Below are 227,596 nucleotides of genomic sequence, written 5' to 3'. Positions count from 1 at the left end.
GAGGTCTTCGAACTCGTTGACCGCGTTGATCTCGGTGCCCATGGAAATGTTGGTCACACGCTCGAGAATCACTTCGACCACCACCGGCACGCGGAACTCTTCGGCCATCTTCTGCGCCTTGAGCAGGGCAGGGGCGATCTCGGCCGGTTGGAACACGCGGATGGCCTTGCAGCCCAGGCCCTCGACCACGGCGACGTGGTCGACACCGTAGGTGGCGGCGTCGGTGGAATTGATGTTCTCGAACGCCAGTTGTACACAGTAATCCATGTCGAAACCACGCTGCGCCTGGCGGATCAGGCCGAGGTAGGCGTTGTTCACCAGCACGTGGACGTAGGGCAGGTTGAACTGCGCGCCCACCGCCAGCTCTTCGATCATGAACTGGAAGTCGTAGTCACCGGACAGCGCGACCACCTTGCGTTTCGGGTCGGCCTTGACCACACCGAGGGCGGCAGGGATGGTCCAGCCCAGCGGGCCGGCCTGGCCGCAGTTGATCCAGTGGCGTGGCTTGTACACGTGCAGGAACTGCGCGCCGGCGATCTGCGACAGGCCGATGGTGCTGACGTAGGTGGTGTCCTTGCCGAACACTTCGTTCATTTCCTGGTACACGCGCTGTGGCTTGACCGGGACGTTGTCGAAGTTGGTCTTGCGCTGCAGGGTAGCCTTGCGTTCCTGGCAGTCTTCCAGCCAGGCCTTGCGGCACTTGAGCTTGCCTGCGGCTTTCCATTCGCGGGCCACTTCGAGGAACACGTCCAGGGCCTTGCCGGCGTCGGAAACGATACCCAGGTCAGGGGTGAACACACGGCCGATCTGGGTCGGTTCGATGTCCACGTGCACGAACTTGCGGCCTTCGGTGTAGACGTCGACGGAGCCGGTGTGGCGGTTTGCCCAGCGGTTGCCGATACCGAACACCAGGTCGGACTTGAGCATGGTCGCGTTGCCGTAGCGGTGCGAGGTCTGCAGGCCGACCATGCCGACCATCAATTCGTGATCGTCCGGGATGGTGCCCCAGCCCATCAGGGTTGGCACTACCGGTACGCCGGTCAGTTCGGCGAACTCGACCAGCTTGTCGCTGGCGTCGGCGTTGATGATGCCGCCGCCGGCTACCAGCAGCGGGCGCTCGGCGTCATTGAGCAAGGCCAGGGCTTTTTCGGCCTGTACGCGAGTGGCGGCTGGCTTGCTGATCGCCAGTGGCTCGTAGGCATCGATGTCGAATTCGATCTCGGCCATCTGCACGTCGAACGGCAGGTCGATCAGCACCGGGCCTGGGCGGCCAGTACGCATCTCAAAGAAGGCCTTCTGGAACGCGTAGGGCACTTGGCCCGGCTCCAGCACGGTGGTCGCCCACTTGGTCACCGGCTTGACGATGCTGGTGATGTCGACGGCCTGGAAGTCTTCCTTGTGCAGGCGGGCACGCGGGGCCTGGCCGGTGATGCACAGGATCGGGATGGAGTCGGCCGAGGCGCTGTACAGGCCGGTGACCATGTCGGTGCCGGCAGGGCCGGAGGTGCCGATGCACACGCCGATGTTGCCCGGGTTGGCGCGGGTGTAGCCCTCGGCCATGTGCGAGGCGCCTTCGACGTGGCGAGCGAGGACGTGATCGATGCCACCGACTTTTTTCAGGGCCGAGTACAGCGGGTTGATCGCGGCGCCGGGGATGCCGAACGCGGTATCTACACCTTCACGGCGCATGACCAGAACGGCTGCATCGATTGCTCTCATTTTGCTCATGGTTTGTGCCTCATCGATTTTGTAATTGTATACAACTTGCGTTGCGGCAGAGTGTATTCATGGTCGGCGCAAAAGGTCAATCCATTTTCGTCGGTGGGTTTGACTTGCTGGTCATGGCGAAAAAGGGCGGCATTTCGTCGCAGTGAGACACATTGGATCAGAAAATTGTATACAAACAGTGTCTTTGTTGTGTTCTATCTTGTCTATTGGTTTTCAACTGCCCTCAGGGCTTCTCACAACAAGAAGAGGACCTTTTCATGAACGCATTGACCCTCAAACAGGCCGTGGGCGTGGTAAATGCCGCGTTGTCCGCAGGCCGCAAGATCAACGCCGCGCCCTTGACCGTGGCGGTGCTCGACGCCGGTGGGCATCTGCTGGCGTTGCAGCGCGAGGACGGCGCCAGCTTGCTGCGCCCCGAGGTGGCCATTGGCAAGGCCTGGGGCGCGGTGGCGCTGGGCAAGGGTTCACGCCTGCTGGCGCTGGACTCGCAGCAGCGCCCCGCCTTTTATGCGGCTTTGAACGGGCTCGGCGAGCGACCAGTGGTGCCGGTGCCGGGGGGCGTGCTGATCCGTGATCAGGAGGGCAAGGTGCTGGGGGCGGTGGGGATCAGCGGGGATACGTCGGATATCGACGAGCAGTGCGCGATCAGTGCGATCGAAGAGGTGGGGCTGACGGCGGACGCGGGGGTTGCAGCCTGATCAGGCTTTAGAACTATCGCGGGGCAAGCCCGCTCCCATGACCTGGACTTTTCCCTAAGGTATTGAATGCTTAGGGCAGTTCAGGTCGTGGGAGCGGGCTTGCCTCGCGATTGCGATGGTTCAGGCCACCTCTGGCTCGCAGCCCTTCAGCACCAGGCGGATGATGGTCTCCGCCGCCGCATCGTAGTCGCTGTCGGCCAGTTTGGCCTTGCCGGTCACCACGGCGATCTGCCAGTCGAAATCCGCATAGGTTTGCGTCGCCGCCCAGATGCTGAACATCAAATGGTGCGGGTCGACGTGAGCGATCTGGCCGCGCTCGATCCAGCGCTGGATGCACTCGATGTTGTGGCGGGCCTGCTCGTTGAGCTGCTCCACCTGGCGCGGCGACAGGTGCGGCGCGCCATGCATGATTTCACTGGCGAACACCTTGGAGGCGTGGGGCAGGTCGCGGGAGATGCGGATCTTCGAGCGGATGTACGCGCTGAGCACTTCTTTCGGATCGCCGTCGGCGTTGAACGGTGTCGAGGCCTGCATGATCGGCGCGATGATGCTCTCGAGCACCTCGCGGTAGAGGTTTTCCTTCGACTTGAAGTAGTAGTACACGTTCGGCTTGGGCAGGCCGGCCTTGGCCGCGATATCGCTGGTCTTGGTGGCGGCGAAGCCCTTGTCGGCGAATTCTTCACTGGCTGCGCGCAGGATCAATTCCTTGTTGCGCTCGCGAATGGTGCTCATTGTCGGGAATCTTCCTCGGGTCTGGCCCCTCCAAGAGGGGTCCGGCATGGTAGCACCCGCTCGGACGGGCGCTCAAGGCAGCGTCTTTGGGCTAGAATCCCGGCCATTCGAACCTACTGGAAACATTTTGACATGGCAGGAAGCAGCTTACTGGTATTGATCGACGATATCGCCACGGTCCTCGACGATGTCTCGTTGATGACCAAGGTCGCGGCGAAGAAGACCGCCGGGGTGCTGGGCGACGACCTGGCGCTCAACGCCCAGCAGGTCACCGGTGTGCGCGCCGAACGCGAGATCCCGGTGGTGTGGGCGGTGGCCAAGGGCTCGCTGGTGAACAAGGCGATCCTGGTGCCGGCGGCGCTGCTGATCAGTGCGTTCATTCCCTGGGCGGTGATTCCGCTGCTGATGGTCGGTGGCGCCTACCTGTGCTTCGAGGGCTTCGAGAAGCTGGCGCACAAGTTCCTGCACAGCAAGGCCGAGGACGACGCGCAGCATGAAGCGCGCAAGGCGGCCGTGGCCGACGAGCAGGTCGACCTGGTGGCCTTTGAGAAGAGCAAGATCAAGGGCGCTGTGCGCACCGACTTCATCCTCTCCGCCGAGATCATCGCCATCACCCTTGGCACCGTGGCCGATGCGCCGCTGAGCCAGCAGATCATCGTGCTGTCGGGGATCGCCATCGTCATGACCCTGGGGGTGTATGGCCTGGTGGCAGGCATCGTCAAGCTCGATGACCTGGGGCTGTGGATGACCAAGAAAGCCTCGGCGCTGAGCCAGGCGGTGGGCAACGGCATCCTGCGCGCCGCGCCGTACATGATGAAAAGCCTGTCGGTGATCGGCACCGCGGCGATGTTCCTGGTCGGTGGCGGCATCCTGGTGCATGGCATCGCGCCGCTGCATCACGCCATCGAGGCGTTCAGCGAAGGACGGGGCGGGGCGTTGACCGGGGCACTGCTCAATGGTGTGGCGGGGGTGATTGCGGGGGCTGTGGTGCTGGCGGTGGTTGCTGTCGTGAGCAAGTTCTGGCGGGCGCTAAGACCCGCGAACTGAGGCGCCTGGCCGGGGCTTGCCCCGGTTCGTCGGCAAGCCGGCTCCCACAGGAACAGCACGATCACTGTGGGGCCGGCTTACACTCGGATCAGAAGTGAACCTTGACCAGGAAGCTCATGGTGTTCTGATCGGTAGTGAAGGCATCGCTGTCCTTGATGCCGTACTTGTTCTTCCAGTAGTCGTACTCGATACCCACGTACAACTGCTTCTCGCCCAGGTGCAGCGCTTTGCCCAGGTCGTACTTGACCTGCGGGTTGAAGTGCAGGTTCGCCTGGTAGGTGCCGCGACGGTTCTCGTCGTTGTCCACCACCCAGTCCATGAAGCCGTCGATGAGAATGTCGGACGAACCCACGGGGATGGTGTAGGACCAGACCGGGGTGATCTGCCAGACATTGTCGCCCGGACGGCTGCCGTCGGTGGTGCGCTGGTAGAAGTTCAGCTGGAAGTAGTCGAAGCCTGGGATCGCCAGGTCGAAGCCGGGGCCGATCAGGTAGGACTCGGTGTCACCCTCGCCGAACTCGTAGGTCATGGCCAGCAGCACGTCCTTGACCGGGCCGAACTCGAGCTTCTGGTCGAAGATCTTGCCGAACGACAGGCGTGGACTGAACTCGCCGTAGTAGGTGTTCGGGCCGTTGCTGGCGTCCTTCTTGCCTTGATAGAAGATCTTGTCGAGGAAGAAGAAGTTGTCGCCGTACTTCCACGCATCGGCGTGCTCGAAGGTCACGGTCTGCTGGATCTCGGGGTTGACCTTGAAGTTCTTGCCCCACAGGTAGGTCAGGCTGTTGTTCTGCCATTGCAGCAGGTCACCGGCTTGGCTGGCGCCGCAGGCCAGCAGGCCGCCGGCGAGGATCAGGCTATTGATGGTACGCATTGCGTGTGTCGCTCCCTTTATTGGATCTGTTGTCAGCGCTCGGGCGCTGTTCTTGTCTTTTGGGTCAGCTTTTTTCAATTGGCCACAGCTGTTTGGCAAGAGCTGCGCCAACTTTTCCACGTTGGGCACAACCATCCTGCTCGACGTCTTTCTGAACGGATGAAATGGGTATTTCACGCTGGCAACACGTTGGCCAACCGCCCGGAAACATTGACTGAGCGGTCAGCAAACGCGGGCGGGATCCTTCCCGCCCCGATCGAGGGGGCGCGCAGATTACTCACTTGCGCGCCGGGCCTCAAGTGCTCCGTCCTGGAGCACGGTGGTGCAAATTTGGGCGTTCGGTCAGTTTTTCAGAAGTGCACCTTCACCAGGGCGCTGGCCACGCTCTGGTTGCTGTCCACGTTGCCGTGGCTGTCGATGCCGTACTTGTCCTTCCAATAGCTGTACTCGAAGCCGACGTAAAGCTGCTTGGCGCCCAGGTTCAGGGCCTTGCCCAGGTCGTATTTGACCTGTGGGTTGAACTGCAGGTTGGCGTGGTAGGTGCCGCGACGGGTCTGGTCGTTGTCGACCACCCAGTCGATGTAACCGTCGATCAGAATGTCGGACTTGCCCACCGGGATGGTGTAGGACCAGGCCGGGGTGATCTGCCAGACGTTGTCGCCGGGGCGGCTGCCTTCGGTGTTGCGCAGGTAGAAGTTCAGGGTGAAGTAGTTGAAGCCGGGCACGTTCAGGTCGAAGCCGGGGCCGATCAGGTAGGCCTCGTTGTCGCCCTCGCCACGCTCGTAGGTCATGGCCAGCAGCACGTCCTTGACCGGGCCGAAGGCCAGGTTGCGCTCGAAGATCTTGCCGAACGACAGGCGCGGGCTGAACTCACCGTAGTAGGTGGTCACGCCTTTGCCGGGGTCGGCCTTGCCGTTGTAGAAGATCTTGTCGACGAACAGGAAGGTGTCGCCGTACTTCCACTTGTTGGCGTGCTCGAAGGTGATGGTCTGCTGGATATCGGGGTTGACCTTGAAGTCCTTGCCGTAGAGATAGGACAGGCTTTCGCCGTGCCACTGCAGCCATTCGCCGGCATGGGCGGGGAGGGTGGCCAGCAGGCTGCTGCCCAGCAGGACGGAGGTGGTGATGCGCTTCATGTTGTGATTCCCGGACTTATTGTTTTTGTAAGGGCTTTTTCGGCGCGCAGGCGCCCCGGACGGCCCATTCCGGCGGGCCGACGGTACTGCGTTACCACAGGGTTGAAGCGGGGCGGCCAGAGCGGCGCCGCCCCTGGTCACTCAATGCTGGTGACAGGCATCGTTGTGCGCGGCGCGGTCGGCGCCGCCGAGGATGTTGAACAGCAGGTTCAGTACCAGGGCGCTGAGGGTGGCCATGGCGATGCCACTGTGGGTGATGGGTTCCATCCACTGCGGCATCTGCGCGAAGAACTCCGGGCGCACCACCGGGATCAGGCCAAAGCCGACGCTGACGGCGACCAGCAGCTGGTTGCGTCGGTCGGAGATGTCTGCCTCCTGGAGGATCTTGATCCCGGTGGCGGTGACCATGCCGAACATGGCGATGGACGCGCCGCCCAGTACCGCAGGCGGGATCGAAGCGATCAGGAAGGCCGCCTTGGGCAGCAGGCTGAGCAGGATCAGCAGCGCGCCGGCCATCACCGTAACGTAGCGGCAGCGCACCCCGGTCATCTGCACCAGTCCGATGTTCTGGGCGAACGAGGAGTGGGTGAAGGTGTTGAAGAAGCCGGCGATGAACGACGCGCCGGCATCGCACAGCAGGCCGCGCCGCAGCATGCCCGGCGTTACTTCACGGTCGGTCACCTTGCCCAGGGCGAGGAACATGCCCGTGGACTCGACGAAGATGATCACCACCACCAGGCACATCGACAGGATCGGCGCCAGGCTGAAGGTCGGCATGCCGAAGTGCAGGGGGGTGACCACCTGCAGCCACGGCGCCTCGCTCAGGCCCGACAGGTCGACCATGCCGATGGAGCCGGCGAGCACGTAGCCCAGGCCCATGCCCACCAGTACCGACACGTTGACCCAGAACCCGCGCATGAAGCGGTTGATAAGCAGGATCACCGCCAGCACCAGGCCGGCGACCATCAGGTAGATCGGCGCGCCGAAGGCTTCGGCGTCATGGCCGCCGCCGGCCCAGTTGACCGCCACCGGGAACAGCGACAAGCCGATGGAGGTGATGACCGTGCCGGTCACCAGCGGCGGGAAGAAGCGCACGACCTTGGACATGAACGGCGCGATCAGCATGCCGAAGAACCCGGCGGCGATGGTCGCGCCGAAGATCCCCTGCAGGCCGACACCGGGCATGCCGGCCATGGCCACCATGCTGCCGACGGCGGCGAAGCTGGCGCCCATCATGACCGGCATGCGAATGCCGACCGGGCCGATACCGAAGGATTGGATGATGGTGGCAACGCCGGCGACCAGCAGGTCGGCGTTGATCAGGAAGGCGACTTCCTCGCGGGACAGGCCCGCCGCCTGGCCGATGATCAGCGGCACCGCGATGGCGCCGCCGTACATCAGCAGAACGTGTTGCAGACCCACCAGGATCAGCTGGAACAAAGGCAGGGGCTGTCGTGGCGGCGCAACAGGGATGTACGCCTTGGGTGACTCGGACATGCAGCACCTCGAGTTTTGTTTTTATTCTCGGATCCAAGCGGGCGGCTTCACGTGGCAGTCTCCGGTAAAGGAGGCTGGGGTTTCCGCGTGAAGCCGACCGCTCGATGCTTGCTTGTTACGTAGAGCTTGGAAGCGAGGCCGGGAGTACCGGCCTCATCGCGGGGCAAGCCCGCTCCCACGCAGTCGTGGGGTGTCTCAGTTGACCTGCGCGCCTTTGGCGATCCAGTCGCCGACCAGCTTGCGTTCCTCGACGGTCATCTGGGTGATGTTGCCAAGCGGCATGATCTGGCTGGCGACGGCCTGCGCCTGGATGCGCGCGGCCTGCGCCTGGATCTGCTGCGGGGTGTCGAACATCACGCCGCCAGGTGCGGCGCTGAACAGCGGGCTGGTCGGCTTGGCCGAGTGGCACACGGTGCAGCGTTCCTGGATGACGGTGTGGATCTTGTCGAAGGTTTCACCGCCAGCCTGGGCTGTGGCCTGGGCCGGAGCCTCGGCGGGGGGCGCAGGTTTGGCGGCTTCCTCGGCGCGCAGTTCGGCGGCGGTCTTGCCGCCCACGGCGGTGGCCGGCAGCGGTTGGTACTCGACCTTGGCGGCGGCCTGCTCAGGTGCGCTCGGCAGTGGTTTCGGGCCGGTCACGTACGCCAGGCAGATCATCGCCAGGGCGCCGACAGGCAGGGTCCAGGCGTACTTGTTGCTGTCGTGGCGGGTGTTGAAGTAGTGACGGATCAATACTGCGGCCACCGCGATCCCGGCCAGGATCAGCCAGTTGTACTGGCTGCCGTAGGTGCTCGGGAAGTGGTTGCTGATCATGATGAACAGCACTGGCAGGGTGAAGTAGTTGTTGTGGCGCGAGCGCAGCAGGCCCTTGGCCGGCAGCACCGGGTCGGGGGTCTGGTTGTTCTCGATGGCCGCCACCAGCTGGCGCTGCGCCGGCATGATGATGCGGAACACGTTGCCGACCATGATGGTGCCGATGATCGCGCCGGTGTGCAGGTAGGCGCCGCGGCCGCTGAACACCAGGCTGAAGCCCCAGCAGGCGGCGATGATCAGCACGAACAGCACGGCACCGAGCAGCGCCGGCTTCTTGCCCAGAGGCGAGTCGCAGAGGAAGTCGTAGATGAACCAGCCGGCGATCAGCGAGCCGATACCGATGGCCACGCCTTCGGCACCGCTGAGGGTGCTGCCGGGTGCCAGCAGGTACAGGGTCGGGTTCCAGTAGAACACCACGCACAGCAGGGCGATCCCGGACATCCAGGTGAAGTAGGCTTCCCATTTGAACCAGTGCAGGTTCTCGGGCATCTTCGGCGGGGCCAGCTTGTATTTTTCCAGGTGGTAGATGCCACCACCGTGGATGGCCCAGAGGTCACCCGACAACCCATCGCGCGGGTTGCTTCGATTCAGGTGGTTCTCCAGCCAGACGAAGTAGAACGATGCACCGATCCAGGCCACGCCGGTGATCATGTGAACCCAGCGAATGCTCAGGTTCAGCCATTCGTGAAGGTGTGCTTCCACAGTATGTACCTCTCGCCGGTCACGGTTCAGGCGGACCTGGGTGACCGACCTTTTCTTATTGGTGGGGATTGAGGATCAACATCTGTTCCTCGGGGAAGTAATGCTCATCGCAGTTGTTGCCGGAACCACTGCGATCAACCACCAGGAAGTCATCCCGCTTTTCGATCGTCAGCACCGGGTGGTGCCAGACGCCGCGATGGTAATTGATGCCCTGCCTGCCATTACTGCGGAAGGCGCGGACCAAGCCTGATACAGGTGCATCGCCAAGTGGCGCGACCACGATCAGAAAGGGGTTGCCGAGCAGCGGGATGAAAGCCTGGCTGCCCAGCGGATGGCGTTCCAGCATGCGCACGGTCAGCGGCATTTCCAGCGCGTCGGCGCGGAAGATGCTGATGATCGCCTTGTCTTCCGGCTCAGCGGTCTCGACCGTGGCGAGCTTGTGGAAGCGCATGGTCGAGCCGTTGTTGATCATGAAGTGGTCGCTGCCGTCGGTTTCGATCACGTCACCGAAGGGGGCGAAGGCTTCTTTGGTCAGGGGCTCGATCATCAGGGTGCGCATGCGGTTATCTCTTCTATTCGTTGTTCTGGATTTTGGTGGCCTGGCGGGCCGAGGCCCTGGGTGCGGACGCGTCACGCACTCGGGCCAGGGCGCTGCCAGCGCCTTACAGCTGCTGCAGGCGGAACAGGGCGATCAGGTTGATCTGCGCCAGGGCTTCCTTGAACTCGGCATCCGTGCCGTTGTGGATGCGCTTTTCGAAGGCCGCGAGGATCTGGTGGCGGTTGCTGCCCTTGACCGCCATGATGAACGGGAACTGGAACTTGGCCTTGTAGGCGTCGTTGAGTTCGGTGAAGCGGGCGAACTCTTCAGCGGTGCACTGGTGGATACCGGCGCCGGCCTGTTCGTTGGTGCTCGATTCGGTCAGCTCGCCCTGGATGGCGGCCTTGCCGGCCAGGTCCGGGTGAGCATTGATCAGTGCCAGTTGCTCGGCATGGCTGGCGCTGAGCAGGATGTCGCTCATGCGTTGATGCAGCGCCTCGATCTCGTCCAGCTCGGCCAGTTGCCCCAGGTCGTAGGCTTTCTCGGCGACCCACGGCGAGTGCTCGTAGATGTCGGCGAAGGCCGCGACGAAGGCGGCGCGGTCCAGGGTGGAGGGCTTGAGGGTCTTGAAGGCAGTCATCAGGCGTTCTCTTTCTTGTACGGGTGGGTGGCGTGCCAGTGGCGGGCGATGTCCACGCGTCGGGCGAACCAGACCTGCTCGTGGCTCTTGGCGTAGTCGACGAAACGCTTGAGCGCGGCCAGGCGCGCCGGGCGGCCGACCAGGCGGCAGTGCAGGCCGATGGAGAGCATCTTCGGCGCCTCGGCGCCTTCCTCGTAGAGCACGTCGAAGGCGTCCTTCAGGTACTGGAAGAACTGCTCGCCGCAGTTGAAGCCCTGCACCTGGGTGAAGCGCATGTCGTTGGTGTCGAGGGTGTAGGGGATCACCAGGTGCGGCTTGCCGGTCGGGTTGTTCGGCTCCCAGTAGGGCAGGTCGTCGTCGTAGGTGTCGCTGTCGTAGAGGAAGCCGCCTTCCTCCATCACCAGGCGCCGGGTGTTCGGGCCGGTGCGGCCGGTGTACCAGCCCACGGGGCGCTCGCCGGTGATCTCGGTGAGGATGCGGATGGCCTCGAGCATGTGCTCGCGCTCTTGCGCTTCATCCATGTACTGGTAGTCGATCCAGCGGTAGCCGTGGCTGCAGATCTCGTGGCCGGCCTCGACCATGGCGCGGATCACGTCGGGGTGGCGCTGGGCGGCCATGGCCACGGCGAAGATGGTCAGCGGCACGCCGCTGTCCTTGAACAGCTTGAGCAGGCGCCATACGCCGGCGCGGCTGCCGTATTCGTAGAGCGACTCCATGCTCATGTTGCGCGCGCCTTGCAGCGGCTGGGCGGCGACCATTTCGGAAAGGAACGCTTCGGACTCTTTGTCGCCATGCAGGATGTTGCGCTCGCCACCTTCTTCGTAGTTGAGCACGAAGGACAGTGCAATGCGGGCATTCCCCGGCCATTGCGGATGAGGTGGGTTGTTGCCGTAACCGATCAGGTCGCGAGGGTAGTCAGCGCTCACTGCAGTCTTCCTTCTTGTACGTATGTGCGGGTGGTGGGCGGGCCGCGTCGGGATGTCGCACCACCGGATGGGCTGATTGTATACAACTTCTTAAATACTTTGTAAGCCTGTTTTTCCGCATTTCTTCCCATTTGTCGCCTGAGAATGGCTTGCAAGAAACCTGCCTGATTGGTCAGCTAATGCCGTGAGGGTCGGCATCGGGCTTGTCTTTGCGACTGATGGAGTGTTCGAGGAGTGTTGACCTAGGACGCAGAAAAAATTGTGTACAATCTATCGCTAAACTGTCTTAATGGCTGCATTCCCGCACGGTGCCAGCCTGTTGCCGTGTATTTTTTGCCCACGTAGATGACAAGAGGCGACAAGCAAATGGGACGTTTGACCACACACGTACTGGACGCCGCGCATGGCTGCCCGGGCAGCTCGATCAAGGTCGAGCTGTACCGCGTCGAAGGCCAGCAACTGGAACTGGTGAACACCGCCCTGACCAACAGCGATGGCCGCGTCGATGCGCCGCTGCTGCAGGGCGACGATTACCGCACCGGCGTCTATCAATTGCAGTTCAGCGCCGGTGACTACTACCGCGCCAAGGGTGTGAAGCTGCCGGACACCGCGTTCCTCGACGTGGTCGTGCTGCGCTTCGGCATCGACGAGCAGCAGGAGCACTACCACGTGCCGCTGCTGATCTCGCCGTACAGCTATTCGACCTATCGTGGAAGCTAGTTGGTCGCTAGAAGAATCTTCGTAGGTCCTTGGCCCGCTCTCACACTGGCGGGCTTTTTTTCGTCTGCTGAATATGCTTTCAGGTGGGCCCAGCGTGCCCCTGACATTTTTGTCAGTGGTCTGTGTGTCGGTCGTTTGAGACCATCGGCCTTTCAGTCAGCTGAGCAGCCGGCCTGATGAGCACTCAATATGCATACGCGCCCTATGGCTACCATAGGCTCGCTCAAGTTTCTCTCGGGTTCACTGGCGAGTTGGTGGAAAGGGCAACTGGTCATTACCTTTTGGGTAATGGTTACAGAGCGTACAATCCGGTTTTGATGAATTTCAATAGCCCGGACAGTATGAGTCCGTTCGCCAAAGGTGGTTTGAATGGATACGGCTACTGTCAGAGAGATCCAGTGAACAACAAAGACCCAAGCGGTCATGTTAAAGTGTCTGCGATGTTATTGAGCAAGGTGCCGAGGCTTGTACTGCTTGGGTATCACGCGACAGATGCGTTTAATGTAAAAGGGTTGTTGCAGGGAGTTTCCCGAGGTCATTCACGGCCTGATAGGCGAGCTCAAGGGGAGGCTTTTTATATCGGGTCAACTCGTGATTACGTCAAGCCGTATAAGGATAAAGCTATCGATGGCGTTATCTTGGCAGTGGTTGCGCCTGAAGGGGTGTTGGTACCGGAGAAGCACTTTAGTAAGGATGTGTTTGATGTAACAGCGGTCAATCCGGCGGGCTATGGTTTCCTCACTGTGCTCGAAGAGGTTCCCCCGGGTGTGGAGTCAGCTAATCTGCCTAGAACAGGAAAATTCGCATCTTCAGCGGGAGCTACGGTAGTAAAAAGTGCGGGCGCCGAAGCGCCCTTTGTTGAAGCTGTGAAGATTAGAGAAACACAAACTTAGCGATAAAGATCGCGCACAGCACCCACAGGCTGGCCGAGATCTCCTTGAACTTGCCGGTACCCGCCTTGAGCGCCACGTAGCTGATGAAACCAAGGGCGATGCCATCAGCCACCGAGAAGGTCAGCGGCATCATGATCACCGTGACGATCGCCGGAATGCTGTCGGTGGCTTCATCCCACTCGATATGCGCCATGCTGCCCATCATCAGCATCGCCACGTAGATCAGCGCGCCGGCGGTGGCATAGGCCGGAATCATTCCCGCCAGCGGGGCGAAGAACATCGCGGCGATGAACAGCACGCCAACCACCACGGCGGTCAGGCCGGTGCGTCCACCTGCCGCGACACCTGCGGCACTTTCCACGTAGCTGGTCACCGGCGGCACGCCGACCACCGCGCCGAACACGCTGGAGGTGCTGTCGGCCTTCAGTGCCCGCGACAAGTTCTCGATACGCCCGTCCGGTGCCACCAGGTTGGCCCGCTGGGCCACGCCCATCAGCGTGCCAGCGGTGTCGAACATGTGCACGAACAGGAACGCCAGCACCACGCTGATCATGCTGACGTTGAACACGCCAACCACGTCCATGGCCATCCAGGTCGGTGCGAGGCTCGGCGGCATCGACACCACCCCGCCGAACTTGACCAGGCCCAGGCCCCAGCCGGCCAGGGTGACGCCGATGATGCTGATCAGGATCGCGCCGAACACCCGCTTGTAGCTGAGGATGGCAATCAGCAGGAAGCACACGGCCGCCAGCAGCGGGCCGGGCTCATGCAGCGAGCCCAGCTTGACCAGGGTTGCCGGGCTGTCGACGATGATGCCGGCGGTCTTCAGGCCGATCAGCCCGAGGAACAAGCCGACGCCGGCCCCCATGGCATGGCGTAGGCTCAGCGGGATGCTGTTGAGCAGCCACTCACGCACGCGCGAGACGGTCAGGAACATGAACAACACGCCAGAGACGAACACCGCCCCCAGCGCCGTTTCCCAGTTGTAGCCCATGGTGCCGACCACGGTGTAGGTGAAGAAGGCGTTGAGCCCCATGCCCGGCGCCAGGCCGACCGGCCAGTTGGCGTACAGCCCCATCAGCAGGCAGCCGAGGGCGGCGGCGATGCAGGTGGCGACGAACGCCGCGCCGTGGTCGATGCCGGCGTCGGCCATGATGTTGGGGTTGACGAAGATGATGTAGGCCATGGTGATGAAGGTGGTCACCCCGGCGATCAGCTCGGTGCGGACAGTGCTGCCATGCTGCTTGAGTTTGAAAATCCGCTCCAGCCAGCCCGTTTCGAGCGGTGGGGCGAGATCCAGCGTAGGTGCTTCGGATTTGCGGCTTTCCACAGCGAGTACTCCTCAAGTCTTTCTTGTTGTTCGAAGCCTGGTCCTGAGCCATGCACTGGGGGGCTTCGCGAGGGGGTGTGGCAGACGTCCGACCATTTTGTTGACTTTTGGGTCAGGAAGTTGCTCGCAGGATTATGCGTTTGTGTACAAAGAATGCAAATAATGTTTTATCTTTTGTGCTCACAAACTGCCGTACAACGGCTATATAGGTAAAAGGCCACCTGCAGAAACGGGTCAGCCTGTGTACAATGGCGCCATACCTTGGCCCCTTTTCTTCTTCCAGGACTTGCCATCCCCCCGCTGACCGGTATTACAGTCACGGTCCGACTGGCAGATCCTTTGTGCTCGAGAGCCCATGAACGAACAGCTGCAACCTCTGAAAAAACCTGTGCGCACTGGCAAGGCCGGCCGCAGCGGTACCCAGGACGACATCGTCTATGCGCATATCTTCGAGGCGATCCTCGAGCAGCGTCTGGCACCGGGCACCAAGTTGAGCGAGGAAGCACTGGGCGAGATCTTCGGCGTCAGCCGCACCATCATCCGCCGCGCCCTGTCGCGCCTGGCCCATGAGAGCGTGGTGCTGTTGCGGCCCAACCGTGGTGCGGTGGTGGCCAGCCCTACGGTCGAGGAGGCGCGGCAGGTGTTCTTCTCGCGGCGCATGGTCGAGCGCGCGATCACCGAGCTGGCCGTGCAGCACGCCACCCTCGAACAGCTCAACGAACTGCGCCAGATGGTCCGCGAGGAGCGTGACAGCTTCTCCCGTGGCGACCGTGGCGCCGGTATCCGCCTGTCCGGCGAGTTCCACCTCAAGCTGGCCGAAGCCGCCGGCAATGCGCCACTGGTGAGCTTCCAGCGCAGCCTGGTGTCGCAGACTTCGCTGATCATCGCCCAGTACGAAAGCGGTAACCGCTCGCACTGCTCGTACGATGAGCACATGCAGCTGATCGATGCGATCGAGGCCCGTGATGCCGAGCAGGCGGTAAGCCTGATGATGCATCACATGGACCATATCGACAGCAAGCTCAATCTCGACGAGGAGAGCGCCTCGGACGACCTGCACGCGGTGTTCTCGCACCTGCTGAAAAAGCCCAAGGCTACCGCCAAGGGTTGAACGTTTGCCTTGATGACCGAAGGGCCGCTTAGCGGCCCTTCGTCGTTACTGGCCCTTGGCCAAAGCTCTGCTAGATTTCACACCAGCAAACCTTCATCAAGCAGTTGGGCTTGCGCAGTCGTTGCGTCCAATTACTTGAGGAAGGGTTCATGACTTCATCTCTGGGTGTGCGCATGGGTGCCGAGCTGGTCGGCACTTTCTGGCTGGTCCTTGGCGGGTGCGGCAGTGCCGTGCTGGCCGCCAGTTCTCCCGTTGGCATCGGCGTTCTCGGTGTCGCTTTCGCGTTCGGCCTGACTGTCCTGACCATGGCCTTCGCCATCGGCCATATCTCGGGTTGTCACCTCAATCCGGCCGTGTCGTTCGGTTTGGTGGTGGGCGGGCGGTTCCCGGCAAAAGAGCTGCTGCCCTATGTGATTGCCCAAGTGATCGGCGCCATCCTGGCCGCAGCGGTGATCTACTTCATCGCCAGTGGCAAAGCCGGCTTCGAACTGGCCAGCGGCCTGGCCTCGAACGGGTACGGCGAGCATTCGCCGGGCGGCTACACGCTGGCGGCAGGCTTCACCAGTGAGGTGGTGATGACCGCGATGTTCCTGGTGATCATCATGGGCGCCACCGATGCCAGGGCACCGGCCGGCTTTGCGCCAATTGCGATTGGCCTGGCGCTGACCCTGATACATCTGATTTCGATTCCGGTCACCAACACCTCGGTCAACCCGGCACGCAGCACAGGGCCGGCCTTGTTCGTGGGTGGCTGGGCGCTGCAGCAGCTGTGGTTGTTCTGGCTGGCGCCGCTGATCGGGGCAGCGATCGGCGGCGCACTGTACCGAGGGTTGGCGAAACAGCCTTAGCGCTGGTGCACGCAACGCCCGGCGGCGTAGGTTTCACGCACGGTGCGGTCGTCGCCCAGGGTGGTGAGCACGAACAAGGTCTCCTCGATGCTCTTCGACTGCTGCAGACGGTAGTCCAACAACGGGGTGGCCTTGTAGTCGAGCACCACGAAGTCGGCGTCATTGCCCGGGCGCAGGCTGCCGATGCGGTCGTCCAGGCGCAGGGCGCGGGCGCCGCCTAGGGTAGCCAGGTACAGCGACTTGTACGGGTGCAGGCGCGCGCCTTGCAGCTGCATCACCTTGTACGCCTCGTTGAGGGTGTTGAGCAGAGAGAAGCTGGTGCCGGCGCCGACATCGGTGCCCAGGCCGACGTTGACCTTGAAGCGCTCGGCCTGGGGCAGGTTGAACAGGCCGCTGCCGAGGAACAGGTTGGAGGTCGGGCAGAAGGCGATGGCCGAACCGGTTTCGGCCAGGCGCTGGCACTCGTCGTCGCACAGGTGCACGCCGTGGGCGAACACCGAGCGCTCGCCGAGCAGCTCGAAGTGGTCGTAGACGTCAAGGTAGCCTTTCTGCTCGGGGAACAGTTCCTTGACCCAGTCGATTTCCTTGAGGTTCTCCGACAGGTGAGTGTGCATGTACACGCCCGGGTGCTCCTTGAGCAACTGACCGGCCACGCTCAACTGTTCCGGCGTGCTGGTCGGCGCGAAGCGGGGGGTGACCGCGTAGTGCAGGCGGCCCTTGCCGTGCCAGCGCTCGATCAACATCTTGCTGTCGCGGTAGCTGGACTCGGCGGTGTCGGTCAGGTAGTCGGGCGCGTTGCGGTCCATCATCACCTTGCCGGCGATCATGCGCAGGTCCAGGCGCTCGGCCTCCTCGAACAGGGCGTTGACCGACTCGGGGTGCACGCTGCCGAACACCAGCGCGGTGGTGGTGCCGTTGCGCAGCAGTTCGGCGAGGAAGATCTTCGCCACCTGGTCGGCGTGGGCCTTGTCGGCGAACTGCTTTTCGCAGGGGAAGGTGTAGGTGTTCAGCCAGTCCAGCAGCTGTTCGCCATAGGAGCCGATCATGCCGGTCTGCGGGAAGTGGATATGGGTGTCGATGAAGCCCGGAGTGATCAGGGCGTCCTGGTAGTGTTGCACCGGGATGTCAGCGTCGAGGGTCGGCAGCAGCTCGCTGGCATGGCCCAGGGCGCTGATGCGGCCGCCGTCGACTACCAGCAGGCCGTCTTCATAGTATTCGCAGGACGCCTCCAGGCCGACCTCGGCGGGGTCGGCGATGCTGTGCAGGATGGCGGCTCGGTAGGCTTTGCGGGTTGCGCTCATGGGGCTCTCGTCAAAGGGTCTGGCTGCGTCGCGAGGACGGCAGCAACTGGGCGATGGGGCCTGAATTGGCGGCAGCGTCGTGCTGGCCGAAGCAGGCGTTGTAGGTGGCAATGATTTCGGCGGCGATGGACACGGCGATCTCGATCGGCAGCTTGCCCTTGACCTCGGCCAGGCCCATCGGGCAGCGCATGCGCGCCATCAGCGCGTCTTCGAAGCCGCGCTCGCGCAGGCGGTGCTCGAACTTGACGCGCTTGGTCTTCGAACCGATCAGGCCGAACCAGGTGAAGTCGTTGCGCTTGAGGATCGCGGCGGTCAGCTCCAGGTCCAGCTGGTGGTTATGGGTCATGACGATGCAGTAGCTGCCGGCGGGCAGGTCGGCGACTTCGTCGACCGGCTCTTCGCTGACGATCTTGCTCACCCCGTCGGGGATGAGCGCGGGGAATTCCTGCTCGCGCGAATCGATCCAGCGCACCCGGCAGGGCAGCGCGGCGAGCAAGGGTACCAGAGCGCGGCCGACATGGCCCGCGCCGAACACGGCGATCTCGGCCTGCACGCCACTCATCGGCTCGAACAGCAGCACGGTGGCGCCGCCGCAGCACTGGCCGAGGCTGGCGCCGAGGCTGAAGCGCTCCAGATGCGGGGTGCTGCGGTGTTCCGCGAGCATCTGCCGGGCGATGTGCAGGGCCTTGAACTCCAGGTGGCCGCCGCCGATGGTGTCGTACAGCGCGCTGGTGCTGACTACCATTTTCGAGCCGGCGTTGCGCGGAGTGGAGCCGCGCTCCTCGATGATGGTCACCAACACGCAGGGTTCGCCACGGGCTTGGTGGTCGGCGAGGGCGTTGATCCATTGATGCATGTCTTCAGTCCTCCTCGGTCCCCTGTAGGCGCAACGCAAGGTCGCGTCTACAGGGAGCGTGGCGTCAGTGCGTCACAGGTTCCAGTTGCTGTTCGGCAGGCTGCGCCGCAGCCACCGCCTTGCGCATCTGCTCGCAACCCCACAACACTCGCTCCGGCGTCGATGGCGCGTCGATGTTCGGCTGCACGCGGTAGTCGGCGATGCTCGCCACTGCGTCCTTGATCGCGCACCAGGCGGCAATGCCGAGCATGAACGGCGGCTCGCCCACGGCCTTGGAATGGAACACGGTGTCCTCGGGGTTCTTGCGGTTTTCCACCAGCTTGACGCGCATGTCGATCGGCATGTCGGCCACTGCCGGGATCTTGTAGCTGGCCGGGCCGTTGGTCATCAGCTTGCCCTTGGCGTTCCACACCAGTTCCTCGGTGGTCAGCCAGCCCATGCCCTGGACGAAACCACCCTCCACCTGGCCGATGTCGATGGCCGGGTTCAGCGAGTCGCCCACGTCATGCAGGATGTCGGCGCGCAGCATCTTGTATTCACCGGTGAGGGTATCGACGATAACCTCCACGCAGGCGGCGCCGAAGGCGAAGTAGTAGAACGGGCGGCCACGGGCCTGGTTGCGGTCGTAGAAAATCTTCGGCGTACGGTAGAAACCGGTGGTCGACAGCGATACCTGGGCGAAGTATGCCTGCTGCACCAACTGCTCGAAGCTGACGATCTGCTCGCGCACGCGCACATGGCCGTTGCGGAACTCGACGTCTTCCTCGGTGACGTTGTAGTGCCGGGCGGCGAACTCTGTCAGGCGCTTCTTGAGGATCTCGGCGGCGTTCTGCGCTGCCTTGCCGTTCAGGTCGGCGCCGCTGGACGCGGCTGTCGGTGAGGTGTTGGGCACCTTGTCGGTATTGGTCGCGGTGATCTGGATACGATTGAAGTCGACCTGGAACACCTGCGCCACCACCTGCGCGACCTTGGTGTTCAGGCCTTGGCCCATCTCGGTGCCGCCGTGGTTGAGGTGGATGCTGCCGTCGGTGTAGATGTGGATCAAGGCACCTGCCTGGTTGAGGAAGGTGGCGGTGAACGAGATGCCGAACTTCACCGGGGTCAGCGCCAGGCCTTTTTTCAGCACCGGGCTGTTGGCGTTGAAACGGCGGATCGACTCGCGGCGCTCATGGTAGTCGCTGCTGGCCTCGAGCTCTGCGGTCATCTCCTCGAGCATGTTGTGCTCGACGGTCTGGTAGTAGTGGGTGACGTTACGTTCGGTCTTGCCGTAGTAGTTGGCCTTGCGCACCGCCAGCGGGTCGAGGGCCAGGTGACGGGCGATATGGTCCATCACCTGCTCGATGGCGACCATCCCCTGCGGGCCGCCGAAGCCGCGGTAGGCAGTGTTGGAGGCCGTGTTGGTCTTGCAGCGGTGGCCGTGCACCGTGGCATCGCCCAGGTAGTAGGCGTTGTCGGAGTGGAACATGGCGCGGTCGACGATCGAGCCGGACAGGTCCGGCGAGTAGCCGCAGTTGCCGGCCAGGTCGAAATTGATCCCGTGCAGGCGGCCGCTGTCGTCGAAGCCGACGTCGTATTCCACGTAGAACGGGTGACGCTTGCCGGTCATTGTCATGTCTTCGACCCGCGGCAGGCGCATCTTGGTTGGCTGGCCGGTCAGGCGCGCGATCACCGCGCACAGGCACGCGGGGCTGGCGGCCTGGGTTTCCTTGCCGCCGAAACCGCCACCCATGCGGCGCATGTCGACGACGATCTTGTGCATCGGCACGTCGAGCACCTCGGCCACCAGCTTCTGCACCTCGGTGGGGTTCTGCGTCGAGCAGTAGACGATCATGCCGCCATCTTCGCCGGGCATCACCGAGCTGATCTGGGTCTCCAGGTAGAAGTGTTCCTGGCCGCCGATGTGCAGGGTGCCCTGGATACGGTGCGGGGCAGTGGCCAATGCAGCAGCCGAGTCGCCGCGCTGGTGGGTGTGGCTGTCGAGCACGAAGTGCTTCTTGCGCAGGGCCTCGACCACGTCGAGCACCGGCTCCAGGTCTTCGTACTCGATGATGGCGGCCATGGCGGCGCGCCTGGCGGTCTCAAGGTCGCAGGCGGCAACCGCGAGCACCGGCTGGCCGAAGAACTCGACCTTGTCGATGGCCAGCAACGGGTCGCCAGCCACCACTGGGCCGATATCCTTGAGCCCCGGGATGTCCTCATGGGTGATGGCGATGCGCACGCCTTCGAACTGGTAGCAGGGCGTGGTGTCGATGCGCAGGATGCGCGCATGGGCGCGGTCGGCGGTGCGTGCATAGACGTGAAGCTGGTTGGGGAATTCCAGGCGGTCGTCGATGTACACCGCCTCGCCGGCCACGTGCTTGTCGGCGCTGTCGTGCTTGAGGCTGCGGCCGACCCCGGTGGTCAGGTCCTGGCTGAACAGTGCGGCCATCTCGGCCTGGCTCTTGACGGCGTGATGGTTAGACATAGGCGGTCACCCGGGTTTTGATATGCGGCGTTTGCAGTTCGATGAAGTACTTGCGCAGCAGGTTCTGCGCGGTCAGCAGGCGGTACTCGCGGCTGGCGCGGAAGTCGCTGAGCGGGGTGAAGTCCTCGGCCAGGGCCTGGCAGGCGCGTTCGACGCTGGCCTGGTTCCAGGGCTTGCCGCGCAGCGCGGCTTCGCAGGCGCGGGCGCGTTTCGGGATTGCCGCCATGCCGCCAAAGGCGATGCGCACGCCGCTGACCACACCGTTCTCGATGCTCAGGTTGAACGCCGCGCACACCGCGGAAATATCGTCGTCCAGGCGCTTGGACACCTTGTAGGCGCGGAAGGCCCAGTCGTTGCTTGCGCGCGGCACGATGATCTTCTCGATGAACTCGCTGTCCTGGCGTGCAGTGATGCGGTAGTCGATGAAGTAGTCTTCCAGCGCCAGGGTGCGCTGGCGCTCGCCCTGGCGTAGGACGATCTGTGCGTCGAGGGCGATCAACAGAGGTGGCGAGTCACCGATCGGCGAGGCGTTGCCGATATTGCCACCCAAGGTGCCCTGGTTGCGGATCTGCAGCGAGGCGAAGCGGTGCAGCAGGTCGCCGAAGTCGGGGTATTCCTCGTTGAGTGCGGTGTAGCAGTCGGTCAGCGGGGTCGCGGCGCCGATCTCCAGGTGGCTGGCGGTCTTGTCGATGCGCTTGAGCTCGGCGACATGGCCGACGTAGATCATCACCGGCAGGGTGCGGTGGAACTGGGTGACTTCCAGCGCTAGGTCGGTCCCGCCGGCCAGCAGGCGTGCCTCGGGGTGCGAGCTATACAGGTCGGCCAGATCGGCCACGGTCAGTGGCACCAGGCAGCGCTTGTCGCCACTGTTGAGCTCGCCGGTCTGTTGCGGGGCGATGGCCTTGAGGCGGGCGATGGTCTGTGCCTGCTGGGCGTCGAACTGGTCGCGGCAGGGGCGTGCGCAGCTCTGCTCGGCGGCCTCGAGGATCGGCCGGTAGCCGGTGCAGCGGCACAGGTTGCCGGCCAGGGCCTCCTGGGCCTGGTGCAGGTCGTGGCCTTGGCTGTTCTTCTGCAGGGCGAACAGCGACATGACGAAACCGGGCGTGCAGAAGCCGCATTGCGAACCATGGCAGTCGGCCATGGCCTTTTGCACGCTGTGCAGTTCGCCCTGGTGCTTGAGGCCCTCTACGCTGATCAGTTGCTTGCCGTGCAGGGAAGAGACAAAGGTCAGGCACGAGTTGAGGCTGCGGTAGCGGATGCTGTCGCCGCCCTTGTCGTCCTGCACAAGTTCGCCGACAGCCACGGTGCAGGCACCGCAGTCGCCACTGGCGCAGCCTTCCTTGGTGCCGGGTTTGCCCAGGTGCTCGCGCAGGTATTGCAGCACCGTCATGTTCGGGTCCAGGGCGTGCTCGCTGCGCAGCTCCTGGTTGACGAGAAACTGGATCACGGGGGAGGGCCTCGCAATGGTTTTATTGTTGTTCCGGCGGACTCTAAGCAACGGCTGACCTCTGGGTCAATAATTTTCTGACCCAAAGGTCAAGAATTTGCACGAAGGCCTTCCTGACCGCCTCATCGAGCCTTTTCCAAAGCATAGTTCGCGCCGTGCAGGAAAGTTGACCCGCCAGTCGCACAAAGCACGCAGTCCCGCTGCGCGAGCGCCTGGCAAGTGCGCTACAATCGCGTCCTTGTGCACAGCTACCCAGATTGCGAAGGAAAACCATGACGTTCAAGGCGCCGGACAGCCTCTCCGAGCAAATTGCCCACTACCTGGCCGAGCGGATCATCCGCGGCGAACTCGCACCCGGCGAGCGCATCCAGGAGCAGAAGGTCACCCAGGCCCTCAACGTCAGCCGCGGTTCGGTGCGCGAGGCGCTGCTCATCCTCGAGCGCCGGCACCTGGTGGCCATCCTGCCGCGCCGCGGCGCCCATGTGACCGAACTCGACGAGAACAGCGTGCGCAGCCTGTGCGCCCTGATGGGCGAGTTCTACATCCTGTTGGGCAATGCCGTTGCCCAGCATTGGCGCACCGAGGGCGACCTGCGCCCGTTCCTGGACATCCAGCAGCGCCTCAAGCAGGCCCATGCCGGCAAGGACATCAAGGCCTTCGTCGGCGACAGCTTCGCGGTGATGCGCGCCGCCTATCCATTCGCCAACAACCCGTACCTGCAGGAAACCGTCGAGAACCTGCAACCAGCCATGAGCCGCGCCTACTACCTGGCCCTGGACCAGCGCCAGGCCAACATGGTCGATTACCTGGAGCTGTTCGCCCGCCTGCTCGAAGCCGTGGTCGCCCGCGACCTGCCGCGCATCCGCGAGGTGCTCACCGCCTATTGCCAGCGCAGTTGCGAACTGGTTCTGGCGGCGCTGGCGCGAGTCTGACCGGTGCGCCTGAAGTGCATCCGCCTGGCCGGGTTCAAGTCGTTCGTCGACCCGACCACGGTCAACTTCCCCAGCAACATGGCCGCCGTGGTCGGCCCCAACGGCTGCGGTAAATCCAACATCATCGACGCGGTGCGCTGGGTGATGGGCGAGAGTTCGGCGAAGAACCTGCGTGGCGAGTCGATGACCGATGTCATCTTCAACGGCTCCACCAGCCGCAAGCCGGTCAGCCAGGCCAGCATCGAGCTGGTGTTCGACAACAGCGACAACAGCCTGGTGGGCGAGTACGCCGCCTACGCCGAGATCTCGATCCGCCGCAAGGTCACCCGCGACGGGCAGAACACCTATTACCTGAACGGCACCAAGTGCCGGCGTCGTGACATCACCGATATCTTCCTCGGCACCGGCCTGGGGCCGCGCAGCTATTCGATCATCGAGCAGGGCATGATCAGCAAGCTGATCGAGGCCAAGCCCGAGGAGCTGCGCAACTTCATCGAGGAAGCGGCGGGCATCTCCAAGTACAAGGAGCGTCGCCGCGAGACCGAGAGCCGCATCCGCCGCACGCAGGAAAACCTCGCGCGTCTGACCGACCTGCGCGAAGAGCTGGAACGCCAGATCGAGCGCCTGCACCGCCAGGCCCAGGCTGCCGAGAAATACCGTGAGTACAAGGCCGAGGAGCGTCAGCTCAAGGCACGCCTGGCAGCCCTGCGCTGGCGCGACCTGGATGATCGGGTACGCCAGCGTGAGACGGTGATCGGCGACCAGGAGGTCGCCTTCGAGGCGCTGGTGGCCGAGCAGCGCAACGCCGACGCCAGCATCGAGCGACTGCGCGACGGTCACCATGAGTTGTCCGAGCGCTTCAACCAGGTGCAGGGCCGCTTCTATTCGGTGGCCGGTGATATCGCTCGCGTCGAGCAGAGCATCCAGCATGGCCAGCAGCGCTTGCGCCAATTGCAGGACGACCTCAAGGAAGCCGAACGCAGCCGCCTGGAAACCGAATCGCACCTGGGGCACGACCGCACCTTGCTGGCGACCCTCGGCGAAGAACTGGCGATGCTCGAGCCGGAGCAGGAGCTGACCCTGGCCGCAGCCGAGGAAGCCGCCGCGACCTTGGAGGAAGCTGAGCTTGGCATGCATGGCTGGCAGGAGCAGTGGGACGGCTTCAACACCCGCTCCGCCGAGCCGCGCCGTCAGGCCGAGGTGCAGCAGGCGCGCCTGGCGCAGCTCGAATCCAGCCTGGAGCGCCTGGCCGAGCGCCAGCGCAAGCTGGGCGAGGAGGGCGAGCAGCTCGGTGGTGATACCCAGGACACCGAGACGTCCGATCTGGGCGAGCAAGTGGCCAGCAGCGAGTTGCTGCTCGAAGAGCTGCACCTGCAAGAGCAGCAGGTGGTCGAGCGCCTGGAAGGGTTGCGCGAACAATTGCAACAGACCAGCCAGGTGCAACAGCAACAGCAGGGTGATCTGCAGCGCCTGGGCGGGCGCCTGGCCTCGCTGGAGGCCTTGCAGCAGGCTGCGCTGGAGCCCGGTGTGGGTGCCGCCGACTGGCTGCGCGCCCAGGGTCTGGAGCAGCGCCCGCGCCTGGCCGAGGGGCTGCGGGTCGAGCCCGGCTGGGAGCTGGCGGTGGAAACCGTGCTTGGCGCCGACCTGCAGGCAGTGCTGCTGGACGACTTCGCCGGCCTGGACTTCGCCGCGCTGGAGCAGGGCGATCTGCGCCTGCTGCTGGCAGGGGGCGAGGGCCCGCGTGTTCCCGGCAGCCTGCTCGACAAGGTCGAGGGGCGGGCCGACCTGTCGGCCTGGCTGGGGCAGGTCAGGCCGGTTGAAACGCTGGAGCAGGCGTTGGCGCAGCGAGCGTCGCTGGCTGCTGGGCAAAGCCTGGTCAGCCGCGACGGATATTGGGTCGGGCGGCATTTCCTGCGGGTCAGCCGCGGTGGTGAAGCCCAGGGCGGCGTGCTGGCCAGGGGCCAGGAAATCGAACGCCTGGCCCAGGAACAACTGGAGCAGGAGGCGTCGCTCGAACAGCTTGACGAGCAACTGCAGCGCCTGCGTGAACAACAGCTCGACCTGGAGGAGCAGCGCGAGCAATTGCGCCGTCGCAGCCAGGACGAGAGCCGCCAGCACGGTGAGCTCAAGGCGCGCCTGTCCGCTGGCCGGGCCCGCGCCGAACAGCTCGAACTGCGCCGCCGACGCTTGCACGAAGAACTGGCCGAGCTCCAGGAGCAGCGCGCCCTGGAGCATGAGCAGCTGGGCGAGGCACGCCTGCTGTTGCAGGAATCCCTCGACCTGATGGCCCAGGACACCGAGCAGCGCGAGCAACTCATGGCGTGCCGCGACACCCTGCGCGAAGGCCTCGACCGGGTACGCCAGGAGGCCCGCCAGCACAAGGACCATGCCCATCAACTGGCCGTGCGCCTGGGCTCGTTGCGCGCCCAGCACGATTCCACCCGCCAGGCGCTCGAGCGCCTGGAGCAGCAGGCCGCGCGCCTGAACGAGCGTCAGGAGCAACTGAACCTGAATCTCGAGGAGGGCGAGGCACCGCTCGAAGAGTTGCGCCTGAAACTCGAGGAGTTGCTTGAGAGACGCATGGGCGTCGATGAAGAGATGCGCCAAGCGCGGCTGCACATGGACGAGGCAGACCGCGAACTGCGCGATGCCGAGCGCCGCCGCACCCAGGCCGAGCAGCAGGCCCAGTTGCTGCGCGGCCAGCTGGAGCAGCAGCGCCTGGAGTCCCAGGGGCTGGACGTGCGGCGAAAGACCTTGCAGGAGCAACTGCTCGCCGACGGCTATGATCTGCAGGGCGTGCTCGCCACGCTCGAGGCCGAGGCCAGCGAGCAGGGGACCGAACAGGCACTGGAGCAGGTCGAGGCGCGTATCCAGCGCCTGGGCGCGATCAACCTGGCGGCCATCGAAGAGTACGAGCAGCAGTCCGAGCGCAAGCGCTACCTGGATGCCCAGGACGCCGACCTGGTCGAGGCACTGCAGACCCTGGAAAACGTCATCCGCAAGATCGACAAGGAAACCCGCAACCGCTTCAAGGATACCTTTGATCAGATAAATGCCGGATTACAGGCACTTTTCCCAAAAGTTTTCGGTGGTGGCAGCGCTTATCTGGAACTGACGGGCGAAGATCTACTCGATACAGGGGTGACGATTATGGCTCGCCCGCCGGGCAAGAAGAACAGCACCATCCATCTGCTGTCCGGTGGCGAGAAGGCACTGACGGCCCTGGCCCTGGTGTTCGCCATCTTCAAGCTGAACCCGGCGCCGTTCTGCATGCTCGACGAGGTCGACGCGCCTTTGGACGATGCCAACGTCGGGCGCTATGCGCGCCTGGTCAAGGAAATGAGCGAAACCGTGCAGTTCATCTACATCACCCACAACAAGATCGCCATGGAAATGGCCGACCAGCTGATGGGGGTGACCATGCACGAGCCTGGCTGTTCACGCCTTGTTGCAGTTGATGTGGAAGAAGCGATGGCCATGGTTGACGCATAAGGGGTAAAGAAAGGGTGTGAACATGTAGGCAAAAGCCTCAGCAGACGCGACAGACGGTGTAAAGTTGCCTTTGGTCGTGCTAGCTTAATGTCACTTGTTTTTTGCGTGGGTAAAACGCCTGTCAGAACATAGAGTTGGCGCCACGTGTTAAAGGCCTTTGAAGCCTTTGTTTTCAAGCATATTTTTTATAGAGGCACGGGATTACATGGAAATCGGTCTGCGCGAGTGGCTGATCGTCATCGGCATCATTGTCATCGCCGGTATTCTTTTCGACGGCTGGCGCCGCATGCGCGGCGGCAAGGGCAAGTTGAAGTTCCGTCTGGACCGTAGCTACGCCAACGCCCCGGACGACGACAGCGGCGGCGCCGAGGTGCTCGGCCCTTCGCGTGTGCTGGAAACCCATAAAGAGCCCGAGCTGGATGAGAGCGACCTGCCATCGGTCAGCGCCCCGCTGCGGGAGCGCGAACGCGAAGCCAAACCGGCCAAGGCCAAGCGCGGCAAGCGCAACAACAGCGAGCAGCAACAGGGCGACCTGAAGCTGGCCGCCGAGCCGCGTGAGCCGGACCTGTTCGATACTGGCGACGACGACTTCGCCGCCGACAACACCCGCAACAGCGGTTTCACTGCCGCTTCCACGCCGGCCAAGGAGCTGCCGCCGGCCGAGGAAGTGCTGGTGATCAGTGTCATCTCCCGCGACGAAGGCGGTTTCAAGGGGCCGGCGCTGCTGCAGAACATCCTGGAAAGCGGCCTGCGCTTCGGCGAGATGGACATCTTCCACCGCCACGAGAGCATGGCCGGCCACGGCGAAGTGCTGTTCTCCATGGCCAATGCGGTCAAGCCCGGCGTGTTCGATCTGGACGACATCGACCATTTCAGCACCCGTGCGGTGAGCTTCTTCCTCGGCCTGCCAGGCCCGCGTCACCCCAAGCAGGCCTTCGACGTGATGGTCGCCGCCGCCCGCAAACTGGCCCACGAGCTCAATGGCGAACTCAAGGATGACCAGCGCAGCGTGCTGACCGCCCAGACCATCGAGCACTACCGCCAGCGCATCGTCGAGTTCGAGCGCCGCGCCCTGACGCAGAAACGCTGATACACCCGAGCGGGCGGACCCTGCCTCGGTCCGCGCCGCAATGATTGAAACGAAAGAGCAGCCAGGGGCTGCTCTTTTGCTTTGCAAGAGAAGACCAGAAATGAACGCCGAATCCCGAATCCACGAACTGCGCGCCGAACTCGACCAGCACAACTACCGCTACTACGTGCTCGATGAACCCAGCGTGCCCGATGCCGAATACGACCGCCTGTTCAATGAGCTCAAGGCTCTGGAAACCGAGCACCCGCACCTGGTGACACCGGATTCGCCGACCCAGCGCGTCGGCGGCGCGGCGTTGGCGGCCTTCAGCCAGGTGCGTCACGAAATACCGATGCTCAGCCTGGGCAACGCCTTCGAGGAAGACGACCTGCGCGACTTCGGTCGCCGCGTGGTCGAAGGCCTGGACCTGCCGGGCGGCGATCAGGCGGCCGTGGACTACAGCTGCGAGCCCAAGCTCGACGGCCTGGCGGTAAGCCTGCTGTACCGCGACGGCCAGCTGGTGCAGGGCGCCACCCGTGGCGACGGCACTACCGGTGAGGACATCAGCGCCAACGTGCGCACCGTGCGCAACATCCCGCTCAAGCTGCAGGGCGAGGGCTGGCCGGCGGTGCTGGAAGTGCGCGGCGAGGTGTACATGAGCAAGGCCGGATTCGACCGGCTCAATGCGGCCCAGGCCGAGGCCGGCGGCAAGACCTTCGCCAACCCGCGCAACGCCGCCGCCGGCAGCCTGCGCCAGCTGGACTCGAAGATCACCGCCAGCCGCCCGCTGGAATTCTGCTGCTATGGCGTCGGCCAGGTGTCCGAGCCGTTTGGCGACAGCCATATCGGTATCCTGGAGAAACTCAAGACCTGGGGGCTGCCGATCAGCCGCGAGCTCAGGCACGCCGCCGGTATCGACGAGTGCCTGGCCTATTACCGGGACATCGGAGCGCGCCGCAACAGCCTGCCCTACGAGATCGATGGGGTGGTGTTCAAGGTCAATGCCCTGGCCTCCCAGCGTGAGCTGGGTTTCCGTGCCCGTGAACCGCGCTGGGCGATCGCCCACAAGTTCCCGGCCATGGAAGAGCTCACCGAGGTGCTTGATGTCGAGTTCCAGGTCGGGCGTACTGGCGCGGTGACTCCAGTGGCCCGTCTCAAACCGGTCAAGGTGGCCGGTGTGACCGTCTCCAATGCCACCCTGCACAACATGGACGAGATCGCGCGCCTGGGCCTGCGTATTGGCGATACGGTGATCATCCGCCGTGCCGGCGACGTGATCCCGCAGGTCATGCAGGTGGTGCTCGAGCGCCGTCCGCAAGGCGCTCGCGCGGTGCAGGTGCCGAGCCAATGCCCGGTGTGCGGCTCGCAGGTCGAGCGCACCCAGCTGGTCAAGCGCAGCAAGGGCAAGGAAACCACCAGCGAAGGCGCAGTGTACCGCTGCGTGGGGCGCCTGAGCTGCGCCGCCCAGCTCAAGCAGGCGATCATCCATTATGTGTCGCGCCGGGCCATGGACATTGATGGCCTGGGCGAAAAGAGTGTCGAGCAACTGGTCGATGAGAACCTGATCCGCTCGCCGGCCGACCTCTACAAGTTGGAGTTCGAGCAAGTGGTCGCCCTTGAAGGCTTTGCCGAGGTCTCCAGTCGCAAGCTGCTCGAAGCCATCGAGGCCAGCAAGCGCCCGAGCCTGGCGCGTTTCATCTACGCCCTGGGCATCCCCGATGTCGGCGAGGAGACCGCCAAGGTCCTGGCCCGCTCCCTGGGCAGCCTGGCGCGGGTGCAGGTGGCGCTGCCCCAGGTGCTGACCTACCTGCCGGACATCGGCCTGGAAGTCGCCTACGAGATCCATAACTTCTTCGAGGACGAGCACAACCGTGCGGTGATCAAGCAACTGCTGGACAGCGGTATGCAACTGCAGGATGAAGGTGGGCTGGGCGCCGAGTTCGCCGCCAGCACCACCCTGGCCGGGATGCTCGCCAAGCTCGATATCCCGTCGGTCGGCCCGACCGGCGCCGAGAAGCTGGTAGACAAGCTGGGCACCCTGGACAAGATCATCGCCGCCGATGGCATCGACTTGCGCCAGGCCCTGAATACCAAAGCCGCCGATGGGGTACGCGAGTTCTTCAAGGTCGAGGCCAACCAGCAGTTGGCCCGTGCCATCGAAGCCCAGTTGCTGGACTTCGGCATGCACTGGTCGTGCGAGAAGAAATCCGCCGAGGGTTTGCCCCTGGCTGGCCAGACCTGGGTGCTAACCGGTACCTTGGAGCGCATGAGCCGCGATATCGCCAAGGAAAAGCTGGAAAGCCTGGGAGCCAAGGTGGCGGGTTCAGTATCCGGCAAGACCCATTGCGTGGTGGCCGGGCCCGGCGCGGGTTCCAAGCTGGCCAAGGCCAGCGAGCTGGGCGTGGCGGTAATGGACGAGGAGGCGTTCGTGGCGTTCCTTGCGGAGCGTGGAATCGACGTCTGAGGCCGGTGGCCTTATCGCGGACAAGCCCGCTCCCACGGGTGATTGCACCTAGGGTCGGGTTCTCCCTACGATGGATTTGCCACAAGTCCTTGAGAAATGATGGTTTTTTCACGATCAAAGGTTGTAACTTCGCCCTGGCGTTGTACAATGGCGCGGCTCGTCAGCTGGCGAGCCGTCGTGGTGGCCCCATCGGTCCCCCCGCATTGATTACCCGTTAACCTGGTCAGGCCCGGAAGGGAGCAGCCATAGCGGGAACATCGAGTGCCGGGGTGTGGCTGGTGGGGCCGCCTCCATTCTATAAGTCCTTGATTTTACAAGGATTCCTCGCTCAAAAATGTCGAAGTGGACCAGTGCTGTAGTACACCTGAGTGGTGCACTATGTCGCTCATCCTACCTTGTGTGCTTTCAATCGCCAATCCAATCGTTGGTTGAGGTGGTAGCGCATTCGGGTAGCCGTGTGGTGAAGGTTCAAATCTCTATCTCTCCGCTAAAAAAATCATGCAAGTCAATGGGGTGCGAGGATTCGTATTCTCCAGTTCTAATGCTCATTTCTACCAATGTGCTGACACTAGGGGCTGACACATTTCCAGTTCGGGCTAGATTCTGAATTCGATCATTGGCAGCAGCATTAAGAGTGTATCGAGGAAGGACGACCTCGCAATGGCTTGCTGAGGTTGATGGCTTTTTGATATTTTCAGGTCTTCTCCGCATTTATCAGGGATGTATGATGCCAGTAGAGCTGATTCTGTTTGATCTCGACGATACTCTCCTTCGTACGGCTGATCTTGAGCCCTATCGAGGTCGTGACTTTCTGAATAGGCAGTCTCCGGAGTATATTCAGAGACTCAGTGCTCAATTTCGTGCGCTGCCTGGACGGGTAATGTACAGCGAGCAACAGCTTCAGGCGTTGCAGCTGCGATTTCCCGGCGTTCGCCTCGGCGTATTTACAAGGTCTCCTAGGCATTATGCGGAAACCCTTTTGGGGTTGGCATACCCGAATGTTAATTGGGCCACTTTGGTTGCGTACGAATGTGTTACCCGTACAAAGCCAAGTGGTGAGGGGGTGCTATTAGCGATGCGCGTAGCAGGAGTAGTTCAAACACAAAACGTGTGGTTAGTCGGGGATGGAAAGTCTGACATACAGGCGGCCTACGACGCTGGGTGTTGGTGCGCGCTTGACCAAAGCACATGGCCGAACCCGCGTAGAAGGGAGGATTGGTACGCTCTTGAGCGTTTACCTGACGCTATTATCCATTCCCCTGACGAGTTGATGGATGTTCTAGGAAGGCCATTCGATTACCTCCCCGTCGCGGAACGATTGCGAGAGCTCAATGGTCAATTGGATGGTGAGAGGGCTCATAGATTTAGTAAAATAGGATATTTCAACCCCTTAGTGACAGCTGGGCCGGCCACGCAAATCCACTCGCTGGGTAGGCACTTTTCTAGCGATGCCCGCCAGAGGGTGATTTGGCATCCCGTGACCAATGATATCCATCACATGAAAAATTTAATGGTGGTCCCAGATTACTGGATGGGAGCGATCCGATCATTCATTCGTAACGTGGTATTGAATAACATTCCGCTGCTGGCTTGGGGGATGGGCGATTTAGTGATAACGGTTGTGCCGGCTAAACCTGGACGTGTGCAGCGTTTGGAGGCTATGGTAACTCAAATCGCTAATTCGCACGCTGCAGTTCCGATGGGGGTAGAGAATCTAGAGTTTAACCCAAATCTCTTGATGTATCTTCCGGGTGCGCAGTCTCATCATGGGAATGGGCTGAGCCGTACTCAAAGGTTTGAGAATGTCCGTGACTATCTTAGGGCAACTCCAGATTCTGGCGTTAACGGGAAGCATGTTGTGGTGATTGATGATGTGGCGACCTCTGGTGCCTCTCTAATATATTCTGAAATATATCTGCGAGCGGCAGGTGCTGCTAGTGTAACGCTACTCGCGCTGACCAAAAATGTAGGTATTGGATGAAAGTTTCTGTCGCTACTAAAAAGCTTTTGTCGCTCTCAATGCTTGCAGGAGTCGGACCTGCTGCGTTGAAAAAAGTTGCGAGTGTGCCAGATTTTGAGATTCTTTCTGTTGAAGACCTTGCCTTAGCATGTGTTCCATTGCGAAAAGCGCTTTCTTCTTCAGGTGCGTGGGAGCTTGCATCTGAGCAGGCCGATGTACAGGTCGAATTGGCAGATAAACATGAATCTAGAATCATTAGTGCTTTAGATTTTGAGTATCCTCCTTTGCTAATGGCGACAAAAGATGATCCGTTCATTATCTTTGTTCGCGGTAAACTGTATTCTGAATCGCAGCGCTCAGTCGCAATTATCGGAACTCGGGAGCCAACTCGCCATGGGGAGATTATAGCTAGGCGAATAACAGAGTTTTTTGTTGATAATCATTGGAGCGTCGTGAGCGGTCTTGCTTTGGGGTGTGATGGCATTGCTCACAAGGCTGCAATTGAGGCAGGTGGTCATACTGTCGCAGTTCTAGCGCATGGGTTGCAGATGATTGCTCCAAGCCAGCACCGTAAGCTCGCAGAAGAGATTGTTGAGAGTGGAGGGGCTTTAATTTCGGAATATCCGTTTGGCCAAAAAGTATTTTCACAGCAGTTTGTCAAGCGAGACCGGATTCAGGCGGGGCTGGCTCAAGGTGTTGTGATGATTCAGTCTGATATAAAGGGTGGGAGTTTGCATGCATCTCGTGCAGCTCTTGATTATGGGCGCTGGCTTGCGGTTCCTCTGCCAACCTCTACTGATAGGAAAAATGAAGAGCCTAAAATTATGGCGAACCTCCTTATTACAGAAGGGGATTGGGTGGATAAGGCAAATCTGCTGAAATGTAAGAAGGATAGACTCAATGATGTTTTGGTATTGCGAGCTAGGGATGATTACCCTGGGATGCTAAGTCATGCGAGTCTTAGTATGCTTGGTGAAGATGAATCGAAAAGTGATAATCTTCTACCTGCTGGAGGTTTAGGTTCTTCAAAAGAACAAGTTTCGCATTCCGGTAATGTTGTTGGTGCTGTTGAGGGAAGTGATAAAATAAATAATGGTGGTGAGAGTGCGTCTTCGGTAGATTCACTTACGCATCAAAATAGCTTGTTGTAGCTTTGCGTGCCTGCGCCATTTTCCAAATGTCAGGTTTCTTTTGAGGTAAGGAGTTGATGAGCGCTAGGGACCTAGGGCTGCGAAACTCTGTTTGTGCAGAGGTAACAATCGGCACCAGAGCCTTAAAGGAAGCGTAAGTTTATGCTGCTAGAGCTGAAAAGACTGAATTAAAGGAGGTGATATTTATTGAAGGAGCTGCTTGAGTTTTTCAAGTTTGGCCACGCAGAAGCTAATGCACTAGCCCACAAAACCCCGCCACAGCTCTCTAGGGGGGGTAAGAGTGACGGGTGTAATGAAATACTCTCAACTCGCCGTGCATGACGCTCAAGCAAGAGTTTATTGATGGGCGATTTTGCCAGGCGGTGGCATCGACAAGCTTTGTGTCATGCCCATTACTACTGCGGTTTGCACAGCAGCATTTTGAGCGTGTGACGAATGTATCCTGCGCGGGTGGCCTCGTTGACTCCATTATGATTCATCACTGATGCTGTGTAGTTCTCTTTTAAAGCAGCAACTAATTCAGTGATGTTATCCTCTGTGATAAGCTGACTGAACGGTTCAATAGCATCAATAATTGAACGTTGCAATGCGCTAAATGCTGTTTCTCGTTGTTGAATCCACTCATAGAAAATCTCGGGCCACATTGTGTTAGGAGCTTCCCTGTGACACTTTGAGCACATCAAAAAATAGTTGGATGGCTCGTTCGAACCGCCCAGCGAATATGGCACTATGTGGCAGCGCTCCAAGCTCCTAGATTGGACAGAACCACACCCCCAGCAAATATTTTCTCCGCTACAGGTTTCATCAAGGGAGTCAAAAACTATTCCCACTACATCTGAAGGACAGCCTGCTGGTGGATTGTTTATCCATTGCTCTCTGATTGCACGATGACTGGGCGGGTTTTGACGGCCTTGCCTCGACATTACAAAGATTCCTTGTTCCAGTGACGCTTGATCGTTACAAAATTGATATTCAGTAGACTAGCGGTTTCACTCTGACTGAATCCATGCTTGCCCGCCTGCACATCTGTGATAGCGAAAGCTTTGTCCATGTGTAGTACTCAGCGAGATGATTAACACCAGCGCACTCCATATGCTGCCGCAACACAGGACGGCCTCACAGCGTAGAGGAACGAAGCACCAGGGGAAACCCCTGCGGGGCAGCGACCATGCTTATCGACCTACTCGTTGAGAAGTGCCCGCGATGACCAGTTTTATAGAAATCCCTGACGACGATGAGCAAGGGGGCAAGACGAACAAAAAGACCCCATCAAGCCCCCAAGAGCCTCAGGGCGAGGCGTTCGTATACTTTCCTACCCACCCTGCAAGGAGGAATACATGCGGTGTATGAGGCTGCCATTCGGCCTTGTTCCAATGGCGTTTAACGATCGTGAGACTGATCTTCAGGTGTGTAGCTACTTGGCCCTGAGCCCGTCAACACCTCTACATCTTCAACGAGAGAGGATGGGCGACATCCTAACGCTCCTGCGAGTTTGAAAATGATGGTGATGGTGGGCTGATTCACACCGCGCTCAATGAGACTGACGTAATTTCTCTGAATGTCCGCTTCGAGAGCTAACTGCTCCTGCGTGAGCCCGGCTTCCTTTCTCCTCTTACGAAGAGCTCTTCCAAATGCCAATCCTGTGTCCAAACCGTACTCCCCCTCAGACGTAGGGCGGACTGTCGGGTGTACAGGGTGGCGAGGTCTTCACAATATACTGTGAAAATTGAGATGCTTGTGGCACCATCGACCCCAGCAAGGTGGCTGTGCGCTACTGCTCGGCGAGGGATGTGATCCCTGATTTTGATGGTGATGATTTGGAGTGGAGAAACATGAAGGGGAAAATTCGGTACCTTGCTCTGACTGCGTATGCGGTCGTGGGTACATCCTACGCTGCTCAGCAGTCTGCAAAGGAGTTGGCCCAGCAGGTGAACTGCATGGGCTCTTATAAAGTCGCTGAAATGATCATGGGGGACCGGCAAGCAGGCATCACACTGCCTGATGAGATGGAGCACCATAAGGATCATGAGTTCTTGCAGGACCTGATTGACAAGGCTTATGCCAAGCCTTTCTACAGCGGCGATGAGTACAAGAAACGAGCTATCAAGGACTTTGCTGAGGCGGAATATGCTCAATGCAAGAAGGAAGTAGCTCATGCTCTTGCTGGCGAGTGATGAAATTCTGAGTAAGGACGACGGTCATGCGTAAATTGATTGCCGCAGCCACGATTGCAGTTCTCAACGGCTGTGCTGCCCCTCCAACCATCGGGGAGGCTGTACCCACCCCAAATGACCGGCTGCTTGGGCTACAAAGCGAGGATCATGGAAAGGACGCTACTGTCTCTGTGATTCGTGAAAGTGCGATTCAAGCGGGTCACTGCCTCCTTGGCGTCTACATTGACGGACAGCTGGTGGGTAGAATCGACAACAACGAGAGGGCCAGCTTCCACGTAAAGCCCGGCAGGAGGCTCATCGGTGTAGGTTCCGATCCACAAGGGAGAGGACCATGCACACAGAATACCCAATTCAAAAGGGAAGTTGCGACGTGGTTGCAGATTGGTGAAAGCCAGACATTCCGTATTGCCTTCCAACCAATGCTGGACATTCGTCCGTCTTCGTATTAAACATATTAATTGCGGCAGAAGCTTCTGCCGCATCACAATATCATTCATTGTCGATGTAAAATTCTTTGTATAGAAGCGCAGTGTAATTTCGCTCACCCAAGCCTTTGCGCAATCTATGAATCTCTCTTGGCAAATTAGTGCCGTACACGCGCATCCTCATGAATCCTGCTCTCTCGTGCTCAATGGTCGCATTGATCCCAAGTAGTTCAAAAAATAATGCCATCCTCAAATATGAATTCACCAGTGTACTTATAGACGCTCAGCAATGCGGCCTTGGTCGCTGTGATAAGCTTTTCATCTGCATTCAAGTGCTTAACAAGAGCATCGGTGACCCCCTCCGTGTCAAGACCAATCTCTAATCGCTCTTTATTTTTGTTCCAAATCACCCAGCATAATTTGATCTCTAAGTACTTTCGGTCAAAGTCAGCCCGTGATCTTCTAAGCGCTGGAAATATCGCCTTGAAAAGCTCGGCAGATATCAGGTCCGATTTGCGTGGAATTTTGTATGCGTCTCTGTAGAATTTTTCGTAACACTCGGAAAAGTACATTTTATTTTGCTTGTGCACTTCATCGTAATGATCAATTAATTCGTTAAACGCCTCGGCGGTGGTAAACTTTATCCGGGCTATCGCCTCCTCCTTGTTTAGTATGTAACGACAAAGATAGTCTTCATCCGATATCAGGCTTGACTCAATCTTTTCACCCTCAAAGAGTATGCGTATAAGCTCACTATCAACAACTGAAACCAAGTTGAATTGATATGCGCAACGCTCTGACCCCCTGCGATTTGCAAGTAAGCCCATTTCATATGCCTGGGCTTTCATTAGAGATGTTATGGAAGAAAAAATAGCCTTGTCGTTCTGAACGCTTCCACTACTCTTATTCATTTCCTGAAAAGCAAATACATCAAATGCTGGAGCTTTGAATATTCGGGGGCAAGCTTCAGAAAATTTATCATGATAGGCGTGGGACCAAGTCTTAGCCTTCATGTAATATGATAGTGCAGGGTGGTTGGTCCAGCCTTTGAATGGTCGCCAATTATAATTAGGGTCTTTCTCTTCGACTCCTCTAGCGAGAACCGCCCAAGCATTTGCCTCGCTTTTCTTACAGCTAATTACCAGTACGGTAAAGCACAGAAAATCTTCGACCCTGTTAACCTTGTATGCGAGCAAGTCAATCTCTCTAACCGTCCCCTCATGGTCATCTACATAGCATCTATTGCTAATAAGATGCCAGCCATGCTCGCGCAGCATGACTCCAACTTTGTACTCTAAGTGAAATCCAGTCTTGATAATTGAGGAGCTTACTTTATCTAAGTCAATTGCCATGAATGCTCCGTGCAGACGTTGGATGCATATTATATCTGTGATGAATGCTTCTTAAGAGCGAAGCGAGGAAATGGTTAAGCTAATGCTCTCCGCATTCACGTCCAGTGCTTGTAGAATAGTCATAACATTATCATGCACAGATGTGGAACCTCTCTGATTGATCCAGAGCGAGACCTCCTCTATCGCTGCTCTAATTGCTATTTGGTTCATCAGCAACAATTCAAGCGCATCAGCTGTGATAAATTGGTCATCGTTCATCGTTCATCGTTCATCGTTCATTTTCCATACTTTCTTTTCGGTCGATTGAAGTAGCATAGCCCAGAAAAGCTAACCTTTCACTACTGCGCAGGTAACAACTACGCCAATTTCCAACCCCCGCCAAAATCAAACGGTATTTACATCGAATCTGGAATTGACCCACAGGCGAAAATCCCTGTACTGACAGATGTAGGGCTTAACCACTAGCCCCTGCAAACCGGGGCAGGTGCCCTATAAATTAAAAATCCGTACAGCACAAACAAAAAAGCCCCGCCACGACCCAGCAGAGGGCCATAGCGAGGCTTTTGTACCCCACAGGGCAATGGTTAGCGTTGCTGTATGAGGCTTGTTTAAGTTTGAAAGTTTAGGTTGAGTGCCAGCATCAAGCGACGTACTGCTGTTGCAGTGAACTGACCACCGCGTGGGGTGCTAACACCTTTGGCAATTAGGCAATCAGCCACAGATTGAAGTGTCTTACAGGTGTACATGCACAGTTTGATTTCAGTTTCAACGCTTTTCTGGTAGCTGGTGACGTTAGCTGTGCGTACAGCACGGGCTTGTACTGTGTTCTTACTGGCACGGGCAGCGGCAAGGCCAGCATCACGACGGGCAATCTTGGCTTGCGCCTCTTCATCACCAGCCTCTGCTTCACGTTTAAGACTGGCCAATGCGTCTTTAGTACGCTGGGAAATAAACTCACGTTCTTGCTGGGCAAGGGCGGCGAACAGATGCAGTTGGAAGGTGTTGGCGGTCGGCATGGTGGCAACCTTGAACTCGGTGTGTTCCATCATCTGAGCAATGTGGAGCACGCTACGGCTCAGGCGATCCAGCTTGGCTACCACGAGCACTGCATTCTGTTCCTTACACATGGTCAGTGCTTTGCTGCACTCCGGGCGTTCAAGTGGTGCGACTGTACCTGATACGGTTTCAGTGAACGCTCCAACGATGTTCCAGCCGCCCAATTGAGCAGCACGTTCAATGTATTCACGTTGAGCATCCAAACCCAAACCGGACTCACCCTGAGCTTTGGTGGAAACTCGGTAGTAAGCAATCACGTTTGTCATGCTGAGTTGTCCGGCTGTTGCTGGTGAATGAGCGCTCATTTTGGCGATGTGACAGCGACTTGTCAAACTGACTGTCGGACGACATGAAGATTGATACAGACCACTTCAATATGACAAATTTCAATCGCATGCTAGCTTCTAGCCTTCACACTCACTGGTAGGCAAGGGAAAAGACTCACGCGCTTTTTGATTTCAGCCGCTTCGATAGCAGTAGTATTGGGCGACCGCTCCCGCCGAGTGAGGGCACCCGTGTGCAGACCCGTTTAGCGTGTATCGTTCGACGTTGCTGTCTCTGCTGAAAGCTTTGAGGCAGGGAAAGGAGAGCTAAAAGTTGGCATCGCTTCATTCGGACTGAATGGCGGTATTGAGGCTACAGACAAGCCTGGTAGCACATCCCGTATTCAGTTTGGAGTCCCGATGGTTTTCCCATCTAAGCGGAATGACACCTAACATCATCTGCCGAAGCCGTTTCATAATATCTTTAGTTTGGGGCGGCACATCATGCCATAAGCTCCACAGCTTGCGCATGGAAGCCGATCACTCTTCACCTACACCCACAACCATCATTCAGCGTGAATCACGCTGAAAACGTAGCACAAGACCTCACAGGGCCATCAAGTGAGAAGGTCTCGGGATTATTTCCAATGAAATGATGAAACTGCATCGCAATCAGAATCATTTTGAGAGATTTCATCATGTGTGCTTCACCAGTACCACCACGAACACCAATGATAATCAGGGTTTTAGCAATTTCACATGGTTGAACACCATAGATTCAGGATGGACCTTACTAGTCTCTCCCCCTGTTTTACTTCCTGATAACCATATTCACCGTCAACGGTGGAGCAGCCATACCAAGAGATTATCGCCCGTCAACGGACAAGAACGTCAACCTACGGTTTCCTCTGGCGATCGCCTCTGGTTGATCTTGGGTGTCATTACCGTGTATCTAACAACCAATGATCGCAGTGAGGCGTAGCCGAGCAGTGAGCACGAGCAGTGCGAATGCTTTTGGCAGGGAGTCAGATAGACGACCAATGCTCTTGATCTTCTTCTGTGTGTACACACAGGGATTACATCTATTCTTTACTACGTAAAGGAGATAACACTCTTTCTTATTTTGTTCGAGCTTCTGCTCTCTCTTCCCTTACACTCTCTTAGAGAGAATGTATTCAAAGCTTACGCTTTGTTAAGTATGTAATATTCTTTTAAATAACAAGCTTTTAAAGCTTTACCCTACCTCGCTTCGCTCGGCAGGCAAGCTTTAGTATACATGATAAATGGTCGTCTTGTCAATACCATTGAGAAGTATTTTCATTTGGGCTTGCTCACGCAAGCGAGAGGCAGGACGTGTCAGGGTGCACTCTGCGACCACTGGTGTGCAGCCGTAAACGGCACATCCTCAGAGCTTCATTTAAGCGATTTTAGAGCTGTATTGCTCTACCCTGTGGGTTGACATGGATTTGTGCTGAATCGCACTGAAAACGCCTAGAAAGCGCATGCAGAGGCATTTACATATAGCGCGTACGCTTACGAGACTTACAGCAAGCTGAAGTAGCTTAACCACTGACTAGTGCACACCAAGCGTTCACAGACGAAAAAGCCCCGACCACCACCAGCTCATCGCCAGTTAATGATCGGGGCTTTTCTGATAGCTCAGCAAGACACATCATCAAGCCTTCATCAATGTGGGTTGACCATCCGGTTACAACGCCAACGTGGTGATAGGTGCTTCACTGCTGCGAGGAACGACTTACTCACTCGCACCAAGTGATTGATAGGCACAGTGTCATGCTTGGTCGTCAAGTGTTGATACTTTTCGAACACCCTAGGACAGACAGACATCACATGCCATTGTCTACCCTTGTAGCGATGATTGATCATCAATTGCTCATCAGCACTGACATTCGCATACCCGGAATGAATCGAATTGCTGGGCCAGTGGAGGGTCAGGACATTCATCCTCGTCCTCCTTCTTGTTCCAAACTGAACAGAGCACCAACCGGCTCTGGCTGCTCAGGGAAGCCATCAGGCACGATCAACTCACCAAAGCACTCGCTCGCTTCTTTCTCAGCAGCAGCACGACGCTTGGCGGCTTCCTGTTCAGCTTTACGACGTTCACGCTCTTCAGCCGCTTCAATCAATTGGCTGGTGAGTGCTGCTCTGTAAGCATCCATTTGAGCTTGTAGGTGAGCCACGTACTCATCTTTAACAACAGCCTTCAACTCTTGTTTCTCACTTGCTTGCATAGCCAACGGCTTGACCATCTGGACGCTATGAGAAAGCTGGGCATGATTGATGGGCCAACGGCGATCAATTGTATAACCGCTGCCAATCTTATCGGCCACCAACTGGAGCCATTCATGCTCAAGCGGATGAGATACGACCTCAGTGCACTCACGGGTGTTCTCGTACGCATGAGTGCGAACACGAAGACGCTTGTTGAATTCATCATCACTCCAGCTTGGAGGCGTGCCCTTGATGACAGTGGTAGATAGTTTTTTGCTCATTTACGTTGCTCCTCACGTTTTTTGCGAATATAGGTGATAATTTTTTTGATAAGATCGATACGGTATCGTTCATCATCAAGCACTGGGGTAGATACAGCATCATTTTGTTTAGTTGGTGGTTGTGTGTGCTCAGGCTTATCCGGTTTGAGGGTGGTAGCGGCCCTGGCTTTCTGCTTGCGTTCATTTGCTCGCTGTATGCCAAGAACGAAAGTATCAATGCTACTCATGATTAGGCGTGTTCACGCTTTAGCAGTTCTTGAAGGTGTTCGTCGACACCCTTGCCAGCAGACATCACTGCGATGACAAGATTGGTGTAAACGTTAAGTGGTAGGCGAAACTTAACGAGTACGGAGTTTTCTTTTTTTTGCCGATAGAGCTGGGTACGGCAGCGACTAATACAGGTCTTTGAGTGTTGTCGCCGATTGATTAATGGGGTCTCGCAGACAATACATTTGTGTGGGTTCAGCAAGCGTGAGTGTACATCGAGGTCAGACATGACGGTCTCCCGTGATTGATTAGTATTTATGTGTGTGCCGTAAGCGGTTGTATGGGACATCCCCAAAGGGAATGAATATATGCAACAATCAGATTACATATCTTTTTCAAGACAAAAGAAAACGCCAATCACTACTCGGCAAGGAAAGGGACCGATTAGCAGCTGGCGTTCTCAAGAAAGGGTTTAGCAGAGTCTATGTAGACAACCATATGTAGAAGGGAACCATGCTTCTAGAAATGGATTGACTTAGGCTACGAGGTGATAGCCTTCAGTTGCAAGGAGTGGACAACTGAATGAGTCGAATGGGCGGTGGATGAGGCTACTGAACTAAAGATATAAAATATTACCCGAACCACTCGATTCGTACTACGATAATATCACGAATCATTCGCATTTGTCAATGCCTGCCACAGACTTATCACATATAACTTCATTCGTGGGGGCTCCATCGTTCGCTCCGCTCTGTGTTGGGGAAGTGATATTTCCAACGCCTCCGCGATAATCTCCACAGGTGCACTCGCTCCGGCAAAAGAGGACCCACCTTCATGAGGGCTTTAATGAGAGATGGGTTAAATAAGTCGAGTTTTCGTCACCTTAGAGCTTAATTTGCACCATTGCTTCCAGCATTGCTTTCAACGGGCTTCGGCTCCCATAGATGCTGAACGTGACGGCTCCATCCTCATGACCAGCGATCCTCTTGATTAGCGAGTCCTGCACTCCTGCTTCTCGCAGATCGTCAATCAGTGTGTGGCGGAAACTGTGGAACGTCTTCCTCTGATCAGTGATCCCCAGCTTCATCTTGTAGCGACCGAACCACTTGGATGGAGCGTGGCCCAGCTTCCCTCGCACTGCTTCAAGCTGAGGGAACAGGCGATCCGTTCCTGTGACCCTGACGGACTCCACGTGCTCTAGAAGGCCAATATCGATAAGGGCTGGGTGCAGGGGGAGTACCCGGCGACTGCTGGCATTCTTCAGCTGCTGACCTTCACGCTTGTCGTCAATCCGAACGCATGGGATGCCCTGGTGCTCGATAATGTCATCCACCCGAAGCTGGCAGAGTTCTTCCAGTCTGCAACCTGTGGCTCGTCCGAGAAGGGGTAGCCAGAAGCGCCAAGGGTGCTTGCGAGCTTCTGCACGCAACAAATCAAGGTCGAGTAGAGCAACCAAGTCTTCGCGGTCAAACGACAGGCGTGCCTCTTTGGCCGATCCAGTCATCACCTTCATCCCCGCAAGCGGGTTATCGGTCATGTACCCGTTGGACTTGCACCAGTTCATGAAAGCAGTGAGCTTTCGCAGCCGGTTATTCACGGTGACGGCGGTGATGGTCTTGTACGTGGCACCTGACTCTACAACCTGCTTAAGGGTTTTCCCCTTGAATTCCGGGCGTAGGCCGAAGTACTGCGGACAGCGACTGAGCCGATCCTTCAGCAAGCGCGCTTGTTGCACGTCAAAGGCATCAGAGGCCATGTCGCCCATCAGCTCGAACAGGTCAGCAAGAGCGCGTTCAACATCATCGATGCTGCCCTGTCGCCAAGTTCCGCCCCGTTTGCCTTCATCTATGTACATTTTCGACAGAGCGGCGAGAGTAGGGCCATCGCTCCGTGGTGCGGCGGTAGGGTCCGTAACCTTCCGTGGTGCGCTCTGAACGCTTAGCCGGGGGATAGAGTCTCGCCAGCTCGTGCACAACGCACGTAGCGTCTCAGGTGCTGTCAGGGGGTGTTCAGCAAGGTGAGAGTGCACTTGCTGAGCCAGAGAGCAGGCGATGAACATTGCTGTCTGACGTTGTTGCACACGTAGGCAGACACGTAGCGTCTGACGTTTCGGGAATAGGTGCTTCGGCAGTCGAAGATTGAGGTAGTAAACGGATTGACGACGGACGATGTAGGCCATGTGAGACACCAGAGTGGGCCAATAAAGTGGACCAATTGAGTGGAACAATCCTGGCCACACCCCAGATTTTTGGCGTTGTTTCAGGTACACTTTACAGCCTGAAACGAATGTCGGTAGAACCCCATCAATTTGTCACCAACCCAGATGCAGCGCAGCTCTCGGCAAGCTGCAAGCCATGCTCGCATGCCCACCTGGTCAGGCCCGGAAGGGAGCAGCCATAGCGGGAACATCGAGTGCCGGGGTGTGGCTGGTGGGGCCGCCTCCATTTTGGGCGCAGGATTTTTCCGGCGTACCTGTCAGGCGTCGCATATCAGACGCGTTTCTTTACACCCTCGCACTGTTTTCCGCCTGCACGATCCCGCGCAGCGCCTTATCATGCATCCCATCGTGTCGACCCATTCAGCCAGGAGATAGCGACCGTGGAACATGTCGACGACCTCACCCGTCAGAAGATTCGCGAGTGGCAAATGCGCCGCCTGGAAATCAAGGATCAGATGGCCGCCAGCCCCGAGCGTGTGCTGGAGCTGTCGCAGGTGCTCGACCAGATGGAAGAAGAGCACGAGCGCATCCTCGAGGAAGCGGCTCCGCCAGCGACGGTGAAGGCTGATACGGTGGCCTTGGAGCTGCAGGTGTCGGCGCGCTCGGTGCGGGACTTGCGCAAGCTGCTGGAGCTCGCCCTGCATGAGCTAGATGACATGCTTGACGCACCGCAGGCGGGTGGCAGTTATCCCGGCGACATGGCTGGGTCCTTGGGTGCCTACCGTTTTGAGTTGGTGGTGGGGCAGACCGCTGAATCCGACAAACCTTGAGTGATCTGCGGACACGTACCGACATGCAGCCCGAGCACTTCGACTTTTCCCATCCCGTGTACTTGCCGGTCACCGCAGAGGTGTGCCAGGCCTTGCTGGCCGACGGTGCGTCTGCGCTCGGCGCTCTGAGCGAGCCGGAGCTGGCGGCGGTGCTGGTAATACAGAACCTGGCGCAGGCACAAGGCCAGGTCGATGCGCGGGCGGCGGAGAAGGTGCTGGGCAAGCTGTTGGCGTGGGCGGTCGATGGCGCGCATTCGCCTGGCGTGGGGTTGTTGTCCGAGGCCCGTAGGCTGTTCGATGCGCGCAAGCTCTATTTCGGCCTTGAGGTGATCAAGGGTTCGAAGCTGCGTCTGCTCGACGTGGAGCAGGTTCAGGCGCGGGAATACCTGCTGGCCGATGGCAAGTGGGATTTCGACTACCGCATACGCCTGCATCACAGGGACAACCCGTTCAGCCAGCGGGTGACCACCGGTTTCGACAGCGAGCGCTGGTTAACCGTCGAGCAGGACAAGCTGCTCAAGATCATCCAGGCCAACCTCGACGAAGACATCCACGTGCAGGGCTATGCCGGGATCGGCAAGAGCTACCTGCTTGGCGCGCTGATGGACTGCCTGCCCCGTGGCCGGGTGCTGGCCCTGGCACGCACGCCCGCGAAGCTCGGCACCTTGCGTCGACGCATGGGGCTGGATGAGCAGGCCAAGGTCGGCATGACCTTCGGCCAGTTCGCCCGGGCCCTGCTCAAGGATACCCGGTCAGTTTCCGCCCGGACGGCGCAGCGCGGCCCTGGCAAGCGAAGGCTGGCCGAGGAACTGGGGATCGTCGGCTTGCGCCAGTACGACGCCGAGCATGCCTTGGATATCTGCCTGGAAGTGCTGCGCAACTACTGCGATTCGCGGGATTACAGCCTGTCGAATCGTCATCTGCCGTATTTTCGCCAAGCGCTCTCCGGCGTCGATGCCCAGGTCCTGCTCGAGTACGCCAGCCGGCTATGGCGCTATCTGGAGGCGCAACCGGCCTGGGGCGCGCAGACCGGGTTCGAGGCGTTGCTGCTGCTCAAGCGAGCGAGCCTGGCTGGTTGCAGCGTGCCGGGGCGTTTCAGCCACGTGATCATCGACGAGAGCCAGGACGTGCCGGCCTCGCTGCTGCAGGTTATCGAGCGGGGTCGCCAGGTGCTGATCACCCTGGGCGACGAGTACCAGAAGGCCTCCGGCGAGGTGGTCAGGCGCGAGCGTCAGGTGCGCCAGAAGGACATGGCCTTTGCCGTGCGTTGCGGGCCCAAGGTGGAACGCCTGATCAACCCGTTGATCGGCGTGCATTCGAAGAAGTCCAAGGTTGCCTTCGAAGCTGCGCGCCATGTCGATGTCGGCATCGAGCACTTCCCCGAAGGGTTCGTCCCGCCAGAGGGCTGCGTGGTGCTGACCGCCTCGCGCTGGGACACGATGCGCTGGGCCATGGAGTTGGCCAAGTCCAACTGCTTGTTGAATTTCCCCGATTGGCCGCAGATGCGCCGCTTCATGGCCACCGCGATCGGCCTGTTCAGGGCTGCGTTCTATGCCCCGGGGCAGGATGCCGAAGGGCCGCATCCGTACTTCGCGCACCTGCTCGACTGGCAGCAGGTGCGTGAGTCCGAGCGGTTCGATGCCGCGTTCCTCTGGGTCGAGGAGCGCCTTGAGGCGGGTTTCAAGCTTGCGGACCTGACGCTGCTGGAGGCGCGCATCGCTGCAAGGCCCGACAGCCTGATACTGTTGATGGCCGAGGAGGCTGGCGGCCTGGAGTTCGATCAGGTGCTGCTGACACCGGAACTGATGACCACCGACCGCTTCAAGGACGCCTACGCCTTCGATGCGCGGATCTGCGCAGTGTATATCGCCCTGTCGCGGGCGCGTCGGCAGCTGTACCTGCCGTATGACGTGGAAGAGTGGATCAACTACCACAAGGGCCAGCCGTTCCGCGAGTTGCACGGCTACTGAGGCCTCCACGCCTGCCCTGGCTGGCCGACATCTGCATCAGCCGCTGAAAGGTCGGGCATTGCAGATGGCTCTCCTCGGGGCACTGCGCCGCATGGCGCAACCCCTTGCTCATCGCCTGCAGCCGTTTGATCCGGCGGTCGATCTCGTCGGCCTTGGCCAGCAGCAACTCGCGGTCGACCATTTGCTCGTCAAGCATGGCGGCTACTTCGTCCAGCGAAAAGCCAGCCGCCTGTCCCAGCGCGATCAACGCCAGGCGCTCGGGGGTGTCTGGCGGGAACTGGCGGCGTTGCCCATGGCTGGCCAGTGATCTGAGCAAGCCCTTGTTCGCGTAGTAACGCAATGTCGACGCCGGCACTCCGGTGCGCCTGGCGACATCGGCAATGTCCATTGCAACCCCTCTTGACTTGAAGTTGACTTCAACTTGCATGCTGCTTGGCATCGACCTTTCCGTCAATCTGCCAAGGGCTCTCATCATGACCATCTCCTCGCTTGTGCTTTCCATCCTGTTCATCGGCATCGGCGCCACCCTGGTCATGGACCTGTGGACCGTGTTGCTCAGGTATCTGGGCGTCACCACCCTGAACTACGCCATGGTCGGGCGCTGGGCGGGGCACCTGCGCGAAGGGCGCTGGCGGCATGCGGCGATCGGCAAGGCTGCGCCGGTCAGGGGGGAGCTGGCGTGGGGCTGGTTGCTTCACTACGCCACTGGGCTGGTGTTCGCGGCGCTGCTGGCGGCTATTGCAGGGGAGGGGTGGTTGCGCGGGCCGACACTGTGGCCAGCCTTGCTGTTCGGGGTGGTCTCGGTGCTCGTGCCGTTGTGCGTGGTGCAACCTGCGTTGGGAGCCGGGTATTTCGCGACGAACACACCCGCGCCCCTGAAGAGCTGCCTGCGCAGCCTGGCGACGCACTGCGTGTTCGGTTTGGGCCTCTACCTGGCGGCATTGGGTGTCGCGGCTGCGGGTAACTGAGGGCTGTCATCACCTGCGAACGGATGGGGCTCGGTATAACGCTCGACGATCCGCTGCATCTCCCCGGACTCCCTGATCCGCACCAGCGCCCTGAGCACGCCTTGGGTCGGCAGTTGGGGGTCGTTGCGCACCATGCAGCCCAGCGCCTGTTCTTCAAGCACGGCCAGGGGCTGCAGGTGTCGAGCCGGCGGTAGGGAGCGGTTGTACCATTGCAGCGACAGCTGGTTGCTCACGGCATGGCGCAAGCGCCCGACCTGGAGTTTCTGCAGGACCAGCAATTGATTGCGGCTATCTTCGCGCTGCAGGCGGGCCTGGCTGAACAGCGGCTCGAGCGTGGGGTAGGTGTAGCCGAGCACGGTGCCGATGGCCTGGGGTGGCAGTGCGTCCGGGCTGACGGGGCCGCTGTCGCCGGGGCGGCCGACCAGCAGGTCGCGCTGCTCGATGAGCGGGATGCTCCAGAGATAGTCGCCGGGCCGATCGGTCAGCCATCGCGTGGAAACGTAGCAGCGTACGTCGATTTCGCCGGCCTGCATCGCCTCCTGCAGGCGCAGGCGGGCCAGCACATGGTATTGGGGGCGGGCATCGACCTCCCGGGCGATGGCCTGCATCAGCTCCAGCAGGATGCCTTCCGCCGGCTGCTGGTCCTCGATGCGCATCAGCGGCATGCTCCAGCTTTCGGCGATGGAGAAGCGCAACACCGGCGGTTGCGCCACGCCGTGGGTAGCCCACAACGATATCCAAAATGACAGGGTGGCCAGGACTCGCCGCACGCCTCATCCTCCCTGATCCGTCGTCCGTGTGCCCGTCACTGAGCTTAGACGAGATCGGCAGGGTGCAATTTTGGCCCCGCTCCGCTAGCATTAGCGCTCTTTCCGCCCGCTCCGGTCACGATGGTTTTTTGATGAGTTATCAGGTTCTTGCACGTAAATGGCGTCCGCGCTCGTTCCGCGAAATGGTCGGCCAGACCCATGTGCTCAAGGCTTTGATCAACGCCCTGGACAACCAGCGCCTGCACCATGCCTACCTGTTCACCGGGACCCGGGGCGTGGGCAAGACCACCATTGCGCGGATCATCGCCAAGTGCCTGAACTGCGAGACCGGCATCACCTCGACGCCGTGCGGCACCTGCTCGGTATGCCGGGAGATCGATGAGGGCCGTTTCGTCGATCTGATCGAGATCGACGCTGCCAGCCGCACCAAGGTCGAGGACACCCGCGAGCTGCTCGACAACGTGCAGTACGCGCCGAGCCGCGGGCGCTTCAAGGTCTACCTGATCGACGAAGTGCACATGCTCTCCACCCACTCGTTCAACGCCCTGTTGAAGACGCTGGAAGAGCCGCCGCCCTACGTCAAGTTCATCCTCGCCACCACCGACCCGCAGAAACTGCCGGCGACCATCCTGTCGCGCTGCCTGCAGTTCTCGCTGAAGAACATGAGCCCGGAGCGCGTGGTCGAGCACCTGACCCACGTGCTGGGCGCCGAGAACGTGCCGTTCGAGGAGGATGCCCTGTGGTTGCTCGGCCGCGCCGCCGACGGCTCCATGCGCGACGCCATGAGCCTGACCGACCAGGCCATCGCCTTTGGCGAGGGGCGGGTGCTGGCCGCCGACGTGCGGGCGATGCTCGGTACCCTCGATCACGGCCAGGTGTATGGCGTGCTCCAGGCCCTGCTCGAAGGCGATGCCCGGGCGCTGCTGGCCGCGGTGCGTGACCTGGCCGAGCAAGGCCCGGACTGGAACGGCGTGCTGTCGGAAATGCTCAATGTGCTGCACCGTGTGGCCATCGCCCAGGCCCTGCCGGAGGCGGTGGACAACGGCCAGGGCGACCGTGACCGCGTGCTGGCGTTGGCCCAGGCCCTGCCGGCCGAAGACGTGCAGTTCTACTACCAGATGGGGTTGATCGGCCGCCGTGACCTGCCATTGGCGCCGGACCCGCGCGGCGGTTTCGAGATGGTCCTGCTGCGGATGCTGGCGTTCCGCCCGGCCGATAGCGACGACGCACCGAGGCCGGTACTAAAGCCGACGGGGATCAGCCAGGCCACAGCTGATCCGACCCAACCGGTGGCGGCAGCGGCTGTGGCCGTGGCGCCGTCCGTTGCCGCCAGTCCTGTCGCTGAAGTGGCCGCGCCGCTGCCCGTGGCTGAGCCATCCATACAGGCTGAGCCGCCAGTCGTCGAGGTGCCGCCCGTTGCCGAGGTTGTCGAGGCGCCGCAAGCGCCAGCGCAGCCCGAGCCCGAGCCGCAGCCCGTCGAGGAGGTCATCGATCTGCCGTGGGAGGAGCCGGTTGCCACTCCGGCGCCGGTTGCGCCCGAGCAGTTGCCCGAGCCGGCACCCGCGGTCGAGGCCGCCACCCAGCAGCCGGACGATGACGAACCGCCGTTCGACCCGTCGGCCTACAGCCCGGCGGGCATGGAGCGTGACGACGAGCCGCCGGCGGACGAGGACTACTACGCACCCGACAGCGACCCGGTCGGCTTCAGCTACCTGGACGAGCTGGCCGAGCACGTCCAGGAAGAGGCACCTGCCCAGGCGCCGGAGCCACTGCCGGCGGCCATGCCCGCGACCGGCCTGGCCCTGCAATGGCTGGAATTATTCCCACAGTTGCCTGTCTCCGGTATGACAGGCAACATCGCCGCAAACTGTACGCTGATCGCCGCCGAGGGTGATGACTGGCTGTTGCACCTGGACCCGGGGCAGGGCGCGCTGTTCAACTCGACGCAGCAGCGCAGGCTGAACGACGCACTGAACCAGCAACTGGGCCGCGAGATCCGCCTGAAGATCGAGCTGATCCGCCCCGAGCAGGAAACCCCGGCCCAAGCCGCCTCGCGCAAGCGCGCCGAGCGCCAGCATGACGCCGTGGTGTCGATCGAACAGGACCCGCTCATCCAGCAGATGATCCGGCAGTTCGGTGCGACGGTCAGGCAGGATACTATTGAGCCTGTAGACGCCCTGGCCAGCCAGGGCCAATGAACGGATAACCATGCGGCCGGCCCTGTGCCGGGCCGCATCACATGACCCAATCGAGGTATACCCCATGATGAAAGGTGGCATGGCCGGCCTGATGAAGCAGGCCCAGCAGATGCAGGAAAAGATGCAGAAGATGCAGGAAGAGCTGGCCAATGCGGAAGTCACCGGCCAGTCCGGTGGCGGCCTGGTCAGTGTGGTGATGACCGGTCGCCACGACGTCAAGCGCGTCAGCATCGACCATAGCCTGATGTCGACCGACGCTGACGACAAGGAAGTGCTCGAGGACCTGATCGCCGCCGCGCTGAACGATGCCGTGCGCAAGATCGAGCAGAGCAGCCAGGAAAAGATGGGTGGCATGACCGCCGGGATGCAGCTGCCGCCTGGTTTCAAGATGCCGTTCTGATCGGCTTCTGGCTTCAAATGGGGAGCAACGGCCCGACGGTCGTTGCTCCCTTGTTCATTCTGTTTCCTGAATTGGCAGGCCTGCACACATGAGCTTCAGCCCCCTGATCCGCCAACTGATCGACGCCCTGCGCATCCTGCCCGGCGTCGGTCAGAAAACCGCCCAACGCATGGCCCTGCAACTGCTGGAGCGCGACCGCAGTGGCGGCACGCGCCTGGCCCAGGCCCTGAGCCAGGCCATGGAAGGCGTCGGTCATTGCCGCCAGTGCCGGACCTTGACCGAGCAGGAACTGTGCCCGCAATGCGCCGACCCGCGCCGTGATGACACGCAACTGTGCGTGGTCGAGGGGCCGGTGGATGTGTACGCGGTGGAGCAGACCGGCTATCGCGGTCGCTACTTCGTGCTCAAGGGGCACCTCTCGCCGCTGGACGGGCTGGGGCCGGATGCCATCGGCATTCCACAGCTGATGGCGCGGATCGAGGAGCAGGGCACCTTCAGTGAGGTGATCCTGGCCACCAACCCCACGGTGGAAGGAGAGGCGACGGCGCACTACATTGCCCAGCTGTTGGCCGAGAAGGGCCTGACTGCCACGCGCATCGCCCATGGTGTGCCGTTGGGTGGCGAGCTGGAATTGGTAGATGGCGGGACGCTGGCCCATGCATTTGCCGGGCGCAGGCCAATCACGTTGTAAACCTGTAAACGCATCGCGGGGCCAGTCGCATCGGCGCACCGCGATCGTTTTGAAAGCGAACTCAGTATTCGCTCAGGGAAAACTCGGTCAGGCAGAAGGTCGGCACGCCGGCCGCCTGCAGGCGACGCGAGCCTTCCAGCTCCGGTAGGTCGATGATCGCCGCCGCCTCGAAGACCTGGGCGCCGGTGCGGCGCACCAGGTTGGCCGCGGCCAGCAGGGTGCCGCCGGTGGCAATCAAGTCATCGAAGATCAATACCGAGTCGCCGTCGCAGAGGCTGTCGGCATGCACTTCCAGGAAGGCCTCGCCGTATTCGGTCTGATAGCCCTCGGACAGCACATCGGCCGGCAGCTTGCCCTGCTTGCGGAACAGGATCAGCGGCTTGTTCAGCTGGTGGGCGATGATCGAGCCGATCAGGAAGCCTCGCGCGTCCATGGCGCCGATATGGCTGAACTCGGCCTCGACATAGCGCTCGATGAACTGGTCGGCGACATAGCGCAGCCCGCGCGGCGACTGGAACAGCGGGGTGATGTCGCGGAAGATCACGCCCGGCTTGGGGAAGTCCACTACCGGGCGGATCAGGGCTTTGAGGTCGAAGGTGTCGCTGTGCATGGGGCGGGTATCCTGGAAAAACTCCGCGTCAGTATACCCTTTTAGCGCGGCGGTCAGACCTCGAGTGCACCACCGGCCAGCGCGCACAGCTGGATCGGATCGAGAATGTGCACTTCCTTGCCCTCGGCCTTGAGCAGGCCGTTCTGCTGGAAGCGGGTGAACACCCGCGACACGGTTTCCACCGCCAGGCCCAGGTAGTTGCCGATCTCGTTGCGCGACATGCTCAGGCGGAACTGGTTGGCCGAGTAACCACGGGCGCGGAAGCGCGCCGACAGGTTGACCAGGAAGGTGGCGATGCGCTCGTCGGCGGTCTTCTTCGACAACAGCAGCATCATCTGCTGGTCGTCGCGGATCTCGCGGCTCATCACCCGCATCAGCTGGCGGCGCAGCTGCGGCAGCTGTACCGAGAGTTCATCCAGGCGCTCGAAGGGGATCTCGCACACCGAGGTGGTTTCCTGGGCCTGGGCCGACACCGGGTAGGCCTCGGTGTCCATGCCGGACAGGCCGACCAGCTCGCTGGGCAGGTGGAAGCCAGTGATCTGCTCCTCGCCGCTGTCGCTGAGGCTGAAGGTCTTGAGGGCACCGGAACGTACTGCGTAGACCGAGCCGAAATTGTCACCCTGGCGGAACAGGAACTCGCCTTTCTTCAGTGGGCGGCCGCGTTTGACGATTTCATCCAGTGCGTCCATGTCTTCCAGGTTCAGGGACAGGGGCAGGCACAGGGGGGCCAGGCTGCAATCCTTGCAGTGGGCCTGGTTGTGTGGGCGCAGTTTTACTGGCTCGGACATTTCTTTCGATCCTTGTGGGAAAGCACACATAAGCCGTAAGGATAACCCGCGGCATGGGCTGTAGGCCAGTGTGCGCATTTTTGGTGCACGCTAGCAGCGGTGTGGAAGGTGTGTCCCGACACCGTTCAACTGTCCATAGTGTGCCTCGAAAGGCGGTCTGTCCATGCGGTGAAACGCCTCAATCGCCTCAGATCACCCGCGAGAAACGCTGGCGATTCTGCTGCGCGAGGTAAGCGTCGAATACCATGCACACCGAGCGCGCCAGCAGGCGGCCGGCCGGCAGGATGCGGATGCCCTTGGCGTCCAGGCTGATCAGGCCGTCGCGTTGCATGGCCTGCAGTTGCGGCCACTGCTCCTTGAAGTAGCCGCGAAAATCGATGGTGAAGGCCTGTTCGATCGCTTCGAAATCCAGTTCGAAGTGGCAGATCAATTGCTGGATTACCGCCCGGCGCAGGCGATCGTCCTGGTTGCACATCAGGCCGCGCTGGGTCGCCAGTTGCGCGGTGGAGAGGGTGTCCTGGTAGGTGTTGAGGTCGCTGCTGTTCTGGCAGTAGAGGTCGCCGATCTGGCTGATCGCCGACACGCCCAGGCCGATCAGGTCGCAGTGGCCGTGGGTGGTGTAGCCCTGGAAGTTGCGTTGCAGTGTGCCTTCTTCCTGGGCGATGGCCAGCTCGTCGTCGGGCAGGGCGAAATGGTCCATGCCGATGTAGCGGTAGCCAGCGGCGGTCAGTTGGTCGATGGTGGCGTGCAACATTTCCAGTTTGGCCGCCGGAGCTGGCAGGTCGCTGCTGTCGATGCGTCTCTGGGGCATGAAGCGTTCGGGCAGGTGCGCGTAGTTGAACACCGACAAACGGTCGGGCTGCAGGCGGATCACTTCTTCGACGGTGCGGGCGAAACCTTCCGGTGTCTGCTTGGGCAGGCCGTAGATCAGGTCCAGGTTGATCGAGCGGAACTGCAGGGTGCGCGCCGCTTCGATCAGGGTGCGGGTCTGCTCCAGGCTTTGCAGGCGGTTGACCGCGCGCTGCACGGCGGGGTCCAGATCCTGCACGCCGAGGCTGACGCGGTTGAAGCCCAGCTCGCGCAGCAGGCCCATGGTCGACCAATCGGCCTCGCGTGGGTCGATTTCGATACCGTAGTCGCCGGAATCATCGTCCAGCAGGTGGAAGTGCTGGCGCAGGGTGGCCATCAGCTGGCGCAGTTCCACATGACTCAGGAAGGTCGGCGTACCGCCACCGAAGTGCAGTTGCTCAACAACTTGTTTAGGGTCGAGGTGGCAGGCGATCAGCTGGATTTCCTGCTCCAGGCGTTGCAGGTAGGGCGCGGCGCGGCCACGGTCCTTGGTGATGACCTTGTTGCAGGCGCAGTAGTAGCAGATGTTGGCGCAGAACGGCACGTGCACGTACAGCGACAGGGGGCGTGTGGCGCGGCGGCTCTCGCGCAAGGCGTGGAGCAGGTCGAACGAGCCCACTTCGCCGTGCAGTTGCACGGCGGTTGGATAGGAGGTGTAGCGTGGCCCGGCCAGATCGTAGCGACGAATCAGGTCGGCGTCCCAGCGTAGGTCGTCGAGCATGTGGGTAATCCCCGGATAGAGCTGCAGTGTCCGGAGTCTAGGGGCGGATGTAAGAAGTCGTGTTGATTTGTATCAAGGTGAGTTGGCGACCCTGTTACAAGCCTGGCGTGGGAGCGGGCTTGCCCCGCGATCAGTGTCCCATCAACCAGTGCTGATGCGGGCCAGGCAGCGTCCACAAACCAAACAGGATAACCAGCATGCCACCGGCCATGCGTACCCCGCGTTTGCGCAACAGAGCGCCGAAGCGCTCTGCGGCGAGCCCCGTGGCCAGCAGCACCGGCCAGGTGCCCAGGCCGAACGCCAGCATCAGCGCAGCGCTGTGTAGTGCGTCGCCCTGGCTCGCCGCCCACAGCAGGGTGCTGTACACCAGGCCGCACGGCAACCAGCCCCACAGGGCGCCGAGCAGCAAGGCTCGGGGCAGGCTGGACACTGGCAGCAAACGGGTGGCCAGCGGCTGCACGTGCCGCCAAAGCCCGCGCCCGAGTGCCTCGATACGGGTCAGGCCGCTCCACCAGCCGGCCAGGTACAGGCCCATGGCGATCAGCAGCAACGCGGCCGCGACCCGCAAACCGGTCGCCAGCGGGCTGCTGGCCAAGGCCACGCCAGCCAGGCCCAGCAGCAAGCCGGCGGCGGCATAGCTGAGGATACGCCCGAGGTTGTAGGCCAGCAGCAGGCGCAGGCGCCGGCTGCGCTGCTCGGGGGGGATGGCCAGGGTCAGCGCGCCCATCAGGCCGCCGCACATGCCCAGGCAATGGCCGCCACCGAGCAGGCCCAGGACCAGCGCCGAGCCCAGCAGGGGGATCAGTTCAGGCACGCGGGATCGTGTCCTGGTCTTTGGGCTTTTCGCCCTCAGGCTTCACGGCCGCCTGGTGGCAGGGGTCCTGGTCATCGAACAGGATGCTGTGGGCCGGGCCTTCCAGGTCGTCGTACTGGCCGCTGTCCACTGCCCAGAAGAAGATGTACACAGCGATGCCGACCAGCAGCAGGGCGGCGGGGATCATCACGTAGAGGGCGGGCATAGCGGTTTCCTTTCGAGCGACACCGGCTCACGCACGATGGGGGCTGCTGCGAAGGGCAGCCGGGTCAGGCGCAAGGCGTTGAGCACCACGATCAGCGAACTGACCGACATGCCGATTGCCGCCCACACCGGGGTGATCCAGCCGAGCGCGGCGAACGGCAGCATGAGGCCATTGTACAGCGTCGCCCAAAGCAGATTCTCGATAATGTTGCGGCGGGTCCGGCGGGCCAGGTCGAAGGCCTGCACCAGCGCCTGCAGGCGGTTGGACAGCAGCACCGCGTCGGCGCTGGTCTTGGCCAGGTCCGTGGCGCTGCCCATGGCGATGCTGATGTCGGCGGCGGCCAGCACCGGTACATCGTTGACGCCGTCGCCAAGCATCAGCACCTTGCGCCCTTCGCCTTGCAGCGTTTTCAGGCGGGCGAGCTTGTCATCCGGACGCAGGCCGCCGACGGCCTGGTCGATGCCCAGTTGCGCGGCCACCTGCGCGACCATCGGCGAACTGTCGCCGGACAGCAGCAGCGTGCTCCAGCCGCGTGCCTTGCAGGCCGTCACCAGGTCCTGGGCGTCGTCGCGCAGGTGGTCATCCAGGCCGAACCAGGCCAGTGGCCCTTGCCGGTCCCCGAGCAGCAGCCATTGCCCGTGTGGCTCCGGCACGGTGGGTACCTCGGCGCCGCTGAGTGCGCAGACGAAGGTCGCCTGGCCGATACGCAGGCGCTGGCTTGCCAGCATGCCTTCCAGGCCCAGCCCAGGCACGGCGGTGACGGTTTCAGCCGCTTGCGCTGCGCGACCGAAGGCACGGGCGATGGGGTGTTCGGAGCGGTTCTCCAACGCCGCCGCCAGCGCCAGGCATTGGTCAGCGTCCAGTCGGCCCAGCGGGCGGATGCTGCGCAGGGCCAGCCGGCCTTCGGTGAGGGTGCCGGTCTTGTCGAAGATCACCGTGTCGATCTGGTTGAGGCCTTCGAGCACATGCCCGCGGGTCACCAGCAGGCCGAGCTTGTGCAGGCTGCCGGTGGCGGCGGTGAGGGCGGTAGGGGTGGCCAGCGACAGGGCGCAGGGGCAGGTGGCGACCAGCATGGCCAGGACGATCCAGAACGCCCGGGGCGCATCGAGCTGCCACCAGACGACACCGATCACCGCGGCGGCGACCAGGGTGAACAGCAGGAACCATTGCGAGGCGCGGTCGGCGATTTCCGCCAGGCGCGGTTTTTCCGATTGGGCGCGCTCCAGCAGGCGGACGATGGCCGACAGGCGCGAATCCTGGCCCAGGGCCTGGACCTCGACCGTCAGCGTGCTTTCGACGTTGAGGGTGCCACCGGTCACCCGGTCGCCGACGCGGCGCGGCAGGGGCAGGTACTCACCGGTCAGCAGTGATTCGTCGACGCTGGAGCGGCCGTCGACGATGAGCCCGTCGGCCGGGATGACGGCCCCAGGTAGCACCTGCACGCGGTCGCCGCACTGCAGTTCGCCGAGCAGGATGCGCTCGCCCTGGCCGTTGGCGTCCAGGCGCAGGCACGACGCCGGCAGCAGGTTGACCAGCTGCGCGGTGGCCGCGGCGGTGCGTTCGCGGGCACGGCGCTCCAGGTAGCGGCCGGTGAGCAGGAACAGTGCGAACATGCCCACGGTGTCGAAATACAGCTCGCCGTGGCCGGTGATGGCGGTCCAGATCCCGGCGCAGTAGGCCAGGGCGATGGCCAGCGACACCGACAGGTCCATGGTCAGGTGACGGGTGCGCAGGTCGCGGGCCGCGCCCTTGAAGAATGGTGCGCAGCTGTAGAACACGATGGGTGTGGTGAGGAACAGCGCGACCCAGCGCAGGATGGTGTGCAGCTCGGGCGACAGGTCGATGTTGAATTCCGGCCAGGTGGCCATGGTCGCCATCATCGCCTGGAACCACAGCAGCCCGGCCACGCCCAGGCGACGCAGGGCGCTGCGATTTTCCCGGGCCAGCTGTTCGGCAGCCTGGTCGGGCTGGTAGGGGTGGGCGGCGTAGCCGATGCGGCGCAGCCCAGCCAGCAACTGCGACAGTGGCAGTTGCTGGTCGTCCCAGTTGACCAGCAGGCGATGGTTGGACAGGTTCAGGCGGGCATCGGCGACGCCGGGCAGGGTGCGCAGGTGCTTTTCGATCAACCAGCCGCAGGCAGCGCAACTGATGCCCTCGACCAGCAGGGTGGCCTCGGCCATTTGGCCGTCATGGCGCACGAAGGTTTGCTGCACGTCGCTGCGGTCGTACAGGGCCAGCTCGTCCTGGAGTTGACGGGGCAGGGCCTCGGGGTTGGCGCTGGTGTCGCTGCGGTGCTGGTAGTAGTGCTCCAGGCCCCCGGCGACGATGGACTCTGCCACTGCCTGGCAGCCTGGGCAGCAGAATGCCCTGGCCTCACCTAGCACCACAGCGGTGAAGCGGCTGCCGGCGGGAACGGGCAGGGCGCAGTGGTAGCAGGGGGTGGGTTGGCTCATCGACATCTCTTCGTGCTACAGCGGGTTCGTGGGAGCGGGCTTGCCCCGCGATGGGCCTGGAATGCTGGTTTTCAGGCCCGCCCCCACGAGGTGTGGTGTGTCGTTGTTACTGGTGCTCGGCCCCTTGAATGGCTTCATCGCCCAGTTGCAAGGTTACCCCATGCTCGACCTTCTCCTCCTCGAACAACCGCCACACATGGTCGTCCTGGCTGCCGAGCAGTTCGACGAAGCGCCGGCCGTCGACCTTGTCGTCCAGCTGGCCGACATAGCGGCCTGGCTCGGTGCGTGCCAGCTGCACCTTGCGGTCCTTGGCCGGCTGGGTCGGCGAGATCAGGTTCAGCTCCAGCACCTGCGGGTCGCTGTTGCCGGTCAGGCGCACTTCGACTTCGCCGGTCAGCTCGTCCAGGTGCACGCTGGCCTTGAGGTTGAGGGTCTGGGCCAGCAGTTCACGGTCCAGCGAGCGGTTGATGCCTTTGCCGGCCTCATAGTAGTTGTCGTTGACCAGGTTGTCCGGGTTGCGCACGGCGATGCTGACCATGGTCAGGCTCAGGCATACCGAGGTGGCCAGGATGCCGATGATGATCCAGGGCCAGAGGTGCTTGTACCAGGGGCTGGCGGCGGTGGCGGCAGGCATTGTCTAGGTTCTCTCTCAGCGGATCTGTGGGCCGATGAAGCGGCTCTTGGCTTCAACCTGGCTGGCGCCGTCGTCGGCGTCCTTGAGGATGAAGGTGATTTCGTTGGTGGTCGAGGGCAGCTGTTCCGGTGCGACCGACAACTGCACTGGCAGGTTGACGATATCGCCGGCGGCCACACGGATCTCACGCTGGCCCTCGAGTTTGAGGTCGGGCAGGCCGGCGGCGTCGAGCACGTAAATGTGGTCGCGCTGATCCTTGTTCATCACCTTGAGGCTGTAGACGTTCTCTATCCGTCCTTGTGCGTTCTCGCGATAGAGCACGCGGTCCTTGGCCACGTCGAAGCCCACCAGCGAACGGGTGGCGAAGGCGGTCACCAGGGCGCCTATCATCACCAACAGCACCAAGGCATAGCCGATCAGGCGCGGGCGCAGCATGTGGGTCTTCTGCCCGGACAGGTTGTGCTCGGTGGTGTAGCTGATAAGGCCCTTGGGGTAGTTCATCTTGTCCATGATGCTGTCGCAGGCGTCGATGCAGGCGGCGCAGCCGATGCACTCGATCTGCAGGCCGTCACGGATGTCGATGCCGGTGGGGCAGACCTGTACGCACATGGTGCAGTCGATGCAGTCGCCCAAACCCTTGGCCTTGTAGTCGATGTCCTTCTTGCGCGGGCCGCGGGTCTCGCCGCGGCGCGGGTCATAGGAAACGATCAGGGTGTCCTTGTCGAACATCACGCTCTGGAAGCGCGCGTACGGGCACATGTAGATGCACACCTGCTCGCGCAGCCAACCGGCGTTGCCATAGGTGGCCAGGGTGAAGAAACCGACCCAGAAGTAGGCCCAGCCATCGGCCTGGCCGGTAAAGAACTCGATGGCCAGCTCGCGGATCGGCGAGAAATAGCCGACGAAGGTCATGCCGGTGACGAAGCCGATCAACAGCCACAGGCTGTGCTTGGCCAGCTTGCGCAGGAACTTGTTGGCGCTCATGGGCGCCTTGTCGAGCTTCATGCGCTGGTTGCGGTCGCCCTCGGTGACTTTCTCGCACCACATGAACACCCAGGTCCACACGCTCTGCGGGCAGGTGTAGCCGCACCAGACCCGACCGGCGTACACGGTGATGAAGAACAGGCCGAAGGCGGCGACGATGAGGATGCCCGAGAGCAGGATGAAGTCCTGTGGCCATATGGTGGCGCCGAAGATGTAGAACTTGCGCTCGGGCAGGTTCCACCACACGGCCTGGTGACCGCCCCAGTTCAGCCAGACGGTGCCGAAATACAGCAGGAACAGAGCAGCGCCGCCGACCATCCGCAACCTGCGAAAGAGTCCGGTGAAGGCGCGGGTGTAGATTTTTTCGCGCGAGGCGTAGAGGTCGACGGAATCCTTCCCTTTGCTGGCAGGCGGGGTGACATCATGTACCGGAATTTGCTTGCTCATTATCAAGTCCCACGGCAGTGGAGAAATGCCGCGGCCAGTGCGTGCCGGCCGCAGTCTCGCGCGTTCTGCTAGCGCTCTGCGGCCCATGATACGCCTGTGATGGCGCATGCGGGGCGCACTGCGACACTTAGTCGCGTTGGGTTCGTGGTGTGAATCGTGTTATGGCGGGTGTCAATTGATTCAGGTCAGTCGTCTGAGCTTTTTGCCCTGTAAGTGGGCGTGGGAGCGGGCTTGCCCCGCGATGGCGTCGCCAGCTTCGCGACCATCGCGGGGCAAGTCGCAGCGGTGCACCGCCGCTCCCATGGGTTACTCGGCCTTTGCTGCCTGCTGTTGCTCCTGATGCGACAGGCTGTACACGTACGCCGCCAGCAGGTGCACCTTGTCGTTGCCCTGCATCTGCGCCTGGGCCGGCATCTGGCCCTGGCGACCATAGCGGATGGTCTGTTGCAACTGGGCGAAGCTCGAACCGTAGATGAACGCCTGCGGGTGGGTCAGGTTGGGCGCGCCCATCGCCGGGGTGCCCTTGCCTTCGGGGCCGTGGCAGGCCACGCAGTTGGTGGCGAAGATTTCCTTGCCTTTGGCCGGGTCGGCCTTGGCGTCCTCGGGCAGCTTGCGGCCGTCAAGGTTGGTCAGCACGAAGGCCGCCACATCGGCCACCCCCTGTTCGCCGATCACCGTGGCCCAGCCTGGCATCACGCCATGGCGACCGTTCATGATGGTGGTCTTGATGGTCTCTGGTTCACCGCCCCAGCGCCAGTCGTTGTCGGTCAGGTTGGGGAAGCCGTAGGCGCCGCGGGCATCGGAGCCGTGGCATACCGAGCAGTTGGAGGCAAACAGGCGCGCGCCCATCTTCAGGGCTTGCGGATCCTTGGCCACTTCCTCCAGCGGCATGGCCGCGAACTTGGCGAAGATCGGCCCGAAGCGGGCGTCGGCCTTGGCCATTTCCTTTTCCCATTCGTGCACGCCGGTCCAGCCGGCCTGGCCGTTGGAAAACTCGGTCTTCTTTTCGTTGTCGACGTATGCGTAGCCCGGCAGGATGCCTTTCCAGTTGCCCAGGCCCGGGTAGAGCACCAGGTAGCCGAGGGCGAAGACGACGGTGCCGACAAACAGCCAGAACCACCACTTCGGCAGGGGGTTGTCGTACTCCTCGATGCCGTCGAATGCGTGGCCGACGACTTCGTCGGTAATCTCTTCGCGCTGGCCCCGGCGGGTCGACAGCAGCAGCCAGGTCAAGGCGAAGATGGTGCCCAGGGTCAGGACGGTGACGTACAGACTCCAGAAGGTTGTCATTGTTTTTTGCTCCTAGAAGCTTGTGCTTGCTCGACGTGACGGGTGGCTTCGGGGTCGTCCGCGAACGGCAATTGCGTTGCCTCGTCGAATTCCCGCTTGCGCCGTGGGCTGAACACCCACAGCGCCAGGCCCACGAAGGCCACCAGCACCACGACGGTGCCCAGGCCGCGAATCATCCCGATATCCATCACGGTCACCGTTTGCTCTTGATGAGGGTGCCAAGGCCTTGCAGGTACGCGACGAGCGCGTCCATCTCGGTCTTGCCCTTGACCGCGTCGGCGGCGCCGGCGATGTCTTCATCGGTGTAGGGGGTACCCAGGGTGCGCAGCACTTCCATCTTCTTGGCGGTGTCCTTGCCGTCGAGCTTGTGCTCGACCAGCCACGGGTACGACGGCATTTTCGACTCAGGCACCACGTTGCGCGGGTTGTACAGGTGCGCGCGGTGCCAGTCGTCCGAGTAGCGCCCGCCGACGCGGGCCAGGTCCGGGCCGGTGCGCTTGGAGCCCCACAGGAACGGGTGGTCCCACACGCTTTCGCCGGCCACCGAGTAGTGGCCGTAGCGCTCGGTCTCGGCGCGGAACGGGCGGATCATCTGCGAGTGGCAACCGACGCAGCCTTCGCGGATGTAGATGTCGCGGCCTTCGAGCTCCAGCGCGGTGCGTGGCTTCATGCCCTCGACCGGCTTGTTGGTGACGTCCTGGAAGAACAGCGGGACGATCTGGGTCAGGCCGCCGACGCTGACGGCGATGACCATGAAGAAGGCCATCAGGCCAATGTTCTTCTCGACTGCTTCATGCTTCATCAGTGGGCTCCCACAACGACGATCTTGGTGGCTTCCTCAGCCTCCACCGGGTTGGCGGCGCGTACGGTGCGGTACACGTTGTAGGCCATCAGCAGCATGCCGGAGGCGAAGAACGCACCGCCCAGGGCGCGAACGATGAAGCCCGGGTGGCTGGCCTGCAGGGCTTCGACGAAGGAGTAGGTGAGGGTGCCGTCGTCGTTGATGGCGCGCCACATCAGGCCCTGGGTGATGCCGTTGACCCACATCGAGGCGATGTACAGCACGGTGCCGATGGTTGCCAGCCAGAAGTGTGCGTTGATCAGCCCGATGCTATGCATCTGCTGGCGGCCGTAGAGTTTCGGGATCATGTGGTAGACCGCGCCGATCGAGATCATCGCCACCCAGCCAAGGGCGCCGGCGTGGACGTGGCCGATGGTCCAGTCGGTGTAGTGCGACAGCGAGTTGACCGTCTTGATGGCCATCATCGGGCCTTCGAAGGTGGACATGCCATAGAAGGCCAGCGACACCACGAGGAAGCGCAGGATCGGGTCGGTGCGCAGCTTATGCCAGGCGCCGGACAGGGTCATCATGCCGTTGATCATGCCACCCCAGCTCGGCGCCAGGAGGATGATCGACATCACCATGCCCAGCGACTGCGCCCAGTCCGGCAGCGCGGTGTAGTGCAGGTGGTGGGGGCCGGCCCAGATGTACAGGGTGATCAGCGCCCAGAAGTGCACGATCGACAGGCGATAGGAGTAGATCGGGCGTTCGGCCTGCTTGGGCACGAAGTAGTACATCATCCCCAGGAAGCCGGTGGTGAGGAAGAAGCCCACGGCGTTGTGGCCGTACCACCACTGGATCATCGCGTCGGTGGCCCCGGCGTAGGCCGAGTAGGACTTGAACAGGCTCACCGGCAGCGAGATGTGGTTGACGATGTGCAGCATCGCGGTGACCACGATGAAGGCGCCGTAGAACCAGTTGCCGACGTAGATGTGCTTGGTCTTGCGCTTGACGATGGTGCCGAAGAACACCAGGGCGTAGGTGACCCAGACGATGGCCAGCAGGATCGCCAGCGGCCATTCGAGCTCGGCGTACTCCTTGGTGGTGGTGAAGCCCATCGGCAGGGTGATCAGCGCGCCGACGATCACCGCCTGCCAGCCCCAGAAGGTGAAGGCGGCCATGCTGTCGGAGATCAGGCGGGTCTGGCAGGTGCGCTGCACCACGTAGTAGCTGGTGCCGAACAGGGCACAGCCACCGAAGGCGAAGATCACCAGGTTGGTGTGCAGCGGGCGCAGGCGGCCGAAGCTCGTCCATGGCAGGTCCAGGTTGAGCTGGGGCCATACCAGTTGCGAGGCGATGAAGACGCCGAGCCCCATGCCAAGGATCCCCCAGACCACCGTCATGATGGCGAACTGGCGGACGACCTTATAGTTATAAGCAGTCGGACTGATTGCAGTGCTCATTCTAAGGTTCCACGGTTTGGGTGTTCTTGTTGGTTGGTAAATCGGCGCCAGTATTGATAACCACCAGGGTTATGGCAACGCAAGTCATGTACGCCGACCCGTGTCCGGACCCTTTTCGCCACCGTCCCGTGGCGTTGGGGGCTGAACGATTGTACACAAATAAATATTTGTAATGTGTACCGTTTTCCAGGTTTTTCTGATCGATCGGTCAAGCTTTTGTTTCTGGGACGGGCACGCAAGGCACATCCCAAAGCCGCAGGCTCGAGCGTCCAGGATCGGTGCGTGATGTCAGGCTGTGCACCACGTCTGTTCCGGTCGCTGCGAGCGGAGCCACTGTGGCAACAAGCTTAGTTGTGTTCGGAGGGGGTGCAAGGCGGGGAGGGTGGAGCGGGCCTGTGGGAGCGGTCTGGCTCCCACAGGGGTGTTGCGCTTGTTTACTTGGCGGTTACGGTTTCCGGCACTTCATCCTGCGACAGGCTGTAGACATAGGCCGCCAGCAGGTGGACCTTGTCATTGCCCTGGATATCCTGCTGCGCCGGCATCTGGCCCTGGCGGCCGTAACGGATGGTCTGCTGTAGCTGGGCGAAGCTCGAGCCGTAGATGAACGCCTGCGGGTGGGTCAGGTCGGGTGCGCCCATGGCTGGGGTACCCTTGCCGGTGGGGCCGTGGCAGGCCACGCAGTTGCTGGCGAAGATCTCCTGGCCCTTGGCCGGGTCGGCCTTGACGCCTTCCGGCAGGCTGCGGCCATCGAGGTTGGTCAGCACGAACGCAGCGACATCCGCCACGCCCTGCTCGCCGATCACCGTGGCCCAGCCCGGCATCACGCCGTGGCGGCCGTTCATGATCGAGGCCTTGATGGTCTCCGGCTCGCCGCCCCAGCGCCAGTCCTTGTCGGTCAGGTTGGGGAAGCCGTACGAGCCCTTGGCGTCGGAGCCGTGGCACACCGAGCAGTTGGAGGCGAACAGCCGGCTGCCCATCTTCAGCGCCTGCGGATCCTTGGCCACTTCCTCCACGGGCATGGCGGCGTATTTGGCGAAGATCGGGCCGAACTTGGCGTCAGCCTTGTCCATTTCTTTCTGCCATTCATCCACCTGGGTCCAGCCGTTCTCGTAGCCGGGCAGGATGCCTTTCCAGTTGCCAAGGCCCGGGTAGAGGATCAGGTAACCGACCGAGAACACCAGGGTGCCGACGAACAGCCAGAACCACCATTTCGGCAGCGGGTTGTCGTACTCCTCGATGCCATCGAAGCTGTGGCCCATGGTCTGGTCGGTGGTGTCGCTGCTCTGGCCCTTGCGGGTGCCGAGCAGCAGCCAGGTCAGGCCGATCAGGCTGCCGATGGTCAGTACGCTGATGTACGTACTCCAGAAGGTGGTCATTGCCGGGTACTCCTCATTGCAGCAGGTTCCTGCCCGGCGGGGGGCAGGCGGTCGTCGACGAAGGGCAGCAGGCGCGCTTCGGCGAAATCACGGTCGCGGCGGCGGTTGAACACCCAGAGCGACAGGCCGATGAAGGCGATCATCACCACCAGGGTGCCCAGGCCGCGGATCATGCCGATGTCCATTTCCATCGCACTCACCTCTTGTTCTTGATCGCGGTGCCGAGCACCTGCAGGTAGGCGACCAGCGCGTCCATCTCGGTCTTGCCCTTGACCGCGTCCTTGGCCCCGGCGATGTCGTCGTCGGTGTACGGCACGCCCAGGCTGCGCAGCACGCGCATCTTGACGTCGGTGTGGCTGTTGTCGACCTGCGAGGACACCAGCCACGGGTAGGACGGCATCTTCGACTCAGGCACCACGTTGCGCGGGTTGTACAGGTGCGCGCGGTGCCAGTCGTCCGAGTAGCGGCCGCCGACCCGGGCCAGGTCCGGGCCGGTACGCTTGGAGCCCCACAGGAACGGGTGGTCCCAGACGCTCTCGCCGGCCACCGAGTAGTGCCCGTAGCGCTCGGTTTCGGCGCGGAATGGCCGCACCATCTGCGAGTGGCAGCCAACGCAGCCTTCGCGGATGTAGATGTCGCGGCCTTCGAGCTGCAGGGCGGTGTAGGGCTTCATGCCTTCGACCGGCTTGTTGGTGACGTCCTGGAAGAACAGCGGGACGATCTGGGTCAGGCCGCCGATGCTGACGGCGAACACCATCAGCAGGGCCATCAGGCCTATGTTTTTCTCAACGACTTCGTGTTTCATCAGGCTCTACTCCTCAAGCCAGCTGGGCATTGGCGGTGGCTTGCTCGTCAGCCGGGGCACGCACGGTGCGCCAGGTGTTCCAGGCCATCAGGAACATGCCGCTGAGGAAGATCACGCCGCCGACGAAGCGCACGACGAAGCCTGGGTGGCTGGCCACCAGGGTTTCGACGAACGAATAGGTCAGCGTGCCGTCGCTGTTGACCGCGCGCCACATCAGGCCCTGGGCGATGCCGTTGACCCACATCGAGGCGATGTAGAGCACGGTGCCGATGGTTGCCAGCCAGAAGTGCGCGTTGATCAGCCCGAGGCTGTACATGCGCTCCTTGCCGAACACTTTTGGAATGGTGTGGTACAGCGCGCCGATGGAGATCATCGCTACCCAGCCGAGCGCGCCGGCATGAACGTGGCCGATGGTCCAGTCGGTGTAGTGGGACAGGGCGTTGACCGTCTTGATGGCCATCATCGGGCCTTCGAAGGTGGACATGCCGTAGAACGCCAGGGAGACGACCAGGAAGCGCAGGATCGGGTCGCTGCGCAGCTTATGCCAGGCGCCCGAGAGGGTCATCATGCCGTTGATCATGCCGCCCCAGCTCGGGGCCAGGAGGATCAGCGACATGATCATGCCCAGCGACTGCGCCCAGTCGGGCAGGGCGGTGTAGTGCAGGTGGTGCGGGCCGGCCCAGATGTACAGGGTGATCAGCGCCCAGAAGTGCACGATCGACAGGCGATACGAATACACCGGGCGTTCAGCCTGCTTGGGCACGTAGTAGTACATCATCCCCAGGAAGCCGGCGGTCAGGAAGAAGCCCACGGCGTTGTGGCCGTACCACCACTGCACCATGGCATCGGTGGCGCCGGCGTACAGCGAATAGGACTTGGTCAGGCTGACCGGCACTTCCAGGTTGTTGACGATATGCAGGATCGCCACGGTCAGGATGAAGGCGCCGAAGAACCAGTTACCGACATAGATGTGCTTGGTGTTGCGCTTCATCAGCGTACCGAAGAACACCACGGCATAGGCGACCCAGACGATGGTGATCAGGATGTCGATCGGCCACTCCAGTTCGGCGTATTCCTTGGTGCTGGTGTAGCCGAGCGGCAGGCTGATGGCCGCCAGCAGGATCACCAGTTGCCAGCCCCAGAAGGTGAACGCGGCCAGGCGTGGCGCGAACAGGGTGGTCTGGCAGGTGCGTTGCACCGAATAATACGAGGTGGCGAACAGGGCACAGCCGCCGAAGGCGAAGATCACCGCGTTGGTGTGCAAGGGTCGCAGGCGGCCGAAGCTGGTCCACGGCAGGTCAAGGTTGAAGGCGGGCCAGGCGAGCTGGGCGGCAATGAAGACGCCGAGCCCCATCCCGACGATGCCCCACACCACCGTCATGATGGCGAATTGGCGGACCACCTGGTAGTTGTAGGCGGTACTGCTGGTTGTGTTCATGTATGGGTTCCCATCCACGGTTATAGGCAGGCTAGACAGCGAGGCAAGCATGATTAATGGGCAAAGTGCCGGTATTGACGGGGATCAATGGGCGAAGATCGGAAATGTCCCAGGCTTGCGCTGCGATCCTCCGCAAATTCCGGCGGATCGCGGCGTTTGCGGCTGCCTGATCCTGGCCCACGGCGCCGGTGCGCCGATGGACAGCGGGTTCATGGAGGACATGGCGCAAAGGCTGGCGGGGCAAGGGGTAGGGGTGGTGCGCTTCGAGTTTCCCTACATGGCCGAACGGCGGATGAATGGCGGCAAGCGGCCGCCCAATCCGCAGAAGGTGTTGCTGGAGTCCTGGCGGACTGTATACGAACAGGTGCGGCGTTTAGTCGCAGGGCCGTTGGCCATAGGTGGCAAGTCCATGGGGGGGCGCATGGCCAGCCTGTTGGCTGATGAACTGGGCGCCGATGCGCTGGTGTGTCTGGGGTATCCGTTCTATGCCGTTGGCAAGCCGGAGAAACCCCGCGTGGAGCATCTTGCGGGCCTGCGCACACGCACGCTGATCGTGCAGGGCGAGCGGGATGCCCTGGGCAATCGCGAGGCGGTCGAGGGGTATGCGCTATCGCCGGCGATCGAGGTGAGCTGGCTGGCGGCGGCGGACCATGATCTGAAGCCGCTGAAGGCCTCGGGGTTCAGCCACGAGCAGCATATGCAGGCGGCGGCGGAGCGGGTGGCGGCGTTTCTCAAGGTCTAGACCGCTTGGGGCTGCTTTGCAGCCCATCGCTGCGGTTCGTCGCCACGACAAGCCGGCTCCCACCCCGGCCACGCTGCCCTAAAGCCAAGCGCCGTCCCTGTGGGAGCCGGCTTGCCGGCGATGAGGGCGTTACAGGTTGGTGCTTAGTCGCGGTACTCGCACAGGTAGGCAGTGTCCACGGCTACCTTCAGTTGGAACTTGCTGTCGGCGGCCACGTTGAACTTGTCGCCAGCGTTGAAGGTTTCCCAGTTGTCGCTACCCGGCAGCTTCACGCTCAGGGCGCCGGAAACCACATGCATGATCTCGCGCTTGGCGGTGCCGAACTCGTACTCGCCTGGGGCCATCACGCCTACGGTGGCCGGACCTTCCTTGCCTTCGAAGGCGATCGACTTGACGGTGCCATCGAAGTACTCATTGACCTTGAACATCGGGCGACTCCTGAAAAGGGATGAAAAAAGGCTGGCCAGTATGCCCAAGGCCCGCCCCAGCGTCATCTGTTTCAGGCGGTGCCCGGCGGCAGGCTCGAGGGCAGCAGGCGGGCGGTGTTGCGCGCGTCTTCCAAGGCTCGGTGCTGCTGCCCGGAAAACTGCAGGCCGGCCAGTTGCAGGGCACTGTTCAGGCCAGCCGGGCGCTGCAGATGGCGGGCCTTGGCGAAACGTTGCTTGAGGTTGATATGCGGCAGCTGCTCCAGCACGCTGCGCACATGATGCAGTTGCCACTCCTGCAGCAACTGCTTGCGGTCGTAGTCGCCCCAGCTGACCCATGCGTGCAACTGCGCCTGGTGCGGTTGCAGCCATTGTTCGAACTGGCGCCAGACCAGGTCGAATTTTTCTGCGCCATCGACGTCGGCCTGGGCGATGTGGGTCAGTTGGCAGCAGAATGGCGTCAACTGCGGGCGCCGCCTGGGGCGTACGAAACGCTGGAAGTGATCGACCTCGCGCCCTTCGCGGGTGACCAGGCTCGCGCCGATTTCAATGATTTCCATTTCCGTGACCGGCCAGCCACCGTCGTCGGTGGTGGCTTCCAGGTCGATCACCAACCAGTGGCCCATGCCAGGCTCCCTTTCAATGCATGAAGGCCGACGGACTCTTTAGAGCCTGCCGGCCCGTAGAGCGTAGCCAAAGTCGAGGGCCACGGCATCCCCTGGCACTTTGGCATATTCGGCGGTTGTGCCCGTGTGGGAAAACGCCTAGCTTAGGCGCATTAAGGCCCCCACCCGTGATGAGTGTCCCGACTTGATTCCACTGTCCAGCGTCAAGGTATCGTCCTCCCTGTTATTGTTGGCCGCGGTATCGCTGGGCAGTGCGGCGCGGGCCGACGAGGTGCTGGAAGTGAAGATCGGGGCGGCGCACTTCCCACCCTATACCGTGCGCCCCGAGCAGGGCGCCGACACCGGTTTGCTGCCGCAATTGGTCGAGGCGTTGAACCGTTTGCAGTCCCGGCACCGTTTCGTCCTGGTGCCCACCTCGATCCCCCGGCGCTTTGGCGATTTCCAGCAAGGCCGCACCGACATGGCGATTTTCGAGAACCCGCAGTGGGGCTGGCAGGAAATTGCCCACAATACCGTGGACATGGGGCTGGAGGATGCCGAGATCTTCGTCAGCCGCCAGCAGGCCGGGCGTGACCAGCACTACTTCGACGACCTCGAAGGCAAGCGCCTGGCGTTGTTCAATGGCTACCACTACGCCTTCGCCGATTTCAATCCGGACCCGGCGTGGTTGAAGAAGCGCTACAGGGCGACCCTGACCTATTCCCACGACAGCAACCTGAACATGGTCGAGCGTGGGCGTGCGGACATCGCTCTGGTCACCCGTTCCTATCTCAGCGATTTCCTCAAGCGCAACCCGGACAGTTCCAGCCAGTTGCTGGCATCGCAGCGGGTCGACCAGGTCTACCACCACTACGCGCTGCTGCGTCCTGGGGCGTCCATCAGCCCCGAGGCGTTCGCCAGCCTGCTGCGCCAGTTGCGGGAAAATGGCGAACTGCTGCGCATCTTCCGACCGTACCAGATCACCGTCGAAGCGCCCCACGACTAAATTCTGGCAAGACCCTCGCGTATTCAGTAAGGAGTGGTGGCACGGTCGCTGAGGTAAACGCGGCCCTGCAAGAGCGGGTTTACCCAACTCCAACGGCCTCACCCCAGGCGGCTGCTCTTGCGGCAATGGATCAGCGCATCGCGGATCATGAAGTTGACCAGTGTCGGCGAGACGCCCAGCTCCTTGGCGATATCTTTCTGCGGCACGCCATGCAGGCGGTACATCTCGAAGGCGTAGCGGGTGCGCTTGGGCAATTCCTCGAGGGCGTCGGCGATGTGTTCCAGGGTGGCGAGGTTGATGTGGGTGGCTTCAGGTGAAGCGTTCTGGATGACCACGTTCATCCCTTCCTCTTCGCTGCCGGAGTACCTCAGTTCCATGGCCTGTTTGCGGTAGTGATCGATAGCGAGGTTGCGCACGATCTGGAACAGGTAGCTGAGCTGGGCCTTGAACGATGAGGTGATCTGCGGGGCGGCGCTGAGCCTGAAGAAGGCATCCTGCACCACATCCTCGGCGCGCGAGCGGCAGCCGGTAATGCGGGCTGCGATCTTGACCAGGATGCTGCGGTTGTCGACGAATGCCTGGAGTAACGGTGAATCGCACTTACCTGTGGATAGTTGTTCCGCCATGGAAATCACCTTGTCTCAGAGAGGAGAGGGAGCGCACCTCTTAAGGAGGCTTCCTACGACGTGCGACAAGCTATTCGTAATGATAATGATTGTCAAATACGAAAGTTAATGAGTTTTCATACATTTCAGTTCTAAGCTTCGCTGTGTGAAACGCTTCAACTTTTGCCTCTGCGTTCGCCCTTTGCGGCCTTCCGATGGGCCTAATTTCTTTTCCCGCCCATCCGTTCCCCTGTGTACATCTCGGCTGCCCAACACTGCCCGCCAGTCGCGCGGACCAGTCAGGCGCGACTCACCCAGACACTGGCAGGAACATTCCATGACGGACGCCTTCGAACTCCCGCACTCGCTGGTCCAGGCCTTGGCGCAACGCGCCGCCCAGACCCCGGAGCGCATTGCCTTGCGCTTCCTGGCCGATGCGCCCGGCGAGCAGGCAGTGCTCAGCTATCGGGACCTCGACCAGCGCGCACGGACCATCGCGGCGGCGTTGCAGTCGCAGGCCGGGTTCGGCGAGCGTGCCGTACTGCTGTTTCCCAGTGGGCCGGACTACGTCGCGGCGTTCTTCGGCTGCCTGTATGCCGGGGTGATCGCCGTGCCGGCCTACCCGCCGGAGTCGTCGCGTCAGCACCATCAGGAACGCCTGCTGTCGATCATCGACGACGCCGAACCGCGCTTGCTGCTGACGGTAAAGGCGCTGGAAGACAGCTTGCAGGGTCTCGACGCCTTGGCTGGCGCCAAGGCTCCGGGCCTGCTGGCCGTGGACAGCCTGGATCCGCAGTTGGCCGCGCAATGGCACGAGCCGGTGCTGGAAGGCAGCGACATCGCTTTTCTGCAATACACCTCCGGCTCCACCGCGCTGCCCAAGGGCGTGCAGGTCAGTCATGGCAACCTTGTGGCCAACGAACAGCTGATTCGCCACGGTTTCGGCATCGATCTGAATCCGGACGACGTGATCGTCAGCTGGTTGCCGCTGTACCACGACATGGGCCTGATCGGTGGCCTGCTGCAGCCGATCTTCAGTGGCGTGCCCTGCGTGCTGATGTCGCCGGGCTATTTCCTCGCCCGGCCATTGCGCTGGCTGCAGGCGATCAGCGAGTACGGCGGCACCATCAGTGGCGGTCCGGATTTCGCCTACCGGCTGTGCAGCGAGCGGGTCAGCGAGGCCGCGCTCGCCGGCCTGGACCTGAGCCGCTGGCGCGTGGCCTATTCGGGGTCCGAGCCGATCCGCCAGGACAGTCTCGATACCTTCGCTGAAAAGTTTGCCGCCTGCGGCTTCACCGCCAGCAGCTTCTTCGCCAGCTATGGCCTGGCCGAGGCCACCCTGTTCGTCAGCGGCAGCCGCCGTGGCCAGGGTATCGGCGCGCTGGAGCTGGATGCCGAGGCCTTCGCCGCCAACCGCGCCGAGCCCGGCCAGGGCAGCGTGCTGATGAGCTGCGGCTACCCGCAGCCGGGCCATGCGGTGTGCATTGTCGACCCGCAGCGCCTGGAGGTGCTGGAGGACAACCGGGTCGGCGAGATCTGGGCCGGCGGCCCGAGCATCGCCCTAGGCTACTGGCGCAACCCCGAGGCCAGCGCCCGGACCTTTGTCGAGCGTGACGGCCAGACCTGGCTGCGCACCGGCGATCTCGGCTTCATGCGCGATGGCGAAGTGTTCGTCACCGGGCGCTTGAAGGACATGCTTATCGTCCGTGGCCAGAACATCTACCCGCAGGACCTGGAAAAGACCCTCGAGCGTGAAGTCGATGTGCTGCGCAAGGGCCGGGTGGCGGTGTTCGCCGTCGACGATCAGGGCGAGGAGGGCATCGGCGTGGCGGTGGAGATCAGCCGCAATGTGCAGAAGGCGCACACGCCCGAGGCGCTGATCAATACCCTGCGCCGGGTCACTGCCGATGCCTGTCGCCAGGCGCCGGCCGTGGTGTTGCTGCTCAACCCGGGCGCCTTGCCCAAGACCTCCAGCGGCAAGCTGCAGCGCTCGGCCTGCCGCCTGCGCATGAACGACGGCAGCCTGGATATCTATGCGCGTTTCCCGATGGCGCAGACGGAGCAGGGCAATGGCGTGGCCGGTGACGACCTGCAGGTACGGATCGCGGGAATCTGGCGTGAGCTGCTCAAGGTCGAGGCGGTGGCGGCGCACGATCACTTCCTGCTGCTGGGCGGCAACTCCATCGCGGCCACCCAGGTGACCGCGCGCCTGGGCGACGAACTGGGCATCCAGCTCAGCCTGCGCACCCTGTTCGAAGCACCGACCCTGGCCGAATACAGCGCCGCCGTGGCGGCCGTCCTCGCCGAAGGTGGCAGCGCCGCCGGCACCATCGAAACCCAGGCCCGCGACCAGGCCCTGCCGCAGTCACTGGCACAGAACCGCTTGTGGCTGTTGTGGCAGCTGGAGCCGCAGTCCGCCGCCTACAACATCCCCGCCGGGCTGCACCTGCGCGGCGAGCTGGATGTCGCGGCGCTGCAGGCCAGCTTCCAGGCCCTGGTGGCACGCCATGAATCCCTGCGCACGTTGTTCGACGAAGTCGATGGCCAGGCCGTGCAACGCATCCTGCCGAGCCAGGCGTTCACCCTGCGTCATCTGGACCTCGAAGGGCAGTCTCCCGCCGAGGTGGCCGCGCGCCGCGAGGATGAGGCGCAGCAGCCGTTCGATCTGCGCCAGGGCCCGCTCCTGCGGGTGACCCTGGCGCGCCTGGACGACGAAGAGCACCAGCTGTGGGTGACCCTGCACCACATCGTCGCCGACGGCTGGTCGCTGAACATCCTGCTGGATGAGTTCGCTCGCCTGTACGCCGCACAGGGCCAGGCCGTGCAACTGCCCGAACTGACGCTGGGCTACGCCGACTACGGCCAGTGGCAGCGCCAGTGGCTGGCCGAGGGCGAAAGCGCCCGCCAGCTCGACTACTGGAAGAACAAGCTGGGTGACGAACTGCCGGTGCTCGACCTGTGCACCGACCAGCCCCGCGCCAGCCAGCAGCACAGCCGCGCCGCGCGCCACAGCCTCAAGGTACCTGCGGCACTGACCAGCGCCCTCAAGGACCTGGCCCGCGAGCAGCAGGCCAGCCTTTTCATGGTCCTGCTAGCCGGCTGGCAGGCTGTGCTGCACCGCTACAGCGGCCAGGGCGACATCCGCGTCGGCGTGCCCAACGCCAACCGTCCGCGCCTGGAAACCCAGGGCATGGTCGGCTTCTTCATCAACACCCAGGTGCTCCGCGCCGAACTCGACGGCCGCTTGCCGTTCGCCGGGCTGCTGGCCCAGGCGCGCCAAGCCACCCTGGAGGCCCAGGCCCATCAGGACCTGCCCTTCGAGCAACTGCTCGAGGCGCTGCCGCAGGCCCGTGAACAAGGCCTGTTCCAGGTCATGTTCAACCACCAGCAACGCGACCTGTCGGCCTTGCGTCGCCTGCCCGGCCTGCTCGCCGAAGAGCTGCCGTGGCACAGCCGCGAAGCCAAGTTCGACCTGCAGTTGCACAGCGAGGAAGACCACCAGGGCCGCCTGACGCTGGCCTTCGACTACGCCGCCGGGTTGTTCGAGGCGGCCACCGTCAAGCGCCTGGCCAGCCATCTGCTGGCCTTGCTCGAACAGGTCTGCGCCGAGCAGCAGCTGGCCATTGGCGAGGTGCGCCTGCTCGACGAACACAGCCAGACGCAACTGCTCGAGTGGGGCCAGGCGCCCATGGTGAGCGCGCCGCGCCTGCTGGTCGAGCAACTCAACGAACAGGCGCGCCTGAGCCCCGAGCGCACCGCGCTGGTGTGGGAGGGCGGTCAACTGGGCTATGCCGAACTGCACCAGCAGGCCAACCGCCTGGCGCACTACCTGCGCGACAAGGGCGTCGGTCCGGACACTTGCGTGGCGATTGCCCTGGAGCGTTCGCCGCAGCTGCTGGTCGGCCTGCTGGCCATTCTCAAGGCCGGTGGCGCCTACGTGCCGCTGGACACCGACTACCCGGCCGAGCGCCTGGCCTACATGCTCGGTGATTGCCAGGCCGGCCTGCTGCTCAGCCACAGCAGCCTGCTCGACAAACTGCCGCAGGTCGAAGGCGTGAGCGCCATCGCCCTCGACCAGTTGCACCTGGACAGCTGGCCAAGCCAGGCCCCCGGCCTGCACCTGCACGGCGACAACCTCGCCTATGTGATCTACACCTCCGGCTCCACCGGCCAGCCCAAGGGCGTGGGCAACACCCATGCGGCGCTGGCCGAGCGCCTGCAGTGGATGCAGGCCAGCTATGCGCTGGTTGACAGCGACGTGCTGATGCAGAAGGCGCCGATCAGCTTCGACGTGTCGGTGTGGGAGTGCTTCTGGCCGCTGGTCACCGGTTGCAAGCTGGTCCTGGCTGGCCCCGGCGAACATCGCGATCCGCAGCGCATCGCCCAACTGATCCAGCAACACGCGGTGACCACGCTGCACTTCGTCCCGCCGTTGCTGCAGGTGTTCGTCCAGGAGCCGTTGGCCGCCGGCTGCACCAGCCTGCGCCGGTTGTTCTCCGGTGGCGAGGCGTTGTCCGCCGCGTTGCGTGACCGCGTGCTGCAACTGCTGCCACAGGTGCAACTGCACAACCGCTATGGTCCGACTGAAACCGCGATCAACGTCACCCACTGGCACTGCCAGGCGCATGACGGCGAGCGCTCGCCTATCGGCCGCCCGCTGGGCAACGTGCTGTGCCGGGTGCTGGACGATGAGTTCGAGTTGACCGCGCCGGGCGTGCCCGGCGAGCTGTGCCTGGGTGGCGCGGGCCTGGCCCGCGGCTACCTCGGCCGCCCTGGGCTGACCGCCGAGCGCTTCGTGCCGCAGCCCGATGGCGACGGCGCACGGCTGTACCGCAGCGGCGACCGCGCCCGCTGGCATGTGCAGAGCCAGGCCCTGGAGTACCTGGGGCGCCTCGACCAGCAGGTGAAGGTGCGCGGCTTCCGCGTCGAGCCGGAGGAGGTGCAGGCTGTGCTGCTGGCCGAGCTGGGTGTCGCCCAGGCACTGGTACTGATCCACAAGGATGCCGTCGGTGCCCAGCTGGTGGGCTATTACAGCGGTGTCGAGCAGACCGAGGCGCTGCTGGCCGCATTGGCCGAGCGCCTGCCGGCCTACATGGTGCCGGCACAACTCATCCATCTTGCGCAGATGCCCCTGGGGCCGAACGGCAAGGTCGATCGCAAGGCGCTGCCGGCACCGGTCTGGCAGCAACATGAACATGTCGAGCCGCAAAGTGCATTGCAACAACAGGTCGCGGCGATCTGGCGCGAGGTCTTGGGCCGGCCGCAGGTCGGCTTGCAGGATGACTTCTTCGCCCTCGGCGGCCACTCGCTGCTGGCCACCCAGATCGTCTCGCGCACTCGCCAGGCGCTGAATGTCGAGTTGCCGCTCAAGGCCTTGTTCGAGGCCAGCGAGCTGGGCGCGTTCTGCGCCGAAATTTCCCGTCTGCAGGGTTGCGGCGCACACAACCTGCAAGGTGCCATCGCCCGTGTCGACCGCCGCCAGGCGGTGCCGCTGTCGTACTCGCAGCAGCGCATGTGGTTCCTCTGGCAGATGGATCCGCATAGCCCCGCCTACAACGTCGGCGGCATGGCTCGCTTCCAGGGCCTGCTGCATGTGGATGCCTTCGAGCGCGCCCTGCAGGCGTTGATCGTGCGTCACGAAACCCTGCGCACCACTTTCCCCAGCATCGACGGCAAGCCTTACCAGTGCGTGGCCGATCACAGCCACGTGCAACTGCACTGGCATGACTTCAGCGCCCTGGCCGGCGAGGCCCGCCAGCAACGCCTGCAGCAACTGGCCGACGACCAGGCGCACCAGCCGTTCGACCTGGAGCGCGGTCCGCTGTTGCGCTCCTGCCTGGTCAAGGCCGGCGAGCGCGAGCACTACTTCGTCCTGACCCTGCACCATATCGTCACCGAAGGCTGGGCCATGGACATCTTCGCCCGCGAACTGGGCGAGCTGTACGAGGCCTTCGTCGACGAGCGCGAGTCGCCGCTGGCGCCGCTGCCGGTGCAGTACCTCGACTACAGCGTATGGCAGCGCCAGTGGCTGGAAAGCGGCGAGGGCGATCGCCAGCTGGCCTACTGGAAGGACCGCCTGGGCGATGAGCATCCGGTGCTGGCGCTGCCCGCCGATCGTCCACGCCCGGCAGTGCAGAGCCACCGCGGCGAGCTGTACCGCTTCGACCTGGATCCGGCGCTGGTCAAGCGCGTGCACGCCTTCAACAGCCAGCGCGGCCTGACCCTGTTCATGACCATGACCGCTACCCTGGCCGCGTTGCTGCACCGCTACAGCGGCCAGCGCGACCTGCGCATCGGCGCGCCGGTGGCCAACCGTATTCGCCCGGAAAGCGAGGGGTTGATCGGCGCCTTCCTCAACACCCAGGTGCTGCGTTGCGAACTGGACGGGCAGATGAGCGCCGGCGCGTTGCTCGACCAAGTGCGCCAGACCATCATCGATGGCCAGTCGCATCAGGACCTGCCATTCGAGCAACTGGTCGAGGCCTTGCAGCCGCCGCGCTCGAGCGCTTACAACCCGCTGTTCCAGGTGATGTGCAACGTGCAGCGCTGGGCCTTCCAGCAGAGCCGTGAACTGGTGGGCATGCAGGTGGATTACCTGGTCAACGACGCCAGCGCCACCAAATTCGACCTGTACCTTGAGGTCACCGACCTCGATGGCCGCCTGGGCTGCTGCTTCACCTACAGCCGCGACCTGTTCGATGAGCCGCGCATCGCGCGCATGGCCGAGCACTGGCAGCAGTTGCTGGTGGCGCTGATCGACGATCCGCAGCAGCGCCTGTGCGAACTGCCGATGCTGGCTGAAGCCGAGCAGCAGGTGCTGATCGGCCAGCTGCAGGGCGAGCAGGACTTCGCACTGGACCAGACGCTGCACGGGCTGTTCGCCGCCCAGGCTGAGCGGACCCCGCAGGCCCTGGCCCTGACCTTCGCCGGCCAGCACCTGAGCTACGCCGAGCTCGACCAGCAGGCCAACCGCCTGGCCCGCGCCCTGCGCGAGCGCGGCGTCGGCCCGCAGGTGCGGGTAGGCCTGGCGCTGGAGCGATCGCTGGAGATGGTGGTCGGCCTGCTGGCCATCCTCAAGGCCGGTGGCGCCTACGTGCCGCTGGACCCGGAATACCCGCTCGACCGCCTGCGCTACATGATCGAGGACAGCCGCTTGGGCCTGCTGATCGGCCAGCGGGCGTTGCTCGACACCCTGGGCGAACTGCCGCCAGGCGTTGCCCGCTGGAGCCTGGAGGACGATGCCGCGAGCCTTTCCGCCTACAGCGACGCCGCCCTGGACAACCTCAACCTGCCGCAGCACCAGGCCTACCTGATCTACACCTCCGGTTCCACTGGCAAGCCCAAGGGCGTGGTGGTCAGCCACGGTGAAATTGCCATGCACTGCAAGGCGGTGATCGCCGAGTTCGGCATGCGCAGCGACGACTGCGAGCTGCACTTCTATTCGATCAACTTCGACGCCGCCAGCGAGCGCCTGCTGGTGCCGCTGCTGTGCGGTGCCCGCGTGGTGTTGCGTGCCCAGGGCCAGTGGGGCGCCGAGGAAATCTGCCAGCTGGTGCGCGAGCAGCAAGTCAGTGTGCTCGGTTTCACCCCGAGCTACGGCAGCCAGTTGGCCCAGTACCTGGCCGGGCAGGGCGAGCAATTACCGGTGCGCCTGGTGATCACCGGTGGCGAGGCCTTGACCGGCGAGCACCTGCAACGCATCCGCCAGGCCTTTGCGCCGCAACAGTTCTTCAACGCCTACGGCCCGACCGAAACGGTGGTGATGCCGCTGGCCTGCCTGGCACCGGAGCAGATACCGGTCGACGCCGGCAGTGTGCCGATCGGCCGGGTTATCGGTGCCCGCACCGCCTATATCCTTGACGAGGACCTGGCGCTGCTGCCGCAAGGCGGCATCGGAGAACTGTACGTCGGCGGTGCCGGCCTGGCCCAGGGCTACCACGACCGTCCGGGCCTGAGTGCCGAGCGTTTCGTCGCCGACCCGTTCAGCCATGCCGGCGGTCGCCTGTACCGTACCGGCGATCTGGTGCGCCTGCGCGCCGATGGCCTGGTGGAGTATGTCGGGCGGGCCGACCAGCAGGTGAAGATCCGTGGCTTCCGTATCGAGCTGGGCGAGATCGAGAGCCGCCTGCAGGAGCACGCCGACGTCGAGGAGGCAGTGGTCCTGGCCCTCGACCTGCCGGGCGGCAGGCAACTGGTGGGTTACCTGGTGTGCCCACAGGCGAGCGCCGACGGCGAGGCCCAGGCCCTGCTGCGCGAGGCGGTAAAGGCCGATGCCCGCCGGCACCTGCCCGACTACATGGTGCCGGCGCACCTGGTGCTGCTCGACAGCCTGCCGCTGATGGGCAACGGCAAGCTCGACCGCCGAGCGTTGCCGGCCCCGGACCTGGAGCAGGCGCGTCAGCACTACCAGGCCCCGGCCAACGAGCTGGAAAGCCAGCTGGCGCAGATCTGGCGCGAGGTGCTCAACTTGCCGCGCATCGGCGTGCAAAACAACTTCTTCGAACTGGGCGGCGACTCGATCCTGTCGATCCAGGTGGTCAGCCGTGCCCGCCAGCTGGGGTTGCAGTTCACCCCACGTGACCTGTTCCAGCACCAGACCATCCAGACCCTGGCGGCAGTGGTGACCCGCAGCGAGGCGCCGAGCGCTATCGAGCAGGGCGCACGTCAGGGCAGCGCCGGCCTGACGCCGATCCAGCACTGGTTCTTCGACAGCGAAGTGCCGCAACCGCAGCACTGGAACCAGGCGGTGCTGCTCTGTGTGCGCCAGCCATTGCAGGCCGAGGCGCTGGAGCGGGCTTTGGCCGCGCTGGTGCAACACCACGACAGCCTGCGCCTGCGCTTTGGCCAGGCCAACGGCCGCTGGCAGGCCGAGTACGCCCAGCCGAGCACACAGCCGTTGCTGTGGACCGCGACGGTGAGCGATTTCGACGACTGCCAGGCACTGTATACCGATGTGCAGCGCAGCTTGGACCTGGCCGAGGGGCCGCTGCTGCGCGCCTTGTTGGTCAGTGATGACCAGGGCGTCCAGCGCCTGCTGCTGGCGATCCACCACCTGGTGGTCGATGGCGTGTCCTGGCGCGTCTTGCTGGAAGACCTGCAGGCGCTGTACCGCGGTGAAACCCTGGCCGCCAAGACCCATGCCATGGGCGACTGGGCGGCGCGCCTGGCCAGCTATGCCGGCAGCGATTCGCTGCGCGACGAGCTGGGCTGGTGGGAAGCGCAACTGGGCAGCGCCCGTCGCGAACTGCCCTGCGACCACCCTCAAGGCGGCAACCTGCACCGCCATGCCCGCAGCCTTGCCATCGACCTGAACGTGGAACAGACCCGCCAACTGCTGCAACAGGCGCCGGCGGCCTACCACACCCAGGTCAACGATCTGCTGCTGACTGCCCTGGCGCGCACACTGTGCCACTGGAGCGGCGACGAGCAGGTGCTGGTGCAGTTGGAAGGCCATGGTCGCGATGGTCTGTTCGAGGACATGGACCTGACCCGCAGCGTCGGCTGGTTCACCAACGCCTACCCACTGAGCCTGAGCCCCGTAATGGCTGATGGCGAAGTTGGTCGCGCCACGTCGATCAAGCGCATCAAGGAACAACTGCGCCACGTGCCGCACAAAGGCCAGGGCTACGGTGTGCTGCGCTACCTGGCCGACGAGCTAGGGCGTGAGCGCATGGCCGCCTTGCCCCAGGCCCGGATCACCTTCAACTACCTCGGTCAGTTCGACCAACAGTTCGACCAGGCGGCACTGTTCCAGCCGCTGGACGCCCCGGTGGGCCTGGCCCATGACCTGGATGCGCCGCTGCCGAACTGGCTGAGCGTCGATGGCCAGGTCTACGGCGGCGCACTGCAACTGCGCTGGAGCTACAGTGCCGAGCGCTATGACGAGGCGACCATCGCCCGTCTGGCCGAGGCCTATCGCCAGGAGCTGCTGGCGTTGGTCGCCCATTGCCTGGCGGACGGCAACGGCAGCTTCACCCCCTCGGACTTCCCCCTGGCGCAACTGACCCAGGAGCAGATCGACACGCTGCCGATCCCGGCCGCCGAGATCGAGGACGTCTACCCGCTGACGCCGATGCAGGAAGGCCTGCTGCTGCACACCCTGCTCGAGCCGGGCACCGGCATCTACTACATGCAGGACCGCTACCGCATCAACAGCGCCCTCGACCCCGAGCGCTTCGCCCAGGCCTGGCAGGCGGTGGTGGCGCGCCACGAGGCGTTGCGTGCCTCGTTTAGCTGGAACGCCGGCGAAGCGATGCTGCAGATCATCCACAAACCCGGCAAGACCGCGGTGGACTACCAGGACTGGCGCGGCCTTGACGAGCACGCCCAGGAAGCGCGCCTGCAAGCGCTGCACAAGGAGGAGCGCGAGGCCGGCTTCGAGCTGCTGCGCGAAGCACCGTTCCACCTGCGCCTGGTGCGCGTGGACGATGCGCGTTACTGGTTCATGATGAGCAACCACCACATCCTCATCGATGCCTGGTGCCGCTCGCTGCTGATGAACGACTTCTTCGAGATCTACCAGGCCCTGGGCGAAGGGCGCCAGGCCCAGTTGCCGGTACCGCCGCGCTACCGCGACTATATCGGCTGGCTGCAGCGCCAGGATCTCGACCAGGCGCGCCAGTGGTGGCAGGCCAACCTGGCCGGCTTCGAGCGCGCCACGGCGATTCCCAGCGACCGTCCGCTGCGCCATGACCACGCCGGTGACGGCATGGTCGTGGGTGACTGCTACACCCGCCTGCAAGTGAGCGAGGGCGCCCGCCTGCGTGAACTGGCCCAGGCCCACCAACTGACGGTCAACACCTTCGCCCAGGCGGCCTGGGCCTTGACCCTGGCGCGCTACAGCGGCGATCGCGACGTGGTGTTCGGCGTCACCGTGGCCGGGCGCCCGGTGAGCCTGCCGCAGATGCAGCGCACGGTCGGCTTGTTCATCAACAGCATCGCCCTGCGCGTGCAGTTGCCGCAGCCGGGCGAGCGCAGCAGCGTGCGTCAGTGGCTGCAGGGCTTGCTCGATCGCAACATGCAGTTGCGTGAATACGAGTACCTGCCGCTGGTGGCGATCCAGGAATGCAGCGAACTGCCCAAGGGCCAGCCGCTGTTCGACAGCCTGTTCGTGTTCGAGAACGCCCCGGTGGAAACTGCGGTGCTCGACCACGCCCAGCATCTGGACGCCAGCTCCGACTCGGGCCGGACCCACACCAACTTCCCGCTGACCGCGGTGTGCTACCCGGGCGATGACCTGGGCCTGCACCTGTCGTTCGACCAGCGCTACTTCGACTACCCGACCGTCGAGCGCCTGCTCGCCGAATTCAAGCGCCTGCTGCTGGCGCTGGTCGAGGGCTTCGAGGGCGAGGTCGGCGAGCTGCCGCTGCTGGGGGCCGACGAACAACGTTTCCTGCTCGAGGACTGCAACCGTACCGAGCATGACTATGCGCTGGAGCAGAGCTACGTCGAGCTGTTCGAGGCACGGGTGGCCGCGCATCCGCAGCGCACCGTCGCCCGTTGCGAGACGGCCGCTTACGACTATGCGGGCCTGAACGTGGCGGCCAACCGGCTGGGTCATGCCTTGGTTGCGGCTGGCGTGGCCATCGACCAACCGGTGGCGCTGCTGGCCGAGCGCGGCCTGGCGCTGCTGGGCATGATCGTCGGCAGCTTCAAGGCCGGCGCCGGCTACCTGCCGCTGGATCCGGGCCTGCCGGCGGCGCGCCTGCAACGCATCGTCGAGCTGAGCCGCACGCCGGTGCTGGTGTGCAGCGCGGCCTGCGCCGAGCAGGCGCGCCAGCTGCTCGATGAAGTGGCAGGCGCGGCGCGGCCGAAGCTGCTGGTCTGGGAAGACGTGCAGGCAAGCAACGTGGCCAGCCACAACCTTGGCATCCACAGCGCTCCGGACAACCTTGCCTACGTGATCTACACCTCCGGCTCCACCGGCCTGCCCAAGGGCGTGATGGTCGAGCAGCGCGGCATGCTCAACAATCAGCTGAGCAAGGTGCCGTACCTGGCCCTGGACGAGCAGGACGTAATTGCCCAGACCGCCTCGCAGAGCTTCGACATCTCGGTGTGGCAGTTCCTCGCCGCGCCGCTGTTCGGGGCCCGCGTGGAGATCGTGCCGAACGCCATCGCCCATGATCCGCAAGGCCTGCTGAGCCATGTGCAGGCCACCGGCATCACCGTGCTGGAGAGTGTGCCGTCGCTGATCCAGGGCATGCTGGCCAACGATCACCAGGCGCTCGATGGCCTGCGCTGGATGCTGCCGACCGGCGAGGCCATGCCGCCCGAGCTGGCCGCGCAGTGGCTGCAACGCTACCCGGCCATCGGCCTGGTCAACGCCTACGGCCCGGCGGAGTGCTCGGACGACGTGGCGTTCTTCCGCGTCGATGCCGCCTCGACCCAGGGCAGCTACCTGCCGATAGGCACGCCGACCGACAACAACCGCCTGTACCTGCTCGGCGAGGACCAGACCCTGGTGCCGCTGGGCGCAGTGGGCGAGCTGTGCGTCGCTGGTACCGGTGTGGGCCGTGGCTATGTCGGCGACCCGCTGCGCACGGCGCAGGCGTTCATCCCGCACCCGTACGGTGCGCCTGGTGAGCGCCTGTACCGCACCGGCGACCTGGCGCGGCGCCGTCCGGATGGCGTGCTGGAGTACGTCGGGCGTATCGACCATCAGGTGAAGATCCGTGGCTACCGCATCGAGCTGGGCGAGATCGAGGCGCGCCTGCACGAACAGCCGGAGCTGCGCGATGCCGCGGTGGGCGTGCAGGAAGGCGTCAACGGCAAGCATCTGGTTGGCTACCTGGTGGCGCACCAGGGCGTCAGTGCCGACGCCGCGCTGCTCGACCAGCTCAAGCAGCGCCTGCGCGCCGAGTTGCCGGAGTACATGGTGCCGCTGCACTGGGGCTGGTTCGACAGCCTGCCGCACAACGCCAACGGCAAGCTTGACCGCAAGGCGCTGCCGGCCATCGATATCGGTGGCCAGCACAGCCAGGCCTACCTGGCGCCGCGCAACGAGCTTGAAGAGACCCTCGCCGGGATCTGGGCCGATGTGCTCAAGGCCGAGCGGGTGGGTGTGCGCGACAACTTCTTCGAGCTGGGCGGGCATTCGCTGCTGGCAACGCAGATCGCATCGCGGGTGCAGAAGGCCCTGCAGTTGAACGTGCCGCTGCGGGCGATGTTCGAGTGCAGTACGGTGCAAGAGCTGGCGGACTATGTGCGCGGGCTGCAGGACAGCGCGCTGGATGACGCCAAGGTCGATAGGTTGAGCGACCTGATGGCGGAGCTGGAGGCGTTGTAACGGTCATCGCGGGGCAAGTCGCATCGACTCTGTGCCGCTTGCCCCGCGATGGTTTTCAGCGTTTGCCGAGGATCTTCCCGAGCATCTCCGGCCGCGGGGCGCCTTGTTGGCTCTGCAGCTGCCCCTGCTCGTCCTGATAGAAGATCGCCGGGGTTGCCGCCAGGCCCAGTTCCTCCATCAGCGCCAGGTTCGCCTCGAGCTTCTTCTGTACCGCCTCCGGCACCTTGTCCAGTGCCTTGAGCGTGCTGGCCTTGCCGGCCTTCTCGTGTTCCTGCAAGGCCTTGGCCGGGTCCTTGGCGGCGAGCAGCGCGGCGGACTTGCCCGGGCTGTCCTCGCGGATGATGCCGACCATGATGTGGCGCAGCTGCACCTTGCCTGACTCGACCCAAGGACGGGCCTGTTGCCAGAACATGTTGCAGTAGGGGCAGTTGGGGTCGCTAAACAGGTAGACGGTACGCGGCGCGTCGACCTTGCCGTCCTGGATCCAGGCGGTCTTTTCCATCTTCGCCCACACGGCCTTGCTCATCGGTGCGTACACCAGTTTTTCCAGTGGCTCGGCGCTGAGGTCCTTGCCTTGCTCGTCGAACAGGCTGCCGACCAGCACGTGCTTGCCGTCGGGGGTGAGGTACAGGGCGATGCCGTTGTTGTGGTACTCGGCGGCATAGCCGCGCAGCCCATTGGGGGCGTCGAAGCTGCCCTTGATCACGGCGCCCTTGGCTTGCAGTTGCTGGATCGCCTTGGGCAGTTCCTCTGCTTGCAGCGAGGGGGCGGCGAGCAGGGCGAGGGTCAGGGGCAGCAGCGCATTCAATCGCATGTCAGTTTCCTTGTGGGGCGGGCGCGTTGGCGCGTTCGAAGGGTTCCAGGGCGTGGCGCAAGCTGGCGCGCGACAGTTCGCCCAGGTGGCTGCCGACCAGCCGCCCTTCGGCGTTGTAGAACAGGGTGGTGGGCAGGGCCATGGAGCCGACCTTGCGGGCCAGCTCGCCGGTGCCGTCGAACAGCACGTTGGAGAGGGTCAGGCCGGTGGTGGCCATGAAGGTGCTAACGTTCTCGGGGGTCTCCCCCTGGTTGACGAACAGGAAGGTCACGTGGGGATAGTCGTCCTCGGCCTGTTGCAGCACCGGCATCTCGCGGCGGCAGGGTGGGCACCAGGTGGCCCAGATGTTGATCACCAGCGGGCGGCCGCGGTAGTCGTGCAGGGCCACCGCCTGGCCGCGGCTGTCGCGCAGGCTCATGTCGGGCAGCTCGGTGCCTTTGCTGTAGAGGTGGCTGGCCAGGCTGGCCAACCCCCAGAACAGGGCGCCGCTGAACAGCGCCCAGCCCAGCGGGCGGCGCAGGCCCGGGCGGCGCCAGCCTTGCCACAAGGTGCCGAGGACGATGCCCAGCAGCCCGCCCCAGAGCAGGAAGCCGCCGTCGCGGATATCGATGATCTGCAGCGGGTCGTCACGGTACATCGGCCAGTAGGCGAGGACAAAACCCAGGCGGGCGAACAGCAAGCCCAGCAGGAACAGGTTGAACAGCGCCGACTCGGGGTTTTCGCCGCCGCGCCTTGCGACCCGCCAGCCGACCAGGCTGGCGATGCCCAGTGCGGCAAGCAGCAGCAGGTGGTTGAGGGCCATGGTCAGCGGCCCGAGGGTGATGGTGAGCATCAGCCTTGGCTCCTGGTCTGGGCCCAGTGCTGGAGGAACCCGGCGGCGTCGATTTCACCGGTGATGCGGCGGGCGCGACGTTCCTCGCCCTCCGGGCCGACCCAGATCAGGCTGGGCGGGCCCGGGACCTGGTAGCGTTGCAGCAGCTCGCGGCTGGCTGGGGAGTCGGCGGTCACATCCAGGCGCAGCAGGTGCACATCGTCAAGGCTGGCCTGGACATCGGCACGGGCGAACACCTGCTTCTCCATGACTTTGCATGACACGCACCAGTCGGCGTAATAGTCCACCAGCACCCATTGGCCACGGGCTTTGGCGGCATCGAGTTCACGTTGCAGCTCGGCCGGTGCGCTGACGGTGACAAAGGCGTCGTGGCCGCTGGCGGGGGCCGTGGCCGTGCTCTTGCCGGCAAAAGGCTGCAAAGGCTGCCACACATCGTTGCCACCGGCTGCGGCGCCCACCAGCAGCAGGCCACCCCACAGCGCGCCCAGCAGGGGGATCGCACGCAAGGCGGGCAAACGCTGCAGGGCAGGCCAGGCGGCCCAGCCCAGGGCGATCAACCAGGCGCCAGCCAGGGCCAGTACCAGCGTTTCCGGCAGCAGGCCGCGCACGGTGTACAGGGCCATGGCCAGGAACACGAAGCCGAACAAGCCCTTGACCAGGTTCATCCAGGCGCCCGGGCGTGGCAGGTAGCGATTGCCCAGGGTGACCAGCAGCAACAGCGGGACACCCATGCCCAGGCCGAGGGCGAACAGCACCAGTGCCCCTTGCAGCACGTCGCCGCTCTGGGCAATGAACAGCAGCGCGCCGGCTAGTGGCGCGGTCATGCAGGGGCCCAGCAGCAAGCCCGACAGGGCGCCCAGTAACGCCGCGCCGTACAGGTTGCCGCCACGGGTGCCTTGGCCGGCGCGGTCCAGGCGGTCACGCAGGGCGGCGGGCAGTTGCAGTTCGAAGGCACCGAACATCGGCAGGGCGAGCAGCACGAACAGCCCGGCCAGGCTACCCAGCAGCCAGGGTTGTTGCAGCCAGGCCTGCAGGCTGGCGCCCAGCAGCGCGGCAATCACGCCGAGTGCGGCGTACACCAGGGCCATGCTCAACACATAGACGCCGGCCAGCCACCAGCCACGGCGAGCGCTGGCGCCATTGCCCAGGACCAGCCCGGCGAGGATCGGCAGCATCGGCAGCGAGCAGGGGGTGAAGGCCAGCAGCAGGCCCAGGCCGAAGAAGGCCAGCAGGCTCCAGGCCAGGCTGTCGTGTTGCAGGGTGCCGGCCAGGGCTTGGTCGCTGGCCTGGTCGGCAGCCGGCGTTGCCGCAGCCGCCCCGCCAAGGGCGATCGGGGTGGTCTGTGGCGGATAGCATAGCCCTGCGTCCGCGCAGCCTTGCCAGCCCAGGCGCAGTTCACCGCTGGCGTTGGCCGGCAGCAGCAGCTCGAGTTCGGTGCGGTAGACCGCGCTGTCGCCGAAGAACTCGTCGTGGTGGTTCTCGGCCTGGGGCAGGGGCGGGTGCTGCTCGGGGGGCAGGCCGTCGAACTTCAGGCGTTTCTGGTAAAGGTAGTAGCCGTCCTTGATCTGGAAATGCAGGCGCATCTGGCCGTTTTCCAGGCGGTCGTGGGTCAGCACGAAGGCTTCGTTCACCGGCAGGAAGTCCGGTTTGACCGCGAACGGGTTGGCCTGTAGAGGGCCGGCGAGCAGGAATGTCAGGAAAAGCAGGAGAACACGCATGTCGACGCCTTGGCAGAACTTTGAAGGAGGCCATGCTGGCCTTGGGGTATTAACTGAAGGTTAAGCTGGTCCTAGGACCATTGGTGGGAGAGTTACAGCGCTCGATGCTATCAGCCCGACGAACGTCGCCAAACCGGTTCATAATCCCCCCTTAATGATGAACCTGTGCAATGCCATCTTCCCCACCCAGGAGCTCCCCATGCACGTTCTGCTCTGCGAGGACGACGACCTGATTGCCAGCGGCATCTGCGCCGGCCTCTCGGCCCAAGGCCTGACCGTGGACCGGGTGGCCAGCGCCTCGCAGGCCCGGCAGATGCTGCAGACCGCCAAGTTCGACGTGATGATCCTCGACCTGGGCCTGCCCGACGAAGACGGCCTTAAGCTGCTGCGCCGCCTGCGCCAGCAGGGCGAGATCCTGCCGGTGCTGGTGCTCACCGCTCGTGACGCGGTCACCGACCGGGTCGATGGCCTGCAGGCCGGCGCCGACGATTACCTGCTCAAACCCTTCGACCTGCGCGAACTGGCCGCCCGCTTGCACACCCTGCTGCGCCGGGTGGCCGGGCGGGCGGTGAACGTGATTGAGCATGGTCCGCTGCGCTACGACCCCAGCAGTTGCGAGGCGAGCCTGGCTGGGCGGCCACTGGACCTGTCGCGGCGCGAACAGGCGCTGCTCCAGGCGTTGCTGCAGAACCCGGGGCGCGTGCTCTCCAGCGAGCAGCTCAAGGACTGCGTCTATGGTTTCGGCGACGAAGTCGAGAGCAATGCGCTGAACGTGCATATCCACCACCTGCGGCGCAAGCTGGGCAACAGCATCGTCGAGACCGTGCGCGGCCTGGGTTACCGCCTGGGCCCGGCCCAGGCGCCGGAGGAGGCCGCAACATGAGCCTGCGGGTACGCCTGTCGCTGATCCTTGGCAGCGTGTTCATCGTCATCTGGGTGCTGGCGGCAGCGTGGATGCTGCGTGACCTGCGCCAACAGATGATGTTCTCCCTCGACCAGCGGCTGGTGGCCTCGGCACGCATGGTCGCGGGGCTGATCGACCAGTTGCCGCAGCCGCTGACCGCCAAGGGCCAGGATGCGCATTTCTCCGCCGACCAGTTCAGCGTGCCGGATGGCATGGCTTGCCAGGTCAGCTCGTTGCGCGGCGAAATCCTCGCCAGCAATCACAAGCACGATGGCGCCATGGACGACGAGCGCAGCGGGTTCCGTGACCAGACCATCGATGGCGCCTCATGGCGTACCTTCACCTATAACCATGGCGATGTGCGCATCACCACCGCCGACCGTCACCAGGAGCGCGAGGCGCTGAACCAGTCGATCCTGCTGGCGGCCTCGGCACCGGTGCTGATGGCTCTGCTGGGTAGCCTGGGGTTGTTGTGGATCGGCCTTGGCAAAGGCCTGGAACCGCTCAATCGGATGCGCGATGCCTTGCGCAGGCGCCGCGCAGACAGTGTCGAACCCCTGCAGGTGGCCGGCTTGCCCAGCGAGCTGCAACCGTTGCTCGACACCCAGAACCAGCTGTTCCTGCGCATCGCCCAGACCCTCGAGCGTGAACGCCGCCTGACCGACGACGCCGCCCACGAACTGCGCAGCCCGTTGACCGCGATCAAGACCCACCTGCAGGTGGCGCGCATGACTGACGGCGCGGTGCGCGAACAGGCCCTGGAACACGCCGAGCAGGGTACCGACCGCATGCACCGCACGCTGGAGCAATTGCTGATGCTGGCGCGGGTCGAGGGCAGCCTGTCGTTCGATGACGGCGTGCAGTGCAGTGCCGCCCAGGTTGCCCAACAGGCCATCGAGGATGCCGGTGGCGGCGACAACCGGCGCATTCACCTGCATCTGCCCGAGGAGGCGGCCAAGGTCTACCTGAGCATGCCGGCGCCGCTGGCGGTGGCGGCACTGCGCAACCTGTTGGACAACGCCTTGCGCCATGGCGGCGATGCCGCCGTGGAGCTGGATGTGCAGGCGCAGGACGGCCAGGTGGACTTCCTCGTCCGCGACCATGGCCCGGGCATCGCGCAGGGCGATCTCGAACACTTGACCGAGCGTTTCTGGCGCAACGGCCAGAGCGGCGGCTGCGGCCTGGGGCTGGCGATCGTCCAGGCCATCGTCCAGCGCTGTGCCGGCAGCCTGCGTTTCGACAGCCAGGCCGATGGCTTGCGGGTGCGCCTGCAGGTGCCGGCACGCTCAGGGGGTTGATCCGCAACAAATCCGACGGCAACCGCTAAATCCGCACCTCGCTGAAGCGTTTTTCAAGCGATAAGAACCCGACACACATCCGGTTACAGGGCGCGTGGCGGGCACATTCGCTTGCTTGCGAGGGATTTTCCGATGTCGACCGCTTCCAGCCTTGCCCAGGTGCTGCCGGCCACCGCGCCGCGCCCGCTGTATGAATTCGAGGACTCACCGCTGCTGCTGCGCCAGCAACAGCAGGAGTCCAACGCCCGTAGCTATCCGCGGCGCATTCCGCTGGCGCTCAAGCGCGCCCGTGGCCTGTACGTCGAGGACGTCGAGGGCCGCCAGTTCATCGACTGCCTGGCCGGTGCCGGCACGCTGGCCCTGGGCCACAACCATCCGGTGGTGATCGATGCCATCCAGCGCGTGCTGGCCGACGAGCTGCCACTGCATACCCTGGACCTGACCACGCCGGTCAAGGACCAGTTCGTCCAGGACCTGTTCGGCCTGTTGCCCGAGGGCCTGCGCGGTGAAGCCAAGATCCAGTTCTGCGGCCCGACCGGCACCGATGCGGTGGAGGCCGCGCTCAAGCTGGTGCGTACCGTGACCGGGCGCAGCACCGTGCTGGCATTCCAGGGCGCCTACCATGGCATGACCCAGGGCGCCCTGAGCCTGATGGGCAGCCTTGGGCCGAAAAAGCCCCTTGGCGCGCTGCTGAACAATGGCGTGCAGTTCCTGCCTTACCCCTATGACTACCGTTGCCCGTTCGGCCTGGGTGGCGAGGCGGGCGTGCGCGCCAACCTGCACTACCTGGAGAACCTGCTGAACGACCCCGAAGCCGGGGTGGCGCTGCCGGCTGCAGTGATCGTCGAGGTGGTGCAGGGCGAGGGCGGTGTGATCCCTGCCGATATCGAGTGGTTGCGCGGGCTGCGTCGGATCACCGAGCAGGCCGGGGTGGCGCTGATCGTCGACGAGATCCAGAGCGGCTTCGCCCGCACCGGCAAGATGTTCGCCTTCGAGCACGCCGGCATCGTGCCTGACGTGGTTACCCTGTCCAAGGCCATCGGCGGCAGCCTGCCACTGGCGGTGATGGTCTATCGCGACTGGCTTGACCAGTGGTCGCCGGGCGCCCATGCCGGCACTTTCCGTGGTAATCAGATGGCCATGGCGGCGGGCTCTGCGGTGATGAAGTACCTGGTAGAGCATCGCCTGTGCGAGCATGCCGAGGCCATGGGCCAACGCTTGCGTGGGCATCTGCAACGGTTGCAGCAGGACTATCCGCAGCTGGGCGACATTCGTGGCCGTGGCTTGATGCTGGGCGTGGAGCTGGTGGACCCGGCGGGCAAGCGCGACGCGCAGGGGCATCCGCCGGCATGCCGCAGCCTGGCGCCGAAGCTGCAGCGCGAGTGCCTGCGCCGCGGCCTGATCCTCGAGCTGGGCGGCCGCCATGGTGCTGTGGTGCGCTTCCTGCCGCCGTTGATCATCAGTGCCGAGCAGATCGATGAAGTGGCCGCCAGATTTGCCGAAGCCGTAGCGGCGGCGGTCAAGGCCGGTTGATATTCGGGGGCTGTGTTCGGCCCCTTGGTCTATTGCTGGTCAGGGCCCCATCGCCGGCAAGCCTGCGATGGGGCGCAAGGCGCCCCTGCTCATGCTCAGTCGAACACGCGCCCGGCGCGCCAGTAGCCCATCAGCGTCAGGCTTTCTCGCGGCAGTCCGCGCTCCTTGATCAGGTAGCGGCGGATATCCATGACAGTCCCCGACTCCCCGGCGATCCAGGCATGGAAGTCGCCGTGTTCGCCGCAGGCCTGTTCCCACAGGATGCTTTCGTCGATATCCACGTCTTCCAGCTCGACCGTCGACGCGCCACGCAGCGCCGGCAGGCTGGCCAGCTCGCGCACGGCGTGCTGCATGCCTTGGCCGTGCTCGCTGCGCAGCAGGTCGCGTGGCAGCCAGTGCAGGCGGGTGGCCGGGCTCTGGCGCAGGTCGAGACAGTCGGCTTCCAACGGGACTTCGATGAAGGCTTCGACTGCCAGCTCCGGCGCGGTCGTGACCAGCTGTTCGAGGATGCCGGCAATCGCCGGCAGGGCGGTTTCGTCGCCGATCAGCAGAATGCGCCGGGCGCTGCGTGGCGGTTTCCATTCATAGCCGCCGGGGTCGTCGGCATATGCCAGGTTGGGGGCGACCATCTGCAGGCGGTCGCCGACGCGGGCGTGGGTGGCCCAGGCCGATGCCGGGCCATTGACGCCGTGCAGGACAAAGTCCACATCCACCTCCAGCGCCTCGCGGCGCAGGGCGCGGATGGTGTAGGTGCGCATGGGCGGCATGTCTTGCGCCGGCAGTTCGCGCCGCGCCTGCTGCCATTGCGCGTGCTTGGGCAGGTTGGATGGCGCGCCGGCAGGGGTCGGAAACAGCAACTTCACACGCTGGTCGGGGGCCAGGGTGGTCATCAGCGCGACGTCCTCGCCGGTGAAGACGAAGCGCGTCAGTGAGGGGCTCAGGGGTTCGATGGCCTTGAGGTCGAGGTCGAAGAGCCGGTAGGGCGTTGCCTGGGCAGCAGGTGCCAGGCGGGCAAGCGGGGAGGTCATGGGCATGCCTCTGTCAGCGGGAGATACCCATCAGACGAGCGCAATGCGCGGTTAATTAGCCGGTGTGTACCGCGCCTAAATTTCCCTGGCCCACCTACGTTCTAGCTTGGATAGCAGTCGCGGCACGCGAAGACGGATTGAGGCGCAATGACAATTTCCCGACGAGGATTCATCGCCGGCCTGGCTGTGGCGGGCGCCACAGGCACGGCGGCCTATTACGCGCACAAGCAACTGACCCACGACCCCGAGGACGACATCGTCACGCCAGGCGAGGCCAGTGTCGAGCTGGCCGACTACGCAGGCCAGGTGCTGGCGGACCAACTGCGCGGCGTCTGGGATATCCGCTTCGAGGGTGCCGAGCGCGGCCTGGATGGGCTACCCCAGCAAGGTGTCGAGATGTTCCTCGACGTCGCCACCAAGGGGCGCGGCCTGCGCGGTTTCGTCGATACCGGCGAGCGTTTGCGTGGGGCTGGCGAGCCGACCTACCGCGTGCTGGGCGACCTGGTCGGCGCCAGCAGCGCCCAGGTGCGCTGGCGCCTGGTCAATCAGCACGGTGGGCCGGGCTACGAGTGCGTGGCCAGCCTTGACGAAGTCTGGGCCGAGTTCGCCAATGCCGGCAGCGGCACGCTGAGCGGGCGCGTGCAGCGTCTGGATCGGCCGCTGACCCTGCCTGTGCCCGACAGCCGCTTCGTCGCGGTCAAGCGGTTGTTCCCCGAGGCCCGTGAGCGCCTGCCGTATACCCCCGAGATGCTGGCCTGGGTGGTCGGTGCCGAACACCGCTTGTTCCATCAGCTCTGGCATGCCACCCGTGACCAGTGGCACAAGCTGCCGCGGAACAAGCAGGACGCTCTGCGTGGCCTGGGCTGGCAGCCGGGGCCCAGAGACCATGAGCGCGATGCCCGGGGCCCGCGCAAGCACCGCAATGGCTCGGGTATCGATTTCCTGTTCATGCACCGGCACATGCTGATGTATGCACGCACCTTGCAAGACTTGCCCTCCTGGCAGCGCTTCCCGCTGCCGCAGCCGAGCGTCGAGTTCGATCGCGCAGGCTTTGCCCGCTATTTCGACAACCATGACGGCTACTGTGTGCCGCCGACCTGGCAGGCGCCGGGTGACGAGGCCTATGGTCAGTGGGTCGGGGCGATCAAGGCCGGCGAAACCTATTGCAGCAACTTCCAGGTGTGGGAGTCGCAGTACCAGGACCCGTTGTACCTGTCGAAGCTGACCCTGGGCGCCTTCGGTTCGGAACTGGAGATGAACCTGCACGACTGGCTGCACATGTGCTGGGCGTCGGTGCCGCGTGATCCGAACAATGGCGCGCCGGTGCCTTTCGCCCGTGACCAGGCCGACTTTGCCGCGCGCTGGTTCGAGCCCGAAAACGACTTTCTCGGCGACCCGTTCTCGTCCCATGTCAATCCGGTGTTCTGGGGTTTCCATGGCTGGATCGACGACCGCATCGACGACTGGTTCCGTGCCCATGAACGCTACCACCCCGGCCAGGTACGGCGGCTGGAGGTCAATGGCGTGCCCTGGTTCGCCCCAGGTCGCTGGGTCGAAGCCGGCGACCCGTGGCTGGGCCCGGACACCCATGGCTGCAGCACCCAGCCAGGCATGCGCCTGGGTAAGTCGGTGGAGATGGATGTGGAGACCATGAAGCTGGCCCTGCGTATTACGTTCGGTAACGAGGAAAAGCTCGATGGCCTGCTGCGCAAGGTGCCGCAACGCCCTTGGTACGCGCGCCACCTGTCACTGAAGAACATCGTGCCCTGATGCACCCCATGTCCCTGCAAGCGGGGGCAAACCCACGCTTGCAGGGACTCGCGTAACCTACAGCTTGACCGGCGTCTGCCAGCCCCCACCCAATGCCTTGTACAGCGCCACGCTGCCCTGCAGCTGCTCAAGGCGCAGCTGTGCCTGCTGGTCCTGGGCCAGGTACAGCGTGCGCTGGGTTTCGAGCACCGTCAGCAGGGTCTCGGCGCCGGCGGCGTAACGTTGCTGGGCCAGTTCGAAGGCGACGCGTGCCTGCTCCACCTCCTGGTCCTGCCAGCGGCGCTGGCGTTCGACACCGGCGACGGCGTTCAAGGCTTTCTCCACATCCGCGAAACCTGCCAGGATGCTGCCGCGGTACAGCTCCAGCAATTCCTCCTGTTCGGCGCTGGCCTGGTCCCGCGCGGCACTGAGTCGGCCGTTGTTGAAGATCGGCGCGGCGAGGCCGGCCGTCAGGGTGTAGTAGGGGCTGTCGAGGACATTGGGCAGGGTGCGTGCACCGCTGCCCAGGTTCGCGCCGAGTATCAGGCGAGGCAGCATGGCCGCCCGTGCTACCTGGATGTTGGCGCTGGCCGCCGCCAGGCGCGCCTCGGCGGCGGCGATGTCCGGCCGCCGGCCGAGCAGTTCGCTGGGCACGCCGCTGCCGATGCTGGGCCATTGTAAGTTGCTGATCATTTCGCGATTGTCGGGCAGGGCCTGAACCGGGTCGCCCAGCAGGGTGGCGAGGACGATGCGGTTGTCCTGGCGACGCTGTTCGAGCAGCGGCAGCTGGCGTTCCTGGGCCGCCACCAGGCTGCGCTGCTGGGCCAGTTCCAGGCGGGTGGCCGAGCCTGAACGTTCGCGGGCTTCGACCAGGCCCAGCACGTCGCGGGCATTGTCCAGGTTGAGCTGGGCGATGCGCAGTTGCTCGTCGAGTGCCAGGCTTTGCAGGTAGCTGTCGGCCACGGCGCTGACCAGGGTCAGCTCGACGGTCTGGCGATCGAAACGGCTGGCATCCAGGCCGCGCAGCGCGCTGTCGCGGGTGGCGCGCAGGCCGCCCCAGAAATCGATCTCGTAGCTGGCGCTCAGGCGGGTGCCGAACGAGGTGCTGGTGCGCTCGCTGCTGCTGGCGTCGAGCTGCCTGTTGCCTTCACCGCGCAACAGGCGCTGTCGGCTGCCATCCAGGCCGAGCTGTACTTCTGGCAGTAATGGCGCGCCGGCGATCACTGCGATGGCCTGGGCCTTGCGCACCCGCGCCGCGGCCGCCGCCAGGTCGTGGCTGTTCGAGCGCGCGCGCTCGACCAGCCGGTCCAGTTCCAGGCTGGCAAAGGCGCGCCACCACTGGTTGTCCGGCAGCGCCTGGTTGGGGCTGGTCGGCCCTTGCCAGGCCGCTGGGGCGTCGATGTTCGCCGCAGGCGGCGGTGGGGTGCTGCAGGCGGCCAGGCCAAGGCTCAGGGCCAGCAAGCTGATACGGCAGGGGATCGTCATGGGTTATTCGCTGGTAAGGGCCTTGACCGGGTCGAGGCGGGCGGCCTTGCGGGCCGGCATGAAACCGAACACCACGCCGGTGATCACGGCGCAGGCAAAGGCGCCGAGGATGGCGGGCAGGGCGAAGGCCACGGCGATGTCGGCCAGCAACAGGCTGGCGCCGATGGCCAGGGCCAGGACGATGCCGGTCACGCCGCCGACCATCGACAGCATCACCGCCTCGGTGAGGAACTGGCGCAGGATGTCGCGCTGGCGCGCGCCGGTGGCCATGCGGATGCCGATCTCGCGGGTGCGTTCGCGCACGGTCATGAGCATGATGTTCATCACGCCGATGCCACCCACCAGCAGGGAGATCGCGGCAATCGCGCCGAGCATCAGCGACAGGCTGTTCTGCGTGCGGGCCTCGGCCTGGATCAGTGCGGCGTCGTTGGTCAGGACGAAGTCATTCTTGCCCTGGTGGCGCTGCAGCATCAGGCGCTCGATCGCCTGCTCGGTCTCCTTCACCCGGCTGGAGTCCTGGGCGGCGATGGTGACGTATTCCGGGTCGCGGCTGCCGAACAGGCGGATGGAGGCGGCGGAGTAGGGCACCACCACGCGTTCGTCGCTGTCCTCGCTGCCGGAGCTGGCGCCTTTGCCCTGGAGCACGCCGATCACCTGGAACGGCACGTTGCCGATCAGCAGGTACTGCCCGAGCGGATTGCTGCCCGGGCCGAACATCTTGTCACGCACCTTCTGCCCGATCACGGCCACGGCGGCGCCGTTGGCTTCGTCGGCCTCGCTGTAGAAGCTGCCCTCGACCACGGGCCAGTTGAAGATCTCGGGGAACCAGGTGTTGTTGCCGCCAACGTAGAACTGCTCGCCCTTGTTGCCGTGGCGCACCATGAGCTTGTCGCCGATCACCGGCATGACCCGTTTGACCTGGGGCAGTTCGCCGATGGCGTCGACATCGTCGAGGGTGACGATGCCCATCAGTTCCTCGGAGGAGTGCTTGCCGTTGAGATAGAGGATGTTCGAGCCGAATGCGGCCATCTGTGCCATGACCTGGCGCTTGCTGCCTTCGCCGACCGCGAGCATGACTACCACCGAGGCGACCCCGATGATGATGCCGAGCAGGGTCAGCGCGGTGCGGAAGCGGTTGATCCACATTACTCGCCAGGCGGCCTGCAGGGACTCGACCAGTTCGCCTTTCCAGGCGCCGCGCTGGGTGGCGCCGCGGTCCAGGCGCTGGCGCAGGTCGTCGGCCTGCAGCTGCCGAGGAATGTCGGCCGACGGCTGGCTGGGGGAGTCGCTGACCACTTCGCCGTCGCGCACTTCGATGATCCGCTGGGCACGGGCCGCAACTTCACGGTCGTGGGTAATGAGGATGATCACATGGCCCTGGCTGGCCAGCTCGTCTAGCAGGGTCATCACCTCGGCGCCGCTGTGGCTGTCGAGGGCCCCAGTGGGTTCGTCGGCGAGGATGATGTGCCCGCCGTTCATCAGCGCCCGGGCGATCGACACCCGTTGCTGCTGCCCGCCAGACAACTGGTGCGGGCGATTGCCGGTGCGGCTGGCCAGACCCAGGCGCTCGAGCAGGGCACGGGCGCGGGCATGGCGCTCGGCGGGCGGGGTGCCGGCATAGATGGCCGGCATCTCGACGTTCTCCTGGGCCGAGCCCGAAGGGATCAGGTGATAGCCCTGGAACACGAAGCCGAACGCTTCGCGACGCAGCCAGGCCAGCTCGTCGCTGTCCAGTTCGGCGACGTCCCGGCCGGCGAAACGGTAGTTGCCCGAGGTGGGGCGGTCGAGGCAGCCGAGGATGTTCATCAAGGTCGACTTGCCGGAGCCCGAGGCGCCGACGATGGCGACGAACTCGCCGGGGTGGATGCTCAGGCTGATACCGCGCAACACCTCGACCCTGGGCGAATCGACACCGCCGTAGACCTTGCGGATGTCGCACAGCTCGATCAGGGGCGTGGCCATCTCAACCCCCACTGGCGGCAGGCAGGCCGATGACCAGGCGCTCGCCTTCGTTCAGGCCTTCGAGCACCTGCACCCGCAGGCGGTCGCTCAAACCGGTGCGCACCTGGCGCGCCTCGACCTGACCCTTGCTGTTCAGCACCTGGGCCAGGCGCACGCCGTCGCCGGGAGTGTCGTCCAGTGCGGCCAGGGGCACGCTGAGCACCTGGCTGGCTTGCCCGGCGACGAAGAACACCTGGGTGGTCATCTCCGCCATCAGGGCGCCGTCGGGATTGTCCACGTCCAGCAGCACAGTGTATTGCACCACCTTGCTGCCGGTGGTGCCGGCGGTGGCGCTGGCCGGGCTGCCACCGCCCTGGCTGGTCTGGTCCAGCGGCTTGGGCGGTACCGGCAGGATCTGGCGCACGGTGCTGGTCCAGCGGCGCTTGCCGCCGGCCAGGGTGTTGAAATAGGCGGTCATGCCCGGTTTGACCTTGCCGATGTCGGCTTCGGACACCTGGGCCCAGACGGTCATCGGCGAGAGCTTGGCTATCCGCAGGATCAGCGGGGTCTGCTGCTGGGCATTGAGGGTCTGGCCTTCGCGGGCATCCACCGCCACCACCGTGCCGCTCATGGGGGCGTAGATGCGCGTGTAGCCCAGCTCGGCCTCGTCGCTGCGCAGGCTGGCCTGGGCCTGGCGGATCTGCGCCAGGTACATGTCGATGCGGGCCTGGGTCACCTTCAGTTGCGCCTGCGCCGTCTGCAGGTCTTCCTGGCGGGTGGCGCCGGCGGCGGCCAAGCCTTGCTGGCGCTGGTATTGCTGCTGGGCTAGCTGGTACTGCGCACGCTGTTCGGCCAGCTGGGCCTTGAGGTTGTCGATCGAGTACCGTGCGGCATCGAGCTTGGCCTGTTGCGTGGACGGGTCGATCTCCACCAGTAACTGGCCTTGGCGCACCTCGTCACCGGCCTCCACATGCAGCTTGCGAATCTGCCCCGAGGCTTGGGCGCCGACGTCGACGTAGCGTCGTGGTTGCAGGGTGCCTAGCGCGGTGACGCTGCTTTCGATGTCGGCGCGCAGCACCGGCACGGTGCTGACCGGTGCGCCGCCCAGCGGCAGGACCTGCCAGGCCACCAGGCTGCAAAGGCTGGCCAGGCCCAGGGCGCCGATCAGTACTCGGCGGCGGGTATTGGGTGTGCGTGTCATGCGGGCTTCCAGCCGGAGGTAATGGCCGAGTGCTGCAACACGGCACGCGCTCGGGGATCCCAGTTAAACGAATGTGACTGATGACGATTTAACTCGGGGCTGGGGGCTGCGTGTTGCTGCGAATAATTATAATTTGTAAGATCGCACGCTGATATCATCCAGCCCTGCTGCCGCTGCCTGTCAGCGCTTGAGCGGAGACGACAGGTGCCGTCGTGGAACACTACTATCGCGAGTTGGTGAGTTTTCTGTCCGCCCGGCTTGGCAATCGCCAGGCGGCCGAAGATGTCGCCCATGACGCCTACATCCGAGTGCTGGAGCGCACGGAAGGCGAACGGATCGAACATCCGCGTGCGTTTCTTTACCGCACGGCAATGAACCTGGTGGTCGATCATCATCGGCGGCACCTGGTACGTCAGGCCGAGCCACTCGAGGTACTCGACAGCGACGAGCGCTGGCACAGCCCGGCACCGACGCACAGCATGCAGCTCGACCAGCGCCTGGCGCTGATGCAGCAGGCCTTGGGCGAGCTGAGCGCGCCTTGTCGTGACAGTTTCCTGCTGCGCAAGCTTGAGGGCCTGTCGCACCAGCAGATCGCCGAGCGCCTGGATATTTCCCGTAGCGTGGTGGAAAAGCACATCGTCAACGCGATGAAGCACTGTCGCGTGCGCATGCGCCAGTGGGAGTCCTGAGCGCCTGCAGGCGGATGTGAAAATTCCGTAAGCGGGTGACTTGATTTCTCCCGGGTTCACGACAACTATCAATAAAGACCCCCGTCCAGGCGCTCCGCCTGACGTTGCCGTTGCCGGCGCAGTATGGTCATGGAGCCACCGTCACCATCCAACTGCCCAGGTCCGGACGATGCCTAACAAATCCATGCGCATCCTCATTGCCGACGAGCATCCCGGCCAGCGCCTGCAACTGGAGAGGATGCTCAACGGCCTGGGTTACTACCGGATCGCTCCGGTGGAGACGTTCGAAGACCTGCAGCGCCTGGTGCACAGCGCCCTGGAGCCTTTCAACCTTCTGGTGGGCAACATCGAGTTGGCCAGCCATGCAGGGGTCGACCTGGCGCGCTTCTGCCGGGTCAGTTCGCAGATCCAGCACGCGCTGCTGTATCACTCGCCTCACCTGAAGGTACCGGCGGTGCCGCCGAGTGACCGGCATGCGGTCAGCATCAGCCTGCCACACGCGCCTGACAGCGAGGCGCTGGAGTCCTTCATGGCGATCATCGATTTGCCGGTACTGGTTGGGCAGTTGCCCCTGCCGCCGGGTTTGGCAGGGGTTTCGAACGCCTCGCGGCGGCGCACCAACCTCGCGCAGACGGTGTTCTGCCGCAACTCCTGAAGCGCGGACGGCCACAGGCCCAAGGCTTTTGCTATTCTCTTGGCCTTTTGCCACGTTGCGGAAGCTGCCATGACTGCGCTCGATACCACACGCCCGCCACGGTTCAGCCGTAGCGACCACCGGACCCTGGGGCTGGCCGCGTTGGGTGGCGCTTTGGAAATCTACGATTTCATCATTTTCGTGTTCTTTGCCCTGGTCCTCAGCCAGCTGTTTTTCCCGCCCGAGATGCCGGAATGGCTGCGTCTGCTGCAGAGCTTCGGGATATTCGTCACCGGTTACCTGGCCAGGCCGCTGGGTGGCATCCTGATGGCCCATTTCGCCGATCACCTGGGCCGCAAGCGGGTGTTCAGCTTGAGCATCCTGATGATGGCACTGCCGTGCCTGCTGATCGGCGTGATGCCGACCTACGCCGACATCGGCTACGCCGCGCCGTTGATCCTGCTGGCGCTGCGTATCCTGCAAGGGGCGGCGGTGGGCGGCGAGGTGCCCAGTGCCTGGACCTTCGTTGCCGAGCATGCGCCAGCGGGGCGTCGTGGCTATGCGCTGGGCTTTCTCCAGGCGGGGCTGACCTTCGGCTACCTGCTCGGGGCCCTGACTGCGACCTTGCTGGCGCAAGTGTTCACACCCCAGGAAATTCTCGACTATGCATGGCGCTATCCCTTCCTGTTGGGTGGGGTGTTCGGCGTGATTGGTGTCTGGCTGCGCCGCTGGTTGAGTGAGACGCCCGTGTTCCTGGCGTTGCGCGACCAGCGTGAGCAGCCGCTGTCATTTCCGCTGCGCAGCGTGCTGAGCCGTCACCGTCGGGCATTGATTCCGGCGGCGCTGCTGACCTGCGTGTTGACCTCGGCGGTGGTGGTGCTGGTGGTGATCACCCCGACCGTCATGCAACAGCGCTTTGGCATGAGCGCCGGGCATACGTTCGCGCTGAGCAGCGTGGGCATCGTCTTCCTCAATATTGGCTGTGTGCTGGCTGGGCTGCTGGTGGACCGTATGGGGGCTTGGCGGGCATTGATGATCTATAGCCTGCTGCTGCCGCTGGGCATCGGGGCGCTGTACGCCAGCCTGGTGGGGGAGTGGGGCATGACTTGGCTGGCCTATGCCCTGGCCGGTCTGTGTTGTGGCGTGGTCGGGGTGGTGCCGTCGGTGATGGTCGGGCTGTTCCCGGCCGATATCCGCGTGTCGGGTATCTCCTTCACCTACAACATCGCCTATGCCCTGTGGGCCAGCACCACACCGCTGGCGCTGATCGCGCTGATGCCGTGGAGCCCGTGGGTGTGTGTCGGTTTCTGCCTGTTCATGGGCATGGTCGGGTTGCTGACGGCGCTCTATTTTGGGCGTCGCGAGCTACTGACATTCGATGCCGAGCCAGTGCCGCTCATGTGTGGTGACAATTGAGCCAGTGAGTGCTGAGCTGTAGAGCGCAAGACTAAACGCCGCGCTGGTCAAACTGTTCGACCGACGCCAAGGGCTTTTTAAGGAAGTCGGTACCGCCTGATACGAAAAAGCCCCCGGGCCAAACGGCTTGGGGGCTTTTTGATGCGGGACAGGGCCTACATGTTCGGGTAGGTCGGCCCGCCGGCGCCTTCAGGGGTGACCCAGGTGATGTTCTGGGCCGGGTCCTTGATGTCGCAGGTCTTGCAGTGCACGCAGTTCTGCGCGTTGATCTGGAAGCGCTTGTTGCCGTCTTCCTGGGTGATCACTTCATAAACGCCCGCCGGGCAGTAGCGCTGCGCCGGTTCGTCGTACAGCGGCAGGTTGCTGGCGATCGGGATGCTCGGGTCGGCCAGCTTCAGGTGGCAGGGTTGTTCCTCTTCGTGGTTGGTGCTGGAGAGGAATACCGAGCTGAGCTTGTCGAAGCTGAGCTTGCCGTCGGGTTTCGGATAGTCGATCTTTTGCGAATCCGCCGCGAGCTTGAGGCAGGCGTAATCCGGCTTGGTGTCGTGCAGGGTGAACGGCAGCTTGCCGCCGAACCAGTTCTGGTCGACGTAGTTGAACGCAGCGCCGAGGATCGGGCCGAACTTGTGCATGGCCGGGCCGAAGTTGCGGCTGGCGAACAGCTCTTCATGCAGCCAACTGGCCTTGAACGCGCTGACGTAGCTGTTGAGCTGGTCACCGCCCTCGCTGCCGGCGATCAGTGCGTCGGCCACCGCTTCGGCGGCGAGCATGCCGGACTTCATCGCGGTGTGGCTGCCCTTGATCTTGGCGAAGTTCAGGGTGCCGAGGTCGCAGCCGATCAGCGCGCCGCCGTTGAACACCATCTTCGGCAGCGAGTTGAAGCCGCCCTTGCAGATGGCGCGGGCGCCGTAGCTGATGCGCTTGCCGCCTTCGAGGTACTGGCTGATCACCGGGTGGTGCTTGAGGCGCTGGAATTCGTCGAACGGCGACAGGTACGGGTTGGCGTAGGAAAGGTCGACGATCAGGCCGACCACCACCTGGTTGTTCTCCAGGTGATAGAGGAAAGAACCACCGGTATTGTCCTTGGCCATCACGTCCAGCGGCCAGCCGGCGGTGTGCACCACCAGGCCCTGTTCGTGCTTGGCCGGGTCGATCTCCCAGATTTCCTTGAGGCCGATGCCGTAGTGCTGGACGTCGGACTCGTTGTCCAGGTCGAAGCGCTTGATCAGTTGTTTGCCGATGTGGCCACGGCAGCCTTCGGCGAACAGGGTGTACTTGGCGCGCAGCTCCATGCCCGGGGTGTACAGGCCGTCCTTCGGGTTGCCTTCGCGGTCGACACCGAGGTCACCGGTAATGATGCCGCGGACCACGCCGTTTTCGTCGAACAGCGCTTCCTGGGCGGCGAAGCCCGGGTAGATCTCAACGCCGAGGTTCTCGGCCTGCTGGGCCAGCCAGCGGCACAGGTTGCCCAGCGAGATGATGTAGTTGCCCTGGTTGTGCATGGTCTTGGGCACGAACAGGTCAGGCACTTTTGTCGAGCTGCCGGCATCCTTGAGTACATAGATGTCGTCGCGTTTGACTTCGGTGTTCAGCGGCGCGCCCAGTTCTTTCCAGTCGGGGAACAGTTCGTTCAGGGCACGTGGTTCGAACACCGCGCCGGAGAGGATATGGGCGCCGACTTCGGAGCCTTTCTCGACCACGCAGACGCTAATCTCGCTACCGGCTTCGGCGGCCTTCTGCTTCAGGCGGCAGGCGGCGGACAGGCCCGCCGGGCCAGCGCCGACGATGACCACGTCGAATTCCATGTATTCGCGTTCCACAGGTTCTCTCCTACTCAAGGCTCATCGCGTTGCTTGTCTTTTATGGGTGTTCACGGTCACGTGCGGCGTTCAGGTGCTGTAGCTTCGCAGGTGATGGACTACACCGTTTTGTCTTGGCCGCGCATTATATCTACACCACTTGGCGGGTCCAATACAAACGTTTGTTTGAATTTGTCGGAGGCCCGTAAAATCACAGGTAGGCGGCTGGAGCCTGGCCAATTTGCCGTATTGACCGGATTGGGTGTTACGGTCAAGATACGAGCGCTTTCGCGTTCGCCGTAGGCTGACCGTCGGGCGCAGGTGCACCCCTAAAGACCGGGCGTAGAGCAGGGTTTACGGGCCGAATCAGTCTTTGTAGTGGAGTCTACACGGCACCACAGGAAATGACCCGCAGGTTTTACCCTGCAATGGTCGTAACAGGACTGATCGGTCACTTGAACGTTGCCGGTGTCGACACGTTTTTAGAGGTGCCCTTGTACCCACGCGCATTCGCCGGGCAGCCCCCAGGCGACATTCTTTTCACCGGAGAGTAACGAGGAATCCATGAAGGTTCTTGTAGCTGTCAAACGAGTGGTCGACTACAACGTCAAGGTTCGCGTCAAGGCGGACAACTCCGGCGTCGACCTTGCAAACGTCAAGATGTCCATGAACCCCTTCTGCGAAATCGCTGTGGAAGAAGCCGTACGCCTGAAAGAAAAGGGCGTTGCGAGCGAGATCGTCGTCGTTTCCGTTGGCCCGGCCACAGCCCAGGAGCAACTGCGTACCGCCCTGGCCCTGGGTGCTGACCGCGCCATCCTGGTCGAAACTGCCGACGAACTTAACTCCCTGGCTGTGGCCAAGGCCTTGAAAGCCGTTGTCGACAAAGAGCAGCCACAGCTGGTCATCCTCGGCAAGCAGGCGATCGACAGCGACAACAATCAGACCGGCCAGATGCTGGCGGCGCTGACCGGCTTTGCCCAGGGCACCTTCGCCTCCAAGGTCGAGGTTGCAGGCGACAAGGTCAATGTCACCCGTGAAATCGACGGCGGCCTGCAGACCGTTGCGCTGAACCTGCCCGCCATCGTCACCACCGACCTGCGTCTGAACGAGCCGCGCTACGCGTCGCTGCCGAACATCATGAAGGCCAAGAAGAAGCCGCTGGAGACCGTTACTCCAGACGCGCTGGGCGTTTCCCTCGCCTCCACCAACAAGACCCTCAAGGTCGAAGCACCTGCCGCCCGCAGCGCGGGTATCAAGGTCAAGTCGGTGGCCGAACTGGTCGAGAAGCTGAAGAACGAAGCGAAGGTAATCTAAATGACTATCCTGGTTGTCGCTGAACACGAAAACGGTGCCGTAGCTCCGGCCACCCTGAACACTGTCGCTGCCGCCGCCAAGATCGGTGGTGATATCCACGTACTGGTCGCAGGCCAGAACGTCGGTGGCGTCGCCGAGTCCGCCGCCAAGATCGCAGGCGTCGCCAAGGTGCTGGTCGCGGATAACGCCGCCTACGCCCATGCCCTGCCGGAAAACGTCGCGCCGCTGGTAGTCGAGCTGGCCAAGGGTTACAGCCATGTGTTGGCCCCGGCCACCACCAACGGCAAGAACATCCTGCCACGCGTCGCCGCGCTGCTGGACGTCGACCAGATCTCCGAGATCATCTCGGTGGAATCGGCCGATACCTTCAAGCGCCCGATCTACGCGGGTAACGCCATTGCCACCGTGCAGTCGAGCGCTGCCGTGAAGGTCATCACCGTGCGTACCACCGGCTTTGACGCCGTGGCCGCCGAAGGTGGTTCGGCTGCCGTCGAAGCCGTCGCCGCCGCCCACGACGCTGGCAAGTCGGCCTTCGTCGGCGAAGAGCTGGCCAAGTCCGACCGCCCAGAGCTGACCGCTGCCAAGATCGTCGTCTCCGGCGGCCGTGGCATGGGCAATGGTGACAACTTCAAGCACCTGTACGCCCTGGCCGACAAGCTCGGTGCCGCTGTGGGCGCCTCGCGCGCCGCGGTCGACGCCGGCTTCGTGCCGAACGACATGCAGGTCGGCCAGACCGGCAAGATCGTTGCGCCACAGCTGTACATCGCCGTCGGTATCTCCGGCGCGATCCAGCACCTGGCCGGCATGAAGGACTCCAAGGTGATCGTCGCGATCAACAAGGACGAAGAGGCACCGATCTTCCAGGTGGCCGACTACGGCCTGGTCGCCGACCTGTTCGAAGCGGTTCCAGAGCTGGAAAAGCTGGTCTGATCCGACTGCTTCACTTATAAAGAACCCGGACCGCCCCTGGCGGTCCGGGTTTTTTCATGATTTTTTTCAGGGGCGGGAGAGGGTGCATGGCGTTTCGCTGGAGCAAGGGAGGGCTGGCCTGTGTGCTGGCGTTGCTGTCGACTCAGGCCTTGGCGGTGGGTAAATGCGAGCGCCTGGTGGCCACCGGCAGCCCGGATGCGCCACCGTATTCCTGGCAGGATCCGCAGGACCCCAAGCACCTGATCGGCGCCAACGTCGACCTGCTTCGCCAAGTCGCCGCCGAGCTTGGGGTGAAGGTCGAGGTGCTGCACGCCGGCAAGCGCGAACACGCGCTGGAGGAAGTGCGCAGCGGGCGCATGGACCTGTTGCTTGACACGCCGATGCAGGTAATCCAGCTGACCAGCCTGGACTATATCCATCCGGCCTTGCAGCTCAATGAATACCTGGTCTGGACCCGTCATGACGCGCCCCTGGTATTTGACGGCCCGGCCGACCTCGCCCGCTACCAGGGCGCCCTGTCGGAGAAGGCCCGCCTGACCCCGGCCTTCGAGGCGTTCGCCAAGGCCCAGCTAAAGCTGGAACCGGCGCAGAACTTGACGCAGGCTTTCCAGAAACTGGTGCTTGGCCAGGTCGACTATGTGCTGGCCGGGCGTTACTCGGGCATGGCCATGGCCCAGAGCCTGGGCGTGGGTAACGACCTCATCGCCCGGGGCTTGCCGGTGGACCGGCCGGGGTTGTACCTGACGGTGTCGCACAACTCGGCCTGCAACGACAGCTGGTTGCGCGGACAACTGGCGAAAAAACTGACAGAATTGCCGATCTCCGGGGCGAGCGAGGCTGTGCTGCAGCGCAATGTCGAGCGTTGGAAGGCGCAGATGCAGGCGTCGCAGGGTGCCCCCAAACAGTAGGAAGCGTGTGTGAGAATCCAACCCTTGATGCTCGCCCTGGCCGTGCTTGGCCTGGCCGGCTGTGCCAATGATCCGGCACCCAATGAACAGCTGCGCTTGTCTGAGCAGGCGCTCGAGCAGGCCAGGGCGGTCGGTGCCACCGAGCAGGTGCCGGAGTTCAAGTTGGCCGAAGACAAACTGGCCCGCGCCAAGAGCAACATGCTCGGTGAAAGCTATCGCGACGCACGCATGCGCGCCGAGCAGGCCGAGCTCGATGCCCGCCTGGCTGAGGCGCGGGTGCTGAACCAGAAAAGCGAGGAGCAGTTGCAGGTGTTGCAATCGCGTATCAAGCGTCTGCGCAAGCAGCTGGAGGTGCAGCCATGAGCCGCTTCAAGCCCATGGCCGCGTTGGCCTTGCTGGCCCTGGTGGGGTTGCAGGGCTGCGCCAGCCAGCGCAGCGAGTCGGCGCTGGACGACGCGAGCGCCGCGTTCCAGAAGGTCAAGGACAATTCCGACGTGCTGCGCAGCGCGCCCCGTGATGTGATCCGGGCCGGCGAGTCGCTGGGGCGCGCGGAGCGCCTGGCCGGTTATGTCGGCACCGGCAGCGATGTACGCCATTACGCCTACCTCAGCCAACGTTACAGCGAGATCGCCAGTGAGCATGCCAAGCTGGCGCTGAATCAGGAGCGACTGACCAAGCTCGACCTGGAGCGCCAGCGCCTGCAGCTGGCCCTGCGCGAGGCCAAGCTGGCGAGCGTGCAGCAGCAAGGCAAGTTCGTCGAGGCGCAGATTGTCGCGCTGGCGTCCGAGCAGACTGACCGCGGCCTGGTGATGACCCTGGGTGACGTGCTGTTCGACACCGGCCAGGCCGACCTCAAGAACTCGGCCAGCCGCACTGTGCTCAAGCTGGTGCAGTTCCTTCAGCTCAATCCGCGTCGAGTGGTGCGGATCGAGGGCTATACCGACAGCACCGGCGCGGCGGAAGAGAACCTGAAGCTGTCCCGTGATCGTGCCCAGTCGGTCGCCGACATGCTGGTTGACCTGGGCGTGGATGAAAAGCGCATCCAGGTCGAGGGCTATGGTGACCAGTACCCGGTGGAAGCCAATGCCTCGGAGCGGGGCAGGGCGCAGAATCGTCGAGTGGAGATCGTCTTCTCCGACGACAAGGGCAAGCTCGCCCCCGCACGCTGAGCCCCGCCTACGAGATCACGGCAAGTCGCATCGGCGCACCGATGCGACAGCCAATCAATGATCAGCTGCCAGACAAGCATTTGTGCTTTTTCGTCTTGCTCTTGCTCTGCTTCTAAGCGCGCAATAGTTCAGGCGCCGCCAATTGCGACTTCAGGAGGCCGAACGCAGGGTTTGCGCAGGGAGGTGACGGGCATGGATGCCCGTCAAGCGCCGATCAGGCCATGGATGGCCCGTCGGCGCGTCCTCCCGGAGCGAGCCCGGAGTGAGGGGACCCCGAAGCGAAGCGTAGGGGCCGGATGAATGGAGCCAGCGGTTTTTGCCTTCTTTTGCCCGCGCAAAAGAAGGTCGCCGTAAAGGCGAAAAGGTGACTGTGCGTCGCCCTCGCCAATGCATGTGTTTACAGCCCTCAAAACCCACACCCTGAAAGCCTGAAAGCCCACCCCATTCAAATCAAGGCATCACCCCAACAGTCCCATTCCCCACCTTCGGCTGCCGATAAAGATCCAGCAACACCTGATCCAGCACCTGCGAAGCCCCCCAAGGCTTGGGATCATTGAGAATGGCCGCCACCGCCCAGGTGTGCCCGTTACTGTCACGGCTGAACCCGGCAATTGCCCGCACGGTATTCAGGGTCCCGGTCTTGATATGCCCTTCGCCCGTCATGGCGGTGCGCTTGAGCCGCTTGCGCATGGTGCCGTCCATGCCCACCAGCGGCATCGAACTGATGAACTCGGCCGCGTACGGGCTCTTCCAGGCCGCCTGCAGCAGCGCGGCCATCTCGCGGGTGCTGACCCGCTCGGCACGGGACAGGCCCGAGCCGTTCTCCATCACCAGGTGCGGCGCGGTGATGCCTTTCTTGGCCATCCACTGACGCACCACACGTTGAGCGGCGCGGGCGTCGTCGCCGTCAGCGTCGGTGCGGAACTGCGCGCCAAGGCTGAGGAACAACTGCTGGGCCATGGTGTTGTTGCTGTATTTGTTGATGTCGCGGATCACTTCCACGAGGTCTGGCGAGAAGGCCCGAGCCAGCAGGCGTGCGCTCTTGGGCACGTTCTCGATGCGGTCGCGGCCCTGGATGTTGCCGCCCAGCTCGTTCCAGATGGCCCGCACCGCACCGGCGGCATAGGTCGGGTGATCCAGCAGCGCCAGGTAGGTCTGCGAGTTGCAGCCATCGGCGAGCTGGCCACTGACCGTGACGCTGACACCATCGGGCTGCACCACCGGGTTGTAGCGCACTTCACCATTGCACTGCTTGCCCGCCACGGCCTTGACCTGGTTGTCGATACGGATGCTGGCGATCGGTGGTTCGACCGACACGTTGACCTTGCCACCGTCGTTACGGGCCACGAAACGCAGAGCCTTCAGGTTGACCAGCAGCGAGTCCGGCTTGACCAGAAACGGTTTGTTGTCGTCGCCGCCGTCATCGTTGAACTGCGGCAGGTTGGGTTGCACGAAGTGGCTGCGATCCAGGATCAGGTCGCCGGTCACGGTACGCACACCGTTGGCGCGCAGGTCGCGCATCAGCAACCAGAGCTTTTCCATGTTCAGCTTGGGGTCGCCACCGCCCTTGAGATACAGGTTGCCATTGAGCACGCCGTTGCTCAGTGTGCCGTCGGTGTAGAACTCGGTTTTCCATTGAAAGGTGGGGCCCAGCAGCTCTAGCGCGGCATAGGTGGTGACCAGCTTCATGGTCGAGGCCGGGTTGACCGAAACGTCGGCGTTGAAAACGGTTGCCGCGCCTGGTCCGTCCAGCGGCAGCATGACCAGCGACAGGGCCGAGTCCTGCAGCTTGTTGGTTTTGAGCGCCTGTTGCACCTTCGGTGACAGGTTGGTGTTTACGGTGGCGGCCTGGACTGACAGCGACAAGGGCAGCAACAGGCCGGCGAACAACAGTGGGCGGAGCGTCTTGATCATAAATGGACAAACCCTGCAGGCGAGGGGAAAAGACAATGGGGCTGTATGAAATGATGGCCCCAGGACGAATATAGTGCGCATTATGCCCCAAGCGTGCTCTGTATGGGCCTCGTTCGACGGAAAAGCGCCGTTGTGCGCCGGAAACTGTTAAAGTGCCGCGCGTAATTAATTGAGAGGATTGTTTCATGGCTACCAACCGTTCCCGTCGCCTGCGCAAGAAACTGTGCGTGGATGAATTCCAGGAGCTGGGTTTCGAACTGAACCTGGGCTTCAAGGAAGACCTGTCCGATGAAGCCATCGATGCCTTCCTCGATGCTTTCCTGGCTGATGCCATGGATGCCAACGGCCTGGACTATGTTGGCGGTGATGACTTCGGCCTGGTCTGCTCCGTCAAGCGTGGCTCGGTCAGCGAAGAGCAGCGCGCCGCTGTCGAAGCCTGGCTCAAGGGCCGTAGCGAGCTGACCAATATTGAAGTCAGCCCGCTGCTGGATGCCTGGTATCCGGAAAAGCCGATCAACCCGGCTTCCTGATTGATGTCGGCGGTACGTCCTGTACCGCACTCATCCCACCTTGGCCAGGTGCTGTAGCTGCCTGGCCAGGGCGTTCTCCACGCGGCGCATATGCCGCGCCAACACCTGACGACGCCTTCGCAGTTCGGCCAGGGGTACGTCCGTTACCTCCAGCGCTTGGCAAGCCTCGATCAGCGCCCGCGCATTCAGCATCCGTCCCGCGCTGAGGATCTTGTGTGCCTGCAGGGCCAGCTCGTTGCCGTTGTGCTGAGGATCTATGGTCATCAGGATCTTCAGGTCCTGACGCAGGCTCAGCAGCAGGGTTTCCAGGATGCGGTCGCGGTCGGCGAGGTTGTCGCCGACGATGGTCGAAAGGCCTTTGAGGTCAAAGCCTGTGGCCGGTCCATGGCGGTAGACGCACTGCCGGGCAAGCGGCGTGATGGCCCTCAGGCGTTGCCCCAGCACCTGCAGGCCGATGGGTTTGAGCAGGCAATCATCCATGCCGGCGTCGAGGCACTGCTGGCGTACCTCGGGCTGGGCGTTGGCGGTATAACCGAGAATGGTGCAGCGCGGTCGGTCATGCAGGCGCTCCTCCGTGCGTACGGTCCGGGCCAGTTCGTAGCCATTCATCTGTGGCATGTTGCAGTCCACGATCAGCACATCGAAACAGCCTTCACGCCATTTGCGCAGCCCTTCGCCGCCCTCTTCGGCGCTTTCCTGCTTCAGGCCCAGGTAGTTCAACTGCTGGGCCATCAGCAGCAGGTTTGCCGGGTGGTCGTCGATTACCAGAATGTTCAGTTGCTCGTCCGGTGGCAGGATTTGCGCCATGGGGCGCGGCAGGTCCGCGACCGGCTCGACACACTGCAGTGGCATCACCAGGCGCACGCGGGTGCCGACACCTTGCAGGCTTTGCAGGGTCAGTTCGCCCCCCATCATCGCGCACAGGTCGCGGCTGATCACCAGCCCCAGCCCGGTGCCGGCCCGGGCGCCGTCGCTGTAGGGGTTGGCCTGCACGAACGGGGAGAACAGGCGCTGCAGGTCCTGCTCGTGAATCCCGATACCGCTGTCGCGGACCTCCAGGTCAAGCACCGGCAACGTCGGTTCGCCGTCGGTGCGCAGCTTGACGGTGATGCGTACCTGCCCCTGCTCGGTGAACTTGATCGCATTGCTGACCAGGTTCGACAGGACCTGCTTGAAGCGCAGCGGGTCGAGCAGCGCATGGCAACGGGCCTCGCGGGCAATCACCACATCCAGCACCAGCCCCTTGTGTCTGGCCAGGCCGTCGAACACCCGCCCGACCGATTCGACCAGTGCCGCGAGGTCGACGGGTTCGGGCGCCAGGGACATCTGCCCGGATTCGATCCGGGCAATATCCAGGATGTCGCCGATCAAACCCAGCAGATCGTTGGCCGAATGGTGCGCGACTTCTAGCGCGGGGCGATCCAGCTTACCCTGCTCGGCGCGCTTGAGGGCCAGCTCCAGCATGCCGATGAGGGCATTCATCGGCGTACGGATCTCATGGCTGATGGTGGCCAGGAACGTGCTCTTGGCCCGGTTGGCGTCATCGGCCTGCTGCTTGGCCAGGCGCAGGTCCTGGACCAGGTTACGGCGCTCGCTGATGTCGATCCAACCGCCGATGATTCCTTGCATTTCGCCCAGCGAGTCGCGGTAGGGCAGGATCCAGTGATAGATCGTCAGGTCGCGGTCTTTCAGGTGCAACGGGCGATCGAGAATCAACGGGGTTCCCTGTGCCATTACCCGCTGGTAGTCGTCCTGCACCTGCTGGGTATAGTCACAATCGCCATAGGGGGCGTCTTCCAGGCGTTTGCCCAGCACCTGTTCGCGGCTGGCGCCGACCGCTTGCAGATAACTGTCGTTACAGCTTTGCAGGCGGCCCTCGCGATCACGCACATACATGGGGTGGGGGGTGCCGTTGAGCAGGGCGCCCATGAATTCCAGCTGGTCGTTCAACGCCCGTTCGGCCCGTTGACGCTGCTTGATTTGACGGCGCAGCCGGGCATTCCATATCAGCGCCAGGACCAGGAGTACGGCGATCACCCCGCCCACCTGCAGGATCACCCGGAGGTAGCTGCGCCAGTAGGCGTCGTCACGCAGGCCGTGGTCGCGCCAGCGGCTGTTGATCACCCCCAGTTCCTCCGGCGAGATGCTCAGCAACGCCTTGTCGAGGATCGAGCCCAGCTCGCTGGCGTCGGGGGCGGTGGCCATGGAAAAGGCAGCGGGTTCCGTGCCGACCGTGCTGCGGATGACCAGGTTGTTGCTGGTGGCGAGCATGTGGTTGGCGTCGATCAGGGTGGCGATTGCCGCGTCCACCGCGCCGCTGCCCAGCAGCACCATGGAATAATAGGTGCTTTCGGTGGCAACCTGGCGGATCCGCGGGTGGCGAGCGGCAAGCAGGGCGGCCACGGTGCTGTCGCGGGGAACGGCGACCCGCTTGCCTTTGAGCTGCTTGAGGCTGTTGGGTTGGTCGGCGCCGCTAGGGGTCACCAGCACATAGGCGCTCTCCAGATAGGGGCGGCTGACCTGCAAAGGGTTGCCCCGGCGTGCCTCGGTGGACAAGCTGGCAATGATATCGGCACGCCCGGATTCGAGCTGGTCGATCATGTCGCCGTCGCCACTGGCGCGGCGGATCTCGAAGCGAAGCCCGGTGCGCAGGCGAATGAGCTCGAGCAGGTCGGCGACTATCCCGCGCAGGCGATCATTGCTGTCGAAGAACGTCAATGGCGCCGCGGTGTCGTTGACCACCACGCGCATGATCGGGTGTTGGCTCAGCCACAGCTCTTCGCGTGTCGACAACTGCAGCTTGCGGTCGGTCAGCAAACTGCCGCTGCTGGCGCTCCAGCGTTTGAAGATATCGTTGCGGGTAATGCTGGACTGCGCGTCAAGCGCGGCATCCACCAGGGCCTTGAGGACAGGCTCGCCCTCGCGCATGGCAAAGCTGAAGCCTACGGCTTCGTGCTTGCCGAAGTTGGCCATGCGCACATGCGGCAGGTGGCCCTGGCTGATCAGGTAGTGAGTCGAGATGGTGTCGCCAATGAACACGTCGGCCTGTTCGAAGGCCACGGCGTTCAGGGCCTGGGTGGATGACTCGAAGGTCAGGAGCTCGGCCTTGGGGTAATTGGCGTGGATTTCCCCTGGCGGCAGGTAGTGATACAGCATGCTCAGACGCATGCCCGCCAGGCCGGTGTCTAGCGCACGGCTCTCGTCCTCGCGGGTCACCAGCACGGGTTGGTCAATGGCATAGGGGCGCGACAGCGCCAAGCCCTGGGTAACGGCTTCGTAACCGTTGGCGCTGCCCAGCAGATCGATATGGCCGCTCTTTAGCGCCGCCACGGCCGCCGGGCGGCTGGGGAAACGCTGCACGCGTACAGGCAGGCCAAGGGCGCTGCCGATCAAGCCGGCGTAGTCGGCGGTCAGCCCTTGGTATTCGCGTCCACCCGTGGCGATATCAAAGGGTGGATAATCAGGCGCCGAGGTGCCCAGCACCAGCTCCTTGCGCTGTGCGAGCCAGTCGCGCTGGGCCGCTGTCAAGGGCGGCCGGACCGACGTCGGCGCCGAGCGGCTGAGCAAGGTGTAGGTGCGGCCCAGGTCGACGGTCACGCCGCCACCCTGCAGCGGTGTGCCCAGGCAGAGCAACAAGATAGCGATGTACCTCCACGTCATCATTTCAAACCAGTGCGTTGCGCTTGGCGACATCGATCAACTCTACCAATGTGCTGGCGCGCAATTTGTGCATGAGGCGTTTTTTGTAGGTGCTGACGGTCTTGTTGCTGAGGAACATGCCCTTGGCAATTTCCTTGTTGCTGCGGCCCTGGGCAAAAAGTTGCAGGACCATCAACTCCCGGTCGTTGACCTGGCGGAACAGTTCCAGTTCCTGGTTGCTGCCTGTTGGCGGTGGATTGAGTGCCTGGCTGGGAAAGTAGTTGTAGCCGGACAGCACGGCCTTGATGGCGCTGAGCAACTCGCTGAGATCTTCCTGTTTGCACACATACCCGGCCGCGCCGGAATGCATGCAGCGCACCGCGAACAGTGCCGGGGATTGCGCCGTCAGCACCAGAACCTTCAACGGAATGGCCATGGCCTGCAGGCGCGACAGCATTTCCAGGCCATCGAGCTTGGGGATGCTGATGTCCAGTATGACCAGGTCTGGTGGGGTCTCACGGATAAGCTGCATGGCGTCAACGCCATTGTCCGATTCACCGACCACCCGGTATCCCTGGTTCTCCAGCAACATCCGTATCGCCAAGCGTATAACGGGATGGTCATCAACAATAAAGACTGAGTGCATATTCAACATTCCAGCTGCAGGTGAAGGCAGCCGGCACATTAGCTCAGTTGCATGGCGGCGGGCAGGGAGGTAAGTGCCAAATGCGGGATATAGGAATTAACTTACAGCGCCCGTGAAACTTTGCTACGACAGTTGTAGATATTGGCGGGCTTTTATCAGGAGTTGATAACTTTCGCCCGGGGTGGGGGTGGGTAAGTTTATTTATAAAAAAATGGTTTAGGAAATTTCATACAAATTAAACGTGGGGCGGCAAACATTCGTCTGCCGCCTCGTCTAGGTTACTTCGGGCTGGAGCGCCCGGTCATTTCCTGGGCCATTTCACTGGCGTAGCTATCGGTCATGCCGGCGATGAAGTCGATCATGCGCAGGAACGCGTCATGCAGCGAACCTTGAGGGTCGGGGGCATTGTTGCCGATCAGGTCCAGCACCCGCCGGCTCTTGAACGACGGCGTGCGCCCACCGTGCTGCTCCAGAGCCGCGCCACAGAACGTGTTGAGCAGGATCTCCAAGGTCGTGTAGGCGCCGATCTCGTGCAGCGTCTTGCGCTTGTCCTGGAAGATCTTCTTGCGTGCCATGTCCTTGGCCTGGAGCACGCAGCGTTGCGCGGGGCCGTGCATGTGTTCTACCAGGTCACCGGCCAGCCGCCCGGCAAGCAGAGCTTTCTGTTGTTCGACGAAAGCCTGGGCGGCGGCATTGGTCAGGTGCTCGATGGCCTTGCCGCGCAGGATCGCCAGTTTGCGCCGACGTGACTCGCCCGGGCCCAGCAGGCGATAGGTTTCCGGCAGGTCGTCACCCACCAGGTCCAGCAGCAGCGCTTCGACCTCGGCGTACTGCAGCAGCTCCATTTCCAGCCCGTCCTCGAGGTCGATCAAGGCATAGCAGATGTCGTCCGCGGCCTCCATCAGGTACACCAAGGGATGGCGCGCCCAGCGTTGGTGTTCGAGCTGAGGCAGACCGAGCTTGCCGGCGATCTGCTCGAGCAGCCCCAGTTCGCTCTGGTAGCAGCCGAACTTGTGTTTCTTGTAGCCCAGTGCGTCGGCGTGGCGCGCAGTCCAAGGGTACTTGAGGTAGGCGCCCAGGGTCGCATAGGTCAGGCGCATGCCGCCGTCGAATTGGTGGTATTCGAGCTGTGTGAGGACGCGAAACCCCTGGGCGTTGCCTTCGAAATTGAGAAAGTCGCCGCGCTGCTCGTCGCTCATGTCGTCCAGCCAGCCCCGCCCCGCGGCCTGCTGGAACCAGTGACGAATGGCATCCTCCCCCGAATGACCGAATGGCGGGTTGCCGATGTCGTGGGCCAGGCACGCCGACTGCACGATCATCCCCAGGTCGCTGGGCTCGCACCAGTCTGGCAGTTGGCCCCGCAGGGTTTCGCCGACACGCATGCCGAGCGAGCGGCCGACGCAACTGACTTCCAGGGAATGGGTGAGGCGGGTGTGGATGTGGTCATTGCTGGACACCGGGTGCACCTGGGTCTTGCGCCCCAGGCGGCGAAAGGCGCCGGAGAAGATGATGCGGTCGTGATCCTTGTGGAAAGGACTGCGTCCGAGCTCCTCGGGGCTGTAGAGGGCCTTGCCCAGTCGTTCGCGGGTCAGCAGGGTTTGCCAGTCCAAGGCGTGGTCTCCCATCGTAGAGTCGGGATAGCTTCCTGTGTCCGGCGCGCCCGCGCAAGGGCTGGGCGCGCTCGGGCTTCAGCCGCGGCGGCTGAGCATCAGGCGAATCAAGGGTGCCAGGCTGGCACCCAGGCGTACCAGGCGCGTCAGGTTGCCGCTGCGCACGCCCTTGCCGGTCAGAAAGCCCAGGGCAACCACGGCGCCAATGCCCCACAGCGAGCCATGCTTGACTCCCAGGCCGTCACCGAACGAGCCACCCATGCCACGCAGGCGTCGCACTGGTTCAAGCAACTGCCCGGATTCTTGACGGATTTGCTGGCGATGCATTTCCATGCGCAGGCGCAACAGCGCCTTGCGCAGTTCCCGCGGGTTACGAGTGTTGGGGAGTTCTGGCAGGCTCATGGCAGCAGGCGCTCCCGATCCTTGGCCAACTCCTCGAGGGTGGCGTTGAAGGGCGAGGACTCGTCGAACACCGCAGCTTTCAAGCGCAGGCCGCAGTACAGCGCGGCGATCCCGTAGAAGGCGCACAGGCCGATGATGCCTGCCAGGCGATAGCTGTCCCACAGCAGCACCAGCACCAGGCCCGACAGGGCGGTAAGCAGCAGCAGGGCGAACACCAGCGCCAGGCCGGCGAACAACAGCAGACTCAAGGTACGGGCCTTCTGCTCCTGCAACTCGATTCCGAACAGCTCGATATGGCTGTGCAGCAAGCCCAGCACGGCCGCGCCCAGGCGCCTGCCGGAGGCGCCCGTGCCGATGGCTTCGTTGTCCATGAAGGTTCCTCAGCGCTTGGCCAGCAGACCGATCAGCAGGCCGACGCCGGCGGCGATGCCGATAGCCTGCCACGGGTTCTCCTGCACGTACTGCTCGGCGCTGCCCAGGGCCGCCTGGCCACGGGCGCGCACCGAGTCCTGGGTCAGTTGCAGGGTTTCGCGAGCCTGGACCAGGCGATCGTGGATCTGCTCGCGCAGTTCATCGGCCTGGTCGCCGGCCAGGTTGGCCGTGTCGGCCAGCAGTTTTTCGGTGTCGCGGACCAGGGCCTGGAAGTCAGCCATCAGTATGTCTTGTGCAGTCTTTGCCGATTTGCTGGCCATGAGTGGGCCTCTCCCTGTGGATGTGTGTGGCTATTTCGAGTGATCGATGACGCGGAAGGTTCAGCGGGATGTGTTGGTACAGCGCTTGCTAAAAAGCGGTGCGTGTCTGCCTTAGGCTGCGCCGAAATCATGCGCCCATGAGACGGACACCGTTAAACCTTAACCCAATCCACGACAAACCCAAGAAAAAACCACGCAGGCAGCTGCCAACTCACCGAAACAGGGCAGGGGCCTGGCACCGATGCGGTGCATGGATGCCGGTTCTTGAACTGTCCTGGTGCTTTTTGCAGGTCTGCCCTACATGGAAAATACCCATAGCGCGATGGACTCACTGGTCCACGGCTCCAACACCTTGTTCATCCTCATGGGCGCGATCCTGGTCCTGGCAATGCACGCGGGGTTCGCCTTTCTCGAGGTCGGCACGGTGCGGCACAAGAATCAGGTAAACGCACTGTCGAAGATCCTCAGCGATTTCGCGATATCCGCGCTGGTGTACTTTTTCATCGGCTACTGGATTGCCTATGGGGTGAGCTTTCTGCAGCCTGCCGCGGCTCTCGCCGATGACCATGGCTACGCCCTGGTCAAATGCTTTTTCCTGCTGACCTTCGCCGCGGCCATCCCGGCCATCATTTCCGGTGGTATCGCCGAGCGGGCGCGCTTTGCGCCACAACTGTGCGCGACGGCGTTGATCGTGGCGTTCATTTATCCGTTTTTCGAAGGCATCGTTTGGAACGGCAACTTCGGCCTGCAGGCCTGGCTGCATATGCGCTTCGGGGCACCCTTCCACGACTTCGCCGGCTCCGTGGTGGTGCACGCCATGGGGGGCTGGCTGGCGCTGGCCGCGGTGCTGCTGCTGGGCGCGCGCCGCGGCCGTTACCGAGACGGCCGGCTGGTGGCGTTCGCTCCCTCCAGCATACCGTTCCTGGCGCTGGGGTCGTGGATCCTGATCATCGGCTGGTTCGGCTTCAACGTCATGAGCGCCCAGACCCTGCAAGGGGTGAGCGGGTTGGTGGCGATCAACTCGCTGATGGCCATGGTCGGTGGCACCCTGTCGGCCTTGCTGGCCGGGCGCAACGACCCGGGGTTCCTGCACAACGGCCCGTTGGCCGGCCTGGTGGCGGTGTGCGCAGGTTCCGACCTGATGCATCCTCTGGGGGCGCTGGTGACCGGCCTTGTGGCCGGCGGGTTGTTCGTCTGGTGCTTCACTGCCGCGCAGAATCGCTGGAAGATCGACGACGTGCTGGGGGTATGGCCGCTGCACGGGCTGTGTGGCGTTTGGGGTGGCATCGCCTGCGGCGTGTTCGGGCAGGTGGCCCTGGGTGGGCTGGGTGGTGTCAGCCTGGTCAGCCAGCTGCTGGGCAGTCTGGCGGGGGTACTGGTCGCCCTGGCCGGTGGCTTCGCCGTGTACGGGTTGATCAAGGCGTTGCATGGCCTGCGTCTGAGCCATGAGCAGGAGTTCCAGGGCGCCGACTTGTCTGTGCATCGAATCGGCGCCACCAGCCAGGATTGAGGCACGTCAGGTGCACGCAGGCGCAGGCGGACCTAGAATGAGCATCCCTTCCTGCGATTTTGCGGATAGACGCATGCTGCCTGAAACCCAATTGTTCGGCACCCTCGGGTGCCATCTGTGCGAAGTGGCCGAAGCCATGCTGATGCCATTCGTCGAGCACGGCTTGTTGGTCGAGCTGGTCGATATCGCCGAGGACGAGGTGCTGTTCGAACGCTACGGCCTGGTCATCCCGGTACTGCGCCGCTGTGACACCGGCGCCGAGCTGGGCTGGCCGTTCGATGCCGAGCAGGTGGTGGCCTTCCTTGGTTGAGCGGCGGCGCATTGACGGCGCGGTGGCTGGCTACGTATGCTGTATATAAATACAGTATCCAAGGTGAAGCCATGCTCAATGTCGAGCAACTCAAGTACAGCATCAACCACATGGCCCCCGAGCGTGTGTGCGAGGCGGTGCTGGAACTGCGCCTCGATGGCATCGTCACCGACGAGCGCACACCGTTCGGCAAGGTCCATTTCAATACCTGTTTCGCCGAGATCGAGGCGCTGTTCCAGCGCGCCGGTTTTCACCGCCCGCTGGATGTGGTGGGCTACCAGGGAATGAGCTACGCCCTCTACGATCCGGGGCGCTGGGACGCGGTTCAGGTGCTGCGCTGGCTAAAGGCGCGTTGCGAGCCGGCGTGCGAGGCTGGTTGAGGTACGCCGGGTAGGGGATAATGCCTGCCCCTGCTTGACCGAGCCTGATGATGACCACGCCTTTTGACCCCGCCCGCCAGCAAGCCAGTACCGTATGCCTGCCTCCGGGGCCCTGGGCCAACGTGCTCGACTGCCTGTGCGATCATTTCAAGGGCATCGCGCGTGAGCAGTGGCTCGATCGCTTCGCCCGAGGGCGGGTATTGAATGCCGAGGGCCAGCCCATTGCAGCGGACACCCGCTATCGTAGGGGGATGCGCCTCCACTATTTTCGTGAAGTACCCAATGAAAAGGTGATCCCGGTGCAGGAAGAAATCCTGCATGTGGATGAGCACCTGGTGGTGGCAGACAAGCCGCATTTCCTGCCTGTGACGCCTACCGGCGAGTACGTCGAGCAGACCCTGCTGCGTCGGCTGATCCGGCGCCTGGACAACCCGCACCTGGTGCCGCTGCATCGCATCGACCGGCACACTGCCGGGCTGGTGCTGTTCTCTGCCAATCCGCAGAGCCGTGGCGCCTATCAGCGTCTGTTCCCCGAGCGGCGTATCGACAAGCATTACCAGGCCATTGCCGCGGCCATGCCGCAGCATGATTACCCGTTGGTGCATCGCAGCCGTCTGGTGCATGGCGAGCCGTTCTTCCGCATGCATGAGGTGGAAGGAGTCGACAACAGCGAAACCCATGCCTGTGTGCTGGAGAAAAATGGCGATCTGTGGCGCTATGGCCTGTCACCGGTCACCGGCAAGACCCACCAGTTACGCGTTCATATGGCGGCGCTGGGCGCGGGGATCTGCAACGATCCGTTCTATCCGCAACTGGTCAACGAGCAGGATGATTACGCACGACCACTCAAGCTGCTGGCCCAAAGCCTGCGTTTCGAGGATCCGTTGACGGGTGAGGTGCGTTACTTCGAGAGCCGGCTGAAGCTCGACTGGTAAAAACATCGCCGGCAAGTCGGCTACCACAGAGATGGCGCTTGGCCTGAGGGCTTCGCGGTCAGTGTGGGAGCCGGCTTGCCGGCGATGCGCCGCTTAAGCGGCGCCTTTTGCCATCAGCGGTTGAAGCGCTCCACCAGCGAGTACTGGGTACCCGCCGTGCTGGTCAGCTCTTCGCTGAGCAGCGCCGAGCGCTGGGCCTGGCCGGCGGTCTGGTCGGCGAGGTCGGCGATGGTGCTGATGTTGCGGCTGATCTCCTCGGCCACCGCGCTCTGCTCTTCGGTGGCCGCGGCGATCTGGGTCGCCATGTCGGTGATGTTGGCCACGGCCTCACTGATGCCCACCAATGCCTCGTCGGCCTGCATGACCCGCTCGACACCTTCCTGGGCCTGGCGATGGCCGGTCTCCATGGTCTGCACCGCGTTGTTGGCAGTCTGTTGCAGCTTGGCGATCAGTGTGTGGATCTGCCCGGTGGATTCAGCGGTGCGCTGGGCCAGCTGGCGGACCTCATCGGCCACCACGGCGAAGCCGCGGCCCATCTCACCGGCACGCGCCGCTTCGATGGCGGCGTTGAGCGCCAGCAGGTTGGTCTGGTCGGCGATGCCCTTGATCACATCGACCACGCCGCCAATCTCGTCGCTGTCCTTGGCCAGTTGAGTGACGGTCAGCCCGGTTTCGCCCACGGCAGCCGACAGCCGCTCGATGGCATCACGGGTTTCGCCGGCGATATTGCGGCCCTGGCTAGTCAGGCGATTGGCCTCCTGCGTCGCGTCTGCGGTGCGCTGGACATGGTTGGCCACTTCCTGGGTGGTGGCTGCCATCTGGTTGACGGCGGCAGCCACCTGCTCGGTCTCCACGCGCTGACGCTCCAGGCCCGTGGAGCTCTGGTGGGCGAGGGTGTCGGACTGGCGGGCCTGGTCGCTGAGCTGCTCGGCGCTGTCCTGCAGCCGGGTCAGGCAGGTCTTCATGCGTGCGTCCTGGCTGAGCATGGCCATTTCCAGGCGTGCCTGGACGCCGCGGCTGTCGGTATACATCTGCGCGATCAGGGGGTCGGAAGTGGTCTGCTCGGCCAGGCGCAGCAAGCGCTTGAGGCCCCGTTGCTGCCAGCTCAACCCAAGCAGGCCGAGCGGCACCGACAAGCCGGCGGCCAGGGCAAAGCCCCAGGAGTGGCCAAGCCAGTTGCCGATCAGGAAACCGATCTGGCTGACCAGGATGAACGGCAGCCAGTCCTGCAGCACCGGCAGCCATTTGTCCCGTTTCGGGATGGCCGACTTGCCCTGGTTGATGCGCTGGTACAGCGCCTCGGCGCGGCGGATCTGCTCGGCCGTGGGCTTGACCCGCACCGACTCGTAGCCGACCACCTGGTTGCTGTCGAAGATTGGCGTGACGTAGGCATTGACCCAATAGTGGTCGCCCGACTTGCAGCGGTTCTTGACGATGCCCATCCACGGCAGGCCCTGCTTGAGGGTCTGCCACATATGGGCGAACACGGCGGCCGGGACGTCGGGGTGGCGCACCAGATTATGCGGTGCGCCCATCAGTTCTTCGCGGGAAAACCCGCTGATCTCGATGAAGGCATCGTTGCAGTAAGTGATCACGCCTTTGGCGTTGGTGGTGGAGATCAACCGCTGCTGGGCAGGGAAAGTCCGTTCTCTCTGGGTAATCGGCTGGTTGTTACGCATTGGCTGTTCAATCCGCAAGGCTTTCGACGGGTATCGGCAAGCCTCTGGTTTTATTGAATGAATATTTGACTGCCTTGATCTACGGCAAGGAGCCATCGGTGTGGTTGAGCTATCGCAACCATCCTGATCGCAGCCATTGCCTTCAATATTGCAGTTTTCTTTATAAATTATGACGAATAAGTCTGATCATGACCGATTGTTCAGCTCGGGGCCAGCATCGGGTAGCTGAACAGGGCGAAGTGCGCCAGGTTGACGCAGGCATGGCACGCGACTGCCGCGGCCAACCCTCCATGGCGATAGGCCAGACCATATCCCACCCCGGCCAGGGTGGCCAGATAGAACCACTGCCAGCCGCCAGCCAGGTGCGCGAGGCCGAACAACAGCGCGGCGAGCAGCAGGGCCAACCCCTCATGCTTGAACAGACGTTGCAGGCCGCCCTGGATATAGCCACGGAACAGCAGTTCCTCGGTCAGGCTCACCAGCAGCAGGTTGTTGGCCAGCCACAGCCAGGCCTGGTCAGGCCACTTCGGTGCCCAGGCCACCAGGCCCAGGGTCCAGGCGCCACCCAGGCAGGCGAACAGGGTAAGGGGCAGGATCAGCGCCAGGCTCATGGCCAGGCCGCGAGCGCGCAGCATTACCAGCCAAGGGCAGGCCAGCAGCAGCCATAGGCCGATCAGCGGTTTGTCGAGGTTCAGGTACATGGAGAAGGTCACCGCGCCTTCGCTGAGGACGGCCTTGTCGATGACGCGGGCGCCATGGAAGCCGGGCAGCCAGTGCAGCGCCAAGGCGATGGCGAGAACGACGAAGAGCAGGTGGCCGAGGGTCTGTTGCCAGCGGACCTGGCGGCGCGCCAGCAGGCCGCTGCAGAACAGGGCGAGCAAGGCGGGCAGGGCGATCAGGCCGATACTGCCGTGGGTCAGTGCGAGGGTGTAGCCGAGGCCGAGCAGGAGCAGGGCGATCCAGTGGAGACGGGGCATTGGGTTTCCTTGTGCCGGTGGGTCCATGGAGGGTAGGACTCAGCCAAGCGGCTTCAGGACACCATGCTTTGCAGGAACAACGATATGAAGGCGCAGGCATGGGAGCGGGGCAACCCCGCTCCCACGACAGCCCGCACCAAAGGCGCGGGCGCGAGCAGTGAGTTCCTACCCTGCGATCAATTGCCGCAGCACATAATGCAGGATCCCCCCCGATTTGAAGTATTCCACCTCATTGAGCGTATCGATCCGGCACAGCACCTCGATCTGGTCCTGGCGCCCATCCTCGCGGGTAATGCGCAGCGGCAGGCTCATGCCCGGGCGGATCTGCGCATCGGTCAGCCCAAGCACATCGATGCGCTCGCTGCCGGTCAGCCCCAGGCGCTTGCGATCGTCCCCCGCCTTGAACTGCAGCGGCAGCACGCCCATGCCCACCAGGTTGGAGCGGTGGATGCGTTCGAAACTTTCCGCCAGCACCGCCTTGACCCCCAGCAGGTTGGTGCCCTTGGCCGCCCAGTCACGGCTGGAACCGGTGCCGTATTCCTGCCCGGCGATCACCACCAGCGGCGTGCCATCCTTCTGGTAACGCATGGCGGCATCGTAGATCGACAGCTTTTCACCGCTGGGCACGTACAGGGTGTTGCCACCTTCCTCGCCGCCGAGCATTTCATTGCGGATGCGGATGTTGGCGAAGGTACCGCGCATCATTACTTCATGGTTGCCGCGACGCGAACCGTAGGAGTTGAAGTCACGAGGTTCCACGCCCTTGTCGCGCAGGTAGCGCCCGGCCGGGCTGTCGGCCTTGATGTTGCCGGCCGGTGAAATGTGGTCGGTGGTCACCGAATCACCGAGCAAGGCGAGGATGCGTGCGTTGCGCACATCAGCGATCTCCGGCAGTGGGCCGCCGATGTCGTCGAAGAAGGGCGGGTGCTGGATATAGGTGGAGTCGTCCTGCCAGACATAGGTCGCGGCCTGTGGCACCTCGATCGCCTGCCATTGGGCATCGCCGGCGAACACCTCGGCGTATTCCTTGTGGAACATGCGGGTGTCGACATTGCTGACCGCCTCGGCGATTTCCTGCTGGCTTGGCCAGATGTCGCGCAGGTACACGGGCTTGCCGTCCTTGCCGGTGCCGAGCGGGTCCTGGCTGAGGTCGACGCGCACGCTGCCGGCCAGGGCGTAGGCCACCACCAGCGGCGGCGAAGCCAGCCAGTTGGTCTTGACCAGCGGGTGTACCCGGCCTTCGAAGTTGCGGTTGCCCGACAGCACCGAGGCGACGGTGAGGTCGGCGCTGCCGATGGCTTGCTCGATGGCCTCGTCCAGGGGGCCCGAGTTGCCGATACAGGTGGTGCAGCCATAGCCGACCAGGTCGAAACCGAGCTGGTCGAGGTAGGGTGTCAGGCCTGCGGCCTTGTAGTAGTCGGTGACCACCTTGGAGCCGGGGGCGAGCGAACTCTTCACCCAGGGTTTTCGTTGCAGGCCTTTCTCCACGGCTTTCTTCGCCACCAGCCCGGCGGCCATCATCACGCTGGGGTTGGAGGTGTTGGTGCAGGAGGTGATGGCGGCGATCACCACCGCGCCGTCGCGCAGGGTGTGGGTCTGGTTGTCGTGGGTGTAGTCGATCTCGCCGGCCTGGTCGGCATTGCCCACCGCCACGCCACCGCCGCCTTCGCTTTCGAGACGACCGACCTCCTTGGCCAGGGGCTTGGGTTGCAACTCGATGAAGTGGTCGAAGGCTTGGCGTACCTGGCCCAGGGCAACGCGGTCCTGCGGACGCTTCGGCCCGGCCAGGCTGGCTTCAACCTCGTTCATGTCCAACGCCAGGGTGTCGCTGAACAGCGGCTCCTGGCCGGGCAGGCGCCACAGACCCTGGGCCTTGCAGTAAGCCTCGACCAGTTGCACGGTTTCCTCGGGGCGGCCGGACAGGCGCAGATAGTCCAGGGTCACCTGGTCGACCGGGAAGAAGCCACAGGTGGCCCCATACTCGGGGGCCATGTTGGCGATGGTCGCGCGGTCGGCCAGCGGCAGGTCGGCCAGGCCGTCGCCATAGAACTCGACGAACTTGCCCACCACGCCCTTCTTGCGCAGCATCTGTGTCACCGTCAGCACCAGGTCGGTGGCGGTGATGCCCTCGCGCAGCTTGCCGGTGAGCTTGAACCCGATGACTTCGGGGATCAGCATCGATACCGGTTGGCCAAGCATGGCCGCCTCGGCTTCGATTCCGCCCACGCCCCAGCCGAGCACGCCCAGGCCATTGATCATGGTGGTGTGCGAATCGGTGCCGACCAGGGTGTCGGGGAAGGCATAGGTGTGGCCGTCCTCTTCGCGGGTCCATACCGTGCGGCCCAGGTATTCAAGGTTGACCTGGTGGCAGATGCCGGTGCCCGGCGGCACCACACGGAAGTTGTCGAAGGCGTTCTGGCCCCAGCGCAGGAAGGCGTAGCGCTCACCGTTGCGCTGCATCTCGATGTCGACGTTCTGGGCGAACGCGGCCGGGGTGGCATAACGGTCGACCATCACCGAGTGGTCGATCACCAGGTCCACCGGCGACAACGGATTGATCCGCTGCGGGTCGCCGCCGGCCTTGGCCATGGCCGCACGCATGGCGGCCAGGTCGACCACCGCCGGCACGCCGGTGAAGTCTTGCATCAGTACCCGAGCCGGGCGGTACTGGATCTCGCGGTCGGAGCGGCGCTCCTGCAGCCAGGCGGCCAGGGCCTTGAGGTCGTCGCCGGTGACGGTCTTGCCGTCTTCCCAGCGCAGCAGGTTCTCCAGCAGTACCTTGAGCGACATGGGCAGGCGTTGCAGGTCGCCGAGCTGGCGGGCGGCGTCGGGCAAGCTGAAATAGTGGTAGGCGCGGTCGGCCACCTGGAGGGTCTTGAGGGTTTTCAGGCTATCGAGCGAGGGCATTTACAACTCCTTGTGCTCCGGTGCCCGGCGACTGCGGGTTGCTCGCCGGTGTCACCGCTCTGGACCAGTCCGCACGGCACGGACCTGGCTGAACAGTCAGGTTAGACCGGTTTGCCGGTCCCGACCCTTTTCTGGACCGATGGGGCGTGTCGCTGGTTCCCGACTTCCTTTATCATTCGCCGCCCTGGCGCCGTCTGCGCCAGTGATGTGGAGTGAGAAATGAATACCCTGTTCATGCATTGCCGGCCCGGCTTCGAGGGCGAGGTCTGCGCCGAAATCAGCGAACACGCCGCCCATTTGGGCGTGCCCGGCTATGCCAAGGGCAAGCCGCAGAGTGCCTGCGCCGAGTTCGTCTGCACCGAGCCCGGTGGCGCCGAACGCATGATGCAGGCGCTGCGCTTTTCGCAGCTGATCTTCCCGCGCCAGTGGGCCCGCGGCACGTACGTCGAGCTGCCGGAGACCGACCGTATCAGCGTGCTGCTCGAGCACCTGGCTGCGCTGCCGGTGTGCGGCAGCCTGTGGCTGGAGGTGCTCGACAGCAACGAGGGCAAGGAGCTGTCGACCTTCTGCCGCAAGTTCGAGGTGCCGCTGCGCAAGGCCCTGGAGAAGGCCGGCCGCCTGGTCGATGACGCCCGCCGTCCGCGTCTGCTGCTGACTTTCATCAGCGGCCGCCGGGTCTTCCTCGGCCTGGCCGAAGCCGACAACTCGGCGCTGTGGCCGATGGGCATCCCACGCCTGAAGTTCCCCCGCGAGGCCCCGAGCCGCTCGACCCTCAAGCTCGAGGAGGCCTGGCACCAGTTCATCCCGCGCGAGCAATGGGACGCGCGCCTGAACGACGACATGACGGGTGTCGACCTGGGCGCCTCGCCCGGCGGCTGGACCTACCAGTTGGTCAAGCGCGGCATGCTGGTGACCGCCATCGACAACGGGCCGATGGCCGAGAGCCTGATGGATACCGGCCTGGTCACTCATCTGATGGCCGACGGCTTTACCTGGCAGCCGAAGCAGACGGTGGACTGGATGGTCTGCGATATCGTCGAGAAGCCGGCGCGCACCGCTTCGCTGATCGAGACCTGGCTGGGCGAGGGCTTGTGCCGCGAGGCGGTGGTCAACCTGAAGCTGCCGATGAAGCAACGCCATGCCGAGGTTCGCAAGCTGCTGGATCGCATCGAGGCTGGGTTCAAGGCGCGCAAGGTGAAGGTGTCGATCGCCTGCAAGCAGCTGTATCACGACCGTGAGGAAGTCACTTGCCATCTGCGCCGGCTGGACCTGAAGCCGCGCTGAGCCGATCGCGGGGCAAGCCCTCTCCCACCGTACCCGGCTCTTGCGGGGGTGGGCTTGGCGCCCCTCGGCCGATACGCCACAATGACGAGCATTTTGCGGAGCCTTTCATGACCGATTTCACCCACGACGCGATCCTCGACGCCACCGGCCTGAACTGCCCAGAGCCGGTGATGATGCTGCACAAGCATGTGCGCGAGCTGGTATCCGGCGGCGTGCTCAAGGTCATCGCCACCGACCCGTCGACCCGCCGCGACATCCCCAAGTTCTGCATCTTCCTCGGCCACGAGCTGCTCGGCCAGGAAGAAGACGCCGGAACCTACCTGTACTGGATCCGCAAGAAGGCCGACTGAGCCCGCCGCGATCGCGCTACACTGCGCTCCCCTGACAGGAGAGCGCCATGCTGATAGTTGCCGACGAGAATATCCCGCTGCTCGATGCCTTCTTTGCCGGTTTCGGTGAAATCCGCCGTTATCCCGGCCGGGCCATCGACGCCGCCTGCGTCAAGGACGCCGACGTGCTGCTGGTACGCTCGGTGACTCGCGTCGATCGGCAACTGCTCGAGGGCAGTCGGGTACGCTTTGTCGGCACCTGCACCATCGGCACCGATCACCTCGACCTCGAACATTTCGCCGAAGCCGGTATTAACTGGAGCAGCGCGCCGGGCTGCAACGCCCGTGGCGTGGTGGACTACGTGCTGGGCAGCCTGCTGACCCTGGCCGAGCTCGAGGGGGCCGACCTGGGCAAGCGCGTCTACGGCGTGGTCGGCGCGGGTGAGGTCGGCGGGCGGCTGGTGCGGGTGCTGCGCGGTCTCGGTTGGAAGGTGCTGGTGTGCGACCCGGTGCGCCAGGCCAGCGAGGGCGGCGACTTTGTCGATCTCGAGACGATCCTCGAACAATGCGATGTGATCAGCCTGCACACGCCGCTGCAACGCGGCGGCGAGCACCCGACCTGGCACCTGCTCGACCAGCCTGGCCTGGCGCGCCTGCGTGCCGGCGCCTGGCTCATCAACGCCAGCCGTGGACCGGTAGTGGACAACGCGGCCCTGCGCGAACTGCTGCTGGATCGCGAGGACGTGCATGCGGTGCTCGACGTGTGGGAGGGCGAGCCGCAGGTGGACCTGGCGCTGGCCGATCTGTGCACCCTGGCCACGCCGCATATCGCCGGTTACAGCCTGGATGGCAAGCAGCGTGGCACGGCGCAGATCTACCAGGCGTTCTGCCGCTGGCAGGGCTTGCCCGAGCAGGTGCGACTGGCCGACCTGTTGCCGGCGACGGGCTTGGCGCTGATCGAGTTCGACGCCAGCGCGGAGCCGGGGTGGACATTGGCCACCCTGTGCCGCGCGGTGTACGACCCGCGTCGCGACGATGCGGATTTTCGTCGCAGCCTCAGCGACGACTCGGCCGAGCAACGCGCCGCGTTCGACCTGCTGCGCAAGCATTATCCGGTGCGCCGTGAAATCGAGGGATTGGCCGTACGGCTGCGGGGGGAGGCGCCGCAACTGGCGCAGGTGGTCAGCGCGTTGGGGGCGGTTCTGGTGTGATGGCGGTCGTGGGCCAAGTCCTTACCCGCAGTTGAGGCTGGGGCACACAAAGAAAAACCCGGCGCAGGCGCCGGGTTTGCACGCAATTCAAGGGGGGTCAGTCCTTGCGGACTTTCTCTACCCGACTGTCTTCCAGGTCTTTGCAGGCTTTCTGGATCATCTGTTCTGTGATCGGGACTTCGCGGCCTTGGGCATCGATGATCGAGCCGCAAACCTGAGGTTGCGGGCGCGTCTGGGTAGTGGCCGTATTGGTGTGCTGCAAGCTCATGTCCTGTCTCCTCTTTCAGGTTCAAGCTCAAGGTAATGCTTCGCCGTGACTGGTCTGTGACAGCTTGTTAGGCGTCTTGCCAAATCAGTCCAACAGAAAGCGCGGCAAAGCTCCAGTACCGGGTTAGAACGATTGGGCATAGTCACTACTGCCCCGCTCGATGATGGGACGGCGACACAATCCCAGGGTTGCAGAAGGCCGACGAGTGGTAGTCTTGTGCTATCCCCCAGCCGAATGGCCTTGCCATGCCTGATCCAATCTCTTCTCGCCAGCGCCGGGCCCTGCACCTGGGCTGGCAGTTCGTCCGGCCCTACCGCCGCCAGGCGCTGCTGGCCTTGCTGGCGCTGGTGGTCACCGCCGCCATTACCTTGTCCATGGGGCAGGGCATCCGTCTGCTGGTCGACCAGGGCTTCATGACCGGCTCGGCGCACCAGCTCAACCAGACCATCGGCCTCTTCATGCTGCTGGTGGTGGCGCTGGCGGTGGGGACCTTCGCCCGTTTCTACCTGGTGTCGTGGATCGGCGAGCGCTGCGTGGCCGATATCCGCCGGGCAGTGTTCGACCACCTGGTCTGGCTGCATCCGGGGTTCTTCGAGGACAACCGTAGTTCGGAGATCCAGTCGCGGCTGACTGCCGACACCACTCTGCTGCAGTCCGTCATCGGCTCGTCGCTGTCGCTGTTCCTGCGCAATGCGCTGATGGTGGTCGGCGGGGTGATCCTGCTGTTCGTCACTAACCCCAAGCTGACCAGCATCGTGGTGCTGGCCCTGCCCCTGGTGCTGGCGCCGATCCTCCTGTTCGGCCGGCGCGTGCGCAGCCTGTCGCGGCAGAGCCAGGACCGGGTGGCCGATGTGGGCAGCTATGTCGCCGAGACCCTTGGCCAGATCAAGACGGTGCAGGCCTACAACCACCAGGCGCGTGACCAGGCACTGTTCGGTGACACCGTGGAGGCGGCGTTCGACGTGGCGCGGCGGCGTATCGCTCAGCGTGCCTGGCTGATTACCCTGGTGATCGTGCTGGTGCTTGGCGCAGTGGGGGTAATGCTCTGGGTGGGTGGCACGGATGTGATCGCTGGGCGCATCTCGGGTGGCGAGCTCGCCGCGTTCGTGTTCTACAGCCTGATCGTCGGCAGCGCCTTCGGCACCCTGAGCGAGGTGATCGGCGAATTGCAACGGGCCGCCGGTGCCGCCGAGCGCATCGCCGAGCTGCTGGCGGCGCAGACGGCGATCCTGGCGCCGTCACAGCCGGTGGGGTTGGCGCACGGGCGTACCAGTGGCGACATCGAACTGCGCGAGGTGCGCTTCGCCTACCCGTCACGGCCCGCAGTGGCGGCCGTCGACGGCCTCAGCCTGCATATCCGCCCCGGCGAGACTTTGGCGCTGGTCGGCCCGTCGGGGGCTGGCAAGTCGACCCTGTTCGACCTGCTGCTGCGGTTCTACGACCCGCAAGGTGGCGCGATTTTGCTCGATGGCCAGCCGATCACCGGGCTGGCACCTGTCGACCTGCGTCGCCAGTTTGCCCTGGTAGCCCAGCAGCCGGCGCTGTTTCGCGGCACGGTCGAGGCCAATATCCGCTACGGTCGGCCCGAGGCCAGCCTGGCCGAGGTCGAGGCGGCTGCGCGCGGTGCCCATGCCCATGAATTCATCATCCAGCTGCCCCAGGGCTACCAGACACCCTTGGGCGAGGGTGGCGTGGGCTTGTCCGGTGGTCAGCGCCAGCGCCTGGCGATCGCCCGGGCGCTGCTGGTGGATGCGCCGATTCTGCTGCTGGATGAAGCCACCAGCGCGCTGGACGCACAAAGCGAGTATCTGATCCAGCAGGCATTGCCACAACTGATGGCCGGGCGCACCACTCTGGTCATCGCCCACCGCCTGGCGACGGTGCAGCATGCCGACCGTATCGCGGTGATCGACAAAGGCCGACTGGCGGCCGTCGGGACCCATCGACAACTGATCGAGCAAAGCCCACTCTACGCCCGCCTGGCAGCACTGCAATTCAACTCGGGCTGAGTGTCTTGCTGTCGCTGTTCTGTAACAAATCTGTAGCAATTGCCTGAGACTATCTGCCTCGGCTGTTGCGCAGGTGCTTGCCCTGGTTGCCATCCCACGATGGCGGCGTTGATGGGGCAGCGAACGAGGACAAGGAGGCCTCTGTCGGCGGTGCCGGCGTGCGTCGTTTCCCTCTTCCTTGTTCCGAGATCGCAATCTTGCGTAAATCCCTCAGAGTCCAAATTCTCTCCCTGCTCGGTGGCAGCCTGGTGGCGATCCTGTTGATCGCCCTGGTGTGCTTCCAGTTCCTGTCCTCCAGTGTGCGCGGCTACGCCGAGCTGGTGGACGGACCGTTGCGTGCCTCGCAGCTGATCGACGAAGCCAACCTGCAGTTCAAGATCCAGGTGCAGGAATGGAAGAACGTGCTGCTGCGTGGTCGCCAACCGGCGGAGCTGGACAAGTACTGGCAGCAGTTCCAGGCCCGCGAGCAGCAGGTGCAGCAATTGCTGGGGCAATTGATCGACAGCAGCGATCCGGCGCTCAAGGCGCGCCTGGAGCAGCTCAAGGCCAGCCACCGCCAGCTGGGTTCGGCCTACGAGCAAGGGCGCCAGGCATTCCTGGCTGCCGGTGGCGACCCGGTGGCCGGCGACCTGGCGGTCAAGGGCGTGGACCGCGCCACCAGCGACCAGATGAGTGCTCTGGTGGAGCAACTGCGCGCCGATGCCCACGGGCGTGCCGACGCCATCAGCGCCAGCGCCGAGCGAACGGTGTGGTTGGGCGTTCTGGTGATGCTGGCCTCGGCCGTGCTGGTCGGGCTGTTCAGCCTGTGGTTGGTCAACCGCAGCCTGGTCGAGCCAATCCGCCAGTTGATCGACTACGTCGCCCAGCTCAGCCAGGGGCGTTTCGCCGCCCGGGTCGACAGCCGTCGCGAGGATGAACTCGGGCGCCTGGCGCTGGCGGCCAACACCCTGCGTGATTTTCTTGCCGACACCGTCGGTCGGCTCAAGGACAACGCCGAGGAGCTGGAGAGCGCCAGCGGCCAGCTCAGCCGTATCGCCAGCGACATGGCCCATGGCACCCATGATCAGTTCCAGCGTACCGACCAGGTCGCCACGGCCATGCACGAGATGTCCGCCACCGCCCAGGAAGTGGCCCGCCATGCCGCCGATGCCGCCCGCGCGGCGGACGAGGCCGACCACAGTGCCCAGGCGGGCGAGCAGGTCATGCAGCGCACCATCGACACCATTGCCGTGGTCAACCGCGAGATCGCCGGCACCGCAGCGGTGATTCGCCACCTGGAAAACGACAGCACGCGCATCGGCAAGGTGCTTGAAGTGATTCGCGGCATCGCCGAACAGACCAACCTGCTGGCGCTTAACGCCGCCATCGAGGCCGCCCGTGCTGGCGAGGCCGGGCGGGGTTTCGCGGTAGTAGCCGACGAGGTACGCAGCCTGGCCCAGCGCACCGCGGCATCGATCGCCGAGATCCACCAGATCATCGAGGCGGTGCAGTCGGGTGCGGTGGAGGCGGTAAAGGCTATCGAAAGTGGCCGGCAGCGCAGCGAGGAGGGCGCCGAGCAGGTGCAGCACGCCGGGCAGATGCTGCAGCGCATCACCACGGCAGTTGAAGCGATACGCGACATGAACCGGCAGATCGCTACCGCAGCCGAGGAGCAGACCAGCGTCGCCGAGGATATCTCGCGCAACCTGGTCGAGATCACCCGCATCGCCACCGCCAACCAGGAGGCGGTGCAGCAAACCGAGCAGGCCGGACAGCGCCTGCATGGACTGTCGGGTCAGTTGGGCGAAGTGACTTCTCGATTGACCGCTTGAATCGCCATTGCGGTGCGCCGATGCGACTTGCACCGCGATGCTTTTGAGGGTGGGGAAATCCGCCATATTCGCATGTCGCATCAGTTACCTGTGGCGGATTGTCGCCATCCATTGGTTGGCCGAGGACGCTGTGGGCGGCGTCAGCCGTGGCCCCGCCCGGGCTGGCACACTCCCTGCTTTACGGCGCCCCGGGCCAAGGCCCGAGGCGATCGTGCCCCGATTTCGCGAAACTCCTGCCAACCACAACAACAACCGGGCGTGCACACCGGGGGCAACGACTGCCAATCCTTCACTTCAATTGGATTGAGCTAATGAAAAGAATCCTGCTGACGCTCCTGTGCCTGAGCGTCATCGGCTGCTCCAAGCCCGCGGAGCCACAAAAGTCCGTCGATGTCCTGCTGATCGGCGGCGGCATCATGAGTGCAAGCCTCGGCACCTACCTCACCGAACTGGAACCGAATTGGAAAGTCGACGTCTACGAGCGCATGGACCAGGTCGCCGAAGAGAGTTCCAATGCCTGGAACAATGCCGGTACCGGCCACTCGGCGTTCTGTGAGCTGAATTACACCAGCGTCGGCAAGGACGGCAGCATCGACATCAGCAAGGCGGTCAATGTCAACGAACAGTTCGAGGTGTCCAAGCAGTTCTGGGCCTACCAGGTCGAGCAGGGCGTGCTGAGCAACCCGCGTTCGTTCATCAACAACGTGGCGCACATGAGCTTCGTCTGGGGTGACGAGAACGTCGCCTTCCTGCACAAGCGCGTCGAGGCCTTGCAACACAGCTCACTGTTCCGCGGCATGGAGATCACCGAGGACCACGAGCAGATCCGCCAGTGGGTGCCGCTGGTGATGGAAGGCCGTGACCCCGGGCAGAAGGTGGCCGCGACCCGGATGGGCATCGGTACCGACGTGAACTTCGGCGAGATCACCCGCCAGCTGTTCGCCGCCATGACCCGCAACTCGAACGTGCAACTGCACCTGAGCCATGAAGTGCGCGATATCGTGCGCAACGACGACGGCAGCTGGAACGTGGTGGTGGCCGACCTGGCCAAAGGTGGCAAGGAGACTGCGGTCAAAGCCAAGTTCGTCTTCATCGGCGCCGGTGGCGGCGCGCTCAAGCTGTTGCAGAAGTCCGGCATCCCGGAGGCCGAGGGCTATGCCGGCTTCCCGGTCGGTGGCCAGTTCCTGATGACCGACAATGCCGACCTGGTCGCCCGCCACAAGGCCAAGCTGTACGGCAAGGCCTCGGTCGGCGCGCCGCCGATGTCGGTGCCGCATCTGGACACCCGGGTGATCGATGGCAAGGAGGTGCTGTTGTTCGGCCCGTTCGCGACCTTCTCCACCAAGTACCTCAAGTACGGCTCGTTGCTGGACATGTTCAGTTCGCTGACCACCCACAACATCAGCCCGATGATGCATGCCGGCATCGACAACATCGACCTGAGCACCTACCTGATGGGCCAGCTGATGCTCAGCTTCGACGACCGCATGGCGGCCCTGCGCGAATACTTCCCCAACGCCAAGAACGAAGACTGGCAACTGCTCCAGGCCGGCCAGCGCGTGCAGGTGATCAAGAAGGATCCCGAGCACGGTGGCGTGCTGCAGTTCGGTACCGAAGTGGTGGCCGCCGAGGATGGCAGCATCGCCGCGCTGCTGGGTGCGTCCCCCGGTGCCTCGACCGCCGCGCCGATCATGCTGACCGTGCTGGAGAAGACCTTCAAGGATCGGATCAAGAGCGCCGAGTGGCAGGCCAAGCTCAAGGAAATCGTGCCGACCTACGGCCAAAAGCTGAACAACGACCTTGAGTTGACCAACAAGACCCGCGAATGGAGCAGTGCGCGCTTGCAGCTGCTGCATGTGCCGGTGTTGCCGGAGTAAGCGCACAAGCGTGGGAGTAGGCTGGCCTGCTCCCACCGGTGATTTGCCTTTTCGCAGGCAACAAAAAACCCGCGCAAGGCGGGTTTTTTGCAGGTTTTGGTCGGAGAGACAGGATTCGAACCTGCGGCCTTCTCGTCCCGAACGAGACGCGCTACCTGGCTGCGCTACACTCCGATGTCCGAAATCCTACTGCATCGATTTTTTCAACGCAACCCCTTGTTGCAAAAAGGAGTTGCGCCAAAAACGCAGGGCTGGATCACAGCTCCTTGACGGTACGGATCTGGTCTTTGTTGATGCGCGTGCGCTTGCCGTCGAGCTGTTCGAATTCGTAGAAGCCGGAGTCGTCGTCATACGACGGGGTGTCCACCGCCTGGATCTCGCGGCCGTCGTTCAGGGTGATGACGGTTGGCGAGGCGCAGCCGGCGAGGGCGCCCAGGCCCAGGGCAAGCAGGAAGGCGGGAAGGGTCCGTTGGATCATCGTGTTTCTCCAGTGCGATGGTGCTAGATGTCATTAAGACGCAGGGCGTCCACGCAAGTTCCTTGCACAGTGCAGCATAGCGCCATCGCACCGGCATTGACCAAGAACAACGTCGCGGTCTGGGCGCCGTGGCCTGTGATATAACAGCGCACATTCCCTGTTCCCCCGCGACGGACTCCCATGAAAGCCAAGGCAGATACCCCTTTCGTAGCGCTGAATATCGCCGTGCTGACGGTCAGCGACACCCGTACCTTCGATACCGACACCTCCGGCCAGCTATTCGTCGATCGGCTCGGCGCCGCTGGCCATCACCTGGCCGAGCGCGTGCTGCTCAAGGACGATCTGTACAAGATCCGCGCCCAGGTCGCGACCTGGATCGCCGATGATAATGTGCAGGTGGTGCTGATCACCGGCGGCACTGGCTTTACCGGGCGCGACAGCACCCCGGAGGCCGTGGCGTGCCTGCTGGACAAGCAGGTCGAGGGTTTTGGCGAGCTGTTCCGGCAGATCTCGGTGGCCGACATCGGCACCTCCACCGTGCAGTCCCGTGCCCTGGCAGGCCTTGCCAACGGCACCCTGGTCTGCTGCCTGCCGGGCTCGACCAATGCCGTGCGCACCGGTTGGGACGGCATCCTCGCCGAGCAGCTGGATGCCCGTCACCGGCCGTGCAACTTCGTGCCGCACCTGAAGCAGGCAGCGGCCTGTGACAGCCGTGGTTGAGGTGGCCCGGCCGTTGATGCCGGTGGAAGAGGCCTTGGAGCGGCTGCTGGCGCTGGCCGAGAAGGCGCCCATCGCCGAGACCGAACACCTCGCGCTGGCCGAAGCCGAAGGGCGGGTCCTGGCCCATGAACTGGTGGCCGGCCTCGACCTTCCGCCGTGGCCCAACAGTGCCATGGACGGCTACGCCCTGCGCCTGGCCGACTGGCAGGGCGAGCCGCTGCGGGTGACCCAGCGCATCTTCGCAGGGCATGCGCCGGAGCCGCTGGAGCCGGGCACCTGCGCGCGAATCTTCACCGGCGCGCCACTACCGGAAGGCGCCGATTGCGTCGAGATGCAGGAAAACACCGAGGTGCTCGCGGATGGGCGAGTGCGCTTCCTCGAAAGCCTGTCACTGGCCCAGAACGTTCGCCCCAAGGGCCAGGAAACCCGTGTCGGCGAACAGGTCATGAGCGCCGGCACGCGGTTGGGGCCGATCGAGCTCGGGCTGGCCGCGACCCTGGGCTACGGCACACTTGAAGTGCGCCGCCAACCACGGGTCGCGGTGCTTTCAACCGGCGATGAACTGGTCGAGCCGGGTTTGCCACTGGGGCCTGGGCAGATCTACAACAGCAACCGGCGCTTGCTGGTCAGCTGGCTGCAACGCCTCGGCTGCGAGGTGGTCGACGCCGGGATCCTGCCCGATGATCTTGCGCGCACCCGTCAGTCCCTGGCCGAGTTGGGGAGCGTCGACCTGATCCTCTCCACTGGCGGTGTGTCGGTGGGCGAGGCAGATTTTCTTGGCCTGGCCCTGCGCGAAGCGGGCGAGCTGGCGCTGTGGAAGCTGGCGATCAAACCAGGCAAGCCGCTGACCTTCGGCCATTACCAAGGGGTGCCGGTTATCGGCTTGCCGGGCAACCCAGCCTCGACGTTGGTGACCTTCGGCCTGCTGGCGCGGCCCTACCTGCTCCGCCGGCTGGGCGTGGGCAACGTCGCGCCCTTGCGGTTCAGCGTGCCGGCGGGCTTCGACTGGCCCAAGGCCGGATCCCGCCGCGAGTACCTGCGCGCGCGCATCGAGGACGGTCTTGTACGCATCTACAAGAACCAGAGTTCTGGTGTGCTGCGTAGCGCGGCCTGGGCCGACGGGGTGGTGGAGGTGCTGGAGGGCAGCACGCCCAGGCAGGGCGATGCGGTAACGTTCATCCCGTTCAGTGAGCTACTTGGCTAGCACACCGCCGTTGGCGCCTGCGCCTGCCGGTGCCAACTGGGTCAGGCGCATGTGCACGTTCTCCAACTGCTGGGCGGCGACGCTCCAGTCATGACGTTGACGGGCAAACTGACGCCCGGCGACGCTTAGCTGGCCCATGCGCCAAGGCTGATTGAGCAGTTGGGTGATCAACAGAGCCAGTTGGCCGCTGTCGTCGCTACCCAGGTAGTGCTCGCCGTTGTTCATGGCCAAACCCGAGGCGCCCTTGCTGGTGGTGATGACCGGTAGCCCGGCAGCCAGGGCCTCAAGGATCTTCACCTTGGAGCCTCCAGCATGGCGCAGGGGGGCGAAGAACAACGCCGAGCGGCGCTGCAGCTCACGCAGGTCGGGACGGTAACCTACCCACTCGATGCGTGGGTCGTTCCAGTGCAGCTTCCAGCTGGCCGGCAATGCGTGCCCGGCAATGGCCAGGCGTACCGCCGGGTTGCTCATCCATACCTGGGGCAGGATTTCTTCCAGCGCCCACTCGATCGCTTCCAGGTTGGCGCCGTACTCGAAGTTGCCGACAAACAGCAGGCGTTGGCTATGTGGGGTAGGACATACGTCCTGGTAGTGGTCGCAGTCCACGCCATTGACCACCACATTTACCGGGCGGCCGCTGATCTGGCCGATCAGTTCGGCATCGTGAGCGCTGACCGCCACCACCTCGCTGGGTTGGCGCAGTACCCGTTGTTCCCAGCGCCGATAGCGCCAGCGGTCGAAGGCGTTCAGCGGACGCAACCACAACGGCAGGCGGTCATGGCAGGCGGCACCCATCACCGACTCCAGGTAATGCTCACTGAGCATGTACGGCAGGCCCCTGGCCTGCAGGGCCCTCTCGAACGGCTGGAAGCTGTAGCTGTGCTCGATCTGGATCACATCCCAGGGTTCGTCCAGCAGTTGTTCGAAACGGTGTCGCAGACAAGGCGCCAAACCATTGATGATGACCCGCATGGGGTAGTCGATTATGGGTGAGGCGAACAGGTTCATTGGGCTGTTCAGTGCTCGCCTGGGCAGTACGATCAGGCGTTCCACCAAGGGTTCCAGGGCTTCACGCGCGCTATCGCTCAAGGGGATCTTGGACTGCACCAGCAAGGTGATCCGGTGGCCATGCTGCGCCAGGGTGCGCAGCAGGTGGTACTGCCGGGTCTTGCTGCCACTGGTGGTGGGCCAGGGCAGGTAGGGCAGGGTCCAGAGTATGCGCATGAGCCTGAATCCTCGCGGTTGGCCGGTTGCCGGCCCTGGATGGCAAAAACGCGCCCTCTGGCAGTCAGGCAGGTGCTGCCGCCGCCGGGGCGCGTCCATAGATATCAGTAAAGCGTACGATGTCGTCTTCGCCCAGGTATTCGCCGCTTTGTACCTCGATCATCACCAGGTCGATGACACCGGGGTTGGTCAGGCGGTGGCTGCGCCCAGGCTTGATGAAGGTGGATTCGTTGGTGTCGAGCAAGAACTCTTCCTCGCCATTGGTCACGCAGGCCATGCCGCTGACGACGATCCAGTGCTCGCTGCGATGATGGTGCATCTGCAGTGACAGCGATTCACCCGGGCGCACCATGATGCGCTTGATCTTGAACCGCGGGCCCTCCTCGAGCACGGTGTACAGGCCCCAGGGGCGGGTTACGGTGCGGTGCAGTCGGTAGGCGTCATGGCCCTGATGCTTGAGCTGCTGGGCAATCACCTTGACTTCCTGGCTGCGCGCGGCATCGGCGATCAGCAGTGCGTCGGGGGTATCGATGACGATCAGATTGTCCAAGCCGACCGCGCCGACCAGGCGTCGTGGCGAGTCGATGTAGCAGTTGCTGACATCATGCAGTACGGTTTCACCGTTGCAATGGTTGCCCTGGTCATCGGTCGGGCGCAGTTCACGCACCGCCTCCCAGCAGCCGATGTCGCTCCAGCCGATGTCACATGGCACCACCGCCACCTGGGCGGATTGTTCCATCAGGGCGTAGTCGATGGAGATGTCGGGTGTCAGGGCGAAGCATTCGGGATCGAGTTCCACTTGCAGGCCGGACGGTCCCTCCTTGACCTGGCTGTGTTCCAGGCAGTGGGTCACGCTGTGCAGGACTTCGGGGGCATGAGTCTGCAGTTCCTGCAGTACGGTGCCGACGCGCAGGCAGAACATGCCGGCATTCCACAGGTGTCGGCCACCTTCGAGGTAGCCCTGGGCGGTCTCGGCGTCAGGCTTTTCAACGAAGCGGGCGACCCGAAAAGCGCCGGCTGCCAGCGTCTGGCCTTGTTCGATATAGCCGAAGCCGGTTTCGGCGCGGGTCGGCAACAGGCCGAAGGTAGCCAGCCAGCCTTGCCCGGCGAGCGCCATGGCCTGGCACACAGCGGCTTGGAAAGCCTCCTGGTCCTGGATCAGGTGGTCGGCGGGCATTACCAGCAGCAGGCAATCCTCGCCGTACTGTTCGGCGCAGTGCAGCGCTGCAGCAGCGATGGCGGGGGCGGTGTTACGGCCCATTGGCTCGAGAATGAAATCGTGGGCTACGCGTTGGGTGCCAACCTGGCGATATTCGTCCTGGGTGCGGAATACCACCTCACGGTTGGTCACCGTGAGCACGCGCTCGACCCCAGGCAGGTTGCTGGCGCGGTTGAAGGTCTTCTGCAGCAGGCTCATGCCGTCGGGAAGACGCATGAACGGCTTGGGCATCGCTTCGCGCGAGACCGGCCACAATCGGGTGCCGGCGCCGCCAGCGATGATGCAAGGGATCAGAACGCTCATAGTCACAGCCTCGAATCGGGGCGCTGCGGGGCAGCGCAATGCAAGGAAATCACGACCTGTCAGGCGTCTGGCGGCGCAAAGTCAATAAAATGACTTTTTTGGGCGGCATCTTCCATGAAGGCCAAATATTTGTCGAATGATGCGCCTGTCGCGAGCGGCTTTCAATGGCAATTACGGGAAACGGCGGTTTTTGGACGGAGCATGCAGCAATCCGTGTGCGTTCATGGTCGAGATTGCAGTAGGGCATTTCTGTGCATTTTTCCGGGAGGGCAACATGAGCGAGCGCAAGGCATTGCTGATCCTGCATGGCAAGCAGGCCACCAACGAGGACGTGCGGGCCGCGGTGGGCCAGCTGCGGGAGCGTGGCTGGGAGTTGGATGTGCGCCTGACCTGGGAGGGCGGTGATGCCCAGCGCCTGGTCGGGGAAGCACTGGCGGCGGGCTATGCTCACGTGGTGGCCGGCGGCGGGGATGGCACATTGCGCGACGTGGCCGAAGCCATGGGGCTGGCGGCCACCCAGGCCAGCCTGGCGCTGTTGCCGTTGGGTACGGCCAACGACTTCGCCAAGGCGGCGGGAGTCCCCCTTGAACCGCAAGCGGCCCTGGACCTACTGGAGGTGCCGGCGCGTGCGATCGACTTGGGGCGGGTGGGCGACCAGCTTTTCCTGAACATGGCGACCGGTGGATTCGGCACCCAGGTCACCGCCAATACCTCCGAAGACCTGAAGAAAGTGCTGGGTGCTGCGGCCTACCTGTTCACCGGGCTGTCGCGTTTCAGTGAGCTGCAGGCGGCCTCGGTGGAGCTGCAGGGGCCTGGGTTCCAGTGGCAGGGGGAGTTGCTGGCGCTGGGGATCGGCAACGGTCGCCAGGCCGGTGGCGGGCACGTATTGTGCCCCGAGGCCAGTGTGGATGATGGCCTGCTGGACGTCGGTATCCTGCCGGCGCCGCAGGAAATGGCTGGAGCCCTGCGCGAGCTGCTGGCTGGTGAGGGGTTGTTTGTGCGCGCCCGTTTGCCGTGGGTGGAGATCAAGGGCGCCCAAGGGCTGGACATGAACCTCGACGGTGAGCCCCTGCAAGCGGCAAGCTTGCGTTTTGAAGCGCTGCCAGGGGCGTTGCGTGTGCACTTGCCCAAGGATTCACCGTTGCTCAGTCATCCAGGCTGATGATTTTTTCGCGCACTGCGAACAGCACCAGGCCTGCTACGTCGTAGATCTGCAAGCGCTTCATGATCTGCGAACGGTGGGTTTCCACGGTCTTTATCGACAGCCCCAGACCGCTTGCGATCTCCCGGGTCGATTTGCCGCGCACGATCAAGCGCAGGATCTCCAGCTGACGCGCGGTCAGGTTGTGGCCGTCGTTGCTCGGCTGGCGGCCGTTCTGGGCGCGCAGCAGCGCCTGGTTGATCACGGTGTGGGCGATGGCCGGACTGAGGTAGCGTTCGTCGTTGCGCAGGGCAGTCAGCGCCTGTTCCAGTTCGGTGGCTGTGGTGTCCTTGAGCAGGTAGCCATGGGCGCCGCTTTCCAGTGCGCGCATGATCAGTTCCGGGTCGGTGTGCATCGACAGGATCAGGACTTTGCAGGTGCAACCGTTTGCGCGTAGCTGCGTTAGCGCGTCCAGGCCACTGGTCGAGCGCATGGAAATATCCAGCAGGACAATGTCCGGCGCCAGGCGCAAGACCTGCTCAAGGAGTTGTCCGCCGTCATCGGCTTCGCCGATCACGGTATAGCCGGGAATGTCCGATACCAATGCCCTGACACCAGCGCGAATCAGGGAGTGGTCGTCCACCAGCAAGAGATTACAGGTCATCGGTAGCAGGAGTCCTGGCGCGTTCTTGGTTGCGGGGTGGCCATGGGAAAAGTGCGTCGATCCGGGTGCCCTGGCCAGGTTGGCTGGTGATGGTGAGACTGCCCTGCAGTGCTGTCACCCGTTCCTGCATGCCAGCCATGCCGCGCAGGCCGCTCTGCGCGGGGGCCTGCGCTGGTATGAAACCGCCGCCGTCATCTTGGATCGACAGGGCCAGACCTGCCGAGGTGCGCTGCAGGCGGACCACCAGGTTGCGAGCATGTGCGTGGCGGAGCATGTTGGTGACCGCTTCCTGAGTGATGCGAAAAGCCGCCATGGTGACTTCCTCGCTGATGCCGCCCAGGCGTTGGTGGCATTCAAGGCTCCAGTGCACCTCGGTGTTTTCAAGGGTCCGTAGCAGGTGCGCGCGCAGGCTCGCCTCCAGCCCCAGGCTGGCCAACTGGCGCGGGTTGAGGATTGTGGAAACATCGCGCACGTTGCTCAAGGTCAGGTCCAGCGTGCTGCGCAGGGCGGTGCACTGCTCTTGCAGTTCGGGCGGTACCCGGCGTTGCAACCAGTCAACCTGGAGCTTGGCTGCGGTCAAGAGTTGGCCAATGTCGTCGTGCAGTTCGCGGCTCAGTCTCTGGCGCTCGCTTTCCTGAACCTTGAGCATGCGTGTGGCCAGCTCGGCGGGGCGCAGGCTGATCGAGCGCGCCCAGTGGCGCAGGTGCCAACCTATGCCGATCATCGCCAGTAACTGGAGCAGTAGCAGGCTGGCCGACAGGGGGAGGGTGCGCAGGTACGCCACCAGGTTCGCTCCCAGGGAAGTAACGCACAGCAGGGCAGTCGTCCAGCGGAGCAGGGCAGCTCTGGGGCGGCAATGCTGGAGAAACTTCAAGCGTGGAGGCATAGGTACGGAAGCCACTGTGTTATAGCGGTTAGGGGCGTTGCACACGTCTGAAAGAGGTATTACCGCCCACCTTCGTCCAAGTTCAGGTGCGGATCCAATCACCGATAACCTGGGCGCGCATGTTCGAATGCGCGCATGTTATCACTTTGGTTGAATTTGGTCGCGGGGGATAACTGCTTGAAACCTCATATTTTCCGGGCTGTGGCGGACCTGGCGGACAAGGGCTTGGCTAGCAGAGTGCCATTATTAAATTATGTTTCCATCGTACATTGAGTAACTAACGATTCACGCTGATGAAAACATTTGAAAAAACTTGTGCGCACTTTGCCAAGTTCATTTCAGGGCGAGTTAGTTGTAGCTCGAAAGCTCGGTTAGTGCGCTCGGGTGGGCGCACTGAGGTCCTGATCCAGGTGGGGATGAGCGCAGGGCGCGCCGGTCTGTCGGCAATCCGTGCACAGCTGCGTGGACGGCTGCCCCAAGGCGGTGGCCAGCTCGCTCAATAGCAGTTGTTGTTCCTCGGTGTCCATGTCCAGCTGGCCGGTCTGCGGATCGAGCAGCTCCAATTGCCAGTCGAGCAGGGTCAGGCAAGCGGCGAGCACTGGCAGGCTGTCGCCGCTCAGATGCTGCTGGGCACATGCGGGCGCGAGCAGCTGTTGCAAGGTGAACGCATAGTGAGCCACCTCGTGCAGGTCAAGGGTATCGGCGCGCCGGGCCAGGGTGTCGAGTGCCGCGTTGAGGCTCTGGCAGGCATCAGGATCGTTGCTGATCAACTCCAGGTGCTGCAGGCATTCCTGGGACCTGGCCAGCAGGACCTGTGCATCCTGCAGAAAGGCCGCCACGGCGGTGGTGTGCAGTGGAGTGCTATCCATCATGGCTCCCCACCCTCGGGGATTGCCGTACCAAGATGATCGCTCGCAAAAGCCTGACTCCGTTCATGCAGTGAGAATGGCGTCACATTAATGGCTAATGGATATTGCGAACATCAGGTTGCACCCGATTGCCACTAAGGGTTTCCCTGATGAGGTTTCAGGCTGATCGTTCGTTGCGAACGACGGAGGTGGCAGGATGTGGCAGCAGTAAAGCATGATGGTAAAGTGATATCAATCACCCCGCATGGCTTTTTCCATCAGGGGTCAAGCTGTGCCCTTGTCCGCCGATACAGGGGGATGCATTCACTTTTTCCCGACTCACGCCTGGGGGCTTCCAATGGCTGGCATTCTCGACACGGTAGACCAACGCACGCAACTGGTGGGTGAGAACCGCCTGGAAATCCTCATGTTCCGGCTGGCTGGCCGGCAGTTGTTCGCCATCAACGTGTTCAAGGTCCAGGAGGTGCTGCAACTGCCCAAGCTGACCCTCATGCCGCAGCGCCATTCCTTCGTCTGTGGCGTGGTCAACCTGCGCGGCCAGACGCTGCCGGTGATTGACCTGTCCCAGGCGATCGGCATGCGCCCGCTGCAGCCGGGGCCGAACAGTACCATCATCGTCACCGAGTACAACCGCTCGGTGCAGGCGTTCCTGGTGGGGGGTGTGGATCGTATCGTCAACATGAACTGGGAAGCCATCATGCCGCCGCCGGCCAGTGCTGGCCGCCAGCACTACCTCACGGCAATCACCAAGGTCGACGAGCAGTTGGTCGAGGTCATCGATGTGGAGAAAGTGCTGGCCGAAATCGTGCCCTACAACGCCAAGGTCTCCCGCGACAAACTCGAAGATCCGGTGCTGGCCCGCGCCCGCGGTCGCGAGGTGCTGCTGGTGGACGACTCCACCGTGGCCTTGGCGCAATTGCGCGATACCCTTTCGCAACTGGGAGTGAAGCTGCACGTGGCCAGCGACGGTCTGAAGGCGCTGCGCCTGCTCAAGGGCTGGGCCGATGCCGGGGAGGATGTCTGCGAGAAGCTGCTGATGGTCTTCACCGACGCCGAGATGCCCGAGATGGATGGTTACCGGCTGACCACCGAAATCCGTAACGATCCGCGCCTGCGGGGTCTCTATGTGGTGCTGCACACATCGCTGTCGGGTAGCTTCAACGAGTCCATGGTTAAGAAGGTCGGTTGCGACAACTTCCTTTCCAAGTTCCAACCCGATCGCCTGGTGGATGTGGTGCGTCAACGCCTGAGCCTGGACAACGCCACGGTGTAACGACGGCACCGGTCCGGTATAAGCTTGGTGTTTCGACTGGCGCAAGGTGGCAGGGATGTTTCTCAGTGCATTGTATCGGTACCCGGTAAAATCGGCTCGGGCCCAGTGCCTGCAGGCGTCCGCTGTCGGCAACTTGGGCCTGGACGGTGACCGGCGCTGGCTGGTGGTGGAGCAGGAAAACGGCCGCTTCCTGACCCAGCGCGCCTGGCCCCGGCTGGGGCAGGTTGGCGCCAGTTACGGCGAGCAGGGTCAACTGCTGCTTCAGACGCCGGGGCAGGCGCCCTTGGAGGTGCCGGTACCGCCCGCCGACGAGGCCCTGCGCGGTATCACCATCTGGCGCGACACCTTGCGCGTGCCCGATGCTGGCGATGCCGCCGCGGCCTGGCTCAGCGAGCTTCTGGGCAAGGCGGTAAGGCTGGTGTACTGCCCCGAGCAGCGGGCCCGCTACTTGCCCAGCGGCTACGGCCTCAACAGTGACCGGGCAGCCTTTCCCGATGGTTTTCCACTGCTGCTGATCGGCCAGGCCTCGCTGGATGAGTTGAGCCGTCGGGTGGGGCGCCCCATGGACATGCTGCGGTTTCGCCCGAACCTAGTGGTCGAGGGGGCCGAGGCCTTTGCCGAGGACTGCTGGAAGCGCATCCGTATTGGCGACATGACCTTCCGCGTGCTCAAGCCGAGCGTGCGCTGCATCCTCACCACCCTCGATCCTGCCACAGGCGAACGCAGCCCGGACCGTGAGCCGTTGACCACGCTCAAGACGTTCCGCGAGAAGGAAGGCGATGTGCTGTTTGGCCAGAACCTGGCGGTGGATGGCGAGGGAGAGCTTAAGGTGGGGATGGCGGTTGAGGTCCTCGAGTAGCGCCATCGCGGGGCAAGTCGCATCGGCGCACCGCCGCTCCCACGTTAGCGTGGGCGCGGGGTGATGGCATTCCGATCACATATCGTCGAAATACCGCTCATGCCAATCCACCAGCGGCTGCGGTGAATTGAGCTTCTGCCCGTAGATGACCGAATACGACAGCACGTTCTGCACGTATTGGCGCGTCTCGTCGAACGGAATCGATTCGACCCACACATCGAAGCTCAGGTGCTTGGCGCCCTTGAGCCATTGGCGTACACGCCCGGGACCGGCGTTATAGGCGGCCGAGGCGAGCACGCGGTTACCGTTGAACTGGCTGTGTACCTGGCTCAGGTAGGCGGCGCCAAGCTGGATGTTCTTGTCCGGATTGAACACCTGCGCCGGCGAAGCCAGCGGGATGCTGAACTTGCGTGCGGTTTCCTTGGCGGTGCCCGGCATCAACTGCATCAAGCCGCTGGCGCCGACACTGGAGCGGGCGTCTTCCATGAAGGCGCTCTCCTGGCGGGTGATGGCGAACACCCAGCTCGAATGCAGGCCGCGAACCTTGGCCTCGCGTACCAGGGTGTCGCGGTGGGCCATGGGGAAGCGAATGTCCAGGTCGTCCCAGTACTGGGCCTGGCTGATGGTGCGGATGGCTGGGAAGTACCAGCGCATGTCGTAGGCCAGCCGGGCTTGGGCGACCATTTCGTCACGGTTGAAGTGGCGGCTGACGTGATACCACTCGCGGCGCCCTTCGACGATCTGGCCACGGGCGTGGAACTCCAGTGCACGACGGATGCCAGGGGTGTTGCGGACTTTGTTGGTTACCGCCTGGCTCAGTGCCAGCGGCTTGTTGTTCAGCTGATAGGGCGTTTGTGCCCGGTCGGCGGCGAGGAAACCGTAGAAGTCGCGCTCGCGTGCGACGTTCTTGTACAGCAGCGGGACCTGTGGATTGTTGGGCTGGGCCAGCTCCAGGCTGCGCGCCTGCCAGTACTTCCAGCGGTTGCTGCTGGCCAGGTCCTGGGGCAGGCGCCTGGTCAGTTCGTAGGCTTCTTCCCAGCGCCCAAGGCGCAGCAGCAGGCGCAGGCGCCATTCGCTGACGGTGTTGTCGCGCAGTTCCGGGTCGTAGCGGGTCATCAGGTCCAGGGCGCGCGGGTCGTAGCGGCGGGCCAGGGTCAGGCCAATCTCGCGGGCGATGGCGACTTTCTCGTCACGGGAGAAGTGCATGCGCTGGGCATAGTCGTCGAGCAGCGCCATGGCTTGCTCCGGGTTCTGTCGGGCCAGGCGGCGAAGGCCAAGGCTGACCACATCGGACATCGCCTCGTTGACGGGTGTGAAGCGCGAAGGCTGGTTAAGCAGCTCAGGGTTCTGCGCCACGTCAAGCAGGAGTTTGCCCTGGGGGGCGAGCGTTGTGAGGGTTTTTACCAGGTTGTTGGCCAGGCCGTAATTGCGTGCCTGTGCCGCAAGCTTGGCGCGCTGCCAGCGCTTGGCCTCGGTCAACTGACCTTCGGCGGCCCACATGGCGAACAGGGTGTCGCAGGCTGTGGGCTGGGACTTGCCGACGTTCCACAGTTTTTCCGCGCTGGCGAAGCCTTCGGCGCGCAGGCCATGGGAGAGCTGATACTGGCCGTTGAGACAATCCAGTTCGGTGAAGTTGAGCTTGGGGTCGTAGTAGCGGGTGAAGGTGTTCCATTCACCGCGCTCGGCCAGCCAGCGCAACCAGCGCAGTTTCATCCAGTTGGCCTGGGGCAGGTCGCCGTGGGCCTTGAGGAAGCCCTCGATCTCTTCGTTGCTGGCGCTCTTGAGGCGCGCAGTCAGCTCGTCGTAGGTGAGGTAAGGCGTGAGCGGGTAATCGCGCAGCGCCTGCGCATAGCGCAGGTAGGGGCCCTTGTCGCCCTTGGCCAGGGCGCGCTTGGCCTCGTCGTAGTATTGACGTTGCTGGGTGATGTCGGCGGCCTGTGCGACGCTCGCGGCGAGGGTGGTCAGCAACAGGCAGGAAGCAATTTGTAACAGGCGGCTGCGCATGATACGTCCGGGCAGTGGAACCATGGAAAGTGACGGCGGAGCCAGCACTGTTGAGTATTACTGCTTAGCTTAGCCGTTTGCCGGTGGCCGGCGAAAGCGCTGTGCTTGTATCGAGTTGTTATCCGACGCCCTGTCGCGGCAACGGGCTTTTGATGCCCTGAAGGGGTAAGTCAGGTAGAATGCGCGCCCGGTTTTTGGAGATGATCATGACCCTGCTCAAATTCAGCGATGTGTCCCTCGCGTTCGGCGCCATGCCGCTGTTGGACAAAGTGTCCTGGCAGATCGCCCGTGGCGAGCGGGTGTGCATCATCGGCCGCAACGGCACGGGCAAGTCGAGCATGCTGCGCCTGGTCAAGGGCGAGCAGAAGGGCGATGACGGTGATATCTGGCGCGCCCCGGGCCTGAAGATTGGCGAGCTGCCGCAAGAGCTGCCGGTGGCCGACGAGCGTAGCGTATTCGATGTGGTAGCCGCTGGCCTTGACGGCGTCGGCGAGTTGCTGGCGCAGTTCCATCATCTGAGCCAGAACATCCACGGCGACGAGGATCTCGAAAAGCTCATGCACGTCCAGCATGAGCTCGAAGCCCGTGACGGCTGGCGCCTGCAGCAGGTGGTGGAAAGCACCCTGAGCCGCCTGCAGTTGCCGGCCGACAAGACCCTGGCCGAGCTCTCCGGCGGCTGGCGCCGGCGCGTGCTGCTGGCCCAGGCGCTGGTGTCCGAGCCCGACCTGCTGCTGCTGGACGAACCGACCAACCACCTGGACATCGGCGCCATCGCCTGGCTGGAAGAGGCCCTGAAAGGTTTCGGCGGCGCGGTGTTGTTCATCACCCACGACCGTTCCTTCCTGCAGAACCTGGCCACGCGGATCCTTGAGCTGGACCGTGGCGGGCTGATCGACTGGAACGGCGACTACGCCAGCTTCCTGGTGCACAAGGAGGCCGAGCTGGCAGCCGAGGCCACTGCCAACGCGCTGTTCGACAAGCGCCTGGCCCAGGAAGAAGTGTGGATCCGCCAGGGCATCAAGGCCCGACGCACCCGCAACGAAGGCCGCGTGCGCGCGCTCAAGGCGCTGCGCGTGGAGCGTGGTGAGCGCCGCGAGCGCCAGGGTAAAGCCAATATCCAGATCGAAGTGGCGGACAAGTCCGGCAAGCAGGTGATGGTGCTGGAGGACGTCAGTTTCGCCCACCAGAATGGGCCGAAGCTGGTCAAGGATTTCTCCATGGTGCTGCAGCGCCAGGACCGTATCGGCTTGCTGGGTGCCAACGGCACCGGCAAGACGACCCTGCTCAAGCTGATGCTCGGCGACCTGGAGCCCACCAGTGGCAAGGTCGAGCGCGGCACCAAGCTGGAAGTGGCCTACTTCGACCAGATGCGCCATCAGCTGGACCTGGAAAAGACCGTCATCGACAACCTGGCCGAAGGCCGCGATTTCATCGAGATCGACGGCCAGAACCGTCATGTGCTGAGTTACCTCGGCGATTTCCTGTTCAGCCCGCAGCGTGCGCGCACGCCGGTCAAGGCGCTGTCCGGGGGCGAGCGCGCGCGCCTGCTGCTGGCCAAGCTGTTCAGCAAACCGGCCAACCTGCTGGTGCTGGACGAACCGACCAACGACCTCGACGTCGAGACCCTCGAGTTGCTCGAAGAGGTGCTGTCCAACTACAAAGGCACGGTGCTGATGGTCAGCCACGACCGGGCCTTCCTCGACAACGTGGTGACCAGCACCCTGGTGTTCGAAGGTGAAGGGCGCGTGCGCGAGTACGTCGGCGGCTACGAGGACTGGATCCGCCAGGGTGGTTCGCCGAAGCTGCTCGGCGTGACCGAAAGCAAGGGCGGCAAGTCCGAGCTCAACAGCGCCGTGGTGCAGGCGCCGGTGGAGGAGGTGGCGCCTGTTGTTGCCGCTGCGCCTGCGGCCGATGCCAGCAAGAAGAAGCTCAGCTACAAGCTGCAGCGTGAGCTGGAGATGCTGCCGGGGCAGATCGATGCGCTGGAGCAGCGAATGGCCGAGGCGCAGGAAGAAGTGAGTGCGGCGGGCTTCTATCAGCGGCCGATTGCCGAGACTGCGGCGGTGCTGGCCAAGATCGAGAAGCTGCAGGGCGAGCTGGACGTGCTGGTGGAGCGCTGGGCCGAGCTGGAAGGCTGAAGCCATCGCGGGGCAAGCCCGCTCCCACGCAGCCCTGTTTGACGGACTTTGTGGGAGCGGGCTTGCCCCGCGATGAAAGTATTAGTCGGCCTTCTTCTGCAACCGCACCGCCAATACATCGCACGGCGCGCCGTGCAGCACGTCGTTGGCGGTGGAGCCCAGCAACAGGGCCAGGCCGTGGCGGCCATGGCTGCCGACCACGATCAGGTCGCAATGCTGGTCTTTGGCTAGCTGGTGAATCTCCTGGCGCGGCTGGCCGTAGACCAGGTGCGAATCGCCGCGATTGATATCCGGGTACTTGTTGTACAGGCGCTCCATGCGTTCCTTGGCCTGGTCGAATTGTTGCTGCTGCAATTGCGACAGGTCCATCGGCACGTCGCCGCCGAAGGCCATGGCCATGGGCTCGACGATGTGCACCAGGGAGACCTTGGCACCGCTGGCCAGGGCGATGGCCTTGGCTCGCTTGATCACCGGGTCGCATTCTTCGGTCAGGTCGACAGCGACCAGAAGATGTTCATAGGACATGTGCAGTACTCCTGACAATCGCGATAGTAGAAGTATGGTCGCTTTCGCGCGGATCTTCCGTGAAACCTGACTAACCCGCTCATTTGCAACGCTTTATAAGGTCTACAGATATGACGGTATGGCTGGTGGTGTCAATCCTTGCGCTGATTCTCAGCCCGTTGGCCTGGTTGCGCCCTTCGCGCAAACAGAGCGAGCAGATGAGCCTGCGCCTGGAGGGGCGGCGCATGGGGCTGGCCATGCAGTTGGCGCCGCAACAGTGGCCGCACTGGCTGGAAAACGAACCGCCCAGCCCTTGTCCGCAGTACCATCGGGCGCGGCGCAAGGGGCGCGCGGACAGCTGGTGCTACTGGCAGATCACCCCGGGCGTGTGGTGGAACCAGTGGCGCGAGCCCTGCGAGGATCAGCGCCTGGCCGAGGCATTCGCCCGCCTCCCGGCAACGGTCTACAAGGTCGAGGCCGACAGTCGCATGATTGCTCTGTACTGGAGCGAGCGGGGCGATAAATCTGTTTTGCAGGATATTGCCCAAGTCCTCCAAGCCCTCGCCTGAAATCGCAGAAGGCAAAACGGCGCACCGGAGCAAGCATGCTCCGGTGCGCCGTTTTGCGTTTGAGCGTGAAGCAAAAGGCCAGGCAGGCCGGAAATACTTTCAATCAGGCGCAGTGTAGCCGTCCTGGGTGGATGCGTTTAAAAAAAGCACGTGTGCCGGCAGGGATGGTCTATCGCTGACATGAATGAAGGGCAATCACTGTCATCATGTTTCGTACCCAGAGGGTAGAAGATGACTGGAAAGTCGCGTTTTCACGGCCTTCGCGAGTATTTGACAACGCGGTTCTTTTCGGAGAATGTGTGCACACCCAAGTCAAACGGGCGTATGAATTGAGCGTTTGTATGTCAGACGGCTCTTACAGAATCCCGATTAGCGCGTCGACGGGTGTGCCTGGGGCGAGGGACCGGTAGAACCGGCTCTTGTTGCCAGCGATCGACGTGTACTGTTCAGCTTCCATATCGTGGAGATCAGTTGATGATTTACGAAGGTAAAGCCATCACGGTTAAGGCTCTTGAAAGCGGCATCGTCGAACTGAAGTTCGACCTCAAGGGTGAGTCCGTCAACAAGTTCAACCGTCTCACTCTGAACGAGCTGCGTCAGGCCGTGGACGTGATCAAGGCCGATGCCTCGGTCAAGGGCGTGATCGTCAGCAGTGGCAAGGACGTGTTCATCGTCGGCGCCGACATCACCGAGTTCGTCGACAACTTCAAGCTGCCCGAGGCCGAACTGGTCGCCGGCAACCTGGAAGCCAATCGCATTTTCAGTGACTTCGAAGACCTGCAGGTGCCGACCGTGGTCGCCATCAACGGCATCGCCCTGGGTGGCGGCCTGGAGATGTGCCTGGCCGCAGACTACCGGGTCATGTCCAGCAGCGCCAAGATCGGCCTGCCGGAAGTCAAGCTGGGCATCTACCCAGGCTTTGGCGGCACCGTGCGCCTGCCGCGCCTGATCGGCTCGGACAACGCCATCGAGTGGATTGCGTCCGGCAAGGAAAACCGCGCCGAGGACGCCCTGAAAGTCGGCGCCGTCGATGCCGTGGTCGCCCCCGAGCTGCTGCAGGCCGGAGCCCTGGACCTGGTCAAGCGCGCCATCAGCGGTGAGCTGGACTACAAGGCCAAGCGCCAGCCCAAGCTGGAAAAACTCAAGCTCAACGCCATCGAGCAGATGATGGCTTTCGAGACTGCCAAGGGCTTCGTTGCCGGCCAGGCCGGTCCGAACTATCCGGCGCCGGTCGAGGCCATCAAGACCATCCAGAAAGCCGCCAACTTCGGCCGTGACAAGGCTCTGGAAGTCGAGGCCGCAGGCTTCGCCAAGCTGGCCAAGACTTCGGTCGCCGAGAGCCTCATCGGCCTGTTCCTGAACGACCAGGAGCTCAAGCGCAAGGCCAAGGCCCATGACGAGATTGCTCACGACGTGAAACAGGCTGCCGTGCTCGGCGCCGGTATCATGGGTGGCGGCATCGCCTACCAGTCGGCGGTCAAGGGCACCCCGATCCTGATGAAGGATATCCGCGAGGAAGCCATCCAGCTGGGCCTGAACGAGGCCTCCAAGCTGCTCGGCAAGCGTGTCGAGAAGGGTCGCCTGACTCCGGCCAAGATGGCCGAGGCTCTCAACGCCATTCGCCCAACCCTGTCCTACGGTGACTTCGGCAATGTCGACATCATCGTCGAGGCCGTGGTCGAGAACCCGAAGGTCAAGCAAGCCGTGTTGGCCGAGGTGGAAGGCCAGGTGAAAGAGGATGCGATCCTCGCCTCCAACACCTCGACCATCTCCATCAACCTGCTGGCCAAGGCGCTCAAGCGTCCGGAAAACTTCGTCGGCATGCACTTCTTCAACCCGGTGCACATGATGCCGCTGGTGGAAGTCATCCGTGGCGAGAAGTCCAGCGACGTGGCCGTGGCCACCACCGTGGCCTACGCCAAGAAGATGGGCAAGAACCCGATCGTGGTCAACGACTGCCCGGGCTTCCTGGTCAACCGCGTGCTGTTCCCGTACTTCGGCGGCTTCGCCAAGCTGGTCAGCGCTGGCGTCGACTTCGTGCGCATCGACAAGGTGATGGAGAAGTTCGGCTGGCCGATGGGCCCGGCCTACCTGATGGACGTGGTCGGCATTGACACCGGCCACCATGGCCGCGACGTGATGGCCGAAGGCTTCCCGGACCGCATGAAGGACGATCGTCGCTCCGCCGTCGACGCCCTGTACGAAGCCAACCGCCTGGGTCAGAAGAATGGCAAGGGCTTCTACGCCTACGAGACCGACAAGCGCGGCAAGCCGAAGAAAGTCGCCGATGCCAGCGTGCTCGACGTGCTCAAGCCGGTCATCTTCGAGCAGCGTGAAGTCACCGACGAAGACATCATCAACTGGATGATGGTGCCGCTGTGCCTGGAGACCGTGCGCTGCCTGGAAGACGGTATCGTCGCCACCGCCGCCGAGGCCGACATGGGTCTGGTCTACGGCATCGGTTTCCCTCCCTTCCGTGGTGGTGCGCTGCGCTACATCGATTCGATCGGGGTCGCCGAGTTCGTCGCACTGGCCGACAAGTACGCCGACCTGGGGCCGCTGTACCACCCCACTGCGAAGCTGCGCGAAATGGCCAAGAACGGCCAGCGCTTCTTCAACTGAGCGCCCACCAGCTAGAGCGAGAATATTGATATGAGCCTGAATCCAAGAGACGTGGTGATTGTCGACTTCGGTCGCACGCCGATGGGCCGCTCCAAGGGTGGCATGCACCGCAACACCCGTGCCGAAGACATGTCTGCGCACCTGATCAGCAAGCTGCTGGAGCGCAACGACAAGGTCGACCCGAAGGAAGTCGAGGACGTGATCTGGGGCTGCGTCAACCAGACCCTGGAGCAGGGCTGGAACATCGCCCGCATGGCGTCGTTGATGACCCAGATCCCGCACACCTCCGCCGCGCAAACCGTCAGCCGCCTGTGCGGTTCGTCGATGAGCGCGCTGCACACCGCCGCCCAGGCGATCATGACCGGCAACGGCGACGTGTTCGTCATCGGTGGTGTCGAGCACATGGGCCACGTCAGCATGATGCATGGCGTCGACCCCAACCCGCACCTGTCCTTGCACGCTGCCAAGGCTTCCGGGATGATGGGCCTGACCGCCGAGATGCTGGGCAAGATGCACGGCATCACCCGTGAGCAACAGGATCTGTTCGGTGTGCGTTCGCACCAGCTCGCCCACAAGGCGACGGTCGAAGGCAAGTTCAAGGACGAGATCATCCCGATGCAGGGCTACGACGAGAACGGCTTCCTGAAGGTCTTCGACTACGACGAGACCATTCGCCCGGAAACCACCCTCGAAGGCCTGGCGTCGCTCAAGCCGGCGTTCAACCCGAAAGGTGGTACTGTTACCGCGGGCACCTCGTCGCAGATCACCGACGGCGCCTCGTGCATGATCGTCATGTCCGGCCAGCGTGCCATGGACCTGGGGATCCAGCCACTGGCGGTCATCCGTTCGATGGCGGTCGCCGGTGTGGATCCGGCGATCATGGGCTACGGCCCGGTCCCCTCGACGCAGAAAGCCCTCAAGCGCGCTGGTCTGACCATCGCCGACATCGACTTCTTCGAGCTCAACGAAGCTTTCGCCGCACAGGCCCTGCCGGTGCTGAAAGATCTGAAAGTGCTCGACAAGATGAATGAGAAGGTTAACCTGCACGGCGGCGCTATCGCCCTGGGTCACCCGTTCGGTTGCTCGGGAGCGCGGATTTCCGGCACCCTGCTCAACGTCATGAAGCAGAATGGCGGTACCCTGGGCGTCGCCACCATGTGTGTCGGCCTGGGCCAAGGCATCACCACTGTCTTCGAACGCGTCTGATCGCGGCGCAGGACAGCAGCCGGGGCCATGTGCCCCGGCTTTTGTTTTTTACAGGATTTGTTCAAGAGGGCGAGCGACATGCAGATACAACCTGGTGTGTACCGGCATTACAAAGGCCCTGAGTACCGTGTTTTCAGCGCTGCGCGACACTCCGAGAGCGAGGAGTGGATGGTGTTCTACCAGTGCCTGTATGGTGACTACAGCTTCTGGGTCAGGCCACTTTCGATGTTCCAGGAGTCCGTCGAGGTTGACGGCGAGCAGGTGCCACGCTTTGCTTTGGTCAAGGTCGAAGAGGGTCTCGGCGAGCGGCTGGGCAAGGCGCACGAGTGATAGACCGCGCTTGACCTCACTCTTTTGCCACTATATATAGCGGTGCCGCGTCCGGCACCTGACGCGTTTTTCATCTTCAGATTCAGGAATACTCCGATCCATGGGCAAATCGCTGGTCATTGTGGAATCCCCGGCCAAGGCCAAGACCATCAACAAGTACCTGGGCAGCCAGTACGTGGTGAAGTCGAGTATCGGCCACATCCGTGACCTTCCCACCAGCGGTTCCGCCAGTGCGAGCAAGGAACCGGCGGCCAAGCGCGGCAAGGCCGCGGCCGAGGCTCCGGCCTTGTCGCCGAAGGAGAAGGCGCGCCGCACCCTGGTCGCACGCATGGGCGTCGACCCCGAGGCGGGCTGGAAGGCCAAGTACGAGATCCTTCCCGGCAAGGAGAAGGTCATCGAGGAACTGCGCCGCCTGGCCAAGGATGCCGACACCATCTATCTCGCAACCGACTTGGATCGCGAGGGGGAAGCCATCGCCTGGCACCTGCGCGAGGCCATCGGCGGCGATGACAGCCGCTACAAGCGCGTGGTGTTCAACGAGATCACCAAGAAAGCCATCCAGGAAGCCTTCTCCCAGCCGGGCGAGCTCGATATCGATCGGGTCAATGCCCAGCAGGCGCGGCGTTTCCTTGATCGCGTGGTCGGCTACATGGTCTCGCCGCTGCTGTGGGCGAAGATCGCCCGTGGCCTGTCCGCCGGCCGCGTGCAGTCGGTGGCGGTGAAGCTGGTGGTCGAGCGCGAGCGCGAGATCCGTGCCTTCAACCCGGAAGAATACTGGGAAGTCCACGCCGACCTGGGCACTGCCAAGAACGCCAAGGTGCGTTTCGAAGTGGCCCGCGAGAAGGGCGAGGCGTTCAAGCCGCTCAACGAAGCCCAGGCCATGGCCGCGCTGGAGAAGCTCAAGGCCTCCAGCTACAGCGTGAGCAAGCGCGAGGACCGGCCGACCAGCAGCAAGCCTTCGGCACCGTTCATTACCTCCACCCTGCAGCAAGCCGCAAGCAACCGCCTGGGCTTCGGGGTGAAGAAGACCATGATGATGGCCCAGCGTCTGTATGAAGCCGGCTACATCACCTACATGCGTACCGATTCGACCAACCTGTCGACCGACGCCGTCGAGATGGCCCGCAGCTACATCGAGAAGGAGTTCGGCAAGCAGTACCTGCCTGCCGCGCCCATCGTATATGGCAGCAAGGAAGGGGCCCAGGAGGCGCACGAAGCGATCCGCCCGTCCGACGTCAGCACCCACCCCACTAAGCTCAGTGGCATGGAGCGTGACGCCGAGCGCCTGTACGAGCTGATCTGGCGCCAGTTCCTGGCTTGCCAGATGCCGCCGGCGCAGTACCTGTCCACCAGCGTCACCGTGGTGGCGAGTGAGTTCGAGCTGCGCGCCAAGGGCCGGATCCTCAAGTTCGATGGTTACACCCGTGTCCTGCCGCAGCAGAGCAAGCCGGGCGAAGACGATGTGCTGCCGGAAATGGCCCAGGGTGAGGCGCTCAAGCTGATCCAGCTCGATCCCAGCCAGCACTTCACCAAGCCGCCGGCGCGCTTCACCGAAGCCAGCCTGGTCAAGGAAATGGAAAAGCGCGGTATCGGCCGCCCATCCACCTATGCGGCGATCATTTCCACCATCCAGGATCGCGGCTACGTCACGCTGCACAACCGCCGCTTCTATTCCGAGAAGATGGGCGACATCGTCACCGAGCGCCTGTCCGAGAGCTTCGCCAACCTGATGGACTACGGCTTCACCGCCGGCATGGAGGAGAACCTCGACGACGTGGCCCAGGGCGAGCGTGACTGGAAGAACGTCCTCGACGAGTTCTATGGCGACTTCAACAAGAAGTTGCAGACCGCCGAGTCCAGCGAGCACGGCATGCGTGCCAACCAGCCGACCCTGACCAACATTCCGTGCAAGGAATGTGGCCGGCCGATGATGATCCGTACCGCGTCCACCGGTGTGTTCCTCGGCTGCTCGGGTTACAGCCTGCCGCCGAAGGAGCGTTGCAAGGCGACGGTCAACCTGGTGCCGGGCGACGAAATCGCCGCCGACGACGAGGGCGAGTCCGAGTCGCTGGTGCTGCGCGGCAAGCACCGCTGCCCGATCTGTTCGACGGCGATGGATGCCTACCTGCTCGACGAGAAGCGCAAGCTGCACATCTGCGGTAACAACCCGGATTGCGCCGGCTACGAAATCGAGGAAGGCAACTACCGCATCAAGGGCTACGAAGGCCCGAGCCTGGAATGCGACAAGTGCGGCAGCGAAATGCAGCTCAAGACCGGCCGTTTCGGCAAGTTCTTCGGCTGCACCAACCCAAGCTGCAAGAACACCCGCAAGCTGCTCAAGAGCGGCGAGGCGGCGCCACCGAAGATGGACAAGGTGGACATGCCAGAGCTCAAGTGCGAGAAGGTCGACGATACCTACGTGCTGCGTGACGGTGCCTCGGGCTTGTTCCTGGCGGCCAGCCAGTTCCCGAAAAACCGCGAAACCCGTGCGCCGCTGGTGCTGGAGATCGTCCCGCACAAGCACGAGATCGATCCGAAGTATCACTTCCTCTGCGAAGCGCCACAGAAGGACCCGGAAGGGCGCCCGACGGTGATCCGCTACAGCCGCAAGACCAAGGAGCAGTACGTGCAGTCCGAGGTGGACGGCAAGCCTACCGGCTGGAAGGCGTTCTACGACGGCAAGGCGTGGAAGGTCGAAGACAAGCGCTGATCTGAAGGCGTGACTGGGGCCGCTCCGCAGCCCCACTCATTTGATGACAAGCAAAGCGCAATCCCTGAAACTGCAGGCAATCGCCTTGCAGCCTTCAGGAGTCAGTCGAAATGGCCCAGGAACTCTACACCCGCACCAACCAGAAACTGTTCTTCGCCGGCCTCGCGCTGGAGTCCATGGCCAAGGCCGCGGACAGCCAGGCGCTGAATGCCCAGGGGCTGCTCCAGGCCGAGCGCGAGTCGGCGCTGTTCCACCTGTATGGCGCGCTGCTTGGGCTGTGCCACGAGATCGCCGGCTTCTACCGCCTGCCCCAGGCCTCGGCGGCACGGGCGGAATTGCTGTTCAGCGACGAGGTGCTGCAGAGCGTGGCGATCCCGGAAATGGCCGAGCTGCTGGAGCTGGCCCGCCAGCCGGAAACCTGGCTGGCGCGTCTGCTGGCGGCTTATGCCGATTTGTTCCGACCACCGGTCGCGAAGAAAACCGTCAAGGGTGACGTTACCCAGCCGCTGATCCAGGCCGTCAATCTGGACGAGCCTGAGCCGGCCGAGCTTTCCCGGGAGGAGTTGGAGGCCTGGCGGCAGAACCTGAAAAGCCTGGTGAGACGATTCCGCGATGCGCTGAGTGAGTGCTGAGCGCTTCCATGGCTGGTACACTAGCGGCCTTTCGTGAAAAGCAGGCCCTTTATGTCAACGTCCTTTCTAGAAATTGTCGAGTTGCCTGATGGCCGGATCGAGCTGCGCCGCGCCGAAGATGAAGGCTCCCTGGTAACCCTGGATTTTTCCGAGGATGCCAAGGCATTCCTGCAAGGACAGCATGTGGAAGTGGCCAAGGCCATGCTCAGCGTTGGTGTGCAAATGGCCGGCCGCCTGGTTGAAGGCGACTTCGAGCGAGAAGAGGGGCCGCGCGTCCTTCACTGAGCCACGGTAGCGGCCCAGGGTTTCAAGCGTTTGACAGGCAAAGCCTGAACATCAGCCGAGGCGGATGTTCAGGCTTTGTGCGTTTCCGCTGGCCGCTGCGCGCTGCAGCTGTTGGCGGGCGTTGCTGTTGATGGTGCCCAGCCAGCTGACCACGGTATGGCTGTGCCCGAGGCGCAGCGCCTCGCAAGCCAGTTGCAGGGCCGTCTGCCTGCCGCCGGGTTGCAGCAACAGGATGCGTTCGCGGTTCAGGCCGGCATCACGCAACCAGGCCTGGGTGAGGCTGCCGGGTGGGGCGATGAGCGTCAGCCAACGGCTGTCGTCTTCTTCGCTGAGTTCGCGCAGGATCGGCGCCAGCAAGCTCTGGCAGTGCCCTGGCGCGCCGCGCAGGGCCAGCTCGCTGAACAGCTCTGGCTGGCTGCTCTTGCGCGGCGCCTCGCTGGGCTTGAGGCCTGGCAGCACTGGCTGGGCAAGGAAGGCCTCGAACAGCGGCAACTGGGCTTGCTGGGGTGCATGGGTGAACGGCTGCATGACGCCTCCTGGTTCAGCGGCGCAGGACGCCGACGCTCAAGCCCTCGATCACCAGCTCCTGTTCCTTCAGGTCTACTTCGATGGGGGCGAATTCGGGGTTCTCGGCGATCAGCCAGACCTTGCTGCCTTCGCGCTTGAAGCGCTTGACGGTCACTTCGTCGCCGATACGGGCTACCACCACCTGGCCGTTGCGGGCTTCGCGGGTGGTGTGCACGGCGAGCAGGTCGCCGTCGAAGATGCCGATGTCCTTCATGCTCATGCCGTGCACCCGCAGCAGGTAATCGGCGCGCGGATGGAAGAAGGCCGGATTGATGCTGCAGGAATCCTCGATGTGCTGCTCGGCGAGGATCGGTGCACCGGCGGCGACGCGGCCGATGATGGGCAGGCCGCTGTCCTCCTGCTTGGGCTCGAGGCCGGGGATGCGGATACCGCGAGAGGCGCCAGGGGTCATCTCGATGGCGCCCTTGCGGGCCAGGGCTTTCAGGTGCTCCTCGGCGGCGTTGGGCGACTTGAAGCCCAGCTCCTGCGCGATTTCGGCGCGGGTGGGCGGGAAGCCGTTGTCTTCGAGGCAGCGTTTGATGAAAGCCAGAATCTCGGCTTGGCGTGGCGTCAGTTTCAGCATGGGCGAGGGCTCTGTCTTTATATACAGTGACTGGGATTATATACAGTGGCTGGCAAGCTGCAAGCTTCCTTGCCGCACAACCGCTGCAAAGCGTGCGCATTCAATGCCTTGTGGCTGTGTTTAAATGAGCGACCACCCAGTCACTGAGCCTTGACATAATCAGGCTTGAAACGTATGTTTCAAACAACTGTTTGTCAGGCGGAGTAGTCATGGCCCAATCGGAAACCGTTGAGCGCATCCTCGATGCGGCGGAGCAGCTGTTCGCGGAGCGCGGGTTCGCGGAAACCTCATTGCGGCTGATCACCAGCAAGGCCGGGGTCAACCTGGCGGCGGTGAACTACCATTTCGGTTCGAAGAAAGCCCTGATCCAGGCGGTCTTTTCCCGCTTCCTGGGCCCTTTCTGCGCCAGCCTGGAGCGTGAGCTCGACCGCCACCAGGCGCGTCCCGAGCAGAAGGCCTCGCTCGAGGAACTGCTGGAAATGCTGGTGGAGCAGGCCCTGGTGGTGCAACCGCGCAGCAACAACGACCTGTCGATCTTCATGCGCCTGCTGGGCCTGGCCTTCAGCGAGAGCCAGGGGCACCTGCGCCGTTACCTGGAAGACATGTACGGCAAGGTGTTCCGCCGCTACATGCTGCTGGTCAACGAGGCCGCGCCGCGCATTCCGCCACTGGAGCTGTTCTGGCGCGTGCACTTCATGCTCGGCGCCGCGGCGTTCAGCATGTCGGGTATCAAGGCCCTGCGCGCCATCGCCGAAACCGACTTCGGCATCAACACCTCGATCGAGCAGGTCATGCGCCTGATGGTGCCGTTCCTGGCCGCAGGCATGCGTGCCGATAGCGGTGTCACCGACGAGGCCATGGCCGCGGCGCAGTTGCGCCCACGCAGCAAGTCCGGCGCGCCCGCCAAGGTCTGAGCACTGGGCGGGGCAGGGCGCTTGCGCTAAGCTAGCGCCCATGCCTGAATTCGCCCCCGCCGCAATTCCCGTCAGCACGGCAGCTTCGCCACTGAACCATCGGACACCGCGTTGTCCGATGTGTGCGTGCGTCTGCGCGACCTCCGGATCTCCAATGAAGGACTCCCTATGACTGCCAGCCTGCAAGGCTCCCTGATGGTGGACATCGCCGGTAAATGGCTGACCGCCGAAGACCGCCATCTGCTGCGCCAGCCCGAAGTGGCCGGCCTGATCATCTTTGCCCGCAACATCGACAGCCCGCGCCAGGTGCGCGAGTTGTGCGCCTCGATTCGCGCCATCCGTCCCGAGCTGATCCTCGCCGTGGACCAGGAAGGCGGGCGGGTCCAGCGCCTGCGCCAGGGCTTCGTGCGCCTGCCGGCCATGCGCGCCATCGCCGACAACGCCAATGCCGAATACCTGGCCGAGCAGTGCGGCTGGCTGATGGCCACCGAGGTGCTGGCGGTAGGCCTGGACCTGAGCTTTGCCCCGGTGCTGGACCTCGACCATCAGCGCAGTGCGGTGGTCGGCAGCCGCGCCTTCGAAGGCAAACCACAGCGGGCCACCGAACTGGCCGGCGCCTTCATCCGTGGCATGAATGCCGCGGGCATGGCCGCCTGTGGCAAGCATTTCCCCGGTCACGGCTGGGCCGAGGCCGATTCCCATGTGGCGATCCCGGTCGATGAGCGCAGCCTGGAACAGCTGCGCACAGCCGACCTGGTGCCGTTCACCCGCTTGAGCGGCCAGTTGGCGGCGGTGATGCCGGCCCACGTGATCTACCCGCAGGTCGACAACCAGCCGGCCGGCTTCTCCCGGCGCTGGCTGCAGGACATCCTGCGCGGCGAGCTGGGCTTCGACGGGGTGATCTTCAGCGACGACCTGTCCATGGCTGGCGCCCACGTGGTGGGCGATGCCGCCAGCCGCATCGAGGCCGCGCTGAGCGCGGGCTGCGACATGGGCCTGGTGTGCAATGACCGGGCTTCGGCCGAGCTGGCGCTGAGCGCGGCGCAGCGCATGAAGGTCAAGCCGTCGCCGCGGATTGCACGGATGCGCGGGCAGGGCTTTGCGCGTACCGATTACCGCCAGCAGCCGCGTTGGCTGGAGGCGCTGGGGGCGTTGAAGGAAGCCCAGCTGGTCGACTGACCTCGCTGGCCTTCTCGCGGGCCAAGCCCGCTGCCACGAAGCCCTGAGGGTTAGTGGCAGCGGGCTTTTACTTGCTTCGTTTACCCGGCAGTGGCGCGAACAGCGCCTCGATCTCTTCATCCCCCAACCGCCATTGCCCGGCCTGCCCGCCGTCGAGCAGCCCGGCTGCCAGTGCCGCCTTCTCTTGCTGCAACTGCTGGATCTTCTCTTCCACCGTTCCCCGGGTGATCAGCTTGAACACGAACACCGGCTTGTCCTGGCCGATGCGGTAGGCGCGGTCGGTGGCCTGGTTTTCACTGGCCGGGTTCCACCACGGGTCGTAGTGGATCACGGTGTCGGCGGCGGTCAGGTTAAGCCCCGTGCCGCCGGCCTTGAGGCTGATCAGGAATACCTCGCTGTCGCCATTCTGGAACTGCTGCACGGGGGCGCGACGGTCGCGGGTGTCGCCGGTCAGCAGGCTGTAGCGGATGCCGCGCTTCTCCAGCTCGAACTCGATCAGTGCCAGCATCGAGGTGAACTGCGAGAACAGCAGGACCTTGCGCCCCTCGCTGAGCAACTCCTCGAGCATCTCCAGCAGGCTGCCCAGCTTGCCCTTGTCGGCGAACGAGCCCTTGGCCTCGGTGCCCTTGACCAGGCGCAGGTCGCAGCACACCTGGCGCAACTTGAGCAGTGCGTCGAGGATGACGATCTGGCTGCGCGCGGCGCCGTTGCGGGCGATCTCGTCGCGGACCTTCTTGTCCATTGCCACCCGCAGCGCCTCGTAGGTGTCGCGTTGGGCGTCGCTGAGCTCGACCCAGTGGATCATCTCGGTCTTTGCCGGCAGTTCGGTGGCCACCTGTTCCTTGGTGCGGCGCAGCAGGAACGGGCGGATGCGGCTGGCCAGGTGGGCCATGCGCTCGGCGTCGCCGTGGCGCTCGATCGGGGTACGGTATTCCTGGGTGAAGCGCTTGCTGTCGCCCAGCCAGCCGGGCATCAGGAAATGGAAGATCGACCACAGCTCGCCGAGGTTGTTCTCCATCGGCGTGCCGGTCAGGCACAGCCGCTGGCTGGCCTGCAGCTCGCGCACGGCCTGGGCGGCCTTGCTGGTGCTGCTCTTGATGTTCTGCGCCTCGTCCAGCACCAGCAGGTGCCAGGGCTGGGCCTTGAGTGGCTCCAGGTCGCGGGGGACCAGGGCGTAGGTGGTCAGCACCAAGTCATGCTCGGCGAGGTTGGCGAAGTGCTTGTTGCGGCCCGGGCCATGCAAGGCTAGCACGCGCAGGCCGGGGGCGAAGCGCCGGGCTTCGTCGAGCCAGTTGGGCACCAGGCTGGTGGGCATCACCGCCAGCGCCGGATGTTCCAGTCGCCCGCTTTCCTTCTCCAGCTGCAGGTGGGCCAGGGTCTGCAGGGTCTTGCCCAGGCCCATGTCGTCGCCGAGGATGCCGCCGGTGCCCATTTCGCGCAGGGCTTGCAGCCAGTTCAGGCCCTGCTGCTGGTAGGGGCGCAATGTGGCGTTCAGGCCTTCGGGCGGCGTCACCTGCAGGTCGCGGGCGTCGCGCAGGCGCCGGCCGAGGTCGCGCACATGGCTGCCACCTTCCCATTGCAGCGGCAGGTGGTCGATGTCATTGAGGCGCGCGGCATCGGTGCGGTCCAGGCGCAGGCTCGGGCCCACGGCGTCGTCGTGCAGGTACAGCTCGCCCAGGGTGCCCATCACCGCCTTGATGCGCCCGTAGGGCAGGGCGACCCGCAACGCCGGGCCGTCATGGCGGGCGCGGTTGAGGTCGATCAGCAGGTGCTCGTCATCATTGCGCCGCGCCAGTTCGCTGGGCCGCAGCAGTTCCGGGCTGGTGCGCAGCAACTGCAGGACAATCGGCAGCAGGCTGTGGCGCTGGCCGTCGACCACGATACCCAGTTCGAGGTCGAACCATTCGTGGCCTGGCGCTTCCTCGATGGTCGCATACCAGTCGTCGACCTCGTGCAGGTTGAAGGCGAAGTCGCGGTGTACGTCGATCACCCAGCCTGCCTCGCGCAGGCGCGGCAGGCCCTCGCGGGCGAAGCGCAGCCAGGCTTCGTCGTCGGGCAACTGGTACATTTCGCCGGCGCTGTCGGGCAGGGCCTTGCTCTGGCGGGTGGCCACCTTGAAGCCGTGGTCGCGCAGGGCCTTGCGCAGGGCCTGCTCGGCCTGTGGCTGGCGCTGGATGCGCTGGCTGGTGGTGCCCACCAGGCGGCTGAGTGGCTTGTCGTCGCTGCTGCTGGCGCGCAGGCCGTCGTAGTCGAATGCCAGCGCGGCGCGGTGCTGCATCTGGCGTTGCATGCGCCCGGTCTTGGGCGTGTAGGCGCTGAATTCGAGGCTGCCGAGGGTCAGGTGCGGGGTTGGCTCGATGCCGTCGAGCTGTTCTTCCTGCACGGCGGTGGGGGTCGGCAGGCGATGGTTGAGCGCGTTGAGCTTGTGGCTGAGAGGCACGATAAGGTGTTCCGGTACATCGGGGGCAAGGGACAGCTGCAGGGCGGTATGCGGGTCCAGGTCGTGGCTGACGGTACCGACTTCCTTGGTATCGATATCGAAATAGAACAGCGGTATCAGCGGCAGTATGCAATTGAGCGGCTGCTCGCCGCAGTACCACATGCCTCGGTAGTCACCATTGTCCAGGCGAACCCAGCGGAACTGTGCCCGGCGTTCCGCGCCCTGTTGCAGCAGCGGCAGCCCTTCGATGAACATCAGGCGCCCGGTGTCCAGCACCCGCTGCAGCAACTCGCCGCCTTCATGACCCTTGAGCGTGTAGCCGCGTTCCTGGCCGTAGGGTGCGTTCTGCGCGGAGAGCTGGCGCAGGATGCGCAGGTCTTCCTCCTTGACGTACTTTGGCGGCTCGTAAAGCAATTCGTATAACGAATGGATGCGGCTGTAGCGGATGCCGTGCTCTTCGCGAGTACCCTTGCGCACGCGCAGCGCGCAGCTGCTGTGGTCATCGACGAGCATCAACTCGTAACAGACCATGCGCCCGCGCCGGTCTTCAGCGCCGTCTTGCCTGGGGGTGGGCTGCTCCAGGCCCTGCAGCCAATGCTGCAGGTGATGAGGCAGTTGCTCGCCGCTGGCCGCACCACGCCCGTAGCTGCTGGCCAGGGTGTAGAGCGCGGCGGCGCAATGCTTGCAGTTTTCGCCGACCGGGCAGGAGCAGTTGCCGCGCACGTGGCATTGCCCGGATGGCCGCGCAGTGATGATGATCCGCTGGCGGTAGACATTGCCGCCGCTGCCGCGGCAGGTTGAATCGATGCGAGATTCGCCGTGGGACTGGATCTGCACCAGGCCCTGTTCGGCGTAGCGCTCGCCACGTTGCAGGGTGGCCGCGGAAAAGTCGCGCTTCCAGCTCCGATTCTCGGCTACCAGCTTCTGCACATCGGCGTTCACGGTTTCACTGCTCCATCATTTCCGGATCCGGCAGTGGCATCTTGCGCATGCCGGCAGGAGATACCTTGAGCAGCACGGCCAGGTGACCCCCATCGAGGAAGGTCAGCTGCCCGGCTTTCATGTTGCTGTTGCTCTGCTTGAATTGCTCGCTGCGCAGCACGCTGCCATTGCTGTCGAGCTGGTTGACCCAGAGGTTTGCGTCCACGGCGATGAAGCGGCTTTCCTGGATGCTCAGGTTGCCCTCGATCGGGAAGTGGCCGAACTGTTCGTCACCGGCACTCAGGGCAACGGTTTCGCCATCCTGCTGCCAGGCCTTGTGCAGCAGCACGGTGTAATCGGCGGTGGCCTGCAGGCGGGTGACTTCGTCACCCAGGCCGGTCGGGCGCTCGGCGCCTTTTTCCAGGCGCGGCGCGCCGGCGCTCCAGTCTTCCGGGGCGAACGGGCTGGTGATCGCCGGCACGGCGTTCTGCCGCACCAGGATCATTTCCACCTGGTAGGGGCCTGCGGCGAAGGCAGCTGGCGTGAGCAGGGCCAGCAGCAGGGTCAGGCAACGGATGGCACGCATGAAGCTTCCTTATGGATTTTGTGGGGTGAGGCGCTCGAACAGCGCTTCCAGGGTGTTGAAACGTTCTTCGGGGCGTTCCATCGGCACCAGGAAGCGGAACTGGGTCGCGCCTTCGAACTTGTAGCGTTTGGGCTGGCCCTGGATCAGCTTGATCAGGGTCAGCGGGTCGACCGGGGTTTCGGCTTCGAATTCGAGCTTGCCGCCGTTGGGGCCGGCATCGACCTTCTTGATGCCGAGCTTTTCCGCCTGCAGCTTGAGCAGGGTCAGGCGCATCAGGTTCTTGGTCGGCTCCGGCAGCAGCCCGAAGCGGTCGATCATCTCCACCTGCAAGTCCTTGAGCCCCTCTTCGTCGGCTGCCGAGGCGATGCGCTTGTACAGGATCAGGCGCGCATGCACGTCGGGCAGGTAGTCCTCGGGGATCAGCGCCGGCAGGCGCAGGTTGATCTCCGGGCCGCCGCCCAGCGGCTGTTCGAGGTTCGGCTGGGTGCCCTTGCGGATGGCCTTGACCGCGCGTTCGAGCATCTCCATGTACAGGGTGAAGCCGACCGCCTGGATCTGCCCGCTCTGGCCTTCGCCGAGCAGTTCGCCGGCGCCGCGGATCTCCAGGTCGTTGGTGGCCAGGACGAAGCCCGCGCCCAGGTCCTGGGTATTGGCGATGGCCTCCAGGCGTTTCTCGGCGTCAGCGCTGATCTGCTGGCGCGGCGGGGTCAGCAGGTAGGCATAGGCCTGGTGGTGGCTGCGCCCGACCCGGCCACGCAGTTGGTGCAATTGCGCCAGGCCGAACTTGTCGGCGCGCTCGATGACGATGGTGTTGGCGCTTGGCACGTCGATGCCGGTCTCGATGATGGTCGAGGCAATCAGCACGTTGAAGCGCTTGTGGTAGAAGTCGCTCATCACCTGCTCGAGCTCGCGTTCGCGCATCTGCCCGTGGCCGATGCCGATGCGTGCCTCGGGCACCAGTTCGGCCAGCTCGGCCGCGCACTTCTCGATGGTTTTCACATCGTTGTGCAGGTAGTACACCTGGCCGCCGCGCAGCAGTTCGCGCAGCAGCGCTTCCTTAACCGTGCTCTTGTTCTGCTCCATGACGAAGGTGCGCACCGACAGGCGCCGCGCCGGGGGCGTGGCGATGATCGACAGGTCGCGCATGCCCGACACGGCCATGTTCAGCGTGCGCGGAATCGGCGTGGCCGTCAGCGTCAGGATGTCAACCTCACTGCGCAGCGCCTTGAGCTGTTCTTTCTGGCGCACGCCGAAGCGGTGTTCCTCGTCGATGATGGCCAGGCCCAGGTCCTTGAAGCGCACGTCGTCCTGCAGCAGCTTGTGAGTGCCGATGAGGATGTCGATCTTGCCCTCGGCAAGATCCGCTGCGGCGCTGGCCACTTCCTTGGCCGACTTGAAGCGGCTCATCACCTCGACCTTCACCGGCCAGTCGGCGAAGCGGTCGCGGAAGCTGTTGTAGTGCTGCTGGGCGAGCAGGGTCGTGGGCACCAGCACCGCCACCTGGCGGCCGCTGTGCACGGCGATGAAGGCGGCGCGCATGGCCACCTCGGTCTTGCCGAAGCCGACGTCGCCGCACACCAGGCGGTCCATGGGCTGGCCGGCGAGCATGTCGGCACGCACGGCCTCGATGGCGGTCTGCTGGTCGGGGGTTTCCTCGAACGGGAAGCCGGCGCTGAAGGTGGCGTAGTCGGCGGCCGGGTCGGCGAAGGCATAGCCTTTGCGCGCGGCGCGCCGGGCATAGATATCGAGCAGCTCGGCGGCGACGTCGCGCACCTGCTCGGCGGCCTTGCGCTTGGCTTTCTGCCAGGCCTCGGAGCCCAGCCGGTGAAGTGGGGCCAGTGCGTCGTCGCTGCCGGTGTAGCGGGCAATCAGGTGCAGGTTGGCCACCGGCACGTAGAGCTTGGCGCCCTCGGCGTATTCGAGGGTGAGGAACTCGGCGGCCTGGCCGTCGATTTCCAGGGTGGCCAGGCCCAGGTAGCGGCCCACGCCATGGTCGATGTGCACTACCGGCGCGCCTTCGCGCAGCTCGGTGAGGTTCTTGATTACCGCGTCGTTGGCCGCCTCGCCGCGTTTCTCGCGGCGCCTGCGCTGCATCACGCGCTGGCCGAACAGTGGGCTTTCCGCTACCAGGGCAATGGCCGGGTCGTCCAGCAGCAGGCCGTCGTCCAGGGGGGCGATGGTGATCGCCAGGCGCTCGCCGCCGGTGACGAAGTCGGCCCAGCTGTCGACCGTCTGCGGGCGCAGCTTGAGGCGTTCGAGCAGCTCCAGCAGCACTTCGCGCCGGCCCGCGGACTCCGCGGTGAACAGCACGCGGCCGCTGAACTGGTCGAGGAAGTTGGCCAGTTCCGCCAGCGGCTGGTGGGCCTTGGCCTCGATGGCCAGGTTGGGCAGGGCGCGGGCGGGGAAGCGCTCGCGCCCCGCGCCGGCGTCGAGGTCCTCGGCGCTGACTACCACCCGTGGCCATTGCTTGAGGCGGGCGAAGCAATCCTCCACCGGCAGGAACAGTTCCGCAGGGGGCAGTAGTGGCCGGGTCATGTCGCCGCGGCGCTCTTCATAGCGCCCGCGCACATCGTTCCAGAAGTGTTCGGCGGCCTGTTCCACGCCCGGCAGCGAGAACACCTGGGTGTCGGCCGGCAGGTAATCGAACAGGGTGGCGGTTTCTTCGAAGAACAGCGGCAGGTAGTACTCGATGCCGGCGGGGATGATGCCGCTGGTGAGGTCCTGGAAGATCGCGCTACGGCGGAAGTCGACGTCGAAGCGTTCGCGGAAGCGCGCCTTGAAGCGCGTCACCTCGTCCTTCTGCATGGGGAACTCGCGCGCCGGCAGCAGGCGGATCGAGTCGACCTTGTCGATCGAGCGCTGGCTTTCCGGGTCGAAGGTGCGCAGGGTCTCGATCTCGTCGTCGAACAGGTCGATGCGGTACGGCTGTTTGCTGCCCATCGGGAACAGGTCGATCAGCGCGCCGCGCACGGCGAACTCGCCGTGCTCGTAGACCGTGTCGACGCAGCGGTAGCCGCTGGCTTCCAGGCGCGCGCGCATCTGCTCGACGTCGATCTTCTGGCCCACGTCCAGCACCAGGCTGCTGCCCAGCAGGAAGCGCGTGGGGGCCAGGCGGTGCAGGGCGGTGGTGATCGGCACGACGAGAATGCCATGGCTCAGCTCCGGCAACCGATAGAGGCTGGCGATGCGCTGGGAGATGATGTCCTGGTGCGGCGAGAACAGGTCGTAGGGCAGGGTTTCCCAATCGGGGAAGGGCAGCACCGGCAGTTCCGGCGCGAAAAAGCGCAGTTCCTGCTCCAGGCGGTCGGCCGCCTGGCTGTCGGCGGTCAGCAGCAAGGTGAAGCGACCGGCGGTACTGGCAGCCTCGGCGACGGCCAGGCTCAAGGCCGCGCCGGGCAGGTTGCCCCAGGTTTGTTTGCCGGCCGTGGCCGACATTTGCGGTAGGCGCAGAACTGACACGGGAGATCGGACTCCAAGCGTTGCGGCAAAGAGGTCGATTGTACCGGTGACGAGGCGCGCTGTCAGGTTCGAAAGGGCTTGGCGACGGGGGTTGGCGCCGGCGACAGGCGCTCATTGCCCGATACGCCGCGGGGCGTCATAATGTAGCCCCTTTTTTGTTCCCCTACATGTGGAAGGTTACCGTGACTCAGAAGCCCGACCAGTGTCTTGGTGAGTGGATCGATCGTGAAGCCCTGGCTGAAGCGATGATCCCGCTTATCGGTCAGCTCTACCGCAACAACAACGTGGTGAGCTCGATCTATGGCCGCAGCCTGATCAACCGTTCGGTTATCTCGATCCTCAAAGCCCACCGCTTTGCCCGTCACCGTCAGACCGACGAGACCGAGCTGTCCGTCCACGAGACATTCCCCCTGCTCAAGGCCATGAGCGAGCTGAAGCTGGGCGCCGCCTCGGTGGACCTGGGCAAGCTGGCCAACAAGTTCAAGGCCGAAGGCAATGGCCGCAGCGCCGAGCAGTTCGTCCGTGACGAGCTGGCCGACGTCGTGGGTCAGCAGAACGCTTCCGCACGCAAGGGCACCGACGTCGTCCTGTACGGCTTCGGCCGCATCGGCCGCCTGCTGGCGCGCATCCTGATCGAGAAGACCGGTGGCGGCGACGGCCTGCGCCTGCGCGCCATCGTCGTGCGCAAGGGCGCCGAGAACGACCTGGTCAAGCGCGCCAGCCTGCTGCGCCGCGACTCGGTGCACGGTCCGTTCGACGGCACCATCGTCATCGATGAAGCCAACAACACCATCACCGCCAACGGCAACCTGATCCAGGTGATCTACGCCAAGAGCCCGAGCGAAGTCGACTACACCCAGTATGGCATCCACGATGCGCTGATCGTCGACAACACCGGCGTATGGCGTGACGCCGACGGCCTCGGCCAGCACCTGGCCTGCCCGGGCGCCGCCCGCGTGATCCTCACCGCACCTGGCAAGGGCGCGCTGAAGAACATCGTGCACGGCATCAACCACGGCGACATCAGCGCCGACGACAAGATCATCTCGGCGGCGTCCTGCACCACCAACGCCATCGTGCCGGTGCTCAAGGCCATCAACGACCAGTACGGCATCGTCAACGGCCACGTCGAAACCGTTCACTCGTTCACCAACGACCAGAACCTGATCGACAACTTCCACAAGGGCAGCCGCCGTGGCCGCGCCGCGCCGCTGAACATGGTCATCACCGAGACCGGTGCCGCGACTGCCGCCGCCAAGGCGCTGCCAGTGCTCAAGGGCAAGCTGACCGGTAACGCGATCCGTGTTCCGACGCCGAACGTGTCGATGGCCATTCTCAACCTGAACCTTGAGAAAGCCACCAACCGCGAAGAGCTGAACGAGTACCTGCGCCAGACCGCCATGCACTCCGAGCTGCACAAGCAGATCGACTACGTCAGCTCCCAGGAAGTGGTATCGACCGACTTCGTCGGTTCGCGCCACGCCGGTGTGGTCGACGCCGAGGCGACCATCTGCAACGACAACCGTGTTGTCCTGTACGTCTGGTACGACAACGAATTCGGTTACAGCTGCCAGGTGGTGCGCGTGATGGAAGACATGGCCGGTGTGAACCCGCCAGCGTTTCCACGCTGATCCGCTTGTAATGCGTTGAGAAAACGGGAACCTTCGGGTTCCCGTTTTTTTTCGCCTGGCCTCAGCGTGGGGCAGTCCTGACACTTGAGATCTAAAGATTGCGTGCGCTTTTAATCTGCATCCTCATTCTGATGTCCGCCTGCAAACCAACCCCGACCCTCGAGCGCTTTGGCGGCCCGACCATGGGCAGCAGCTACAGCATCCAGTACGTGCGCCAGCCCGGCGGCCCGGCGCCGGAGCAGGTGCAGGCAGCGGTTGAAAGCATCCTGCAGGCGATCGACGCGCATTACTCCACCTACCGCGGCGACTCCATCGTCAGCCGTTTCAACCAATTGCCGGCCAACCAGTGCCTGCCCATCGATGCCGACATGCTGGAGCTGGTTACTTTCGGCCAGCACCTGGCCGAACAGAGTCAGGGCGCCTTCGACCTTACCGTCGAGCCGCTACTCGACCTCTGGGGCTTCGGCCCGCAGGCTCGCGAAATGCAGGTGCCGGAGCCGCAGGCGCTGGCCAGGGCGCGCCTGCGCATGGGTTACCGCCACCTGCGCCTCGAGGGCGAGGCCCTGTGCAAAGACGCCGCCATCGAGCTGGATTTCAACAGCATCGCCGCCGGCCACGCCGTCGACCTGATCGCCCAGCGCCTGCGCGCCATGGGCATCGACAACTTCCTCGCCGAGGCCACCGGTGAACTCAAGGCCGTGGGCCGCAAGCCCGACGGCAGTGCCTGGCGGGTGGCGCTGGAGCTGCCGCGCGAGGACCGCCAGATCGCCCGCCAGGTCATCGACGTGCAGGACCTGGCCGTATCGACCTCGGGTGACTATCGGCACTATTTCGAGGACAATGGCCAGCGCTATTCGCACACCTTCGATGCCCGCCTCGGGCGCCCGGTCGCCCACGACCTGGCGGCGGTGACGGTGCTGGACGCCTCGGCGCTGCTGGCCGACGGCTACTCGACCCTGCTGTTGATCCTCGGGCCGCAGCAAGGCTGGGATTTCGCCATCGCCCACGGTATCGCCGCGGTGCTGGTGACCCGGGTCGAGGGTGGTTTCGTCTCCCGTTCCACGCCGGCCTTCGAGCGGCGGGTGAAAGGCGAGTGAAAGGCAAGCCACGGATGATCCAGGCCAGGGAAACGGTGAAACGACATGTAGTGCAGGCAATAATGGCCTACGACGCGACCAAGGGTTAATGTGCGCGGCGTTCACGCTTGATTAGACTGCACCCGAATTTTCTCATGGCGCCCCGGCGACATGATCGCGCCCCGCGGCCATCCGGCCGGCGGGCCAGTTCTGAAGGAGTACGCATGGCTGTCTACAACTACGACGTAGTGGTGCTGGGTTCCGGCCCGGCCGGTGAGGGCGCGGCAATGAACGCCGCCAAAGCAGGGCGCAAGGTGGCCATGGTCGACAGCCGTCGCCAGGTCGGTGGCAACTGCACCCACCTGGGCACCATCCCGTCCAAGGCGCTGCGTCACTCCGTGCGGCAGATCATGCAGTTCAACACCAACCCGATGTTCCGCGCCATCGGCGAGCCGCGCTGGTTCTCCTTCCCCGACGTGCTCAAGAGTGCCGAGAAGGTCATCAGCAAGCAGGTCGCCTCGCGCACCGGCTACTACGCGCGCAACCGCGTCGATGTGTTCGTCGGCACCGGCAGCTTCGCCGACGAGCAGACCGTCGAAGTGGTGTGCCCCAACGGCGTGGTCGAGAAGCTCAACGCCAAGCACATCATCATCGCCACCGGCTCGCGCCCGTACCGTCCGGCCGACATCGACTTCCACCACCCGCGCGTCTATGACAGCGACACCATCCTCAGCCTCAGCCATACCCCGCGCAAGCTGATCGTCTACGGCGCCGGGGTGATCGGTTGCGAATACGCCTCGATCTTCAGCGGCCTGGGTGTGCTGGTGGAACTGGTCGACAACCGCGGCCAGTTGCTGAGCTTCCTGGATTCGGAGATTTCCCAGGCGCTGAGCTACCACTTCAGCAACAACAACATCACCGTGCGCCACAACGAGGAGTACGACCGTGTCGAAGGCCTGGACAACGGGGTGATCCTGCACCTGAAGTCGGGCAAGAAGATCAAGGCCGACGCCTTGCTGTGGTGCAACGGGCGGACCGGCAACACCGACAAGCTGGGCCTGGAGAACATCGGTATCAAGGTCAACAGCCGTGGCCAGATCGAGGTCGACGAGACCTACCGCACCAGCGTGCCGAACATCTACGGTGCCGGTGACGTGATCGGCTGGCCGAGCCTGGCCAGCGCCGCCCACGACCAGGGCCGCTCGGCGGCCGGCAGCATCGTCGACAACGGCAGCTGGCGCTTCGTCAACGACGTGCCGACCGGCATCTACACCATTCCGGAGATCAGCTCGATCGGCAAGAACGAGCAGGAACTGACCCAGGCCAAGGTGCCCTACGAAGTGGGCAAGGCCTTCTTCAAGAGCATGGCCCGCGCGCAGATCGCCGGCGAGCCGCAAGGCATGCTGAAGATCCTGTTCCACCGCGAGACCCTGGAGGTCCTGGGTGTGCACTGCTTCGGCTACCAGGCCTCGGAGATCGTCCACATCGGCCAGGCGGTGATGAACCAGCCGGGCGAACAGAACAACCTGAAGTACTTCGTCAACACCACCTTCAACTACCCGACCATGGCCGAGGCCTATCGGGTAGCCGCCTATGATGGTCTGAACCGGCTTTTTTGAGCGGCTCCGACCGGTGGCCTGAGCCGGTCGGGGAGACCGATTTCAGCCCTACCCGAGGGTGGTCCTGGCCAAACCGGGAAAGTCTGTAATCAGGCTGTCCACGCCAAAGTCAGCGAGCCGGCGCATCAGTGCCGGTTCGTTGACCGTCCATACCGACACGTGCAAACCCTGGCGCTGCGCCTTGATCAGGCGCTCGGGGGTGCACAGCGTCCAGTTCAATGCCAGCATCTCACAGCCGTAGTTCTGCGCGACTTTCAACGGGTCGAGCCAGGCATACTCGGCGACCAGCCCGCGCTTCACGTCCGGCACCAGCTCCTGGGCGGCACCCAGCACTTCCCGTGAGCTCGAGGTGATGGTCACCTTGTCCAGCAGGCCGTGCTGCAGGGCCAGCTCACGGATCGCCAGCACCGTGCTGGCGGCGCGGGTACGCGAGGCGCTCTTGACCTCCAGTTGCCAATGCTCGAACGGGCACTTGGCGAACAGCTCCTCGAGCCGTGGGATGGGGCAGGGCTGCACATGGCCCGGCCCGCCTTTGCGGGCGTCGTAGGTCACCAGCTCGGCGGCGGTGTGCTCGACCACCTTGCCGCGCCGGCCGGTGGTGCGCTTGAGAGTGGGGTCGTGGATCACCATCAGCTCGTTGTCCGCCGACAGGTGCAGATCGAGTTCGCAGCGGTCCACGCCATGGGACAGGCACTGGCGGAAACTCTGCAGGGTATTCTCGGGCGCTTCGCCCTTGGCGCCGCGGTGGCCATAGATCAGGGTCACGTTCGTTCCTTCAAATCAGGGAAAAAGGGCTTATGCATCCGGCTGGTTCTGTTCCAGCGCCTGGCGCCGTTGCTGCTGCTGGCGCTGCAGGATGTAGCGGGCCAGGAGCTGGCGCTGGGCGTCGGTCATGTCGATGAATTCGGTGCCGACCTCGAAGTCGCCGTCTGGGCGCGGGTCGCAATGGGTGACCCGGCCGCGCAGCAGCAGGCCATGGGCACGGGGCATCAGTACCATCTTCACTTTGACCCGAGTGCCGGGCGCGATCTTCCGGGCCTGGGTGAACTCGATGCCGCCTTCGGAAATGATCACTGGCATCGGCTGGCCGATTTCGCCGATCAGGGTTTGCGCGACCACGGCGCTGAGCAGGTCCAGGCGTTTGTTCTGGGCGCGCAGGAAAGCGGCCAGGGTGCGGTCCTTCTCGCTCAGCTGGCGCAGCAGGTGTTGCGACTCGAAGTCCGACAGATGCAGTTCGCTGAGCAGGTTGAACAGCTCCGAATCATCCTGCAACAGTTCTGTCTCAAGGGCTTCGGCCGCGCTGAGGGGGCTGATTTGAAGTGCGATCCGATCTTCGATGCGGTAGTATTCGCGGCGATCTTCTTCGTCTAATGTCGTCATGGCGAACCCAAGGTTACGGCGGTGGTCCGAGTGTAAAGCCGCCGTAGGCGCCTCGCCACAAGGACGTTCCCTTTCATCCGAACAAGCCCCGACATGTTCAGACCTCTATTCGTATTCATTGGTACGCGCTACACCCGTGCCAAGCGCCGCAATCACTTCGTCTCGTTCATTTCGCTCACCTCGATGATCGGCCTCGCCCTGGGCGTGGTGGTGATGATCGTGGTGCTGTCGGTGATGAACGGGTTCGACCACGAGATGCGTACCCGCGTGCTGGGGATGATTCCTCACGCCACGCTGGAGACCGGCCAGCCGATCGACGACTGGCAGGCCCTCGCCTCTAAAGTAAAGCAGAATCCGCAGGTGCTGGCGGTTGCGCCCTTCACCCAGATGCAGGGCCTGCTGACCCATGAGGGCAAGGTGCAGAAGGTGCTGCTCAACGGCATCGACCCGGCCCGCGAGCGCGAGGTGTCGATCATCGACAAGTTCGTCCTCGACGGCGGTCTCGACAAACTGTCGCCGGGCGAGTGGGGCATCATGATCGGCGACAAGGCCGCGCAGAAGCTGGGCGTGGGCATCGGCGACAAGCTGACCTTCGTCGCCCCCGAGGTGAGCGTGACCCCGGCGGGCATGTTCCCGCGCATGAAGCGCTTCACCGTGGTCGGCACCTTCCATGTCGGCGCCGGCGAGATCGATGGCTACCTGGGCCTGACCAACATCGCCGACCTGTCGCGCCTGCATCGCTGGAAGGCTGACCAGGTCCAGGGCGTGCGCCTGAAGTTCGACGACCTGTTCCAGGCGCCGCGCGCCACCTGGGCCATCGCCCAGCAGCTGGGCGAGCAGGAGTACTACCCGCGGGACTGGACCCGCACCCACGGCAACCTGTACCAGGCGATCCGCATGGAGAAATCCATGATCGGCCTGCTGTTGTTGCTGATCGTCGCGGTGGCGGCGTTCAACATCATTTCCACCCTGGTGATGGTGGTCAACGACAAGCGTGGCGACATCGCCATCCTGCGCACCCTGGGCGCCACGCCCAGGCAGATCATGGCCATCTTCATGGTCCAGGGGACGGTGATCGGCGTGGTCGGAACGCTGATCGGCGCGGTACTGGGCATCCTCGGCGCGCTCAACGTGAGCGCCGCCATCGCCGGCATCGAAGCCCTGATCGGGCACAAGTTCCTCAATGCCGACGTGTACTTCATCGATTACCTGCCGTCGCAGATCCAGGCCCAGGACGTGTACATGGTCTGCGGTGCGGCGCTGGTTTTGAGTTTCTTCGCCACCCTGTACCCGGCCTGGCGCGCCTCGCGCACCCAGCCTGCAGAGGCGCTACGTTATGAGTGAGTCGCGCATGAGTGATAAAGCCGTGTTGAGCTGCCGCAACCTGGGCAAGAGCTACGAGGAAGGCCCGGAGTCGGTGCAGGTGTTATCGGGGTTGAACCTCGAAATGCACCCGGGCGAGCGGGTGGCCATCGTCGGCAGCTCCGGCTCGGGCAAGAGTACGCTGCTCAACCTGCTGGGCGGTCTCGACACGCCGACGCAGGGCAGCGTCTGGCTGGCCGGCGAAGAGCTGTCGGCGCTGGGCGAACGGGCGCGTGGCCTGCTGCGCAACCGCGCGTTGGGCTTCGTCTACCAGTTCCATCACCTGCTGGCAGAGTTTACCGCCCTGGAGAACGCCTGCATGCCGCTGCTGATCGGCAAGACCCCGATCAGCGAGGCTCGCGAGCGCGCCGAGGCGCTGCTCAAGCGCGTCGGCCTGGGCCACCGCCTTAACCACAAGCCGGCGGAGCTGTCCGGCGGCGAGCGCCAGCGCGTGGCGATTGCCCGCGCCCTGGTCAACCGTCCGGGCCTGGTGATGCTCGACGAGCCCACCGGGAACCTCGATCACCACACCGCCCAGGGCATCCAGGAACTCATGCGCGAGCTGTCGACCCACTCGCAGACCGCCTTCCTGGTGGTGACCCACGACCTCAACCTGGCGCGCCAGATGGACCGCGTGCTGAGCCTGGAAGACGGGCACCTGGTGGCGATCTGAGTCGCTTGCGCGGGGCCCCGTGAGGTGGCCCCGGTTCATTTTCTACTTGGGTGTTCCCGTTCATGTTCAGACCCTTGCCCTTGTTCATCGGTGCTCGCTACACCCGTGCCAAGCGCCGTAACCACTTCATCTCGTTCATCTCGATGACCTCGATGATCGGCCTGTCGCTCGGCGTGCTGGCCATGATCACGGTGTTGTCGGTAATGAACGGCTTCCAGCGCGAGATGAGTTCGCGTGTGCTTGGCCTGGTGCCTCATGCTGCCATCCTCGGGACGCAACCGCTGGATGACTGGCGCAAGGTCGCCGCCGCCGCCGAAGGCAACCCGGCGGTGATGGCCGCCGCGCCCATCACCGAAATGGAGGGCATGCTCTCGTACAAGGGGGCGATGCAGCCGATTCAGGTCGCCGGCATCGAGCCGGCCGAGGAGGGCAAGGTCTCCATCGTCACCCAGCACATCGTCCAGGGCAGCCTGCAGGACCTGGTGCCGGGCGAGTATGGCGTGGTCATCGGTGAATTGACCGCTCGGCGTTTTCGCCTGAATACCGGCGACAAGCTGACCCTGATCGTCCCGGAGATCAGCAAGGAGCCGGGCGGCATCACCCCGCGCATGCAGCGTCTGACCGTGGTCGGCATCTTCAAGGTAGGTGCCGAGCTGGATGGCTCCCAGGCCTACATCCACGTCGCCGATGCCGGCGAAATGCAGCGCTGGGCACCGGGCCAGGTGCAGGGCGTGCGCCTGAAGCTGCATGACCTGTATGCCGCGCCGCAGGTGTCCAAGGCCATCGCCGCGAGCCTGGGCGAGGGCTACCACGCCGATGACTGGTCGCACACCCAGGGCAGCCTGTTCAGCGCGATGAAGATGGAAAAGACCATGATCGGCCTGCTGCTGATGATGATCATCGCCGTGGCCGCGTTCAACATCATCGCCACCCTGGTGATGGTGGTGAACGACAAGGGCGCGGACATCGCCATCCTGCGCACCATCGGCGCCACGCCGGCGCAGATCATGGGCACCTTCATGGTCCAGGGCAGCTTGATCGGTATCGTCGGTACCTTGCTTGGCGGTGTGCTGGGGGTGATCCTGGCGCTGAACGTCAGCGCGGTGGTCGGTTGGCTCGAGCGAGTCAGCGGCCAGCATATCTTCACCTCCGACATCTACTTCATCAGCAGCCTGCCGTCGGAGTTGCAATGGGGCGATGTTGCGATTATCTGCGTGGCGGGGTTGGTGATGAGCTTCCTGGCGACGATCTACCCGGCCTACCGCGCCTCGCAGATCGAGCCGGCTATGGCGTTGCGTTACGAGTAAGACATTGCAACACCGGTGGGGCGCTTTGCGCCCCTACGCGGGCAACTCGATCACGAACCGCGTCCAGCCATCTTCACACTCCGCCCGAATTTTCCCACCGTGTGCCTGCACGATCGAGCGGGTGATCGCCAGCCCCAACCCCGCATGCTCGCTGCTGCCTTCCTGGCGCGCCGGATCCGCCCGGTAGAAGCGGTCGAACAATCGCTCAAGCAGTTGCGGCGCAATCGCTGGCCCGGTGTTGGCCACCACGATGCGCAGCCCGGGCTCCAGGCTTACCCGGATCTCACCATCAGCAGGGGTGAAGCGCAGGGCGTTGTCCAGCAAGTTGGACAGCGCCCGGCGCAACATGTGCCGGTCGCCTTCGGTGTGGGCCTGGCCCTCACGCAGCAAGCGCACCTGGGCGTCCTCGGCCAGCGGCGCGTAGTACTCCAGCAGCGCATCGACCTCCGTCGCCAGGTCCAGCGCCTGGCGGCTGGGCATCAGCAGGCCGTGGTCGGCCTTGGCCAGGTAGAGCATGTCGTTGACCAGCTGGGCCATCCATTGCAGCTCCTCGAGGTTGCCGTGCAGGGCCTCGCGATACTCCTCAAGGCTGCGCGGGCGGGTGAGGGTGACCTGGGTGTGGGTCAGCAGGTTGGACAGCGGCGTGCGCAGCTCGTGGGCGATGTCGGCGGAGAACGCCGACAGGCGCTGGAAGGCATCGTCCAGGCGCTGCAGCATGGCGTTGACGGTGCCGGCCAGCTCGGCCAGTTCCTCGGGCATCTCGGCGGCCGGCAAGCGCGTGGTCAGCGAGCCGGCGGTGACACTGGCGGCCACCTTGCCCATCTGCCGCAGCGGTTTCAGGCCACGGCGTACGGCCCAGGCGCCGAGCAGCGCGGTGGCCAGCGCCGACAGGCCGACGGTGAGCCAGATCAAGCGCTGCATGCCTTGCAGGAAGTGCTGGTGGTGGGTGATGTCGAGGAACAGGGTCAGTTGTGGCGAAGCACGCTGGCCGTCGATCAGTGGCGCGCTGAGGCTACGGTAATCGACCCCGTTGCTGTGCAGTGTGGCCAGGCCTGTTGGGGCGGGGGCTTGCGGTAGTTCGCCGCGGCTGGCGAACCAGGTCGCACCGTCGGCGCCGCGTACACGCAAGGCCAGGTCGGACTGGTGACTCAGCTCGTTGAGCAGCGCCGGCAGGCGCATGACCAGTTGCTCCTGGGTAGCGACGCCGGCGAGCAGGCTGCTCATGAGCGAAAGCCGGCCGTTGAGCAATTGCTGGTCGAGCTCGACGAAATGCTGCTCGCTGGCACGGCTGAACAGCAGGCCGGCGCCCAGCGACACGGCAGCGGTGCAGGCGGCGAACAGCAGCGCGAGGCGGCTGCCCAGGGACAGGCGGCGCATCAGTCGTGGCGCTCTTCGAGCACGTAGCCCATGCCACGCACGGTATGGATCAGCTTGGTGGCATGGCTGTCGTCGATCTTCAGGCGCAGGCGGCGGATGGCCACCTCGATGACGTTGGTATCGCTATCGAAATTCATGTCCCACACCTGCGAGGCGATCAGCGACTTGGGCAGCACTTCGCCCTGGCGGCGCAGCAGCAGTTCGAGCAGGGCGAACTCCTTGGCGGTCAGGTCGATGCGCTGGCCGGCGCGCTCGGCGCGGCGGCGGATCAGATCCAGGCGCAGGTCGGCCAGTGCCAGGCAGGTATCCTGGCTGGCACTGGCACCACGGCGCAGCAGGCTGCGCACGCGGGCCAGCAGTTCGGAGAAGGCAAAGGGTTTGACCAGGTAGTCGTCGGCGCCCAGCTCCAGGCCGTGCACGCGGTCCTCGACGGCGTCGCGGGCGGTGAGGAACAGCACCGGGGTGTCCAGCCCGGCCTGGCGCACCGCCTGGAGGATCTGCCAGCCGTTGCGCCCCGGCAGCATCACGTCGAGGATCAGCAGGTCGTGGTCGCCGCTCAGGGCCAGGTGCTGGCCGGTGTCGCCGTCGCTGGCCAGTTCGGTGGCGAAGCCGGCCTCGCTCAAGCCCTGGCTCAGGTACTGGCCGGTCTTGGCCTGGTCTTCGACGATCAGCAGTTTCATGTGTTTACCAACGGTTCGGGCCAACGTGATGCCGAAATGATACGTGACGATCTGGCGGCCTGCCCAAGCTGACAAAGTTGTAATCTTCCCGTCAGCCAGCTGCCAGCCAGCCTTTTCGACAATGGCGCCATCTTCGCTGCATTGATCTGGAGTCACCCATGAAACACCTGTTCCTCACCGCCGCGCTTGCCCTGACCAGCCTGCCCACCTTCGCTGGCGAAGCCAAACCCTTCGCCTTCGGCGAGCCGGCGCCGGCAGCCAAGGCCACCCGCACTGTCGAGGTGGTACTCAAGGACATCGCCTTCGAACCCAAGAGCATCAAGGTCAAGGCCGGTGAAACCGTACGTTTCGTGCTGGTCAACGAAGGCAAGCTGCCCCACGAGTTCAACCTGGGCGACAAGGCCATGCACGCCGAGCATCAAAAGGAAATGGTCGCCATGCAAGGCAAGATCTTTACCGCCGGCATGAATCACGAAGGCATGGACCATGGGCAGATGGACCACAGCCAGATGATAGACGGCGGCCATGGCCACGACACCGGCAACACCGTGCTGGTGCAGCCTGGCCAGCGCGCGGAGCTGACCTGGACCTTCCGCAAATCGGCGCCCATCGAGTTCGCCTGCAACGTGCCGGGCCATTACCAGGCCGGCATGGTCGGGCCGTTGACCATCGAGTGACATCGGCTCCAAGGCGGGGTGCAAAACCGGTAGACTAGGGGCAATTTCGAACCTTCAGGTCAGTTTCCATGCATCCCGCCGCCGAACACTCCCCGCTGGGCAAGTCCAGCGAATACGTCGCCACCTACACCCCCTCGCTGCTGTTCCCCATCCCGCGCCTGGCCAAGTGGGCCGAGCTGGGTGTCAGTGGCGACACGCTGCCGTGGCAGGGCGTGGATTTCTGGAACTGCTTCGAGCTGTCCTGGTTGCTACCCTCGGGCAAGCCGGTGGTGGCCATCGGCGAGTTCGCCATTCCTTGCGACTCGCCGAATATCATCGAGTCCAAGTCCTTCAAGCTGTACCTCAACTCGCTGAACCAGACCGTGTTCGCCTCGGTGGCCGAGTTGCAGGCCTGCCTGGTGAAAGACCTGTCTGGCGCCGCGGGCAAGCCGGTGGCGGTCAAGGTCAGCACCCTGGCCGAAGTCGAAGGCCAAGGCGTGACTGCCTTGCCGGGTCAGTGCATCGATGCGCTGGATGTGAGCATCAGCAACTACGAGCAACCGCAGCCCGAATTGCTGCGCTGTGCGGCGGATCGCTTGGTGGAAGAGACCGTGCACAGCCATCTGCTCAAATCCAATTGCCCGGTCACCGGCCAGCCGGACTGGGGCAGCGTGGTGGTGGAATACAAGGGGCGGGCGCTGGACCATGCCAGCCTGCTGACCTACCTGATCAGCTTCCGCCAGCACGCCGACTTCCACGAACAGTGCGTGGAGCGGATCTACCTGGACCTGAAGAACCTGCTCGAGCCTGAGCACCTGACGGTGTATGCACGGTATGTGCGCCGGGGTGGGCTGGATATCAACCCGTACCGCAGCACCGGGGCGATCAACCCGCAGAACCTGCGGTTGGTGCGGCAGTAATGTAACGGGGCCGCGAAGCTGCCCATCGCCGGCTTGCCGGCGATGGGCTGCAACGCAGCCCCGTTGGGTTCAGATCCCCATGCTGTGCAGCGAGTTGGCAATGCTGCGCAGGGTGGCGGTGAGGTCGGGATGTTCGGCCTCGAAGCGTTCGATGGCAAGGTTCACGCCGTCGACCAGGTTGTTGTCCGGGGTGGCCTCCTCAAGCTTCAGCTGGGCTTCGATCTGCCTGGCTTCTTCATGCAGGCTGGCCAGTTCCTCTTCCGAAAGCGGCACATTGCGATCCAGTTGCTCGCGCAGGCTATTCAGGCGCTCTTGCAGTTCGCGGGCAGGCATTGTTCTTACTCCATCAATGACTTGGCAAGGCATGGACCTCAGCGAAGCGGCAAAGGTTCGGGCCTGACCTCTAGCGTAATCCACCTGCCGACGCTTTGCATGACCCGTATCAACGGGGATGTATCAGGGTTTCTCGCCTTTGTGCCGGCGCTGGGCGATGTCCGCGAGGCAGGCATCGAGGGATTCGAGGTGGTCGATCACCGAGTGCACGCCCAGGCCAAACAGCGCCAGGGTGGCTTTGCCGCGGGCCAGCTCCTGTTCCTGGCGGCTCAGCGCCTGCCATTGCGCCGAGCCTTGGTCGCAGGCCGCCAGCCCCACCGTCCACAGACCGGCGTTGAGCCCCGACTGCAACAGCAGTGGCACGCCACTGACCAGCACGCAGCCGTCCAGGCGCTGGCTTTGCAGGCTCATCAGCGCTTGCCAGCAGGCGTTGGGGGTCGGCCATCTGCTGCCATTGGCGCAGTGCCCCGGCAGCCAGTCGGGCAGCACGCCGCTCAGGCGTTTGCCTTGTGCGGTACTGACTTCGTCGAGCCAGATGCAGGGCACTTGCTGGGCGCGCAGGCGGTGAAGGGAGTCAAGGGCGCCCGGGGCGGGCAGAGGGCTGCCGTCGGGCGCCTGGACCAGGCAGCCGCGCAGTCCGAACAGTACCGCGGTAAAGGCGGGTGCTTCTTGCATGGCAACGTCCCTAAATAGCCCGCAGGCTATCCGGCATTTGTTACCGGGGGATGACGCAACAGTTGTTCACAAAATCTTGACAGAGTTATGTAAAACTATCGTTCAGCAAGCAAGCCAGTATACTTGCGCCCTATCGAGCAGCGTGCCAATCGCCGCTGCCGCCGTGAAATCCGATGGAGAAACATCTATGCGTAGGTTCGGTGCCGGAGTGATCGAGCGAGTCACCCAGGCCTGTGTCTGCGCCAGCTTGCTGCTGGCGCCCGTGGCAGCAACCCAGGCGGCCACCGAGGAAGATCCGTGGGAGTCGGTCAACCGACCGATCTTCAAGTTCAACGACGTTCTCGATACCTATGCCCTCAAGCCGTTGGCCCAGGGTTATCAGTTCATCACCCCGCAGTTCCTTGAGGATGGCATCCACAATGTCTTCCGCAACCTGGGCGACGTCACCAACCTGGCCAACAACGTGTTGCAGCTCAAGCCCCGTGCGGCGGGCGTCGACACCGCGCGGCTGATCGTCAACACCACCTTCGGCCTTGGCGGCTTCTTCGATGTCGGCACCAAGATGGGCCTGCAGCGCAACGATGAAGACTTCGGCCAGACCCTCGGCTACTGGGGCGTGCCCAGCGGACCATATGTGGTCATCCCGTTCCTTGGCCCAAGCACCGTGCGTGACGGCCTGGCCAAGTACCCGGACACCTACACCGAACCCTACCGCTACATCGACCATGTGCCGACGCGCAACTCGATCTTCGCCCTGGACGTGATCGACACCCGCGCCAGCCTGCTGTCGGCGGAAAAACTGATCCAGGGCGACAAGTACATCTTCCTGCGCAACGCCTACCTGCAGAACCGCGAGTTCAAGGTCAAGGACGGGCAGGTCGAAGACGACTTCTGATCTGCCGGCTTACGCAAAAGGCGACCTTCGGGTCGCCTTTTTCGTAACAGTTCAATGCATCGCCAGGATGCGCAAGCCGAAGCGCTGCGCACCGCCTGGCTGGTCGGCGATCCACACCACCTCGGTGCTGGCATGCAGCCCGGCGAGGGCGGTGTGGACGGAGTCGATGCGCACCTCGAGGCGGTCACCCACCTGGAAACGCTGTGGCGCCTGCACCTGCATGCCTGTGCTTGAGAGGTCGATGCACACAGCGCTGATCACCTGGTCGGCCTGCAGCAGCTGGACCTCGGCTTCAATACGCATGCGAATGAAATCACGTTTTTCGCTGTAATCCACGGGGGGCTGGGACATGCTTGCATCCTTTCGTCAGGTTGCGTTGCTCCACATTCTTATAACGCCGGGTGATTTGCCCTGTAAAGTGCAGGGAAGTCTACCTGCCCATGCTTGAAACGCCAGGCGGATGGGAGTACCGTCAGCGCCTTACAGGGCACCTCACTATTTGCCGGACCAGTCTTCTTGTCCTACAACTCAGATAGAGAGTGGCTAGAGAGCATTCCAGTAGCTGTCTGTCGGTCCTCCACAGCCGCTACGCCAACCCAAATCTGGCGCCGTTCGCCCACATGCAGAAACCCAGTGCAACGCTGCTGATCATCGATGACGACGAGGTGGTCCGTGCCAGCCTCGCCGCCTATCTGGAAGACAGCGGCTTCAGCGTCCTCCAGGCCGGCAACGGCCAGCAGGGCCTCCAGGTCTTCGAAGCACACCAGCCCGACCTCGTGATCTGCGATCTGCGCATGCCGCAGATGGGCGGCCTCGAACTGATCCGCCGGATCAGCGAGCGCGCGCCGCAGTTGCCGGTGATCGTGGTGTCCGGTGCCGGCGTAATGAGCGACGCGGTCGAAGCCTTGCGCCTGGGCGCGGCGGACTACCTGATCAAGCCCCTCGAAGACCTGGCCGTGCTCGAGCACTCGGTGCGCCGCGCGCTCGACCGCTCGCGCCTGGTGCTTGAGAACCAGCGCTACCGGGAGAAGCTCGAAGCCGCCAACCGCGAATTGGAGGCCAGCCTGCACCTGCTGCAGGAGGACCAGACTGCCGGCCGCCAGGTGCAGATGAACATGCTGCCGGAAAACCCCTGGGTGGCCGGCGATTTCGCCTTCGAGCACCAGATCATCCCGTCGCTGTACCTGTCGGGCGACTTCGCCGACTACTTCCGCGTGGACGACCGGCGCATTGCCTTCTACCTGGCGGACGTATCCGGCCACGGTGCCTCGTCGGCGTTCGTCACGGTGCTGCTGAAGTTCATGACCACGCGCCTGCTGTTCGAATTCAAGCGTGGCGGCAAGATGCGCGAGTTCAAGCCTTCGCAGGTACTCAGCCACATCAACCGTGGCTTGATCAACTGCAAGCTGGGCAAGCATGTGACCATGGTCGGTGGGGTCATCGACGAGGACACCGGCCTGCTCACCTACAGCGTCGGCGGCCACTTGCCGCTGCCGGTGCTGTATACCCCCGGGCAAGCCCGTTACCTGGAAGGCCGCGGCCTGCCGGTGGGCTTGTTCGACGAGGCCAGCTACCAGGACCTGGTGCTGGAGCTGCCAGCGCAGTTCAGCCTCACCCTGATGTCCGACGGCATTCTGGACCTTTTGCCCGGGGACACACTCAAAGATAAGGAAGCGGCCTTGCCGGAGATCGTCAAGGCGGCGGGTGGTAGCCTGGACGGGCTGCGCCAACGATTCGAATTGGCTACGCTTGGGGAGATGCCGGATGATATCGCCCTATTGGTGTTGAGCAGGAACCTTGAATGAGTACTGGTAGAATCCAGTTTGCCGAACAAAGCGGGACCTTCGTTCTGAAATTTGTCGGTGAAGTGCGCCTGACCCTGTGTTCGGCACTGGATGCGACGATCGAGAAGATCTTCACCGCGCTGAACTTCTCGGCCATCGTCATCGACCTGACCGAAACCGAAAGCATCGACAGCACCACCCTGGGCCTACTGGCCAAGCTGTCGATCCTGTCCCGGCAAAAGGTCGGCCTGCTGCCGACCGTGGTCACCACCAACCCGGACATTTCCCGGCTGCTGCAGTCCATGGGCTTCGACCAGGTGTTCAACATCGTCGACCGCCCGGTGCCGTGCCCGGAGTGCCTGACCGACCTGCCTTCCCAGGACCAGGACGAGAGCGTGGTGCGCTCCAAGGTGCTGGAGGCGCACAAGATCCTCATGGGCTTGAACGACTCCAACCGCGAAGCGTTCCATGACCTGGTGAGCGCGCTGGAAAGATCCTGATCTATCGCGGGGCAAGTCGCATCGGCGCACCGCCGCTCCCACTCAGCCCACCCACAGGCAGTGCGAGGGGGCTTTGTGCGAGCGGGCTTGCCCCGTGATGGCTTCAGTCCTTGATGAACGCCGTAGCTGGCGAACCATCGGCATTCAACTGATACACCCGCGCCGGCCGCCCCTGGTCATCGAAGAACACCTGCCCCAGCCCCGCGCTGTTCCACAACCGTTCCCCGGCCTTGCTCCGGCTGGGTGTACGCGGCACCACTTCCATCTGGCGACGCTTGGTAAACCAGTTGAGCGGCGAGCGCGGCGAATACAGCCAGCGGTTGAGCCGGTCGAGCACATCCAGCAGGCGCCGGGGGAACTCGTTCTTGATCCCGCTGCTGGTCACCTGCCACAAGTGCGGGCTGCGCTGGCGATGGCGGATCAGCACTTCGTAGACGAATGAGTAGTGCACGTCGCCCGACAGCACCACGTAATGCCCAGGCGTGCGCGAGTGGCGGAAGATATTGAGCACCACCTGCGCCGCGCCGCGGTGCGCCATCCAGTTCTCGGCATCGACCAGCAACGGGTAGCCCAGGGCGCTGAACACCCGTTGCACGGTTTCGATCAGCTTGACCCCGAAGATCGGCGCCGGCGACACGATGATCGCCGAGGGGTGATCGAGCAGCGCCTGCTGCAGTTCACTCAGCGCCTCCCAGTCGAGCAGGCCCGAAGGCTTGGCCAGGTTGCTTTCGCTGCGCCAGCGCCGGGTGCGGGTGTCCAGCACCAGCAGCGGCGGGTTGCTCGGCAGCGCGTATTGCCAGCCCTGGAAGCGCAGCAGTTCGCCGATCAGTTCATCCCGCGCCTCATGCAACTGGCGGCACTGTTGGACCAGCGCCGCGCAGCCGTCCGGGTCGTTGCCCCAGCCCTGGCACAGCAGGTAGCCGAGCAGCGCGTTGCCGATGATCCGCCGCGAGAACGGGTGGCCGTAGGCGGTCTGCTCCCACTGCGCCGACAGGTTCCAGTCGTCGGTGATGTCGTGGTCGTCGAAGATCATCAGGCAGGGCAGGTGGGCCATGACCCGCGCCACCTGGCCGAGGCCGTCGCGGAAGGCCTCGATGAGCGGCAGCTCTTGGCGGTAGCGGGCCTGGCGCTTGTCGGTGAGGCCGGATGGCATCTGCATGCACACCAGCGACCACGGCAGCGGCGACCAGGCCAGCAGGTACATGGCCATGACTTCTGCGAAGGTCACCAGGTGGTTGTCGGCGTTGCTGGAGGAGAAGATCGGCTTGCGCTTGCCGCCAAAGAAGCGCTCACGCAGGGTTTCGTTGCCTTCCTGGGCCGGCAGCAGGTCGGCGCGGTGGTAATAGCAGGCCGGGTGCTGGTAGAGCGCGGCGCCGCTGTCGACCAGGGCGCCGTCCAGCGCCTCGTCGAACAGGCCCAGACGCTCGATCAACCCGTGGATGGCGCGCAGCATCGGGCCGGCGACATCGTCGGCATACACCTGGTCGCCGCTCATCAGCAACACGGCGGGGCGCTCCTCGGGGCGCGGGCCGGCGGCCAGCAGGCGGTCGGCGCACAACAGGCCGTCGGCAGCCGGATGATGGGGCTTGCGGCACGAGCCGTGGAGCACCTGGTCGAGGCGCTCGCGCAGCACGAAGCTGGGGCGACTGGCGCCGGGGTAGAACAGGTGCGGGGCCCAGTCGGCGATGCCCTGGCCGTTGGCCAGGCGCAGGTCGTACTCGAGCGCCACGTCGCTGGGTAGCGGCTGTTCGAAGTGGATATCCAGCAGGTGGATGAAGGCGTGCGTGCCGACCGCGATCACTTCGCAATGCGCGGTGGCGCTGATGCCGGCCTGTTCCAGGACAAATTCGGCTTGCAGCGGTTGCGAACCGACCAGCCAGATCGCCAGACGCTGCGGCTCCAGGCGGCGCAGTACCGGGCCGGCAAGGACAAGGGGGAGGGTGGTGCTGGGGATCATCTATGGCTCGGTTTTGTCTGGTATGACGCTATCGCGGGGCAAGCCCGCTCCCACTGGTTATGGGGAATGCGGCCCCAACGAAAACGGGCGGAAATGCTCTGCATTAACCGCCCGTCGATCAAGCCGAAGATGTATCAGGCTTTGTCAGCCAGCCATCAGCGCTTCCAGCTTCTCCTGGTCGCGGGCGAACTGGCGGATACCTTCGGCCAGCTTCTCGGTGGCCATGGCGTCCTCGTTCATTGCCCAGCGGAACTGGCTCTCGTTCAACTGCTGCTTGGCTTCGCCGGCATTGCCCGGCTTGAGGATGCGCGGCAGATCGCCTTGGTCGTCCGCCAGCTGCTGCAGCAGCTCGGGGCTGATGGTCAGGCGATCGCAGCCGGCCAGCTGTTCAATCTGGCCGATATTGCGGAAGCTCGCGCCCATGACCACGGTGTTGTAGCCATTGGTCTTGTAGTAGTCGTAGATGCGCGTGACCGATACCACGCCCGGGTCCTCGGCGCCGACGTACTCCTTGCCGGTGCTCTTCTTGTACCAGTCGTAGATACGCCCCACGAACGGCGAGATCAGGAACACCCCGGCATCGGCGCAGGCCTGGGCCTGGGCGAAGGAGAACAGCAGGGTGAGGTTGGTCTGGATGCCTTCCTTCTCAAGTTTCTCGGCGGCGCGGATGCCTTCCCAGGTGGAGGCCAGCTTGATCAGCACGCGGTCTTTGGGCACACCGGCTGCTTCATACAGCTCGATCAGCTGACGGGCCTTTTTCAGCAGCGCCGGCTCGTCGAACGACAGCCGCGCGTCCACTTCGGTGGAGATCCGCCCCGGAATGACCTTGAGAATGCCCGAGCCCACCGACACCGCGAACTTGTCGCAGGCCAGGTCGACATTGCCCTTTGCATCGGCCTTGACCTGCTTGAGCAGGTCGGCGTAGCCGGCAATGGCCGCGGCCTTGAGCAGCAGCGACGGGTTGGTGGTGGCGTCGACCGGCTTGAGGCGGGTGATGGCATCCAGGTCGCCGGTGTCGGCGACCACGGTGGTGAACTGCTTGAGTTGTTCCAGCTTGGAGGTCATGGGCGTGCTCTGTCCTGTGCAATGACTCGACATTACCCGAGCCCCGACAGCCACTCAAGGCCCGTCGCAGGCGTATCGGGAAAGCCTGCGCAGGCAACGCGATCCTTCTGTAGGCGCGCGCTTGCCCGCATCAGGCTGCAAAGCAGCCCCGGCTCACACCGGGGCTGCGGCAAAAGGCATTGCCTTCGAGTGCCAACCCCGCCGCAGGTTCCCTCAGCGCCCCTGCAGCAGCTCGGCGGCCTGGTCCAGCACCTTCAGCGGCTCGCTGGCCTTGTGAATGTCCGCCGACAGCAGCTGGCGGAAGCGCCGCGCCCCCGGGAAGCCCTGGCCCAGCCCGAGGATATGCCGGGTGATGTGATGCATCGCACCGCCGCTTTGCATATGCGCGACGATATACGGGCGCAGCTTTGCAATGGCCTCGGCGCGGCTGATCACCGGCGCCGCGCTGCCGAACAGCTGCTGGTCGACCTCGGCCAGCAGGTACGGGTTGTGGTACGCCTCGCGTCCCAGCATCACGCCATCGAAGGTCTGCAGGTGAGTGCGGCATTCGTCGAGGGTCTTGATGCCGCCATTGAGCACTAGTTCCAGGTCCGGGAAGTCGGCCTTCAACTGCGCCGCCACGTCATAGCGCAGTGGCGGGATTTCGCGGTTTTCCTTGGGCGACAGGCCTTCGAGGATGGCGATGCGCGCATGCACGGTGAAGCTGCGGCAGCCGGCGTCGCGCACCTGGCCGACGAAGTCGCACAGCTCGGCGTAGCTGTCGCGGCCGTTGATGCCGATGCGGTGCTTGACCGTGACTGGAATGCTGACTGCGTCCTGCATGGCCTTGACGCAATCGGCCACCAGCGCCGGATGGCCCATCAGGCAGGCGCCGATCATGTTGTTCTGCACCCGGTCGCTGGGGCAGCCGACGTTGAGATTGACCTCGTCATAGCCGGCGTCCTCGGCCAGGCGCGCGCAGGCGGCCAGGTCCGCTGGCACGCTGCCGCCCAGTTGCAGGGCCAACGGGTGCTCGGACACGTCGTGGCGCAGGAAACGCTGGGCGTCGTTGTGCAGCAGTGCGCCGGTGGTGACCATTTCGGTGTAGAGCAGGGCCTGCCTTGAGAGTAGGCGCAGGAAGAAGCGGCAGTGGCGGTCTGTCCAGTCCATCATCGGTGCCACGGAGAAGCGGCGGGATGGCTCGGGGCGCGTGGTGTATGGCGTTGAAGCGGATTCTAGGGACATTCTGGTCTACACGGTTTTGTACCATTTTCCGGGGTTTTTCGGGCGTTCTGGGTGTGATGGCGTACGATTTGCCACCGCCACTCACGCTTGTACCAACGGAAAACATGGCAACGATCAGAGCAAGGAAAAAGGCCGATGGAACGGTCATCCATACCGTCCGGATCCGCCTCAAGAAAAAAGGAGCCCTAGTCTACCAAGAGTGTCAGACCTTCGCCCGCCAGCAGGCAGCTCAAGCCTGAGCGAAGCGACGAGAGATCGAATTGGGCGACGCCAGGTGCGAGCCAGGCAGAGCCAACCCGGCCCCTTTGGAACGATGAAGCGGCAGCCGCTCATGGATTCGGCCAGGATGAGTGCACATTGATGTATCGCTGGCGCTCGGCGTACCACGGGCAAAACCAATTTTTCCCCTGCCGTGCATCCAGTTCTATCGCTGATGGGTAGTACTAATGGGCAGCCTGTGACTGCCCAGCCAATGACCTGTCAGGAGCACACCTCATGAGCCCCAAGTTCTCCGCTATGCTGCTCGCTTGCAGCCTCATCCTTGCGCTGCAGCCAGCCCACGCCCAATCTGCGCTGCCAGAGGCAGTCAAGGTCCCCGATGGCCATCGCGTCATGCTCGAGACTGTCGGCGTCGGCGAGATCACCTACGAATGCCGCGACAAGGCCTCCGCGCCTGGCCAGACCGAATGGACTTTCGTTGGCCCCAAGGCCGTGCTCAATGACCGCGCCGGCAAACAGGTAGGCGATTACTTCGGCCCTCCCGCCACTTGGCAAGCCAAGGACGGCTCGAAAGTCACCGGTACGCAGCTGGCGGTAGCCCAGGCGGAGAAAGGCGCCATCCCCTATCAGCTGGTCAAGGCCAACCCGGCCGAAGGCAAAGGCGCCATGCAAGGGGTCAGCTATATCCAGCGTCTGGCAACCCGTGGTGGCGTGGCGCCGGCAAGCGACTGCACGACGCAGAACAAAGGTGCCAAGCAGGTCGTGCAGTACCAGGCAGACTACGTGTTCTGGACAGCCAAGTGACGCGCCCGAGGCCGACACTCCGCCGTTGATGATCTACGCTCGATGGCAAGCCCCCGGCTGGATGGCCGGGGTCCCTTGCCTCACACAAGGAAGCCGCAAACGTTGAATGCGTCTGTCACCCCTTTGGACTTCCAACGCTGCCTGGAGGCGTGTGCACTGGGCGACCGGCGAGCCCTGCAGGCACTCTACGATCAGGAAGGTGCGCGCCTGCTCGGCGTTGCCCGGCGCATCGTGCGTGACGATGCCACCGCCGAGGACATCGTCCACGATGCGTTCATCCGCATCTGGACCCGTGCTGCCAGCTTTGACCCGGCGCGTGGCTCGGCTCGCGGCTGGATCTACAGCATCACTCGCCATCTGGCGCTCAATGCAATACGCGACAGTCGCCGTGAAACCGTGCTGGACGACGCCGACATCGATAGCTCGGCAGCATTGCCGGCAGGGGGCGATGACATTGACCTCTGGTCAGGCTCGGCAAAAATCTACCGTTGCCTCGAACAATTGCAGCCCACGCCACAGCGCTGCATCTTGCACGCCTATGTGGACGGCTGCAGCCACGCCGAAATAGCCGGCCTGCTGGGTGCGCCGTTAGGCACCGTCAAGGCTTGGATCAAGCGCAGCCTGAAGGCGCTGCGGGAGTGCCTGGAATGAAGCCGGATACTGCCGAAGCATTGGACACCCTTGCCGGCGAGTTCGTGCTGGGGACGTTGTCACCGGAGCAACACGCCGCGATGACCGAGCGCCTGAGCGTCGACCCGTCCCTGCGTGCCGCGGTGGATGCTTGGGAGGAACGTCTGCTGGAGCTGACCGCGCTGGCTGCGCCCCAGCCACCGAGTGCCCGGCTATGGGGCCGTATCCAGCGCAGCCTGAACGAGCTGGCCACGCCTTCGAAACAGCAGCGAACCCATTGGTGGCAACGTCTCGGCCTGTTGCAAGCACTGAGTGCTGCAGGGCTGGCTGCAAGCATGCTGCTGGCGTTTGCGTTGTTGACGGCGCCGCCGGCCACCACGCAATTCGTGGTGGTTCTCGTGGCGCCGGGCAACCAGGCACCCGGCTGGGTGGTGCAGACCAGCGACAGCCGCATGATCGAGCTGATTCCGTTGGGCGAGGATGCCGTCCCCGAAGGCATGGCCCTGCAGTTCTGGACCAAGGGTGAGCAGTGGCGAGCACCGGTGTCGCTGGGGCTGGTCAAACCCGGTGAACCCTATCGTGTTCCGATACAGCGCCTGCCGCCGTTGGAGGCCAACCAGTTGTTCGAGCTGACATTGGAGAAATCCGGCGGCTCGCCTACCGGGCTACCGACGGGGCCCGTGAGGTTCATTGGCCGCGCGGTAAAGGTGATATGAGCATCTGGATAACCGCTTGAAAGTGCTGCGCAAGGTCTTCACCTGCGCGGTACTGACGTGTTCTCGCCTGTTGAAATGATCAATGCCCAGGCACTGATAAAGACCGCCAGCAGCATACCCATGGCGTCACAGCGCGTTTTCCAACAGCGCCCCCAGTACCCCGCTGGCGAGCACAACCAACCACGCCGGCAACTTCCAGAGCATCAGGGCAACCAGTGCCATCAAGGCCAGGCCAACGTCCTGCGGCGCGTGGATTGCGCTCGTCCACACCGGCTGATACAGCGCGGCAAGCAACAGACCTACGACAGCAGCATTGATGCCCAGCAGTGCCGCTTGGGCTCGGGCATTGCAGCGCAAATGCTGCCAGAACGGCAAGGCGCCCACCACCAGGAAAAATGAAGGCGCGAAAATCGCCAGCAGGCAGATCAGGCCTCCTGTCCAACCATTGGGTGCCTGCTGCATAGAGGCGCCGAGGAAGGCCGCGAAGGTGAATAGCGGCCCTGGCACAGCCTGGGCGGCCCCATAGCCAGCCAGGAACACATCATTATCAACCCAGCCAGGAGGCACAACTTCCGCTTGCAAAAGTGGCAGCACGACATGCCCACCACCAAAAACCAGCGAGCCGGCGCGGTAGAAGGAATCGATCATCGACAGTGACTGGGAGTTTAACCGGCCTGCCAAGAAAGGCAGGCCAAGCAGCAATGCAAAGAACAGGGCAAGCCAGAAAAGACCCGCGCGACGCCCCAGGCCCGTGGTGAGTGCTTCATGCACTCCACTTGGCTGCGGCTTGAACAGCAGCAGCCCCGTGACTGCCGCCAGGCCTATCACCGCTACTTGCGCCAAGGCGTAAGGCATCAGCAGCATGAGGCAGGCCGCAACTGCCATGAGGGTGATCCGCGGCGTATCCGGGCATAGATGGCGGGCCATACCCCACACTGCCTGGGCCACGACCGCCACCGCCACTACGTGCAAACCGTGCAGTACCCCGGCAGGCAGGGCATCACCCTGGTTGGCGATGCCGAGCGCTAACAGAACAAGGGCGACCGCCGAAGGTAAGGTAAACCCCACCCATGCAGCCAGTGCACCACCATAGCCTGCACGTATCAGCCCAACCGCGATACCAACCTGACTACTGGCCGGACCCGGAAGAAACTGGCAAAGGGCGACCAAGTCCGCATAGCAACGCTCGCTCAGCCACTGTCGACGCACCACCAGTTCATCCCGGAAGTAACCCAAATGGGCAATCGGGCCGCCGAAGGAGGTCAGCCCCAGGCGCAAAAAAACCAAGAACACTGCCCAGGGGCTACGGTCGGTTGGGATGGCATCGGACATGCGTATCGACTCATCATCAAAGCTGCGGGCAGATGATAATTGAAGAGGGGGAAAATGGGAGTTTTGGGCTGGCGCTGCAACGCACCCCGGTATTTCGTGCCACTGGTCATATCGATCGCTCTTTCCCTTGGCAAAGTGACCGAACTGTTGAGGGCTGACAGAGGGGGAACGTGATGGATGACGAAGCGAAACGAATAGCGGCACTGGAACAGGTGGTGTTTGCGTTACTGGCTGCCGGAGCGGTCAGGGGGATTCCTCCCAACGATCTGCGGCTTCATGCCATTGGCGGCCTTCTCACCGGCACTCGCGGGCGTTGGGTGGATGAAGAGCATATTGGTGATGCAATCAACGAGCTTCACCGGGCAATGCGTTTTTTCCCTGATTGATTGTCCCGATGTATCAGCTGGCGCAACTGTCCGACCGTCCTGATGGCTGGCATAGGGTCGCTTCGCTTTATGTGCCTTACTTGGATCTCATGCCAGCGGAGAACGTCATGAGATCGAGGGGCAAGACCTTCTGGGATTGGGCGGATGCCAAGCTGCACAGTCGTACACATACTGAAGTGCTCGAATTCGGGTTGACCATCGATGTTCAGGTCCGGCTTTCCCGTGTGGGTGCCACTGAACTGTTCATTGGCATCTATGGGCCGGACGGTGCTTGCCTCCACGAGGAAGCGCACAAGGCGAGGCCAGGTCAATCCATGACCACCGCGATGTCATGGGGTGTCGCGCTGGCACGGGATATCGCCGCGTCCTTTGCGAAGCCTGGCCCCAAGGCGACTGATGGCGCGACAGAACATCGACCGAGCCCATGAGCCGTCTTTCTCCAAACAGGTGCGGTATCTCGCAATGCCTTCCGAGGGAGGCCGCGATGCGTGCCAATCCGAGAGCGCAGGGCAGTACTGATCCCGAGGTCCCGGCGCGCAGTCACGGTCGCTGAAGGCTAATGGCCTCGCGTGAGCCGGCTGAAAAAATGATCCGCTGCAACTGATTTGAGGGCGCTAATCTGCCAGCGTTGCCTCCAGCTACCGCCTGACTTTTCGAAGGAATTTTTCAGTTCCCTCCCACCTCAATAGCAAGTGGATTCAATGGGAGGGATTCTTGTGGCTGGACAGCAGTTGTACGTCATTGAGTACGAGGTCCACGGCGAGCGTCGGACATTCATCATTCGTCTTGAAAAGATGGACAACACCCTAGCCTGGCACTGGGCTAGCTGTGACGCAGGCATTGGCATCATTCCGAGGTTTGGTCAGCACAAGATCAAGTTGGTCAGCCGCCCTATGGCTGAGCGTTACGGTATCTCGAATGTACAGTGGCGGCCCGCGGGGCAAGGGCCCGAGTTTGTTCCGCAGCCCATTGATATCAGCAAATTCTCAGTAGCGGCCGAATGTAAATAGCTCGGCATTGTGTCCACCGAAAGTGAGCTTTGGAGAGCAAGCCATGCAACCTGAAACTGACGGTCCGGAAGAGAAGGGGCCAAGCAACGTTCCCTTCATCAATGATCCCCTGAAGCCCGCTTCGCCGGCGTTAAATGATGCTGAAGAAACAGATGCTGTTGAGGCTGAACAAGACATCGAGGCTGAATGAGCCGGAAATTTATCCCAGAAGGAGTACCGCCATGGATACATATCATGTGAGCCCGTCGGCCGATGGGTGGGAGTTGAGAAAGGTCAGTGCAGACCGCGCCTCGATGCGGGCAGCGACAAAACAAGAGTTGGTGAGCGCACTTCCAGCATTCTTTGAAGGCAAGAAAGCGTCGGTGAAAATTCACAAAGCCGACGGCACTATCGATGAAGAACGGACCTATCCGCGATCAGCTGATCCTCGTCGTACCAAAGGTTGAACACCATTACGGCAGCTGATCTGGGCATCGAGTTGGTGGGCGAAAACGGACTGTACCGATGGCTCGTTGCCAGTTTTCTTATGGGGAAGCGGATTCGCGCATCGATTGCAGTGCACGCCTACCAAAGGTGGTCGATCAGCACGGCCTGGATACACCGGCTAAGCTTGCAGGCTGCCACCATTCGACCCTCGTGAGGATCCTCGGCGAAGCCGGTTACGCTCGGTATGACCTATCTACGGCGCGGCGGCTAAAGGCGCTGGCCGGGGCGTTGAACACGCAATTAGGCCATCAGCTACGAGATCTGCATGAGCGTACTCAAGATCTCGAAGGGTTTACGCGCTGGCTACTCAATTTTGAGGGTGTGGGCCCTAAGACAATTGAGATCTTTATGCGAGAGGCCTCTACTGAGCTGAACTACCTTTGCCAAGGATCGTGAATCAACTGGCGCTTCGCCGCCATCGACTCGTCAATCAATGAGTGGAACACTCCAATATCCACATGGATTGGAATGGACCGATGAAGCTCAACACAGAAGGATTGTCGCTCTCAGGGAAAAAGGTTGTTGTGGTGGAGGATGACGGAACGCTCCGCACTGTGCTTGTAGATATCTTGCAACTCGGTGCCGACTGCGATGCCTTTACCACTGCTGAAGATGCCCTGATTCATCTGATGGGCATAAATGGCGAGTGCTCGTTTATCGTCGCCGATCACGGCGTGCCAGGCAGCATAAAAGGAATGGAATTTATCTCTATGGTCCATGAAAAATGGCCTGGATTACCTGCCATTCTTACCTCTGGATATCAGCTTGATGCTTCGGGGGTAACTCCGCCGGTCAGTTATCTCTTTAAGCCCTGGTCCCTTGAGAAGCTACGGGCGCAATCAGAAGCTCTCTCAAGGTTTGATATCTGCTGCAGCCGTGGTTACGCCGTAAACGACCCAAATCGCACTTAGCGCTGGTGGTTGTTGCGAGAGGAATTGCCAGGCTGTGGATCAAGGGGTTTACCCGGGTCGCTTTCGCATTTGCTGCCCAAGGCTCGGTATTCTCTCCTCAGAGCGTGGAGCTGGCGGTTGTCCAGATCCTCGAGATCCAAAACCGATTGCGCGGCTGATTTTGTGGCCCGTATCAGCTCATCTAGCTTCAGGTGGATGATGTCGTTGTCACGGTTCTGGGTGTTCTGGATCAGGAACACCATGAGAAATGTGATGATGGTCGTCGAGGTGTTGATAATGAGCTGCCACGTATCGTTGTAGTGAAACCATGGCCCTGAAAGCCCCCACATACCGATCAAAAAGACGGCGATCAAAAATGTGCTTGGCTTGCCGGCGTGATTGGCGAGCCATTGGCAGAACTTTGCGAATTTCATGATGCTTCTCTCCTGGGCCTTTCTGTTCTGACCGCAGTAAAGGCTTGAAATCTTTTTTACATTTGGCGAGCCGATGGGGACTGAAGGCCCGGCGGAACGTCCCCGCGCCACCATCAGTCAAAAGCTCATCGAGAACTTTTCAAGGCAGTTGCTCAGATGACCTTTATCGTCTGGTTCGCCATGCTCGGGACCGTCCTGCTTCTGCTTGCGCTCTCATCTTCGTACCTGCGCTGGATGCCTGTGACGACCTCTTTGGTCTGCTTGGGGCTGGGTATGGCGCTCAGTTCTCCTGGGCTGGGGTTTCTTCATCTGGAGGTCGCCGAAGCGAGTGGTTGGCTAGAGCACCTGACCGAAGTAGCGGTATTGTTCTCACTGTTTTTCAGCGGACTGAAACTTCGGTTACCTTTGCGCAGCCGGGCATGGCGGACTGCGTTACTTCTGGCAGGTCCGGTCATGGTGTTGTGTATCGCAGGCGTCTCTCTGACCCTGCATTACTTGCTTGACCTGAGTTGGGGCGCTGCGGTGTTGATCGGGGCAATCCTTGCACCGACGGACCCGGTCCTCGCAACGCTGGTACAGGTATCCGACGCCCAGGATGACGACCCCGTCCGATTCAGCTTGTCTGGAGAGGCTGGCCTGAATGATGGCGTTGCCTTCCCCTTTGTCATACTTGGTCTGATCCTGCAGCAGAGTGATACACAGCCCTGGCTGAGCGAATGGCTTATCAAGGACATGCTTTGGGCGGTGGCAAGCGGCGTTCTGTGCGGTTACTGGATGGGGCGCGGATTGGGAAAACTGACCCTCTACCTGCGTACGCGCAACGAAGACAGTACAGTGTCGCCCAACGATTACTTGGCCCTGGCCCTGGTGGCGCTGGCCTATGTCGTTGCCGAGTCGCTCCAGGGGTATGGGTTTCTCGCGGTGTTTGCGGCGGGACTTGGCCTACGCCAGGCCGAGGTTCAAACCTCCGCCGGGCCCCTCGAACCGGCTGCCGAGCACCTGGTGCAACCTGTCGTGGGCCATCAGCATCTGGCGCCGGAGCTTGCCGTCAAAGGCAATGTGAAAGAGCTCGACGAATCTCAGGTTGCTGCCGGCATCATGCTGGGCGATATGCTCGCGTTTGGTAGCTTGGTCGAGCGGGCCATGGAAGTCTTTCTGGTGACCTTGCTCGGCGTCGTCCTGTTGGAGCATTGGGATTGGCGGGCGCTCTACATTGGCGGCGCGTTGTTTATAGTCATCCGTCCCTTAAGCGTGCTCATTCTTTCTTCAGGGGGATCTTTGAAATTGCTGCAGCGGGGGCTTTTGGGGTGGCTCGGCATCCGTGGGGTCGGCAGCCTGTACTATCTGTTCTACGCGTTAAACCATGGTCTTGCGACACCTCTCGCCGGAGAGAGTACTGACCTGGTGCTGTCCGTCGTGGCATTGAGCATCCTGATGCACGGCCTAAGCGTTCAGCCGTTGATCAGTCGGTACACCGCATGGAAAGCGCGTTGCGGGTGAAAACGTTTGGGTAATCCCCTGCGACAAGCAATGGTACTTGAGCAAAAGACCTGCGCGCCCAAGTGAACGCGCAGGCCTGCATCAGGCGGCGCGTTGTTCGCTCTTGAGGAGCTTTTTCTGCACCTCCATGGCTTGGCCCAGTTCCTCCAGCTGCTGTTTACCCAGAAGCTTCCGGGCCGTCGGGAACAATTCGCTTTCTTCTTCTTCGATATGGTGCTCCAGCAGCTCCTTCATTACCTTGACCCTGCCGGCGAACTCCACGGTACCGGTTTCGGTATGCAGCAGGTCTGGCAAGACCAGCGAGTCGACCGTACGGTGTTCTTCCTTGGCTTCGTAGTACATCTTCGCTTCTTCCTTGCCGCCCGCCTGCTTGATCGCCGGATACAGGATCTCTTCTTCGAGCGCGGTGTGGATACTCACCTCTTGTTTGATACGATCAAGCAGTTCGGCGCGCTTTTTCACCGCGCGCTCGGTGGTCGAGGACAACTCCTCAAGAAGCTTCTTGACCAGTTGATGGTCCTGGATGAGCAATTCGATTGCATTCATAAGTCACCTCATCATCAGTGGCTAAAGTACGGTTGCTACTGGTGGAGTGGTGTTCAAACCGCAAGGTTCCAAGCGGGCGATCAGCGCACCGCTGGGTGGCGGATGCTGCGGTTAAAAGCAGGCATGAAAAAAGCCAGGGCGGAGGTTCGCCCTGGCTTTCATTGAGGCTAGCGGTTGTCGTCACTCGTGCGTCCACCGCCATGGCTATGCTGGCCACCTACACGGCCAGCCTCCGATGCGCGTTCACGGTCATTGGCGAAGTTCCCTCCCGAGTTCTGGCCGCCTTTGCGACCGGCTTCCGATGCTGTTTCCCGGTCATTGGCAAAGTTGCCTGGGTTGTTCTGTGCAGTACCACCTTGGTTGCCACGGTTGCCTTGATTGTTAGCCATGATCTTTCACCTCATGTCGGTTCACACACAGGAAAGTCTGTGTTCAATTTCCGACGTCACCTGGGTGGTCTTTCGCTCAAACGAATTTCTCTAGGCCTGACGAAACGCACCAAAGGTTTATTTCCTCGACTTGTGGCGCACGAAAGTACGAACGCGCTGTTGGTTAGAGCAGCCGATAGTGCCGCCCTAGCTACCTGACATGAACATGGGCAAGGAGCGGGGGTCTACCGGTGCGTATCTGAACCCACGAGGGATGGTCATGGAGATCTTGCCGTTACTGGAAGAATTGCTGAACGCCCGCGGCCCTGGCGGCCAGGAGGACGAGGTGCGTCAAGTTGCTCGGAGGGCGATGGCTGCCTGTCGTGATGAGCTGTCGACCGATAACGCCGGCAACCTGGTTGGCGTTGTTCGCAGCACCAACAGAGCCCGCCCGGACGCGGCAATACGGGTCATGGCCCACCTTGACGAGATCGCGATGATCGTCAAAAAGGTAAGGCGGGACGGCACCTTGGAGGTCTTGGCGTTGGGCGGTGCGCAGCCGATCAGCTTCGGCGTCTGCCCGGTGGATATCCTCGGTGATGGGCAGGTGCTTGCAGGCGTGCTGTCGTACGGCTCGATGCACAACAGCGGAAGTAGTGCCAATGGCCGTGACGTCCTTGCAGGCGCTGTGAAGTGGCAGGATGTCTACGTGGTGACACGTCAGTCCAGGCAGGTGCTGGACAAGGCGGGCGTTCGGCCGGGTACCCGCGTGGTGCTCAGCCAGCATTGGCGAAAGCCGTTCAAGGTTCACGATTGCATCGCTGCGCATTTCCTCGATGACCGCGCGCCGCTGGCGGCGGTGCTTCATTGCGCGCACCTGCTGCTGCAGCGCCGCAACGAGCTGAGCCAGGATGTGTGGTTCGTGCTGACAACGCTGGAGGAAGAATCCAATGCCGGCGCCATGTACGCAGCAGCAAGGCTACCCGGCGATACCACGATCGCCGTGGAGGTCGGACCGGTGCTCGATGAGTATGGCACCAAGCTGTCAGCCGACCCCATCATCAACACCGGTGACCAGAAGGGCTACTACAGCCGCAGTGTGGTGCAGGCCTTGATGGCTGCGACACACAAGGCCGGATACAGGCCGCAGCCAGCGTTACTGGTCGATTTCGCATCCGATGCGAGCGCGGTGCTGAGCACCGGTACCGATGCGCGAGCGGGGTGTATCGCTATTCCGACCGAAAACACTCATGGTTTCGAGATGGTCCTGGTGGAGGGAATATCCGCTTGTGCTCTCGCCCTGATGGAGTACCTGCTGCGGCCCGACGATGAGGTCATTCCTGCGCAATGATGGAGATCTTGCCGTTTCGCTCGACGATGGCGAACTTGATCTGCTCGACACGCTCTATGCCTTGGCTGTCCCTCGCCGACTCGAGGATGTCATCTTCGGTCAACCGCGCTCGGCGCATGCGGCTATGCAGAAAGCGTCCCTGTTCCACCACCAGGGTGGCGTGGCCATCCAGCAGCCGCGCCAAGGGCTTTGCGTTGAGCTTTGCGAGCGACAGGCCCACATCCAGCACGATCAACGTAGCAATCACCAGTATCGCGTTGGTGAAGGAAAAGTCCTCGCCCAATAACGCCTGCTGGGTCGCCTCGCCGATGATCAGTAGAAGGACGAAGTCAAACGTGGTCAGGTCTGCCAGCGAGCGCCGACCCGCCACACGAAACAGCAGCATTAGGGCGACATACATGGCTGCTGCGCGAAGGATGGAGTCCATGGCCCACTCCTACGGGTAGAGGAAGGTGGAAAAGCGAACGGTGCTGCTTGGCCCGGCCCTGACGACACCTTCAAGCGTCCCGACATGTTCGCTGCGCAATGTCAGGTAGAGCGTGGCAACGCCGTCTCGACTGGTGCCAAGCTGCAGCAGCAGGGCCTTTCCCTGAGAAAGCGATGCCTGTGGCTCAGGTTGCAGTGTCTCTATACTTGCTTCGCGCAGCAGGCTGCCGCCCAGCAGCACCATCACAGGCTCCGCGGACGTACCGCGGACGGTGATACGCAGGTTGTCAGTGGTGCCGCTGCGGCTGAGGCGTTGATATTCCACCTGCACGCGGCCGTCAGTGCTGATGGCCGTTGCGTCACTGAGTGGTCCGTTGCCAAACAGACCGAGCAACGCCAGCACCACCATCAGTACCAGGCACCACCACCCCGCACGTTCGAAGCGCCACACGCGCTGTTGCATGCGCATGTTTTCTTCTACCGGATAGTGCCTGGACAGCAGTTCATCATCATCCATGGTCCTGTTCCTCATGCGTGCTCGCCACGCAACCAGCGTTGGTGATAGTGCGCCAGGCGCGACAAGCCGAAGCGCGCGCCTTGGCGCATGACATCCGCGCGCTCGCCAAAGAAGCGCTGACTTAGGGTAAACACTGCTCCTGGCTCACCAGCAAACGCCCAGGCAAAGCACAATGTGCCAGGTGGGACGCCGCCCTGCGCTGAGGGGCCGGCAACCCCGGTAGTAGCAATGGCCACTGTGGCATCGCTGTTCTTCAGGGCTCCCATAGCCATTTCCCACGCAACGGCTTCGCTGGTTAGACCATAACTTTCGATGGTCTGCGGGCTCACCCCAAGCAGGCGCTGCTTGGCGGCAGGGGAATACACCACATAGCCGCTTTCCAGGATCTCCCCGGTGCCGGGTAATTCCGCCAGCAGGGCGACCATTGCGCCGGCCGTGCAAGATTCGGCAGTGGTCAGCAGCAGCTTGTGGGCCTTGAGGTAATCCAGTGCTTCGACTACAGGGTCTACGGTCATCACACGTCACCCCTTGCATGTTTTGTGGTGGACGCGTTTGCGGCGAGTTTGGTTCAGCGCGGCGGCCCGCCGGTCATGACCGATTAAAACGTCCTGAACTTTGTTCCAACGCCTGGCTTCTGCAGAGGTATGGGGTTGTAGTAACACGCAAGCGCTGGAGCCCCTCCTACATGTGAAGAGGAGAAACGATCATGACCGAGCCTGTGACGTATTTCTGGATCGCGGTCGCAGTGATCATCCTGCTAGTTGATCTCTGGGCCATTGTCAGCGTTTTCCGCAGTGACAAGGCCGATGTGACGAAGGCGTTGTGGGCGTTGCTGTTGTTAGCGCTGCCTGTTGTCGGCCTGGCTATCTGGGGTGTGATGGGGCCGCGCGGTATCAAGCGTGGTACTGGGCCTTCTTCGCCCGAACACAGTAAGGGGTAGGTGGTGAGCATGCCTTCAACAGACAAAACGCAAAAAACCGACGTGGCAAAGCCGCTCGTCAGTGGAGAGCAGGAGCGGGACAACGATGCTCGTCGTCCGGACGGCTCGACAGGCACAGAGCATGACTCAACGGCCCAAAAGGCCGCACGTAGCCACGCACAGCCTAAACATTAAACCACGACGGGACCGCAATCGCGGCCCCTTGCCTCGCGGCTCAGAGGATAGATTTCCCGCCAGTCACTGCGTAGCGCGAGCCGGAGATGTAACTGCCCTCGTCAGACCCAAGCAGTACATAGATCGGCGCCACTTCGACCGGCTGTCCCGGGCGGCCGAGCGGTGTCTTGGAGCCAAAGTTCTGCACGGCTTCGTCCGGCATCGTAGAAGGAATAAGCGGAGTCCAGATTGGCCCTGGCGCAACACTGTTCACGCGAATTCCTTGGCTGCCCAGCAATTGCGCCAATCCCGCAGTGAAATTGGCGATCGCGCCCTTGGTCGTGGCGTATGCCAGCAGACTGGGAGAAGGATCATCAGAATTCACTGAGCTGGTATTGATGATCGAACTGCCCCGGGGCATTGATGGCAAGGCTGCCTTGCAAATCCTGAAGATCGCGGTGATGTTGATGTCGAAGGTCTTCACCCACTCATCGTCGTCGATTTCCTCCAGCGTCTCGTGGGACATCTGAAAAGCTGCGTTGTTGACCAGGATATCGATACGTCCGAACTGACCCACGGTCTTTTCGACGATATCCTGGCAGTGCTGCTTCTGCGCGAGGTCGCCAGGCAGCAGCAGGCACCGTCGGCCAGCGGCTTCGACCCAGCGGGCAGTCTCCTTGGCGTCGTCATGCTCGTCCAGGTAGGCGATGGCCACGTCGGCACCTTCCCGCGCGTAAGCAATGGCGACAGCCCGGCCGATACCGCTGTCGGCGCCGGTGATCAAGGCGATCTTATCTTGCAACCTGCCGCTGCCGGTGTAGGTTTGCTCCCCACAATCGGGATACGGCTGCATTTTCGCCTGCGAGCCAGGGACGGGCTGCGGTTGGGAGGGAAACGGGGGAGAGGGGTAGTCGCGCATGACGGTCGCTCCTGCAGGTTTGGGAAGTGCATATCCGTTCGAAACAACCGACTGCCTGGGGTTGAGCCGAACACGCCAGTGACGCGACGGGCGGTATGCGACGCCTGCTTAACGCCGCTTGCGGCACAGCATCGCCAGCGCGCAGCCGCTCAACAGCACTAGAGCGGTCACCGCCATCCGGCTGGAAGCCGGTGATCGATCGCTGCGCCATCCGTCCTGCACGCCACGTGCACGGCTCGGTGGTTCGAACAGGTTGCCGTCACAGGCTGCCGCCGCCTGGCTGCGGTCGATACCTCGGCGGGTCAACCAACCGTTCAGGTTGGCAAGCCGTGTCAGCAATTCCGGCCCCAGATAATGGTTGCCATCCTGGAAGAACCCGGTGAAGGGATGTACCCGCTCCACGTGCTCAACGCGGTAGCGTTCGCCGGATTTCATGCCCATCGTCGGGTCGATCATGGCTGAGTTCCCCCGACCATGTGTGCGGTACCCAAGGTGCCGGACGCTGCGCCCGGAACCAGGATGACCTTGCGGCAATCGTCCTGCTTCTGGTCGAACAGCTTGTAGCCCATGGCGGCTTCTTCCAGCGCCAGGCGGTGGGTGACGATCAGCTCCGGTGCCAGACGGCCGGCCTCGATGTGCTCGAGCAGTTCGGGCAGGAACCGCTGCACATGGGTCTGGCCCATCTTGAACGTCAGGCCCTTGTCGAAGGCATCGCCGAACATGAAGGCATGAATGAACCCTGCGTAGACTCCGGGCACACTGACCACGCCGCCCCGGCGCACCGCGGCGATGCTCTGGCGCAGCGCCTTGCCGCTGCTGCCTTCGATTTTCAGCGCGGTCAGCACCGTTTCGGTGGTGCTGCCCTTGGCCTCGAAGCCGACCGCATCGATGACGGCATCCACGCCGCGCATGCCGGGGGTTTGGCGAATGATGCTGTCGGCGGGGTCGTCGTCCTGTTCGAAGTTGATCGGCACTACACCGTATGCGTCACGGGCAAACGCCAGGCGGTAGTCGTTGTCGTCGACCATGAAGATGGTCTGCGCGCCGAGCATGCGTGCGCAGGCCGCGCTCAGCAGCCCCACCGGCCCGGCGCCATAGATGGCTACGTTCGAACCCTGGCCGATCTGCGCGTTGATCACCGCCTGCCAGGCTGTCGGCAGGATATCCGAGAGAAACAGCACCTGATCGTCCGCAAGGGCCGTAGGCACCTTGAACGGGCCCGTGTTGGCCTTGGGCACGCGCACGTAGTCCGCCTGGCCACCAGGCACGCCGCCGTACAAATGGCTGTAGCCGAACAAGGCAGCCCCTGGCGGGATACCTTTCTTGTTGAGGATGGCGCCGCGCCCTGTGTTAGTGGTTTCGCAGGCGGCAAACTGCTCTAGCTGGCAGAAAAAGCAGCTGCCGCAGGCAATCACGAAGGGGATCACCACGCGGTCGCCGACCTTTACATTGGTCACGCCACGTCCGGTGTCCTCGACGATGCCCATGAACTCATGGCCGAAGATGTCGCCTGTTTCAGTTTGTGGAATCTTGCCGTGATAGAGGTGAAGGTCCGAACCGCAAATAGCGGTCGCGGTGACCCGCAAAATGATGTCGTCCTCATCCTGGAGTGCTGGATCGGGAACGGTATCCACCCTGACATCCTGGGCGCCGTGATAAGTCAATGCTCGCATAGGTTCAACTCCTGCTTGGAGGCTGGGGGTGAGGCTCTAAGCAGAGGAAGTCGGCGGCGTAGGTAAAGTTCAGGCGGAAGCCTCCAGTGGCAAAACTGGGCAACGAGGCTCCTGCATGGGCAGGCCGTCGTGAGTACTCGATGTAAGGAAAGGGCGCTGGCTTTGTCCTTGGGCGGATGCCAGTCGTCTGCCGGGCTGAACGGATCCAAACACGTCCGGCTCAACCCTACTGAATCGCCCATTTTCATAAGAAGATAGGGGAGGTCATTCTACGACGGACCGCTTTCGACCCGAAGCGGTCACATGATCATTGTTAATGCGCTGGGATCAACACACCGAAGATCACGAAGAACCCTCCGCAGATCTGATTGAATCGACGTCCCGTTCGGGCCAGCAAGGCCTCACTTTGTGCGCAGCACTTGCCACGCCTAATTCGATTGTGAAGAGAGAGCAAGCTCACCAGGGTGAAGTGGCTTTCTGCGAAGCGCATTGAATACCGCGTCGATATGCCAGGTTTCCGGGCCGATCAGCACGGCATCCAGTGGGTCGGCATGCAGTTCGAGCTGTGTCGCAATGCCTTCGATGGCGAGCATTTGCTGGGCATGCTCAAGTTGCCGGCGGATACCCGTGAGCCACAGCCGGCCTGCCCCCGCCAGCAGGAACAGGGTGTGGGGATAGGAGTAGGCGAGCTTCCGGCGCAGCTTGATCACCGCCGTTTTACTGTAACCAGAAAAAGCAGGTGCCAGCACATAGGTTTTGCCCGCTGCGGCCTCGAGGTCGTGCTTGTCCTGCAGGTACTCCTCGACAGTGAAGCAGTTGGCGACCGTTTCGAGCGCGCCGCTGATGACATTGACCAGATAGGCGTTGACACCGACATAGCAGTACTCGGTCTTGCCATGTACTACACAGTCCTCGCTGTTGCAGCGGACGACCCAGTAGTCACCCTTCGCTGACGGCTCGCAGGATTGGATGACGAACCGTTCCGGGCGACCGTCCATCCTGATGACGTCTGCAAGATGGTCGAGGACTATGGCGCTGGCTTGGTGTGCGGATAGCATCGATGGGTACTCAGGTGATAGTCGCGCGAGGATAATCATTTCCGAACGGCATTGTTGCGCCCAAATGTGAAGACCCCGCCCATGAGTGAATGCAATCACCGCAGGAACAGACGGGCAGCCAGCGCATGCTCTGTGCGCTGGCAGCTCGTCCTCATTTGAAACGCGCGGCCTAAAACAAACCGATCAGCATTGATAGCTTGTGCGTTGCCGAGGGTCTTAGATTGATGGCTAGGTTAAACCAAGGAGTTACCTATGCTGATCAATGGATACCAAAGTTACCAGTACCTGCCCACGCACATCCGCCAACAGACCCATTCATGGACTGTTGGTGAAGTGCAGGTGCGATCAGTCATTACCTCGCCCGAGGCCGATCGTTTGGCCAAGCACATTGAATATAATTCAGACAGAGGTTTGCTCCAGCATCTGAAAGTATCCACAACCCAGCCTCTGACGGACTTGTTCCGCTGGCTGGTCAGCTGTCTCGGTGTGCGTAGGGCTGCACAGCGAGCGTCGGATGATCTACCCCTGCAACATGCTGAACAGGCCGGCACCGCAGCGCTCTTTCGCTGCAGTTTCGGCAATGGCTTCAAGACCGTGCTCGAGGCAGTAAGCCTGCTCGCTACTGCCGCCAGCGTTGATCACCAACGCTTCGATGTGACGCTGGAAGCCGAGCAGATTAATTGCTTGCGAGATGCCATGGTCGAGGGGCATGCAAATTTCAAAGCAATTGAGATGATGGTGAAAACCCGCGGGGACTTGCAATGTGTGCGTTCCCTCGCGTTGAGCTTGATGCGTAAGGCTGAAGATTGTCAGCCTTCTATCGAGGCAGCGCTGGCAAACGTGGCCACCGACCGTCCAGACCCAAGCGTCTTTCTGAATGGGCTTATGACATTCCTGCAAGGGCAGGAGGCGCGATGGTTCGAAAAAACCATGAATAATCCGAAGCTGCGCATCGACGCTCAAGCGCAGAACGACTTCATTAGCGAAAAGCTCCAGGAGCATATCGATACACTGGATGCCCAGGAGGCCGACAAGATGCTTGAGCAACTGGAGGGTATTTTCGGCAAGCGGGCAAGTGGGGTTATGGGGTTTGCCAACGAGCTCTTGGGGTTGGCCGATGAGGACGATCAGCTTCTGTCGCGCATGACCCGTGCCGAAAGCCTGAGCGATAGCCTGGTCGACCTGCTTCGCGCGAAGCTTGATAGGCCCGAGAAAGGTAGGGCGGGCTCGCCCACTATCAAGAGCTTCAACGAGCTGAACCCACTGGAGTTGGCCGCACTCGTGAGCCTAGGGGTCAAATTGCAATAGACAGGAGCAGCCCCCAAGTCATCGCCTGAAGCGACCCAGCCTGCACGGCTCCAAATCAGGCGATGGCGTGCCACGGGTGATTTCCATGCCCACCAGGCGGCCTACGGTAGCGGCCAGCGTGACACCGGGATGCATGACACAAACGTAAACGCCGCTGATACCCGGCAGAAAACCAACCAGCGGCGCGCCATCCTTGGGGATCGGCCGGAAACCCACGCACGCCTGTTCCACGTCGAGGGACACAACGCCGTGCAACTCTGCTCTGATGGCCTCGGCGGTTCTCAATGCGATGACGTTAGGTTGGTGATCTGCCGCATCGTCCAGATAGTCCTCTGCCGCCAGCAGGCTGCTATCATCAGCATGCCGCACCTCCATGGCTGCGTTGTAAATGATCCCTCGGACAAGGTGGGGCGGCGAGTGGTAGCGGATATAGATGGCAGGAGAGGCGTCGAGCGCAAGTGGGTACCCCAACATGTCCGTCAAGAGCGTGGTACCCGTTCCCGCCGCAAGCACCACCAAGTCCGCATCGATTACTCCGTGGGTGGTTTTCACACCTGAGACTTTATCTGCGGTGCCCGTGAACCCTTCCACCTGGGTCTGCTCCAGCAACCTGGCGCCTTGAGCTTGAGCGCCTTTGATCAGGGCCCAGGTGGCCGCTACTGCATTCAGCGCGCCTTCCTCTGGAGAATGGTTGGCCTGGGCAGGAGGGTGTTTCAGATTAGGTTCCAGGGTGAGGATCTGAGCGCGGGATACCGTTGATATCCCTCTACCCGTCGCAGGGGCGGCCGGTACTTCCGGGAGGCCATAGGTCAGCGAACCGGTCCATTGAATGTGTAAGTCTGGCAGTTGCGCTTCGAGGCGACGATAGTCCGATACGGCTGCGGCCCGCAGTGCGGCGGCAGGATCTGCGTCACTGTAGGTGGTATTGATCCATGCAAAGGAAGTGGAAGTCACGCCAGACGCTACATGGCCAGCCTCCACGATGGTCACCTGCGCGCCTTGGCAGGAAAGGTGGTAGGCAACGGAGGCCCCCACGATACCTGCCCCCACCACTACCACATTCATTCCCGGGATATTGTTCATCGTGCTCCGTCACCGCCTTGGGACTATGTTTCACTGGCCGTACCTGGCAACCCTGGGGCCACAGGGGCAAACGGCGATAGTAAATGGAAAGCGTGAGTACCAGCGAGCCTATGTTTGATCGATACCTGAAGCAGTGGGGGCTGACCATCGATGGGGAGGCTTTCGTTTCACTCAATGGCAATCTATTGCCCGTTCGCCAAGGCGATACACCGGCGATGCTGAAAGTCTCGCAGGCGCCCGAGGAGCAGGCCGGCAGCCAGCTGATGGCCTGGTGGGCAGGCGACGGTGCAGCCCCTGTACTGGCCCACGCGGGCGAGGCATTGCTGATGAAGCGGGCGCAAGGTTCGGCGTCACTTGCGCAGATGGTCGCAGATGGCAGGGATGACGAGGCCACGCGCATTCTATGTGCCGTGGCGGCCCGCCTGCATGCGCCACGGTCTACGCCGAGGCCTGCGCCGAGGCCTGCGCCGAGGCCTGCGCTGGTGCCGCTGGAGCAATGGTTCGACGCATTGTGGAGCGCGGCGGCGACGCACGGTGGGGTGCTGGAGCACAGCGCAAAGGCAGCGAGGGCGCTTTTCGCAGCTCCCCAGGACCCTGCGGTGCTGCATGGCGACATCCATCACGGCAATGTGCTGGATTTCGGGCCGGCCGGTTGGCTCGCCATCGATCCCAAGGGGTTGTACGGCGAGCGGGGCTTCGATTTTGCCAACATCCTCTGCAACCCGGACGAAGCCAGTGCGCAGGCACCGGGGCGCCTCTCACGGCGTATAGCGATCATTTCGCAGGCAGCCGGTATCGAGCGTCACAGGCTGTTGCAGTGGGTGCTGGCGTGGGCAGGGTTGTCGGCGACCTGGATGATCGAGGATGGCGCTGAGCCGGAGGGCAGGTTGGCGTTGGCGAGGCTCGCGGCTTCGGCGCTCGATGGCAGCGCTCGGGGTTCTGACTGAGGCATTGCATGTTAGCCGGCGATCACGGGTGACGCCGGGATTGCGCTGATGGTCAGTTCGCGCATGCAGCACTTCAAGCCCCAGGTGTTGTCCGCGTGCATACTGGCCCCACATGTGCACACATGTGTATTTCACGCCGTTAGGCTCTGTACGAAAAGCCTTGATACTTGTACATGCTGCGTTGAGTACAGTCTGGGAATGCTCATGTACTCCAGTTCATTCTGCTTACTCCCCCCGTTTCGCTTTGTCTGACTTTCACGCAGACACATTTCCTACAGGCCCTGGCGCAATGCGAGTAAGTTACAGAGCGCCTTGGTGGGTTCAGGGGGGGTATCGAGCATCTGTTCGGCTGTTTCAGCGTCGAGAACCGTCATGCCTGTGGTATCAACACTAGTGACTTCGGCATGCGCAACGGAACGGATAGCCAGGGCGGCTACAAGCTTTTTCTGTTCTGACAGGTCTCGTTCAAAATCGGAGAGATGCGGCGCTCTTGCGGGGCGATTCCTGCCGTGAATCTTGACGTTAACCCAAGTACCGCCAGATAGGGTCTTCGTTGCGAGATCTTCAACGAGATCGTCAGCCGTGATGCGCAACGCTTCCATTCTCCCGCCTTTCAGCAGGAGTTGCTTTTTTCTGGTCGCGGCACGACGGGCAAGCCCTGCTTTCGATCTGTTCGACACAATGACGTCCTCCGTATTGCCCGATCCTTGACCTGTACGGACCGCTAGCAGGCATGAGGCCAGCCGTGTCCAAGGAATGGAAAGGATATCCGAAGGCCAGGCGAGATCTTTGTACGAAAGTGCCTGCACGACGGTCATGCGGCGGTGAAAACAAGTTCGGAGTTTTCATGTGCAATCAGCAAGGCCAGGTGCGACTCCTACCGTTTCTCGCCTGTTTTCGCCTTGCCTGATCAAACGATCCGCTTATGGATGAGATGTGTCAGTCGATTGGGAAGTTTGGCAATAGCTCATTGGGGCTATGGGGCTGTCCAGGTGCCGGTTGCTATGCTGTTGCCGATTTGGGCATAGGGAACGGCCGCGTCGAATGGCGCTGCCACGACACGGAGGTGCACATGCAGATCACATTGCCGCTGAGTGTCAGCGACTGGGAGTACAAGAGCGCCAGCGGGGGTGGGTTGACGGTGATGTTTGCCGCCGCCAGCGGTGGCTTGCTGACCTTGACCGATCCGAACAAGGCCGAACAGCAGTTTCGCTACGGTTCGCTCGGAGTCGGCGTTGGCGCAGGCGCGCGTTTGCCGCGGGTAGGCAAGATCAACCTGCTGGTGCGTGGCAAAAGCGTCGGCGCGGTGGGCACCAGCGCAGACCTCCCGGCGATCGGTAAGGTACTGGTGGCTGAATCGGTCGCGGCCCGTGGCCTGGTGCGCGACGACTTCAAGGGCGGGTGCGTGTTCCTCGAAGGCGGGGTGGGCCTGGTTGGCGGTGGCAGCGGCTCGGGCGTGCTGTTCGGCCTGGATCCCAAGCTGTTGGTCCTGGGTACCGCCGCGATAGGGGCGGGTGGCGCGTTTTTGCCGCAGGAAACCTTGCCGCGCCTGCTGCGCTCGGCGAAGGGCGTGATCCTCTCCGCCGGGTTCAACATCGGCGTGCAGGCGGGCGGCGGCCTGGCGTTGACCTTGGGCGGGCTGTACTGATGGCCAGGGCGTGCTCGCGACAGCGTCAGGCGCCCACGGCTCCCGGCGCCGCGAGGTTGCAATACTGGCCCTTGAAATACAGCAAAGGCTGCGAGGACGTGGTTTGCTGCAGGTTCAACGCCTTCACTTCACCGATGACGATCAGGTGATCGCCCGCGGCGTGTTCAGCGTGAATCTCGCAATCGATCCAGTGCAGGCTGCCGGCAATGATCGGGTTGCCCAACGGTGACGGTTGCCATTGCACCTTGTGCCACTTGTCCGTACCGCGCCGCGCGAACTGGTTGGAAATCTCGACCTGCTCACCCGCCAGGATGTTGACCGCGAAGCGACCGGCTTGGCGAATCCTGGGGTAGCTGGCTGAACTGGACATCACGCTGAATGACACCAGTGGCGGGTTCATCGACACGCTGTAGAACGACTGGCAAGTGAAGCCGATCGGCTCATCATCGGTGTGCGATGTAATGACCGTGATACCGGAGGCGTAGTGCCCGAGCGCTTCGCGAAAACTCGATGGCTCGATAGGGAGTGACATAGTAGATCCTGGGTGTGGGTACCGCTCGGAGGTGTGAGAAGGCCCGCATCTGTCCGGGCCTCCACCTGTTACCTCCGACCTGGGCTCAGCGCTTGTTTGCCAGCTCTCTGCGAACAATCTCCGCGCCCGCGCTCAACGCATTGAGCTTGCCTCTTGCCACCTGGCGCGGCAGGGGCGCCATCCCGCAGTTGGTGCAAGGGTAGAGCTTGTCGGCGTCGACGAATTGCAGGGCCTTGCGCAGGGTATTGGCGACTTCCTCTGGGGTTTCAATGGCGTGGTTGGCAACATCAATGGCGCCAACCATCACTTTCTTGCCGCGGATAAGCTCGATCAGCTCCATCGGCACGTGGGAGTTGTGGCACTCCAGCGAGACGATGTCGATGCTCGATTTCTGCAGCTTGGGGAAGGCTTCTTCGTATTGCCGCCATTCCGAGCCCAGGGTCTTTTTCCAGTCGGTGTTGGCCTTGATGCCGTAGCCGTAGCAGATGTGCACGGCGGTTTCGCACTTGAGCCCTTCGATGGCGCGCTCCAGGGTGGCCACACCCCAGTCATTGACCTCGTCGAAGAACACGTTGAAGGCCGGTTCGTCGAACTGGATGATGTCGACACCCGCCGCTTCGAGTTCGCGGGCCTCCTGGTTGAGGATCTTGGCGAATTCCCAGGCCAGTTTTTCGCGGCTCTTGTAGTGGGCGTCATACAGTGTGTCGATCATCGTCATGGGGCCTGGCAGCGCCCACTTGATGGGTTGTGAGGTTTGCTGACGCAAGAACCTGGCGTCATCGACAAACACAGGCTGGCGGCGAGCAACAGCGCCTACGACCGTCGGCACGCTCGCATCGTAGCGATCACGGATTCTGACCGTCTCGCGCTGCTCGAAATCGACACCGTCGAGGTGTTCGATGAAGGTCGTGACGAAATGCTGACGTGTCTGTTCGCCATCGCTGACGATATCGATACCGGCGTGCTGTTGTTCTTGCAAGGACAAGCGCAGCGCGTCTTGCTTGCCCTCGACCAGTTCATCACCCTCCAGCTTCCATGGCGACCAGAGCTTCTCAGGTTCAGCGAGCCAGGCGGGTTTGGGCAGGCTGCCGGCAGTGGAGGTGGGTAACAGCTTTTTCATACTGGAAAACCTTGTGTCTGGTTGAGTCAAAGCGCGCAACGGGCGGACCACTGCTCGAGAATGGCCTGGTAGGGCTTGATGAAGTGTTCGTGCGCGAACTTGCCCTGTTCGACAGCCAGGCGGCTGCGCTCTTCGCGGTCGTAAACGATGCGCGTCAACGAGTAGTCCTGGTGCTGCAAGCTGGGTTGGTAGGTTTTGCCGGCGGCGGAGTTCGCGTTGTAGATTTCAGGCCGGTAGATTTTCTGGAAGGTGTCCATCGTGCTGATGGTGCTGATCAGTTCCAGGTTGGTGTAGTCGCCCAGCAGATCGCCGGCAAAATAGAACGCCAGCGGCGCGGCGCTGTTGGGCGGCATGAAGTAGCGCACCTTCAAGCCCATCTTCTTGAAATACTCATCGGTCAGCGAGTATTCGGCCTGCAGGTATTCCACGCCCAGGACCGGGTGCTGGTTTTCCGTGCGGTGATACACCTTGCTGCTCGAGACGCTCAGGCAGATGACGGGCGGCTTGCGGAAATGCGCTTTGTAGGCGGGTGAATTCACGAAGCACTTGAACAGCTTTCCGTGCAGGTCGCCAAAGTCCTCGGGGGTGCTGAAGGTGTGCCGATCCTTGTTGTGCCCCTGCAACAGCACGCTGAAATCGTAATCGCGCACGTATGACGAAAAATTATTGCCGACCATGCCGTCGATACGTTCGTTGGTTTCCCGGTCAACTACCGTCGTTTTCAATATTTCGATCAACGGCAGTGCAGGGGCGGCCCCCGAGAGGCCGATATCCATTTCCACTGAAATGATGTCGAGTTCGACCCTGTAGCGATCGCCTTTGGGGTTATCCCAGTGCGCCAGGGCATTGAAGCGGTTGTCGATCATCCTCAAGGTATTGCGCAGGTTTTCCTGGCGGCTCTTGCCCCTGGCCAGGTTGGCGAAGTTGGTGGTGGTGCGGGTCTTGTCCGAAGGCTGGTAGTGTTCATCGAAACAGATCCGTTTGAGGGTGAATGCAAACTCGTTATTCATGGTGGTCGTGAGCCCTGATGTCTTAAGCGAGGCAAGGAAGGCCAGGGTTGAGATTCATGGGTGCCGCGCCCATGCCTGCCTTTGTCGCTTGCGCAAATTCGATGAAGGATTGTCAAAGATCAGCTCTTCATGAGACAAACTCATTTTTTTTGCATACAAGTGTAGTTTTTCTCATGATCGATCTGAGGCACCTGCGCACCATCCATGCCTTGCGCGAAACCGACAGCCTGTACGAGGCCGCCGAACGGTTGCACCTGACCCAATCGGCGTTGTCGCACCAATTCCGCGAGCTGGAAGACCGTATTGGCATGCCGCTGTTCGTGCGCAAGTCCAGGCCGGTACGTTTTACCAGCGCTGGTCTCAAGCTGCTGGAGCTGGCCGAGCAGGTACTGCCGCAGATCCGTGCCACCGAGCGGGACCTGGGCAAACTGGCGGGTGGTACGGCCGGGCGTCTGCACATCGCCATCGAGTGCCACAGCTGCTATCAGTGGCTGATGCCGACGGTGGACGAATTTCGCGGTGCCTGGCCGGAGGTCGAGCTGGACCTGGCGTCGGGGTTTTCATTCGCGCCACTGCCGGCGTTGGAGCGGGGCGATCTGGACCTGGTGGTGACGTCCGACCCGATGAAACTGCCGGGGATCAGCTATGTGCCACTGTTCGGCTATGAGGCATTGCTGGCCATCGATAATCATCACGCCTTGTGCGTGAAGCCGTATCTGGAGCCCGCCGATCTTGCCGGCCAGACGCTGATCACCTACCCGATCGAGCGCAACAGGCTGGACATCTTCACCCGCTTCCTTGACCCGGCCGATATCGAGCCGGCGCAAGTGCGCACCTCGGAGCTGACGATCATGATGATGCAACTGGTGGCCAGCGGCCGCGGTGTGTGCTGCCTGCCGAACTGGGCCGTGCATGAATACAGCTCGCGCGGTTACGTGACCACCAAGCGACTGGGGGAGAAGGGGCTGCAGGCAAAACTGTATGCGGCGGTCCGCAGCGACATGCTCGAAGTGCCTTATGTAAGCGACTTCCTGCTCACGGCAAAGGATATGTCCTTCGCGACGCTGGAAGGCGTCAATGCTGTTTCCGGGATCGCTACCTGACAGCCAGCCCCAGCTATCGCAGCGCATTACCTGGCAATCGAGGCGGACGGATCAGCGGGTCATCATCGAGTCGGCAAGGACCGCGCGAAACACGCTGTAAATCCCCGAAAGCGCTGGTTACACATCCAGGCCACACACTTGCGTGCCCGCGGCCATAGTTCATGCCCAGGCTTCATCGGTGCGCGACAGCGCCGTTGGTCGGCTGAGTCGAAGCGCAAGCTGGATTCGGCCAGAAAAATGTACGATGATTTTCGTAATGCCAGGGAGGGCGCATGCCATAAGGCTTCAAGGCAGCCAGGAGCGCGGTGATTGCCGCGCTCGAATCCGGGAGGTACCTGCATGCAGCGCGGGGCGATATCGAGGTAAAGAAGCTGTTGGCCCTTGGCGCGGTCAGTGCGGGCGATGTCATCGAGGTCATCCGTGCTTGCAATGGCACTCACTACAGCTGCAGCCCACACCATGCCGTGCCAGCCATCGAAGTCCATGTGCTCAGGCGCTCCGGCTGGTACATCAAGTTCTATTTCATCGAGCCGCAGACGTGGTTCATCAGTGTTCACCAATGAGTAACCCAAGCATGAATATCCTGTTCGAGGGCGACACCGGCCAGGCCCTGTGCGAGCGTTGCCAGGCGTTGGTCGCCATGCATTACACCCGGCGCGACGTGCCTTTCAGTGATGGCCTGGGCGTGGCGCGGGACATCCTGGTGGGCGTGTGCGATGGCTGCGATACGGTGGTGGCCATCCCGCCGCAGTCCACTCCGGCTATCCGCGAGGCGCGCAAGCAGCAGCTCAAGTCCATCGAGGCGCGGCTGCCGGCGGTATATCTCGATGTGCTCGACGCGGCGATGCAAGCGGTCAGCAGCGAGGCGGGGGCACACCTGCGCAAGCTGTTCCTCGCCCATTATTTCCATTGGCTGGTGCAGGCCCGCCAGGGGGCGGGTCTGCAGCCCGGCCACGAGGCCTTCGTCCAGGCACTCGACGCGCAGCGGCATCAGCGGGGGTTGCCGGCGTCCGGAGCCACGCGGCGGCTGTCGATGAAGGTCAACGCGCACATGGCCGAGGATTTCCTGACGCTGCTGGGGCAAACCCGGATGAGTCAGACCGAGCTGCTCAAGGCGGTGATCGCAAGGATCCAGATGGATGTGCTCGAGGCGCGTGATCCGCAGGTGATCGAGACGCTGCAGCGGCTGACGCGTGTGGCGGGGTAGGTCGGGGCGGGCGCACCGCGCGGGCATCGCTCCTCACATGTGAGACTTGCGCAGCCCATGATCCAGGCGTAACGTACATCACATGTGAGACAAGGACACCCCCTTCGATGGCAGGCAAGAAAAGCTCCACCGACTACATGCGTGACATGCGCGCCCGGCTCAAGGCCGCAGGCCTGGTCAAGCGTGAGCTGTGGATCCTGCCCGAGCACGCCGCCGCCCTGCGCGGTATCGAGAAGGCTTTACGTCAGCCCCACGCGGGCAAACAGGTCAGAACGGAGGATTTCATGACCGAGCACACCCACTGGACGATCGAAACGCTGCACGGCGCCCTGCAAGGCCTGGACGAGGTGCGCGGCGGGTCGATCGGCCTGTCCCTGCAACAGGGCGCCGAGCCCAGCCTCAAGCTGGTGATGAACGAACTGGACGGCCTGCCGCTGTACATCGCCGTGGCCGGTGAGCAGATCCTGGTCGACACGCTGCTGGTGCAAGCCTGCCAGGTGAAAGACCGCGCTGCATTCAACGATGCGGTGCTGCGCACCCGCGATGTGTTCCCGCTGTCGTCCATCGGCCTGCACACGCTGCCCTCGGGCGAGTCGGTATACACCATGTTCGGCGCCCTGAGCGCGGCTTCGTCGCTGGACAACATCGTCCAGGAGATCCACACCCTGGCCGACAACGTCATCACCGCCGCCGAAGATTTCGAAGACTACTTCACCCACTGATTCCGGAGATTGCACCATGAGTTTGTTGAGAAAGATCGTCACCGCCCTGCGTGGCGGCGCTTCGGAAGTCGGTGAGGCGATCGTCGACTCCCAGGCCCTGCGCATCCTCGACCAGGAGATTCGCGACGCGGACAACAACCTGATCGATGCGCGCAACCAGCTGGTCAAGATCATGGCCAAGCACAAGACCGCGCAGCAGCGCATCACCGAGTTCGACAAGACCATCGGCGACTGGGAACAAAAGGCCATTGCCGCGCTGGACAAGGGCGAGGAGGGCCTGGCCCACGAATGCGCGGCGCGCATCGCCGACCTGACCAACCAGCGTGACAGCGAGCAGGCGCTGGCGGACCAGTTCGGTGCGTCGGTGACGACCCTGACCGCCACCGTGAGCAAAACCGAGGCGCAGATCAAGGGCCTCAAGCAGCAGGTAGACCTGGTCAAGGCCCGCGAGAGCGTGCAGCGTGCCCAGGTCAGTGCGGCCTCGGCCACCGGCGGCGCCAATGGCAGCCTGGAAACGGCGGTCGGCTCGCTGGACCGCATCAAGAAGCGCCAGACCGAGCGTGCCGCCGAGCTGGAAGCGGCGGCGGAGCTGGCGGCCAAGGCCGATGGCAGCGATCTGGAAGCACGCCTGAAGTCGGCCGGGATCGGCGCCAGCAACAGTGGTGCCGACGATGTGCTGGCACGCTTGAAGGCCAAGGCGGCCAAGCCGGCGGAGTGATTAGTTGAGCGGGCCGGCCTATCGTGGGCCCGTGGGAGTGGGCTTGCCCCGCGATGGAGCTGGCCCGGCTGGCGCAAAACCCTGCTGCAGACCCGTTGGCGGGGCACACGAAAAGCAGTATCGTGTCGCCCCCGCCAAAGGACTGCCGCGACCCAAGGGATTTTCAATGTCGCCTTCTTCCAACAGGCCCAGCCTGTTCGCTACAGCTCCAGTATTGGCTCCTGTTCCGTCACCCTCTCACCCAGGAGATGCCCCGTGGGTTGGTTGAAACGCTTCATGGGCTTCGAAGCCCCCAAACCTGCCGCCGGCAGCCAGGCCCAAGGCAACCTGCCATTCGGCCTGGGCAGCGGGCGCATGCTCAAGCTCGATCGCTCGCTCAAGCTGCTGCTCGACGGGCATTCCGAGCTGGAGGTCCCCGAGCAGGAAGTGGTCTGGGCGGTCGGTGAAGTCGACCTCGGCCAGTCGGTGCGCCTGGCGCGCTTCTATATGGAAGACGAGGACTACTGGCTGCAGGTGGTGATGAATGGCGCGTCGGCTGACGATGTCCGTGACATCATCCTGTTCGGCTACTACAGCGTGGTGCCGGTCACCAGCGACGCGGAGCTCAAGCGCCTGGTCGGGCCCGAGTCGAACATCGGCCTGCCGTACTACGAGCACGAAGGCTACGAGTTCGTTCGCCAGTGGGGCAGCGAAGAGGGGCAGACCGAGCTCACGCCGATCAGCGAGTGGGTCACCAGCCCCGAGACCAGCTACCGCATCCAGCACCTGTCGATGCTGTATGCCCGCGAAACCGGCCTGACCGATCGCCGCGAATTCCTCCTGCTGTCGGTGGAGGAAGACGAGGACGGCAATGTCAGCCTGACCACTTCGGTGGGTGTCACCCTGCAATCAACGGACTTCAACGTCATCTGACAAGGATTCACCATGCTCGACGCACTTCGCATGTCGCTCAACGCCCAGGCAGTGATCGGCTTCATTCTCTACATCAGCGTGGCGCTGGTGCTGTTCTGGCTGTTCCAGTTCATCTACACGCACCTCACCCCGCACCGCGAATTCGCCCTGATCCGCGACAACAACAGCGCTGCGGCCATCGCCCTGGGCGGCGCGCTGATCGGCTTCTCGCTGCCGGCCAGCAACATCATCGCCTACAGCGTCAGCCTGCTCGACTTCGTGGTCTGGGTGGTGATCGCCGCCGTGGTGCAACTGCTCGCCTTCGCCATCACCAGCCTGGTGCTCAAGGGGTTGGCCAGCCGCATCGCCAAGGGCGAAATGGCCGCCGCGATCTACGCCGCCGCCGTGGCGATCAGCGTGGGCTTCCTCAATTCGGCCTGCATGACCCCGTCGGTCTGAGCCGTTTGCGCGCAAGGAGCCATACATGAGACGCAGTTCCGTCAAGCTGGTGCTGGCCAGTTCCCTGCCACTGGCGCTCACCGCGTGCAGCGCGCCGGAGGAGACCTACACGGTCAGCAAGCGCAGCAATTACTCCACCGTCCAGGCCTGTGTCGATGACAAGATACCGGTGGACGTGTGTTCCGATGCCTACATGCAGGCATTGGCCGACCATCGCCGCATCGCCCCGACCTATGGCGACAAGGCCGCCTGCGAGGCCGACTTCGTGCCGGACTACTGCCAGGTCACCAGCGACAACCGCTACATGCCACGCCTCGGCGGTTTCGAGCTGGCGGTATCGGGCGAGGTCAGCCAGTCACAGGTCGATGCGGCCCGCGCCCAGGTCGAGAACAGCGGCCAGGCCAGCAGCGGCGGCAGCAATTTCAACGGCCTGCTGACCGGCCTGCTGCTTGGCCAGGTGCTCAGCGGCGGCAATCGCCAGTACTACTCGCAGCCGGTCTACCAGTACCGAGACAGCAGCGGTGGCTACCGCAACACCACGCTCGGCCAGCAGATCGATCAGGGTAAGCGTTTCGAGCGCTCCGACCAGGCCCAGCAGAGCGGTGGCAGCTACTCCAGCTATTACTCTGGCAGCTCCAGCGGCCGCAGCTACAAGGCCAGCACTTCGACCCGCTCCAGCGTGTCCTCGTCGATCTCCCGTGGCGGCTTCGGCAGCCAGGCCACTGCGCGCAGCGGCTGGGGCGGCAAGAGCAGCGGCGGCTTCAGTTTCGGCGGTTGAGCATGCACAAGGTCCACTGCGGCGAACGCCCAGACTGGCGCGCCACCGCCGAGCGAGAGGGCTTCGCCTTCCACACCATCGATGGCGAACGCTACTGGGATGAGCGCGGTTACTACCAGTTCAGTGAGGCCCAGGTCAGCCGTGACCTGGAGGCGCCGACCCAGGAGCTGCACGCGATGTGCCTGGACGCGGTGGCGCGCATCGTCGACAGCGAAGCGCTGATGACCCGCCTGGCGATTGCGCCGGCGTTCTTCGACCTGGTGCGCCGTTCGTGGCAGGAGGGGCATCCGCACCTCTACGGGCGTTTCGACTTCAGCTACGACGGCACGGGCCCGGCCAAGCTGATCGAGGCCAACTACGACACGCCGACCTCGCTGTACGAAGCCGCGGCGTTCCAGCTGATCTGGCTTGAGCAGCAGATCGAGCGCGGCGTGCTGCCGGCCCATGCCAGCCAGTTCAACACCCTGGCTGAAGACCTGGTGCGGGCCTTTGCCGCCTTCGAACGTGAAAGCCCGTTCTACTTCTCGGCCATCGGCGGCTCGATCGAGGACCGCGGCACCACGGATTTCCTGCGCAAGATGGCCGGGCACGTGGGTATCAGCACCCGGCATATCGACCTGGAGGATATCGGTCTGAACGACGAGGGGCGTTTTGTCGACCTCGAAGGCCGACCGATCCCGCGCCTGTTCAAGCTGCACGCCTGGGAGCATATCTTCCACGAGGACTTCGGCCAGGCCATCGCCGGTTGCGATACCCAGTTCGTCGAGCCAGCGTGGAAGTCGCTGATCTCCAACAAGGGCATCCTGCCGTTGTTGTGGGAATGGCATGAGGGCCACCCGAACCTGTTGCCGGCCTTCCTCGACGAAGACCCACGGCGGCCGGTGCCCAAGGGCTGGGTGCGCAAGCCGTATTTCTCCCGCGAGGGGGCCAATGTGGACATTCGCACCACCGATGACCAGCGGGTATTCGAGGATGGCCCCTACGATGATGCGCCGTATATCCTGCAAGGTTTCGCGCCTTTGCCGAAGTTCGGTGACAGCTACACCCTGATCGGTTCGTGGGTGGTCGGTGATCTGGCCTCGGGGATCGGCATTCGTGAAGACGACACCCTGATCACCAAGGACAGCTCGCGGTTCGTGCCGCATGTGGTCGTGGACTGAGTGTCAGGGCCGCCTATGCGGGGGCCCTCCAATGGTCGGTTTCAGGACGCGCCGGGTCGCCCGCGCACAACCTCTTCGCGCAATAGCTGCCATGCTCTGAGGATGCCCGTGGACCGAGCGCAGCAAGACGCCCGGCTACAGGCAAGGAGGGTGCCCGGCTGCCGCTACCGTGACGCAGCCGGCGCACCGCAGCTGAACACCGCCGGACACTGGCCCGCGATCAGGGCCGGGCCGGGTTGCCGAGGTCCGCTGTATGCCTGATGAGTTGAACCACCTGCCACTGATCCAGCGTGTCCTGGCCCGTGAAAAGGACACCCCCGGCGCCTTGTTGCCGATCCTCCACGCCATCCAGGCCGGCGCCGGCTACATCCCCGACATCGCCGTCGGCGAGATCGCCCATGCCCTTAACCTCAGCCAGGCCGAGGTGCGCGGGGTGCTCAGCTTCTACCACGATTTCCGTACCACGCCGCCGGCTCGCCATACCCTGCGCCTGTGCCGCGCCGAGTCTTGCCAGAGCCGTGGCGCCGAGGCACTGGCCGCGCAATTGCGCGAGCAGCTCGGGATGGATGATCACGGCCGCAGCGAAGACGGGGCGCTCGACCTGCGCCCGGTGTACTGCCTGGGTGCCTGTGCCTGCTCGCCGGCGTTGGAACTCGACGGCCAACTCCACGCCCGCGTCACCCCGGAACGCCTGCGGGCGCTGGTGGCGAGCTGCCGAGAGGAGGTCAAGGCATGTTGAGCCTGTGCATCTCCTGTGATTCGCTGGCCCGGGCAGCGGGCGCCGATCAGGTGGCCGAGGCACTGACCCACGAGGCCGCGCAGCGCAACCTGCCGCTACGCATCAAGCGCACCAGCTCCCGTGGCCTGTATTGGCTGGAGCCGCTGGTGGAGCTGGACACCGCGCAAGGCCGGCTGGGCTTCGGGCCGGTCGCGCCCGAGGATATCCCCGGTTTGCTCGATGCCCTGGCGGGCGACCACGCCGGCCATGCGCTGGCGCTGGGGCCGGTCGAGGACATTCCCTACCTGAAAACCCAGCAGCGTCTGTTGTTCGCCCGAGCCGGCATCACCCGGCCACTGTCGCTGGATGACTACCACGCCAACGGTGGGTTCGAGGGGCTGCGTCAGGCCACGTTGCTGGACGGCGACGAAGTGGTCGCGGCGGTGCTCGATTCGGGCCTGCGTGGCCGAGGTGGCGCGGCCTTCCCGGCGGGCATCAAGTGGCGCACCGTGCGCCAGGCGTCGGCCGCGCAGAAGTACGTGGTGTGCAACGCCGACGAGGGCGACTCTGGTACCTTCGCCGACCGTATGTTGATGGAGGGCGACCCGTTCCTGCTGATCGAGGGCATGATCATCGCCGGCCTCGCTGTGGGAGCGAGCAAGGGCTACATCTATGTGCGCTCGGAGTACCCCGATGCCGTGCGTGTGCTCAACGAGGCGATCCTGCTGGCTCGCGAGGCCGGTTACCTGGATGTCGCCGGCAGCGGCGTGGCCTTCGACCTGGAGGTGCGGGTCGGCGCGGGTGCCTATATCTGTGGCGAGGAAACCGCGTTGCTCGAGTCCCTGGAGGGCAAGCGTGGCATCGTTCGGGCCAAGCCGCCGCTGCCGGCGCTGGAGGGCCTGTTCGGCCAACCGACGCTGGTGCACAACGTGCTCACCCTGGCCTCGGTACCGATCATCCTGGCCAAGGGCGCGGCCTATTACCGCGACTTCGGCATGGGCCGCTCGCTCGGCACCTTGCCGTTCCAGCTGGCCGGCAATATCCGCCAGGGTGGGTTGGTGGAGCGCGCTTTCGGCCTGACCTTGCGCGAGCTGGTGGAAGGCTACGGTGGCGGAACCGCCAGTGGCCGGCCGATCAAGGCGGCGCAGGTCGGCGGCCCGCTGGGTGCCTGGGTGCCGCCTGGACAGTTCGACACGCCGCTGGACTACGAGGCCTTCGCCGCCATTGGCGCGATGCTCGGCCACGGCGGTGTGGTGTTGGCCGACGATACCCTGAACATGGCCGGCATGGCTCGCTTCGCCCTGCAGTTCTGCGCCGAAGAATCCTGCGGCAAGTGCACGCCGTGCCGGATCGGTTCGACCCGCGGCATGGAAGTGGTCGATCGGCTGATCGCCAGCACCGACCCGGCCTACCGCGAAAGCCAGGCGGGGTTGCTGCGCGACCTGTGCGACACGATGCAGTACGGCTCGCTGTGCGCCATGGGCGGGATGACCCCGTATCCGGTGGTCAGCGCCCTCAAGCACTTCCCCGCCGATTTCGGCCTGGAGGCCGCGCAATGATCAATTACTTCGACCCCAGCAGCGACCTCGACCTGGGTACCCCGCAACGCATCAGCGAGGTGCAGGTCAGCCTGGTCATCGACGCCCGTTCGATCAGCGTGCCCGCCGGTACCTCGGTGATGCGCGCCGCGGCCATGCTCGGCACCAGCATCCCCAAACTGTGCGCCACCGACAGCCTCGAGGCCTTCGGCTCGTGCCGCATGTGCATGGTCGAGATCGACGGCATGCGCGGCTACCCGGCGTCCTGCACCACCCCGGTAGGCGAGGGCATGGTGGTGCGCACGCAGACGCCACGCCTGGCCGATCTGCGCCGCAACATGATGGAACTGTATATCTCCGACCATCCGCTGGACTGCCTGACCTGTTCGGCCAACGGCAACTGCGAACTGCAGACCGTCGCCGGCCAGGTCGGCTTGCGCGAGGTACGTTATGGCTACGACGGCGCCAATCACCTGGGCGAAGGCAAGGATGTGTCCAACCCGTACTTCGACTACGAGCCGAGCAAGTGCATTGTCTGCAGCCGCTGCGTGCGGGCCTGCGAAGACATCCAGGGCACCTTCGCCCTGACCATCACCGGGCGCGGTTTCGACTCGCGGGTGGCGGCGGCCGGCGGTGACGATTTCCTCAGCTCCGAATGCGTGTCCTGCGGCGCCTGCGTGCAGGCCTGCCCGACGGCGACCCTGAGCGAAAAAAGCCTGATCCAGCTCGGCCAGCCCGAGCGCGCGGTAATCACCACCTGTGCCTATTGCGGCGTGGGCTGCTCGTTCCGCGCCGAGATGAAGGGCGACCAGCTGGTGCGCATGGTCCCGGACAAGAATGGCGGCGCCAACCACGGCCATGCCTGCGTCAAGGGCCGCTTCGCCTGGGGCTATGCCACGCACCCGGACCGCATCACCAAGCCAATGATTCGCAAACGCCTGGAAGACCCGTGGCAAGAGGTCAGCTGGGATGAGGCAGTCACCTATGCCGCCAGCGAGTTGCGGCGCATCCAGCTCAAGTACGGGCGAGATTCGATCGGTGGGATCACCTCCAGCCGCTGCACCAACGAAGAGGCGTACCTGGTGCAGAAACTGGTGCGCACGGCCTTCGGCAACAACAACGTCGACACCTGCGCGCGGGTCTGCCATTCGCCCACCGGCTACGGCCTCAAGCAGACTTTGGGGGAGTCCGCCGGCACCCAGAGCTTCGACTCGGTGATGCTGGCCGACGTGGTGCTGGTGATCGGCGCCAACCCCACCGACGCCCACCCGGTGTTCGGCTCGCAGCTCAAGCGCCGCCTGCGCCAGGGTGCGCGATTGATCGTCATCGACCCGCGGCGTATCGACCTGGTCGACTCGCCGCATGCCCGTGCCGAATTGCACCTGCAACTGCGTCCAGGCACCAACGTGGCCATGCTCAATGCCCTGGCCCATGTGATCGTCACCGAGGGCCTGCTCGACCAGCGCTTCATCGATGCCCGCTGCGAGACCGAGGATTTCGCACGCTGGCGCGATTTCGTCGCCCAACCCGACAACGCCCCTGAACTGCTTGGCCCGGTGTGTGGCGTGCCCGCCGAGCAGATTCGCGCCGCCGCCCGGCTGTACGCCACCGGCGGCAATGCGGCGATCTACTATGGCCTGGGCGTGACCGAGCATAGCCAGGGCAGCACCGCGGTAATGGGCATCGCCAACCTGGCCATGGCCACCGGCAACATCGGCCGCGAAGGAGTGGGGGTGAACCCGCTGCGCGGGCAGAACAACGTGCAGGGCTCGTGCGACATGGGTTCGTTCCCCCACGAGTTGCCCGGCTACCGGCATATCTCCAACGAAAGCGTGCGCGCCGAGTTCGAGCAGGCCTGGGGCGTGACCCTGCAACCTGACCCGGGGTTGCGCATTCCGAACATGTTCGAGGCTGCGCTGGACGGCAGCTTCAAGGCGTTGTACTGCCAGGGTGAAGACATCGCCCAGAGCGACCCCAACACCCAGCACGTCACTGCCGCGCTGTTGGCGATGGAATGCGTGGTGGTACAGGACATCTTCCTCAACGAGACGGCCAAGTTCGCCCATGTGTTCCTGCCAGGCAGCTCGTTCCTCGAGAAGGATGGCACCTTCACCAATGCCGAGCGGCGCATTTCGCGGGTGCGCAAGGTGATGGAACCGCTGGCTGGCAAGGCCGACTGGCAGGCGACCTTGGCCCTGGCCGACGCCCTGGGCTATCACATGGAGTACCAGCATCCGTCGCAGATCATGGACGAGATCGCCCGCCTGACCCCAACCTTCCGCCGGGTCAGCTATGCCGAGCTCGACCGCCACGGCAGCCTGCAGTGGCCCTGCAACGACGCCGCCCCCGATGGTACGCCGACCATGCACATCGAGCAGTTCGTGCGCGGCAAGGGCCGCTTCATGCTCACCGGCTATGTGCCCACCGACGAGAAGGTCAACAGTCGCTATCCGCTGTTGCTGACCACCGGGCGCATCCTCAGCCAGTACAACGTCGGCGCGCAGACCCGGCGCACCAGCAACGTCGCCTGGCACGACGAAGACCGCTTGGAGATCCACCCCAGCGACGCCGAGAGCCGTGGCATCGCCGACGGCGACTGGGTGGGCGTGGGCAGCCGCGCCGGCCAGAGCGTGCTGCGTGCCAGGGTCAGCAGCCGGGTGGCCCCGGGGGTGGTGTATACAACGTTCCACTTCCCCGAGTCGGGGGCCAACGTGATCACCACCGACAACTCCGACTGGGCCACCAACTGCCCGGAATACAAAGTCACCGCAGTAGAGGTGGTGAAGGTGTTCCAGCCGTCGGAATGGCAGAAGCGCTACCAGAGCTTCAGTGACGAGCAGCGGCGCTTGCTCAAGGAGCGGCGTCAGGCAGAAAAGGCGGAGGTGCGTCGATGAGCAGCGACAACCTGGTGAAGATGGCCAACCAGATCGGCCATTACTTCGACAGTGAGCCGGATCATGCCAAGGCGGTGCAGGGGGTGAGGCAGCATCTGCAGAGCTTCTGGACGCCGGCCATGCGCCGGCAGTTGCTGGAGTGGATCGAGGCCCATGCAGGCGAGGGGCTCGACCCCAAGGTGCGGGAGGCTTTGGCGTAGCTCGCCTGCTCTCGCAGGATGGCGCATGGCTTGAGGCTGATGCGGTCGTTGTGGTAGCCGGCTTGCCGGCGATGCGCCGCGTCAGCGGTGCCCTGTGGCCGCCGGCGGGCGCTCGCCTTGATCCAATCTCCAGCAATAGATCTGCTCCGGATCCCCTTCGTCGAGGTTTTCGACTACACCGCTTGCGACGAAGCCCTGGCGCTCCAGCAAGCGGCGCATTGGCGCATTGGAGCGATTGGTCGAGGTGAACAGCTTCTGCCCACGGCAATCGGCTTGTATGCAGGCCAGCAGCGCAGCTCCCAGCCCAGCGCGCCGATGGTTTTCGCCAACCATCAGCATCTCGATGAACGCACAGCCGAAGAAGTGCCGGTGCATCACCGCATAGGCGGCCACCTTGCCTTGTATCTCTGCCACCAGGCAACGGTACTGCCCGAGCCAGTCGGCGATCTGCTCGGCACGCTGCGGGTCTTGGCGGGTAACGGTGTCAATGGCGATCAGTGCCGGCAGGTCCTGTAGTCCAGCAAGGCGAATATGCATGGTGGGGCTCTGCGATGAAGGTGCCGCGATTATCCGCGCCCGGACACGTCCTGCACAGATGTCGGCGCAGCGCATGGCCTGGATGAAATGTCCGTCATGTTCGCAGGGTTAACGAATAGCCGGTGCTACGCTCGCAAAAATACCCTGACGGAAGCCCTCCATGGACATGAACTGGCACCAGGCCTTGCAAGCAAGCCTGAGCTGGCTGGCGATCGCCTCGTTGGTCACCCTTGTCTGTTTCACCGCCACTGCGTTGCTGGCGGTACGCCATACCCGCTGGGGCGCGCAGTTCTGGCAACTGGCCGGGCCCTACTTCAGTTTGCGTCGTAGTTGGCGGCCCTTGCTGGCCTTCGCCCTGCTGCTGGTGCTGACGTTGTTCGCGGTGCGGCTGAACGTGCTGTTCTCGTTCTGGTACAACGGTTTCTACAGTGCCTTGCAGGCCCTGGACCAGACTGCGTTCTGGTACATGCTCGGGGTGTTCGCGGTGCTGGCGACCATCCATGTACTGCGTTCGCTGTTTACCTTCTATGTGACCCAGGCCTTCAACATTCGCTGGCGGGTTTGGCTCACCGAGCGCCTGACCGCCGACTGGATGCACGGCGATGCCTACTACCGCGGGCAGTTCCTCGCAGAGCCCGTGGACAACCCCGACCAGCGTATTGAACTGGATGTGAACAACTTCGTCACAGGTTCGGTTGCGCTGGCGCTGGGGGCGGTTAGCGCGGTGGTGTCGTTGGTGGCATTCACCGGCATTCTGTGGGGCCTGTCGGCGCCACTGGCAGTGGCTGGCGTCGAAATCCCCCGGGCGATGGTGTTTGCCGTTTACATCTATGTGCTGATCGCTACCTGGATCGCCTTTCGCCTCGGCCAGCCGCTGATCCGCCTGAATTTTCTCAACGAAAAACTCACCGCCAACTTCCGCTATGCACTTATGCGCCTGCGCGAGAACGCCGAGAACATCGCCTTCTACCAGGGCGCGCAGGTGGAGCGCGGCACCTTGCTCGGGCGTTTCTTCGCCTTGATCGGCAATGCCTGGGCTCTGGTATTCCGGAACCTCAAGTTCAGCGGTTTCAACCTGGGCGTCAGCCAGGTGGCGGTGGTGTTCCCGTTCATCCT

General features: G+C 63.2%; 198 protein-coding genes, 1 tRNA gene, 1 other RNA gene and 10 pseudogenes (2 of these 210 only partly in view). 106 read left to right on the top strand and 104 right to left on the bottom strand.

Annotated elements, in window-relative coordinates:
• A protein-coding gene (gcl, locus tag BMY03_RS06890) for a glyoxylate carboligase (protein WP_023631170.1) crosses the window boundary here: on the bottom strand, positions 1 to 1,728 show its 5' portion. Its footprint begins 48 nt before the window's first position; 1,728 of the gene's 1,776 nt are visible here — the first part of the coding sequence; it begins with the start codon at positions 1,726 to 1,728; its stop codon lies off the left edge, out of view.
• A 257-nt stretch (positions 1,729 to 1,985) separates the two neighbouring features.
• On the opposite strand from gcl, the gene BMY03_RS06885 reads away from it, so the two are divergent.
• Positions 1,986 to 2,426 (top strand): GlcG/HbpS family heme-binding protein, encoded by a 441-nt coding sequence (locus BMY03_RS06885; protein ID WP_038705698.1) that lies wholly within the window; start codon positions 1,986 to 1,988, stop codon positions 2,424 to 2,426.
• A gap of 120 nt (positions 2,427 to 2,546) precedes the next feature.
• On the opposite strand, the gene BMY03_RS06880 is transcribed toward BMY03_RS06885, so the two are convergent.
• Positions 2,547 to 3,158: a TetR/AcrR family transcriptional regulator gene (locus tag BMY03_RS06880; protein ID WP_023629827.1), complete on the bottom strand. Its 612-nt coding sequence runs from the start codon at positions 3,156 to 3,158 to the stop codon at positions 2,547 to 2,549.
• 132 nt (positions 3,159 to 3,290) lie between these two features.
• Between BMY03_RS06880 and BMY03_RS06875 the strand changes: the two genes are divergently transcribed.
• Positions 3,291 to 4,205: a DUF808 domain-containing protein gene (locus BMY03_RS06875; RefSeq protein ID WP_023629828.1), complete on the top strand. Its 915-nt coding sequence runs from the start codon at positions 3,291 to 3,293 to the stop codon at positions 4,203 to 4,205.
• A gap of 88 nt (positions 4,206 to 4,293) precedes the next feature.
• On the opposite strand, the gene BMY03_RS06870 is transcribed toward BMY03_RS06875, so the two are convergent.
• From BMY03_RS06870 to puuE, 7 genes are all read right to left on the bottom strand, one after another.
• Positions 4,294 to 5,076, bottom strand: coding sequence for an outer membrane protein OmpK (locus tag BMY03_RS06870; protein ID WP_023629829.1), 783 nt, complete (start codon positions 5,074 to 5,076; stop codon positions 4,294 to 4,296).
• Between the two features lie 350 nt (positions 5,077 to 5,426).
• On the bottom strand, positions 5,427 to 6,212 hold the full coding sequence (locus BMY03_RS06865) for an outer membrane protein OmpK (RefSeq protein WP_046856490.1): 786 nt from the start codon (positions 6,210 to 6,212) through the stop codon (positions 5,427 to 5,429).
• A 141-nt stretch (positions 6,213 to 6,353) separates the two neighbouring features.
• Complete coding sequence (locus BMY03_RS06860; protein WP_046856489.1) at positions 6,354 to 7,709, bottom strand: nucleobase:cation symporter-2 family protein; 1,356 nt, start codon at positions 7,707 to 7,709, stop codon at positions 6,354 to 6,356.
• 195 nt (positions 7,710 to 7,904) lie between these two features.
• Entirely contained in the window at positions 7,905 to 9,221 is a 1,317-nt protein-coding gene (locus BMY03_RS06855) for a urate hydroxylase PuuD (RefSeq protein WP_094010613.1), read from the bottom strand.
• Positions 9,222 to 9,276: 55 nt separating this feature from the next.
• On the bottom strand, positions 9,277 to 9,780 hold the full coding sequence (locus BMY03_RS06850) for an ureidoglycolate lyase (RefSeq protein WP_023631381.1): 504 nt from the start codon (positions 9,778 to 9,780) through the stop codon (positions 9,277 to 9,279).
• Between the two features lie 103 nt (positions 9,781 to 9,883).
• Positions 9,884 to 10,399, bottom strand: a complete 516-nt coding sequence (uraD, locus tag BMY03_RS06845; protein WP_094010612.1) for a 2-oxo-4-hydroxy-4-carboxy-5-ureidoimidazoline decarboxylase — start codon at positions 10,397 to 10,399, stop codon at positions 9,884 to 9,886.
• Positions 10,399 to 11,325, bottom strand: coding sequence for an allantoinase PuuE (gene puuE, locus BMY03_RS06840; RefSeq protein WP_038705700.1), 927 nt, complete (start codon positions 11,323 to 11,325; stop codon positions 10,399 to 10,401). Before puuE ends, uraD begins: the two co-directional genes overlap by 1 nt.
• A 366-nt stretch (positions 11,326 to 11,691) precedes the next feature.
• Between puuE and uraH the strand changes: the two genes are divergently transcribed.
• Together uraH and BMY03_RS26585 are read left to right on the top strand one after the other, a co-directional pair.
• On the top strand, positions 11,692 to 12,045 hold the full coding sequence (gene uraH / locus BMY03_RS06835; RefSeq protein WP_028692847.1) for a hydroxyisourate hydrolase: 354 nt from the start codon (positions 11,692 to 11,694) through the stop codon (positions 12,043 to 12,045).
• 182 nt (positions 12,046 to 12,227) lie between these two features.
• A pseudogene (locus BMY03_RS26585) lies at positions 12,228 to 12,476 on the top strand (RHS repeat-associated core domain-containing protein); the annotation flags it as partial.
• Between the two features lie 442 nt (positions 12,477 to 12,918).
• Here the strand turns inward: BMY03_RS26585 and BMY03_RS06825 are convergent.
• Entirely contained in the window at positions 12,919 to 14,268 is a 1,350-nt protein-coding gene (locus BMY03_RS06825) for an NCS2 family permease (protein WP_046856485.1), read from the bottom strand.
• Positions 14,269 to 14,623: 355 nt separating this feature from the next.
• Between BMY03_RS06825 and BMY03_RS06820 the strand changes: the two genes are divergently transcribed.
• Together BMY03_RS06820 and aqpZ are read left to right on the top strand one after the other, a co-directional pair.
• A complete protein-coding gene (locus BMY03_RS06820) occupies positions 14,624 to 15,379 on the top strand; it encodes a GntR family transcriptional regulator (RefSeq protein ID WP_038705701.1) in 756 nt (251 codons plus the stop codon).
• 149 nt (positions 15,380 to 15,528) lie between these two features.
• Positions 15,529 to 16,227, top strand: coding sequence for an aquaporin Z (gene aqpZ / locus BMY03_RS06815; protein WP_038705702.1), 699 nt, complete (start codon positions 15,529 to 15,531; stop codon positions 16,225 to 16,227).
• On the opposite strand, the gene guaD is transcribed toward aqpZ, so the two are convergent.
• From guaD to xdhA, 4 genes are all read right to left on the bottom strand, one after another.
• Positions 16,224 to 17,528, bottom strand: a complete 1,305-nt coding sequence (guaD, locus tag BMY03_RS06810; RefSeq protein ID WP_038705703.1) for a guanine deaminase — start codon at positions 17,526 to 17,528, stop codon at positions 16,224 to 16,226. The genes aqpZ and guaD overlap by 4 nt on opposite strands.
• A 10-nt stretch (positions 17,529 to 17,538) precedes the next feature.
• Complete coding sequence (gene xdhC / locus BMY03_RS06805) at positions 17,539 to 18,384, bottom strand: xanthine dehydrogenase accessory protein XdhC (RefSeq protein WP_023631389.1); 846 nt, start codon at positions 18,382 to 18,384, stop codon at positions 17,539 to 17,541.
• 64 nt (positions 18,385 to 18,448) lie between these two features.
• Positions 18,449 to 20,848: a xanthine dehydrogenase molybdopterin binding subunit gene (gene xdhB / locus BMY03_RS06800; protein ID WP_094010610.1), complete on the bottom strand. Its 2,400-nt coding sequence runs from the start codon at positions 20,846 to 20,848 to the stop codon at positions 18,449 to 18,451.
• A complete protein-coding gene (gene xdhA, locus BMY03_RS06795; protein ID WP_094010609.1) occupies positions 20,841 to 22,295 on the bottom strand; it encodes a xanthine dehydrogenase small subunit in 1,455 nt (484 codons plus the stop codon). The genes xdhB and xdhA overlap by 8 nt, the downstream gene beginning before the upstream one ends.
• A 272-nt stretch (positions 22,296 to 22,567) precedes the next feature.
• Here xdhA and BMY03_RS06790 point away from each other — a divergent pair, with 272 nt between their 5' ends.
• The 8 genes and pseudogenes from BMY03_RS06790 to BMY03_RS06760 all read left to right on the top strand — a co-directional run bounded on the left by BMY03_RS06790 (position 22,568) and on the right by BMY03_RS06760 (position 33,363).
• Entirely contained in the window at positions 22,568 to 23,227 is a 660-nt protein-coding gene (locus BMY03_RS06790) for a GntR family transcriptional regulator (RefSeq protein ID WP_023631392.1), read from the top strand.
• A 3-nt stretch (positions 23,228 to 23,230) separates the two neighbouring features.
• Entirely contained in the window at positions 23,231 to 26,719 is a 3,489-nt protein-coding gene (gene smc, locus BMY03_RS06785; protein WP_094010608.1) for a chromosome segregation protein SMC, read from the top strand.
• A 205-nt stretch (positions 26,720 to 26,924) separates the two neighbouring features.
• Positions 26,925 to 27,809, top strand: coding sequence for a cell division protein ZipA (gene zipA, locus BMY03_RS06780; protein ID WP_094010607.1), 885 nt, complete (start codon positions 26,925 to 26,927; stop codon positions 27,807 to 27,809).
• A gap of 100 nt (positions 27,810 to 27,909) precedes the next feature.
• Complete coding sequence (ligA, locus tag BMY03_RS06775) at positions 27,910 to 30,252, top strand: NAD-dependent DNA ligase LigA (protein ID WP_094010606.1); 2,343 nt, start codon at positions 27,910 to 27,912, stop codon at positions 30,250 to 30,252.
• Between the two features lie 187 nt (positions 30,253 to 30,439).
• An RNA gene (ffs, locus tag BMY03_RS06770) (signal recognition particle sRNA small type) lies at positions 30,440 to 30,536 on the top strand.
• A gap of 440 nt (positions 30,537 to 30,976) precedes the next feature.
• Positions 30,977 to 31,411: pseudogene (locus BMY03_RS26925) on the top strand (HAD family hydrolase); the annotation flags it as partial.
• 318 nt (positions 31,412 to 31,729) lie between these two features.
• Positions 31,730 to 32,233, top strand: a complete 504-nt coding sequence (locus tag BMY03_RS26580) for a ComF family protein (protein WP_244891304.1) — start codon at positions 31,730 to 31,732, stop codon at positions 32,231 to 32,233.
• On the top strand, positions 32,230 to 33,363 hold the full coding sequence (locus BMY03_RS06760; protein WP_244891303.1) for a DNA-processing protein DprA: 1,134 nt from the start codon (positions 32,230 to 32,232) through the stop codon (positions 33,361 to 33,363). Before BMY03_RS26580 ends, BMY03_RS06760 begins: the two co-directional genes overlap by 4 nt.
• 395 nt (positions 33,364 to 33,758) lie before the next feature.
• On the opposite strand, the gene BMY03_RS26575 is transcribed toward BMY03_RS06760, so the two are convergent.
• From BMY03_RS26575 to BMY03_RS06750, 3 genes and pseudogenes are all read right to left on the bottom strand, one after another.
• The gene (locus tag BMY03_RS26575) at positions 33,759 to 34,007 is read right to left on the bottom strand and encodes a hypothetical protein (protein WP_244891302.1); all 249 of its coding nucleotides are present in this window, start codon (positions 34,005 to 34,007) and stop codon (positions 33,759 to 33,761) included.
• Positions 34,008 to 34,028: 21 nt separating this feature from the next.
• Positions 34,029 to 34,286 (bottom strand): annotated as a pseudogene (locus tag BMY03_RS26920) (HNH endonuclease); the annotation flags it as partial.
• A gap of 457 nt (positions 34,287 to 34,743) precedes the next feature.
• On the bottom strand, positions 34,744 to 35,001 hold the full coding sequence (locus BMY03_RS06750; protein ID WP_342342488.1) for a helix-turn-helix domain-containing protein: 258 nt from the start codon (positions 34,999 to 35,001) through the stop codon (positions 34,744 to 34,746).
• Between the two features lie 122 nt (positions 35,002 to 35,123).
• Here BMY03_RS06750 and BMY03_RS06745 point away from each other — a divergent pair, with 122 nt between their 5' ends.
• Both BMY03_RS06745 and BMY03_RS26090 read left to right on the top strand, forming a co-directional pair.
• Positions 35,124 to 35,537, top strand: coding sequence for a hypothetical protein (locus BMY03_RS06745; RefSeq protein ID WP_143067528.1), 414 nt, complete (start codon positions 35,124 to 35,126; stop codon positions 35,535 to 35,537).
• Positions 35,538 to 35,563: 26 nt separating this feature from the next.
• On the top strand, positions 35,564 to 35,986 hold the full coding sequence (locus BMY03_RS26090) for a hypothetical protein (RefSeq protein ID WP_143067527.1): 423 nt from the start codon (positions 35,564 to 35,566) through the stop codon (positions 35,984 to 35,986).
• Between the two features lie 206 nt (positions 35,987 to 36,192).
• On the opposite strand, the gene BMY03_RS26085 is transcribed toward BMY03_RS26090, so the two are convergent.
• The 5 genes from BMY03_RS26085 to BMY03_RS06715 form a co-directional block, all read right to left on the bottom strand.
• Complete coding sequence (locus tag BMY03_RS26085; protein WP_143067526.1) at positions 36,193 to 37,314, bottom strand: hypothetical protein; 1,122 nt, start codon at positions 37,312 to 37,314, stop codon at positions 36,193 to 36,195.
• A gap of 608 nt (positions 37,315 to 37,922) precedes the next feature.
• Complete coding sequence (locus BMY03_RS06730; protein ID WP_094010599.1) at positions 37,923 to 38,636, bottom strand: recombinase family protein; 714 nt, start codon at positions 38,634 to 38,636, stop codon at positions 37,923 to 37,925.
• A gap of 1,958 nt (positions 38,637 to 40,594) precedes the next feature.
• The gene (locus BMY03_RS26080) at positions 40,595 to 41,146 is read right to left on the bottom strand and encodes a hypothetical protein (protein WP_143067525.1); all 552 of its coding nucleotides are present in this window, start codon (positions 41,144 to 41,146) and stop codon (positions 40,595 to 40,597) included.
• Positions 41,143 to 41,373, bottom strand: coding sequence for a hypothetical protein (locus BMY03_RS26075; protein WP_143067524.1), 231 nt, complete (start codon positions 41,371 to 41,373; stop codon positions 41,143 to 41,145). Before BMY03_RS26075 ends, BMY03_RS26080 begins: the two co-directional genes overlap by 4 nt.
• A gap of 863 nt (positions 41,374 to 42,236) precedes the next feature.
• On the bottom strand, positions 42,237 to 43,532 hold the full coding sequence (locus BMY03_RS06715) for a site-specific integrase (RefSeq protein WP_094010596.1): 1,296 nt from the start codon (positions 43,530 to 43,532) through the stop codon (positions 42,237 to 42,239).
• 419 nt (positions 43,533 to 43,951) lie between these two features.
• Here BMY03_RS06715 and BMY03_RS06710 point away from each other — a divergent pair, with 419 nt between their 5' ends.
• Together BMY03_RS06710 and BMY03_RS06705 are read left to right on the top strand one after the other, a co-directional pair.
• Entirely contained in the window at positions 43,952 to 44,341 is a 390-nt protein-coding gene (locus tag BMY03_RS06710) for a hypothetical protein (protein WP_094010595.1), read from the top strand.
• Between the two features lie 23 nt (positions 44,342 to 44,364).
• Positions 44,365 to 46,311: a hypothetical protein gene (locus tag BMY03_RS06705; protein WP_094010594.1), complete on the top strand. Its 1,947-nt coding sequence runs from the start codon at positions 44,365 to 44,367 to the stop codon at positions 46,309 to 46,311.
• Here BMY03_RS06705 and BMY03_RS06700 read toward each other — a convergent pair.
• Positions 46,265 to 46,699: a helix-turn-helix domain-containing protein gene (locus BMY03_RS06700; protein WP_094010593.1), complete on the bottom strand. Its 435-nt coding sequence runs from the start codon at positions 46,697 to 46,699 to the stop codon at positions 46,265 to 46,267. The two genes, BMY03_RS06705 and BMY03_RS06700, sit on opposite strands and share 47 nt — an antisense overlap.
• An 85-nt stretch (positions 46,700 to 46,784) precedes the next feature.
• Between BMY03_RS06700 and BMY03_RS06695 the strand changes: the two genes are divergently transcribed.
• A complete protein-coding gene (locus tag BMY03_RS06695; RefSeq protein ID WP_094010755.1) occupies positions 46,785 to 47,279 on the top strand; it encodes a DUF2938 domain-containing protein in 495 nt (164 codons plus the stop codon).
• On the opposite strand, the gene BMY03_RS06690 is transcribed toward BMY03_RS06695, so the two are convergent.
• Positions 47,240 to 48,049 (bottom strand): substrate-binding periplasmic protein, encoded by an 810-nt coding sequence (locus BMY03_RS06690; RefSeq protein WP_094010592.1) that lies wholly within the window; start codon positions 48,047 to 48,049, stop codon positions 47,240 to 47,242. The genes BMY03_RS06695 and BMY03_RS06690 overlap by 40 nt on opposite strands.
• A gap of 131 nt (positions 48,050 to 48,180) precedes the next feature.
• On the opposite strand from BMY03_RS06690, the gene dnaX reads away from it, so the two are divergent.
• The 3 genes from dnaX (at position 48,181) to recR (ending at position 51,338) form a co-directional block, all read left to right on the top strand.
• Positions 48,181 to 50,247, top strand: a complete 2,067-nt coding sequence (gene dnaX / locus BMY03_RS06685; RefSeq protein ID WP_094010591.1) for a DNA polymerase III subunit gamma/tau — start codon at positions 48,181 to 48,183, stop codon at positions 50,245 to 50,247.
• A 64-nt stretch (positions 50,248 to 50,311) separates the two neighbouring features.
• Positions 50,312 to 50,647, top strand: a complete 336-nt coding sequence (locus BMY03_RS06680; protein WP_094010590.1) for a YbaB/EbfC family nucleoid-associated protein — start codon at positions 50,312 to 50,314, stop codon at positions 50,645 to 50,647.
• 88 nt (positions 50,648 to 50,735) lie between these two features.
• Positions 50,736 to 51,338 carry a recombination mediator RecR gene (gene recR / locus BMY03_RS06675; protein ID WP_023632784.1) on the top strand — a complete coding sequence of 201 codons (603 nt, stop codon included), beginning with the start codon at positions 50,736 to 50,738 and terminating at the stop codon, positions 51,336 to 51,338.
• A gap of 61 nt (positions 51,339 to 51,399) precedes the next feature.
• On the opposite strand, the gene BMY03_RS06670 is transcribed toward recR, so the two are convergent.
• The 16 genes from BMY03_RS06670 to ccoN (BMY03_RS06590) all read right to left on the bottom strand — a co-directional run bounded on the left by BMY03_RS06670 (position 51,400) and on the right by ccoN (BMY03_RS06590) (position 66,996).
• Positions 51,400 to 51,948, bottom strand: a complete 549-nt coding sequence (locus BMY03_RS06670; RefSeq protein ID WP_038705708.1) for an adenine phosphoribosyltransferase — start codon at positions 51,946 to 51,948, stop codon at positions 51,400 to 51,402.
• A 53-nt stretch (positions 51,949 to 52,001) separates the two neighbouring features.
• The gene (gene fnrA / locus BMY03_RS06665) at positions 52,002 to 52,736 is read right to left on the bottom strand and encodes a Crp/Fnr family transcriptional regulator FnrA (protein ID WP_023630845.1); all 735 of its coding nucleotides are present in this window, start codon (positions 52,734 to 52,736) and stop codon (positions 52,002 to 52,004) included.
• Positions 52,737 to 52,923: 187 nt separating this feature from the next.
• Positions 52,924 to 54,306, bottom strand: coding sequence for an oxygen-independent coproporphyrinogen III oxidase (gene hemN, locus BMY03_RS06660; RefSeq protein ID WP_038705709.1), 1,383 nt, complete (start codon positions 54,304 to 54,306; stop codon positions 52,924 to 52,926).
• A 130-nt stretch (positions 54,307 to 54,436) separates the two neighbouring features.
• Complete coding sequence (locus BMY03_RS06655; protein WP_094010589.1) at positions 54,437 to 55,120, bottom strand: sulfite exporter TauE/SafE family protein; 684 nt, start codon at positions 55,118 to 55,120, stop codon at positions 54,437 to 54,439.
• Complete coding sequence (gene ccoS / locus BMY03_RS06650) at positions 55,113 to 55,325, bottom strand: cbb3-type cytochrome oxidase assembly protein CcoS (RefSeq protein ID WP_023633108.1); 213 nt, start codon at positions 55,323 to 55,325, stop codon at positions 55,113 to 55,115. The genes BMY03_RS06655 and ccoS overlap by 8 nt, the downstream gene beginning before the upstream one ends.
• The gene (locus BMY03_RS06645; protein ID WP_094010588.1) at positions 55,307 to 57,778 is read right to left on the bottom strand and encodes a heavy metal translocating P-type ATPase; all 2,472 of its coding nucleotides are present in this window, start codon (positions 57,776 to 57,778) and stop codon (positions 55,307 to 55,309) included. Before BMY03_RS06645 ends, ccoS begins: the two co-directional genes overlap by 19 nt.
• A gap of 106 nt (positions 57,779 to 57,884) precedes the next feature.
• Complete coding sequence (locus tag BMY03_RS06640; RefSeq protein ID WP_094010587.1) at positions 57,885 to 58,412, bottom strand: FixH family protein; 528 nt, start codon at positions 58,410 to 58,412, stop codon at positions 57,885 to 57,887.
• 15 nt (positions 58,413 to 58,427) lie between these two features.
• Positions 58,428 to 59,843: a cytochrome c oxidase accessory protein CcoG gene (gene ccoG / locus BMY03_RS06635; protein ID WP_023631365.1), complete on the bottom strand. Its 1,416-nt coding sequence runs from the start codon at positions 59,841 to 59,843 to the stop codon at positions 58,428 to 58,430.
• A 306-nt stretch (positions 59,844 to 60,149) separates the two neighbouring features.
• Entirely contained in the window at positions 60,150 to 61,133 is a 984-nt protein-coding gene (gene ccoP / locus BMY03_RS06630; RefSeq protein WP_038705712.1) for a cytochrome-c oxidase, cbb3-type subunit III, read from the bottom strand.
• Positions 61,130 to 61,321, bottom strand: coding sequence for a CcoQ/FixQ family Cbb3-type cytochrome c oxidase assembly chaperone (locus BMY03_RS06625; RefSeq protein WP_031315534.1), 192 nt, complete (start codon positions 61,319 to 61,321; stop codon positions 61,130 to 61,132). Before BMY03_RS06625 ends, ccoP (BMY03_RS06630) begins: the two co-directional genes overlap by 4 nt.
• A 5-nt stretch (positions 61,322 to 61,326) precedes the next feature.
• A complete protein-coding gene (gene ccoO, locus BMY03_RS06620; protein ID WP_023631369.1) occupies positions 61,327 to 61,935 on the bottom strand; it encodes a cytochrome-c oxidase, cbb3-type subunit II in 609 nt (202 codons plus the stop codon).
• Positions 61,935 to 63,377 carry a cytochrome-c oxidase, cbb3-type subunit I gene (ccoN, locus tag BMY03_RS06615; protein ID WP_023631368.1) on the bottom strand — a complete coding sequence of 481 codons (1,443 nt, stop codon included), beginning with the start codon at positions 63,375 to 63,377 and terminating at the stop codon, positions 61,935 to 61,937. The genes ccoO (BMY03_RS06620) and ccoN (BMY03_RS06615) overlap by 1 nt, the downstream gene beginning before the upstream one ends.
• A gap of 434 nt (positions 63,378 to 63,811) precedes the next feature.
• Complete coding sequence (ccoP, locus tag BMY03_RS06605; RefSeq protein WP_038705713.1) at positions 63,812 to 64,753, bottom strand: cytochrome-c oxidase, cbb3-type subunit III; 942 nt, start codon at positions 64,751 to 64,753, stop codon at positions 63,812 to 63,814.
• On the bottom strand, positions 64,750 to 64,944 hold the full coding sequence (locus BMY03_RS06600; RefSeq protein ID WP_023632287.1) for a cbb3-type cytochrome oxidase subunit 3: 195 nt from the start codon (positions 64,942 to 64,944) through the stop codon (positions 64,750 to 64,752). Before BMY03_RS06600 ends, ccoP (BMY03_RS06605) begins: the two co-directional genes overlap by 4 nt.
• Before the next feature lie 5 nt (positions 64,945 to 64,949).
• Positions 64,950 to 65,558: a cytochrome-c oxidase, cbb3-type subunit II gene (gene ccoO, locus BMY03_RS06595; protein ID WP_038705714.1), complete on the bottom strand. Its 609-nt coding sequence runs from the start codon at positions 65,556 to 65,558 to the stop codon at positions 64,950 to 64,952.
• Between the two features lie 13 nt (positions 65,559 to 65,571).
• Positions 65,572 to 66,996: a cytochrome-c oxidase, cbb3-type subunit I gene (ccoN, locus tag BMY03_RS06590; RefSeq protein WP_038705715.1), complete on the bottom strand. Its 1,425-nt coding sequence runs from the start codon at positions 66,994 to 66,996 to the stop codon at positions 65,572 to 65,574.
• A 49-nt stretch (positions 66,997 to 67,045) separates the two neighbouring features.
• On the opposite strand from ccoN (BMY03_RS06590), the gene BMY03_RS06585 reads away from it, so the two are divergent.
• Positions 67,046 to 67,738 carry an alpha/beta family hydrolase gene (locus BMY03_RS06585; protein ID WP_094010754.1) on the top strand — a complete coding sequence of 231 codons (693 nt, stop codon included), beginning with the start codon at positions 67,046 to 67,048 and terminating at the stop codon, positions 67,736 to 67,738.
• Positions 67,739 to 67,881: 143 nt separating this feature from the next.
• Here the strand turns inward: BMY03_RS06585 and ppnP are convergent, their stop codons facing one another.
• A complete protein-coding gene (ppnP, locus tag BMY03_RS06580) occupies positions 67,882 to 68,166 on the bottom strand; it encodes a pyrimidine/purine nucleoside phosphorylase (RefSeq protein WP_038705716.1) in 285 nt (94 codons plus the stop codon).
• Positions 68,167 to 68,237: 71 nt separating this feature from the next.
• Complete coding sequence (locus BMY03_RS06575) at positions 68,238 to 68,789, bottom strand: 3'-5' exonuclease (protein ID WP_094010586.1); 552 nt, start codon at positions 68,787 to 68,789, stop codon at positions 68,238 to 68,240.
• A 184-nt stretch (positions 68,790 to 68,973) separates the two neighbouring features.
• Between BMY03_RS06575 and BMY03_RS06570 the strand changes: the two genes are divergently transcribed.
• Positions 68,974 to 69,774 carry a substrate-binding periplasmic protein gene (locus BMY03_RS06570; RefSeq protein ID WP_094010585.1) on the top strand — a complete coding sequence of 267 codons (801 nt, stop codon included), beginning with the start codon at positions 68,974 to 68,976 and terminating at the stop codon, positions 69,772 to 69,774.
• 98 nt (positions 69,775 to 69,872) lie between these two features.
• On the opposite strand, the gene BMY03_RS06565 is transcribed toward BMY03_RS06570, so the two are convergent.
• Complete coding sequence (locus BMY03_RS06565) at positions 69,873 to 70,400, bottom strand: RNA polymerase factor sigma-70 (protein ID WP_023632290.1); 528 nt, start codon at positions 70,398 to 70,400, stop codon at positions 69,873 to 69,875.
• Positions 70,401 to 70,716: 316 nt separating this feature from the next.
• On the opposite strand from BMY03_RS06565, the gene BMY03_RS06560 reads away from it, so the two are divergent.
• Positions 70,717 to 83,664, top strand: coding sequence for a non-ribosomal peptide synthetase (locus BMY03_RS06560; RefSeq protein WP_094010584.1), 12,948 nt, complete (start codon positions 70,717 to 70,719; stop codon positions 83,662 to 83,664).
• A 55-nt stretch (positions 83,665 to 83,719) separates the two neighbouring features.
• On the opposite strand, the gene dsbG is transcribed toward BMY03_RS06560, so the two are convergent.
• The 3 genes from dsbG to dsbD are packed head-to-tail and all read right to left on the bottom strand — an operon-like array spanning position 83,720 to position 87,028.
• Positions 83,720 to 84,478 (bottom strand): thiol:disulfide interchange protein DsbG, encoded by a 759-nt coding sequence (gene dsbG / locus BMY03_RS06555; protein WP_094010583.1) that lies wholly within the window; start codon positions 84,476 to 84,478, stop codon positions 83,720 to 83,722.
• 1 nt (position 84,479) lies between these two features.
• Positions 84,480 to 85,310 (bottom strand): TlpA family protein disulfide reductase, encoded by an 831-nt coding sequence (locus BMY03_RS06550; protein ID WP_094010582.1) that lies wholly within the window; start codon positions 85,308 to 85,310, stop codon positions 84,480 to 84,482.
• Positions 85,310 to 87,028: a protein-disulfide reductase DsbD gene (gene dsbD / locus BMY03_RS06545; protein WP_038705720.1), complete on the bottom strand. Its 1,719-nt coding sequence runs from the start codon at positions 87,026 to 87,028 to the stop codon at positions 85,310 to 85,312. The genes BMY03_RS06550 and dsbD overlap by 1 nt, the downstream gene beginning before the upstream one ends.
• Before the next feature lie 199 nt (positions 87,029 to 87,227).
• Between dsbD and BMY03_RS06540 the strand changes: the two genes are divergently transcribed.
• The 3 genes from BMY03_RS06540 to BMY03_RS06530 all read left to right on the top strand — a co-directional run bounded on the left by BMY03_RS06540 (position 87,228) and on the right by BMY03_RS06530 (position 90,763).
• Positions 87,228 to 87,911 (top strand): response regulator, encoded by a 684-nt coding sequence (locus BMY03_RS06540; protein ID WP_038705721.1) that lies wholly within the window; start codon positions 87,228 to 87,230, stop codon positions 87,909 to 87,911.
• Complete coding sequence (locus BMY03_RS06535) at positions 87,908 to 89,230, top strand: ATP-binding protein (protein ID WP_094010581.1); 1,323 nt, start codon at positions 87,908 to 87,910, stop codon at positions 89,228 to 89,230. The genes BMY03_RS06540 and BMY03_RS06535 overlap by 4 nt, the downstream gene beginning before the upstream one ends.
• 132 nt (positions 89,231 to 89,362) lie before the next feature.
• Positions 89,363 to 90,763, top strand: coding sequence for an aspartate aminotransferase family protein (locus BMY03_RS06530; RefSeq protein WP_094010580.1), 1,401 nt, complete (start codon positions 89,363 to 89,365; stop codon positions 90,761 to 90,763).
• A gap of 95 nt (positions 90,764 to 90,858) precedes the next feature.
• Here the strand turns inward: BMY03_RS06530 and BMY03_RS06525 are convergent, their stop codons facing one another.
• Entirely contained in the window at positions 90,859 to 91,791 is a 933-nt protein-coding gene (locus tag BMY03_RS06525; protein WP_094010579.1) for a siderophore-interacting protein, read from the bottom strand.
• Between the two features lie 147 nt (positions 91,792 to 91,938).
• On the opposite strand from BMY03_RS06525, the gene pvdP reads away from it, so the two are divergent.
• Positions 91,939 to 93,561, top strand: coding sequence for a pyoverdine maturation tyrosinase PvdP (pvdP, locus tag BMY03_RS06520; RefSeq protein WP_038705724.1), 1,623 nt, complete (start codon positions 91,939 to 91,941; stop codon positions 93,559 to 93,561).
• A gap of 57 nt (positions 93,562 to 93,618) precedes the next feature.
• Here the strand turns inward: pvdP and BMY03_RS06515 are convergent, their stop codons facing one another.
• The 3 genes from BMY03_RS06515 to BMY03_RS06505 are packed head-to-tail and all read right to left on the bottom strand — an operon-like array spanning position 93,619 to position 98,167.
• Complete coding sequence (locus BMY03_RS06515) at positions 93,619 to 95,025, bottom strand: efflux transporter outer membrane subunit (protein WP_094010578.1); 1,407 nt, start codon at positions 95,023 to 95,025, stop codon at positions 93,619 to 93,621.
• 3 nt (positions 95,026 to 95,028) lie between these two features.
• Positions 95,029 to 96,987, bottom strand: coding sequence for a MacB family efflux pump subunit (locus BMY03_RS06510; RefSeq protein ID WP_038705726.1), 1,959 nt, complete (start codon positions 96,985 to 96,987; stop codon positions 95,029 to 95,031).
• 1 nt (position 96,988) lies between these two features.
• Positions 96,989 to 98,167 (bottom strand): efflux RND transporter periplasmic adaptor subunit, encoded by a 1,179-nt coding sequence (locus BMY03_RS06505; RefSeq protein WP_094010577.1) that lies wholly within the window; start codon positions 98,165 to 98,167, stop codon positions 96,989 to 96,991.
• Between the two features lie 203 nt (positions 98,168 to 98,370).
• Between BMY03_RS06505 and BMY03_RS06500 the strand changes: the two are divergent.
• From BMY03_RS06500 to BMY03_RS06490, 3 genes and pseudogenes are all read left to right on the top strand, one after another.
• A pseudogene (locus BMY03_RS06500) lies at positions 98,371 to 98,856 on the top strand (sigma-70 family RNA polymerase sigma factor); the annotation flags it as partial.
• A 169-nt stretch (positions 98,857 to 99,025) separates the two neighbouring features.
• Entirely contained in the window at positions 99,026 to 99,511 is a 486-nt protein-coding gene (locus BMY03_RS06495) for a histidine kinase (RefSeq protein ID WP_094010576.1), read from the top strand.
• Between the two features lie 69 nt (positions 99,512 to 99,580).
• Positions 99,581 to 100,906 carry an MFS transporter gene (locus BMY03_RS06490; protein WP_094010575.1) on the top strand — a complete coding sequence of 442 codons (1,326 nt, stop codon included), beginning with the start codon at positions 99,581 to 99,583 and terminating at the stop codon, positions 100,904 to 100,906.
• Positions 100,907 to 101,061: 155 nt separating this feature from the next.
• Here the strand turns inward: BMY03_RS06490 and BMY03_RS06485 are convergent, their stop codons facing one another.
• A complete protein-coding gene (locus tag BMY03_RS06485) occupies positions 101,062 to 102,726 on the bottom strand; it encodes an electron transfer flavoprotein-ubiquinone oxidoreductase (RefSeq protein WP_094010574.1) in 1,665 nt (554 codons plus the stop codon).
• 543 nt (positions 102,727 to 103,269) lie between these two features.
• Here BMY03_RS06485 and BMY03_RS06480 point away from each other — a divergent pair.
• The 5 genes from BMY03_RS06480 (at position 103,270) to BMY03_RS06460 (ending at position 107,026) form a co-directional block, all read left to right on the top strand.
• A complete protein-coding gene (locus BMY03_RS06480; protein ID WP_094010573.1) occupies positions 103,270 to 104,019 on the top strand; it encodes an electron transfer flavoprotein subunit beta/FixA family protein in 750 nt (249 codons plus the stop codon).
• Complete coding sequence (locus tag BMY03_RS06475) at positions 104,020 to 104,949, top strand: electron transfer flavoprotein subunit alpha/FixB family protein (RefSeq protein ID WP_038705728.1); 930 nt, start codon at positions 104,020 to 104,022, stop codon at positions 104,947 to 104,949.
• An 86-nt stretch (positions 104,950 to 105,035) separates the two neighbouring features.
• Positions 105,036 to 105,857, top strand: coding sequence for a substrate-binding periplasmic protein (locus tag BMY03_RS06470; RefSeq protein WP_094010572.1), 822 nt, complete (start codon positions 105,036 to 105,038; stop codon positions 105,855 to 105,857).
• A gap of 9 nt (positions 105,858 to 105,866) precedes the next feature.
• Positions 105,867 to 106,220: a DUF4398 domain-containing protein gene (locus tag BMY03_RS06465; protein WP_023631441.1), complete on the top strand. Its 354-nt coding sequence runs from the start codon at positions 105,867 to 105,869 to the stop codon at positions 106,218 to 106,220.
• Positions 106,217 to 107,026, top strand: a complete 810-nt coding sequence (locus BMY03_RS06460; RefSeq protein ID WP_046856439.1) for an OmpA family protein — start codon at positions 106,217 to 106,219, stop codon at positions 107,024 to 107,026. The genes BMY03_RS06465 and BMY03_RS06460 overlap by 4 nt, the downstream gene beginning before the upstream one ends.
• Before the next feature lie 450 nt (positions 107,027 to 107,476).
• Here BMY03_RS06460 and dacB read toward each other — a convergent pair whose 3' ends face one another.
• The gene (gene dacB / locus BMY03_RS06450) at positions 107,477 to 108,940 is read right to left on the bottom strand and encodes a D-alanyl-D-alanine carboxypeptidase/D-alanyl-D-alanine endopeptidase (RefSeq protein ID WP_094010570.1); all 1,464 of its coding nucleotides are present in this window, start codon (positions 108,938 to 108,940) and stop codon (positions 107,477 to 107,479) included.
• 185 nt (positions 108,941 to 109,125) lie between these two features.
• On the opposite strand from dacB, the gene BMY03_RS06445 reads away from it, so the two are divergent.
• Positions 109,126 to 109,470: a YggL family protein gene (locus BMY03_RS06445; protein ID WP_094010569.1), complete on the top strand. Its 345-nt coding sequence runs from the start codon at positions 109,126 to 109,128 to the stop codon at positions 109,468 to 109,470.
• A 30-nt stretch (positions 109,471 to 109,500) separates the two neighbouring features.
• On the opposite strand, the gene BMY03_RS06440 is transcribed toward BMY03_RS06445, so the two are convergent.
• From BMY03_RS06440 to BMY03_RS06415, 6 genes are all read right to left on the bottom strand, one after another.
• On the bottom strand, positions 109,501 to 113,133 hold the full coding sequence (locus tag BMY03_RS06440; protein ID WP_094010568.1) for a transporter substrate-binding domain-containing protein: 3,633 nt from the start codon (positions 113,131 to 113,133) through the stop codon (positions 109,501 to 109,503).
• A 1-nt stretch (position 113,134) separates the two neighbouring features.
• Complete coding sequence (locus BMY03_RS06435; protein ID WP_031315749.1) at positions 113,135 to 113,755, bottom strand: response regulator transcription factor; 621 nt, start codon at positions 113,753 to 113,755, stop codon at positions 113,135 to 113,137.
• A gap of 278 nt (positions 113,756 to 114,033) precedes the next feature.
• On the bottom strand, positions 114,034 to 115,365 hold the full coding sequence (locus BMY03_RS06430; protein WP_031315750.1) for a deoxyguanosinetriphosphate triphosphohydrolase: 1,332 nt from the start codon (positions 115,363 to 115,365) through the stop codon (positions 114,034 to 114,036).
• Between the two features lie 78 nt (positions 115,366 to 115,443).
• Positions 115,444 to 115,767, bottom strand: a complete 324-nt coding sequence (locus BMY03_RS06425; RefSeq protein WP_094010567.1) for a hypothetical protein — start codon at positions 115,765 to 115,767, stop codon at positions 115,444 to 115,446.
• Entirely contained in the window at positions 115,764 to 116,138 is a 375-nt protein-coding gene (locus BMY03_RS06420) for a phage holin family protein (protein WP_023631677.1), read from the bottom strand. Before BMY03_RS06420 ends, BMY03_RS06425 begins: the two co-directional genes overlap by 4 nt.
• Before the next feature lie 9 nt (positions 116,139 to 116,147).
• Positions 116,148 to 116,459, bottom strand: a complete 312-nt coding sequence (locus BMY03_RS06415) for an ElaB/YgaM/YqjD family protein (protein ID WP_023631678.1) — start codon at positions 116,457 to 116,459, stop codon at positions 116,148 to 116,150.
• Positions 116,460 to 116,760: 301 nt separating this feature from the next.
• On the opposite strand from BMY03_RS06415, the gene BMY03_RS06410 reads away from it, so the two are divergent.
• From BMY03_RS06410 to BMY03_RS06395, 4 genes are all read left to right on the top strand, one after another.
• The gene (locus tag BMY03_RS06410; protein ID WP_038705732.1) at positions 116,761 to 117,969 is read left to right on the top strand and encodes an ammonium transporter; all 1,209 of its coding nucleotides are present in this window, start codon (positions 116,761 to 116,763) and stop codon (positions 117,967 to 117,969) included.
• A gap of 73 nt (positions 117,970 to 118,042) precedes the next feature.
• Positions 118,043 to 118,279, top strand: coding sequence for a glutaredoxin family protein (locus BMY03_RS06405; protein WP_023630966.1), 237 nt, complete (start codon positions 118,043 to 118,045; stop codon positions 118,277 to 118,279).
• Between the two features lie 71 nt (positions 118,280 to 118,350).
• Entirely contained in the window at positions 118,351 to 118,659 is a 309-nt protein-coding gene (locus BMY03_RS06400) for a hypothetical protein (protein ID WP_023630967.1), read from the top strand.
• A 50-nt stretch (positions 118,660 to 118,709) separates the two neighbouring features.
• Positions 118,710 to 119,594 (top strand): pseudouridine synthase, encoded by an 885-nt coding sequence (locus tag BMY03_RS06395; protein WP_094010566.1) that lies wholly within the window; start codon positions 118,710 to 118,712, stop codon positions 119,592 to 119,594.
• Between the two features lie 113 nt (positions 119,595 to 119,707).
• On the opposite strand, the gene BMY03_RS06390 is transcribed toward BMY03_RS06395, so the two are convergent.
• The 3 genes from BMY03_RS06390 to acnA all read right to left on the bottom strand — a co-directional run bounded on the left by BMY03_RS06390 (position 119,708) and on the right by acnA (position 125,157).
• Positions 119,708 to 121,273 (bottom strand): methyl-accepting chemotaxis protein, encoded by a 1,566-nt coding sequence (locus BMY03_RS06390; protein WP_023630969.1) that lies wholly within the window; start codon positions 121,271 to 121,273, stop codon positions 119,708 to 119,710.
• Between the two features lie 200 nt (positions 121,274 to 121,473).
• Positions 121,474 to 122,250 carry a CPBP family glutamic-type intramembrane protease gene (locus BMY03_RS06385; protein WP_094010565.1) on the bottom strand — a complete coding sequence of 259 codons (777 nt, stop codon included), beginning with the start codon at positions 122,248 to 122,250 and terminating at the stop codon, positions 121,474 to 121,476.
• Positions 122,251 to 122,415: 165 nt separating this feature from the next.
• Positions 122,416 to 125,157, bottom strand: a complete 2,742-nt coding sequence (acnA, locus tag BMY03_RS06380) for an aconitate hydratase AcnA (protein ID WP_094010564.1) — start codon at positions 125,155 to 125,157, stop codon at positions 122,416 to 122,418.
• A 219-nt stretch (positions 125,158 to 125,376) separates the two neighbouring features.
• Between acnA and rlmM the strand changes: the two genes are divergently transcribed.
• The 3 genes from rlmM to pdxB all read left to right on the top strand — a co-directional run bounded on the left by rlmM (position 125,377) and on the right by pdxB (position 127,981).
• On the top strand, positions 125,377 to 126,441 hold the full coding sequence (rlmM, locus tag BMY03_RS06375; RefSeq protein WP_038705734.1) for a 23S rRNA (cytidine(2498)-2'-O)-methyltransferase RlmM: 1,065 nt from the start codon (positions 125,377 to 125,379) through the stop codon (positions 126,439 to 126,441).
• Between the two features lie 107 nt (positions 126,442 to 126,548).
• Positions 126,549 to 126,791 carry a sulfurtransferase TusA gene (tusA, locus tag BMY03_RS06370; RefSeq protein WP_023632607.1) on the top strand — a complete coding sequence of 81 codons (243 nt, stop codon included), beginning with the start codon at positions 126,549 to 126,551 and terminating at the stop codon, positions 126,789 to 126,791.
• A 47-nt stretch (positions 126,792 to 126,838) separates the two neighbouring features.
• Complete coding sequence (pdxB, locus tag BMY03_RS06365) at positions 126,839 to 127,981, top strand: 4-phosphoerythronate dehydrogenase PdxB (protein WP_094010563.1); 1,143 nt, start codon at positions 126,839 to 126,841, stop codon at positions 127,979 to 127,981.
• A gap of 97 nt (positions 127,982 to 128,078) precedes the next feature.
• On the opposite strand, the gene BMY03_RS26320 is transcribed toward pdxB, so the two are convergent.
• Positions 128,079 to 128,249 carry a PA1571 family protein gene (locus BMY03_RS26320; RefSeq protein WP_023631968.1) on the bottom strand — a complete coding sequence of 57 codons (171 nt, stop codon included), beginning with the start codon at positions 128,247 to 128,249 and terminating at the stop codon, positions 128,079 to 128,081.
• A 245-nt stretch (positions 128,250 to 128,494) separates the two neighbouring features.
• Here BMY03_RS26320 and BMY03_RS06360 point away from each other — a divergent pair, with 245 nt between their 5' ends.
• The 4 genes and pseudogenes from BMY03_RS06360 (at position 128,495) to mqo (ending at position 133,946) form a co-directional block, all read left to right on the top strand.
• Positions 128,495 to 130,258, top strand: coding sequence for an ABC transporter transmembrane domain-containing protein (locus BMY03_RS06360; protein ID WP_094010562.1), 1,764 nt, complete (start codon positions 128,495 to 128,497; stop codon positions 130,256 to 130,258).
• Between the two features lie 668 nt (positions 130,259 to 130,926).
• Positions 130,927 to 131,136: pseudogene (locus BMY03_RS26915) on the top strand (methyl-accepting chemotaxis protein); the annotation flags it as partial.
• A 165-nt stretch (positions 131,137 to 131,301) separates the two neighbouring features.
• Positions 131,302 to 132,069: a methyl-accepting chemotaxis protein gene (locus BMY03_RS26910; protein ID WP_371041490.1), complete on the top strand. Its 768-nt coding sequence runs from the start codon at positions 131,302 to 131,304 to the stop codon at positions 132,067 to 132,069.
• 311 nt (positions 132,070 to 132,380) lie between these two features.
• Positions 132,381 to 133,946, top strand: a complete 1,566-nt coding sequence (gene mqo / locus BMY03_RS06350) for a malate dehydrogenase (quinone) (RefSeq protein ID WP_094010561.1) — start codon at positions 132,381 to 132,383, stop codon at positions 133,944 to 133,946.
• Positions 133,947 to 134,043: 97 nt separating this feature from the next.
• On the opposite strand, the gene BMY03_RS06345 is transcribed toward mqo, so the two are convergent.
• Both BMY03_RS06345 and BMY03_RS06340 read right to left on the bottom strand, forming a co-directional pair.
• Positions 134,044 to 134,120 (bottom strand) — tRNA-Pro (locus tag BMY03_RS06345).
• An 82-nt stretch (positions 134,121 to 134,202) separates the two neighbouring features.
• Positions 134,203 to 134,424 (bottom strand): YgdI/YgdR family lipoprotein, encoded by a 222-nt coding sequence (locus BMY03_RS06340; protein ID WP_023632528.1) that lies wholly within the window; start codon positions 134,422 to 134,424, stop codon positions 134,203 to 134,205.
• 180 nt (positions 134,425 to 134,604) lie between these two features.
• On the opposite strand from BMY03_RS06340, the gene moaB reads away from it, so the two are divergent.
• A complete protein-coding gene (gene moaB, locus BMY03_RS06335; protein WP_038705737.1) occupies positions 134,605 to 135,144 on the top strand; it encodes a molybdenum cofactor biosynthesis protein B in 540 nt (179 codons plus the stop codon).
• A gap of 16 nt (positions 135,145 to 135,160) precedes the next feature.
• Positions 135,161 to 136,348, top strand: a complete 1,188-nt coding sequence (locus BMY03_RS06330) for a molybdopterin molybdotransferase MoeA (protein ID WP_094010752.1) — start codon at positions 135,161 to 135,163, stop codon at positions 136,346 to 136,348.
• Here the strand turns inward: BMY03_RS06330 and BMY03_RS06325 are convergent.
• Both BMY03_RS06325 and BMY03_RS06320 read right to left on the bottom strand, forming a co-directional pair.
• Entirely contained in the window at positions 136,337 to 137,572 is a 1,236-nt protein-coding gene (locus tag BMY03_RS06325) for a glycosyltransferase family 4 protein (RefSeq protein WP_094010560.1), read from the bottom strand. The two genes, BMY03_RS06330 and BMY03_RS06325, sit on opposite strands and share 12 nt — an antisense overlap.
• 64 nt (positions 137,573 to 137,636) lie before the next feature.
• The gene (locus tag BMY03_RS06320; protein ID WP_094010559.1) at positions 137,637 to 139,094 is read right to left on the bottom strand and encodes a mannose-1-phosphate guanylyltransferase/mannose-6-phosphate isomerase; all 1,458 of its coding nucleotides are present in this window, start codon (positions 139,092 to 139,094) and stop codon (positions 137,637 to 137,639) included.
• A gap of 274 nt (positions 139,095 to 139,368) precedes the next feature.
• On the opposite strand from BMY03_RS06320, the gene yegS reads away from it, so the two are divergent.
• Positions 139,369 to 140,256 carry a lipid kinase YegS gene (gene yegS, locus BMY03_RS06315; RefSeq protein ID WP_038705740.1) on the top strand — a complete coding sequence of 296 codons (888 nt, stop codon included), beginning with the start codon at positions 139,369 to 139,371 and terminating at the stop codon, positions 140,254 to 140,256.
• Here yegS and BMY03_RS06310 read toward each other — a convergent pair.
• The 3 genes from BMY03_RS06310 to BMY03_RS06300 all read right to left on the bottom strand — a co-directional run bounded on the left by BMY03_RS06310 (position 140,240) and on the right by BMY03_RS06300 (position 142,654).
• Positions 140,240 to 140,899, bottom strand: coding sequence for a response regulator (locus BMY03_RS06310; protein WP_023629954.1), 660 nt, complete (start codon positions 140,897 to 140,899; stop codon positions 140,240 to 140,242). The genes yegS and BMY03_RS06310 overlap by 17 nt on opposite strands.
• A complete protein-coding gene (locus BMY03_RS06305) occupies positions 140,889 to 141,785 on the bottom strand; it encodes a sensor histidine kinase (RefSeq protein WP_023629955.1) in 897 nt (298 codons plus the stop codon). Before BMY03_RS06305 ends, BMY03_RS06310 begins: the two co-directional genes overlap by 11 nt.
• Before the next feature lie 371 nt (positions 141,786 to 142,156).
• Entirely contained in the window at positions 142,157 to 142,654 is a 498-nt protein-coding gene (locus BMY03_RS06300) for a hypothetical protein (RefSeq protein ID WP_031314870.1), read from the bottom strand.
• Positions 142,655 to 142,991: 337 nt separating this feature from the next.
• Between BMY03_RS06300 and BMY03_RS06295 the strand changes: the two genes are divergently transcribed.
• Both BMY03_RS06295 and BMY03_RS06290 read left to right on the top strand, forming a co-directional pair.
• Positions 142,992 to 143,927 carry a chemotaxis protein CheV gene (locus tag BMY03_RS06295; RefSeq protein WP_023629957.1) on the top strand — a complete coding sequence of 312 codons (936 nt, stop codon included), beginning with the start codon at positions 142,992 to 142,994 and terminating at the stop codon, positions 143,925 to 143,927.
• A gap of 55 nt (positions 143,928 to 143,982) precedes the next feature.
• Positions 143,983 to 144,786: an MOSC domain-containing protein gene (locus BMY03_RS06290; protein WP_094010558.1), complete on the top strand. Its 804-nt coding sequence runs from the start codon at positions 143,983 to 143,985 to the stop codon at positions 144,784 to 144,786.
• 75 nt (positions 144,787 to 144,861) lie between these two features.
• On the opposite strand, the gene BMY03_RS06285 is transcribed toward BMY03_RS06290, so the two are convergent.
• Entirely contained in the window at positions 144,862 to 146,790 is a 1,929-nt protein-coding gene (locus BMY03_RS06285; RefSeq protein ID WP_094010557.1) for a transglycosylase SLT domain-containing protein, read from the bottom strand.
• Between the two features lie 206 nt (positions 146,791 to 146,996).
• Between BMY03_RS06285 and BMY03_RS06280 the strand changes: the two genes are divergently transcribed.
• Positions 146,997 to 148,928 carry an ATP-binding cassette domain-containing protein gene (locus BMY03_RS06280; protein ID WP_038707471.1) on the top strand — a complete coding sequence of 644 codons (1,932 nt, stop codon included), beginning with the start codon at positions 146,997 to 146,999 and terminating at the stop codon, positions 148,926 to 148,928.
• Positions 148,929 to 149,009: 81 nt separating this feature from the next.
• Here the strand turns inward: BMY03_RS06280 and BMY03_RS06275 are convergent, their stop codons facing one another.
• On the bottom strand, positions 149,010 to 149,453 hold the full coding sequence (locus BMY03_RS06275; RefSeq protein WP_094010556.1) for a universal stress protein: 444 nt from the start codon (positions 149,451 to 149,453) through the stop codon (positions 149,010 to 149,012).
• Positions 149,454 to 149,563: 110 nt separating this feature from the next.
• Here BMY03_RS06275 and BMY03_RS06270 point away from each other — a divergent pair, with 110 nt between their 5' ends.
• The 7 genes from BMY03_RS06270 to BMY03_RS06240 all read left to right on the top strand — a co-directional run bounded on the left by BMY03_RS06270 (position 149,564) and on the right by BMY03_RS06240 (position 157,786).
• Complete coding sequence (locus BMY03_RS06270; protein ID WP_094010555.1) at positions 149,564 to 150,001, top strand: hypothetical protein; 438 nt, start codon at positions 149,564 to 149,566, stop codon at positions 149,999 to 150,001.
• Between the two features lie 474 nt (positions 150,002 to 150,475).
• A complete protein-coding gene (gene fadB, locus BMY03_RS06265) occupies positions 150,476 to 152,623 on the top strand; it encodes a fatty acid oxidation complex subunit alpha FadB (protein WP_038705744.1) in 2,148 nt (715 codons plus the stop codon).
• Between the two features lie 30 nt (positions 152,624 to 152,653).
• The gene (fadA, locus tag BMY03_RS06260) at positions 152,654 to 153,829 is read left to right on the top strand and encodes an acetyl-CoA C-acyltransferase FadA (protein WP_023629457.1); all 1,176 of its coding nucleotides are present in this window, start codon (positions 152,654 to 152,656) and stop codon (positions 153,827 to 153,829) included.
• Between the two features lie 78 nt (positions 153,830 to 153,907).
• Complete coding sequence (locus tag BMY03_RS06255) at positions 153,908 to 154,159, top strand: DUF1653 domain-containing protein (RefSeq protein WP_031314692.1); 252 nt, start codon at positions 153,908 to 153,910, stop codon at positions 154,157 to 154,159.
• A 100-nt stretch (positions 154,160 to 154,259) separates the two neighbouring features.
• Entirely contained in the window at positions 154,260 to 156,869 is a 2,610-nt protein-coding gene (gene topA / locus BMY03_RS06250; protein WP_094010554.1) for a type I DNA topoisomerase, read from the top strand.
• A 110-nt stretch (positions 156,870 to 156,979) separates the two neighbouring features.
• The gene (locus BMY03_RS06245; RefSeq protein ID WP_023630869.1) at positions 156,980 to 157,501 is read left to right on the top strand and encodes a DUF6586 family protein; all 522 of its coding nucleotides are present in this window, start codon (positions 156,980 to 156,982) and stop codon (positions 157,499 to 157,501) included.
• Between the two features lie 51 nt (positions 157,502 to 157,552).
• Entirely contained in the window at positions 157,553 to 157,786 is a 234-nt protein-coding gene (locus BMY03_RS06240) for a hypothetical protein (protein ID WP_023630868.1), read from the top strand.
• A gap of 51 nt (positions 157,787 to 157,837) precedes the next feature.
• Here BMY03_RS06240 and sulA read toward each other — a convergent pair whose 3' ends face one another.
• A complete protein-coding gene (sulA, locus tag BMY03_RS06235) occupies positions 157,838 to 158,314 on the bottom strand; it encodes an SOS-induced cell division inhibitor SulA (protein WP_038705746.1) in 477 nt (158 codons plus the stop codon).
• Between the two features lie 13 nt (positions 158,315 to 158,327).
• A complete protein-coding gene (gene lexA, locus BMY03_RS06230; RefSeq protein WP_023632613.1) occupies positions 158,328 to 158,936 on the bottom strand; it encodes a transcriptional repressor LexA in 609 nt (202 codons plus the stop codon).
• Positions 158,937 to 159,145: 209 nt separating this feature from the next.
• Here lexA and BMY03_RS06225 point away from each other — a divergent pair, with 209 nt between their 5' ends.
• Complete coding sequence (locus tag BMY03_RS06225) at positions 159,146 to 159,850, top strand: TetR/AcrR family transcriptional regulator (protein ID WP_094010553.1); 705 nt, start codon at positions 159,146 to 159,148, stop codon at positions 159,848 to 159,850.
• 180 nt (positions 159,851 to 160,030) lie between these two features.
• Positions 160,031 to 161,029, top strand: a complete 999-nt coding sequence (nagZ, locus tag BMY03_RS06220; RefSeq protein ID WP_177182894.1) for a beta-N-acetylhexosaminidase — start codon at positions 160,031 to 160,033, stop codon at positions 161,027 to 161,029.
• A gap of 67 nt (positions 161,030 to 161,096) precedes the next feature.
• Here nagZ and BMY03_RS06215 read toward each other — a convergent pair whose 3' ends face one another.
• Genes BMY03_RS06215 through mfd form a run of 3 tightly spaced genes read right to left on the bottom strand, consistent with a single transcriptional unit; the run spans position 161,097 to position 168,435 of the window.
• Positions 161,097 to 164,411: a DEAD/DEAH box helicase gene (locus BMY03_RS06215; RefSeq protein ID WP_081941222.1), complete on the bottom strand. Its 3,315-nt coding sequence runs from the start codon at positions 164,409 to 164,411 to the stop codon at positions 161,097 to 161,099.
• Between the two features lie 4 nt (positions 164,412 to 164,415).
• Complete coding sequence (locus BMY03_RS06210) at positions 164,416 to 164,976, bottom strand: CsiV family protein (protein ID WP_038705748.1); 561 nt, start codon at positions 164,974 to 164,976, stop codon at positions 164,416 to 164,418.
• Between the two features lie 9 nt (positions 164,977 to 164,985).
• Positions 164,986 to 168,435: a transcription-repair coupling factor gene (gene mfd, locus BMY03_RS06205; protein WP_038705749.1), complete on the bottom strand. Its 3,450-nt coding sequence runs from the start codon at positions 168,433 to 168,435 to the stop codon at positions 164,986 to 164,988.
• A 167-nt stretch (positions 168,436 to 168,602) separates the two neighbouring features.
• Here mfd and BMY03_RS06200 point away from each other — a divergent pair, with 167 nt between their 5' ends.
• The 3 genes from BMY03_RS06200 to sthA all read left to right on the top strand — a co-directional run bounded on the left by BMY03_RS06200 (position 168,603) and on the right by sthA (position 172,761).
• Positions 168,603 to 170,066, top strand: coding sequence for a glyceraldehyde-3-phosphate dehydrogenase (locus tag BMY03_RS06200; RefSeq protein WP_038705750.1), 1,464 nt, complete (start codon positions 168,603 to 168,605; stop codon positions 170,064 to 170,066).
• 131 nt (positions 170,067 to 170,197) lie between these two features.
• Positions 170,198 to 171,163, top strand: a complete 966-nt coding sequence (locus BMY03_RS06195) for an FAD:protein FMN transferase (RefSeq protein WP_376786929.1) — start codon at positions 170,198 to 170,200, stop codon at positions 171,161 to 171,163.
• A gap of 203 nt (positions 171,164 to 171,366) precedes the next feature.
• On the top strand, positions 171,367 to 172,761 hold the full coding sequence (gene sthA, locus BMY03_RS06190) for a Si-specific NAD(P)(+) transhydrogenase (protein WP_023631920.1): 1,395 nt from the start codon (positions 171,367 to 171,369) through the stop codon (positions 172,759 to 172,761).
• A 48-nt stretch (positions 172,762 to 172,809) separates the two neighbouring features.
• Here the strand turns inward: sthA and BMY03_RS06185 are convergent, their stop codons facing one another.
• Positions 172,810 to 173,526 (bottom strand): glycerophosphodiester phosphodiesterase, encoded by a 717-nt coding sequence (locus BMY03_RS06185; protein WP_038705752.1) that lies wholly within the window; start codon positions 173,524 to 173,526, stop codon positions 172,810 to 172,812.
• Between the two features lie 30 nt (positions 173,527 to 173,556).
• Positions 173,557 to 174,141, bottom strand: coding sequence for a PilZ domain-containing protein (locus tag BMY03_RS06180; RefSeq protein WP_023631591.1), 585 nt, complete (start codon positions 174,139 to 174,141; stop codon positions 173,557 to 173,559).
• Between the two features lie 93 nt (positions 174,142 to 174,234).
• On the opposite strand from BMY03_RS06180, the gene BMY03_RS06175 reads away from it, so the two are divergent.
• From BMY03_RS06175 to BMY03_RS06165, 3 genes are all read left to right on the top strand, one after another.
• Positions 174,235 to 175,485 carry a lipoprotein-releasing ABC transporter permease subunit gene (locus BMY03_RS06175; protein ID WP_094010551.1) on the top strand — a complete coding sequence of 417 codons (1,251 nt, stop codon included), beginning with the start codon at positions 174,235 to 174,237 and terminating at the stop codon, positions 175,483 to 175,485.
• Positions 175,486 to 175,492: 7 nt separating this feature from the next.
• Positions 175,493 to 176,176 (top strand): lipoprotein-releasing ABC transporter ATP-binding protein LolD, encoded by a 684-nt coding sequence (lolD, locus tag BMY03_RS06170; RefSeq protein ID WP_177182890.1) that lies wholly within the window; start codon positions 175,493 to 175,495, stop codon positions 176,174 to 176,176.
• Positions 176,177 to 176,238: 62 nt separating this feature from the next.
• A complete protein-coding gene (locus BMY03_RS06165) occupies positions 176,239 to 177,483 on the top strand; it encodes a lipoprotein-releasing ABC transporter permease subunit (protein WP_038707473.1) in 1,245 nt (414 codons plus the stop codon).
• A 33-nt stretch (positions 177,484 to 177,516) separates the two neighbouring features.
• Here the strand turns inward: BMY03_RS06165 and BMY03_RS06160 are convergent, their stop codons facing one another.
• Positions 177,517 to 178,860: a heavy metal sensor histidine kinase gene (locus BMY03_RS06160; RefSeq protein WP_177182889.1), complete on the bottom strand. Its 1,344-nt coding sequence runs from the start codon at positions 178,858 to 178,860 to the stop codon at positions 177,517 to 177,519.
• Positions 178,860 to 179,540: a heavy metal response regulator transcription factor gene (locus BMY03_RS06155; RefSeq protein ID WP_038705756.1), complete on the bottom strand. Its 681-nt coding sequence runs from the start codon at positions 179,538 to 179,540 to the stop codon at positions 178,860 to 178,862. The genes BMY03_RS06160 and BMY03_RS06155 overlap by 1 nt, the downstream gene beginning before the upstream one ends.
• Positions 179,541 to 179,698: 158 nt before the next feature.
• On the opposite strand from BMY03_RS06155, the gene BMY03_RS06150 reads away from it, so the two are divergent.
• A complete protein-coding gene (locus BMY03_RS06150) occupies positions 179,699 to 180,217 on the top strand; it encodes a cupredoxin domain-containing protein (protein ID WP_094010549.1) in 519 nt (172 codons plus the stop codon).
• Positions 180,218 to 180,285: 68 nt separating this feature from the next.
• Positions 180,286 to 181,116 (top strand): NADPH-dependent 7-cyano-7-deazaguanine reductase QueF, encoded by an 831-nt coding sequence (gene queF, locus BMY03_RS06145; protein ID WP_094010548.1) that lies wholly within the window; start codon positions 180,286 to 180,288, stop codon positions 181,114 to 181,116.
• A gap of 69 nt (positions 181,117 to 181,185) precedes the next feature.
• Here the strand turns inward: queF and BMY03_RS06140 are convergent, their stop codons facing one another.
• Positions 181,186 to 181,449 (bottom strand): DUF4404 family protein, encoded by a 264-nt coding sequence (locus tag BMY03_RS06140; protein WP_031315272.1) that lies wholly within the window; start codon positions 181,447 to 181,449, stop codon positions 181,186 to 181,188.
• A 123-nt stretch (positions 181,450 to 181,572) separates the two neighbouring features.
• On the bottom strand, positions 181,573 to 182,124 hold the full coding sequence (gene pcrP / locus BMY03_RS06135) for an HAD superfamily inactivated hydrolase PcrP (protein WP_038705757.1): 552 nt from the start codon (positions 182,122 to 182,124) through the stop codon (positions 181,573 to 181,575).
• A gap of 187 nt (positions 182,125 to 182,311) precedes the next feature.
• Between pcrP and BMY03_RS06130 the strand changes: the two genes are divergently transcribed.
• Positions 182,312 to 183,019, top strand: coding sequence for an MlaA family lipoprotein (locus BMY03_RS06130; RefSeq protein WP_094010547.1), 708 nt, complete (start codon positions 182,312 to 182,314; stop codon positions 183,017 to 183,019).
• A 51-nt stretch (positions 183,020 to 183,070) separates the two neighbouring features.
• Here BMY03_RS06130 and BMY03_RS06125 read toward each other — a convergent pair whose 3' ends face one another.
• On the bottom strand, positions 183,071 to 183,370 hold the full coding sequence (locus BMY03_RS06125; protein WP_094010546.1) for a PilZ domain-containing protein: 300 nt from the start codon (positions 183,368 to 183,370) through the stop codon (positions 183,071 to 183,073).
• Positions 183,371 to 183,639: 269 nt separating this feature from the next.
• On the opposite strand from BMY03_RS06125, the gene rssB reads away from it, so the two are divergent.
• Both rssB and rssC read left to right on the top strand, forming a co-directional pair.
• Positions 183,640 to 184,824 carry a two-component system response regulator RssB gene (rssB, locus tag BMY03_RS06120; RefSeq protein WP_023631333.1) on the top strand — a complete coding sequence of 395 codons (1,185 nt, stop codon included), beginning with the start codon at positions 183,640 to 183,642 and terminating at the stop codon, positions 184,822 to 184,824.
• Entirely contained in the window at positions 184,821 to 185,303 is a 483-nt protein-coding gene (rssC, locus tag BMY03_RS06115) for an anti-sigma factor antagonist RssC (RefSeq protein WP_023631332.1), read from the top strand. Before rssB ends, rssC begins: the two co-directional genes overlap by 4 nt.
• 103 nt (positions 185,304 to 185,406) lie before the next feature.
• On the opposite strand, the gene BMY03_RS06110 is transcribed toward rssC, so the two are convergent.
• The 3 genes from BMY03_RS06110 to dusA form a co-directional block, all read right to left on the bottom strand.
• Entirely contained in the window at positions 185,407 to 187,260 is a 1,854-nt protein-coding gene (locus tag BMY03_RS06110) for an alkaline phosphatase D family protein (RefSeq protein ID WP_094010545.1), read from the bottom strand.
• A gap of 144 nt (positions 187,261 to 187,404) precedes the next feature.
• A complete protein-coding gene (gene tal, locus BMY03_RS06105) occupies positions 187,405 to 188,325 on the bottom strand; it encodes a transaldolase (protein ID WP_094010544.1) in 921 nt (306 codons plus the stop codon).
• Between the two features lie 213 nt (positions 188,326 to 188,538).
• Complete coding sequence (gene dusA, locus BMY03_RS06100; RefSeq protein ID WP_094010543.1) at positions 188,539 to 189,549, bottom strand: tRNA dihydrouridine(20/20a) synthase DusA; 1,011 nt, start codon at positions 189,547 to 189,549, stop codon at positions 188,539 to 188,541.
• 104 nt (positions 189,550 to 189,653) lie between these two features.
• On the opposite strand from dusA, the pseudogene BMY03_RS26565 reads away from it, so the two are divergent.
• The 4 genes and pseudogenes from BMY03_RS26565 to BMY03_RS06080 all read left to right on the top strand — a co-directional run.
• Positions 189,654 to 189,785 (top strand): annotated as a pseudogene (locus BMY03_RS26565) (site-specific integrase); the annotation flags it as partial.
• 259 nt (positions 189,786 to 190,044) lie between these two features.
• On the top strand, positions 190,045 to 190,572 hold the full coding sequence (locus BMY03_RS06090) for a DUF3455 domain-containing protein (protein WP_094010542.1): 528 nt from the start codon (positions 190,045 to 190,047) through the stop codon (positions 190,570 to 190,572).
• 102 nt (positions 190,573 to 190,674) lie between these two features.
• Positions 190,675 to 191,223: a sigma-70 family RNA polymerase sigma factor gene (locus BMY03_RS06085; RefSeq protein ID WP_023629604.1), complete on the top strand. Its 549-nt coding sequence runs from the start codon at positions 190,675 to 190,677 to the stop codon at positions 191,221 to 191,223.
• Positions 191,220 to 191,918, top strand: coding sequence for an anti-sigma factor (locus BMY03_RS06080; protein ID WP_094010541.1), 699 nt, complete (start codon positions 191,220 to 191,222; stop codon positions 191,916 to 191,918). The genes BMY03_RS06085 and BMY03_RS06080 overlap by 4 nt, the downstream gene beginning before the upstream one ends.
• Positions 191,919 to 192,044: 126 nt before the next feature.
• Here the strand turns inward: BMY03_RS06080 and chrA are convergent, their stop codons facing one another.
• The gene (chrA, locus tag BMY03_RS06075) at positions 192,045 to 193,250 is read right to left on the bottom strand and encodes a chromate efflux transporter (RefSeq protein WP_177182888.1); all 1,206 of its coding nucleotides are present in this window, start codon (positions 193,248 to 193,250) and stop codon (positions 192,045 to 192,047) included.
• Between the two features lie 173 nt (positions 193,251 to 193,423).
• On the opposite strand from chrA, the gene BMY03_RS26070 reads away from it, so the two are divergent.
• The 7 genes and pseudogenes from BMY03_RS26070 (at position 193,424) to BMY03_RS06050 (ending at position 196,043) form a co-directional block, all read left to right on the top strand.
• Positions 193,424 to 193,636, top strand: a complete 213-nt coding sequence (locus BMY03_RS26070; protein ID WP_023629602.1) for a hypothetical protein — start codon at positions 193,424 to 193,426, stop codon at positions 193,634 to 193,636.
• Positions 193,637 to 193,644: 8 nt separating this feature from the next.
• Positions 193,645 to 194,064 (top strand): hypothetical protein, encoded by a 420-nt coding sequence (locus tag BMY03_RS06070; RefSeq protein WP_323873488.1) that lies wholly within the window; start codon positions 193,645 to 193,647, stop codon positions 194,062 to 194,064.
• 288 nt (positions 194,065 to 194,352) lie between these two features.
• Entirely contained in the window at positions 194,353 to 194,646 is a 294-nt protein-coding gene (locus tag BMY03_RS26560; protein ID WP_031314751.1) for a DUF6555 family protein, read from the top strand.
• A gap of 43 nt (positions 194,647 to 194,689) precedes the next feature.
• Positions 194,690 to 194,836 (top strand): hypothetical protein, encoded by a 147-nt coding sequence (locus tag BMY03_RS26315; protein WP_177182887.1) that lies wholly within the window; start codon positions 194,690 to 194,692, stop codon positions 194,834 to 194,836.
• 31 nt (positions 194,837 to 194,867) lie between these two features.
• A complete protein-coding gene (locus BMY03_RS06060; RefSeq protein ID WP_031314749.1) occupies positions 194,868 to 195,092 on the top strand; it encodes a DUF2188 domain-containing protein in 225 nt (74 codons plus the stop codon).
• Positions 195,089 to 195,528, top strand: a pseudogene (locus BMY03_RS26555) (DNA methylase). The gene BMY03_RS06060 and the pseudogene BMY03_RS26555 overlap by 4 nt, the downstream one beginning before the upstream one ends.
• Positions 195,529 to 195,608: 80 nt before the next feature.
• Positions 195,609 to 196,043: a DNA-binding transcriptional response regulator gene (locus tag BMY03_RS06050; RefSeq protein ID WP_094010540.1), complete on the top strand. Its 435-nt coding sequence runs from the start codon at positions 195,609 to 195,611 to the stop codon at positions 196,041 to 196,043.
• On the opposite strand, the gene BMY03_RS06045 is transcribed toward BMY03_RS06050, so the two are convergent.
• Positions 196,040 to 196,456, bottom strand: a complete 417-nt coding sequence (locus BMY03_RS06045) for a low affinity iron permease family protein (RefSeq protein WP_094010539.1) — start codon at positions 196,454 to 196,456, stop codon at positions 196,040 to 196,042. The genes BMY03_RS06050 and BMY03_RS06045 overlap by 4 nt on opposite strands.
• Positions 196,457 to 196,612: 156 nt before the next feature.
• Here BMY03_RS06045 and BMY03_RS06040 point away from each other — a divergent pair, with 156 nt between their 5' ends.
• The gene (locus BMY03_RS06040; protein WP_094010538.1) at positions 196,613 to 197,956 is read left to right on the top strand and encodes a cation:proton antiporter; all 1,344 of its coding nucleotides are present in this window, start codon (positions 196,613 to 196,615) and stop codon (positions 197,954 to 197,956) included.
• An 81-nt stretch (positions 197,957 to 198,037) separates the two neighbouring features.
• Here BMY03_RS06040 and BMY03_RS06035 read toward each other — a convergent pair whose 3' ends face one another.
• A complete protein-coding gene (locus BMY03_RS06035; protein WP_023629595.1) occupies positions 198,038 to 198,502 on the bottom strand; it encodes a PA2171 family ribosome-binding persister protein in 465 nt (154 codons plus the stop codon).
• A 167-nt stretch (positions 198,503 to 198,669) separates the two neighbouring features.
• Positions 198,670 to 198,867 (bottom strand): annotated as a pseudogene (locus BMY03_RS06030) (con-10 family general stress protein); the annotation flags it as partial.
• A gap of 283 nt (positions 198,868 to 199,150) precedes the next feature.
• Between BMY03_RS06030 and BMY03_RS06025 the strand changes: the two are divergent.
• On the top strand, positions 199,151 to 200,221 hold the full coding sequence (locus BMY03_RS06025) for a M28 family peptidase (protein WP_094010536.1): 1,071 nt from the start codon (positions 199,151 to 199,153) through the stop codon (positions 200,219 to 200,221).
• On the opposite strand, the gene BMY03_RS06020 is transcribed toward BMY03_RS06025, so the two are convergent.
• Genes BMY03_RS06020 through BMY03_RS06010 form a run of 3 tightly spaced genes read right to left on the bottom strand, consistent with a single transcriptional unit; the run spans position 200,205 to position 201,679 of the window.
• Positions 200,205 to 200,648, bottom strand: coding sequence for a DUF421 domain-containing protein (locus BMY03_RS06020; RefSeq protein ID WP_094010535.1), 444 nt, complete (start codon positions 200,646 to 200,648; stop codon positions 200,205 to 200,207). The two genes, BMY03_RS06025 and BMY03_RS06020, sit on opposite strands and share 17 nt — an antisense overlap.
• 9 nt (positions 200,649 to 200,657) lie before the next feature.
• Positions 200,658 to 201,164, bottom strand: coding sequence for a hypothetical protein (locus tag BMY03_RS06015; RefSeq protein ID WP_094010534.1), 507 nt, complete (start codon positions 201,162 to 201,164; stop codon positions 200,658 to 200,660).
• 11 nt (positions 201,165 to 201,175) lie between these two features.
• Positions 201,176 to 201,679, bottom strand: coding sequence for a CinA family protein (locus BMY03_RS06010; RefSeq protein ID WP_094010533.1), 504 nt, complete (start codon positions 201,677 to 201,679; stop codon positions 201,176 to 201,178).
• 191 nt (positions 201,680 to 201,870) lie between these two features.
• Between BMY03_RS06010 and BMY03_RS06005 the strand changes: the two genes are divergently transcribed.
• Entirely contained in the window at positions 201,871 to 202,104 is a 234-nt protein-coding gene (locus BMY03_RS06005) for a PLDc N-terminal domain-containing protein (RefSeq protein WP_023629589.1), read from the top strand.
• Positions 202,105 to 202,318: 214 nt separating this feature from the next.
• Here BMY03_RS06005 and BMY03_RS06000 read toward each other — a convergent pair whose 3' ends face one another.
• The 5 genes and pseudogenes from BMY03_RS06000 to BMY03_RS05980 form a co-directional block, all read right to left on the bottom strand.
• The gene (locus BMY03_RS06000; RefSeq protein WP_094010532.1) at positions 202,319 to 203,176 is read right to left on the bottom strand and encodes an SDR family oxidoreductase; all 858 of its coding nucleotides are present in this window, start codon (positions 203,174 to 203,176) and stop codon (positions 202,319 to 202,321) included.
• 309 nt (positions 203,177 to 203,485) lie between these two features.
• Positions 203,486 to 203,632: pseudogene (locus tag BMY03_RS26905) on the bottom strand (SDR family oxidoreductase); the annotation flags it as partial.
• A complete protein-coding gene (locus BMY03_RS05990; protein ID WP_094010530.1) occupies positions 203,629 to 204,849 on the bottom strand; it encodes a zinc-dependent alcohol dehydrogenase in 1,221 nt (406 codons plus the stop codon). The pseudogene BMY03_RS26905 and the gene BMY03_RS05990, both read right to left, overlap by 4 nt.
• 313 nt (positions 204,850 to 205,162) lie before the next feature.
• Positions 205,163 to 205,293 (bottom strand): annotated as a pseudogene (locus tag BMY03_RS26550) (LysE family translocator); the annotation flags it as partial.
• Positions 205,278 to 205,907, bottom strand: coding sequence for a hypothetical protein (locus BMY03_RS05980; protein ID WP_232887983.1), 630 nt, complete (start codon positions 205,905 to 205,907; stop codon positions 205,278 to 205,280). The gene BMY03_RS05980 and the pseudogene BMY03_RS26550, both read right to left, overlap by 16 nt.
• A 252-nt stretch (positions 205,908 to 206,159) precedes the next feature.
• Here BMY03_RS05980 and BMY03_RS05975 point away from each other — a divergent pair, with 252 nt between their 5' ends.
• Entirely contained in the window at positions 206,160 to 207,215 is a 1,056-nt protein-coding gene (locus tag BMY03_RS05975) for a hypothetical protein (RefSeq protein WP_094010528.1), read from the top strand.
• Positions 207,216 to 207,233: 18 nt separating this feature from the next.
• Here BMY03_RS05975 and BMY03_RS05970 read toward each other — a convergent pair whose 3' ends face one another.
• Positions 207,234 to 208,298: an NAD(P)/FAD-dependent oxidoreductase gene (locus BMY03_RS05970; RefSeq protein WP_094010527.1), complete on the bottom strand. Its 1,065-nt coding sequence runs from the start codon at positions 208,296 to 208,298 to the stop codon at positions 207,234 to 207,236.
• Positions 208,299 to 208,408: 110 nt separating this feature from the next.
• On the opposite strand from BMY03_RS05970, the gene BMY03_RS05965 reads away from it, so the two are divergent.
• Entirely contained in the window at positions 208,409 to 209,245 is an 837-nt protein-coding gene (locus BMY03_RS05965) for an aminoglycoside phosphotransferase family protein (protein ID WP_094010526.1), read from the top strand.
• 272 nt (positions 209,246 to 209,517) lie between these two features.
• Here the strand turns inward: BMY03_RS05965 and BMY03_RS26065 are convergent, their stop codons facing one another.
• Positions 209,518 to 210,063, bottom strand: coding sequence for a hypothetical protein (locus BMY03_RS26065; protein WP_143067523.1), 546 nt, complete (start codon positions 210,061 to 210,063; stop codon positions 209,518 to 209,520).
• 254 nt (positions 210,064 to 210,317) lie between these two features.
• Between BMY03_RS26065 and BMY03_RS05955 the strand changes: the two genes are divergently transcribed.
• Positions 210,318 to 210,893: a hypothetical protein gene (locus tag BMY03_RS05955; protein ID WP_094010524.1), complete on the top strand. Its 576-nt coding sequence runs from the start codon at positions 210,318 to 210,320 to the stop codon at positions 210,891 to 210,893.
• Positions 210,894 to 210,918: 25 nt separating this feature from the next.
• On the opposite strand, the gene BMY03_RS05950 is transcribed toward BMY03_RS05955, so the two are convergent.
• From BMY03_RS05950 to BMY03_RS05940, 3 genes are all read right to left on the bottom strand, one after another.
• Positions 210,919 to 211,425, bottom strand: a complete 507-nt coding sequence (locus BMY03_RS05950) for a flavin reductase family protein (RefSeq protein ID WP_023630563.1) — start codon at positions 211,423 to 211,425, stop codon at positions 210,919 to 210,921.
• Between the two features lie 85 nt (positions 211,426 to 211,510).
• A complete protein-coding gene (locus BMY03_RS05945) occupies positions 211,511 to 212,545 on the bottom strand; it encodes a methionine synthase (protein WP_094010523.1) in 1,035 nt (344 codons plus the stop codon).
• Positions 212,546 to 212,571: 26 nt separating this feature from the next.
• A complete protein-coding gene (locus BMY03_RS05940; protein ID WP_023630565.1) occupies positions 212,572 to 213,555 on the bottom strand; it encodes a DUF1852 domain-containing protein in 984 nt (327 codons plus the stop codon).
• 173 nt (positions 213,556 to 213,728) lie between these two features.
• Between BMY03_RS05940 and BMY03_RS05935 the strand changes: the two genes are divergently transcribed.
• From BMY03_RS05935 to BMY03_RS05875, 13 genes are all read left to right on the top strand, one after another.
• Positions 213,729 to 214,658, top strand: coding sequence for a LysR family transcriptional regulator (locus BMY03_RS05935; protein WP_094010522.1), 930 nt, complete (start codon positions 213,729 to 213,731; stop codon positions 214,656 to 214,658).
• Positions 214,659 to 214,963: 305 nt separating this feature from the next.
• Positions 214,964 to 215,221: a hypothetical protein gene (locus BMY03_RS05930; protein WP_244891301.1), complete on the top strand. Its 258-nt coding sequence runs from the start codon at positions 214,964 to 214,966 to the stop codon at positions 215,219 to 215,221.
• 11 nt (positions 215,222 to 215,232) lie between these two features.
• A complete protein-coding gene (locus tag BMY03_RS05925; protein ID WP_094010521.1) occupies positions 215,233 to 215,865 on the top strand; it encodes a hypothetical protein in 633 nt (210 codons plus the stop codon).
• Positions 215,866 to 215,972: 107 nt separating this feature from the next.
• Positions 215,973 to 216,587, top strand: coding sequence for a YjfI family protein (locus BMY03_RS05920; protein WP_023631917.1), 615 nt, complete (start codon positions 215,973 to 215,975; stop codon positions 216,585 to 216,587).
• Positions 216,588 to 216,603: 16 nt separating this feature from the next.
• A complete protein-coding gene (locus BMY03_RS05915) occupies positions 216,604 to 217,305 on the top strand; it encodes a PspA/IM30 family protein (protein WP_038705765.1) in 702 nt (233 codons plus the stop codon).
• A gap of 255 nt (positions 217,306 to 217,560) precedes the next feature.
• A complete protein-coding gene (locus BMY03_RS05910) occupies positions 217,561 to 218,217 on the top strand; it encodes a DUF2491 family protein (protein WP_046856318.1) in 657 nt (218 codons plus the stop codon).
• Positions 218,218 to 218,229: 12 nt separating this feature from the next.
• A complete protein-coding gene (locus BMY03_RS05905) occupies positions 218,230 to 218,655 on the top strand; it encodes a DUF350 domain-containing protein (RefSeq protein ID WP_046856317.1) in 426 nt (141 codons plus the stop codon).
• Positions 218,656 to 218,680: 25 nt separating this feature from the next.
• Entirely contained in the window at positions 218,681 to 219,433 is a 753-nt protein-coding gene (locus BMY03_RS05900) for a DUF1190 domain-containing protein (RefSeq protein WP_023631081.1), read from the top strand.
• A gap of 2 nt (positions 219,434 to 219,435) precedes the next feature.
• Complete coding sequence (locus BMY03_RS05895; protein WP_094010520.1) at positions 219,436 to 220,593, top strand: glutathionylspermidine synthase family protein; 1,158 nt, start codon at positions 219,436 to 219,438, stop codon at positions 220,591 to 220,593.
• A 253-nt stretch (positions 220,594 to 220,846) separates the two neighbouring features.
• Complete coding sequence (locus BMY03_RS05890; RefSeq protein WP_038705766.1) at positions 220,847 to 221,332, top strand: formate dehydrogenase subunit gamma; 486 nt, start codon at positions 220,847 to 220,849, stop codon at positions 221,330 to 221,332.
• Positions 221,326 to 222,870 carry a formate dehydrogenase beta subunit gene (locus BMY03_RS05885; RefSeq protein WP_094010519.1) on the top strand — a complete coding sequence of 515 codons (1,545 nt, stop codon included), beginning with the start codon at positions 221,326 to 221,328 and terminating at the stop codon, positions 222,868 to 222,870. Before BMY03_RS05890 ends, BMY03_RS05885 begins: the two co-directional genes overlap by 7 nt.
• A complete protein-coding gene (fdhF, locus tag BMY03_RS05880; RefSeq protein ID WP_094010518.1) occupies positions 222,867 to 225,743 on the top strand; it encodes a formate dehydrogenase subunit alpha in 2,877 nt (958 codons plus the stop codon). Before BMY03_RS05885 ends, fdhF begins: the two co-directional genes overlap by 4 nt.
• The gene (locus BMY03_RS05875; RefSeq protein ID WP_023632932.1) at positions 225,740 to 225,943 is read left to right on the top strand and encodes a formate dehydrogenase subunit delta; all 204 of its coding nucleotides are present in this window, start codon (positions 225,740 to 225,742) and stop codon (positions 225,941 to 225,943) included. Before fdhF ends, BMY03_RS05875 begins: the two co-directional genes overlap by 4 nt.
• Before the next feature lie 81 nt (positions 225,944 to 226,024).
• On the opposite strand, the gene BMY03_RS05870 is transcribed toward BMY03_RS05875, so the two are convergent.
• Entirely contained in the window at positions 226,025 to 226,480 is a 456-nt protein-coding gene (locus BMY03_RS05870; RefSeq protein ID WP_094010517.1) for a GNAT family N-acetyltransferase, read from the bottom strand.
• A gap of 160 nt (positions 226,481 to 226,640) precedes the next feature.
• On the opposite strand from BMY03_RS05870, the gene BMY03_RS05865 reads away from it, so the two are divergent.
• Positions 226,641 to 227,596, top strand: partial view of an ABC transporter ATP-binding protein/permease gene (locus BMY03_RS05865; RefSeq protein WP_094010516.1) — the 5' portion only. Its footprint extends 856 nt past the window's final position; the window shows 956 of its 1,812 coding nt (coding positions 1–956); the start codon lies at positions 226,641 to 226,643; its stop codon lies beyond the right edge, outside the window.

It is taken from the genome of Pseudomonas soli, assembly GCF_900110655.1.
In the GTDB taxonomy this organism is placed as follows: domain Bacteria; phylum Pseudomonadota; class Gammaproteobacteria; order Pseudomonadales; family Pseudomonadaceae; genus Aquipseudomonas; species Aquipseudomonas soli.
The sequence above is the reverse complement of the archived record's forward strand: the minus strand, read 5'-3'. Positions and strand labels throughout refer to the sequence as shown.

Bases quoted from the DNA above. Each gene is read 5' to 3' on its own strand.
- BMY03_RS06885 (WP_038705698.1), top strand. From the start codon at position 1,986: ATGAACGCATTGACCCTCAAACAGGCCGTGGGCGTGGTAAATGCCGCG.
- BMY03_RS06880 (WP_023629827.1), bottom strand. From the start codon at position 3,158: ATGAGCACCATTCGCGAGCGCAACAAGGAATTGATCCTGCGCGCAGCC.
- BMY03_RS06875 (WP_023629828.1), top strand. From the start codon at position 3,291: ATGGCAGGAAGCAGCTTACTGGTATTGATCGACGATATCGCCACGGTC.
- BMY03_RS06870 (WP_023629829.1), bottom strand. From the start codon at position 5,076: ATGCGTACCATCAATAGCCTGATCCTCGCCGGCGGCCTGCTGGCCTGC.
- BMY03_RS06865 (WP_046856490.1), bottom strand. From the start codon at position 6,212: ATGAAGCGCATCACCACCTCCGTCCTGCTGGGCAGCAGCCTGCTGGCC.
- BMY03_RS06860 (WP_046856489.1), bottom strand. From the start codon at position 7,709: ATGTCCGAGTCACCCAAGGCGTACATCCCTGTTGCGCCGCCACGACAG.
- BMY03_RS06850 (WP_023631381.1), bottom strand. From the start codon at position 9,780: ATGCGCACCCTGATGATCGAGCCCCTGACCAAAGAAGCCTTCGCCCCC.
- uraD (WP_094010612.1), bottom strand. From the start codon at position 10,399: ATGACTGCCTTCAAGACCCTCAAGCCCTCCACCCTGGACCGCGCCGCC.
- uraH (WP_028692847.1), top strand. From the start codon at position 11,692: ATGGGACGTTTGACCACACACGTACTGGACGCCGCGCATGGCTGCCCG.
- BMY03_RS06820 (WP_038705701.1), top strand. From the start codon at position 14,624: ATGAACGAACAGCTGCAACCTCTGAAAAAACCTGTGCGCACTGGCAAG.
- aqpZ (WP_038705702.1), top strand. From the start codon at position 15,529: ATGACTTCATCTCTGGGTGTGCGCATGGGTGCCGAGCTGGTCGGCACT.
- guaD (WP_038705703.1), bottom strand. From the start codon at position 17,528: ATGAGCGCAACCCGCAAAGCCTACCGAGCCGCCATCCTGCACAGCATC.
- xdhC (WP_023631389.1), bottom strand. From the start codon at position 18,384: ATGCATCAATGGATCAACGCCCTCGCCGACCACCAAGCCCGTGGCGAA.
- xdhB (WP_094010610.1), bottom strand. From the start codon at position 20,848: ATGTCTAACCATCACGCCGTCAAGAGCCAGGCCGAGATGGCCGCACTG.
- BMY03_RS06790 (WP_023631392.1), top strand. From the start codon at position 22,568: ATGACGTTCAAGGCGCCGGACAGCCTCTCCGAGCAAATTGCCCACTAC.
- zipA (WP_094010607.1), top strand. From the start codon at position 26,925: ATGGAAATCGGTCTGCGCGAGTGGCTGATCGTCATCGGCATCATTGTC.
- ligA (WP_094010606.1), top strand. From the start codon at position 27,910: ATGAACGCCGAATCCCGAATCCACGAACTGCGCGCCGAACTCGACCAG.
- BMY03_RS06760 (WP_244891303.1), top strand. From the start codon at position 32,230: ATGAAAGTTTCTGTCGCTACTAAAAAGCTTTTGTCGCTCTCAATGCTT.
- BMY03_RS26575 (WP_244891302.1), bottom strand. From the start codon at position 34,007: ATGTGGCCCGAGATTTTCTATGAGTGGATTCAACAACGAGAAACAGCA.
- BMY03_RS26090 (WP_143067527.1), top strand. From the start codon at position 35,564: ATGCGTAAATTGATTGCCGCAGCCACGATTGCAGTTCTCAACGGCTGT.
- BMY03_RS26085 (WP_143067526.1), bottom strand. From the start codon at position 37,314: ATGGCAATTGACTTAGATAAAGTAAGCTCCTCAATTATCAAGACTGGA.
- BMY03_RS06730 (WP_094010599.1), bottom strand. From the start codon at position 38,636: ATGACAAACGTGATTGCTTACTACCGAGTTTCCACCAAAGCTCAGGGT.
- BMY03_RS26080 (WP_143067525.1), bottom strand. From the start codon at position 41,146: ATGAGCAAAAAACTATCTACCACTGTCATCAAGGGCACGCCTCCAAGC.
- BMY03_RS26075 (WP_143067524.1), bottom strand. From the start codon at position 41,373: ATGAGTAGCATTGATACTTTCGTTCTTGGCATACAGCGAGCAAATGAA.
- BMY03_RS06715 (WP_094010596.1), bottom strand. From the start codon at position 43,532: ATGGCCTACATCGTCCGTCGTCAATCCGTTTACTACCTCAATCTTCGA.
- BMY03_RS06705 (WP_094010594.1), top strand. From the start codon at position 44,365: ATGCAGCCCGAGCACTTCGACTTTTCCCATCCCGTGTACTTGCCGGTC.
- BMY03_RS06700 (WP_094010593.1), bottom strand. From the start codon at position 46,699: ATGGACATTGCCGATGTCGCCAGGCGCACCGGAGTGCCGGCGTCGACA.
- BMY03_RS06695 (WP_094010755.1), top strand. From the start codon at position 46,785: ATGACCATCTCCTCGCTTGTGCTTTCCATCCTGTTCATCGGCATCGGC.
- dnaX (WP_094010591.1), top strand. From the start codon at position 48,181: ATGAGTTATCAGGTTCTTGCACGTAAATGGCGTCCGCGCTCGTTCCGC.
- BMY03_RS06680 (WP_094010590.1), top strand. From the start codon at position 50,312: ATGATGAAAGGTGGCATGGCCGGCCTGATGAAGCAGGCCCAGCAGATG.
- recR (WP_023632784.1), top strand. From the start codon at position 50,736: ATGAGCTTCAGCCCCCTGATCCGCCAACTGATCGACGCCCTGCGCATC.
- BMY03_RS06670 (WP_038705708.1), bottom strand. From the start codon at position 51,948: ATGCACAGCGACACCTTCGACCTCAAAGCCCTGATCCGCCCGGTAGTG.
- fnrA (WP_023630845.1), bottom strand. From the start codon at position 52,736: ATGTCCGAGCCAGTAAAACTGCGCCCACACAACCAGGCCCACTGCAAG.
- hemN (WP_038705709.1), bottom strand. From the start codon at position 54,306: ATGCTCGACGACCTACGCTGGGACGCCGACCTGATTCGTCGCTACGAT.
- ccoS (WP_023633108.1), bottom strand. From the start codon at position 55,325: ATGCCCGCCCTCTACGTGATGATCCCCGCCGCCCTGCTGCTGGTCGGC.
- BMY03_RS06645 (WP_094010588.1), bottom strand. From the start codon at position 57,778: ATGAGCCAACCCACCCCCTGCTACCACTGCGCCCTGCCCGTTCCCGCC.
- BMY03_RS06640 (WP_094010587.1), bottom strand. From the start codon at position 58,412: ATGCCTGCCGCCACCGCCGCCAGCCCCTGGTACAAGCACCTCTGGCCC.
- ccoG (WP_023631365.1), bottom strand. From the start codon at position 59,843: ATGAGCAAGCAAATTCCGGTACATGATGTCACCCCGCCTGCCAGCAAA.
- ccoP (WP_038705712.1), bottom strand. From the start codon at position 61,133: ATGACAACCTTCTGGAGTCTGTACGTCACCGTCCTGACCCTGGGCACC.
- BMY03_RS06625 (WP_031315534.1), bottom strand. From the start codon at position 61,321: ATGGATATCGGGATGATTCGCGGCCTGGGCACCGTCGTGGTGCTGGTG.
- ccoO (WP_023631369.1), bottom strand. From the start codon at position 61,935: ATGAAGCATGAAGCAGTCGAGAAGAACATTGGCCTGATGGCCTTCTTC.
- ccoN (WP_023631368.1), bottom strand. From the start codon at position 63,377: ATGAGCACTGCAATCAGTCCGACTGCTTATAACTATAAGGTCGTCCGC.
- ccoP (WP_038705713.1), bottom strand. From the start codon at position 64,753: ATGACCACCTTCTGGAGTACGTACATCAGCGTACTGACCATCGGCAGC.
- BMY03_RS06600 (WP_023632287.1), bottom strand. From the start codon at position 64,944: ATGGAAATGGACATCGGCATGATCCGCGGCCTGGGCACCCTGGTGGTG.
- ccoO (WP_038705714.1), bottom strand. From the start codon at position 65,558: ATGAAACACGAAGTCGTTGAGAAAAACATAGGCCTGATGGCCCTGCTG.
- ccoN (WP_038705715.1), bottom strand. From the start codon at position 66,996: ATGAACACAACCAGCAGTACCGCCTACAACTACCAGGTGGTCCGCCAA.
- BMY03_RS06585 (WP_094010754.1), top strand. From the start codon at position 67,046: ATGATTAATGGGCAAAGTGCCGGTATTGACGGGGATCAATGGGCGAAG.
- ppnP (WP_038705716.1), bottom strand. From the start codon at position 68,166: ATGTTCAAGGTCAATGAGTACTTCGATGGCACCGTCAAGTCGATCGCC.
- BMY03_RS06575 (WP_094010586.1), bottom strand. From the start codon at position 68,789: ATGGGCCACTGGTTGGTGATCGACCTGGAAGCCACCACCGACGACGGT.
- BMY03_RS06565 (WP_023632290.1), bottom strand. From the start codon at position 70,400: ATGGCGGAACAACTATCCACAGGTAAGTGCGATTCACCGTTACTCCAG.
- BMY03_RS06560 (WP_094010584.1), top strand. From the start codon at position 70,717: ATGACGGACGCCTTCGAACTCCCGCACTCGCTGGTCCAGGCCTTGGCG.
- dsbG (WP_094010583.1), bottom strand. From the start codon at position 84,478: ATGCGATTGAATGCGCTGCTGCCCCTGACCCTCGCCCTGCTCGCCGCC.
- BMY03_RS06550 (WP_094010582.1), bottom strand. From the start codon at position 85,310: ATGCTCACCATCACCCTCGGGCCGCTGACCATGGCCCTCAACCACCTG.
- dsbD (WP_038705720.1), bottom strand. From the start codon at position 87,028: ATGCGTGTTCTCCTGCTTTTCCTGACATTCCTGCTCGCCGGCCCTCTA.
- BMY03_RS06540 (WP_038705721.1), top strand. From the start codon at position 87,228: ATGCACGTTCTGCTCTGCGAGGACGACGACCTGATTGCCAGCGGCATC.
- BMY03_RS06535 (WP_094010581.1), top strand. From the start codon at position 87,908: ATGAGCCTGCGGGTACGCCTGTCGCTGATCCTTGGCAGCGTGTTCATC.
- BMY03_RS06530 (WP_094010580.1), top strand. From the start codon at position 89,363: ATGTCGACCGCTTCCAGCCTTGCCCAGGTGCTGCCGGCCACCGCGCCG.
- BMY03_RS06525 (WP_094010579.1), bottom strand. From the start codon at position 91,791: ATGACCTCCCCGCTTGCCCGCCTGGCACCTGCTGCCCAGGCAACGCCC.
- pvdP (WP_038705724.1), top strand. From the start codon at position 91,939: ATGACAATTTCCCGACGAGGATTCATCGCCGGCCTGGCTGTGGCGGGC.
- BMY03_RS06515 (WP_094010578.1), bottom strand. From the start codon at position 95,025: ATGACGATCCCCTGCCGTATCAGCTTGCTGGCCCTGAGCCTTGGCCTG.
- BMY03_RS06510 (WP_038705726.1), bottom strand. From the start codon at position 96,987: ATGGCCACGCCCCTGATCGAGCTGTGCGACATCCGCAAGGTCTACGGC.
- BMY03_RS06505 (WP_094010577.1), bottom strand. From the start codon at position 98,167: ATGACACGCACACCCAATACCCGCCGCCGAGTACTGATCGGCGCCCTG.
- BMY03_RS06495 (WP_094010576.1), top strand. From the start codon at position 99,026: ATGCCTAACAAATCCATGCGCATCCTCATTGCCGACGAGCATCCCGGC.
- BMY03_RS06490 (WP_094010575.1), top strand. From the start codon at position 99,581: ATGACTGCGCTCGATACCACACGCCCGCCACGGTTCAGCCGTAGCGAC.
- BMY03_RS06480 (WP_094010573.1), top strand. From the start codon at position 103,270: ATGAAGGTTCTTGTAGCTGTCAAACGAGTGGTCGACTACAACGTCAAG.
- BMY03_RS06475 (WP_038705728.1), top strand. From the start codon at position 104,020: ATGACTATCCTGGTTGTCGCTGAACACGAAAACGGTGCCGTAGCTCCG.
- BMY03_RS06470 (WP_094010572.1), top strand. From the start codon at position 105,036: ATGGCGTTTCGCTGGAGCAAGGGAGGGCTGGCCTGTGTGCTGGCGTTG.
- BMY03_RS06460 (WP_046856439.1), top strand. From the start codon at position 106,217: ATGAGCCGCTTCAAGCCCATGGCCGCGTTGGCCTTGCTGGCCCTGGTG.
- dacB (WP_094010570.1), bottom strand. From the start codon at position 108,940: ATGATCAAGACGCTCCGCCCACTGTTGTTCGCCGGCCTGTTGCTGCCC.
- BMY03_RS06445 (WP_094010569.1), top strand. From the start codon at position 109,126: ATGGCTACCAACCGTTCCCGTCGCCTGCGCAAGAAACTGTGCGTGGAT.
- BMY03_RS06440 (WP_094010568.1), bottom strand. From the start codon at position 113,133: ATGATGACGTGGAGGTACATCGCTATCTTGTTGCTCTGCCTGGGCACA.
- BMY03_RS06435 (WP_031315749.1), bottom strand. From the start codon at position 113,755: ATGCACTCAGTCTTTATTGTTGATGACCATCCCGTTATACGCTTGGCG.
- BMY03_RS06425 (WP_094010567.1), bottom strand. From the start codon at position 115,767: ATGAGCCTGCCAGAACTCCCCAACACTCGTAACCCGCGGGAACTGCGC.
- BMY03_RS06420 (WP_023631677.1), bottom strand. From the start codon at position 116,138: ATGGACAACGAAGCCATCGGCACGGGCGCCTCCGGCAGGCGCCTGGGC.
- BMY03_RS06415 (WP_023631678.1), bottom strand. From the start codon at position 116,459: ATGGCCAGCAAATCGGCAAAGACTGCACAAGACATACTGATGGCTGAC.
- BMY03_RS06410 (WP_038705732.1), top strand. From the start codon at position 116,761: ATGGAAAATACCCATAGCGCGATGGACTCACTGGTCCACGGCTCCAAC.
- BMY03_RS06405 (WP_023630966.1), top strand. From the start codon at position 118,043: ATGCTGCCTGAAACCCAATTGTTCGGCACCCTCGGGTGCCATCTGTGC.
- BMY03_RS06400 (WP_023630967.1), top strand. From the start codon at position 118,351: ATGCTCAATGTCGAGCAACTCAAGTACAGCATCAACCACATGGCCCCC.
- BMY03_RS06395 (WP_094010566.1), top strand. From the start codon at position 118,710: ATGACCACGCCTTTTGACCCCGCCCGCCAGCAAGCCAGTACCGTATGC.
- BMY03_RS06390 (WP_023630969.1), bottom strand. From the start codon at position 121,273: ATGCGTAACAACCAGCCGATTACCCAGAGAGAACGGACTTTCCCTGCC.
- BMY03_RS06385 (WP_094010565.1), bottom strand. From the start codon at position 122,250: ATGCCCCGTCTCCACTGGATCGCCCTGCTCCTGCTCGGCCTCGGCTAC.
- acnA (WP_094010564.1), bottom strand. From the start codon at position 125,157: ATGCCCTCGCTCGATAGCCTGAAAACCCTCAAGACCCTCCAGGTGGCC.
- rlmM (WP_038705734.1), top strand. From the start codon at position 125,377: ATGAATACCCTGTTCATGCATTGCCGGCCCGGCTTCGAGGGCGAGGTC.
- tusA (WP_023632607.1), top strand. From the start codon at position 126,549: ATGACCGATTTCACCCACGACGCGATCCTCGACGCCACCGGCCTGAAC.
- pdxB (WP_094010563.1), top strand. From the start codon at position 126,839: ATGCTGATAGTTGCCGACGAGAATATCCCGCTGCTCGATGCCTTCTTT.
- BMY03_RS26320 (WP_023631968.1), bottom strand. From the start codon at position 128,249: ATGAGCTTGCAGCACACCAATACGGCCACTACCCAGACGCGCCCGCAA.
- BMY03_RS06360 (WP_094010562.1), top strand. From the start codon at position 128,495: ATGCCTGATCCAATCTCTTCTCGCCAGCGCCGGGCCCTGCACCTGGGC.
- BMY03_RS26910 (WP_371041490.1), top strand. From the start codon at position 131,302: ATGGCCCATGGCACCCATGATCAGTTCCAGCGTACCGACCAGGTCGCC.
- mqo (WP_094010561.1), top strand. From the start codon at position 132,381: ATGAAAAGAATCCTGCTGACGCTCCTGTGCCTGAGCGTCATCGGCTGC.
- BMY03_RS06340 (WP_023632528.1), bottom strand. From the start codon at position 134,424: ATGATCCAACGGACCCTTCCCGCCTTCCTGCTTGCCCTGGGCCTGGGC.
- moaB (WP_038705737.1), top strand. From the start codon at position 134,605: ATGAAAGCCAAGGCAGATACCCCTTTCGTAGCGCTGAATATCGCCGTG.
- BMY03_RS06330 (WP_094010752.1), top strand. From the start codon at position 135,161: ATGCCGGTGGAAGAGGCCTTGGAGCGGCTGCTGGCGCTGGCCGAGAAG.
- BMY03_RS06325 (WP_094010560.1), bottom strand. From the start codon at position 137,572: ATGCGCATACTCTGGACCCTGCCCTACCTGCCCTGGCCCACCACCAGT.
- BMY03_RS06320 (WP_094010559.1), bottom strand. From the start codon at position 139,094: ATGAGCGTTCTGATCCCTTGCATCATCGCTGGCGGCGCCGGCACCCGA.
- yegS (WP_038705740.1), top strand. From the start codon at position 139,369: ATGAGCGAGCGCAAGGCATTGCTGATCCTGCATGGCAAGCAGGCCACC.
- BMY03_RS06310 (WP_023629954.1), bottom strand. From the start codon at position 140,899: ATGACCTGTAATCTCTTGCTGGTGGACGACCACTCCCTGATTCGCGCT.
- BMY03_RS06305 (WP_023629955.1), bottom strand. From the start codon at position 141,785: ATGCCTCCACGCTTGAAGTTTCTCCAGCATTGCCGCCCCAGAGCTGCC.
- BMY03_RS06300 (WP_031314870.1), bottom strand. From the start codon at position 142,654: ATGGATAGCACTCCACTGCACACCACCGCCGTGGCGGCCTTTCTGCAG.
- BMY03_RS06295 (WP_023629957.1), top strand. From the start codon at position 142,992: ATGGCTGGCATTCTCGACACGGTAGACCAACGCACGCAACTGGTGGGT.
- BMY03_RS06290 (WP_094010558.1), top strand. From the start codon at position 143,983: ATGTTTCTCAGTGCATTGTATCGGTACCCGGTAAAATCGGCTCGGGCC.
- BMY03_RS06285 (WP_094010557.1), bottom strand. From the start codon at position 146,790: ATGCGCAGCCGCCTGTTACAAATTGCTTCCTGCCTGTTGCTGACCACC.
- BMY03_RS06280 (WP_038707471.1), top strand. From the start codon at position 146,997: ATGACCCTGCTCAAATTCAGCGATGTGTCCCTCGCGTTCGGCGCCATG.
- BMY03_RS06275 (WP_094010556.1), bottom strand. From the start codon at position 149,453: ATGTCCTATGAACATCTTCTGGTCGCTGTCGACCTGACCGAAGAATGC.
- BMY03_RS06270 (WP_094010555.1), top strand. From the start codon at position 149,564: ATGACGGTATGGCTGGTGGTGTCAATCCTTGCGCTGATTCTCAGCCCG.
- fadB (WP_038705744.1), top strand. From the start codon at position 150,476: ATGATTTACGAAGGTAAAGCCATCACGGTTAAGGCTCTTGAAAGCGGC.
- fadA (WP_023629457.1), top strand. From the start codon at position 152,654: ATGAGCCTGAATCCAAGAGACGTGGTGATTGTCGACTTCGGTCGCACG.
- BMY03_RS06255 (WP_031314692.1), top strand. From the start codon at position 153,908: ATGCAGATACAACCTGGTGTGTACCGGCATTACAAAGGCCCTGAGTAC.
- topA (WP_094010554.1), top strand. From the start codon at position 154,260: ATGGGCAAATCGCTGGTCATTGTGGAATCCCCGGCCAAGGCCAAGACC.
- BMY03_RS06245 (WP_023630869.1), top strand. From the start codon at position 156,980: ATGGCCCAGGAACTCTACACCCGCACCAACCAGAAACTGTTCTTCGCC.
- BMY03_RS06240 (WP_023630868.1), top strand. From the start codon at position 157,553: ATGTCAACGTCCTTTCTAGAAATTGTCGAGTTGCCTGATGGCCGGATC.
- sulA (WP_038705746.1), bottom strand. From the start codon at position 158,314: ATGCAGCCGTTCACCCATGCACCCCAGCAAGCCCAGTTGCCGCTGTTC.
- lexA (WP_023632613.1), bottom strand. From the start codon at position 158,936: ATGCTGAAACTGACGCCACGCCAAGCCGAGATTCTGGCTTTCATCAAA.
- BMY03_RS06225 (WP_094010553.1), top strand. From the start codon at position 159,146: ATGGCCCAATCGGAAACCGTTGAGCGCATCCTCGATGCGGCGGAGCAG.
- BMY03_RS06210 (WP_038705748.1), bottom strand. From the start codon at position 164,976: ATGCGTGCCATCCGTTGCCTGACCCTGCTGCTGGCCCTGCTCACGCCA.
- BMY03_RS06200 (WP_038705750.1), top strand. From the start codon at position 168,603: ATGTGGAAGGTTACCGTGACTCAGAAGCCCGACCAGTGTCTTGGTGAG.
- BMY03_RS06195 (WP_376786929.1), top strand. From the start codon at position 170,198: ATGTCCGCCTGCAAACCAACCCCGACCCTCGAGCGCTTTGGCGGCCCG.
- sthA (WP_023631920.1), top strand. From the start codon at position 171,367: ATGGCTGTCTACAACTACGACGTAGTGGTGCTGGGTTCCGGCCCGGCC.
- BMY03_RS06180 (WP_023631591.1), bottom strand. From the start codon at position 174,141: ATGACGACATTAGACGAAGAAGATCGCCGCGAATACTACCGCATCGAA.
- BMY03_RS06175 (WP_094010551.1), top strand. From the start codon at position 174,235: ATGTTCAGACCTCTATTCGTATTCATTGGTACGCGCTACACCCGTGCC.
- lolD (WP_177182890.1), top strand. From the start codon at position 175,493: ATGAGTGATAAAGCCGTGTTGAGCTGCCGCAACCTGGGCAAGAGCTAC.
- BMY03_RS06165 (WP_038707473.1), top strand. From the start codon at position 176,239: ATGTTCAGACCCTTGCCCTTGTTCATCGGTGCTCGCTACACCCGTGCC.
- BMY03_RS06160 (WP_177182889.1), bottom strand. From the start codon at position 178,860: ATGCGCCGCCTGTCCCTGGGCAGCCGCCTCGCGCTGCTGTTCGCCGCC.
- BMY03_RS06155 (WP_038705756.1), bottom strand. From the start codon at position 179,540: ATGAAACTGCTGATCGTCGAAGACCAGGCCAAGACCGGCCAGTACCTG.
- BMY03_RS06150 (WP_094010549.1), top strand. From the start codon at position 179,699: ATGAAACACCTGTTCCTCACCGCCGCGCTTGCCCTGACCAGCCTGCCC.
- queF (WP_094010548.1), top strand. From the start codon at position 180,286: ATGCATCCCGCCGCCGAACACTCCCCGCTGGGCAAGTCCAGCGAATAC.
- BMY03_RS06140 (WP_031315272.1), bottom strand. From the start codon at position 181,449: ATGCCTGCCCGCGAACTGCAAGAGCGCCTGAATAGCCTGCGCGAGCAA.
- pcrP (WP_038705757.1), bottom strand. From the start codon at position 182,124: ATGCAAGAAGCACCCGCCTTTACCGCGGTACTGTTCGGACTGCGCGGC.
- BMY03_RS06130 (WP_094010547.1), top strand. From the start codon at position 182,312: ATGCGTAGGTTCGGTGCCGGAGTGATCGAGCGAGTCACCCAGGCCTGT.
- BMY03_RS06125 (WP_094010546.1), bottom strand. From the start codon at position 183,370: ATGTCCCAGCCCCCCGTGGATTACAGCGAAAAACGTGATTTCATTCGC.
- rssB (WP_023631333.1), top strand. From the start codon at position 183,640: ATGCAGAAACCCAGTGCAACGCTGCTGATCATCGATGACGACGAGGTG.
- rssC (WP_023631332.1), top strand. From the start codon at position 184,821: ATGAGTACTGGTAGAATCCAGTTTGCCGAACAAAGCGGGACCTTCGTT.
- BMY03_RS06110 (WP_094010545.1), bottom strand. From the start codon at position 187,260: ATGATCCCCAGCACCACCCTCCCCCTTGTCCTTGCCGGCCCGGTACTG.
- tal (WP_094010544.1), bottom strand. From the start codon at position 188,325: ATGACCTCCAAGCTGGAACAACTCAAGCAGTTCACCACCGTGGTCGCC.
- dusA (WP_094010543.1), bottom strand. From the start codon at position 189,549: ATGTCCCTAGAATCCGCTTCAACGCCATACACCACGCGCCCCGAGCCA.
- BMY03_RS06090 (WP_094010542.1), top strand. From the start codon at position 190,045: ATGAGCCCCAAGTTCTCCGCTATGCTGCTCGCTTGCAGCCTCATCCTT.
- BMY03_RS06080 (WP_094010541.1), top strand. From the start codon at position 191,220: ATGAAGCCGGATACTGCCGAAGCATTGGACACCCTTGCCGGCGAGTTC.
- chrA (WP_177182888.1), bottom strand. From the start codon at position 193,250: ATGTCCGATGCCATCCCAACCGACCGTAGCCCCTGGGCAGTGTTCTTG.
- BMY03_RS26070 (WP_023629602.1), top strand. From the start codon at position 193,424: ATGGATGACGAAGCGAAACGAATAGCGGCACTGGAACAGGTGGTGTTT.
- BMY03_RS06070 (WP_323873488.1), top strand. From the start codon at position 193,645: ATGTATCAGCTGGCGCAACTGTCCGACCGTCCTGATGGCTGGCATAGG.
- BMY03_RS26315 (WP_177182887.1), top strand. From the start codon at position 194,690: ATGCAACCTGAAACTGACGGTCCGGAAGAGAAGGGGCCAAGCAACGTT.
- BMY03_RS06060 (WP_031314749.1), top strand. From the start codon at position 194,868: ATGGATACATATCATGTGAGCCCGTCGGCCGATGGGTGGGAGTTGAGA.
- BMY03_RS06050 (WP_094010540.1), top strand. From the start codon at position 195,609: ATGAAGCTCAACACAGAAGGATTGTCGCTCTCAGGGAAAAAGGTTGTT.
- BMY03_RS06045 (WP_094010539.1), bottom strand. From the start codon at position 196,456: ATGAAATTCGCAAAGTTCTGCCAATGGCTCGCCAATCACGCCGGCAAG.
- BMY03_RS06040 (WP_094010538.1), top strand. From the start codon at position 196,613: ATGACCTTTATCGTCTGGTTCGCCATGCTCGGGACCGTCCTGCTTCTG.
- BMY03_RS06035 (WP_023629595.1), bottom strand. From the start codon at position 198,502: ATGAATGCAATCGAATTGCTCATCCAGGACCATCAACTGGTCAAGAAG.
- BMY03_RS06025 (WP_094010536.1), top strand. From the start codon at position 199,151: ATGGAGATCTTGCCGTTACTGGAAGAATTGCTGAACGCCCGCGGCCCT.
- BMY03_RS06020 (WP_094010535.1), bottom strand. From the start codon at position 200,648: ATGGACTCCATCCTTCGCGCAGCAGCCATGTATGTCGCCCTAATGCTG.
- BMY03_RS06015 (WP_094010534.1), bottom strand. From the start codon at position 201,164: ATGGATGATGATGAACTGCTGTCCAGGCACTATCCGGTAGAAGAAAAC.
- BMY03_RS06010 (WP_094010533.1), bottom strand. From the start codon at position 201,679: ATGACCGTAGACCCTGTAGTCGAAGCACTGGATTACCTCAAGGCCCAC.
- BMY03_RS06005 (WP_023629589.1), top strand. From the start codon at position 201,871: ATGACCGAGCCTGTGACGTATTTCTGGATCGCGGTCGCAGTGATCATC.
- BMY03_RS06000 (WP_094010532.1), bottom strand. From the start codon at position 203,176: ATGCGCGACTACCCCTCTCCCCCGTTTCCCTCCCAACCGCAGCCCGTC.
- BMY03_RS05990 (WP_094010530.1), bottom strand. From the start codon at position 204,849: ATGCGAGCATTGACTTATCACGGCGCCCAGGATGTCAGGGTGGATACC.
- BMY03_RS05980 (WP_232887983.1), bottom strand. From the start codon at position 205,907: ATGCTATCCGCACACCAAGCCAGCGCCATAGTCCTCGACCATCTTGCA.
- BMY03_RS05975 (WP_094010528.1), top strand. From the start codon at position 206,160: ATGCTGATCAATGGATACCAAAGTTACCAGTACCTGCCCACGCACATC.
- BMY03_RS05970 (WP_094010527.1), bottom strand. From the start codon at position 208,298: ATGAACAATATCCCGGGAATGAATGTGGTAGTGGTGGGGGCAGGTATC.
- BMY03_RS05965 (WP_094010526.1), top strand. From the start codon at position 208,409: ATGTTTGATCGATACCTGAAGCAGTGGGGGCTGACCATCGATGGGGAG.
- BMY03_RS26065 (WP_143067523.1), bottom strand. From the start codon at position 210,063: ATGACCGTCGTGCAGGCACTTTCGTACAAAGATCTCGCCTGGCCTTCG.
- BMY03_RS05955 (WP_094010524.1), top strand. From the start codon at position 210,318: ATGCAGATCACATTGCCGCTGAGTGTCAGCGACTGGGAGTACAAGAGC.
- BMY03_RS05950 (WP_023630563.1), bottom strand. From the start codon at position 211,425: ATGTCACTCCCTATCGAGCCATCGAGTTTTCGCGAAGCGCTCGGGCAC.
- BMY03_RS05945 (WP_094010523.1), bottom strand. From the start codon at position 212,545: ATGAAAAAGCTGTTACCCACCTCCACTGCCGGCAGCCTGCCCAAACCC.
- BMY03_RS05940 (WP_023630565.1), bottom strand. From the start codon at position 213,555: ATGAATAACGAGTTTGCATTCACCCTCAAACGGATCTGTTTCGATGAA.
- BMY03_RS05935 (WP_094010522.1), top strand. From the start codon at position 213,729: ATGATCGATCTGAGGCACCTGCGCACCATCCATGCCTTGCGCGAAACC.
- BMY03_RS05925 (WP_094010521.1), top strand. From the start codon at position 215,233: ATGAATATCCTGTTCGAGGGCGACACCGGCCAGGCCCTGTGCGAGCGT.
- BMY03_RS05920 (WP_023631917.1), top strand. From the start codon at position 215,973: ATGGCAGGCAAGAAAAGCTCCACCGACTACATGCGTGACATGCGCGCC.
- BMY03_RS05915 (WP_038705765.1), top strand. From the start codon at position 216,604: ATGAGTTTGTTGAGAAAGATCGTCACCGCCCTGCGTGGCGGCGCTTCG.
- BMY03_RS05905 (WP_046856317.1), top strand. From the start codon at position 218,230: ATGCTCGACGCACTTCGCATGTCGCTCAACGCCCAGGCAGTGATCGGC.
- BMY03_RS05900 (WP_023631081.1), top strand. From the start codon at position 218,681: ATGAGACGCAGTTCCGTCAAGCTGGTGCTGGCCAGTTCCCTGCCACTG.
- BMY03_RS05895 (WP_094010520.1), top strand. From the start codon at position 219,436: ATGCACAAGGTCCACTGCGGCGAACGCCCAGACTGGCGCGCCACCGCC.
- BMY03_RS05890 (WP_038705766.1), top strand. From the start codon at position 220,847: ATGCCTGATGAGTTGAACCACCTGCCACTGATCCAGCGTGTCCTGGCC.
- BMY03_RS05885 (WP_094010519.1), top strand. From the start codon at position 221,326: ATGTTGAGCCTGTGCATCTCCTGTGATTCGCTGGCCCGGGCAGCGGGC.
- fdhF (WP_094010518.1), top strand. From the start codon at position 222,867: ATGATCAATTACTTCGACCCCAGCAGCGACCTCGACCTGGGTACCCCG.
- BMY03_RS05875 (WP_023632932.1), top strand. From the start codon at position 225,740: ATGAGCAGCGACAACCTGGTGAAGATGGCCAACCAGATCGGCCATTAC.
- BMY03_RS05870 (WP_094010517.1), bottom strand. From the start codon at position 226,480: ATGCATATTCGCCTTGCTGGACTACAGGACCTGCCGGCACTGATCGCC.